We start from the raw sequence: 226,853 nt of genomic DNA, 5'->3' as shown, positions 1-226,853 counted from the left end.
CGACACACTCGACGACCGCATGAAGAGCCTGCTCCACGACCAAGACGCCCTCGCCGAGCACTGGAAAGGCGACGCCGCCAACGCCGCCGCACTCCGCGTCGTCCAGGAACGCTCACTCGGCAGCGCCATCGCCGCAGCCCTCCTACAGGTCTCCGACGCCTACCGCATCAGCGCACCAATCGCCGAAGGCGCCCGAATGCATGTGCGCGCGCTGGTGAACGCCGCAGAACAACAATCGTTCACGGTGCACGACAACGGAATCGTCGACGCCACAAGCCAACTCTCACTTCTCCGAGCACTGCTCCCGCCAGGCGCAACCTACGACACCGCATCTCTCCAACTCGAACGCCAGGCCGCCGAACTGAGTGTCGCGCTGATCGACGCACTCCAGCAGGCCGCCGCAGCTGCGGACGACGCAACGGGTCGCATCAACAACGCACTCGCACTGTTGGAGGACGCCGCCAAGGAAGCAACACCGGGCGCAGTCGTCCGATCCGAGGATGGCACGTTCTCCTGGGTTCCGGACTGGTCTGCCACGGCCGCGGCCTCGACCATCGGACTCATGACCGACGCAACCAAAGAAGGCCTGAAAAGCGCAGCTCTATCGACAGGTGACGACCTAGCACGGGGTATCGCGAGAGGACTCGGCCCGTACGCTGCCATCCTCGGAACCATACCCGCCATCAACAACGACATCGCGGGCGGAATGGACCCCACCAAAGCAACCGTCACGGAAGGCGCGGGATCCGCTGTCGGACTCGTCACAGCAATGGGTGGAGCAAAGGCAGGCGCGGCACTCGGCACCCTCATTGCACCGGGTGCCGGGACCGCAGTGGGAATCGTTGTCGGTGCGGCAGTCGGCGGGATATCAACATGGTTCACGTCGAAATATCTTCAGAAGAACTGGAATTGAGCTATTGACCGCATCTCGACCACAATTTGCACAAGGAGAGCAGCCATGCCTGTACTGAACCGGGGCACGAACTCGCCTGAACCCGAAGGCTCCTCCGCTGGGGATTGTCGCCCGGAATGGGCACAGCGGTTCCGCCCGACATTGCTGATGATGTCGATGGGACTGTTCGCATTGATGGTACTTGGCTTCACCAGCGCCGCAGAAAACTGGCGGAGTGGGGATCCTCTAGCCACTACCGGATACGGAGGCGGTGCATCGATGATGGCGATGTTCACCGTTGTGATGCTGCGCGAGGCAGGATTTCGGCACGTCGGACTGTCAGGCAGGATTCGCCCAGTTCAAGACCCCACCCATGGCAATGGATTGTCAATTCCGACGAGCCGCATGTTGGCTCCTTTCCTGATCGCCTTGCTCATTGTCACGGCCTCCTACGGTGTCGCCGCGTCTGTCGGCTGGTTCATAGGAATGGACGAGTCGCTACTTCCCGATGGACGCAACTCTCGCACGGGGGCGATATACCTGGCCTCCCTCGCGGCTGTTGCAGTCGGACTCGCATTGTTCGTTTCTTCGATAAGAGTCGACATCGCAGTAAGCATTTACAGCGGCGGTGTCGAACGTTATTCCCATCGACGAATTCTGCTGTCCAACAAAAAGTCCACGGTTTTCGTGAAATGGCAGGATATTACGCATGTCGACGGGCGAACCATAGATTCGTTTCAACACCCCGGCATCGACATCCACACATCGTCTCCCATCAGCAAGACGCTGCGCACACCACATGACGGAGAGCACAAGGTCGCGCTCATGCCCCACGCTCTCGTGACCGAACCCAATACCCTCCTCGCGCTACTGAGACGTCTTCACGAAAACCCGGACGATCGAAACCTCATCAGTGAGCCGAACGCAACCGAACTGCTGAGGCCTCCTCCACTACGCGAACGTTTTCGCGCCGCACACACCCGGAAGGCAAAGGTGTGAACCCTCAGAACCCGACTCCGGAAGCCCTCCGCACGTACCTCGAAAGTCACGAAGTCGAACTCATCCCCAGCCCACCCGATGCACCCGGGCACCCACATGTAACGATCCCGAGCCCGGACGGGTGGATCGATGTGCCCAACGAGGTATTCCCCCATGCATACGCGGTCCTGGTCGCACCCGAACACACAGAAGACGAATGGACACCCAATGCGGTACTGCTCCACGGCCGTCTCTCACGTTGGCGCCCCACCGACGAACTCCTCCATGCCGCCGCGTCGGAATGCCGGTCACTTCCGGAGTGGACCGAAGTTCACTCCGACACCAACGACTTCCATTACCACAGATCGGTTTTCACGCGAGGAATCTACCGCGTCGGCGATGCCTGGTTCGACGCAACCACTCGATTTCTCGTCGTCGACGCCGACTACGACCGGTACCTCACCCAATTGACGGTGACCACCCGCGCTGATCCCGATGTAGCACTCACCTCCGACGCATCCACGATTCACAACGGGTTGAGGTTTGTCGTGGATATACCTCCCCGAGCGGGCCGATAGATGCCGGGCCAGGAAAACGGTTCATTCCCAGCCCACGTCCATCGCCGCCTGGCCTCAGCGGCTCCGCCTGTTCAGTTTTGCGGTGAGCTCGGCATTCGGATGCGGCTTCGTCCTCGCCCGACGCTGTCATGATCTATACCTGTCACGATCTATACTTGGGCCACACACGCGGACGCAGTCTTGATCCCGCTCGACGAAGTGGCCGAGCACGTTCCGTTCATCGCCTTGACCGCCGTTTCGACACTGGTAATCGCACTGCTCCCGAAGTGGGATGACATCGAGTGTTGGTTGTCAGGATGATCATGAGACACTCTGACAACCAACGCGGGGAACGGAGTCTTGTATCTAGCCGAAGCTGTTGCAGCTATCCGCGACCCGGACCTGAACTCCCCTCCACGCGCTCTGCTATCCTCACGACCGAAAACATCGGGGGAATCTGTCGGGGGGACAGTGGTGACGTTGAAAGTAGATCCGCAGGCGCTTCGTGCGTTCGCCGCATCTGTCAGTGGCGCAGCCGACGCCATCGGGGAATGGGATATCGGCGTTCCATACGCGCACTCGCAATCAGCACTCCCCGGAACAGGTTTCAGCGACACGGGTGCGCGCGGGCACCTCGCTACCGCGCAGGCACTGGCCAACATCCGCCAGCGCCTACTCGAAGTCACCGACATCTCGAATGGCGCAGCAGACGACTACGAGATCGCCGAAGACGACTTCGTCGCAGCGCTGACCGCGATGGACCAACCCCGGTGACTCCCAGCGTCTCCGCCGTCACATCCTGGAACCCCGACGCCCTCCGACACACAGCCGACGCACTCGACACACTCGACGACACACTCGACGACCGCATGAAGAGCCTGCTCCACGACCAAGACGCCCTCGCCGAGCACTGGAAAGGCGACGCCGCCAACGCCGCCGCACTCCGCGTCGTCCAGGAACGCTCACTCGGCAGCGCCATCGCCGCAGCCCTCCTACAGGTCTCCGACGCCTACCGCATCAGCGCACCAATCGCCGAAGGCGCCCGAATGCATGTGCGCGCGCTGGTGAACGCCGCAGAACAACAATCGTTCACGGTGCACGACAACGGAATCGTCGACGCCACAAGCCAACTCTCACTTCTCCGAGCACTGCTCCCGCCAGGCGCAACCTACGACACCGCATCTCTCCAACTCGAACGCCAGGCCGCCGAACTGAGTGTCGCGCTGATCGACGCACTCCAGCAGGCCGCCGCAGCTGCGGACGACGCAACGGGTCGCATCAACAACGCACTCGCACTGTTGGAGGACGCCGCCAAGGAAGCAACACCGGGCGCAGTCGTCCGATCCGAGGATGGCACGTTCTCCTGGGTTCCGGACTGGTCTGCCACGGCCGCGGCCTCGACCATCGGACTCATGACCGACGCAACCAAGGAAGGCATGAGGGCTGCGGCCCTATCAGCTGGTGACGATCTTGCGCGTGGCATCGCCGGTCGCCTCGGTCCTGCTGGCGCCGTGCTGGGGGTGATTCCCGCGATCTCCAACGATATCGAAGGGGGTATGGACCCGACGAAAGCAATTGTAACTGAATCTACCGGCGCGGTCGCAGGCCTTGCTCTTGGATCCGTCCTGAGCTCAGCTGCAAGTGCAGCTGCGACCGGCAGCGCGGTGGGATCGGTCGTACCGGGCCTGGGAACGGCCGTTGGACTGGTAGTCGGTACTGCGATCGGTGCATCAGCCTCCGTCGGGGTTTCCAAGCTTCTTCAACGGGCTTGGGATTGAACCAGTACCCCCGCTTCGAGTTCAAACGAGTTCAGGAGTGAAGATGTCACGAAAGCCGTCACATTCGATCAGTGCCCGTATTCACTCCTCACACGAAGCGCCGTGGCCGCAACGCCTCGAAGCAACGAAACTCATCGCCGCTGTTGTTGTGATCCCGTTCGCAGCCGTATTCATATACTTCACGGTGGAAGGTGTTCGGCGGAACGAACCCGATACCGCGATCGGGTTTTCGGGCTTCACCCTCCTGATTTCGACGATCGCTGGAATCGCACTCGCACAGAGTGGGTTCCGCCACCTCATTTTTCCCGGCCGCATCTCCCGGAACCAGGACAAAGATCACGGAATGGGCATCCTTGTCCCCCAACGGAGAGATCTACTCATGATTATCCTACTGGGTAGCCTCGCAGTTGCCGCACTTCCAGCCCTATTACCGCCCCACCAGGATCAGGGTGACCGCAGCTTACTCGACGAAGTATTCCTACGTCTCGGCGGACCGATGGGTGCCGCTGTCCTCGGAATACTCTCACTCTCCATCTGCATCCTCTCTCTGATCATCCGAACGCCGACTTCCCTCGGGATCTACCCCGATGGACTTCATCTCGCGATGCGTCGCCACATACCCTTCTTCACGAGTGCAACCGAGCAGGTCATCGAGTGGGATGATATCGAATCAATCATCCCTGCCTTCTATTCCGGACCGAACGGCAATTCCCCCACGCGCCACCCTGTGATCAGGATCGGCGGTGTAGCCATCGACACCCGAACAGGCGGCAAAACGAGCGAACTCGACGTCCCCGCGTATCGCCTTATCGGGGAACCGAATACTGTCTACAGATTGCTTCGCTTCTTGCAGGAAAACCCCGACCAACGACACTGCTTGAGCGACGTTGACTCGGTTGAACTCCTGCGACCACCTCCGTTGCGCGAACGCTTCCGGTCAGCACGCACCCAGAAGGCAGGAGCGTGAACGCCCAGAACCCGACCCTCGCAACACTCGGCACGTACCTCGAAAGTCACGAGGTCGAGCTCATCACCTGCTCGTCACCTGCCCGCTCGATGAACCCGGGCACCGTATCTCACGAACCCAACTCCGGACGGGTGGATCCGTGTTCCGAACGAGGCATTCCCCTCGCCCTGAGGAATCGAACATGCACAACTCGAACAGCAAGACATCTTCCGAGTGCATCGCAAATGTCAACGTTCCGTCCAGTTTTCAACCCTGGCCGCAAGCCCTCCGCCCCTTGCAGCTTGCCGCCGCTACAGTGGTGGCGCTTTCCGCTGCGGTCAGCGCAACGACAGCGTGGAACGGGGCTCGTGGCGGCGAGCCCCTCGCTGCTATCGGTTTCTCTGGAGTAGGTTTGGCTGCACTGCTGATATGCGTTGGCCTCCTACAGGAATCCGGCTTTCGATATATTTCCCTTCCCCGCCGAATCCTGCCTCATACAGATGGTAGATACGGGGCAGGCGTGACCGTACCGATGACCAGATCATTGATTCCGACCCTGATCACGGTCCTCGTGGGAATTACCGCCTATGGCCTCACCATTTGGATCAGTTGGCTGGCAGATGTCGGCGGCAGTCTTGTGCCATTCGGACGAGACACACGGGAAGTCGCGATCTTCTCAGCGATCGGCTCAGCTGTCACAGGTACCGCGGTATTACTTTTGTCCTCTGTACGATTCACAACAATGCTGCAGATTTACCCGAATGGCATCAGGCGGTACGCACGTCGACGAATCATGTTCTCGATCCATGAGTCCGACCTGTTCCTCCGCTGGGACGAAATTGCGCAAATCACCCCGGGGGACTTGGGTGTGCGCCTCGGATCCACACCTCACCCGGTCATCCGTCTGACTACCAGTTCAATTGTCCCGGTATCTCTCAGGACTCGACACGATGCCGACAAGTCGGTCGCGATCATGGCCCACCTGCTGATCTCAGAACCGAACACACTCTTCGCCTTGCTGAGACGCCTACACGAAAACCCGGACGCCCGAGCACTCGTCAGCGACGCCGCCGCCGTGGAACTCCTGCGCCCCCCTCCATTACGCGAACGCTTCCGATCAGCACGCACCCAGAAGGCAAAGGCGGAGCTCAAAACCCGGACCCGGAAACCCTCCGCAGATACCTAGAATGTCACGACGTCGAACACATTGCCTACCCTTTTGCCGCGCCCGCGCGGGAGACACCGTGCGAGTCGGCGAAGGACTGCTCAGTTGTCGGCCCCTCCATGCACCCGGTCGTGCAGCGCCTCCATCTTCACGTCGAGGTCGCGGGCTGCCTCCGCGGCCACGCGAAGTTCTTCGCGGAGTTCGTCCGGCACCGCGCGGTCGTGCTTGTAATAGATCTTGTGCTCGAGGCTTGCCCAGAAGTCCATCGCAACCGTACGGATCTGAAGTTCGACGTAGACCGACTCCACACGGTCGGACATGAACACGGGGATCTCGACGATCACGTGGACGCTGCGGTAGCCGTTCGGTTTGGGCGCGGCGATGTAGTCTTCGATCTCGACCACGTTCACGTCGCCCTGCCGCGTGATCATGTCCATGATCCGGTAGACATCGGATGTGAAGCTGCATGTGATGCGGATGCCGGCGATGTCGCGGACGTACTCGCGGACACCCTGGAGCGTACGCGGCGCACCCTTCCGCTGAGCTTTCGTCAGGATCGACTCCGGCGACTTGAGACGCGATTTGACGTGCTCGATCGGGTTGTAGTCGTGAGTGTAGGTGAACTCGTCCCGCAAGATGTTGATCTTGGTCATCATCTCGTCGATGCCGAACTTGTAGACCATGAGAAAGCGAGTGAGTTCGCCCTTCAGGTCCGGCTGTAGGACCGGCAGCAGCTCGGAGACTCTCGCGGGCTCCTCGGGTATGGGCACACCCTGTTCAGGGTCGTTCACCGTCGTTGTCACTCGGATCCTCCTCGATGTATTCCATCACCGAGTCTGCCAGCTATCCGCGACGTGGGTCGCCGCGCTTCCGGAGAACCTCCCGCAATGTGCGCGGATGCACACCCGCGTCACGCCGAGCCTTCCTGCGCGTGATCAGCACCCCTACCAGGGCCAGCACCCAGATCGGATACTGCGCGAGCCACGCCACCCTGAACGAATCGAAGCCGTAACCACCGAACGTATCGAGCAGTACACCCATCGTCTGGACAACCAGCAAGGTCGCGAGGAAGCCGCCGATATTGACGATGCCCTGTGCGGTGCCGAGTGCCGTCGACGGGTTGAAGGTACGTGCGTAGTCGAAGCCGACCATCGACCCCGGACCGCCGACGGAGATGACGATGAGGAGCAGCACCAGCAGCCAGATCGGCGCGGGGCCGGGCAACGCGAGCACGACCGTCCACGCGGTCGCGCACGCGATGATGATCGACAGCACGAGCCAGGAGCGGTGATTCGGGAAGCGCCCTGTGAGAATGCCGAGAATCGGACCTGCCACGATCGCGGTAGCCACCGACACGGTGAGCATCGAACCGGCAGCGGCGGGCGACAGGCCCTGCGCGGATTCGAGATACGGCACACCCCACATCAAGGCGAACGTAGTGACGGAAAATTGGGCGCCCATGTGCGTGAAGAACCCCAGCCGCGTCCCCGGCCGACGCCACACGCCGCCGATCTGGCTGAGCACATTGCGCAGTCCCGCGGCCGGGACGTCCAGGTGCTCCCCGGCGGGAGCGTTCCGTACGGCTGCGACCACCAGGACGCAGGCAAGAATCCCCAGCGCCGCGGCACTGGCGTACGCAGCCGTCCACCCCTGACCGGACAGGATGAGCACGAACGGCACGGCCGACAGCACCTGACCGAACTGGCCGAGGATGCCCGTCAGCTGCGACACCACCGGAACCCGGCGCGGAGCGAACCACACCGGGACCAGCCTCAACACCGAGATGAACGTGAGAGCGTCACCGACGCCGACGAACACTCGACCGGCATACGCGATGGGCAGCGAGTCGGTCACGGCGAGCACGAACTGGGCCGCCGCCATGATGGCGGCACCCAACGCGATGACCTTGCGCGACCCGAATCGGTCCAGCAGAACACCGGCGGGAATCTGCATGCCCGCGTAGACGATGAGCTGCAACACCACGAACCCGGACAACACGGACGGGGAGATGTCGAAGCGCTCGGTCGCGGCCAGACCCGAGACGCCGAAGGTCGTGCGGTGCAGGACCGCGACCAGGTAGGCGAAGACACCGACACCCCAGACCAGCCATGACCTCATGGGATGTACACGATACGCCGGAGCTAATTAGGCCGGGTAACTACTCACGTCCGAGCGACACCCACGTCGGGTCCGAAGCCCGCTCACCGACCACCTCACCCGCAAGAGCGTCGAGACGCGCGACCTGCTCGTCCGACAGCGTCACGTCGAGAGCGCCCGCGTTTTCGGTGACGCGGGCAGCGAAACGGGTGCCGGGGATCGACACCGACGGCAGACCGAACTCGCGGGCCTTTGCATCGAGCCACGCCAGAGCAACCTGCGCGACGGTCGCGTCCGCCTCGTCGCCGACTGCGCGCACCTTCGCACGCAAGTCCAGGTTCGAGGGAAGCGCCTCGGCGTCGAAACGTGGGAACCGGTGACGCAGATCGCCGTCCCCGATCTGACCCGGCTCGAAGGCGTCCGTCAGCAAACCGCGACTGACCGGGGAGAACGGAACGAAACCGATGCCGAGCTCGGCGGCAGTCGGCACCACACTGCGTTCCACATCGCGCGAGATGATGCTCCACTCCGACTGGATCGCGGCGATCGGGTGCACCGCGTGCGCGCGCCTCAGTTCGTCGCCCGTCGCTTCGGACAAACCGAGGTGACGCACTTTCCCCGCGGTGACCAGCTCGGCCATCGCGCCGACAGTCTCCTCGATCGGAACCTCGGGATCGACGCGGTGCAGGTAATACAGATCCACCACGTCCACACCGAGCCGCTGCAGTGACTCGTCGATGGCCTCGTGCACGTAGTCGGGTCGACCGTTGATCGACCGGTTCCCGAGACCCCCACCTCCGAGACCCCCGACGAGACCGAACTTCGTGGCCAACTGCACCTCGTCGCGACGATCACTGAGCAGCTTCCCGACCACCTGTTCACTCGTGCCGCTGCCATAGATGTTCGCCGTGTCGATGAAGGTGACGCCTGTGTCGACCGCGTGGTGCAGCGTCGCGAGAGCCTCGTCGAGATCGACCGCCCCGTACACCGGGGCAACGGACATGGCACCGTAACCCTGGGCACTGACGATCAAACCGGGTGCGAGCTCCACGGTGGGGACTGACATCGAGCATTCTCCTCGTATTGACGGACACGGTATGGACCGACACGGTATGGACGGACACAACGATCTCTCCGATCCTTCCGCACATTGCCCCGCCGCGCAGGTTCGAGAATCACCGTGATCCGAACCCGCCGCGCCTACGCTGGATCCATGGCGATCGACTGGATCGAACTTCAACGCACCGCCCGAAGCGAATTCGAGACGCGGCTCCCGCGAATCACCGACTGGTCCGCTCCCACCCCCGACACCGAGTGGACCGTCGCCGACCTCGTGCGACACGTGGTCGGCGAACAGCGGTGGGTCGCGCCCATCCTGGAAGGCCGCACCCTCGCCGACGCGGATGCCACACTCGAGCCGATCGGCGACGATCTCGCCGCAGAATGGCACCGGTATGCAGAGAAGGCCACTACCGCGTGGGCCGCCACCTCGCTCGACACACCGGTGCACCTGTCGTACGGCACCGTGCCGTGCCTCGCTTACCTCAAACAACAGGTCGGCGACATCGCTGTACACAGCTGGGATCTGGCACGCGCCGTCGGCTGCAGCGACCGTCTCAACCCCAAACTGGTCGACGCGGTGTGGACCGATCTGCAATCTCAGGTCGACATGCTCGCCTCGAGCGGATTGTTCGCGCCACCCGTCCCACTGGCCGACAACGCCCCCGTACAGGACCGATTGATCGCCCTCACCGGCCGAGATCCCCGATAACCGTGAACCCCCGAAAGCAGGGAACACCATGAACGACCAGCGCGCCTCCAGCACGCCCGACATCAAGCCCCGCAGCCGCGACGTCACCGACGGCATGGAGAAGACCGCGTCGCGCGGGATGCTGCGCGCGGTCGGGATGGGCGACGACGACTGGGCCAAGCCCCAGGTCGGGGTCGCATCGTCGTGGAACGAGATCACGCCCTGCAACTTGTCGCTGGATCGTCTGGCCCAGTCGGTGAAAGACGGGGTGCACGCAGCCAGCGGCTACCCGCTCGAATTCGGCACCATCTCCGTCTCCGACGGCATCTCGATGGGCCACGAAGGCATGCATTTCTCCCTCGTCTCCCGCGAGGTGATCGCCGACAGCGTGGAGACTGTCATGCAGGCCGAACGACTCGACGGATCGGTGCTGCTCGCCGGGTGCGACAAATCGCTGCCCGGGATGCTCATGGCCGCCGCACGCCTCGACCTCGCGTCGGTGTTCCTGTACGCGGGGTCGATCCTCCCCGGCATCGCGAAACTGTCCGACGGCACAGAACGCGATGTGACCATCATCGACGCGTTCGAAGCCGTCGGTGCATGCGCGCGCGGGTTGATGTCCGAAGAAGACCTCGGCGCGATCGAACGAGCCATCTGTCCCGGCGAGGGCGCGTGCGGCGGCATGTACACGGCGAACACCATGGCCAGCGCGGCCGAGGCTCTCGGCATGTCGCTGCCGGGCAGTGCGTCACCGCCGGCGACCGATCGTCGCCGCGACGGGTTCGCACGACGCAGCGGGCAGGCCGTCGTGGAGATGCTGCGGCGCGGTATCACCGCATCCGACATCCTCACCAAGGAAGCGTTCGAGAACGCGATCGCAGTGGTGATGGCGTTCGGCGGATCCACCAATGCCGTGTTGCATCTGCTCGCGATCGCCCACGAGGCCGATGTCGATCTCACGCTCGACGACTTCGTGCGGGTCGGTGCGCGGGTCCCGCACCTCGCCGACGTCAAACCCTTCGGTCGCCACGTCATGAAGGACGTCGATCATATCGGCGGCGTTCCAGTGATCATGAAAGCCCTGCTCGATGCCGGGCTTCTGCACGGCGACTGCCTCACCGTCACCGGCGCGACGGTCACGGAGAACCTTGCGGGTATCGCCCCGCCCGATCCCGATGGAAAGGTGCTGCGCGCGCTCAGCGATCCGATCCATCCCACGGGCGGCATCACGATCCTGCGTGGATCCCTCGCGCCGGGGGGCGCGGTGGTGAAGTCGGCGGGCTTCGACGAGTCCGTCTTCGAAGGCACCGCGCGGGTCTTCGAACGCGAGCGTGCGGCGATGGATGCCCTCGAGGACGGCACCATCACTGCGGGCGACGTGGTCGTCATCCGGTACGAAGGCCCCAAAGGCGGCCCGGGGATGCGCGAGATGCTCGCGATCACCGGTGCCATCAAGGGCGCGGGTCTCGGCAAAGACGTGCTGCTGCTCACCGACGGGCGATTCTCCGGCGGCACCACCGGCCTGTGCGTCGGGCATGTCGCGCCCGAGGCCGTCGACGGCGGCCCCATCGCGTTCGTGCGCGACGGCGACCGGATCAGGCTCGACGTTGCGAACGGTGTACTCGATGTCCTCGTCGACGACGCTGAGACAGCGACGCGGCGGCAGGGCTGGAAGCCACTGCCGCCGCGCTACACCAAGGGGGTACTGGCGAAGTACACCAAACTTGTCGGGTCCGCATCACAGGGCGCCGTGTGCGGATGAAGCCAGTCAGATCGGCCGGAAACCCGCTCCGGCGCCGCCGCGCGCATCGATGTCGGCCATGATCACGTCGATGTTCGTACCGACCTCGGGACCGACACACGGTGCCAGAAGGTAGGCGTTGACCATCGCAACCAGCGTGGTGCCGACGACGAGCGGTGCACCCGAATCGCCCTCGATGACGCAGACCTGCGTCCACGTTTCCTGAGCCCCGAAGATGTCGCCCCACACGATGCCGCAGGTGTTGCCGGTCGTGCGACCTTCCTTGCAGGCGATGTCCGGGAATCCGGCGGGGGTACCGACCCCGGTGATGGTCACATTGCCGATGCTGTTGACCGGGGTGACCTTGTCGCCGTAGAACTCGATGACCGCGTAATCGAGGGTCTCGTTGGTGGACACGATGTGGCCCAGCGTTCCGGCGCCCATGGCGTACTCGGACTTGACGGTCATGCCTGGGTCGCCGCAGTGCGCGGCCGTGAGCCCGACCAGCCGGCCGGCCGCGTCGTGCCCGATCGTGGTGAGCGTGCAGTCGTACATGCTCTCGTCGCCATTGCCGAGTGTGATGCCCGATCCACCCCCCAGCACAACGGAAGGGGCTGCCGTGGCCACCGCCGCACCGCTGCCGACCAAGGCAATCGCGGTTGCGAATACCACAGCAAGTTTTCTGAACATCATGCCCCTCCCACGCGGCCGGTCCCGACCGTCTCCGCGGTCAGCGTACTAGAGCGCCGTCACAGTACTAGAGGATTACGCACTATGCCGGGTTGGGACCGAGACTTTCGAGCGCCTTCCGGGCTTCCTCGAGTTCGCGGCTCAATTGAGCGACACGTTCCTCCACGGTGCGGCGCGCCTCATCGATCACCGAGTGCACCGCGTCGATCGCGGTCTCGTCGCCGAGTTCCTTGACGGCGCGTTCGACGGCGTCGGGCGCGACCACCGCGGGTTTACCGACCTTGCGCGCGCCCTGTGCGACAGCGACCGTCCATTCGTTCTCGGGCTCGATAGTGACGGTGATGCTGATGGCGGCGGACTTCTTGGCGCCTCGCTTGGCGGGAGCCTTGGGCTTGGCCGGTTCTGCACCGGTGGCAGCCGGCGGATGCGCGGGAGTGGAGGTCACGGTGGTCTTCTCCTTGGCGGCCGGCCGGGGGACGGACTGTTCGGATTCGGGTTTCGCAGGTGGAGTTGTTGCTGCAGGCGAGTGCGCCGCCGGGGGTTTCGGGGCGGGCGTTCCAGCAGCTCGTGCCTTCGCCGCGCCCGGCGATCCCCTCGTCACGGCCTGCTTCGGCGACGCCCTCGTCGCCACTTCTCGGGTGAAGCGCAGTTCGTCCGTTTCGAACGGGAGCTCGTCGTTGACCCCCTTCGGGCGGACGGTGACCGTGGCCCCCTCGATCGAGATGACCCGCGCCGACGTACCCGGCTCGATTCCCAGGCTGGGAATCCCTTCGACGAGATATACCGTGGCGCGACGCCCCTCCGCGAGGGCGGAGCTCAATTCCGTGAGTTGTTCCTCGGTCAGATGGTCCGCACGTCTACGGGGCGGCATGCCACGTCCTTTCTCGGCTCTGCTGTGCGATCGACGGCGCCCACTCTCGCACATCCGTACGACAGACGGCCCCGGATCGTCCTGTCACAGAGGAACCCGGCGTGTGCTCCGGACCACGACAAGGAAGGATGTCGACTGTGAACTCGCCGGAGCAACGACCGCAGCCCGGCCCCCACTTGCTTGCCGCCATTCAGAAGGAGCTCGAACGCAGCCTGCTCGGGGGCGAACGCCGCTACACAGTGGACGAGGTCGCGATGATGGCAGGCATGGCCCCCGCGCGGGTCCGGCGACTGTGGCAGGCGTTGGGATTCACTGTGGACCCCGAACCCGACGCCGAGATGTTCACCGACGGCGACGTGGGTGCGCTACGCGACATCGCGGCGATCGTCGGTAGCGGCGTGATCGACGAGAACCTCGAACTCTCGGCCGCCCGGTCGCTCGGCCAGTCCATTTCACGACTCGCCGAATGGGAACTGACCCTGTTCAACACCCACCTCTTCGACAATCTCGTCGACGAACACTCCGATGCGTCGGCCGAGGACATGCCCGATCTCGTCGATGCTCTCGTGCAGCAACTGTCGATGCGGGCCGAGACCCTGCAGAGCCACATCTGGCGGCGTCACATCGTCAGCACCACTGAGCGTTCCGTCTGGCGCCCCGAAGGAGGCGCGCCGCTGCGCGAGGTCGTGGTCGGGTTCGCCGACATGGTCGGTTACACGCAGCTCACCCGCCGAATCGACGCGAACGAACTCAACGAACTGCTCGAGTACTTCGAATCCGAGGTGACGGCGGCGATCGCCGGCCACCACGGGTGGGTCATCAAGACCGTGGGCGACGAGGTGATGTTCGCCGCTGAGGATCCGGCCGACGGCGCGCGGATCGCGCTCGAACTGCAGGAGACCTTCGGCGCGAGCAAGAACACTCCGGAGCTCCGGGTGGGCCTGGCGTGGGGGCCGGTGCTCGCACGCTTCGGCGACCTGTTCGGCTCTGTCGTGAACAACGCCGCCCGTCTCACCGGCGCGGCCCGGCCCGGCTCGATCCTGTTGGACGAGAGGCTCGCGGCCGAGCTGGATCCGGACGAGTTCCGGATCCAGCCGCTGCGCAGGCTCAGGGTGAAGGATTTCCGGCGGTCGAGACCGTTCGTCCTGCGAGCGCCGGATCGGCGACGCTGGACACTTTGACCAGAACCCGGTATTGCTGACCCGGCAGCGCTAGCCGGGTGTTGCACGACGAGCCGCGAGGAAGTCGTCGACGATCTGTTCGCACGCCGGCCGGCCGATGGGTGGCAGCGTGATGAGCCGGTTGAACACGACCGGGCCCACCAGCTGGCTGAGGGCGAGATCGTAGTCGAACTCGCCGAGTTCTGCGCGCGCAGCATCCGAACCGAGCACTCGATCGAACGACGAACGGTAACGCTCGACGAGCTGCTCGCGCAGCGACTGTAGTTCGGGCCGTTCCTGCGCTTCCGGGTCGGCCGGGCGGCTCGCATGGGCGAGTCCCGGCCCCATCCCCAGCCAGCACATCGCAGCGAGGGGGATGGGCACTTCTTCGACGATCCGTGCCTGCCCGATGAGCAGTTCGACGAGCTGTTCGCGCAGGTCGGTGTTCTCCGGCACGGGCGGCGCCGGCGGGATCAGCCGGGCAAAGGCGGCGGCGACGAGTTCTGTGCCGTTCCCGAAATGCCGATACAGCGTCGCGCGCCCCACCCCGGCGCGGGTGGTCACGGCATCGATCGTGACGGCGTCTGCGCCGCCCGTGGCGAGCAGTTCGGTGGCGGCGTCGAGCAGCCGTGCCCGCGACCGTGCTTTTCGGGGGTCGGGTTCTCGGGATGTCTGACGATCTTCGCGCGCGCTCACGCCCTCAGTTTCTCTCGTCTCGCCGCAGACTGGTTATGGAACCATCGGTTCCGTTACGATACCAACAGTCTCGTTCACTGCCCGGCAACCCGATCATCCGTCCGGAAGGCAACCGTGCCCGAAGCATCCGCACCTTCGAAGTCCGAGGTTCCCACCACGCGCATGACACGGTCGCAACTGTGGCTGCTCACTGTGGCGTGCGCTTCGGTGGCCGCGGTGATCGCAGCCATGGCAGCACTCAACACCGCGCTGCCCGACATCGCTGTCGACACCGGTGCGACGCAGAACCAGCTGACCTGGATCGTCGACGGCTACACCCTCATGCTCGCCGCCCTGCTGCTCCCGGCGGGTGCGCTGGGTGATCGGTTCGGCCGACGCGGCATCCTCGTCGTCGGCCTGGTGATCTTCGGGCTCGGATCAGCACTGCCGCTGATCACCGACGGACCGACCTGGGTGATCGCGTCACGTGGGGTCGCCGGGGTCGGAGCTGCCTTGGTGATGCCGGCAACGCTGTCGCTGATCACCACCGGGTTCTCGCCGGAACTTCGGGCACGAGCCATCGGCGTCTGGGCAGGCATTGCCGCCTCCGGCGCAGTCATCGGCATGATCACCTCCGGGGTCATCCTCGAATACACGTCGTGGAAGTTGATCTTCGGCGGATTCGCGCTCGCGTCCGTCGGTCTCATTGCCATGTCACTGACCATCCCGTCATCACGGTCCGAAGATCCCGGACGTTTCGATTTCGGCGGCAGCATCCTGGCGATCGCGGCCGTCGGACTGTTCGTCCTGGGTGTGATGGAGGGCCCTCATCGGGGCTGGCTCGACCCGGTGACCTTGGGAGCCGTCGCGGTGGGCCTCGCATCCGCCGTGGGGTTCGTCTTCGCCGAGTTGCGCGCCGACGCCCCTCTGCTCGACATGCACCTGTTCAAGAACCGCGCCTTCAGCGTGGGCGCCGCAGGCCTGAACCTCCAGTTCCTCGCCGGGTTCGGGATGTTCTTTCTGATCGTGCAGTATTTCCAGCTCATCCTCGGTTACTCCCCTTTGATGGCATCCGTCGCACTGACACCGATCTTCATCGTCGTGATGGCCATGTCGCTCGCGGTTCCTACCTTGCTCCGCTGGATCAGCCTGCGAGCGCTCATCAGCGTCGGGTTGGCCCTCATCGGGGTCTCGATGTTCTTCATCGGATTCCTCGACGCGGAGTCCGCGTATCTCGATGCCGCGCTGACGATGCTGGTGACAGGGATCGGATTCGGGCTCTGCACCGCACCCGCGACGCACGCGATCGTCACGAACACCCCCGATGATCAGCAGGGGGTCGCTTCGGCCGTCAACGACGCCACACGCGAAATCGGCGCGGCGATCGGCGTTGCCGCCGCGGGCAGCGTTCTTGCGGCCGCCTACGGAAGCGAGATCGAGCCGGCCGCACAGGCGATCCCGGAGCCTGCGCGGGGGGCCGTGGAGGATTCACTCGCCGCCGCGTTGCAGGTCGCAGAGCACGCCGGCCCCCAAGGCGAACCTCTCATCGCACTCGCGCGGGACGCATTTCTCGTCGGTATGCAGCAGGCATCGTGGGCACTCGCGGCGATCTTGCTGGTCGGCGCCCTCGGCGCGGCCCTCTGGGCCCCGCCCCGCACCTGATTCACCCGTTCACAATGCCCATCGCCGATCCGGCGGTGGGCATTGTGCCGTGGGCTCGATCACTGTAGCCTCCATGTAACAGTTACTTATCGTCACACTTAAAGGTGGAGGCATGACCGCATCGCTCACCCGCGAGAACAGCAAGGGTTTCGTTCCCGGACTCCCGATCTCCGACCGCGAGGACACCGCGCGACGCCTGCTCGCATCGTCCGCCCGCAAGTCGTACGACCCGGTGATCGAGGTCGATTGGGACGCACCGATCCCCGACGACAAGTTCGGCATGACGCCGGAGTGGAGCACGCTCTACGGCACGGCCCTCTGGGACGAACTCACCGACGAGCAGCGCATCGAACTGACCAAGCACGAGGCCGCGAGCGTCTCGAGTGTCGGCCTGTGGTTCGAGATCCTCCTCATGCAGATGCTGCTGCGCGACGTGTACGACCGCAACAAGCACTCGAGCCACGTGCAGTTCGCGCTCACCGAGGTTGCCGACGAGTGCCGCCACTCGGTGATGTTCGCGCGCGCCGGCGAACGACTCGGAATGCCCGGCTACGGCCCCCCGCGGTACATCCACCAGCTCGGACGCCTGTGGGGGCACTACTTCCGTGGCGCCAACGCCTATGCGTCGGTGATGGCCGCGGAGGAAATCCTCGACATGATGCAACGCGACTTCATGCGCGACGAGCGCGTCCAACCGGTCACCCGTGCCGTGAGCAAGATTCACGTGCTCGAGGAGGCCAGGCACATCCGTTTCGCCCGCGAGGAGGTCACCCGCCGACTCACCGGCGCGAGCCGTGCACGAGTCGCGTTCGAGCGCATCCAGACGGCGGTGGTCGTGTACTTCGTCGTCAGGAGCATGATCCACCCCGCCGTGTACTCCAACGCCGGTCTCGACCGCGACCGCGCCCTCGCGGAAGCCGCAGGCAACAAGCACCACCACGACAAAGTCCGCAAGTCCGGCGCCAAACTCATGACGTTCCTCGACAGCGTCGGACTCGTCGGTGGACCGTCGAAGATCCTCTACAAGAAGGTTCATCTACTCTGATCGCGAGACCACCCGCTGAGCGGAACTGCGCGACCGACGATCGAGCCGCGCAGTTACCCTCCGAGCCATGAGCATCTCGAACCCGGCCGATTTCGCCGGACGCGCAGTCATCGTCACCGGCGGCACAAAAGGAATCGGCTTCGTCATCGCCGAGACGTTCCTCGCCGCGGGCGCCCAGGTCCTCGTATGTGGGCGGTCCGAGCCCGAGACCCTTCCGGCAGCAGACGATCGCATCGCGTCATTCTTCGCCGCCGACATCCGTGACGCCGACCAGGCCGCAGCCGTCGTCGATGCGGCAGCCGCCGAATTCGGTCGCCTCGACGTGCTCGTCAACAACGCGGGCGGCTCTCCCGACGCGGACGCCGCGACCGTCTCGACACGATTCTTCGACCGGATCGTCTCTCTCAATCTTTCTGCGCCCTTCTATGTGGCACAGGCCGCGAACCGGGTCATGAGCACGCAGTCCACCGGTGGCTCGATCATCAACATCGGCAGCGTGTCGGCGCATGATCCCCAGCCGGGCACCGCCGCATACACCGCAGCCAAAGCCGGCCTGCTCGCACTCACCAAGGCGCTCGCGCTCGAATGGGCGCCGAAAGTGCGCGTCAACCACATCACCACGGGCCTGATCCGCACCGAAGCCGCGGCCCATGTCTACGGCGACGACGGCGGCGCCGCGGTGACGAAGACCCTGCCCATGCAGCGGATGGCAGCCCCCTCCGACATCGCGGGTGCCTGCCTGTATCTGGCCGGTCCGCTTGCGTCCTACGTCAACGGCGCCGATCTCGCCGTCCACGGCGGGGGCGAGGTTCCCGCACGATTCATGGCGCTCAATCCCCAGTAAGAACGACGACGGAGCAAGGACTCCGACCGCCGACACTCCCCGCCCGGCGCTGCCAGCCGAGTGTCGCGACGCCTACGCCCACCTGCTTCGCTGACCCTCGTCTCCGCACGCGAGCGCGCTGGAGATCTTCCGGGCGAAGTCCGCCAGCAGGGGTGCCATCCATTCGAGCTGGATCGCACGTACTCCGCCGGCCAGCGACACGCTCGCGACGACTCCGCCGGTACCGCGCAGCGGTGCACCGACGCTGCCGATACCGACGATCGATTCTTCGCGGTCGAATGCGATTCCGTGACGCTTACGGACCCGATTCAGCTCGTGATGGAGCATCACCCGATCGGTGATCGTGTGTTTGGTTGCCGGGGCCAGTCGAGAGGGATACAGGCCGTCGACCTGTTCGGGGTCGAGCGTCGCGAGCATGGCCTTGCCACCGGCCGTGGCGTACGCCGCGATTCGGCCCCCGACCCTCGTCGGCAGCACGGCAGCACCTGCGCCACCGATCTTGTCGAGGCAGTACACCTGCGCTCCGTCGAGGACGTCGAGATGCACGACCCCCCCGGTCTGCATCGCCAGCTCGTGGAGGTGCGGTGCGGCACACTCACGGAGACGGTCCCGGTCGATGTCGCCGCCGAGGCCGAGTGCGCGGGTTCCGAGCCCGTAACCGAGCGCGGTGTGCTCGAGCCAGTCGAGGCGGACGAGCTGTTCGAGGATGCGGTGCACAGTGGATCGGGGAAGACCCGAGCGGAACGTCACCTCTTCGAGCGTGAGCCTGGCGATGCTTGCGTCGAAGGCCTCGAGAATGCGTGTCATTCGCTCGACCATCGAGGGTGGTGGCGGGCGCAGCATCGTTGTGCCGGCCTGCGTGAACTCCGAATCGATGACTGTCAACGTGCCCTCCATCGCTAGTGGTCGGGTGCGGAACTCGAGCAGCACTGAAATTGGTTACTGCACGACTGAAACAATGATCGGCCCCCGGAGAAGTGAAGCACACAGAATGTATGTGCGCTACGGATGCAAAAAGATCGGCGCGTCGTGCAGGCGTTTCCCGGCACACTGGTAGAGATCATCGATTGCGACTATCGTCACGACTGTGAGCAGGACGCACGAACAGACGCCGGGTCATCCGTCGGCGCGTGTCCATGCCCGAACACTGTGTATCTGCGGGTGCCAGGCCCGCTGACCGCCCGCACCCGTAGCCTCCGGTCCCCGACTCGACCGGCCCGAGATCGCTGCGCGGGTCGCGGACCGTCCAGGTCGGTACCTCTGCTTCGCCACCCCACCCCAGCACCTCATCACCCGAGAACAACCGGAGCCGAAACCCATGAGCAACACCACGCCCGACGCTGCCGATCCGACCGCCGACTGGAACTTCGAAACGAAGCAGATCCACGTCGGACAACCCGCCGGCGGCGACACCAAAGCCCGGGCGCTCCCGATCTACCAGACCACCAGCTACACCTTCGACAACACCGATCACGCTGCCGCGCTGTTCGGTCTCGCCGAGACCGGCAACATCTACACCCGCATCATGAACCCCACCCAGGATGCGGTCGAGCAGCGCATCGCCGCCCTCGAAGGTGGCGTCGCGGCGCTGTTGCTCTCCTCCGGTCAGGCGGCCGAGGCCTTGGCGATCCTCAACGTCGCCCAGGCGGGCGACCACATCGTCGCGAGCCCCTACCTGTACGGCGGCACCTACAACCTGCTGCATTACACGCTCACCAAGCTCGGTATCGAGACCAGCTTCGTCGAGGATCCCGACGATCTCGAGCAGTGGCGCGCGGCCGTCCGCCCCAATACCCGGGCATTCTTCGCCGAGACCATCGCGAACCCGAAGAACCACATCCTGGACATCCCCGGCGTCTCCGGTGTCGCGCACGAAAGCGGCCTACCGCTGATCGTCGACAACACGGTCGCCACCCCGTACCTGGTCCGCCCACTCGAACATGGGGCCGATATCGTGGTGCATTCGGCCACCAAGTACCTCGGCGGACACGGCACCGCAATCGCCGGCGTCATCGTCGACGGCGGCACTTTCGACTGGACGCAGGGCCGCCACGAGGGTTTCACCACCCCCGATCCCAGCTACCACGGAGTCGTCTACGCCGATCTCGGCGCACCCGCCTTCGCCCTCAAGGCACGCGTCCAGCTCCTGCGTGACCTCGGTTCTGCGGTGTCGCCGTTCAACGCGTTCCTCATCTCGCAGGGGCTCGAAACCTTGAGTCTGCGCATGGAGCGGCATGTCGCCAACACCCAGAAGGTCGCAGAGTTCCTCGACCAGCGTCCCGAGGTCGCCTCCGTCGCCTACCCCGGCCTGGAGTCGTCGCCGTGGTACGACCGCGCCCGGCAGCTCACCCCCAAGGGTGCTGGCGCGATCGTGGTGTTCGAGCTCGCGGGCGGCATCGACGCCGGTAAGAAATTCGTCAATGCACTGACCCTGCACAGCCACGTGGCCAACATCGGCGACGTACGGTCCCTGGTCATCCACCCGGCCTCCACCACGCACTCCCAACTCTCCGCCGAGGAACAACTCGCGGCAGGTGTCACTCCCGGACTCGTTCGGCTCGCCGTCGGTATCGAGCACATCGACGACATCCTCGCCGATATCACCCGCGGCCTCGAGGCCGCCGGAAGCTGATCACAGCCACCGAGTCGGGGAGGGGGAGACACGTCCCCCCTCCCCGACTCGTCACTCGCTGAAACGGCCGCCGTAGGTGTGCACGATCACGACCTCCGGGTGCCACGGCACGAGGTTGTCCACCGCCGACTGAAGTTCGCCCACCGGGGGAAGTTTCTCGGGCGACAGGACATGTACCAGCGCCGTCCGTTGCTGCACCGACACGTCGGTGACCTGCGCGGCGTACACATCGCCAAGCCATATCTCCGCTGCGTCCGCGATCTGGCGCGCCCACAACGTCGACAACGAGTTCACCACCATCGGCACGGCCACGGATGATCAGCCCTGTCGCGAGAACGGCGTAGGCCCAGCCGCGCCGGGCTTCACCCGCCCCTGCCTCGTGCGCATACCCTGCGACGACGAGCACTACCGTCGCCGTCACGATCATCGCCACCATGTTGGATGCGAACAGCACGAACGCGCCGAGGGCGAGCCCAGGCGCACCCGAGCCGACGCACACGCCGACCACTACGAGCGGTGGTACCAGCGAGATCGCTATGGCCACACCCGGAAGCACGTCTCCGACGTCGCGTCGAATGATCGCGATGACGCCCACCAACCCGGTTGCCAGCGCGGCGGTGAGATCCATCAGCTTCGGTGACGTACGGCCGACCACCTGAGAATTCGACAACACATCCGTCGGATTGGGCAGCAACTTCGAGATGACGAATCCGATTGCCACCACCAGCACGCTGCCCAGAAGAACCAGGAGCAGGCTGCGGGCGATCAGCTTCCATCGCGCGGTCGCAACCCCCAGTCCGACACCGAGAATGGGAACCGACAATGGAGCGACGATCATTGCGCCGATCACCGTCGCGGTCGAGTCACCCGCCACACCCGACGCAGCGATCACCGCCGACAACGTCAGCATGATCCAGAAGGCCGAGCGTTTCGACGCAGACTCTCCCGCACTGAGATCGAGGCGATCGACAAGTTCGTCCAGCGTCCGCCGCTGACTGTCCGGAACCAGAATGTTCATGACCGATCCCCGCTCTGTTGGGCGACGAATTCACAAGGCGTTCAGCGCTTTACCGAACTGCATCACCGCGAGCAGAGCGACGTTGAGTGCGACAGATACTGCGCCCGCGATCAGGCCGGGGATTCAACAACGATAGTTCGGGTATTTCGGGCATCGGAAGACACCGCAGACCGACTTGCTTCGCCGGCACTGTCCCTCCTCAGCTCGTGGCCTGCACCCACCGTCTGGCGGCACACACAACCGTAGTGAGTGCAGCGCTCCTGTCGGCTCACCCGACGAGGATGAAACGCCCACCTCGTGAATCCTTGCCGCACCGTGTGCTCATTGCGTTCACCCCCGAGATCGGCTCGACTGCGATAAATTCGAACGAGGGGGAGAAATCCGAGGAGAACATTCTGACAGTGTCTTGAATGGAGCCGCGGTGCTGCTCACAACCAGCGACGACAGTTCGACGGGAACCACCGACCGAGGCATTCGATCGATCCCCCGGCTCGCAACCGAACCGATTCACCGACACCACATGTGCGCCCACTTCGAGCGTGCCCGGAAGCTCGGTGGGGGTGTCGTACTCGTGTGCGGCATGGCCGGAACCGGCAAGACCGTGGCAGTGGCCGAATGGCTGCGGTGCTCTCACCTGCCCGCATCGCCGACCCAGGTGGCGTGGGCAACGCTCGCCGAGGATCACAACAACCCCCGAGCGTTCTGGGACGAACTACACCGGTCGTTCGACGAATCCCCACCCTGCCACGGCGAGCAGGCGCCGAGGACTCGGGCGGAGATGTTCGCGCAGTGGCTCGGCGCGATCGGTGGTCCCGCCGTCCTCGTGCTCGACAACGCTCATGTCGTTCACGACCCGCTCACGCTGTCCGGGTTGGCGCATCTTCTCGAGATACTTCCCGAGCACGTCACTGTGGTACTGACCTCCAGATTTCCACCGCCGATACCGTGGCACCAGCTGGATCTGACCGGAGCGCTGACACGACTCGACGACGCCGCTCTGGCGTTCGATCGCGACGAGACCCGCTGTGCGCTCACGGCGGGCAACGTCGCGGTCACCGACGACGAACTCGACGCAGTCATGGCACTCACCGGTGGGTGGGCCGCCATGATCCGCTTCATCACGCTCCTGCTGTCAGCACGCGGCGACAACAGAGAGATTCTGGAGTCGGCCATCACATCGGATCACCCGGCGATATCCGATTTCCTGGTCGGAGAACTACTCGACAGCATCAGCGCGGAGCAACGCGACTTCCTGATACGAACAGCGATTCTCGATTCGTTCGATGCAGATCTCGCCACCGAACTCGCAGGGCCGGAGGCAGCGCGAATCCTCGCGGAGATTCTCGCGGCGCATTTTCCCATATCCCACACCGACCCCCTCGGGTCGGAAACCTACAGGTACCACCCGCTGATGCGTTCACATCTCAAAGCCGAACTCGACCGGACGCTGGGCCGTGATGAGGTGCGCAGACTCGAACTCAAGGCCGGTGGCTGGTATTCGAAGGTCGGCGACCCAGTCCAGGCCATCCGATATCTCACTGCCGCGCAAGATCGCTATGCGTTGTCCAAGTGCATCCTCGACCTGGGCCCGAAAGCAGTATTCGGGCCACACGGTGCCGCGTTTCTGAAGGTCCTCGATTCCGCGCCATCCGACATCGCGGACGACCCCTTCGTCCATCTCCTGCGCAGCGTGCATGCGCTGGCTCTCGGCGTTCCTGTCGAAGCCGATGCCTTCTTCCGCGCCACGTCCGCCCGATCGTCTTCCGTCTGCCCCGCAGATGTGTTCGACCGATTCCATCACGCCGTCGAAATCGACATCCGCAGCGCGCCCGGAGACGAGGTCGTCGATGTCTCCGCACCGGCAGTACCCGGAGTCCATCGCGATCTCGATTCCTATGTCGCAGTCCAGCAGTCGAAGTGCGCAATGATGACCGGTGATCCAGGCACGAGTGATCGTCTCCGCGCCGCCGTCAGTATGGCCGAGCACGCAGGCAGCATTCGCCCGCATCTGGAAGCGCTGATGCTGCTCGCCCTGAACGAAGGTGCTCGCGGGCACATGTCGGCGATGGGTGCGCGCGCGCTCATCGGTGTCGAGTACGCACGGAGTGTCGGCCTGTCGGGGTCGGGCGATGCCGACCGGTGCGCGGTGATGTGCCGCTACCATCATTATCTTTGCGGAACACAACCTCCGGAAGGAATCGATCGGCCGCTCGCAATGTCCGTCGGCATCGATGGCCTGTCGTCACCGCTCGCAGGCTGGGACAGCTATGCGATGTCGCAACTCATTGCCTTCCACCAGAGCACCGACAAGATCGCAGCTGCCCGCAAGATCGCCGACGTGGTCCTGACCGCCCTGACCGACTCTCGGATGGGTGCCAGGTCCGCCCCGATGATTCCGTTCGCCACTCACGCGCTCGTGACCGTCCACGAACTCGACCAGGCTCAACGGATCATCGAGGAGGCAACACGGGTTCTGGGCAGGTGCCCCCACTTCGACGTCGCCGCAGCCACGGTCGAGCACGCTCGTGGACGCTCGGCGCGTGCCCGGGAACTACTGGACTCCGCCCTGGACCACCGGCTCGGCCACGGGGCCTCCCAGGTCGAAGCCCATGTACTGCGAGCGGTCCTCCGTGCAGCGTCAGGCCACGAGTTCGGGGCGTACGACGACCTCGAGACCGCGCTCGCCCTCGCCGAACCCGAGCAGCTGATCCGGCCGTTCCTCACCATCGGTGGTGCGGTGGAGTTGCTCGACACCCACAGTGGCCGGTTCGGCAGGCTGGATCCGTTCGTCGAGTGCATCCGGACGCACCCCGATGCACACCACGCCTCGACGCACGTCGTCCTCACACCCGCTGAAGCGCGTGTGCTCAAACAGTTGCCGTCTCCCCAGACGACTCAGGAGATTGCGCAGGCCCTGGCGCTGTCCGTCAACACCATCAAGACCCATCTCCGAGGTGTGTACGGCAAGCTGGGCGTGTCGTCCCGAGGAGACGCCATCACGGCCGCTCGGCTGAGTGGTCTGCTGTAGTACAGCCGTACCGCTCAGCCCGAGCGGCCGGACGAACGTTCAGCGATCGGGGTCCCACGTCGACACCGCCCAGATCACGACGATGTCCAGTGCGATGATCAGGATCGACCACATCGGGTAATGCGGCAGCCACAAGAAATTGGCGATGATCGACAGGCAGGCCAGGACGATCGCCGTGAAGCGCGCCCATGTCACCCCCGACATCAGTGCGAACGCGGTGATCACCACGAGAATGCCGATGATCAGATGGATCCATCCCCACGTCGTCGTGTTCAGCTCGAATGTGTACTCGGCGCCGACCACGAACAGTTCATCGGTGGCGATGGCAGAGATCCCCTGGAGGATCGATACCACGCCGACAACGAGCAGGAGGAGCGCAGCCGCGATCGATGTGCCGGCCGCAAAACCTTGTTTGACGCCTCCATCGGACGAAGACACAGTCGATTCCCTTCGTGTGTGATGCGGACCCGAGCACGGTCCGGCACACCCCATTGCACGCGGTCACCCAGGGATCTCACATCGCCCGCGACAGGTGATCTCTCTGAGTTCACCACCTACGGGTGAAGTGCAGGTGCAGTCGGCGCGACATGATGGCGTGCACCACGAGAGGAGCGGCGATGCAGCCAGATTCGTGGCCGAAGGGCGTGCGATATTCGTTCACCGTCGCCGGCACGCTGTCCGAGCGCACGCTCACGGCGTTTCCAGAACTGCAGGTGTCCGACATTCCCGGTGCATACACCATGCTCTACGGCTCCATCGCGAGTCCGATCGAGTTACGCGGGGTACTGGCACGATTCGATGCACTGGGCATCACCCTCATCGAAATGAGCCGACTTCCCGACTGATCGAGAGAGGATTCGCTGAATGTCACAGTGCAATCCGGACCCTGCGACGAACGCCGTGGACGCAAAGAAGCTACGGTCGGGTGGGCGCTACCGCCGTCGTCGTTGCAGCTATCGCAGCGCTGGTCGCGACAGGCCTAGGTGCGCGGCGCCATGCTCTACCTCGTAGTCGGTACCGCAATCGTGTCGCTCCTGTCGGGTGTCGCACGATCGGCAGCGAATTCCCGGCCTATCGGCCGATGGAGGCAAAGGCGAAATCACCTGTAATAGGTGATGGCGCCGCGCGGAGTGCGGTAGCACGATCGATCCATGACGCAACATCAGGACGCCACAACCACTGTGTCGAACAAGAATTCGGAATCGCAACGAACCCTTCCGTTCTCGGACACTCAGGACTTCTCCGACGCCGAGCGCGGGTTCATCGCCTCGCTGGAACCCGGGGTGGTCAAGGATGCGTCGGGGAACACCGTGTGGGACAGCGATGCCTTCGCGTTCCTCGAAGGAGAATGCCCAGCCACGGTCAACCCGAGTCTGTGGCGCCAGTCGAGGCTCTGCGCGATGCAGGGACTCTACGAGGTCACCGAGGGTATCTACCAGATCCGCGGACTCGATCTGTCGAACATGACCATCGTCGAAGGCGACACGGGCGTCGTCATCATCGATCCGCTCATCTCGCGCGAAACCGCCGCCGCGGGACTGGGTCTGTACCGCGCACACAGAGGAGAGCGCCCCGTCACTGGCGTGATCTACTCGCACTGCCACATCGACCATTTCGGTGGCGTCAAAGGCGTCACCACCGAAGAAGATGTCGCAGCGGGACGCTGCCCCGTGGTGGCCCCCGTCGGGTTCGTCGAACACGCAGTTGCCGAGAACGTATACGCGGGTACCGCAATGGCGCGGAGGTCCGCGTACATGTACGGGGCAGCACTCCCGCGGGGCGTTCAGGGATCCATAGGCGCTGGTCTCGGCCCCACGAACTCCACCGGCACGCCGACGCTCATCCCCCCGACCGTCCACATCGATCACACCGGACAATCCGAGGTGATCGACGGCGTGCGCATCGAGTTCCAGCTCACGCCGGGCACCGAGGCCCCCGCGGAGATGAACTTCTATTTCCCTGACATGCGTGCGCTGTGCATGGCGGAGAATGCGACCCATACGCTGCACAACCTCCTGACGCTGCGCGGCGCGCTGGTCCGCGACCCGCACGTGTGGTCGAAGTACCTGACCGAGTCGATCAACCGCTACGCATCCCGCACCGATGCGCTGTTCGCGTCGCACCATTGGCCGACGTGGGATACCGAACGCATCACGGATTTCCTGTCGGTTCAGCGCGACCTCTACGGCTATCTCCACGACCAGACGCTCCGGGCCATGAACAAGGGGTCTGTCGGCATCGAGATCGCCGAGGACATCGATCTGCCGCCCGCGATCGAGACAGCCTGGCACACGCATGGCTATTACGGCTCCGTCAGTCACAACGTCAAGGCCATCTATCAGCGCTACATGGGCTGGTTCAACGGAAACCCGGCGAATCTGTGGGAGCACCCGCCGGTCGCATCCGCGAAACGACACGTCGAATTCATGGGGGGTGCACAGGAAGTCATCGCAAAGGCCCGTCGCTCATTCGACGAGGGCGATTACCGTTGGGTTGCACAGGTACTGAACTACGTCATCTTCGCCGACCCGGACAACACCGAGGCGAAGGCACTGCAAGCGGACACCCTCGAGCAACTCGGCTACGGTTCCGAGAACGGCACGTGGAGGAATTTCTTCCTGATGGGCGCATACGAACTCCGCAATGGAGGAATCGGCACGCCGTTGTCGACGGCGTCCCCCGACATCGCCGGCGCGCTCACCGTCGATCAGGTCTTCGACGCACTAGCGTTGAGAGTCGACGGTCCCCGGGCGTGGGATGCACAGATCACGATCGACTGGCGAGTGAGCGATCAATCGATCACTCATCGAGCCCAGCTGCGAAACGGACTGCTCGTCCACTTCGACGTCGGCGACGCCGATCTCCCGTCGCCGGATGCCACATTCACCCTCACGAACCGTAAGCTGCACGAAGCCCTGCTCGGGGGCGCGGATCTGACTGCCATGATCAAGGACGGATCGGCCGAAGCAGACGGCAATGTCGCCGCATTGTCCGAACTGGTCGGGTATCTCGATTCACCCGATCCGGACTTCGCGATCATGACACCGTAAACACCACGGAGTAGCCCCTGATCAGCGGTGTGTGCCGAACCTCATCCGAATCAGGTGAAGCGGGCACCCCTACATCAACGGAAAGATCCAGTACATGACGCAGCCAGCCGCCATCGGACCCGTCGAAATGGTCGTCCTGTCGTTCCCCGGAACGCGGATAGATCCTGCAGTGACCGCAGCCTTCGCCGAAGTGGTCGACCGCGGGTACGCCACGGTGCTCGACCTCGTCTATCTCGCCAAGAACGACGACGGCTCGGTCACTCAGGTCGAGGTCGACGAACCGCTCTCCGAAACCGGGCTCGACGGACTCACCGTCGACCCGCTCGGTCTGGTCAGCGACGACGACCTCGAAGTTGTCCGCTCCTCGATGGAGCCCGGTACGTCGGTGGTGGTGCTCGTGTACGAGGAGACGTGGGCACGCACACTCGCCGGCGAGGTGCGGGGAGCAGGGGGCGAGGTCGAACTTCACGTTCAGGTACCGAGGGATGCGGTCGAGGCCGCGCTGTCGGCAACGTAGAGAAAGGCAGTCACATGGTCTTCCGCAGAGGACGCGTCGGTCGTCCGGGTCTGCTCGGCACCGTCGCGCGCACCGCCGTCGTGGCGGGAACGGCCACCGCCACCTCCAACGCAGTCAACCGGCGTGGTCAGCAGCGTGCTGCCGAGAAGCAGGCCTACACACAGCAGCAGGCCCCTCCCCCGCCCCAGGACTACCCGGCTCCAGCCCCAGCTCCGGCGGTACAACCTGCGCCGCCCGACGATCTGGTGTCCAAATTGAAGCAACTCGGCGAACTCCACTCCGCGGGTGTCTTGTCCGACGAGGAATTTGCTGCCGCGAAAAAGAAACTCCTCGGCTGAGATTCATCCAGAACAGGTGAGCCGTAGGCCGTCGACTCACTGATTGACTTACCGCCATGGGCGCCGCAATCGGAGAAATCCTTCCACTGGCCGTGGGTGTCGCGATTTCGCCGATACCCATCGTGGCCGTAATTCTGATGCTGTTGTCGCGCAATGCGAAAATAACCAGCTCAGGGTTCGCAGTCGGCTGGACCGTCGGGATCCTCGCTGTCACCGGAATCGTGATTGTCCTCGCCGGTTCGATCACCCCGGACGACGGTGGCGGATCGTCCACCGGATGGGTCAAGGTGGTTCTCGGAATCATCCTGATCATTCTTGCCTTCACGCAGTGGCAATCACGGGTAGACACCGCACCACCGAAGTGGATGCAGGCCATCGACGACTTCACGTTCGTCAAGGCCGCTGGTCTCGGGCTCGTACTGTCTGCGGTGAATCCCAAGAACCTGCTTCTGTGCGTGTCGGCGGGTGTCGCCATCGGTACCGCCGGATTACCCTCCGGTAACGCGGTACTGGTGTGGCTGGTCTTCACCATCCTTGCCGCCTGCTCGGTCCTGGTGCCCGTCATCGGTTATGCAATGGCAGCGCAGCGGCTGGGCGGCGCACTCGATTCCGCGAAGAACTGGCTGCAGGCGAACAACCACATGGTGATGGCCATCGTGCTGCTGATCATGGGTGTGACCGTCGTCGGCAAGGGCCTCGGTGGTCTGTGATGAGCCACCCGGCCGGCAGGATCTGGCCCCTCTTCGGATCATTGCAGGGCTATCGCAGATCATGGATCCGTCCCGACGTCATCGCCGGTCTGACAGTGTGGGGCGGTACTCGTCCCGGAGGCACTGACGTACGCGACGATCGCGGGTGTTCCTCCGATGGTAGGTCCCTACGCGGCGATCCCCTCCCTGATTCTGTATGCGGCAGCGGGAAGTTCGAGACATCTCATCGCCGGCTTCGGGCTGCCGCTGATTCCCCGGAGCGCTGGTCGCGGCGGCCGTCGGCATCCTTGCCCGACTACCGACACGGACTGACCTATCTCGCGGGATCTCACCCTCACCGTATGAAGACCTCTACCTGACTTGGCCATAGCGTCGAGTCCGACAGCATCACCACGTCACTGAATCGAGGAGATCCATGGCCGGAACCCTGACCGTATGGAAGTTCGATACCGAAACCGGCGCCGACACTGCCGTCGGAACGTTGAAAGACCTGCAACGTCAGGAACTCATCACCGTGCACGATGCTGTCGTGGTCAGTTGGGCCGAAGACGCGAAGAAACCGAAGACACGACAGTTGAACAATCTCGCCGGAATCGGTTCGTCCTGACCTCCGACGCAACCCTTGACCGTGTTCATGAGGAGTTCGCGGGCCAGATGGCCGAACTGGTTTCGACGAACCTGTCGCACGAGCAGGAGGCCACCTTGCGCAGCGTGTTCGCCGAGTAGCGCAGCGTCGACCAGGAGGAATCCGGATGGGATCTCGATACACGCCGGTCGATACAGAATCGGCGCCGGCGCCCTGGACGATTCCTCGTGGACTGATCGTCCTCCTTGCCCTGGCAGCCACCGTCGTCGCGGTTGCCGGGGCAAGGGGGATGTCGGGGTTGCTCGCTCCGCTGTTCCTGGCGTTGATGCTTACCATCGCGGTGCAGCCGATCCAGACCTGGGCGGTGCGGCGAGGTATTCCGGTGTGGGCGGGGATGCTGGCCGCCTTGGCAGCCGTATACGCAATCCTGCTCGGTTTGATCGGCGCACTCCTCCTGTCCGTTGCGCAACTCGCGACAGAGCTGCCGCAGTACGCCGACAACCTGAACAATCTGCTCGACGGGGTACATGCGCAGTTGAGCAATGCCGGAGTCGACGACGACCGCATCTCCAGCACGCTCAGCAGTCTCGACCTCGGCAAACTGGTCGGCTACCTCGACGACCTGCTGGCCGGGCTCCTCGGGGTGGTCTCGAACCTGGTCTTCATCATGGCTCTGCTGCTGTTCATGGCCATCGACGGCAGTACGATCGGGCGCCGCATGCACATCGTCGACCGGATGCGACCCGACATTTCCTACGCACTGTCGGCTTTCGTCAGCGGCACACGAAAGTATCTGATCGTTTCCACGGTCTTCGGTCTCATCGTCGCGGTCTTCGACGGTGCCGCTCTGTGGTTGCTGGGCGTGCCGCTTCCCATCCTCTGGGCGCTGCTGTCTTTCATCACGAACTACATCCCGAATATCGGCTTCATCATCGGACTCATTCCGCCCGCACTTCTGGCCCTGCTCGAAGGCGGGCCCGCCCTCATGGTGTGGGTGATCGTCGTCTACAGCGTCATCAACTTCGTGATCCAGTCGATCATCCAGCCGAAGTTCGTCGGTGACGCCGTCGGGTTGAGCGTCACGGTGACATTCTTGTCGTTGGTGTTCTGGTCGTGGGTGCTGGGTGCACTCGGTGCGCTGCTTGCCGTGCCGCTGACGCTGCTTGTGAAGGCCCTGCTCATCGATATCGACCAGTCCACCCGATGGGCCGACGCATTGATCGGTGATTCACCCGTCGACACCGAAGAGCCCGGGAACCTCGACGACGCAACAGAACAGCAGGAGCGTCTGGTCGAGGACCCGGGCTGACCGGCGCCGGCCACCTCGTCAGGCAGTCGTCGGTGTGAGCGCCTCCGCCGTCGCCTCCGCTCGAGCATTGCTCTCGAGCAGCTGCCGCACCAGCCACAGACTCAGCACCCGGGTGACCGCCGCCGCGAGATACACGAACCCACCGATGACGGTGATCGCGATGAATCCGATACTCAGCAGCTGGTACGACAGCAGATCCCGCGAGTCCGAAAGCGTCAGCGATGCAATGTAGATCACGAATGCCGCGATGGCGCCGATGGTCATCAGCGCCAGACCGATGATCCGCCCCTTACCTCCTCCGGAACCGGCACTGGCCGAATCGAGACCCAATGCGGCCACATCCTTCTTGAATTGTTCGCGTCGTTCGTCGACGAGACTCATGGTCAACCTCCTAAGTAGCTGGTGGACAGTGCTTCTTCGATCTCCGCTGGATCACCGGTGCGAACCACTCGGCCCTGCAACATGAGTCCGGCACTGGTGGCGATGGGAAGCACCGCCCGGGCGAACTGTTCCGCAACGAGAATCGAGACTCCCTCAGCGGCGAGCTCACCCACGATGTCGTAGATCTGCGAGACGATTCGAGGTGCCAGACCCATCGACAACTCGTCGAGCAACAAGACAGTCGGGTTGGTGCCCAACGCCCGCGACAGCGCGAGCATCTGTTGCTCGCCCCCGGACATGGACCCGGCCAGCTGGCCGCGTCGCTCACCGAGAATCGGGAATCGGGTGTAGGCGACCTCCTCGAGGTCTGCGAGTGGCACTCCGGTGCCGGTGGCGATCCACAGGTTCTCCCGCACCGACAGGTTCGGAAAAATCCCTCGCCCCTCGGGTATCGAGCAGACGCCCAATCGTGCCAGCTTCGCTGCCGAAGCCCCGTTCACGACGTGACCGGCCAGCCGGAGTTCCCCCGAGGTCACCGGATGGATTCCCGAACACACCTTCAGCGTCGTCGTCTTCCCGCCGCCGTTGGGGCCGAGCAACGCGACGACCGCTCCTGGCTCCACCACGAGATCGACACCGCGCAGGACTTCGATCGATCCGTACGCGGCCCGTACATCGACCAATTCGAGCAAGGGCTCGGTCGTCATACCGCTTCCTCCTCGGTTCCGATGTACGCGTTGATCACTGTCTGGTCATTCTTGATCTCGTCCGGCACTCCGCTCGCGAGGAGTGCACCGTAGTCGAGGACGTGAATCGTCGAGCACAACTTCATCACCAGCGGGATGTCGTGTTCGACAAGGCAGATCGCGAGCCCCTCGTCAGCCAGGCCGATGAGGAGTTCCGCGAACTCCTCGGTTTCCTGCTCGGTCTGGCCGGAGGCCGGCTCGTCGAGGAGCAGTACCCGTGGAGACGTCATCAGAGCCCGCGCAACCTCCACCACGCGGGCTCGACCGGTGGGGATGTCGGAGACGTCCTTGTCGGCGATGTCGGCCAGGCCGGTGAGTTCGAGCAGCCTGTCGGTCTCGGCTTCCACATCGATGCGTGCCCGGCTGTTGGCATTGTGGATGTCGCCGGCCACGCGCAGGTTGTCACGCACCGACAACGACACGAACAGTTCGAGACGCTGGAAAGTGCGGGCGAGACCGCGGCGAGCACGCTTGTACGGCGGAGCCGACGTGATGTCGCGACCGTCGAGGAACACCTTGCCTGCCGTCGGTTTCTGCAGACCGGTGATGGTGTTGAACAACGTGGTCTTACCGGCACCGTTCGGGCCCATCAGCCCGGTGATGGTGCCGCTCGCGATTCCGATGCTCACATCCTTGACGGCCTTGTTTCCACCGAATTGAACAGTGATACCTCGTGTTTCGAGTATCAGCGTGTCAGCCATTGGTGACCAGCTCCTTGTCGGTCCGTGCGGGAGGGTCCGCAAGGTACTCGGCGATACCGAGCTCGCGGTCGATCTCGTCGCGCACCCGCGCGCTGTATGGCTCATCGATACCCACACGTTCGGGGATCAGTGGTGCGCGTCGCTTTGCTTCCTCTGCTCCGAGAACCGCCTCGGGCATCAGCCATTGCCCGACGACCGGGAGCATGAACACGGTTGCGATGGTGATCGACGCGAACCACCAGTTGTCCAGGGCGCCCACCAGAGCGAGAAGATAGGACACCAGCACTACACCCGCTCCGCCGATGAGCACCGGCTTGGCGTTTGCGAGGTGACGGTACCCTTCGACCACCTGGTGGACGGTGCCACTGGGGTTGGCCGCGACACCGATACCTATCAGGGCCGGGCTCACCGCGGCGACATTGCCGAGGAAGTTCCACAGATCGGCGTGACCGGGTTGCGCCGCAGCAAGATTCGCGAACGAAGTCATGATGACTGCAAATCCGATGCCCGACATGATGCCGCCGAACAGCGCCCCGGAGACGTAGCCGATGCCCGCGACGACGGTGAGCATCAGCAGCGACAGGCTCACCATGATGGAGAAGCTCACACTGGACACCGATCCCATCGCGCTCGCCATGAACAGTCCACCGAGGCCGGCAATACCCGACGACAATGTGAACACGCCGAGTTTCAGGCGGACGAGGCTCTGCCCGAGCATCGCCGATGCTGCGGGGCTGTCCTTCATCGCTGCAAGCCGTCGACCGTATCCACTGTTGCGTAGGGCGATGACACCCACACCCAGCACCGCGAAGAGCACCGTCATGGTCATGAGGAACACGGTCTCGTTACGCAGATCGAGGGGCCCGACCCGCAACGGCGGAATCGCAATATTGCCGTCGGTGAAGATCGAGAACTCGATACCGAAGAGTTCGCGCTTCGTCGTATCGCGCAGCACCATGTTCGACAGGAACACACCGAACGCCATCGTTGCCAGCGCCAGATACAGACCTCGGAGACGCAGTGCCGGCAGGGCGATGAGACCGCCGATCACTGCTGCTGCAGCGACACCGAGCGCCACACCCCACAGGTTCAAGTGGGCGGCGAGCCCCGCTCCGGAGATCCCGAAGTGGAACGCGACAATCGTGGATATCGCCCCGAACGACACCGGTGCCAGGTTCATCTCCCCGGCGTACCCGGTCAGGAGTGTCAGCGACAGGGCGATGATGGCGAAGGTCATGCCGATCGTCAGGGTGGTGACCGAGGACGTCACCATGAGCAATTGTATGGCGTACACGATGACCACCAGGGCCACGGCCCATGCGACGGCCTTCCGCACCGATGGCACATGATAGCGCTCACGGGTGCGGGTGACCGCGCCGCGCAGGCGATCCTGCGGCAGCACGATCAGCACGACGAACAGCGCGATCATCGGCAACGACACGCGGAAGTTCGACGTCCAGTTCCACGAGGTCGGGAAGTAGGCAAGCACGTAGGTGGCGGCCAGGCCCAGGAAGATCGCTCCGGCGAATGTGCGCGGAATGCTGCGAAGCCGGCCGAACATTGCTGCAGCGAACGCATCGATGACGAGCAGCGTCAACATATTCGCTTCGAGGGTGCCTCCGGTGATGGGAGTGATCAAGATTCCGGCGAGCACCGCGAGGGTCGATCCCATCACCCACGAGAGCGCGGCAAGACGATCCGGGTCGTGTCCGTTGAGCCGCAACAGATCCGGGTCGTCGACGACGCCCCGCATCGCGACACCCGAGCGGGTGCGGGTGAACATGATGCGCAGGCCCACCGCGATGAGAATCGCGACAGCGATGCAGATCAGTTCGTGGTAGCGGATGCTGAGACCGGCGATCTCGATTCCGTTGCGGTCACCGAAGAACATCGCCATGGTGCGTGGCTCTTCCGGATGCCAGAACCAGTGCGAGACTGCGACCATGCCGAGCAGGATCGAGACGGTGACGACGATCTTCGTCACCTCGGCGGTGTCGCGCATGCCGCGCATGATCACGGCGTAGAGGAACAAGCCCATGAGCGGGCCGAGAATGCCGAGCACGATCAGCAAGGCCACCGGGGTGGGGAGGCCCCAGCCGACCTTGAACTGCCAGTAGGCGAACGCCCCGAGCATCGCCTGCGCTCCGTGCGCGAAGTTGAAGATGCCTGATGTGTTGTAGGTGAGGACGAGGCCCGATGCCGCGATCGCGTATACCGATCCGAGCACGAGCCCCAGAACGGTGAAGGTCAAGAAGGTGTCCATGCGAAAACCTCTGCTCGTCGGTGCCGGCGGCGCGTACGCCGCCGGCACCGGTCGTCATCGGATCAGGACGCCGGCCTGATGATGTTGGGATTCAGGTACTTCGTCGCGATACGGTCGGGCCCGAGATCCGTTCCCCAGGTGCTCGCGTCTGTGGCGACGAGGTACTTGTCGTCGCACTTGAAGGTGCCCGCCTCGGCCGGGAACGACTGCGAGAACTCCGAGCCGGTGAGCGCGGTGATGAGGCCGCACGTCGCCGGCATGTTGTTGCCCGGATCGGTCACGGCGTGCAGTCCGCCGGCATCCCACTCGTGGATCTGCGACAGTTCGTCGATCATGCACTGCCGAGTCAGATCCGAACCGCAGGCGTCGGCGGCCGTCGCCCACAGGAGGAACGACGATGCCGCCTGCATACCGAGCAGCGCGGTCTTGCCGCCCTGTGCTTCGAGGAGGTCGACGTATTCCTTGACGGCGGGAACGGTGTCGGCGCTCTCGATCATCTGGAACGTCATCCCGGCGTTCAGGTTGTCGAGCACACTTCCGTTCGCGCTGTTCCACTCGCGAACCGCGTCACCGTACCAAGTGGCCTCACCCATGAAGATGGGATCGATACCGACCTGGTCGAGCGCCTTGATGAAGTTGAACTCGGCGGGCACCGGCGACCGCGACGTCCACAGGCCCTTGACGCCACATTCCTTGTACTTCTCGGCGAACGGCACGTAACTGGACTCGCCCTCGTAGTTGAGGGTGACGCCACAGTTCTTCAGGTTGAAGCCCGCCGCCTCCGCAATCGAGCGGATCTTGGTGGTCGAGGTGATGATCGTCGGCATCGTGGAGTCGACGACGTCGAAGTCGTTCAGCATGTCGGGGTGCATTTCGGCCATCTGGAACCACTGCGACCCGTTGGCGTAGTCGACCGGGAACGGGACCCCTTGGAACGTCATGGGTCCGTTCGCCGCGTCGGGCGACACCGTGAATCCCGGGACGGCCGCGAGGTTGCACGCGACACGGGTCTGCTCGGAGGTCTGGTCCATCGCGAAGCCGTGCCCGACCATCATGAACTCTGCACCGCAGGCATTCTGCATGACGGCGTTCGCCTGGGTCATCGCGGCGTCGTATCGGGTACCGACGATTGTGCGGCCGTTGATACCGCCCTGCTCGTTGCACCAGTCGATCATGGCGGCGACGGCGTCACCCATCTCCTTGTTCAGACCCGGGCTCGCAACGTAGCCGGCGTCGTCGCCGTAGCCGATGCGGATCTCGGTGTCGGTGACGCCCTGATCCGTTCCCCCGGCGGCATCGCCTGCACCGCAGGGCGACTCGAGCGTTCCGAATTTCTCGGCGGTCGGAGCAGCGACTGCATCCGCAGCAGCAACCGGGGCGAGCCCGGAGGCGGACGGATCCGGGCCTCGATCCGACGCGCAGGCCGAGGTCACCACCATAGTGGCAGCCAGACCGGCCACCAGTTTGGCAGCAGAACTTCGTTTCACGATGTGGAGCTCCTTACTTCTCGAGCACGCCGAGAATGGCGAGGATCAGGACCTCGCGGCGGCATATCGGGGTGCCGAGAAAGTAGCCAGCGTCACGCATCGGAAATCCCGGACTCCCGGTCAGTGAGACTTCGAGGTGATTGCCGCCACACCTCACTCCCGGTCAGTGGTAACAATCACGCCATACGGGACGCAGAACGTGAGAGCGTCACCTCGCGAAGTTTGCACCCCACGGCGACACCGACGAAAGGCGATCGAAGTGACAGCACCAGCGGACGTCCAACAGATGCTGCAGAAGGTCGTATCCCAGCTGACAGGCCCCGGCGGACGGTTCGAGATCGCGGTGGAGGAGGTTCGTGGCAACCACATCCCGGTGATGGTCAATCGTGACCGGCGCATCGGCGATGTGATCGCAAAGTCGAAGGACTGGGGCGACCGCGACTACATCGTCACGGCCGACCGGCGTATCACTTTCGCGCAACACGCCGATGCGGTTGCGGCATTGGCTACAACTCTGCGCGACGAATACGGCGTCGGTAAGGGTGATCGGGTCGCGCTACTCGCTGCCAATACGCCGGAATGGATCATCACGTTCTGGGCGACGCAGGCGCTCGGGGCAATCTCCGTCGGACTCAACTCGTGGTGGGTGCCCGCCGAAATCGCCTACGGGGTCGACCTCGTGAAGCCGAAGGTGATCGTCGCTGACGCCAAGCGCGCCGCGCTGCTCGACAAGGCCGATGTGTCCGGGTTCGAGCTGCTCTCGATGGAAGAAGACGTGCCGCGCATCGTCGCCGCGGCAGCGGGCGCCGAACTCCCGGTCACCGACACCGCCGAAGACGACCCCGCAGTCATCCTGTTCACCAGCGGCACGAGCGGACGTCCCAAGGGTGCGGTGCACTCCCAGCGGAACCTGCTCGCCGTCATCGACTACCACCGGTTCAACGATGCGATGATGTCGGTCATGTACGGACGCTCGTACGACGACACCGTGCCGAGCGACCTCCGTTATCTCCTGGTATCACCGCTGTTCCACATCGCTAGCCTCCACAACCTCGCTGTTCCCCGGCTGGCCACGGGAAGCACCGTCGTCATGACCGAAGGTGCCTTCGACGTCGACAAGGTGTACACCTTGATCGAACGCGAGAAGGTCACCAACTGGGGCGCCGTCCCCACCATGGCTGCGCGCATGCTCGAGCACCAGGACTCCGACAAGTACGATCTGTCGTCGCTGACCGCGTTCGCGCTGGCGTCCGCACCGTCCTCCACAGCATTCAAGAAGCGACTGCAGGCGAGGTTCCCGTTCGCTCAGCAGGCCCTCGTCGACAGTTACGGCCTGACCGAATGCAGTACCGCCATCGCGGTGTCGACTGCACCCGAACTCGAAGCGTTCCCCGGCACGCTCGGCCGCCCGATCCTCACGGTGAGTATGGAGATCCGCGACCCGTTCGGCGAGAAGGTTGCCGACGGCGTCGAGGGCGAAATCTGCGTTCGTAGCCCGTTCGTGATGCTCGGCTACTGGGAGAACGCGGCCGCCACCGACGCCGCAATCACCTCCGACGGATGGCTACGAACCGGCGACTACGGCACCCTCGAGGATGGCCGGCTGCGTCTGACCGGACGCCGCTCGGATCTGATTCTTCGCGGCGGCGAAAACGTCTACCCGACCGAGATCGAGCAGACGCTCGACGAGCACCCCGCGGTCCAGGAATGTGCCGTGATCGGTGTCGACGACGAAGACCTCGGGCAAGAGGTGGCCGCGGTGGTGGTGCTGCGACCCGGCAGTGCGACCACCGAGGAAGACCTTCGAGACTTCCTGAAGGAACGACTGTCCTACTTCAAGATCCCGAAGACGTGGCGGATCACGCAGGATCTCCTGCCGCGCAACGCAACCGGCAAGGTAGTCCGGCGCGGTCTCAGCGTCTGACCATAGCCGCCACTGGAAAAGACAGATACGCGCCTTCGAAAGGCATGTATCTGTCTTTTCCGCGGTCACGAACGCGGGGAGTCGAGCCCAGCCGGCCCGTCGCTACCGAAGTACGCGAGCGGTTGCGCGACTTCCACCCGAACGATCGAGCCGACCTCGAAGCGCCTCGCCCCACGCACAGACGCGCGGACACTGATCGACGACTCGATATGGTTCACGGTCACGATCGACTCGGGACCGGAAAATACGACCGCGCTCACCTGAAACTGTCCGTCCGGTGCGGGCGTCAACGTCAGCTGCTCCGGCCGAACCAGGACTTCCCCGGTTTCGCGCCCCTCTCCGAGCACCGAGACCGTTCCGAAGACGGTCTCGGCGTGCGCGCCGGTGCGGGTCGCGGCAACGAATTGGGCTTCGCCGACGAAGGCCGCCACCTCACGCGTCACCGGCGTCCGGTACACCTGCTGGGGTTCGCCGATCTGCGCGCACCGCCCCTCGAGCAGTACCGCGACCCGGTCGGCTGACCCCATCGCCTCCGATTGATCGTGCGTGACCAGGATCGAGGCGACCTTCTGCTCACGCAGCAGTGCGCGAACGTCCGAGCGGATAGTGGCGCGCAGCCCGGCATCGAGAGCCGCGAAAGGCTCGTCCATCAGCAGGACCGCCGGCTTCGGTGCGAGCGCACGAGCGAGCGCGACGCGTTGCTGTTGCCCGCCGGAAAGCTCACGCGGCCGTGCGTCGATCGCGTGCGCCAGGCCCACCAACTCGAGCAACTCCTCCACCCGGGCGCGCCGGGCCTTGCGGTCTCCGAACATGGACCGCAGCGAGGGGCGCACCAAACCGAAACCCACGTTGCGTCCGACGCTCAGGTGCGGGAACAACCCGCCTTCCTGTGGCATCAACCCGATCTTCCGATGTTCGGGCAGCACGTGCACACGCGGTGGGTGATCGATCATCCTCTCCCCCAGCATGATCGATCCGGAATCTACTCTGTGCAGCCCCGCGATCGAGCGCAACAGGGTGGTTTTTCCACACCCGGACGGACCGAGCACCGCAAGCATCTCACCGCGCTCGACCTGAAACGAGATGCCCTCGAGGACTCGTGTGTGGCCGTACGACGCGCCGACTCCGGACACCGACAACACGTTCATTTCGGGACCCCGGTCATTTCAGGACGCAGTTCAAGACCCTCTGCCGCTGCGGGTCCACTCACCGAGCGTCCCCTGATCACTCGCCCGAGGACGAATGTCGGGAGTGCGGACACCAGAATCAGGGCAAGCGCATACGGCGCCGCCTCTCCGTACTTGAACACCTGGGCGGTCGACCACAGTTCGGTTGCCAAGGTATCGACCCCTCTCGGTCGGAGCATCAGCGTTGCCGGTAGTTCTTTTGCGACGGTGAGGAACACCAACGCCGCACCGGCGGTGATTGCCGGCGCGGCGATGGGTATCGTCACCCTGAGATCCGTCCGGATCCGCCCGGATCCCAGGACCCGCGATGCGTCTTCGAGCACCCGGGGCGACGCATCGATCGCAGATCGGGTGCTACCCACTGCAAGAGGAAGAAACAGCACGACGTATGCCAGGATCAGCAGCGTGGTGGTCTGATAGATCGACGGCAGGAATCTGATTCCCAGGAAGACGACGGCAAGACCTACGGTGATGCCAGGAAGTCCGTGCGCTACATAAGTCGAGATCTCGGCCATCCGCGCCGCAGGGGACGACGATCGCGCCGCGAACAAGGCAACGGGGAAGGCCAGCACGGTCACGACAACGGCCGCGGTCGCCGACAATTCCACCGTCTTGACCGTCGTGGCGAATACGTCGGACCAGTCGATCGTGAACCGAATCGAGCGCACCAGCCAACGAATGAGCCCAGCAAGCGGCACCAGCACCGATATCGTGAGGACACCCACCGCGCACAAGAAGGCGGGAATCTTCCACCGCCCCAGCCGCACCGGCTCGACATGGCGCGGCGTCCCCGACCCCACGCGAGCGGTCGCCCCGCGTCGCGCCCACCGTTCGAGCAAGGTGCATACGAGTGCCAGCACCACGAGAACCAACCCGAGGATTGCGGCGGCGGTGCGGTCGAACCCCCCGCGGTACGCGTTGTAGATCCCGAGGGTGAATGCCTCGTATCGCATGAGGGCCACTGCACCGAAGTCGCTGAGGGTGTAGAGCGAGGCGAGCAACGCCCCCGCCGCGGCAGCCGGGGCAACGCGACGCAACTCCACGGTGAGCACCGTCCACATCTGGCTGCGCCCCAGCGTGCGCGCCACCTCGGACATCCCCGGATCGGCAGTTGCCAGAGCCGCGGATACCGGCAGCATCACCAAAGGGAAGCACGACGCGGTGAGCACCAGCGCAGCACCGGGGAAACCCGCCAGCGAGGGAAACTGGGATATCCACGCGTATCCCGCGACGTATGAGGGAATCGCCAGCGGAGTGGTGAGTGCGACCGCGAAGAAGCGCCGCATCGGCAGGTCGGTTCGTGTGGTCAGCCACGCAAGTCCCACGCCGAGCGCCACACAGGCAAGCGCCACGACGACGGTCAGCATGACACTCCGCACCATCAAGTCGAAGGTTCGCTGCCTGAACAGCAGCCCCCATGCTTTCTCCGTGCCACCGTCGAACGCCCTGATCACCAGGTAACACAGTGGCGTCAGGGCGAGCAGCGCGACGGCTGACGCGGCCGCCCCCAGTACGGGACGGCCACGCAGGAATCCGACCAAGCTAGATCATCCCCACCTCGGTGAGCAGAGCCTGGGTCTGCTCCAACGACGACAACTGCCCCAGGTCCATGTCCGACGCGCCGAGATCGCCGATCGGCGGCAGGTCGTACTCCGAGACGACTCCGGCGATCACCGGGTATTCGGCCGTCTCGTTCGCGAAGTAGGTCTGTGCCTCCTCGGAGAGCAGCGCGCGCAAGAAGTCCTCGGCCGCCGCCGTGTTGTCGGACACCGCGACGATGCCCGCGCCCGCGACGTTCACCAATGCGCCGGGGTCCCCGGGCTCGAAGTAGTGCAGCTGCACCGACGCAGCGTCGCCGCGCTCCTCGACGAACGGATACCAGTAGTAGTGATTCGTCAGCCCGGCCGCGACCTGACCGTCGTCGACCCCCACCATCAGCGGGCCGTTGCCTTCGAACGCGACCGGTTCGTTGGCGAGGAATGCTTCGAGCCACTGCCGGGCGGCATCCTCACCGCGTTGCACTCGCAACGCGGTGACGAATGCCTGGAATGATGCGTTGGTCGGCGCGTACCCGATCTGCCCGCGCCAGCGCGGATCGAGCAGACCGTCGATCCCGTCCGGCAATTCGTCGGCCTGCACCAGGTCGGGGTTGTACGCCAATACGCGGGCACGCGCGGAGGTGGCCACCCACGTACCGTCCGCGCCGCGATACTGCTCGGGTACGAGGGCAAGGATGTCGTCGGGAAGCGGGGCGAGTGCGCCGGCCTCGTCGAGCGCACCCAACGCTCCCGCATCCTGGCCGATGAACACATCGGCCGGGGAGGCCGCACCCTCCTCGAGGATCTTCGCAGCCTGCGCATTGGTGTTACCGGAGTAGTCGACTTCGATGGCCGCGTCGACCTGCTCTCCGACCTGCTCGATCAATGGATCCACAAGATCTTCGTCGCGCCCGGAGTAGACGACGAGCGTCGACGCGGCGTCTGCCTCGGTGGCGGGTTCCTCTGCTGTGTCGGACGAACTACATGCAACCAACCCGAGAGCCAGCGCAGCGCTGCAGGTCAGCACACTCATCCTGCGAATCAAGGTCATCGGTACTCCACTTGTTGTGCGGGATCCGAAAACGGATATTTTGGGCACAAATGTAACCTATGAAACTCAGCCTTACCTTCACTCGGGCCCTGTGGGGCTTCGAGTCGGTCGACCGACTACCGAAGCCCGAACAGCGCGGCGGCGTTGTCGTGGCACACCTCGCGCAACCAGGCAGAATCCGGCGCGACCCTCTCGAGCGCGTCGAGCTGGTGGACGTACGCGTACGGAATGTTCGGGAAATCGCTTCCCAGAAGGATCCTCGACCGGAGCGCGTCGAGTCGGCCCAGTTCCCGTTCGGGGAACGGCATATCTGCCTCGACGAAGTCCGTGAACGCCATCGTCGTGTCGAGATACACGCGCGGATACTCGTCCACGAGCTCGAGGAAGCCGGCGTATTCCGGCATACCCATGTGGGCGACGATCACGGTCAGTCGCGGGTACCGGCGCATCAGCTCGCGCATCGGCCCCGGACCGGTGTGCGTTCCGGGCACCGGCCCCGAGCCGCAATGCACGACGATCGGGAGCCCTGCCTCCTCGAGCAGTCCCCACACGTTCTTCAACTGCGGGTCGAGTGGCGAGTAGTCACCGACCTGAATATGTGATTTGAACACGACCGCGCCGGACGAGAGTGCGTCGGCGACATAGGACGCCGCACCGGGCTCCGGATAGAACGTCGCAGTATGCAAACAGTCCGGTGTGCGGGCGGCAAAATCGGCCGACCACGCATTGAGCCACGCCGCCATCTCCGGCCGATGCGGGTAGAGCATCGACGTGAAGTACCGGACACCGAACGCGCGCAGTTGTGCGACGCGCTCGTCCTCGGAGTGCCGATAGGTGATGGGCCAGGTCCGGCCGACGAGGGGGCCCGCCGTGTCGAAATAGTGCCAGACCTTGTCCAAGACGGCCTTGGGCATGAAGTGGGTATGCACGTCGATGAGCTGCTCGATGCCGTGTCGTCGACGGAACTGCGCCACCTGTTCGATTTCGTTCACGTCGCGACCGTACCGACGGTGAGCAGGCACTGAGCCCCGTACCGCCCGGATCAGAGAAACCCCAGTTCAGAGCTGAAACCCGACCCGACACTCACACCCTCAATGAATTAGGTTACGCTAACCATCTTATAAGGTGTCCCAATTGCCTTATCCGTTCCCTGTTACCTCACAGCAAGGAAGACGATGACCGCCTCCCGTCTGTACCGGGGCGCCGTGCTCGGCACATTGGCAGCCCTGGCCCTGACCGCATGTTCGAGCACCCCCGCGACCGAGTCGTCCGACGACACCGCCACCACTGTCACGGTCGAAGACAACTTCGGTACGCAGACGGTCACCGTGCCGCCGCAATCTGTGGTCGCCACCGACAACAGCACGTTCGAGACACTCGACACGTGGGGCATTCCGCTCACCGCGGCGGCGGTCTCGCTGATGCCGAACACCATCTCCTACACCGAGGACGACAGCATCATCGATCTGGGCTCGCATCGTGAGCCCAACCTCGAAGCCGTCGTCGCCGCCGACCCCGACCTGATCATCAACGGTGGCCGATTCGGCCAGTTCCGCGAGCAGTTCCAGGATCTCGCGCCGGACGCCACTCTCGTCGAGGTCGCTCCGCGCGACGGTGAGGACTTCGAGAGCGAACTCAAGCGCGGCACCACGGTGCTCGGCGAGATCTTCGCCAAGGAAGTCGAGGCGCAGGCCCTCAACGAGGCGTTCGACGAGTCGATCGCCCGGGTTCAGGCCGCATACTCCACCGATCAGTCGGTGATGGGCCTCATCGTCTCCGGCGGCCAGATCGGCTACGTCGCCCCGAGCAACGGCCGCACCATCGGCCCCATGTTCGACATCTTCGGCCTCACCCCCGCCCTCGAGGTACCCGAAGGTAGCGACGACCACCAGGGTGACGACATCTCCGTCGAAGCCATCGCAGCATCCAATCCGGACCTGATCATCGTCATGGACCGCGACGCCGGCACCTCCACCGGTGGTGGACCCGACTACGTCCCGGCCACCACGGTGATCGACGAGTCGCAGGCACTGCAGAACGTGACGGCAATCCAGGAGGGCAACGTCATCTACCTGCCGGCCGACACCTACACCAACGAGAGCATCCAGACGTACACGGAGTTCTTCAACTCTCTCGCAGATCTGCTCGAGCAGAACAACGAGCAGAGCGAAGCGGACAACTGACTCGGCGTCGTGTGCCGTGGGCCCGCCTCGCGGCAGGCCCACGGCCGGCATGCCGGCACAAGCAGAGCGGCAAACCATGACCACGGAAACCCAGTCCTCCCGAACCCCGGACAAACTGTTCGACTGGAAGCTCCTACTCGGCTTCCTCGGAGTCGGGATCCTGTTGATCGCGTCGCTGTTCACCGGGGTGTTCGACCTCAGCGGCGAGGGTGGCTGGGAAATGTTCGGCATCACCCGGATTCCCCGCACGATTGCGCTGGTGCTGGCCGGTGCTGCGATGGCGATGTCCGGGCTCGTCATGCAGTTGCTCACCCAGAACCGATTCGTGGAACCGACCACCACCGGCACCACCGAGTGGGCGGGGCTGGGCCTGCTGATCATGCTGATCGTCGCCCCCACCGCGGGTCTTCTGCCCCGCATGATCGGCGCCATCGTTGCCGCCTTCATCGGGACGATGATCTTCTTCCTGTTCCTGCGGCGGGTACAGCTGTCGTCGTCACTGATCGTCCCGATCGTCGGAATCATGCTCGGCGCGGTCGTCGGCTCCATCACCACATACATCGCTCTGTCGACCGACAAACTGCAGAGCCTCGGCATCTGGTTCGCCGGGAGTTTCACCTCCATCATCCGGGGCCAATACGAAGTGCTCTGGATCGTCGCGATCGTCGCAGTGGTGGTGTTCGTCGTCGCTGACCGGCTCACCGTCGCCGGTCTCGGCGAGGACGTGGCCACCAACGTCGGCCTGAACTACAACCGCATCATCCTTCTGGGAACGGGGCTCATCGCCATCGCCACCGGAGTGGTCACCGTCGTGGTGGGCGCCCTCCCGTTCCTCGGGCTCATCGTCCCCAATATCGTCTCGATCTTCCGTGGCGACGATCTGCGCAGCAACCTTCCCTGGGTGTGTCTGCTCGGCATCGCCATTGTGACGGTCTGCGACCTCATCGGCCGGACGATCATCATGCCGTTCGAGGTTCCGGTGTCCCTCATCCTGGGCGTCGTCGGGTCCGTCGTCTTCATCGCCCTGCTTCTCCGGAGTCGCCGCAATGCCTGAGACCACCGTCGAGTCGATCTCCCCAACTGCGGTGGAAGCCGAACGCTCGGGGTCCGGGGCATTCGCAACCGCACGCCAGCGCCGCCGCTACTGGATTCTCGTCACCGTTCTCGCGCTTCTCTCGGTCGTGATCGCCGTCGGGATCGTGACCTGGAACAACCCCGTGCCTTTCGGAACGGCAGGCTTCTGGCGCATCACGCAGATGCGCGCGACCAATCTGATCGTGATCGCGATCGTCGTCGTGTGCCAGGCCGTCGCGACGGTCTCGTTCCAGTCGGCGACGAACAACCGCATCATCACCCCGTCGATCATGGGGTTCGAAGCACTCTACGTCGCGATCCAGACGGCCGCGGTGTTCTTCCTCGGCGCGGTCGGGGTGACGCTGTTCCAAGGCGTAGCGCAGTTCGCCCTCATGGTCGTCCTGATGGTCGGATTCTCACTGATGCTCTACGGCTGGTTGCTGTCTGGAAAGTACGGGAACATCCAAGTGATGCTGCTGATCGGCATCATTCTCGGTGGCGGTCTCGGCTCCGTAGCAACCTTCATGCAGCGCATGCTCACCCCCAGTGAGTTCGACATCCTCACCGCCAAACTGTTCGGGTCGGTGTCGAACGCAGATGCGTCCTACCTGCCGTTGGCGATCCCCCTGTGTGTCCTGTCGGCCGGCGCACTGTGGTGGCGTTCCCGCAGGCTGAACGTCATCGCGCTGGGCAAGGACACGACCACCAACCTCGGGCTGGACCATCGCCGCGAGATCATGCTCGTCCTGTTTCTCGTCTCGATCCTCATGGCCACCACCACCGCGCTCGTCGGCCCGCTGACGTTTCTCGGATTCCTCGTCGCCACGCTGGCCTACCAGTTCGCGACCACCCACGATCATCGCTTCGTGTTTCCGGTAGCCATCCTGACCGGGTTCGTCATCCTGGGCGGCGCCTACTTCATCCTGAAGAACATCTTCTACGCCGAAGGCGCCGTGTCCATCATCATCGAGGCCGTCGGCGGCACGGCCTTCCTCTATGTGATCCTCCGGAAGGGCAGACTGTGATCGAGATCAAGGGACTTCGCAAGGAGTACAGCAGCACGGTCACGATCGGCGAGATCGACCTGACCATTCCCGCGGGCGGTATCACGGCACTGGTCGGACCGAACGGTGCCGGCAAGTCGACAATGCTGACGATCGTGGGCCGACTGCTCGGCGCCGACGCCGGCACCATCGAAATCGCCGGCTACGACGTGTCCAGCACCAAATCGAAGGACCTCGCGAAGATCATCTCGATCCTCCGCCAGGAGAACCACTTCGTGACCCGCCTGACGGTGCGGCAACTCGTCGGCTTCGGGCGGTTCCCGCACTCGAAAGGCCGGCTCACCCGCACGGACGAAGAGGCGATCACCCAGGCCATCGAATTCTTCGGACTCACCGACCTCGAACACCGCTACCTGGACCAGCTCTCCGGCGGACAGCGGCAACGCGCCTACGTGGCGATGGTGCTGTGTCAGGACACCGACTACATCCTGCTCGACGAACCGCTGAACAACCTGGACATGAAGCACTCGGTCCAGATGATGAAGCACCTCCAGAAGGTCGCCGTCGAACTCGGGCGCACGGTGGTCATCGTGCTCCACGACATCAATTTCGCCGGCCACTACGCCGACCGCATCTGTGCAATGAAGAACGGCAAGGTCGTGGAGTTCGGGCCCCCCGAGGAGATACTGGTGGACGACGTCCTCACGGGTGTGTTCGATACCCCCGTCACCTGTGTCGAAGGGCCGAACGGGCGCCTCGCCGTCTACTACTGATTCCAGACCGGCATCGTCAGAACAGCGTCATTTCGACGTCTCCGGCGGGAGAGACCTTCCGCGGCTCGGCTGCTGCCGATGCGACCTTCGGGACCTCGATCGGACCCGGCCGGGCGGCGGCCTCACGTGCCGCTTCACCGGCGAGCTTGTCGGCGACCTCGTTGAAGTGATTGCCGACGTGTCCGCGCACCCAGCGGAACCGCACGGGCCCCGTGCGCTCGGCGATCTCGCGGTCGATGTCGCGGACCAGGTCGAGGTTCTTCACCGGGGCACCCGTCGCCGTCTTCCAGCCCTTGCGTTTCCAGCCGGGCAGCCATTCGGACGCACACTTGATGGCGTATTGGGAATCGGATTCGATGATCATCGGATCGGGACCAGGGTGTGCGCGAAGCGCTTCGAGCAGTGCCCGCAACTCTGCGATCTGATTGGTGCCGGACCGCTCTCCCCCCGATGCACTGGGGCCTTCGTGATTGACCCACGCCCACCCGATGGCGCCGCCGGGATTGCGTAAACAGGATCCGTCGGTGCTCACGATGATCATGCCGCGACCATAGCCTTTCCGTCCGACACCGTCTAAACCCGAGTTCCGTTCACGGGTACTGTCATTTGGTGCCCACGTCCACGTTCACCACGGACACTCGTATAAGAGTGCCATGGCCCGTCGACCTCGTGTCGACGCTGCGGCCACTCCAGCGTGGCGCGTGGGATCCGTGTCATCGCATCGACGGCGCCGCCGTGTGGCGGGTGTCCCGGATGGAGTCCGGTCCGGTGACGTACCGCCTGGCCCAGGACGGCCCGAACGGAGCACGCGCACAACTGTGGGGTCCGGGTGCGGCAGAACTGCACGAACAGCTTCCCGCACTACTCGGCGCACACGACGACCCGTCCGGCTTCGCACCCGAACATCCCGTGCTCGTCGAGGCCCACCGGCAACTGCCTGCGCTGAGGATCACGCGCACCGGACGTGTCTTCGAATCGCTCATCCCGGCCATCCTCGAACAACGGGTGCACGGCGTTGCGGCGTTCGCATCGTGGCGTCGCCTCGTCACCCGATTCGGCGAACCCGCCCCGGGCCCCGCACCGACAGGTATGTGCGTTCCGCCGAGCGCCCAGGTGTGGCGTCGTATCCCGTCGTGGGAATTCCACAAGGCGAACGTCGACCCCGCCCGGGCACGCACGATCGTGCGGTGCGCGCAGCTCGCCGACCGTCTCGAGCGCCTGTGCGACGACACCCCGGACGAAGCCCAACGGAAACTGAGGACCCTGCCGGGGATCGGAGCGTGGACCGCCGCCGAGGTCGCGCAACGCGCGTTCGGCGACGCCGACGCACTGTCCGTGGGCGACTATCACCTGGCGAACGTCGTCGGCTGGTCGCTGCTCGGCGGACCGCTCGACGACGAAGGCATGGTCGAGTACCTCGAACCCCTACGCCCACATCGTTATCGGGCGGTGCGCTTGATCGCGGCATCCGGTGGGTACTCCCGAGTGCCGAAACGCGGGCCGCGCACGCCCATCACGGACCACCGCGGACGGTGACAGGGACGCGCCTCACGGAACTTTCGTCCCCGGCGCCGCCGAACGTAGACTCCGTCGCATGCCCGCCATCGATGCCCCGACCGGCCCGGTCCGTGTTATTCCGACCGGGCCGGCCAGTGCTATTCCGACCGGTCCGACCCGACTCGAGCATCTCCCCAGCTTCCTGCTGAGCCAAGCCGCGCTGCACATCCACCGCGTCGTGTTCGACCGCCTCGACGCCTCCGATGCACGCGGACACCATTACCGAGTGCTCGCCGCGCTCGACGAGTACGGGCCGTCCAGCCAGGTCGATCTGGGACGCCGGTGCGGTCTGGATCGCAGCGACGTGGTGTCCGTTCTCGACGTACTCGTCGATCGACATTTCGTCGAGCGCGCACCCGACCCGAGCGACCGGCGCCGCAACATCGTGAGCCTGACCCGCCGGGGACGGAACCGGCTCTTCGACCTCGAGCTCACGCTCACCGCGGTGCAAGACGTGGCGTTCGCTCCACTCGATGGGGAAGAACGCGCTCAGTTGACTGCAATACTGACAAAGCTTGTGGGGCATCACACCCACAACGATCGAGACTGACCCGGCCGTCCGGATCGACACCGACATCACCGAAGTGGAGATCTTCTACTGACGAAGTTCACGCTTGAGCAGTTTGCCACTCTGATTCCGCGGTAGCGCGGATATGAATCGCACCGCCTTGGGCACCTTGAACGGAGCAAGCTTCTGCTTGACGTGGTCGATCAGCTCACGCTCGGTGGCGGAATGTCCGTCCTTGAGCACGACGACCGCGGTGACGGCCTCGATCCATTTCTCGTCCGGAGTGCCGATCACCGCTACCTCGGCGACCGCGCTGTGCGTGTAGATTGCGTCCTCGACCTCTCGGGAAGCAACCAGAATGCCGCCGGTGTTGATGACGTCCTTGATACGGTCGACGACCGTGATGAATCCCTCGGCGTCGCGCGTGACGAGGTCGCCCGAGTGGAACCAGCCGTCGCGGAACGCTTCCGCGGTGGCGTTGGGATTCTCCCAATAGCCGAGGCACAGCTGCGGCGACCGGTACAGCACCTCACCCGATTCACCGTCGGGTACGTCGTTGCCCTCGGCGTCGACCACACGGGTCTCCACGAACAGGATCGCCTTCCCACACGACGCCGGACGATCCTCGTGCTCCTCGGGGCGCAGCACGCACGCGAGCGGGCCGATCTCGGACTGGCCGAAGCAGTTGTAGAACGCCAGGTCCGGGTAGCGTTCGCGAAGCCGATTCAGCACCGTGACCGGCATGATCGACGCACCGTACTGGACCTTGCGCAGCGACGACAGGTCGCGGGTGTCGAGATCGGGATGGTTGGCGAGGGGCACCCACACCGTGGGTGCGAGGAACAACGATCCGATCTTCTCCTCCTCGACCATGCGCAGGATCCCCGGGATGTCGGGCGCAGGCAGCAACCGGATTGTGGCACCGATCGCGAGATACGGAAGCATGAACACGTGCATCGCCGCCGAGTGGTAGAGCGGCATGCAGATCAGCGGGTTGTCGTCGGCTGCGAGATCGAGCGCGACGATCGACGAGGTGTACTCGAACACAAGCGCGCGGTGGGTCATCATGGCGCCCTTGGGCTTCGACGTAGTGCCCGAGGTGTAGAGGAGCTGCACGAGATCGGTATCGGCCACTCCGGTCTCGACGGTCGGAACGTCGCCCGTCGTGGCGACTGCGTGCACCGAACCATCGGCGCCGCGCAGGGGTACGACAATATCGGCCGGCACATCCGAACGAACCTGGTCGATGTTCTCCTGCAGGTCAGGGTCGACGAGGATGGCCCGCGCACCCGATTGCTCGAGCAGGTAGCTCAGTTCGTCGCCGCGGAGCGCGTAGTTGATCGGCACGTGCACAAGTCCTGCGCGTGCGACGGCGAGGTAACCGATCACGTAGGCGTCGGAGTTGGTGCCGTATGCGGCAACCCGATCTCCCGATCCGAGCCCGAGCGTCAGCAGGTGCGCGGCCACGCGCGATACCGCGTCGTCGAGTTCTCGGTAGGTCACCGCGCGGTCCTCGAACCGCAATGCGACCCGATCGGGATAGCGGCCGGCGGAGCGTCGGACGATGGCATCGACGGTGCTGGAGCGCGGATCGAGACTCATAGCGACGAGACTATAGGACGCCCAATAGTCGGTCCAGGCCTAGTGATTCATCGTGACCGGGCGCCCATCAACGGTCCTGCCACACCGGCGTCCGCTTCTCCACGAAGGCCGTCATACCTTCCTGCGCATCGCAGATCATCGCGTTCTGGGCCATCGTCTCGCCCATCATTTCGTACGCCTGATCCTGTGGAAGATCGATCTGCCGATAGAACGCTTCCTTGCCGATCTTCAACGTCGCAGAAGAGGCTCGGACGATTTTCGAGGCCAGCGTCGTCGTCTCGGTTTCCAGCTCGTCAGGATCGACGACGAAGTTCACCAGCCCCCAGTCGGCGGCGGTGTCTGCATCGATCGTCTCGCCCGTGAGCAGCAGTTGCAACGCACGTTTGCGTCCGATCGCCCGGCTCACCGCAACCATCGGTGTCGAACAGAACAGACCGATCTTCACTCCGGGCGTACCGAACACCGCCGACGACGACGCCACCGCCAGATCACACGCCGCAACCAGCTGACACCCGGCAGCGACTGCTGGGCCCTGCACCGAGGCGATCACTGGCTGCGGGATAGACTGCACCGTCTGCATCATCTCGGTGCACGTGTCGAAAACGATCCGCTCCTCGTCGAGAGTGCGGTCGATCATCTCCCGCAGATTGTGCCCGGCCGAGAACACCGGCCCCTCGGCCCGGATCACGATCACCCGGACCGCGGGCTCCACCGACAGCGCCTTCAGGCCCAACGTCACTTCCCGCATGGCGGAGACCGACAGCGGGTTCCTCTCCCGTGGACGGTTGAGCGTGAGCACCCCGATACCGGTCGGCTCGTCGACCGCGATCAGCACGGATGCGGGCAAGGACTCGTCGGCGGAGCGGCCGTTCGCGTGATGATCCGTCACAGCCCTTTCTTACACGACATGCACAGGACGCGACGTCACATTGCCGTGGCCGTTTCAGCGGGCCGGCCGAGGACCCCCGCGTCGACCCTCGTGAGCAGCCTGCCGAGCGCTCCCGCAACTGCGTCGGGACTCTCGGAGAGTACCCGGTGTCCCGCGCCGGGGATCCGGACCAGCTCCGCACCGGGTAAGTGCGCCGCGAGGGCCTCGGAGTGTGCGATCGGTACGAACCGGTCGGCCGTTCCCGCCGCCACGACAACAGGAACCGTCGCGAGCACGCCTACGGCGTCGTATTCGTCGAGCACCGCAAACGCCGCGAGCAGCCGCGACCAGGTGACGACGGATGTCTCGTTCGCGAGCACCATGCCGAGCATGCGCAGCCACGAATCCGCTGCGCGTCGACGCCCGAGCATCGTGCATACAGCACCACCGGCGCGTTTCGAGCGCTCCATCGCCCTCGGCGCACGCAGTACTGCACGGTGCAGCAGCGACGCAGCGGGATGCCGCAGATAGCGACCGACGCCGGTGTCGGCGAGCCCGCCGGCCGCCGTAGACACCAGCGCAAACCCCACGATCCGGGCGCCGATCGCAGCCGGATGCAACCGCGCATACGCGAGCGACACCATGCCGCCCATCGAGTACCCGGCAAAGACCACGGGGCCGCGCGGCACAAGTGCGCGGAGCACAGCGTCGAGGTCGCGAGCCAGCTGATCGAACGTGAACGACTCGACATCACCGATGCCGGAACGGCCGTGTCCGCGCTGGTCGTAGCGCACGGTTCGGACCGCAGGTGCGCCCAGTTGCTTGCCGACGCCGGTCCAGCACGCCGAGTCCTGACAGTGGCCGTGTACGAAGACAACGGTGAGTTCGGCGTCGGGCGGGCCGTCCACATATGCGACGAGTGGCACACCGTCGTCGGCTGCGACGGTGAACCGGGAAGGTGAATCGGACATGAACAACTCCTCGAGCGACCTGCTCGATTATTCGTGTCCTCGTTTCCTTCCGTTAACCGTCGCGACCGAATCGTGACGCCCGGAACATCAGCGTGGTGCGAGCGCCCGGATCATGGGTGTCGGATCACCGTCTGCGACGAGCAGCATCGCGGGTGTGGTGACCCCCGCCTCTACGTACCGTTCGACGTGCTCGCGGCACGCGTCGGGGTGTCCGTGCACGATGAGGTCGTCGACGACACTGTCGGGGATCGCGTCGAGCGCGGCCTTGCGGTCTCCTCCGGCCCACAGGCGCCACATACCTTCGAATTCGTTCGACCGTCCGAGAAATTCGTGGAACGCACGGTAGACGGGGACATTCATGTATGCGGCGATCATCCTGCGACCCATCGCGCGGGCCGTATCGGTGTCGTACCCGGGGAGGACGAAGATCCGCGCGACGACCTCCTTGCCCGCACCGCCCTCGTGAACGTACGGAGCAACGGTGCGCACATCGTCGGCCGACAACCAGTTGACGATCGCCCCATCGGCCTCCCTACCTGCGAGACGCAGCATCCCCGGACGCAAGGCTGCGAGCAGCACCGGCGGGGCGGGGTCCGGGACAATGCCGGCGCGGAATCCGTCGACCGAGAAGGTGTCGTACTCCTGAGTGACCTTCTCCCCGGCCAGCGCCGACTTCAGGAACCGCACCGTGTCGCGGGCTCGCTTGTACGGCTCGTCGAAAGGAATGCTGTTCCATTTCTCGACGATGACATTCGACGACGTACCGACACCGAGCACGAAGCGGCCCGGCGCGGCGGAGGCAAGAGTCGCGGCAGACATCGCGAGTGTCGCCGGGCCGCGAGTGTAGACCGGGGCGATCGCAGTGCCGAGGCGCAACGACGGCGCCCACGCACTCGCAAGCGCGAGTGGGGTGAATGCGTCGGCCGCGTCGGCTTCCGACGACCACACATCGGTATAGCCGAGGTCGGGGAGTTCTTCGATCACGCTCCGCTGGTCAGCCAGGGGTATACCGTCGAGAGGCACTGTCAGCCCCCACCTCCGTGTGCTCTCCGTCATGGCCTTCACCTTAGAGCTCATTCCCACAGGTCACCCGACATCCGTATGCTGGCTTGTTGTGCATGTCGGTCAACTCTGGCGGTATCCGGTCAAGTCGTTCGGCGGTGAACGGCTGGCGTCGGCGACCGTCGAGTCCGACGGTCTGCGCGGCGACCACGTATGGGCGGTCGTCGACGCGCAATCGGGGGCGGTGGCGAGCGCGAAGAAGTTCCGTCGCTTCGGAGTGCTGCTGACGTGCAGGGCACGCCTGACGAACGAGACCGATCCGCGTGATCCGGCGGCGCTGGAACTGTTCCTCCCCGACGGCACAGTGGTGCGAGGCGACGACAGCGGCGTCGACGAGATGTTGTCGGATCTGACGGGGCACGCCGTCCGGCTCGAAGCCAAGGCCCGCTCGTACGACGCAGCTCCCTTACACGTGGTGTCCACGTCCTCCGTCGACGCACTCGACACCGGTGATCCCGTAGACATCGCAGTCCGCCGCTTTCGGCCGACGATCATCGTCGACACCGACGGCATGGGCGGTTTCGTCGAGAACGACTGGCTGGGTGTTCGGCTCCGGGTAGGCGACGCTGTGATCGAGCCGGACAGACGCACCGATCGGTGTGTGATGGTGACGCTCGACCACCAGGAGATTCCAGCTCGGCGCGAGATGCTGCGCACCGTCATGTCGCGCAATCGCGTACTGACCCGCGAGGATGGTAAGGAAGCACCGTGTGTCGGTGTGTACGCACAGGTCAGCGCAACGGGGACCATCCACCGCGGCGACCCGGTCGACACAATCTGAGGCCGCCGACTTTCCTCCAGTTCCCCGGGTTTCCACACGTCGACGACCTACGGAAACCCGCACTATCGAAGGAAAGCTTCCAGGCACAGGCAACGTCCACCCCTGGACATATCGCTTATCGATGTGTATAACGATTATCGATGCATCGATAATCGTTATGATCCGATCGATACGCAGGGAGATAACATGAACACCACCGACACCGGACCACTCCCCCCGACCGACACATCGAAAAAAGACCGCCGCGACCTGTGGGCCTCAATCGCGGTCTTCGCACTCACCGGCGGCGTGGTGGTCTACACCTACGCTGCCGAACTCCTCCGCCAGATCAGCAACGAAATTGTCACAGCACGAGTCGAATTCGATGAGGCTCACCCTCTCATGTCCGACGACGGGGTGACGATGCAGTTGGGTTCACCCTCGACCATCGAAGTGCCGATCGACCCACTGTCCCCCGTCACCGTAGGCTTTCTCCGCAGCGCAGACGCACTGCAGACCCTCGGCTACATCACGGTGCTGGCGTTGCTCATCTGGATGGTCGCCCGATTCGCCCGCGGACGCCTGTTCGATCCTCTCGCGATCCGCCTCGTCGGCATCTCCTCCCTCGTGGCTGTCGCAACCATCCTGATTCCCCAGATGCCGCGCACTCTGGGCACCAACATGCTGCTGCGTGATGTAGAGGCACGGGAGATGCTCGACTTCGCGCCCCTCGGCCCCGAATTCTGGTATGGCTACGTGTTCTGCATGGCCCTGTCCGCAGTCGCAGTCGCACTACGTATCGGCAGCCGGATGGCCCGGGATAATGAGGGCCTGGTCTGATGCCCCCCGAAACTGATCATGCCGTTCGCTGCCACCTCGATTCCCTGCTTGCAGATCGCGGCATGACGCTCGCCCACCTCGCCGAACAGGTCGGGGTGAGCGTAGTGAACTTGTCAGTACTCAAGAACGGCCGAGCCAAGGCAGTTCGGTTCTCGACCCTCACCGCCATCTGCCGAAGCCTCGATTGCACAGTGGGAGAACTTCTCTCGATCGACTAGCCCTGCGACGGCAGGATGCGAGTGCGAACCTCACCGAATCCGATGCGCGAGCCGTTCGCACCAGGCGCGGTGGCGGAGATCGAGATCTCGTCGCCGTCCTGAACGAAGGTGCGGGTCTCGTCACCGACCTGAACGGGTTCAGCTCCGCCCCAGGTGAGTTCGATGAATGCACCACGCTGCTCCTTCTCCGGACCGGAGATGGTGCCCGAGCCGAACAGGTCGCCGGTACGGGTCGCGGCGCCATTGACAGAGGTGTGCGCCAGCATCTGCGCGGGCGACCAGTACATCTGCGCGTACGGCGGCCTCGACACGACATGCCCGTTCCACTCGACCGCGAGATCGATGTCCAGTCCCCACTTCTCGGATCCCTTCAGGTACGGGAGCGGTTCCGGATCCTGCACAGGGGTGTCGATGCGTGCGCCCTCGAGTGCGGCGAGCGGAACAACCCACGGCGAGATGGACGTCGCGAACGACTTGCCGAGATTCGGACCGAGCGGCACGTACTCCCAGGCCTGGATGTCGCGGGCCGACCAGTCGTTGAGGATCACGGCGCCGAAGCAGTGGTCTGCGAAATCGTCGGGAGCGATCTGCTCACCCATCTTCGAGCCGACACCGACGATGAAGCCCATCTCCGCCTCGATATCGAGGCGGATCGACGGACCGTACACGGGCGCTTCGCCGTTCGGGCCCTTGCGCTGACCGCACGGACGGACGATATCGATACCCGAGGTGATGACGGTCGATGAGCGGCCGTGGTAACCGACGGGCAGATGCTTCCAGTTCGGCATGAGCGGATCAGGGTTCTGGGGACGGAACAGTCGGCCCAGATTCGACGCGTGGTTCTCCGACGCGTAGAAGTCGACGTAATCCGCAACCTCGATCGGCAGGTGCAGCGTGACGTCGGCGATCGGGAAGACCTCATCGTCGGCCACATCACCGGCGATGGTCTGTTGGATAGTTGCGCGCACCTCGTCCCAGCGGGCACGGCCCTGCGCCATGAAGGCGTTGATGCTCGGCTCGGCGAACACGATGTCGTCGTCGAACACACGACTCAGGTCGAGGACCGAATCACCCACGCGCACACCGACGCGCGGTTCCGAGTCTTTTGTGGAGAAGATGCCGTAGGGCAGGTTGTCCGGTCCGAAGAGCGAATCCTCGGGGATGGCAATGGTGGTCATTCGTGTGATCCTTCGCGGTGCGCCACCGCATCAGCGGCGGAGGTGATCGGGGATACGGACGACGGTGCGAGCCCGAGATCGAGCAGGTCGGTGAGCGGATCGGAGATACTGCAGGTGCCGTACGAGCGGAACATGCCGCGTACCTCGGCGGACCGCTCGACGGACAGGCCCTTCAGGCGCGAGGCAAGCGCCGCACCATCCCGGTCGGCGAGCGACGCGGCGATGGCAGCGTTGTCGGCGCCGTCGAGGGCAGCGGCGACGGCGTCGAGGATGTTCAGAAACCCGTGCTGCTCGAATCCGGTTTCCGGGTCGGTGTTGCGGACCGCGTGATGCAGGCCGGCCGTGGCCTTGAACGGCACGCCCGTCGTGACGGCGGTGCGGATTGCCTCGGCGAGTTCGGCTTCGTCCGGATAGGCCTCGGCGACGATCCCGCCGGTGCGGAACTTCGCCGAGTACGGTGTCTGCGCCAGCCGAGCCAGGATCTCCGGGCGGCGCTCGTCGCGGGGTACTTCGACGAAGACACCGAGTTCCGGGTTGGCCGAAGCGATCTCGTCGAGCGTGGCAAAGAGTTCGTCGACCGTCTGCTCTTTGGGTACAGCGATCTCGAGGGCTGTGACGGACACCGAATCGAGGGTCGCCACCTTCGCCAGCGCGGGTGCCACCGCATCGGTACCGGTGGGGGCCGTCAAGCTCAGTTCGAGGTCTCCGCCGTAGGGCTGCTGCGCGAGCAGTCCGGCGAGTTCATCGAGACGCCCCGCGGGGAACACGAACGAACCCACGAGCGGCGCATGCTCGGCGGCGGTGTGGACTGCGTGCGCCGGGACCGCATCCGCGATCGGCGCATTTCCGGGCGGGAAGAGTGCGGCGTCGTCACACAATTGTGTGAGCAGGGGGCCGAAGGTTGTCATCGGGATGCCTCCCTGTTGCGGTTCCAGCTTCCGGCATACGCGGCGTCTTCGCTCGCGAAGGCGCCTTCACCGAGTTCGAGGGGGCGGAAGGTGTCGACCATGACGGCGAGTTCGTCGAAGAACTCGGCGCCGATGCTGCGTTCGTACGCGCCGGGCTGCGGGCCGTGAGCGTGGCCGCCGGGATGGACCGAGACGGATCCCTGCCCGATACCCGAACCCTTACGGGCCTCGTAGTCGCCACCCACGTAGAACATGACCTCGTCGGAGTCGACGTTCGAGTGGTAGTACGGCACCGGGATCGACAGCGGGTGGTAATCCACCTTGCGGGGCACGAAGTTGCAGATCACGAAGTTGTTGCCCTCGAACGACTGGTGCGCCGGCGGCGGCTGGTGCACGCGACCGGTGATCGGCTCGTAGTCATGGATCGAGAACGTGTACGGGTACAGGCAGCCGTCCCATCCGACGACGTCGAACGGATGGTTCGGCATGAGGTAGCGGGTGCCGACGATGCCGTGGGAGGTGCGGTGCTTCACGAGCACCTCGACGTTCTCCTCCTCGACGATCAGCGGTTCGGTGGGTCCGTGCAGATCGCGTTCACAGAAGGGTGCGTTCTCGAGGAACTGCCCGAACTTCGACAGGTAGCGCTTCGGTGGCACGATGTGGCTGTTCGCCTCGATCGTGTAGGCGCGCAACGGCTCGTCCCCCGTCGGCACCCAGCGGTGGGTGGTGGCCATGGGCAGTAGCACATAGTCGCCGGGCTCGGCCTCGAGCGTGCCGAATACGGTCTCGACGTTCGCGGTGCCCGACTCGATGTAGACCATTTCGTCGCCCACGACATTGCTGTAGAGGGGCGACGGCTTCGTGGACACGGCGTACGAGATGCGCACGTCGGGGTTGCCGAGGATCATGCGGCGGCCGGTGACGACGTCGGTGTCGTTCCAGACGTTCTCCGGGAAGAGATCGTGCAGCTTCAGATGCCGCGGCACGAGTGGATGGTTCGGCGTCGTTGTCTGGTCCGGGACCTTCCACTCGGTTGCCTCGACGATCGCCGACGGAATGTACTTGTGGTACAGCAGCGCCGAGTCGGACGAGAAACCTTCCTCACCCATCAGTTCCTCGTAGTAGAGGTTGCCGTGGTCGTCGCGGTGCTGGGTGTGACGCTTGGGCGGGATGACGCCGAGCTGTCGGTAGAACGCCATGGTGCAGCTCCTCGGAAATGATGGATCGGTTGCGCGGGTCTCTGCCGTCGGGATTAGTAAATACATTAACTAACTCGAGGGCGTGAGCGCAACCACACGATCGAAGGTGCGGGATTCAGTTGCGTCCGCGGACGTCGAACTGGCTGCGGTCGGTGATGAGCTTGTTCAGCAGCATCACGAGAATGTGCTGCTCAGTGTCGCTGAGGACGTCCACCCACGCGAGCTCGCGCTCATTCTGCGCGCCGAAGGCCTCGACGATATCCTTCTCGCCGGCCTCGGTCAGCGACAGCTGCACTGAACGAGCATCGTGACTGACGGGAGTCTTCTCCAGAACACCGGCTTCGACCAGGGGCTTCGCCAGGTTCGACACAGCCGCACGACTCATCCCGGTCAGCTTCGCTGCCACATTCGGTTCGATGGGACCGGCCAGCCAGATCACGAACATGAGCCGATACGCCGACCATGATCGTCCGCGCGGGCGGTGCACGCTCGATTCGAGGTCGTAGGTGACGATGTCCGAGGCCCGATTCAACGTGAGCAACACTTCGGTCGCGCCGCGGTGATGGTCGCCGAACTTGCTGTTCAGGCGCTCTTGCGCGAGTTCGACGAAGGACCAGTAGTCGAGGTCGCGGGGTGCAGACATGCCGGTCACAGTACCGCAGGCGCCACTTTTGTTCATATATTTATCATCTCGTCGCGTGCATCCTGCGACCCATCCGATCCATCGCCCTCAAGGGTCCGGCGGTGGCCGATGCCCGAGTGCACCGTCGACTCGCCCCAGTTCTGCGGCCTGGGCGGTAAATGCGGGATCGAAGAGCAGGAAACTGAGCAGATCTGCGCGATCCGCAGACGCGCCACCGACCAGCCTGGCCAGATGACCGAGTTCTGCGTTCCGCAAGCGCCGCAATCCTTTGTTTCGCGTCCGCAAGACCTCCTCCGCGAGGACCGCAAGAGCATCGGCCCGATCGAGTGGTGGACCGGCGAACTCGAATTCGATCTGACGATACGGCCCGGTTCCGGTACCGGCCGCGATGTTACGAGACTCGAGACGATGCAGGTCCTCTACCATCCGGTCGGCGAGCATCGCCCGCAGTATCACTCCGGCGGCATCGAACAGATCCGGCTCACCGGCGCCGGCCTTCTGCTGTGACGGCGGGCCGGGCGGCCAATACCGCGGGCGGGTGGCGACCATCCCCAATCGAGTGGCACCCATCTGCACCGCCGGCTTGAGCGGCATGTTCAGTCGTACGCCTCCGTCGACATACCAGCCTGCCCATTCGGAGGGCGTGTCGATGTGGATCGGCCGGAACAGCGCTGGCACTGCCGCAGAAGCGAGGACATGTTCGGCGTGCAGCGCGGTTTCGACGTAGGTGATGTTGCGGTTCGCATCGTACGGCGGCAACTGAACCGAGTGGTGTTTCTCTACGAACACCACGGTGCCTCCGGTCGCTACCGAGGTGGCTGCGACAGCGACGACGTCGAGCAGTCCCCGATCGATGTTCTCGCGCACCTGCTCGAACGAGACCAACGAGGTGATGGTCTCGCGCATCCTGGTGGTGTCGAACAAGCTCGGGAGCCGCATCGGCAATCCCGCCAACTGCCCCAGATACCGCAATCCTCCGCGCGCAACACTGCCGGTCACGGAGAACACATCGTCGAGAGACACGGAGTTCCACAGCGAGACGACGTGTTCGGCTGCGTGGTCGAGGCCGAGGTGGGCGTTACCCGCCAACCCGACCACGTTGAGGGCACCGGCGCTGGTACCGACCAGGATCGTGGGGGCCTGACCGAGGCGAGGTAGCAACGTCGTGATGGCGCCCGCTTCGTACGCGCCACGGGCACCGCCGCCTGCCACTACGAGACCCACTCGAACAGTCACCCTTCCGACCATAACCGGCCGCGCTTCGGACCGGTGTTCATCGGACGAAACTAACGGGGGCGCAGCACTTTCCACCATCCTTCGCCGATCTCCCACACCGCCACAGCGAGCGTGACAACGATGACAATCCCGTTGGCCACCTGCATCGAGTCCACCGTCTCACCGAATGCCGCGGCGAAGTACTCGGGCTCGAACAGTCGGTCGGTCGCGGCGAGCCAGACCACCGGAACGGTGAACAGAAGGCTCAGTACGGTATTGATCGCAGCGAGAATGCGCGTCCAGTGCCCGACTGCGTACTTGACGATCTCGAGCACGGTACTGACCACCAGCAGGGCGATGAGCGCGGGAAGCCAGAACGACCAGAGGTCGGGATCGAGGATCGGGATGGGTGCTCCGTCGGCAGTCTCGTAGCCCGAGAAATCACGTTGCAGCACTACCGCGGCGATCCCGACAACGACGAACGCCACGGTCCACACCGTGTCGCCGAGCGAGATCCGACGGTTCACGTCCGTGTCCGGAAGCTTCTCGACCGTCCATTCCCCCGTGAGGTTGCTGTGCCGATGTCCGTTTCGTTCCAGAGCAGCGAACACAAGGGTCGTCCAGAACACGATCTGCAGGGCAACGATCGCCGTCGCCCAGATTCCCGAAGCGATCGCCCCGCCCACCGAATCGCCCTCGATCACGTCGAGGATCAAGACGACCACACCTGGAATCGGCGCGATCCACAGCAGAACGGCAAGCAGCCGCCGCCAGTCGAGGTAGAGCTCGGGCCCGATCAGATACAGCGGGCGCTCGATGTACTCGGCAGCCAGCCGGTCGGGGTCACCGAGCTCGGTGAGCACAGCAGTTTCCGCCTCGCCAGGGTCGGCGCCGGAGTCGACGCGGGCATCGATGGCATCGGCGATCGAGCCGCGCAGTTCGCGGTCGATGTCGTTACGTTTACCGGCGGGAATTCTGCGCAACGTCGTGGCGACGTAACGGTCGGTGAGCGTCATCGCGCATCTCCTTCGGTTTCGGAATCGATGGTGTGCAGACTGCGGCCGAGTGCCGTCCACTCGTCGAGCAGCAGCGCCGCAAGCTCTTCCCCCGCTGCCGAAGTTCGGTAGAACTTACGCGGACGCGCTTCGTCGGTGTTCCACTCACTGACGAGGAGCCCTTGCTTTTCGAGCCGCCGCAACAGCGGGTAGAGAGTGTTGGCGTCGACAGCGACACCTGCATCCGCCAGCGCTTCGAGCAGGCCGTAGCCGTACCCGGGGGTGCGCAGCATCAGAAGGCTCGCAACGACGACGGAACCTCGTCGCACTTCCTGGCTGTGGCCGGCGGAGACATCGGGGTCGATCACACGTCACACGATAGTGTGTGACACACACTATCGCAACGGATACAGGCTCGAAGTGAGGAAAGGTCCGGGTCAGAACTGGTATCCGCGGCGGACGTCGTCGACAATCTGCGGCCGATCCAACGTCGACGGCTCCATCTCGCGAGGCTGCCGGTCGAGCGGGAACGCCGACGCCGCCGCGAGAGTCGCGGAATCGAGGAACTTCCGCGGTGCAGCATTCGCCGACAGTGCAGGACTCGGAGGTGGGCCGGCCTGCGCGAGGGCGAATCCCCAGTCGCCGAAACTCGGCACGTGCACGTGATAGGGGGTCGTGCCCAGGCCCGCCGACGCAACCGTCGACACCGTCCGCCAGTATGCGTCCGGAGTCGAGAACGGGCTGCCCGCCTGCACCGCCATCAGACCGTCGGGATTCAACACCGACGCGACAAGTCCGTAGAACTCCGTCGAATACAGACGCCCGAGCGCGGGAGTGTCCGGATCGGGCATGTCGACGACGATCGCGTCGAAACCGGGGCCGGTGTACTCGCGCAGCCATCGGAACGCGTCGTCGACGACCACCTGCACCCGGTCGTCCCGTAGTGCCCCGCCGTTGAGCACAGCCAGCCGGGTGTTCGCGAGTTCGAGGACCATCGGGTCGAGTTCCACCTGCACGACCTCCTGCACGTGCGGATGGCGCAGGATCTCCCGCGCGGCGAGTCCATCGCCGCCACCGAGAACGAGAACACGGGCTGGGTCGCGGGCGAGCGCCGGATACACCAGGGCCTCGGTGTATCGGTACTCGTCGCGGCTCGAGAACTGCAAATCACCGTCGAGATACAGACGCACATCGTCGGCGCGCTCGGTCACCACGATCTCCTGATACTGCGAGCGGTGCGCATACACCACGGGATCCGGATAGAGACGCTGCCGCGACGTGGTCTCGATATCGGACGAGCGCAACAAGAGAATCGCCAGCACAGTTGCGGCAAGCAGTAGCACCACCAGGGACAACGCCCGGGTCACCGGCCGCAAGTGCCCCCGCAGTAGGAACAGCGCTGCAACGGCCGCCGCCGCCAGATTCACCATCCCGGTCAGCGCCGCACCGCGGATCATGCCCGCAGCGGGCAGCAACAACAGTGGCCACGCCAGGCCGCCGATCAGCGCGCCGGCATAGTCGGCCGCGTTGAGATTCGCGAGCACCTTCCCAGTGTCACGAGCGTCTGCAGTGCGGCCGGTCTGCATCAGGGTCATGAGCAGCGGCACTTCGGCACCTACGAGCATCCCGATCGCCGCGGTCGCGACGACCAGCACCCACGTCGACGACCCGACGAACGTGAACGCCACATACAGCACCGTCGCGCTCAGCCCGCCGATCAGGCCGAGCGCGACCTCGACGCCGATGAACGCCGGCGCGGCGTGCGGCAGCAACGGTTTCGCAGCAAGCGCACCCAATCCGAGCGCGGCAACGAAGCCCGCCACGATCAGGGAGGTCTCGGTGATGCCACCACCGGTCAAACTGACCGACAAAGTGAGCAGCGCAAGCTCGTACACCAGTCCGCACGCGGCACACGCGGCCACCGCCGCGAGCAGCATCACACGTGTCCGGCGCCCCAGGGCCGGTCCGCTCGAGTCGACGTCGGGAGTGGTCGCGTCGGTCACAGGATCACGACAGGGCAACCGCGTTGACCAGTCCCACCGACAGCAGCGTGATCGCCACGGCCCACGCGGCACCGCTCATGTGGGGCTCGGCGACCAGCGCCGTGATCCGCCCCGGCAATACACGGTTCATGATGAGCAATGCGGCTGCCTGTAACAACACACCGACCAGACCGTAGACGAGCGAGTCGGTGATCCCCTGCGCGAACCCATCGGAACTGGTGGCGATCGCGGTCACCACAATGATGGCCAGCGCCAGGTGATTCGCGCCGAGCAACAACGCGGCATTGGGATTGCGGTCCACATACACCTGATGACGCAGGTTTCCGGGGGTCAGGCCGTCGAGCACCGTGAACCCGAGGGCCAGAACGCCGACGCCGATGACGAAGTAGATCAGCGTCCCGATCACCCCCTGCAGGAGCAGAGACGGGTCGACGGTGCCGATCTCGAGCTCGGCGGCCAGCAAGGTGACTGTCATGTCTCAGGTTCCGATCTGCTGAGTTGGTTCGTCATTTCGCGCTCCCCGAGCCACCGGAGGTGTTCCCGGCGGCTGGTGAACCGGGCGTGAAACCCGGCCCGAGGAACACGAACCCGCCGCTGCTGTAGCGGCCGTCGAGGTCCTCGACAGTGATGGTGCTTCCGCCGCCGGACGCAGCGCCGACGGTGACGATGTCGTCGTTGTACCGGAGATATTCGTTGCCGCCGTCCGCTTTCCGTGCCGCGGGTTCGTCGTTCTCCACAATGCTGGACACTGTGGTCCCCACCGGGTCGGGCGAGTGGTAGGTGTCGACGTCCCCCGACGTGCCACGGTGCTCGTAGGTGTCGGCGATGTAATCACGCACCTGGCTGCCGCACCCCGCGGTCGCGAGCACGGCGACAGCAAGCACGAATCCGGCTGCCATTCGTCTCACGGGCACCACCGGCTCTCGGTCTCCACGATCACACCCGAGTCGGTGCACGGGTAGAGATGCCAGGTACGCCAATGCCATTCACCGGAGTCGGCCGCGCCGGTCAGCGCGGTGAGCGCGTCGTCGTTCCCCGGGAATCCCGCGCACAACCATCCGCGCCCGGACGACGCCGTGTCGCGGAGTTCCTTTGCTCGGCGCGCCAGTTCGTCGCGCGGCACCGTGGTGGCACGGCTCCGGAACCGGTAACCGCCGCGGTCTTCACGATCGGGCAGCAGGCGACCACCCACACCTACGGCGTCGCACGAAACCTGTTCAGTGAGAGTATGTTCTCCCGATTCGGCGGTGACCACGTGCGATGCCCCCAGCACACCGAGGGTAAGTATGCCTACGACGGAATCGGTCAACTGCTCGTACACCAACGGCGTGGGTGCGGGCGCATCGAGGACAAGCCCCAGCGCCTGAGCGGAGACATCACGCGGAGCGATGTCGAGCACGTGCAGACTCATTCCGCGGGCCCCGCGTGGATGACGGTCAGCTCACTGCGCGTGACCGCACGTCCCGTCGACACTTCCCACGACCCGCCGCGCGACCACCGCTCGAACGCGATCAGACCGGTGCGATCCGCGGTCGCATAGTCGGCGTAGTCCATGGTGCCGCTCGGAGCCGTCCCGGTCGTTCCTTCCGCGGTGAATCCGGCAGTGCCCGCTTCGAGCTGACGGTGCACGCGGTCGTCCAGGACGACATCACCCCCCGGCTCCAGGCCGGTGCCCTCCCGCCGCATCCAGAGGGTCATCTCGAGTTCACCCTCGTCGTTCTCGACGGTGAGCCAGCGACGGCCGGTCGACCCGTCGAGCAGGTGCTCCTGCCAGCGATAGCCCTCCTCGTCGAGGTGCAGCGTGCCGCGCACTACATGGTCGATGCCCGCGTACGTGATGATGTCGCCGACACCGATCGTGTACGGATCCCACACCTCCGGATAGTCGGCGAGCGGATCGACTCTGGCTGGCGGCGCAGATGGCTTGCGGGTGCGGATCACCACGACGACGACGGCCACGACGACAACAACGATCAGCAGGACAAGCAGGACTTCGATCATCGAGGCACCCCAGGTCGACAGCAGTTCCGTGGATCGACATTACCGGCCGGCGTGAGCCCCGCCCCAGCCGTCCGGCCGCCGTGCGCTCGAGCACTCCGTCGCGCCCATCCGGCACAAATTCGCACACAGGTGTGCACAATCAATGGGTGAGTTCAACAGGTACCCCCACCGATCCCCATCGCACGACGCTGCGGGGGCCCCGATTCTGGCTCGCGCCGCTGGTCGTCGTCACTGCAGTGATGTCTGCGCTCGGCTACTTCTACCTCGCGAGTATGGTCAGTCCGGCGGACAATCTGCGCGAATTCCCCATGGCGATCGTCAACCAGGATGTCGGCGACGTCATGCCCGGCGACGACGAACCGCGGAACCTCGGAACCGAGATCACCACCGCGATCCTGGACGGCATCGATCCGGCAGAGATCGACATGCAGGAGATGGGCATCTCGGCGGCCAACTCCGGTCTCGACAACGGATCCTTGTACGGCGCGATCGTGATCCCCAGCGACTTCACCAAACGCACCTCGATTCTCGCGCAGGGCAGCGTGGTACCCGGCGACATCGAAAAGCCGATCATCACTGTCTACTCGAATCCCCGGACGGGAACGTTCGCGAGCGGCATCGTCGACATGATCAGCGACACCGCTATGGCCCAGGTCAACGACACGGTTGGGGAACAGCTCACCACCCAGGTCGCGGACACCCTCGCCGAGACCGCACCCGACCTGCAGTTGTCGGGAGGAAGTCTGCTCACGCTCCAGGAGCCGATCAACGTCCTGAACGTCGAGCACAAGCCGCTGCCCGACGGCACCGGCGCCGGCCTGTCCGCGTTCTACTTCACGCTGCTGCTGATCCTCGCGGGATTCACCGGCGCCACAATCGTCAACACCCTCGTCGACACCGCTCTCGGGTTCATCCCCACCGAGTACGGCCCGCTCTACATCAGCAAAGAGACCACCCGTATGTCCCGTTTGACGGTGTTGTTCATCAAGTGGGGAATCATCGTCGTGCTGTCACTGATCGTGTCGGCGCTGTATCTGTGGATCGGCACGGCCCTCGGTATGCCTGTTCCGCACGCCCTGCTGATGTGGGAGTACGGGGCACTCGCGATCAGTGCGGTGGGCATCACCTCGGTGTCGGTGATGTCCGTGTTCGGATCCGCAGGTCTACTCGTGAACCTGTTCCTCTTCATCGTGCTCGGGCTACCGTCGTCCGGTGGCACGGTCCCGATCGAGGCGATGCCCAAGGTGTTCGAGTGGCTGTCGACGTTCGAGCCGATGCACCAGATCTACATCGCGACCCGCGCGATCCTCTACTTCGACGGCCACGGCGCCGCAGGACTGACGCACGGAGTCGCGATGACGTTCGTCGGGCTCGGTGTCGGCGTGGCGCTCGGTGCGATCGTGACGTGGCTGTACGACCGTCGGGGATTCCATCGCTCCACCGAATTGCTGGCGCTCGACACAGTGTCCGTTTCCGAGAGGGGAGAGCCGCCTACCAGCCCCTGAACATGGGGAACGAGCTCCGCTCTTGTGCACGCACTCGTTCCGTCGCATCTACCGATCGGTCCGCATCGATCTCGACGGCGGTGATGTCCGCGCCGGCCGAAACCGGACTCTCCCGTGCGCTGGGACGGTCTGTATCCGGCCCGCAGCGGGTGCTTCTTCCGTTCCCGGACCCGCCGACGTAGATGGTGGCCGCCGACATCGATCCCTGATACCGCCCAAACACAGGCCCTTCTCGAGTGGGTCTACGCGGGGTATTGACGAGGTAAGGCTACAGCCTTAATCTCGTCGACGTGACAGAGACCACACCCCGGCTGGCAATGATCGAGGCGGCCGAACGGCTCGTTGGGGAACGGGGAATGCCCGCGCTGACGCTCAAGGACGTCCAGATCGCCGCCGATCAGTCCAACAAGTCGGCGGCGAAGTATCACTTCGGTTCCCGTGAGGGCCTCCTCGAGGCCGTCGTCGAGCTCCGCATGTCGCGCGTCGACGCCCGTCGGCAGGAACTGCTCGTCGAGATGGAGCGGCTCGGCACCCCTTCGACGGTCCGTCAGGCGGTAGAGGCTCTCATCCGGCCACTCGCAGCCGAGACAGTCGGCAGGCCCGGAAGTCGGTACGCACGCTTCCTGGTTCAGACGATGTTCGACCCCGCTCTCGCGCACCTTGTACAAAAGCACCTGAGGGCCGAAACATACAGGCGTACACACCAATTACTGATCGACCTCTGCCCGGTTCCCGGCGAGGTCGCGGCGTGGCGTACCGACAATGTCGTCATGTTCAGCATGACCACCCTGGCCGCACGAGAAGGCGTCGAACGCACTCCCGCACGGACCGCTGCCATCGTCTCGGATCTCGTCGACACCTGCGCCGCAATGCTCGCTGCCCCCATTTCTGCGGCCACCACCGAATTTCTAGGAGCCACCCCGTGACCTATGCACTTCCCGCAAAAGCCGTGCCCATGCCGACCGACCCGCTTGCATGCTTCGGCCCCCTCGTTGCCCCACGGACCGCAGTCGGCGTCGAAGATCGCCCGTACGAACTGTTTTCGCTCGAACCGCAGACCCCGACGATCGGGGCCGAAATCGCCGGAATCCGACTCGGCGGCGATCTCACCGACGACATGATGGCCGAAATCCGCCGAGCCCTCCTCGAATGGAAAGTGCTGTTCTTCCGGGACCAGCACATCGAGCGCGCCGATCATCGCGCCTTCGCCGCACGATGGGGCGAACTCGAACAGCACCCGTTCTTCAAGTACACCCAGCCGGGACAATCCGACGTCGACGTCACAACACTCGCGAAGGATGCAACCGCAGTCGGTGCCGAGAACATCTGGCACAACGACGTCACATGGCACGAATTGCCCTCATTCGCGGCAGTTCTGCGTGCCGTCGAGATCCCACCGGTAGGTGGGGACACTCTGTGGGCAGACATGGGCGCGGCCTATGACCTGCTACCCGACGACATCAAGACGAGAATCGACCACCTGGAAGCGGAGCACGACTGGATCGTTTCCTTCGGGTCCGGAATGCCGGACGACGCAGTGAATGCGCTACGCCCCCACTTCCCCCCGGTGACGCACCCTGTCGTGCGGGTGATCCCCGAGACCGGCCGGCGGGTGCTGTTCGTCAACGTCGCTTTCACGCAACGCATCCTCGGCGTCACGGAGGACGAGTCGAACGAACTGCTGCGCCTGCTCTACCGCCACGCGATGCGCCCCGAACTTCAGGTGCGGTTGCGCTGGCAGAAGAACACCATTGCCTTCTGGGACAACCGTGCGTGCCAACACTACGCATCCAGCGACTACTACCCCGCCCGTCGGGTGATGGACCGCATCTCGATCGTCGGCGACAGACCAGTCGGCGTCAGTGCGGAATAGGACAGATGGGAGAAGAATGAACTACCAGTCTGTTTCGATGTCCCGTGGACGGATAGCCGCAGTCCTCGCACTCATCGTCCTGTTGTCGGAGATGGCCACATTCGAAATCCTCATGGTGCTACCCGCACTGCCGCACATGGCCCCCGAGTTTCAGACCCTCGACATCGCATGGGTCGTCTCGATCGTGACACTCGCCGGCGCCACGGTCAGCCCGCTCGTGGGCAAAGCATCCGACAAATGGGGAAAGAAGCGGGTCATCATCTCGCTGGCGGCGGTGTTCGCCGTGGGCAGCGTCGTGTGTGCCCTGTCCACGACCCTTCCGGTGCTGCTGGTCGGACGCCTGCTCCAAGGTTCACTGGTGGGCGTCGTGGCGATCTCCTACGGACTCGTTCGCGACATCATCCCGCGTGACTTCGTGCCCGTTGCCCTCGGCATCGTTGTCACCGGAATCGGCATGTCTGCCATCGCAAGTCCGTTCATCGCGGGCTGGCTGATCGACGGTCCGGGATTCCGGGGAATCTTCTGGTTCATGGCGATCTACGTGGTGGCCCTGCTGCCGCTCTATGCCCTGACCGTTCCGGAGAGCCCGGTGCGCGTCGATCGGCCGGTGGACTACGTGGGCACCGCCCTGCTGGGCCCGGGAATCGCGATCGTGCTCGTCGGTGTGTCGAAGGGAAGCCAGTGGGGATGGACGTCCGCGTCCACCCTGGCAGTGCTGGGCGGCGGCGTGGCTATGCTGGTCGCGTTCGTGTGGCGGCAGCGCATCACCCCGAATCCATTGATCGATCTGAAGGTGCTGCTGGGCAGCAAGTTCGGGACCACCATTCTGGCTGTCTCGTGTGTCTCGTACATGATGAACGCTCATGCGCTCATGGTTCCGACGATGCTGCAGACACCCGCCGGACTTCCGGGGGTCAGCTACGGCTCAGGCTTGTCGGCCATCGAGTTGGCCATCTGGATCTGCCCACTGGGTATCGTCGCAATGTTCATGGGACCACTCGGCGGCTTCCTCTCCAGGCGGATCGGTGCGCGGTATGTATTGCTCGCCGCGGCGATCCTGTTCCTGGGCGTCATGTTTCTCGGCTCACGTCTGTTCACGCTGCAGTGGCAGGTCGCGATCATGAGTGTCACCGCCGGCTTTGCGGTCGGCTTCCTGCAGTCGTCGAACGCGAACCTCATTCAGGACGCGCTGCCGGCGTCGCAGGGCGGTGTGGGCAACACGATCGGCGGGATGGGCGCCTTGCTGGCTGGCGGCATTGCCACCACCCTGACCGGTGTGGTGATGTCGAATCACGTCCTCGCGGTGAATCCGCAGACCCACGCGGTGCTCTACGCCGACGAAGCGATCACCCGTGGCTATCTTTTCGCCGCGCTGGTCGGCGCCGTCGGACTGGTCGTCGTGCTGATCATGAGGCACGGACGAACCCCCGCGCAAGGCGGACTTCAGCAGGCTGTTGAAGTGAATTCGAACAGCACCGCCGAGCCGACGGGAACCGTTTCGGTACACCCCTAGCAAATCCTGTGGTGGACAGAATATTCCCAGGGTCATACCCTCGGAAACCGGCTCTTCCGAGTTAGCACTGTTCCGGTCGGACATGACCGGTCGGTCGGGTTCCTTCCGGATCTGAAGCGCCGGGATTCCTCGCGATCCGTACCCTGGACGGATGCGTGCCGTCGTCGTTCCTCACCCCTCCGAAAGCGGAGCCGTGCGCGGCGGCAGCATCGCCCTGATCGACGACGCCGGCGTCCCAGTGAGCGACACCCGCGAGTATCGCGATCTCGCCGCGACTGTGTCGGAACTCGAATCCTCTCGCGGCCCACGATGGGTGTGGACCTCCACCGCAACCGTCTACCCGGACTTGTTACGCGCTGGTGTGCGGGTGCAGCGGTGCCATGATCTGGCGACTACCGCCGTAATCCTGAATACGCGCGATGGGATCCCGGCGGATCCCGTCGAGGATCCGGTGGATGAACGCCCGGGGCTGTTCGACGCGGCGCCCGGCGTCGACATCGCCACCGTGATCGAGCGATTCGCCGAGCAACGTCGGCGCACGGCCACCGATCGCCGTCTCGATCTGCTTTTGGCCGCAGAATCTGCGGGGACCCTCGCCGCCGCCGAAATGGGGTTCGTCGGGCTGCCTTTCTCGGCCGACGCACACCGCAACTTGCTGGAGCGCACCCTCGGTCGTCGTCCGCTCGGCTACGAACCTCCCTCTCGGATCGCCGAGGTGATCGCAGAGATTCAGGCCGTGTTCGGCCGGCCCGTGAACCCGGCATCACACGTCGAAGTGCTCGACGCCTTCCGCCGCGAGGGCATCGAGCTGTCGTCGACACGCAAGCACGTGCTGCGCGAACTCGACCACCCCGCAGTGCCGTTGTTGTTGAGGCACCGCGACCTGTCGAAGCTGTACAGCACCAACGGTTGGAGCTGGCTCGACACATGGGTCCACGACAACCGTTTCCGCCCCGTCTATGTGCCGGGTGCGGTCGTCTCAGGGAGGTGGGCGAGCCGCGGTGGTGGTGCTCTGCAGATCCCCAAAGCGTTGCGGTCGAGCGTGCTCGCCGACCCCGGGCACACCTTCGTCATCGCCGACGCCGGGCAACTCGAACCTCGGATCCTCGCCGCCATGTCGGGAGATCCGCGCATGGTCGCGGCCGCAGGCAAGGACGACCTGTACGCACCGGTCGCGGCGGCAGCATTTGGTGGCGACCGAGCGAAAGCGAAGGTCGCGGTGCTCGGCGTGCTGTACGGCGCAACGTCCGGTGATTCCCGGGGGCTGCTGACGGTGTTGCGGAGGAGTTTTCCCGACGCAGTCGAATTCGTCGAGCGTGCAGCCCGCACCGGAGAGCGTGGCGAGGTGGTGCATTCATGGCTCGGGCGTGCCTGTCCCCCACCCGAACCTGAATTTCTCTCGCACGGGGATGTGCGTGTCCGCGGACGATTCACCCGCAATTTCGTCGTCCAGGCCACGGCCGCGGAATGGGCATTGTGCGTGCTGGCCGAGCTTCGCCGCCGGCTCTCGGCGGCACCGGATGGTCGTGATGGCGAACTGGTGTTCTTCCAGCACGACGAGGTGGTGGTGCACACCCGCAATGCCGATGCCGCGGTCGCCCACATCGAAGCGGCGGCCGAGGCGGCAACCCGGTTGATGTTCGGCTCGACCGATGTCAGGTTTCCCATGTCGACATCGATCCGCACCTGCTACGCCGAGGAGTCGGGTGACGACGTTGCTGCCGGGGACGGGGCGTAGGCCGTGTGGGCCCACAGGTGCGACACGGCGTAGGCGCGCCACGGCCGCCATGCTTCAGCACGTGCGGTCGCCTCAGCGGCAGTGGTACCGCCCAACGCTCGGCGTAGCACCAGGTCGCCGGAGGGGTACGCGTCACGGTCGCCGAGTGCACGCAGCGCCAAATAGTCAACCGTCCACGACCCGATTCCCGGTAGGGCCAGAAGTTCTGCTCGGAAATCGATGGTCGCCTCCGCGGCGAGCCCGTCGGCCGCGGCAGTCGCGAGTGCGTGCACCGTGCGGGAGCGCGCACCCGTGACCCGCACAGTCGCCTTCAGTTCGGCCGGATCCACCACCGCGAGACGCTGCGGCGTCGGGAAACACCGCAACCCCTCAGGCCCTGGCTCACCGTATGCTGCAATGAGTCTCGACGTGAACGTCGAGGCCGCCGCGAGGTTCACCTGTTGCCCGAGTACGGTCTGCACGGCGGTGGTGAACCAGTCGGTGGCCCCGAGCACACGCAGACCAGGCCGCGCCGACACCAACGCTGCGAGCAATGGGTCGGCGCCCAGCGCCTCGTCGATCGCAATCGGGTCGGCATCGAGATCGAGCCAGGCACGGATGCTCCGTTCGAGTTCGGGCACATCTCGGTCATCGGTAGCATCGATCCGCGCAGTGATGTGCGCGGCATTCGGATCGCTCTCGAACGTGACCGTCACGACCGCGGGACCTCCGCGTCCCCGGACCGCCCGGCTGTGGGTGCGTGTCTCCGCGTCGTGCCGCTCGTGCCCTGCAACGGTGTGACTCCGCAGCGCGTCGAGCATCGCCGACGCAGCAAACGGCGGCGTCAACGGCAATCGCAGGGTGGTCATGCCGCGGTCTCGAGACTCAGCAGGATCCGTTTCGCGTCGACTCCCCCCACGTACTGCCCGATCCCGCCGTCGCTGCGCACCACCCGATGGCACGGAATAACCACCGGAATAGGGTTTTTCGCGCACGCCGTACCCACAGCGCGGACCGCCCGGGGGCTGCCTGCCGCCGCCGCGACCTCCGCGTAGCTGGCCGTATGCCCGTAGGCAATATCGGGCAGCCGCGTGATCACGTCGCGACGGAATCCGGTCGCGAGCCTGAGATCGAGAGGAAGATCGAACGACGATCGCGCACCCTCGAAGTATTCATCGAGCTGAGCTGCCGCAGTGTCGAGCCGTGCGGGGGCTTCGAGGATCCGAGGACTGATCCGCGCGGTGAGTTCGTGGAACACGTCGTCAAGGCTGTCGGCGACATACGCCACCCTCACGAGTCCCGCTTCGGTCGCCGCGAGCAGCAGCGGCCCGACGGGGGTGTCGAGGATTCGGTACGCGACGTCGAGGAGGCCGGCAGCTTCGGCATCGATCGTGAGTCGCTGATGGAGCCATGCGAGGTCGGGCGTCGAGACCGGTGGCATCGGAAAAGTCATTGCACGCTCCCTCTCTCTGCGCTGTAGCGACCTGCCTCTGTGCTGTAGCGACGACGCAACGCTGCACGTCCGTCGGAGGCGGCGCGGCGCGCGGCTTCTGTGGTGTTGCCGAGGAGTTCACCGATCTCCGAGTACGGCAATCCGCCGAGGTAGTGGTAGACGAGCGCGGCCCGCTGGGTAAACGGCAGTGCCGCGACCTCGCCCCACAGTTCGTCGTCGCCGGTGCCGGGAAGGTCGGTGGCCGATACGCGCTCGGGCAGCACCTCGGTGGGTACCGGTGTTCGCCCGTGCACACGGTGGACGTCGATCGCTTTGCGATGCGCGATGGTCACGAGCCACGCCTCGATGTTGGCACCCGGCTTCAGATCCGGATAGGCACGCAGAGCAGCGAGGAACGTCTCCGACCACGCGTCGTCGGCGTCGGCGGCGCTGAGCATGGCGCGGCACACCCGCAGGACCGTCGGGCCGTGGTCGGCGACGACCCGCTCGAACGGTGGCAGATGCGCATCAGGCCGGCGTGGGGGCATGGGCGATCCGCGCCTCCTGCTCGAGGAGAAACTGTTTACGCTCGACTCCCCCGGCATACCCGGTGAGCCGGCCGCCGCTACCGATGACGCGATGACACGGCACCACGATGCTCAGCGGATTCCGCGCGTTGGCAGCGGCGACAGCCCGGACCGCGGTGGGCCGGCCGATCGCGACCGCGACCTCCCCATACGTCGACGTGGTTCCGAACTCGATGCCTCGGAGAGCGGCCCACACGGCGTGCTGGAAAGCAGTGCCAACCGGCGCGAGCGGGATCGTGAACGTCGTCCGTGTGCCATCGAAGTACTCGCGAATCTGCTCACCGGCGACCTCGAAGCCCTCGGTGGTCTGCGGCCCGAAGCTGTCGTGATCAGGTGCCGGGTGGTGATCGGCCATGTACAGGCCCGACAGCGTGCCATCGGTGTTCACGAGGGTCAGCTCGCCGATCGGCGAGTCGACCACGGTGTGGGTATGTGATGCGGTCACGGCTTCGATCCTTCCATCCGGTACAAGGTCTACATGAGGTAGACGCACGGGACGGCGAAAATGTGAGGTTGCCCCTTCCTTCCCACACCTCACCCCTGCACCCCCACCTCAGATGAGCGAATGGCACACTCGGCTCGACCCCGAGACGAGTGAGCCATTCGCTCACAAAGGAGACCGGTCACAAGGGCGCACTCACCGTCACGAAGACGCTCCCTTCACTGCCTCCAGTCCGGCTGCGACGAGCGCCGGAACCGATTCTCCTGCTTTGTCGAACCCGCCGCCTATGGTCGCGCCGACGCGCCACCGGTGGTTGATCCCTTCGGCAATCACGGCGAGCTTGAAATACGCGAGACCCATGTAGAAGTCCCAGTGTGCGATCTCGCGACCGGAGGCCACGGCGTAGCGCTGAACGAGGTCGCGATCGGCCGGCAGCCGGGAGCTTGTCCACGCGGCCGGGAAGCCGAGCACATCGTCGAGCGCCGGGTGCCGGTAGACGCACATCAACGCGAGATCGGTGAGCGGATCACCGAGCGTGGACAGCTCCCAATCCACCACTGCGGCAATTTTGCTCGCATCATTCGTATCGAGGATGGTGTTGTCGATCCGGTAGTCGCCGTGCACGATCGACGGCGCGGGTGATTCGGGAATCGCGTCGGCGAGGGTCGCATGGAGGCGCTCGAGGTCGGGAAGTTCCCGGGTCTTGACTCGACCCCACTGGCCGGCCCACAGCTTGACCTGCCGCGTGACGTACCCGTCGGGTCGACCGAGTTCACCGAGCCCGACCGCAGCAAAGTCGACGTTGTGCAGTGCTGCGATGATGCGGACGAGTTCCTCGATGCAGTCGTTGATCTCGTTGTCGCAGAGGGTGTCGAGGTCGTCCTTGCTCCGGATGACACGACCGTCGACATGCTCGACGACGGTGAACGGCGCACCCATCACTGCGTCGTCTTCGCACAGCGCGACCGTCCGCGCAACCGGGACTCCGCTGTCCTGCAGCGCCGAGGTGATGCGGAATTCTCGGGCCACATCGTGTGCGGAGGGTGTCAGACCCGCAGTGGGCGGACGGCGGAGCACCCATTTCGACGTGTCGTCGAAGATCCGGTAGGTGAGGTTCGATTTGCCGCCGGAGATGAGTTCCGCGCGGAGCTCACCGTCGAGATCGACTCCGGATTCCGACAGGAAACGCTGGAGAGCAGGAAGATCCAGGCCCTCGTGCTCGACCACGGTCACGACCGGGCCGCCTTCGCTGCAGCAGCCTTACGAGCGGCGCCGACGGTGCGCTTGGCGATGGCCCAGCGGTGCACCTCGGACGGTCCGTCGTAGACGCGGAACGGACGCACCTCACGCGAGAGGCGCGCGAGCGGAAGGTCCTCGGACACGCCGAGACCACCGCACATCTGCACCGACCGGTCGACGATCCGGAAGATCGCCTCAGCGGCGAACGTCTTGGCGATGGACGTGGCGTTGGCGGCGTGCGAGCCCTGATCGAGCTCCCAACATGCCTGCGTGAGTAGAGCGCGGGTGGCGGCGATGTCGATCTCGTTGTCGGCGACCATCTTCTGGATCATACCGAGGTCACCGAGCTTGGAACCGAAGCCCTCACGCTCAGCGACGTAGCCGACGGCGGTGTCGTGACCGCGGCGGGCAGCCCCGAGCCAACGCATCACGTGGGTCATGCGGGCGGGGCCCAGGCGGACCTGCGCGTAGGCAAAGCCCTGGTCGACCTCCCCGAGCACAGCGGAGTCCGGCACGATCAGATCCTCGAATGCCACCTCGCAGTGACCGCCGAGCATCGACTTGTCGAGGGTGGAGATATGTCTGCCCACAGTCAGGCCCGGGGTATCCGCCGGGGCCAGGAACATGGTGGCGCCGCCACGCTGACCGGGTTCACCGGAGGTGCGGGCCATGATGATGAAGAATCCCGCGCCATCGGCTCCGGTGATGAAATGCTTGCAGCCGTTTATCTTCCAACCACCCGACACCTTCTCGGCGCGCGTGTTGAGGGCGTTGGGGTCGGCCCCGGCGCCGGGGGCGGGTTCGGTCATCGCGAACGCGGAACGCACGTCACCCGCTGCGAGCGGTGCGAGGAATTGTTGTTTCTGCTCGTCGCTCGCGATGTGCGCGAGCATATGCACGTTACCCTCGTCGGGTGCGGCGATGTTCAGCGCGGTCGGGCCGAAGAGCGAGTAGCCGGCCGCTTCGAAGACTGGTGCGCGGTCGGACATGTCGAGACCGTGTCCGCCGTACTCGATTGGGGCGTGGGGTGCGAAGACACCGGCGTCCTTCGCGGCTTTCTGCAGGTCGGTGCGGACGGCGTCGCCCCCGGCCGCAGTGATGTCACCGCTGTGCTCGTCCTCGATGGGCAACACGTGGTCGCGGATGAATGCTTCGGTCTTCGCGACCAGGCCGGTTACCTGATCCGAATACGACAGATCGACTGCCATGATCACTCCCTCTCCACACCGACCGATCGATCGCTCGGTTCTGGATACGGTGACACACCAGTGGCGGTTCGGTCAAGGAACCAGGATTCAGCGCGCTCCGACCGCACTACGTGCAATCGCGAGATTCCGCTCGACGAGTTCATCGGGCGTGAGCGTGCCGTCCGGGCGATACCAATCGGCCACTCCGATACACATAGTGGCCACAGCACGACCCGCGTCCTTGGGAAACGGCGTGGTGAACTCGCCCGACTCGACTCCGGCCTCGACGATCTCGTCGAGCATCCGTTGCTGTGCGTCGCGCAACGCAACGTAGGCCTCGCGGTTGCCCGGTTCCATACTGCGCATCTCCGTGGATGCGACAAATGCCTGGTCGCGGCGGAACATGTGGAATCGCAGCAGCGACTCCACCACCGCATCGAACCGCTCGGACGGGGCCGGGCCGGCTTCTTCGAGGGCACGCCGACTGCGGTCCAGCAGCTCGTTCATGACGGCCGTCGTCAACGACACCAGAAGCGCCTGCTTCGACGGGTAATGATGATAGAGACCGGGGACAGAGAGCCCCGCGCGTGCGGCGACCTCCCGGATCGACGTGCCGTCGTAGCCTCGCTCGGCGAACGCGTCGAGTGCCGCAGCCAGGGGTTTCGGCAACGACACCGGGCCGTAGTGCCGCCACGACCCGGCGTCTCCGGAGACCTGATCCTCACGCGCGTCCATGGACATCACGGTAAAGGATGGTCATCCCCACAGATTCAGTAGTCGTCGTCGCCGTAGACGATGACACCGCGCAAGTTCTTGCCGGCAAGCATGTCGGCATAGCCCTCGTTGATGTCCTCGAGTTTGTAGGTCTTGGTGACGAGGCCGTCGAGGTCGAGCTGGTTGTTGCGGTACAGCTCGAGCAGCTTCGGGATCTGCGAACGCGGCCCGACACCGCCGAAGATCGCGCCCTGTACTCGCTTCTGCAACAGCGTGAGCTCGAACAGGCTCATAGTGACGTCGGTGTCCCGCGCGTTGCCCATACCGACGACCACCACCTGGCCGCCCTTCGCCGTCACCGCGAGCGCCGGCGCGATCATGTCGCCGTGGATCTCACCGACGGTGATGATCGTGACGTCGGCCATTGCACCCCAGGTGATCTCACGGATCACGGGCGCAGCTTCCTCGAGCGACGCGAACGTGTGTGTCGCGCCGAACTCCTTCGCCTTGTCCCGTTTGAATTCGACGGGGTCGATCGCGATCACGAAGCGCGCACCTGCGTGGGCAGCGCCCTGCACGGAATTGATGCCGACGCCACCGACACCGATGACCACCACCGCGTCACCGACCTTGGTTCCGCCGATTGCCGTCGCCGATCCCCAACCGGTCGCGACACCACAACCGAGGAGCGCGGCCTTGTCGAGCGGGATATCTTTCTCGATCTTGATGACGGAGGCTTCGTTGACCGTGACATACGGAGCAAACGTTCCGAGCAGGCACATCTGGATAACCGGTTCACCGTTCAGCGTCACGCGATTGGTCTTGTCAGAGATAGCTTTTCCGGTGAGGAGGCCCGCGCCCTCGTCGCAGATGTTCTGCAGCCCCTTCGCGCACGAGCGGCATCGCCCGCATGCCGGGATGAACGCGAGAACGACGTGGTCACCCTCCTCCACGCTGATCACACCCGGTCCGACCTTGGTCACCACGCCAGCGCCCTCGTGGCCGCCGAGCGCGGGGAACGACGGCAGCGGCGAGGCCCCGGTCCGTAGGTGCTCGTCGGAGTGGCACAGACCCGACGCCGCGAGCTTGACCTGCACCTCACCCGCCACCGGATCGCCGAGATCGATCTCCTCGATCTCCCACGGCCGGTCTACACCCTTGATGACTGCCGCTTTTATCTTCACCGAGCCTCCTGAGTGATGGGAACCACGTGATCCTTCGGAGAGTGAAACAGGTTTTCCGATAGTTCGGGGAGAAATTCGTCCGCGTCCCTTCCAGCGCCAGAAAGTAACGGATACTGTTCGTAACAGACACAAGTCTTGAAGGGAACCCGCCCGCCATGATCGAAATCCACCACACCGCCGTCGCGGAGGTTCCCGTCGATGTCGCGTTCGACTACATCGACGACCACCGCACCGTCCCCGACTGGATGTTCGGCGTCGTCAGATTCGAGCCGGTCGGAGCACAGATCCAAGGCCTCGGCGCGACGTTCGATGCCACCATGCGGGTAGGCCCGAAGAACCTCGATTCCCGAGTCGAGATCGTCGAGTGGGAACACAGCAAGGCGATCGTGTTGTCGTCGATCTCGGGATTCCGGACGTCATCTTCGTGGAGGTTCACCGAACTCGACGACGGGCAGGCACGCCTGGACGTCGTCTTCGGTTACGAACTTCCCGGAGGTCTCGCCGGCCGTGCCCTCGGCAAGCTCATCGAGCCCATCGTAGGCACGGCCGTACGACACACCGAGGAGGCGCTGCGCGCACAACTCACGCAGTTCGCCTGACCCCAGCGGACGGCTCATACCCCTGCGGTGAACCGTCCACTCTGCTCCCCCGACAACAAACCCGCCGGCAGGATCCGGCCGGTCAAGACCAAGAGGAGATGCTGCGCCGATCCGGTGACGGTGGAACCGGTGCCGTACGACCAGTCGTGATCATCGGCCTGCAACCGAACACCCGTCAGGTCGGCACCGAAGAAGTCGATGGCCTTGGGCTTCAACGATCCGATCATCATCTCGATTCGCTCGCGTGGCACGGTGCGGTCGATCCCGAGCGCGACGGTCATGTCGAGGCCATGGATCACTTCGTGGAACAGCGTCCCCTCCGGTCCATCGCCCGGCGGATGCCACGGATGCTCGACATTCATCCGCAGACTGTCCAGCAGCTCCGCGTCGGACAATGCGCGTGTGTCGGCGCGGGCGCACGCGTCGGACGCGCGGTTGATGTCGCCCCGCGCCTTCACCATGGCGAGCGCGAGCCTTGGAATGCTGTAACGAAACGCTGTGGTGGTGTGAGCGAGCACCTCTCGGATCCTCCACCCCTCGCACAGCGACGCGGTGTCCCACTGCCTCTCGTCGAGCCGGTCGAGCACGTCGAGGAGATCTCGCCGTTCCCCAGCAACGTAAGGGTGTGCAGATTTCGGCTGTGCAGACTTCGGCATCGGTCGGTCCCTTCACTCGGAGTTCCTGCCAGGGCTGACCCGTCCGACGCGACGAACTCATCGCACAATCAGAAGTTGCCGCGCGCCTCCTGCTCCCGCTCGATAGCTTCGAACAGCGCCTTGAAGTTCCCCTTCCCGAAGCCCAGCGATCCGTGGCGTTCGATGAGTTCGAAGAACACTGTCGGCCGGTCGCCGATCGGCTTGGTGAAGATCTGCAGCAGGTAACCGTCCTCGTCCCGATCGACGAGGATGCCCCGCTTCTCGAGTTCCTCGATCGGCACGCGCACCTCGCCGATCCGCGCACGCAGCTCGGGATCCTGGTAGTACGCATCCGGCGTCGCAAGGAACTCGACACCTTCGTCGCGCAACTGATCGACGGTAGAGAGAATGTCGTTGGTCGCCAACGCAAGATGCTGTGCGCCCGGCCCCTGGTAGAAATCGAGATACTCGTCGATCTGCGACCGCTTCTTGGCGATCGCCGGCTCGTTGAGCGGGAACTTCACGCGGTGGTTGCCGTTGCACACCACCTTGCTCATGAGTGCCGAGTAGTCGGTGGCGATGTCGTCGCCGACGAACTCCGCCATGTTGGTGAACCCCATGACGCGGTTGTAGAAGCCGACCCATTCGTCCATCCGGCCGAGTTCGACGTTGCCGACCACGTGATCAAGCGCCTGGAACAACCGTTTCGGGGCACCGTCACGCTTACGGAACGTGGACGTGCGTGAGACGTATCCGGGCAGGTAGGGCCCGGTGTAGCGCGACCGGTCGACGAGCGTGTGCCGAGTGTCGCCGTATGTCGCGATCGCCGCGGTACGCACGGTGCCGTGCTCGTCGGCGACATCGCGAGGCTCTTCGAGAATCGTCGCGCCCTGCAGGCGGGCATGTTCGATGCACTTGTCGACGTCGGGCACCTGCAGCGCGATGTCGACGACGCCGTCACCGTGCAGTCGATGATGCTCGATCAACGCACTGTTCGGGTCGACTGCGCCCTTGATCACGAATCGCACAGCACCACTGCGCAATACGTACGCGTGATGGTCGCGGTTCCCGGTGTTCGGGCCGCAGTACGCGACGAGTTCCATTCCGTAGACGGACTGGAAGTAGTGGGCGGTCTGGGTCGCGTTGCCCACCACCCACACGACGGCGTCCCAGCCGCTCACCGGGAACGGATCGCTGTCACTGTCGTATTCGACGAGGCCGATGAGTCGATGCAGTTCGTCGGCGTCGAGCTGGGCGAGCTTCTCGCTGTCGGTGAGGGTGTATTCGAGTGTCATGTCGTGAACCTCCTGCCGCCGTCAGCGGCACCGGTCGATGTGTCGTGTATCACCAGGAGAACCCCCTGAACGAGGTCACGCAACATCGACTTCCCCAGCTGGTCGAGTTGGCTCGAATTCAGAGAAGGAGCCGGGTTCAGCTATACAATCGGTCTAGAATTTCCGCCTCGATGGGAGGTACCCACCATGCGTGAGCCCGCACAACTGGACGAGTTGGATTTCGCGCTTCTCGAGGCCCTGCACGCCGAACCGAAGATCGGCGCCCTCGAACTGTCACGTCGATTGACGGTCGCGCGCGCCACGGTCTCAGCCCGCATCAAACGACTCGAGGACACCGGCGTCATCGCCGGGTACGAACCCAGAATCAATTTGTCTGCAGCAGGTTTCGAGGTTCAGGCATTCGTGACGATGGAGATCGTTCAAGGCGCACTCGAAGCAGTGACCGAAGTACTCGAAGCGATCCCCGGGGTGCTCGAAGCGTTCGCCACAACCGGCGCCGGCGACATCCTGTGCCGCATCGGTGCAGATTCGCATATCGGGTTGCAGCAGACCCTCATCGAATTGAACCGCTCGTCGATCGTCGCCCGGTCGACGAGCGTCATGGTGCTGTCGGAGGTGGTGCACTACCGCGCACTGCCACTGCTCCGCACCCTCGAACCCGAACGATCAGCGAAGGCCCCTGCATATCGACGTTGACCTGATTCATCAGCGGGAACCAACGCAACTGGACGAATTGCACAGAAAACTCCACTGACACTCAACCGAACCTCCTCACCGTGCATAGTTACCTGAACCGCAGTTGCGGGCAGATTGTTACTGCCGTCACAGTTCTCTCCCATGAAGAACCTGCTGACGAAGTTCGAAGACAAGGCCCCCGAGATCGTCTTCGAGTGGCATGACACCGACACCACCGCCCGCGGCTGGGTCGTCATCAACTCGTTGCGCGGTGGTGCCGCTGGCGGCGGCACCCGCATGCGACGCGGCCTCGACCGCCGTGAGGTCGAATCCCTCGCGAAGACCATGGAGATCAAGTTCACCGTATCCGGACCAGCCATCGGTGGCGCCAAATCCGGCATCGATTTCGACCCCTCCGACCCTCGCAAGGACGACGTCCTCCAGCGCTGGTTCGCCGCTGTCGCACCGCTGCTGCGCGCCTACTACGGCACCGGTGGCGACCTCAATGTCGACGAGATCGCCGAGGTGGTCCCGATCACCGAGGCGAACGGCCTGTGGCATCCGCAGGAGGGCGTTGTCACAGGACATTTCGGCAATGATGAACGCGAGCGCATCCAGCGTGTCGGTCAATTGCGGCTCGGCGTTGCGAAAGTCGTCGAGGATTCCCGGTTCACCCCGGCCGTCGACTCGAAATACACCGTCGCCGACCTGATTACCGGATGGGGCGTCGCCGAATCGGTACGTCACCACCAAAGCCTCTACTCCGGAAACGATCTCACGGGTAAGCGCGTCGTCGTCCAGGGTTGGGGCAACGTGGGTGCCGCGGCTGCCTACTATCTTGCGCAGGCCGGTGCACAGATCGTGGGTATCATCGACCGCGACGGTGGAATCCTCGAGCCCGAGGGTTTGTCCTTCGAGGAGATTCGCACCCTGCTGCTCACGCGCAACGGCAACGCGCTGCGCAGCGACCGCATGCTTCCCTTCGCCGAGGTGAACGAGAAGATCTGGGATCTCGGCGCCGAGATTTTCCTCCCCTGCGCGGCGAGCCGGCTTGTGACCCGAGAGCAGGTCGACCGGATGGTTACCGTGGGGCTCGAGGTGATCGCGAGCGGCGCCAATGTGCCATTCGCCGACGACGAGATCTTCTACGGCCCGACCTACGAACACGCCGACAAGTCTGTCGCCGTCATCCCCGATTTCATCGCCAATTGCGGCATGGCGCGCGCGTTCGCCCAGCTCATGGAGGGCGAGGTCGAGGTGTCCGACGCGGCGATCTTCGGCGACGTCTCCGACACCATCGCGACCGCGCTGCGACGCTGCCACGGCCACTCATCCGAGAGCACGGGCCTCGCCGCAACAGCGTTCGAGATCGCCCTCGACCAACTCGTCCCTGCAGGGGAGCGCACAGATGACTGACACCCTGGTAGCCGCGCCTCCCACCACCGCCGAACCTGCGGGACTTCACCGCGCGATGAAGCCGCGCCAGCTCGTCATGATGAGCCTCGGCGGCGCGATCGGTGCGGGCCTGTTCGTCGGGTCCGGTGCGGGGATCGCGGTCGCAGGCCCGGCCATCCTGGTCTCCTTCCTGGTCGCGGCTGTGCTCGTGGTGTTCATCATGCGGATGATGGGCGAGATGGCGGCGGCGAACCCGGCCAGCGGTGCGTTCTCCACGCACACCGAAGCGGCGCTGGGACCGGTCGCGGGCCGGACGATCGGCTGGCTGTATTGGATACAGGTCATCATCGTGATCGCTGCCGAAGCAACCGGCGCTGCAGCGATCACCGCGGTGGCGATGCCGCACATCCCGCAGTGGGCGTCGGCGTTGTTCTACATGGTCGTGCTCACCGGCGTGAACCTCGTGGGAGTGAAGCGCTTCGGTGAGGTCGAATTCTGGTTCGCCGCAATCAAGATCACGGCGATCGTGGCCTTCCTCGCGATCGGTATCGCCATGATCGCGGGCTGGATGCCCACCTTCGACACCACCGGTTTTGCCAACCTCACGGCGCACGGCGGTTTCGCACCCACCGGTATCGCCGGCATCGCCGCAGGGCTCCTGATCGTGGTCTTCGCGTTCGGCGGCACCGAGATCATCGCGATCGCCGCTGCCGAAACCTCCGATCCGCGCCGCAACGTCGGCCGCGCGGTACGCACCCTCGTTTGGCGGATCCTGGTGTTCTACATCGGTTCCGTGCTCGTGATGGTGACGATCCTGCCGTGGACATCGGAAGACCTCGCCACGGGACCGTTCGTCGCAGTGCTGCAGGCCGGCGCGGTGCCGGGTGCGGCCGCGGTGATGACGGTGATCGTGGTGGTGGCTCTGCTGTCGTCGCTCAACGCGATGCTGTTCAGTGCGTCGCGGATGATCTTTTCGCTGTCGCACCGGGGCTCGGCGCATCCCGCGTTCGGGCACACCTCGAAGAACGGCGTCCCCCGCAATGCGGTGCTCGCGTCGGTGGCGTTCGGATTCGTCACTGTCGGGCTGAACTACGCCTACCCCGACAAGGTGCTGCCGCTCCTGCTCAACGCCGTCGGCTCCACGATCCTCGTGCTGTGGACGTTCGTGGCCCTGTCGCACATGGTGTTGCGTCGTCGGGCTCGGCGTGACGGCACCGAGGACGCGCTTCCGCTGAAGATGTGGGGCTTTCCGTACCTGTCGTACGCAACGCTCGGATTGCTCGCTGGGATCGTGGTGCTGGCCCTGTTCGACAGCGCCGCCCGCACCCAACTGCTCGCGACCGGCGCTCTCACCGCCGCCATCGCCGGTACGTGCACCGTGCTCCACCGCCGCCGGAATCGCGACGTTGGCATGCGGTAGTGATCGCCGCAGTTCGACGCCACCACTGGTCGTCGACATCGTCGCGGGGTACCGGGAGTCGACTGCATCATCGCTGGGCCCGACCGAATGCGAGTGCGACGTTGTGCCCACCGAAGCCGATCGAGTTGCTCACCGCGTACTCGATCGGCTGACGTCGCGGTGACGCCCGCACCACGTCCAGATCGATTGCGACGTCCAGATTGTCGAGATTGAGCGTGGGCGGCACGATCTGTTCCCGAAGGGCCATGATAGTGAGAATCGCCTCGAGCGCACCCACGGCACCGATCGAGTGGCCGAGCGCCGACTTCGGTGCATACACCGATGAATGCGGGGCAACGGCGGAGATGGCTGCCGCTTCCGCGGCATCTCCGACGGGGGTTGACGTGGCGTGAGCGTTTACGTGACCGACCTGGTCGCTCGTCAACGACGCCGAAGCCAGGGCGATGCGCATCGCCCTGGCGATCCCGGCACCCTGCGGATCGGGGGCGACGATATGGTGCGCGTCGGAGGTGATCCCGGCACCGAGCACCCGACCGTGGATCGTGGCGCCGCGGCACCGGGCATGTTCCTCGGATTCGAGCAACAACAACGCTCCGGCCTCACCGAACACGAACCCATCGCGGTCCTGGTCGAACGGCCGCGACGCGCGCTCCGGCTCGTCGTTGCGGGTGCTCATCGCGCGCATCATGGAGAAGCTCGCAATCGACACCGCGTCGATTTGCCCCTCGACGCCGCCGGCGACCACGGCATCAGCCTCGCCGGTCCGGATCAGACGCCATGCTTGCGCGACTGCCTCCGATCCAGACGAGCACGCCGAGACAGGCGTGTACACACCACCTTTGGCTCCCACCTCCAGACCGACAGTCGCGGCCGGGCCATTGGGCATCACCATGGGCACCGACATCGGCGGCACTTTCCGGTACCCGCCCTCCCGCAGCGCATCGACCGCGCCGATCAATGCCTCACCCCCACCGAGTCCGGTCCCAATCACGACGGCGAGCCGCTCGTCGTCCACGTCCGGGTTCCCCGCCTCGCGCCACAGTCGGCGTGCGAGAGTCAATCCGCACTGCTCGACGAAGGACAGCCGGCGTTGTTCGATACGCGTGAGCTCCGCCGACGGGTGGGAGACCAGCGTGCCCCCGATCGCCACGGGCAGGCCGTAGTCGGCCACAAACGGCGCGTCGAGTGGCCGGATTCCACTGCGCCCCTCCAGCAGGGCCGACCACGTCGATTCCACGTCGTCTGCGAGCGAGGTCGTGGCAACCATGGCCGTGACGACGACCGATCGACCACCACCTATTCCTGTACCACTCGTTACATCCATGCTCGACATCAATACCTGTACCGTTCGCTACAGTCAAGGCATGCCGCGCCCGCTCGATCACGACAAACGCATCCAACTTCTCGACGACGTCGTCCGATACATCAGTGAGCACGGCCTGGTCGACCTGTCGCTGCGCCCCTTGGCGGCTGCCCTGGGGACCAGTTCCCGCATGCTGATCTACTACTTCGGAACCAAGGAAGAGCTGCTCGTCCAGGCGTTGGCAACCCAGCACCCCGATCTCGGTTCCCTCTTCGTTGAGGTGTCCACTCTTGACGCCCTGAGCCGGGGTATGGAAGACCTGTGGGCGTCAACGACAGTGGGCGAGTCATCGGTCAGTGCGGGGATACTCCTGCAGGTCATCGGAGTAGCGCCCCAGCATCATGGCCTCTACGAGGACTTCGCTCGATCGGCCATCGACCGACTCGTCGGAGCCTTGGCTGACGCCATCGTGCGGTGTGGATGCACATCGTGGGATGCCGTGTCGACTGCGACGGTCGCGGTCGCGGGGCTCCGTGGAATCCTGCAGGACAGGCTTGTCACCGGCGATATCGAACGAACAGATCACTCTGCCATGCAGTTGATCGATCTGGTGACACACGCCGTCGAGGCCGCATCGCGACGATCGCCCCTTTACAGGGGCCGATGATCGTCGCGATCACCACCGGCCTATGGACAGGTGCATCCTGACCGCACCGCTCATCACTGTCGGCAGGCTGTCTTCCTGCAGTTCGGGGTGCCCGGCTTCGTCGTGCCGTTCTGACCGGGCACCCCGGCAATGCCAGGCGCGATGAGTCTCCGGTCGCCGGAAGGTCTACCTCTCCGGACGCCTCCGAAAGGGAAGAAACATGAAGCTGACAGTGACGACATTCGTATCGCTCGACGGAGTGGCGCAAGGCCCCGGCGGCCCCGAGGAAGACCTCAGCGGTGGGTTCACTCGTGGCGGGTGGGTCGTTCCACTGTTCGACGACGACACCGGCGCATTCATCAGCGAGGTCTTCGCGCAGGTCGACGCCTTCCTGCTGGGACGAAAGACATACGACATCTTCGCCGCGTCGTGGCCCAACTCGACCGATCCCCACGACCCCGTTGCGAAGGCGCTCAACACACTCCCCAAATACGTCGTGTCGAGCACTCTCGCCGAACCTCCGTGGGGCCCGACAACTGTGCTCGATGCTGACATACCGGCGGCGGTGGCCGAACTGAAGAAGCAACCCGGGCACGAACTTCAGGTCCACGGCAGCCTCGAACTCGTCCGCACTCTGCACGAAAACGACCTGGTCGACGAGTACCGTCTACTCACCTTTCCCGTGGTCGTCGGGCAGGGTCGCCGACTGTTCGCCGATCACGGACTCGACACCGCCATGGCACTGGTCGACTCCCACACCACGAAGTCGGGTGTGAGCATCTGTTCGTACCGGCCCGCCGGCCGTCCCGAGTACGGACTCGCCGAGGTGGAGTGACCGTACATCTCCGCCCGCACGGCCACATACCGTCGTCTCTACGACAACACCATCAGCGTGAATGAAGTGCGTGCCCCTACACTTTCGGACTCGTTGGCAGACGAATCGCACCGGTCGCTACGTCCTATCCTGTTGAATCACACTTCATGGCCTTCAGATCCGGGAACTCACGTGGCAGGGTGCGGCGCACCGCATACGGCAGTGCGTATGCCGAAGCATTCCTCGTCATCGCCATCATCACAATCCTGGTGACTCGACTCTATCTGGTCATGGCCGGATATCCGCAGGTAGGTGGGGCGACACTGCACATCGCGCACGCCCTCTACGGCGGCGCCGCGATGATGACAGCGCTTCTGATCGGATGGTTGTTTCTCGGTTTCGGGCCACGAGTCCTGGCAGTCACCCTCGGTGGCATAGGGTTCGGGCTGTTCCTCGACGAGATCGGTAAGTTCGTCACCAAGGACAACGACTACTTCTACGGTCCGTCCGCAGAAATCATGTACATACTCATCGTCGTCGTCCTGGTGGCGAACCGGCTGATTCGCATCGCGCGCGTCCCGACGGCCGCTGAGTACCTGGCGAATGCCGCCGCCATCGCCGCAGACGGCGTCGCCGGCGGGATCCCACCCCACCGGCGCGAGGCCGCCGCACGCATGCTCGACCGGGCGCAAGATCTCGGTAGCGACGTGCACGTGATCGACGGACTTCGGGTGGTGCTCGCTTCTGCGGAACACCGCGCCGACCACCTCGAGGCGGGTCAACGGTTCGCGGCGGGCCTCATTCCCCGATTCTTCCGGAGTCCTCGATGGGTTCCGGTCGTCGGGTGGCTCATCGTTCTGTGGGCTGCAGTCGGAGTGGCATTCGGCATCGTGCAGATCGTGACCGGCGGAGTGAACCTCAGCACCGGCAACACTGATATCGACATCGACAGGATGGGGGTCACCAGCGGCATCTTGTTCCTGAGTGCGACGATCACGCTGGTGATGGCACTCCCTTCCATGATCGCTGTCCACCGTCGCGACTCGCTGCGTGCACTGCGCACCCTACGTACTGCCGCTCTGATCTTCACCGCATTCACTGCACTCGCAGACTTCGCGACCTCGGGGTTCGGCGCACTTCCGACTCTCGCGGTCGGCCTGTTCGCCATGGCCGTGTTGTCGCACCATGTCTCGGTCCGAGCCGAACAGCTCAGCGGTACGACGGATAATTCGTCACTGCCTCGACACTCGCCATCGCCACAGCGAAGATGACCACGTAGAGGACGACGAGCAGAACCATGAACACGGCCCAGATGATCAGCGATATCTTCCCGAGCTTCTTTGTCTGGGCCGACGCGCGATGAGCACCCTCGTAGTCCCCCATCATCCACAGCGGGAACACCTTGGACGAGTTGTCGAACGCCGAGAACGCGAGCGGCCAGAAAAAGATGAGTGCGGCGACGGCCCAACCGGTGTTCTGCGCGGGCAACATCGGCCTCAGGTGATTGGCCGCCGGGCCGTTCTGGAAACCTGCCTGCTGGAACTGCTGGGTCATCGTGCCTCCGAATTCATCACGTCTGCGGAGACAAAGGCCCCCGTCACATAGTTGGATGCGCCGAAGAGCAGTTCGGTTCCCACACCGACCAAAATTGTTGCAGGCACCTGGGTGCGTGGCCATCTCTGTTGCCCCACCCCGCTCCGCCTGAGCGAATGGCGCACCCGTCTCGTTCACCGTAGCGAAAGATTCATTCGCTCAGGCACGGGAGGGCGCCAGCACAAGACCAGGTCAATCGGTCAAACTCACATCAGCATTGATCGCCGCGCGTCGTTCCCGTGGACCTATGTTTAGAGGTATGTCCCCGGTGCAGGTTCTCACCACGAGTTTTCCGGATGATCCCGCCATGGACGCTGCGCTGTCCTCTGCATTGGTTCGACGTGCGGCACGTGATCCCGATGCAGCAGTGATCAACCGTGTGTACACCCCGACTCGTACGCTATCGTTCGGTCGCCTGGATGTCTTCCGTCCACGCTTTACGGCGGCGACAGACGCAGCACTGGCGCATGGCTTCACCCCGATCGTCCGAAGCGCCGGGGGCCGCGCGGCGGCTTTCCATGAGCACACCCTGGTCGTTGAGATCATCTCTCCCGACACCGAAGGTGTCGGTGGCACACAGCCGAGATTCGAGCGGATGGCCTCGAGTCTTGTCGAGGTATTACACAGTCTCGGTGCCGATGCCCGCGTCGGGCCGGTTGCCGGCGAATACTGTCCGGGACAGTGGACGGTGAACGGCGAGGGACGGTTGAAGCTGGCGGGTCTGGCGCAACGCCGAGTGTCCGGCGCATCGCTCATCGGCGCTGAACTGGTCGTTTCCGATCCTGTACCGGTGCGAGAAGCACTGGCCGATGTCTATGCCGCACTCGAGTTGGATTTCGATCCGGCAACGGCTGGGGCGGTGGCAGATCTGATCCCTGAGATCACCGTCGCTCGATTGCGAGCGGCGATTCTCGCCGGCATCGACGACGAATCGGATATGACGCTGGACAGCGCACTGCTGGCAGAGGCCGAAGCCCTACGCAGTCATCATTCACTTTGACATATGAACCGGATCCGTAGGTCGCGGCCTGACGACCCGATAGTCTCGAGCTGACCGAAGCAGACCGTGAAGTTGGCGGTTGGTCCACGTCCGGGCCGGTAGGGTCGACGGTGTGGGTACGACCAGTTCAGCGGGTCAGCGGCTACTTGCCGTCGGTTCCGGGGTGGACCTCTCGCGGCACGCCCGGTTGATGAGCGACGTGCACGACGCGGTGCTGTCCGGTCAAGAGCCGCCGGTGCTCCCGCGTGAGATCGTTGCTCGGTCGTGGTCGCGCCTGCAGGCCGACGGTGTAAGCCCCGCCCGGTGTGAAGACGTCGTACCGGCCGAGTTCTCCGAGCTCGAGGCCCGTCGTGCACGGAGTTCCCTTCAGTCGGTTCTTCCGGAACTGCGCAGCACCCTGACCGAGGTGGCCTGCGACGCGAATTTCATCGTGGTGGTCGCCGATGCCGATGGAGTCGTGTTGTGGCGCGAGGGAGCACGTGGGGTGCAGAAGGCTGCCGATGCCCTCGGCTTCGTGGAGGGAGCCTGCTGGTCCGAACGATCGGCGGGTACCAATTCCGTCGGTACCGCATTGGTCGAGGACACCCCGGTGCAGCTGTTCTCGGCCGAGCATTACGCACGGTCGCATTATGGCTGGTCGTGCACTGGGTCACCGGTTCATGATCCACGCACCGGCGAGGTGTTGGGGGTGGTCGACATCAGCGGATCGGCGATGTCGATTCATCCGACCACTGTGGCACTCGTACAGACAGCCGTGCGATTGGCGGAGTCGACATTGCGGGTCGAACACGCCGTCCGACTCGACAAGCTCCGTGCTCACGCAGCGCCGGTGCTCGCGGCTTCGATCGGCCCCGCCATCGTCGTGGACGATCACGGCTGGGTTGTGGCAGCCAGCGGTGTCGGCGTGCCCGAACGACTGACGCCCCCGGCTGCCGAGAGGCCCCTACTGGTACCGGGTCTGGGACTGTGCGTGCCCGAACGGCTCGGAGCGGGATGGCTGGTGCGCCATCGAGGGGACCAGGCACGCATCGAACTCGAACTCGACCTCGGATCGGCGCCTCGGGCGACGGTGCGAGGAGACGTCGAATGGACGCGTGCGCTGTCTCCGCGGCACGCACAAATTCTGAAGATACTCGCGGCCGCCGGGTCCGCCGGCCTCGATGCGGTCTCGTTGAGCGATGCTCTGTTCGGCGATCGCGACCATATCGTTGCCGTCAGGGCGGAGGTCTCCCGCCTCCGCAAGAGTCTCGGGCCGGTACTGACCACCCGGCCGTATCGGTTCGCGGACGATATCGAGGTCCGGGTGATCCGCTGAGGTTTCGCGAGGCGGTCATTATTCTTCGGCGAGTTCCCGCCGAGCCACAGACACCCGAGTCCACGACTCGGCGGAACTCACCTACATGTTGATCGGGCGCCCCAGCGCGGCCAGGACCGACTCATGCATCGCCTCCGACAGGGTCGGGTGTGCAAAGACGACCTCGGCGAGGTCATCGGCGGTAGCCTCCAGAGAGCGGGCGATACCGAAGCCCTGGATCTGCTCGGTGACGTCGGGGCCCACCATGTGGGCGCCGAGGAGTTCACCGCTGTCGGCGTCGAAGATCGTCTTCACGAAACCCTCGGCATCGCCTATGGCGAGTGCCTTACCAGACGCCTGCAGGTCGAACTGCCCGATCTGCAGGCGCCGCCCGGTGGCACGGGCCCGGCTCTCGGTGAGGCCGAGGCTGGCAACCTGCGGCCTGGCATACGTACACCCGGGCACGTAGTCGCGGTCCAATGGCCGCACGTGATCCACGCCGGCCAGCTTGTCCACGCACAACACTCCCTCGTGGCTGGCTTTGTGCGCCAGGCACGGCGCACCGGCCACGTCGCCGATCGCATACACCCCGAACGCTGTCGTGCGACACCATTCGTCGGTGGTGACGAATCCACGCTCGACTTCGACGCCGATGTCCTCGAGCCCGAGATCCTCGACGTTCCCCTGAATTCCTGCTGCCACCAGAACACGGTCCACAGTGAGTTCGTCGATTGTGTCGCCGGCCGACTGCACGGTCACGGCAACGGAATCCGCACCCACCGCCAGTTCGGACACCGACGCACCGGTGTGGATAGTGATACCTCTCATCTCGAACTTCTTGCGCACATGGCCTGCGACGTCAGCATCCTCCACCGGCATGATCTGCGGTGCCACTTCGACCAGGATCACCTCGGAGCCGAGATCGTGGTACAAGCTTGCGAATTCGACACCAATGGCACCGGACCCGATGACCAGCAACGATTTCGGCAACTCGACCGGGACCAAGGCATCGAAGTATGTCCAGACTCGGCTTCCATCGGGGGTGACACCGGGAACCGACCGCGGCCGTGCTCCGGTGGCCAGGATGACGTGGTCGGCCCGGTATTCCGTGACGGCACCGTCGTCGTCGCTCACTCCGACAAGCCCTTTGCCGAGCAGACGCGCGGATCCGGTGACAACATCGATACCGTTCTTCTTCATCAGGTAACCGATTCCGTCGGACAGCCGCCCCGATACCGACCGGCTGAATTCGACGAGCTGGCCTATGTCGAACTCGACGTCGCTGGCACTGAAGCCGAACGGGCGAAGGTTCGCCAGCATGTGTGCCACGTCAGCACCGTGCAGCATCGCCTTGGTGGGAATGCACCCCCAGTTCAGGCAGATTCCGCCGAGTCGGTCTCGTTCCACGATCGCGGTGCGCAACCCGTGCTGTGCAGCCCGGATAGCGGCAACGTAGCCACCCGGGCCGCTACCGACAACGAGAACATCATATTTCTCTGTCATGGTGTGCCTCTCAGACCAGCATCAGCGCGGGTGCCTCGATGAAGCGCCGCAGTTCCGTCAGGAAACGCGCGCCGAGGGCCCCGTCGATCACCCGGTGATCGCACGAGAGCGTGACGGTGAGCATCGTGCGCGGCACTACCTGGCCATCGACGACGACGGGGCGTTCCTGTCCGGCGCCCACCGCGAGGATTGCCCCCTGCGGTGGATTGATGATGGCGTCGAACTCCCGCACGTCGAACATGCCGAGATTGGAGACGGTGAACGTGCCTCCTTGGAACTCGTCGGGTGTCAGCTTCCCTGTCTTGGCCTTGGTCACGAGCGACTGCACCTCCCCTGAGATCTCGGCGAGTGTCCTGCCGTCGGCGCCGCGCACGATCGGGGTGATCAAGCCTGACGGCAGCGCAACGGCCACCGAGATGTCTGCACTCGCATAGCGCAGCACCGACTGGGTCGCCTCGTCGAACTGCACATTGACATCGGGCACCTTCCGGAGCGCCGCGGCGCACGCCTTGACGACGAAATCGTTGACCGACAGTTTCACGGCCGGCACGGTCGCGTTGATCTCTTTTCGCAGGGCCAGGAGATTGTCGATCTCGAAATCCGCAGTGAGCCGGAAGTGCGGAGCATTGCGCTTCGACTCCTGGAGTCGCTGCCCGATCGCTTTGCGCATCGCGGTGAACGGAATCGTCTCGAATTCCGGCTCTGCGACGGATTCGGCCGCGGTGCCGGATTCCGGCCGCAATCGGAACCGACGTTCGGCCTCGCGGATGTCGGCCTCGCACACTCGTCCACGTGAGCCGGTGGCCCGGCAGTCGTGCAGGTTGATCCGGAGCGATGCTGCCAGACGACGGGCGACAGGTGTGGCCGCGACGGTGCTGTCGTCCTCGGAGGAACGTCCCGGAATGCCCGATCGAACCGGGGACGGCGGTATTGCCACGGTGCCGCCCGCCGCGCGGATCGCGTCGTGGATATCGGTGACGGAGATCCGGCTCTGCGGGCCGGTACCCTGCACCCGACCGAGATCGATCGCAAGCTCATCTGCCACCCGGTGCGCGTGGCGCGTGGCGAACACATCACCGGTGGCCCGTCCGCGCAGCGACTCCGGAACTGTGGTTGTGGTGCCCGCGCTCGCCGCTGTGACCGGGCGGGGTGACGGCACGGTCTCCCGCGCCGCCGGCTCCGACGGGGAGCGCGTGACATCCGGTTCTGCTGGGGTCGGCTGCGTGCCCGGCGACCGCGTCTCCTCGATCGGCACCGGCGCCTGATCCGCCTCGATACCGGTCAGGAATTCTTCGATCTCGGCGTCGGAAACGGTAGCCGCAGCAGACACCGCCAGCACGGCCCCGACCGGCAACGTCTCCCCCGGCTTGGCGACCACCCGTCGGAGTATCCCGTCGAACGGCGCCTCCAACTCGTTGGTGATCTTGCTGGTCTCGATCTCACAGAGCGCATCGCCTTTGGTGAAGGCGGCACCCTCGTCGATCAACCACTCCGTCAGGGTGCCCTCGTCCATGGACAGGCCCCACTTGGGAACTTCGATCAGTTTGATGTCACTCATGTCAGGCGCTCACGATCTTGCGGACGGCGGCCTCGATCCGAGCGGCGTTCGGCAACCATGCCTGCTCGAGGACCGGGGAGAACGGCACCGGAGTATGCGGCGGAGTGACCAGTTCGATCGGGGCCTTCAGCGACCCGAATGCCTTCGTCGCAATCAGCGCGGCAACGTCGTGGCCGAATCCACAGCGTGCGGCGGACTCGTCGGCGATCACCACCCGACCGGTGGAGGCGACAGATTCGAGAATGCCCTCCTCGTCGAGAGGCGAGACGGTGCGGGGGTCGACAACTTCGACGGAAATGCCTTCAGCTGCCAGCTTGTCTGCGACGGTGTTGGCGGCATTCACCATCGCGGACAGCGCGATGATCGTGACATCCGTTCCTTCGCGGGTGTAGTTGGCGACACCGAACGGGATGGTGTAAGGCTCGTCGGGGACTTCACCCTTGATGTCGTACAGGGTCTTGTGTTCGCAGAACACGACCGGGTCGTCGTCCCGGATCGACTGGATCAGCAACCCTTTCGCATCGTAGGCACTGGACGGCACCACCACCTTGAGGCCGGGTACGGCAGCGAACACATTGTACGGCGACTGTGAATGCTGGGCTGCGGCAGAGTATCCGGCACCGATCATGCCGCGCACCACCAGCGGAGTGCGGGCCTTGCCTCCGAACATGTACCGGAACTTCGCGGCCTGGTTGTACAAGGCGTCGTAGGACACTCCGAAAAAGTCCATGAACATCAGTTCGGCCACCGGACGCAACCCGGTGAGTGCCGCGCCAGCGGCCATACCGATGATCGCGGACTCGGTGATCGGGGTGTCGATGACGCGGTCGGAGCCGAACTCGGTCCACAGACCCTTCGTCACCCCCAGCACCCCACCGAATGCTTCCACTTTCCCTGATTCGAGCTCCGGGTTGGTGCCGGCGTGACCGCCGCGCAGATCCTCACCGATCTGCACGACGGTGGGGTCACGCTGCATCTCCTGGGCGAGTGCGGCCTTGATCGCTTCGCGATACGTCGTCTTCGACGTGGTCATTTCGGTCTCTCCTCAGTACGACACGTAGACGTCGGTCAGTAGGTTCTCCACGGGCGGGTACTCGGCGGCCCGTGCCTGCGCGACGGCGGCGTCGACCCGGTCTCGGGCATCGGCGTCGATCGCATCGAGTTCCTTGGCGGTGACCTTCTTGCTATCCGCTGCCTCTCGGAACTTCACCAGCGGATCCTGGGTCTTGCGCAGCTCAGCTACCTGGTCCGCTGTGCGATACAGTTGCGCGTCGCCCTCGAAGTGGCCGTGCCAGCGATACGCGATCGCCTCGATCGTGGACGGACCACCGCCCTTGCGTGCACGCTCGACGGCCTCACGCGTCGCCTCGTACACCGCGAAGAAGTCGGTACCGTCCACGGTGGTGGCCGGCATCCCGAACGACGATGCTCTGGAGGCGATATCCGGGGCCCCGACCGCGTAATCACGGCCGGTGGCCTCACCGAATCCGTTGTTCTCGATCACGAACACGATCGGCAACTGCAAGACGACCGCCATGTTCATCGCCTCGAACACGGTGCCCTGGTTGGATCCGCCATCACCCGTGAATGACGCTGCAACACCACCGTTTCCGAGAGTTTTCGCGCTCAGTGCCGCACCGATCGCCAGCGACGGCGCACCACCGACGATCGCGTTCGCACCGAGCATGCCCACCGACAGGTCGGCGATGTGCATCGACCCACCCTTGCCGTGACACAGGCCGTCTTCCTTGCCGAAGATCTCGGCCATCATCCCGCCGAGGTCACATCCCTTGGCAATGCAATGACCGTGCCCGCGGTGGGTCGAGCCGATGTAGTCGGTGTCGTTCAGGTTCTCGCACACCCCGACCGCGATGGCTTCCTGACCGGAGTACAAGTGAATGAATCCTGGGATGTCACCTGTCGCGTTCTCCTCGTGCAGACGATCCTCGAACGCACGAATCTCGGCCATCTTCCGATACGCGCTCAGTAGTGCACTCTTGTTCAGCGCCATTGCTCTCCTCCGCCTTCTGCCTGGGTCCAGCCGATCGGGTCTAGCGTCGAGTTCGACGAGCTGTTCAGGACCGTTCCCGCCTCACGCGACGTGTAACCCACATCACGAACGTAGGACGGTGGGTGGATTGCCACAACGTTGCAGCCGATTGCACTCGGCACTTGGCGCACAAGGGGCCGAGACGTGGATGAGCGCGAGTATTCCGTGTGGTGAACCGACCCGGTCGGCAACACCGACTTGGGGGCGTGCGGCGGGAATCGCGCTCACGGCGAGGGTCGGATGCCGGTGTGTGGGGACTGTGCCGATGAAACATGGTTCCTCGGGCTCGGCCCGACCTGCATGATGCTCGCGCTCGTCAGGGCGCACTCGGTACGTGATCCCCACCCCCGCTCCGCCTGAGCGAATGGCGCACCCGTCTCGTGCACCGTAGCGAAGGATTCATTCGTTCAGGCACGGAGCGGGACAGAAGGCCGACGTGAGCCTGGGTCAGTCGGCCCGCTGAAGCACATCCACCACGCGTCGTGCCATATGCCGCATCCCAGCCTCGGTGGGATGCAACTGCCGTGCGAACGACAAGGAGTACCTCCCCTCGAAGAAGCTGGTGCCCGGCAACGCACACGCATCGTGCCCCTCGGCGCCGACGGTGACATCGACGAATCCTGCCCCGGCGTTCGCCGCCGCACCTGCCAGTACCTGATTCATCCTGGTGAAGAATCCGTTGACGAAGGCAGCGTCGGCGTCGCTGGTGGGGATGTTGGGCCAACATCCTCGGATACCGAAAATCCCGCCGTGACCGACGAGGAGCACCCGCGCATTCGGCGCTCTGCTGGAGATCACTCCAAGGGTCGCGGTCACCTTCGCGCCGAGGGCACCGAGCGCGGTGTCCATGCGCGATGCCACTGCGGGATCGGTGCGGCAGTTCGCGTCGACCGCGGGGGCACTGGTGTAGCACGGGGAAACCAAGCCGGACCACCCGATGTCGTTTCCGCCAATGCTGATCGTGACCAAAGTGGTGTCCGGCCGCAGTGCTTCGACTTGCGGTGGTACGGGCCCACTCTCGGTCGGTTGCGACATCGACGTGACGTGATCGGTGCGGGCGCCCGAGCACGAGACGTTCGTGAACGATGCCGGGCGGAGCACCTGCGCCACGACCGCCGGATAACCGAGATTCGACCGGGCGCAGCCGTTCAGTAGGGCCCCGCCGTCGAGATACGGTCCGGCCGCACGCGAATCTCCGAGTGCGACGTATCGGATATTCGGCTCGGCCGAGCCCAAAGCCGGACTCGACAACACCATGATGGCAACAGTGATTGCCGCCACTATCAACGCACGCACCGCAGGAACCGGGTCTCGCTCCGCGGTTGCTTCGATTTCTCCGCCCCTCATGAGTGAGCATTATCCGGGAAGGGCGCTGGGACGGCAGGACAATCGAGACAGCCCGCTTACAATCCACTTCGGTGGCACCGCCTGTGCTGATTGCCCCACCAGAGTGCAGGAATCAGGACCATAATCTGTGAATGTCCTGGACGATCAGTGCCCGGCGGCAGTGCGGGCCCCTCGGTGGAATGGAAGGCCGTACGACATGACAACGCGTGCACAGGTAGGCCTCGTGAGCCGACTGTGGCGCGGTGCTCCGTGGAGCCGCAACCCACTGATGAGTGGGTTCCATCGATTTGAAACCGTCGTCGTCACAATGACTCTGGTGTTCATACTACTGATGGTGCCGATCGCCGCCGCGATCGGCACCACGTACTACGCCAACTCGAGTGAACGAGCCGAGAATGAGCGCGACACCAGGCAGCAGGTCGTTGCGATCCTCCTCGAGGATTCTCGGCCCGCCACCCATGACGACCTATCGGTCGCACCCGAGCGCAGCTACGCCTCCGCGCGCTGGTCCGTCGACGGCGGCGAACACACCGGCCGACTCGATGTTCCCTCCAACGCCACGGCAGGGCAGGAAATCACCGTGTGGGTCGATGCGGATGCTCTGCCCACGAGCGCCCCGGAGTCCGGAACCCACGCCGGGCTCGATGGCATCGCGGTCGCGGTCACCGTGTGGCTCCTGGCTGCAGGTGTCGCCACCACCGCGTTGTACGGCTTGCATTGGATCGGCGTCCGGCGAACGATGGCGCGATGGGACCGCGAGTGGGAAGCCGTCGATCACAAACCGTCGAGGTAGCAGTCGCGCCGTAGTCGTCAACTGATGCCCGGATCCCGATACTCGACGTGGACAGCAGCCGCCGGCTGATATCCGACGCGCACCAGCCCACCGAGCGAATGGCACACCGGTCTCGTTCAACCGAATGAAGGATTCATTCGCTCAGTGGGGGTGGGGCAACGATCGACGTAAGGCCAGCGGCGACGGTGGTCGTCGGCGCTGCTGTACGCGCCGTGGTCGCCGCCTCGGTCGAGGCCGTCGGGACCAGCGAAGCTGGCACGGCAGTACGGGCTGATGTCTGCGGCGTGGTGACCGACCCTTCCTCCGATGGGGCATCGAGCCCATCGGAGATGTCGCTGAAGATTCCGATCAGCACGAAGGCCGCTGCAGCAATCGCAGCGATGATGACACCGCGGCGCACCTTCGACGGCGGCGGTACCTGCGGCGGAGGAGCGAACGCTGCGGGGTGCCCCGCAAGGAATGCGCGATGCCCTGCTTCAGCTCGGGCGGCGAGTGCGTCACGCTCAGCTTTGACGCGGGCCCGGCGTTCCCGGATCAGTGCCCCGACGGCAAGGTACGCGAGACCGATGGTGAACATGAATTGAGTCAGCGCAGGTGCAACGTTGCCGTTGATCGATTCCACGATCGCCAACCACAGTGTGATACCCGCGATCATTCCTGCCAGAACCCGAAGATAGGGCTTCAAGTGTGCTCCTTCGACTACGCTGCGCCACGCGCGTGTGCCTCAGTCGGAAATCGAGCGCCCCACCTCTGGCGTTACGGCCGCCCCCTTACAGGGCACCTCCCCCTGATGCTATCGGCAGGTGTCGTACCGCTGGCGCAGCCGATCACGTAGATCCAGCACCTCTGCCGTATAGAAGCGTTCCGGCTCGGACTCGCCAAGGGTCTGCGGGTATGCGCACCCGGCGACATGCACGCGTCCGAAAAACTCCGGATCGTCGCGATTCGCCGTGCGAGGGCCACGCCAGTCCAGCATCATCGGGTGTTCTCTGTCGGGCGCGAACAGATCGATGACCTCGACAATCTCGCTCTCTGCGGCCACTTCGTCGGCCACCCTGACCGTCATCGCGGACACCCGCCCACGCTCGATCCGCAGGGTCGCCACTACCATCGGCGACCGCGCCAGCGCATCGCGAACACCACGCTCGGCCTCGACATCGAAGGGCATGGCTACCGTCCACCGCGGTTCGCTTTCCCACCCGCCGACGGTGACCGTGAGATTTTCGGCGTCGATATGGGAACGCACGGCATCGAAGACGACACCGCTCGACGCGTCACCGACGTCGATCGTGGACCTGTCGCCGACCTGCGTCCAAGACACCTGAGCTCCGACAATATCTGCCGTCGCGTTCCGCAGGGCATCCGTTCGGGCTCCCACCTCGTCAGGTACCAGATGCCCGGGCAGCACCAGCTCGGTATCCTCGGCGATGAGAAATGTCGCTGTCTGGGAGTACCCGTCGAAGTCGTCGCCCTTGATCGCCTCGATTCGCGCCGCGACGGCGACGATCTCGTCGACATCGGCACCGGCGACCGCGACATCGACACCAAGATTCGAGCCGAGCGAGATGTTGTTCGTGTACTTGATATCCACACGTTCGACGCCCGGCATCTGCGCCACGGCGCGTTCGAGAACACCGGCCTCGTCGCGACGATCGGGTTGCCCGCACGCCGCCAGCAATGTTGTCACCATCCCGATACAGAGCCAGACGCCCCGCATACCGCGACACCGCATTCCCTCGGGAGTCGACCCCATCAGCCCTACCGGACGATCCCTGCGCCCCGCGCCGCACGCAACCAGTCCGGAAATTCGCTGAGAAGGCGTCGATACAGCTCGGCGTCGCTGATCTTGCCGATGTCGTCGACGCTGAAGAACCCGGCGTTGTCGACGACGCGTCCTTTCATGGTGTCGAGACTTTCGAGGATTCCGTAGTCGGCCTTGCCGAGCCCGACGAACTGCCAGAACGCCGGCAGCTTGGAAGCCTCTTTCATCATCGCGCTGATCTGCTTCTTCTCGTAGAAGCCGCCGTCGGTGAAGAACAGCACCAGCGTCGGCATCGCTGCACCGGGTGTGAGTGAGGAGATGATCTCGCCCATGATAGGTAGCTCGTCGTTGACTCCACCAATCTTCCTGTAGTCGATACCACCGTGGACACCTCTGAGATGAAGATACGTCGACGACCACTTTTCGACATCGTGGACGGTGATGTCAGGGAGTCGGGCAAATGATTTCGCGTACAGATAGGGCTCGAGGGTGCCGTCGTCATCGACCTGCACCGCAATCGGCACCATCCGCTCGACGACCTCGTGAATGAGCTTCCGGGAATACTGCCGGCTCATGCTGCCCGTCTTGTCGATGACGAGCACGACACGGGCACGCACCCCGGGCGCACCCTTGTCGAGGAGTACCTTCGCGACTTCCCGTTTGCGCAGGTCGAGTTTCTGACGCTTCTCGAATGAGAGCTTCTCTTCGCCCGCGACGGTGCGGACGCCATTCGGGTCTGCAGCGGGCGGCGCGTCGTCGATCTGCACTCCGTGTTCGGTGACGAGACCGGACAATCCGGCGTCCCAACCAGCAGAGACGTTGCGGACCTTCCACTCGCCGTTGCGGCGATAGACCTCCAGGAGCACTGCGGCTCGTTCAGTGGTGAGATCCAGTGCCTTCGCGTACGCCGCGCCCGCGGAGTGAGCGACGTCGACGCCGAGCCCGGATACAGCGGCGAGACTGCCGGGGACGCTGTCGTCGAGGGCCACGGCAATGGACAGTCGTTCGATCGCCGGTGGGATCGCAGTGAGGTCGATCGCAACACGGTCTGCGGAGACGAGTCGCACTGCCCCTTCCGGCGAGGCAGGCTGGTTGAAGAACACGAAGTCGCTGTCGCCTCGGACTTTGCCGTCGGCACCGAGTTGGAACACCATCAGGTCGACGGTGCCCTGCTTCGCTCCGGCAACCGATACTGTCGCCGTCCCAGCGCCGATGGTGGTGTTCTGTCCGCGTGCAAGCTCTGTCATGGTGATCGTAGCCGTTCGCCGGCCTATCCCTTTCGTCCGATTTACCCTCCTGCACTCTCCCACGCCGCCGCGGAACACGCACAGAACGGACGTTGTCGACCTTCCCGCACGCATCCCGGCCTCCCGCTTCAACAGTTGCACGCGCGTGAAGCAAAACGGGTCGCGGGAATTGCACGCTTCCTTGCATAGGTTTTCTCATTATCCAGCCGATAATGGGGATTATCGGCATAAAGTCGCTCACGAGTAGCGGGCGGACGCATGATTCGAGCGTTCCGTTACTCGATCAGGAGATCGCCGTGACCATTCAGTTCTCCCCTGCGACCGCCGTTTCCGACCATCCCGCCGATGACCGCAGGGCCGGCACTCGGTTCTGGCCGGGTTTCTCAGTGGGTGTATGCGCGGCGACGATGATCTGGGCGCTCATGGCCACTGGTTCCCTCGGCACCGATCGCGTGTCGAGCACATCCCTGTTCGAGATCGGCGGCACCGTCACGCTCATCGATGGCTCCGCCGACAGCACCACGCCTGGGTTCGAGTGCGTGGGGGACCGCGGTTACGACGACATCTCTCCCTCCGTCGCCGTCCGGGTGTCCGACGAGACCGGGACGCTGCTGTCGACGAGCACACTCGCGTACAGCGTGAGTGAAAGCGACTTCTGCACCTTCTTCTTCAACGTCTCCGACGTGCCGCGCGGCGCCGCGTTCTACAACGTGGAGATCTCTCATCGCGGATCCGTCTCATACGACGAGTCCGAGGCCGAATCGGGAGTGCATCTCACTCTCGGTAGCTGATCCACACTTCCCTCCGACGAAAACGAGGCCTGTCATGACCATGCCCAACCAGCCTGACCCCCGCATCCAGCCGCCCACTCAGCAGTACTCCACGCAGCCGACGGGATGGCAGCAGTCGGGCGGATTCGCCCCTGTCCCCCAGCAGCCGAAGAAGCGTAAGAAGTGGCCGTGGGTCGTGGGCGCTTTCGTCGCACTCATCGTCATCGTTTCCGTGTCGAGTGGTGGCGACGACGGGCCCTCCGGCACGGCGGCCTCCGGCGATGTCGGCACCGATAATGCCGTGCCGTTGATCGACGCCCCGGCTGAGGTGCCGGTAGCCGACGAGTCGGCCGCATCGATGAACATGCCCGTCCGCGACGGCAAGTTCGAGTTCGTCGTCACCGGCGTCGAGACCGGGCTGAGTTCCTTGGGCGACAACCCGTTCCTCGCTGAAGAAGCGCAGGGGCAGTTCGTGATCGTCACCATGACGGTCAGCAACATCTCCGATGCGCCGAAGGGCCTGAGTCCGAGCGACCAGAAACTGGTCGACGGCCAGGGCCGCACCTTCGGCCCGGATACGGCTGCCGCCCTGAATCTCGATTCGGACGTGACGTTCTGGGGCGAGATCAATCCCGGAAACACCGTCACGATGCCCCTCGTGTTCGACATGCCCGTCGATGCCGTTCCCACGGCTGTCGAACTGCACGACTCCATGTTTTCCGGTGGAGTGACCGTCTCGCTGCAGTAAGTCCACCTTGCTCGGCCGGTGCGCCCGATGAGGGGTCGGGCGCACCGCGCTTCCCGCCAGCCACTTCCGAAAGGAACGTTTCGATGTCGAACGACAATCTGCCGGCACCCTCCGGTTGGTACCCGAACCCCGACGGCGGGCAACGCTACTGGGACGGCACTGCCTGGCTCGATCTGCCCGACCCCGATTCGAGCAGCACACCGAAGCGGAAGATTCGCAAGAAGTCGATCGCGGTGGCGTTGGCCATCGTCACTCTCACCGCGGTGGGTGGCACGGTGTTGTGGAAGGTCAACCACGACGCCCAGGTCGCTGCCCAGGTTGCCGCGGCAGAGGAGGCCGCGAACCGGGAGGCCGAACGTGTCGCTGCGGAGAAGGCCGGGCAGGAGCGACGCGATGCTGCAGAGCGCGCATCACGCGCGTTGAGTGTGTCGGGCATCGAATCGAGTGTCGAGGAGATGGCGACCGAACACGTCAGCGAGGGGATGTACGACGGTCCCGTACTCTCGGTGACCTGCTCACCGGTCAACGGCGGCTCGACGGACAATCTGAACGAAACCACCACCGTGTTCGAGTGTTTCGTGGGCACCGAAGATGTCGGTGATGGACGTATGCGCGGCTACAAGTACCACGCCACGATGAACTGGACGAGTGGTGAGTACACGTACGGCTTCGGGGCACCGTGATGTGCCACCGACCCGGTCGATCGGCGAGGCCATGCGGCCCGTTCGGTCGCATATCCCGACCCGGTTCACCCACGTAGCGAGACGATCGTCGACATCCGATGCCTTCTCGAGCTGTGAACGTGGACAACCCCGGCGGCACCGGCAGTTCGAGGTCGTCGTCCGACACATCTTCTGTCGCATCATCGAATGTTTCGTCCGAATCCTCGTCGCCACCGTCGCCCGCTGCAGGGGCCGTCCGGGCCGACAATCTCGATTCCCGCCCTGACTCCTGGACGTTATCAATATCAATACTGATAACGTCGACGCATGGCTACTTCGTCGGCACTACTGCATCCGGTTCGGCTTCGCATCGTCCAGGCCCTGCTGGGCGACGACGAACTGACCACGCACCAACTCCACAAACGACTCTCCGGTGTACCCATCGCCACCCTCTACCGGCACGTCAGTCACCTGGTGCAGCACGAGCTGATCGAGGTGGTCGACGAACAGCAGATCCGGGGCGCGAACGAGAAGACCTACCGCCTCGCTCCCTGCTTCGCGAACCCCACAGCGGAAGAGTTGAGCTCCCTGAGCAACGAAGAACTGCTGACCGCGTTCACGGTGTTTGCCTCGGGGTTGATCCGCGACTTCGAAGACTACCTGCGGGTGGAAGACCCCAACTTGCACCGGGACCGAGTGAGCTTCGCCCAAGCCATCTTCTGGGCCAGCGACGCCGAGGTCGATACCTTCGGTCGCTCCCTCATGACGGCGCTTGAAGGCGTGCTGGGCAACGGTCCGGCCCCCGGCCGTCGGCGCCGTACGCTCACTACAGTGCTGGTGCCGCGGGAACCACCCCAGCCGACAGATGCCGCTCGAGCAGAAGCCGAACGCGCACAGCCGGAGGCGAAAGCATGACCGCCGCGGATACCGCGACCGCTTGCGGGCTGGTGGCAGGTTACGGCGACTCCGAGGTCCTCGGTCCGGTCGACCTGTCCCTGAGACCCGGAGTGATCGCGCTGCTCGGCCGTAACGGCTCGGGAAAGACCACGCTGATGCGCACGCTGTGCGGGACCATTCCCGCCCTGCACGGCACCTGCACCGTGCTCGGGTCGACTGTCGCCGACAGCGCTGCCGTCCGATCGAAGGTCGGCTATCTCGGGCATGCATCCGCGCTGGCGACCGCCCTCACCGTGGAACAGAACCTGCGGTTCTGGTCGGATATCACCAGCACCTACCCGGATGTCACGGTGGTTGCGCACGAGGAGCTGGTCGAGCGCTTCGACCTCTCCGCGCTGATGGGCAAGCAAGTGTCGTCACTCAGCCGGGGCCAGCGGCAGCGGGCCGACCTGGCGCGACTGGCAATGACGGATCCGAAGTTCATTGTGCTGGACGAGCCGCTGACCGGTCTCGACCCCGTCTATGCCGCCCAGACCCGCGCCCTGCTCAACACCTGGGGTGAGACCCGGACCGTGCTCTATTCGACCCACAGTGTTCCTGAAGCGCTCGGGCTCGCACAGCACTACCTCATCATCAGCGGCCACGATCTCGTCGAAATCGACGCGAACGATCCGAGGACCGGCCGTGGAGTCGTGACCGAAGCCGCGATCCTCGACATTCTGGAGGCCACCGCATGACCGCCACGCGATCTCCATCCCTCCACCGAACCGCCGCGTTCGCCAGACGCGCTTGGATACAGCAGGGCAGCACTGTTCTCTGGATCGCCGCGCTCGTCGGTGGACTGCTCGGCGTCCTCGTCTTCCTCGGCTCCGGCGGCATCAACACGCTGGCGACCATGCCCGACCTGATCCCCAGCGACCCTGACGGATTGACCGCCGCCACGGACATGGACGGCGAATTCCTGCCACTGACCTCGTACCTGCTGACGATGGCACCCGCGATTCTGGGCATGCTCGTCGCCATCGTCGCCACCCTGACCCTTCCCGGGGTGGTCGCCGATGACATCAGGGGCGGTGGAATCGAGGTATTGCTGGCCGGACCGATTCCGCGCCGGAACCTGTTCTCCGCCTACCTGGGAGCCGCACTCGTCCTGACCGCCGCGGCGTGGACCGTCGCGACGGTCGCCTTCCTGGTCACCGGTGCGGGAACTTCCCTCGCTATCGGAACGTCCGTGTCGCTGTCGCTAACCTATGGTGTCGCGCTGATCATCGTGCCGCTGTCGATGGGTATCTGGTCGGCTACCGCCACCCTCTTCGGCGCATTGCTGTACCCCGGCAGCCTCGACACGAAAGCCGGGCTCAACGGCGGCCCGATCCGGCTCGTGGCGATGCTGCCCTCCCTCATCGCCGTACCCTCCGTGTTGCTCCTGCCCGAGTGGGTGCTACCGGCACTCGGCCTGACATTGGCCATCACCCTGCTCGCGAGCGTCGCCCTTGTCCGGCTGACCGCGCGCGGTTTCCGCAGCACGCGCGTGCTCGGCACCTGAATGCCGCCGCAGGAAATGTACCTAGATCTTCGGGACATCCGGGTCAATCCGACGCTTTCTCCGCTGCCGGTTTCGAATCCCCGCTGCCTCTGGTTACCCTCGGCACCGTGAAACCGAATCGCGCGGCGCTCGAGGCCATGGCGGCGGAGGCCACCGTGTCAGGTATCGACCTGACCGAAGACGACGAGATCGTGGCGATCTGCGAGCGCGGCCCTCACCGCCAGCGCATCCTCGATCTACCGATACCGACACCCGCGCCCGCCGGAGTGGAGTGGATCGCCGCCTACCGCCACTGGCCGGTGTAGGCATATGGATGCGAACCTGAACACCTCACCGCTCGATGCGGTCGGGCAGCACCGGATACGGATGACCGAGCCGGAGGCCCTGCAGAATCTACGCACGGTGCTCCAACTCTGCGCGGCGGGTGAATTGCGCTGCAGCGAGAAGACCCGCCGCCCCTCCGCAGCCACGACCCGCACGGTGAGTTCTCAGCTCACGCACGGCGACTTCTACGCCGACGATGCAATCGCGGCATTCGCGTGGCCTCTGATCGTCCAGGCCGGTGGGCTCGCAAAGATCGACGGCGGGCGCCTGCAACCCACGCCGAAGGGTCGCACCGCCACGCGCACACCCCCGGCAGACGTCATCCGTCAACTGTGGCGGCGCTGGCTCACTCATGCTCCGCTCGACGAGTTCAGCCGCATCGAGCAGATCAAGGGTCAGCGAGCCCGCAATGTGCTGAGCGCAGCCGGTACACGTCGGAAGACGGTTGCGGCGGCCCTCGCCGACTGCCCACCCGGAGAGTGGATCGGTATCGATTTCCTGTTCTCCACCATGCAGAGGGCAGGCTTGCATCCCACCATCGCCCGCAGCGAGATGGCGATGTGGAAGCTGTATCTCCTCGACGCTCAATACGGCAGTCTGGGCTACGACGGATTCCATCGCTGGGAGATCCTCGAGGGTCGCTACACCCTGGCGGTGCTGTTCGAATATGCCGGCACACTGGGCCTGATCGACCTCGACTACATCCACCCCAACGGTGCCCGATCGGATTATCACGAAAACTGGGGCGGCGACGATTTGGATGCGCTGAGCAGATACGATGGGCTGCAGGCGATTCGGCTCACGCCTCTGGGGTGCTACGCCCTCGGCCTCAGCGACGCCTACCACCCGACCGCCGACGACGCCGCACCCACCGCACTGAGGGTCTTGTCGAATCTCGACGTCGTCGCTACCGCATCCCCGTCCCCCGGTGATCAGCTCGTGCTGTCCGGCTACGCCGAGCGCACCGCCGACCATATCTGGACCATCTCCACCGCGAGTCTGCTGTCCGCGATCGACAACGGTCGCAGCCTCGAGGATCTCGCCGCGTTCCTGACCGAACGAACCCGCCGCGAACTGCCGGGCTCGCTCGAGACCCTCCTCAGCGATGTCGCCCGCAACGCGAGCAAGCTGACGGACCTCGGTCATGTCCGGTTGATCGAATGCGCCGACGATGCATTGGCCGCGCTGATCACCCGCGAACGCGCACTGCGCACGCTGTGCCGCCCCATCGGCGGCCGCCACTTCGCGATCCCACCCGGCAACGAACCGAAGTTCCGCAAGGCACTGTTGAAACTCGGCTATGTACTGCCGGAGCAGTACACGAGCTGATCGGAAGTCCGCAGAGCAGTCGGAGTTCGACGAACTCGGCTCCACTGACGAATGGTGTGGATTCAAGCCCGGAATCCGGGCCCCAATCCACATAGTTTGTCGTACGGGGCAGGGCGTCCTTTCCGTATGGTGGGTACCCGTGCCTTCCACCCTCGATCGCCTGACCACCCAGCAGCGACAAGTGCTGCAGTGCTGGTTCCCGACCTTCGATGTCGTCGCCGACATGAGCTGGAATCTCGTCGAGACCACCGTGCTGCACATCGACTACCCCGACGGCCAATTCGTCGTCAAAGCCGGGGGTAACGCCGATCACCACATCGCCCGCGAGATTCGCGCACACGAGCGATGGACGCACCCGTGGGTGTCGACGGGCCGCGCGACCCGAATGATCCATTCGGACCGCGACGCCAAGCTCGTCGTCACCGAGTATCTACCCGGCCGCCTCGTGCAGGATGACACCGCGATGTCGAACCTCGACACGTACGACCAGGCCGGCCGCCTCCTCGCCGCGTTGCATGCGCAATACCACGTCGTCGACGATGACTACGAGCGACGCGCCAACGACAAGTCCCTGCGCTGGCTCGAACAACCACATCGCATCGACGACGGTGTCGCCGCCCGGCTACGCGCAATGATCGAAGGGTGGCCCACCCCGACCGCGACGCTGGTACCCACTCACGGCGACTGGCAGAGCCGCAACTGGATCATCGACAGCGACGGGATCGTCCGGGTGATCGACTTCGGGCGAGCAGATCTCCGTCCCGCCCCCGAAGACTTCGAGCGACTCGCAGCGCGCGAGTTCGCCCGTATCCCGGGATCCGAAGGCGCGTTTCTGGGCGGTTACGGCACCGACCCGCGCGAACCGGACGCCTGGGTACGGCAACGTATTCGCGCCGCGATCGGCACGGCAACGTGGGCGTTTCAGGTGGGCGACGACGTCTTCGAGGCCGAAGGGCACCGGATGCTCGCCGATCTGACGAGGGTCCCGTCGAAAACGGGTGGACCGATCTGTGGGTCGATGGAATGGTGAGGTTCATGCGCTCATTCGATGTCGCCGCCGCACTCTCCCTGGCCGCCGCGCACGGCCTGCGGTTGTCTGCCGAGAACATCACGGTGAGCGAGGCAGGTCTGGACTACCGCGTGGTGATGGCCTCCGACAGCACCGGGCAGCGTTGGGTACTGCGCTTACCACGCCGCGAGGACGTCTCGGCGGGCATGGCTGCCGAGGTGCGTATCCTCGACCTGGTCGGGCCGGTGTTGACCGAGGACGGCATCGCGGTCCCGCAGTGGCAGATCCGTGCCCGGGAATTGATCGCCTACCCCGCTCTGCCCGGCGCCCCGGGCCTGACCCTCACCGACGCCGGGGAACCCGATTGGCACATGAACCCCGACAGCCTCGACTACGCCGAACGCCTGGGACGTCTGCTCGCGCGCCTGCACTCGATCGGCGCGGAGCAGGCCGGCGCTGCCGGTGTCGAAGTCCGCACCCCCGCCCAAGTACGTCGATCATGGCGAGACGATGTCGTCAAGGTGTGCGAGAGCTTCACCGTCGCACCGGCTCTGCGCGACGCGTGGAGCGCATGGCTCGACGACGACACCTGCTGGCCCGACGCCACGGTCATGACGCACGGCGAGATCTACCCCGCGCACGTCCTGTTCGACCACGACGGCACGATCACCGGGGTCCTGGACTGGACGACCGCCCGTGTCGACGACCCGGCCCGCGACCTGTCCGCACAGTACGGCGCCGCTGGCGAGGAGATGCTGCAGGTCACCAGCGCCGCCTACGCTGCCGCCGGAGGGCACGTCCATCCCGGTCTGGCGGCACAGGCGAAGCACCTGTGGGACGCCTCCCCGATCGGGTACGCCAGGCATGCAGGCTGATTTGGTGGCTTCGACCGCGGTATACGCTGTTGAGACCACCAAACTGAGCGCTACTTACCCCGCCGCGTTCTCGACCTCCTTCGCCGCCTCACGCACGCGGAGTTCGCCGGATAGTTGCCCCGGAGGTCATCAAGATCGAACCTGCCGTATACAGTTTCGCCGAACTGTTGATCAGACCTCCTTCGCTAATCGATCTTGCTATCGATCCGATTGGTGGTACGTCGAGAGTAGTGACGTCAGTAGGTGTCGCCCAAGGAAGATCGCCGTCCCAATCTTCCTTCGTCAACCGCGCGATCTTCTCTTCGATCGGCTCGCCGTCGTCCTCCAAAGGTGCTGCGCCGCACATACCGCCCCGGCGTCAGCGCGCAGTCGGCTTCCTTGATCTCGGCCAACGACGCCGAATAGCAGAAGCCCGGCTCGTCGACATACTCGACGCCCTTCGCGGATTCTGTTCCCCGCCACGCATGGAGGAAGGTGCCGGCGATCTTCGCGATGTCGTCGTCGGAGAGCGCCCGCTCCGCGCGATCAACCGTGTAGCCGAGGTTGCGGGCGTCGATAAGGAGCACCTGCCCGCGCCGGTCGATCGAACCCTTGTCCCCCGCCGCCTTGTCTTTCGCGAAGAACCCACGAATCGATCGGCACGCTCGGACACGAGCACCGTCCAGCACGATATCCCCCGTTATCACGCGATTCCACACACCCAAACGCAGGTCTGGCGCACGCTCATCGCAGTCGATCACGAGGAGGAACACCAGATGCTCGCCGCCATCCATATCCGTCAGATCCACGTCGGCTCCAATTCCCTGACCTGTGCGGTTCTCGCCACCGACACCGCCGTCACCGTGTTCACCAGAGAAGGCAAGGATGATGCCGCCCGCTACCTCGCCGGCCTGGATGCGTTCGCTGCCCTGTACGGGCAACTCGACGACTCAACGGCCCGGCTCCACCTCTCGGATTCCGGCCTCCGCAAGAACTTGACGGCCGTCTCGGAGTCGTTTCCCGCCGTCGAGTTCGTCGACATTCCGATCGGCCGGTTCGGGGCCCTGCTGCAGCAGGCGTCCGACACCATCGACACGCACGTCCGCGCACTCCTCGCCGACGAGAACGCCAGGCGCGAAGCCGCCCGTGCTGCGCTGCCGCCGCTTGTGGTCGCCACCGATGCGTCGAAGGCCAGAAGCCTGCGTGGGGCCGGCCTCGGGTGCATCGCCGAAACCGGTGCGCACCGCATGCTGATGGCCCCCGACGCGCGCTCGATCCTCGAAGGCGAATTGCTCGCCATCGAGCTGGCCACCACCAAGTTCACCGACCGCGATCTGTACATCCTCACCGACAGCCGTCTCGCGATCGCATGCCTCCACGGCGCCTACCAGGGTCGCCCCGGAATCTCAGCTGTCGTCGACCGCATCCACCGCTCCACGCTCGGCCGGACGGTGCAATTCGAGTGGGTGCGCGGCCACGACGGCCACCCGCTCAACGAAGCCGCACATCGTCTTGCTGTGGCGGCGCGGCGGTGCGACGACGCGAAGGTCTCGCCGGCGGTTGCCGCAGAGATCGCGGACAACATCGTTGCATCGATCGACGAATCACCCTCGGCGACAGCGTAAACGACAAATAATCCATCCCCGGACAGATCCCGGAGGACGCACCGATGAACATCGACACCGGACTCCGATGACGCGTGGAACCCACGGAACCCTCATGGATAGCGACGCAATCAGCCCCGACCGCCATCCGTTGACAAAAATAGTTGTCTAGTGGATGGTGGGGGATATGCACGAGGTGAGCATCATCGAGGACCCGGCCGCCGCGGAGGCATCGTTGGATCCCCTGCGGCGTCGAATCCTGGCGGACCTGGTCGAGCCGGGGTCAGCTTCCACCCTCGCCGCCCGGCTCGGAATCCCCCGCCAAAAGGTGAACTACCATCTGAAGGTCCTCGAACAGCACGGCCTGGTCGAGCTCGTGGCAGAGCGGCGTCGCGGGAACTTCACAGAGCGGATGCTGCAGGCCACGTCCGCCTCCTACGTGATCTCGCCCGGCACGCTAGGGCGAATCCAACCCGACCCGGGCCGGTCTCCAGACCGATTGTCGGCGCGCTGGTTGCTCGCCGTGGCCTCCCGGCTGGTGCGTGACGTGGGAATTCTGCTCACGGGGGCACAACGGGCGCGTCGGCCGGTGGCGACCTTCGCGATCGACGGCCAGATCCGCTTCGCTTCCGCGGCTGATCGGGCCGCCTTCACCGAGGAGCTCTCCGCCGCTGTGACCGAGCTGATAGCCAAACACCACACGGACAAGCAAGCGGGGACGGCAGGGACGGGCAAACTCAACCGCCTGGTCATCGCTCTGCATCCCGCGGTTCCGGACGACCCCGGCGGCGCGCAGCCCACGGCGCAGGCGCACCCGACCGAACCGGACACTGCCGAATCGTCCGGAATCACCACGTCCGAACCGCCGACCAAGAAACCACCCCGAGCCGCCGGGTCCGCCCCACACGATCGTTGAGGAGCACCGTCATGTCCAAACACTTCGAGATCCGCAAGACCATCGTCCTGGAGGCCACCGCCGAACAGGTGTGGCGGGCGATCGCCACCCCGGAGGGGCAGGCCGCCTGGTCCCCGGACCCCTACCAGCCGATGGAGGGGATGGACGTCGAGGCCACCGAGAACGAACGTCTGTCCGTGCGCACCCCGGAGGCCGAGAACGGTGGCTTCCACGCGTTCGAGTACCTCATATCGGCCGGTGGCGACAGCACCACCACCCTCACCTTCGTTCACAGCGGCTACCTCGGCGACGACTGGGACGCTGAGTTCGATTTCGGCGAGATGACCGGCTACGGCTGGGACATGTACCTACACACCCTGGCCCAATACTTCGAGTACTTCGCTGGCCGGCCCGCCCACTTCGTCACCGCCCAGGGACCTGTGTCCTCGGCAACCCCGGACTCGTGGGCGACCCTCGAGAAGGCCCTGGGCGTCGAGGGGCCGTTCGAGCAGGGACAGCACGTGCGCCTGACTCCGCAGGGCCTGCCCGCGCTCGAGGGCGTTGTCGACTTCTCCTACCCTGAGTTCGTCAACTTCCTCGCGTTGCGCACCGACGACGGTCTCTACCGCTTCCACGACAACTCGGTGATGGGCATGCCCCAGGCGGTGGGCCACTACATCTACGCCGACATCGATCGAGAGGCCACCGAGCAGGCCTGGTCGACGTGGCTTGCACGCGTGTTCGCCTGACGTCGCAGGGTCTCGACCGCACGAAGCCGGGCGCACCGTGTCCACGTGATTCCGACAAGCTGCGGCTCGCTGTCCCAACGGTTTTCGACCTGAACTGCCTCGACTCGCTCAGCGGAAGCTGGGCAGGACGAACTCGCGCTCGGTCGTATCCGCCCGAATCTCCCGAGCACTACGGCCGAGGTCCCCCCCCCTGAACGGTGGACACATCCGCGCGGCGCGAGGATTCAGTAGGGCTGCTCGGCCGGCTTGTTGCGCGACACCGACTTGTAGAACTCGGTGAGTTGGAGGCGCGATGCGGCGGCCTCGTCGATCACCACGGTCGCGTGCGGATGCAGTTGGAGCACAGACGCTGGGCACATTGCCGCCAGCGGTCCTTCCACCGCGGCGGCGATCGCGGGTGCCTTGTGTTCACCCGTCGCGATGAGAACCAGGTGCCGCGCCTCGCAGATCGTTCCCAATCCTTGTGTGATCACGTGCCGCGGTACCGCATCCGGGCTCTCGAAGAATCGTGCGTTGTCGTTCCGCGTCTGTTCGGTCAGGGTCTTGACTCGCGTTCGCGACCTGAGCGACGAGGTGGGTTCGTTGAACCCGATGTGACCGTTGACGCCGATCCCGAGCAACTGCACGTCGACGGGCCCCTTCGCTGCGATCGCGCGGTCGTATGCCACGGCCGCCGCGAAGGGATCCTGCGCGGTCCCGTCCGGGCCGAACACCCCGTCAGATTCCAAGTCCACGTGGTCGACCAGTTCCTTACGGATCACCTGGGCGTACGACTCGGGGTGTTCCGCGGGAAGCCCCACATACTCGTCGAGGAGGAACGCCTGCAAACCGGCGAAGCTCAACCCTTCGTCGCGATGACGCCGGGCCAGCTCGCGGTACACCGTCAGCGGAGACGAACCCGTAGCAAGCCCCAGAGTGTGTGCGCCCGAACGCACCGCGTGCTCGACGATGTCCGCGACTACCGCCCCGGCCGCGTCGGCGCTGTCGGCAATGACGATTTCCATTGGTTCTGCCTTTCACCTTTCCGTGGTGTTCGTGAGCCAACGACCCGCGGCCATGACAGCGCGGGTATCGAGTTCGGGGCCGGTGACGATCAGGTCGGCGCGGCAACCCGGTAGGAGATCACCGACGACTCCGGTCAGACCCATGAGCGCCGCGGGAGTGGCCGTGGCTGCGGTCACTGCCGACAATAGATCCACCCCGGCATGGCGCACTACGCGACGGACGATGTCCATCAATCGACTCGTCCCGCCCGCGATGGCGGCGTCGCCCTGTTCGGCGAGCCGTGCGATTCCGTCGACCACCTCGACATCGAGCGGGCCGAGTGGGTAGCGGCCGTCGGGCATACCCGCGGCAGCCATCGCGTCGGACACCAGGGCGATCTGGTGCGGGCCGACGAGATCGAAGACCATCGCGACCGTGGCGTCGGCGAGATGCACTCCGTCACCGATCAACTCGACCACCATCTGCCCACGGGCAGCGGCCGCCAAGCACGCCGATACCGCTCCGGGGTCGCGGTGATGCATCGGGGCCATGCCGTTGAAGAGATGCGTCGCACTCAGCGGTGCAGACGAGGAGTGCGCGATCGAACGGGTCGCGAGGGGGCTGGATGCATCGGTGTGTCCGATACTCACCACCGCTCCATGCTGCTCGAGCATACCGGCGAGTTCGTCGAAGTGCGGTGTTTCGGGAGCGATGGTCATCGAACGAATGTGACCGCGACCGGCCTCCAGCAGCGATTCGAGCAGCGCGGGATCGCCGTCACGAATGCTGGCCGGGTCTTGCGCACCGCAGCGCAAAACCGACAGGAACGGGCCTTCGAGATGAATTCCCGCGAGTGTGCCCGAGTCCACCAGCGTCGCCATCAGCTCGATCCGGGCGTGCAGAATCTCGGGAGGTGCCGACACCAACGATCCGAACACCGAGGTGGTTCCGCCCAGTCGATGATGATCGGCAGCTGCCGTAGACCCGGCTCCGTCGGCTTCCGGGAACCCGAATCCGCCGCCGCCGTGACAATGGACGTCCACCAGGCCGGGGAGGATCGTCGTCGACGACGGGTCGGGTATCGGGTCGGTCCGTTCGGAAGCGGGCCCGGCCCACACGACACGATCACCGGCCGTCTCCACGATGCCGTCGGGCAGCACACGCCCGCCCGCGATGAGTCGGCCGCGCAGAATCACGACGGCATCCGAGGTGCGTCCGACACCGCCGTTGCGAACGAGGATGTGATGAACGAGGGGTCGGTGATGGCGGTGCCGACCACCACCGAGTCTGCACCGAGGGCAATCGCACGCGCCGCGTCAGCGGGGGTGTGGTACCGGCCCTCGGCGATGAGCACCGCGGAAGGAAGAGCGCGTCGCAGTTCGGAAATCAGCTCCAGATCGGGTCCGGCGAGACGCCGGCTGTTCTCGGTGTATCCGGCCAGCGTGCTCGAAATGATGTCTGCACCTGCCTCGGCCGCAGCGATACCGTCTTCGGCGGTTCCACAGTCTGCCATCACGAGAACGCCGCGGGCATGGACGGCCTCGACCGTATCGGCAAATGTCAGTCCGTCCGGGCGCGGACGCACTGTGGCGTCTGCGGCGACGATCTGCGCACCGGCGTCCACCACTGCCAGCGCCGACTCCCGGGTCGGCGTGATGAACACCCCGGCAGCGCCGATCTTGGTCAGTCCGATCACCGGCACGTCCACCGCCGCGACCACCGCGGCAACGTCAGCGGTTCCGCCGACTCCGCCGCACCGGATCGCCGCGGCACCTCCAGCGACCGCCGCCCGGGCCATGCGCACGATGGTCGGGGTGTCGCGCAGCGGATGATCCGCCCCGGCCTGGCAGGAGACGATCAGCTTCCCGGCGATGGTCGTCATCAACTCGTCGATAATCATCCCACTACCTCGATTCGTGATTCGGCGGCCAGGAGTGCGGCGCCGATGAGCGGTGCGTCGGTCCGCAACCGTGCCGGAAGGATATCTGTGTCGGCAACGGGCCCCAGGGCTTCGCCGCGAAAAGCGGTGGTCAGTGGGGAGAGCAGATCGGGTCCGATCTGTGCCGCACCCCCGCCGATGACGATCACCTGCGGATCGAACGCGGTGGCGACACCTGCGAGGACACGACCCAGCAGTGCCCCGGCACCGGTGATCACCGCACGGGCGATCGGATCACCGGCGCGCATCGTCGCGACCACCTGCTGCAACGGCGGAACAGCTACCTGCGCACGCGCGGCATACTCGGCTGCCATTGCCGGTCCGGAGACCGCTGCCTCGAGATGATCGAAGCGTCCGCAGCCGCACGTGATCGCACCACGGCCCGGGATCACCAGGTGGGCGAGTTCGCCGGCTGCTCCGTGGGCACCGCGATGCAGATGGCCGCCCAGGGAGAACGCACCGCCGATTCCGGTGCCGATCGAGACGAACAATGCGGAGCCGGCAGTTCGACCGGCGCCGAGCCGGTTCTCACCGTGCGCCATCACCCGTACGTCGTTGTCCACCGTCACCGGAAGCCGCGTGTGCACTTCGAGTGCGGCACGCACCTCGGCACCGGCCCATCCGGACAGGATGTCGGAGGCGAAGGTCACTCGTCCGCGCTCCCGGTCGACGATCCCGGGGGCACCGACTCCGATTCCGTTCACCTCGTGATCGGCTCTGAGTCGGTCGATCAGCCCGGCAGCTGTGGCAAGTACTGCCGCGCTTCCCGCTGTGGGCGTCGCCTCGCGAACCGTGTCGATCACATCCCCGGTGGAGGTGACGACCGCGGCGGCCACTTTGGTGCCTCCGATGTCGACGCCGATCCATCGCTCCTGCCCGGATACCATGTCAGAGCAGTCCCGTCCGTTCGAGAACGGCCTTGACCGTCGCTGTTTCGGACTCGTCGAGGGAAAGCATCGGGGCGCACATGGTGTTGCCCGTGATCACACCGCGCAGCGCCAGCGCCGTCTTGAATGCACCGAGGCCCGCGGCGCCGGCGCTGACACGGCCCGGGGCGGGCGCGTCGACGATGGTGAAGAGATCGGCGAGGCGGTCTTGCTCGGCCTTGGCGGTGGCCCAGTCACCTGCCCGAGCAGCTCGCCACAGCCGTACGTAGCCGTGAGGGTCGACGTTGGCCAGGCCCGGGACCGCGCCCGCGGCACCCATGAGCAGGCATCCGTCGACCACTACCTCGTGGCCGGTGAAGACTGCGAAGTTCTCGAGATCGGCCGACCGGCGCAGCAGCATCCGGAAGCTGACATCGTCACCGCTCGAATCCTTGACGCCTGCTATGACGCCTTCACGACCGAGAGCCACCAGCATTGCGGTGTCGAGCTTGCTGTGTACGCGGACGGGTACGTCGTAGGCGAACAACGGAAGGTCCACTGCCGCATGGATGGTACGGAAGTGCGTTGCCGTTTCGGCCTCATCGGTGAGTGCGTAGAACGGTGCGGTAGCGACGATCGCGTCTGCTCCGGCCTCGCGTGCCTGTTCGGCGACGGCAACGACCCGGTTGGTGGTCATGTCGTTCACACCGACGAGGACCGGCACCTGCCCGCCGACGTGCCCGATAGCGGTCTGGACGATCTGTGCGCGCTGGGCATCGGTGAGATAGCCGACCTCACCGGAGGAGCCGAGGATGAACAGTCCGTCGACGCCGGCGTCGATCTGCAGCGACAGCAGACGTTCGAGCGATGCGGTGTCCACGTCGCCGTCGAGGGTCAGTGGTGTGACGATCGGTGGCACGATTCCGCTGAAGGTGGTCATGGGCTCTCCTGGTGCTGTTGTCGGGTTCGGGGTGTGGGGCGCGCTACGACAGGGACTCCGGTTGCCCGGACGCGGCAGAGCGGTACGCGGCGTCGATGACGCGCATCGATGCTCGCGCGTCGGACATCGTGTAGTCCGGCCGAGTGCGGGTAGGGAGACGATCGAGCAGGTGCGAGAGGAAGCTGGACACGGCGTTGTCGGAGCCGTAGCCACCGATGGGGAGGGCGTGCACGTTCCCGGAGGTACCGAAATGGGTCACCGCGGGTTTGTCGTCGTCGCTGCTTGCGTACCCGTGCGAGCCGAGCACTCTAACTGTTGCGGCATTGGCACCGAAACCCGGTGCTGCAGGGATCCTTCCGACAGTGACGGTAGCTGTGACTCCGTGTTCGAGCGCAAGCGAGATCAGCGCGGTGTCTTCGACGCCGTACTGTGCGTGTGCGCCACCGTAGAGAGTGCTCGTCTCGGCGTGGACTTCGGTGACGTCGAGACCGGTGAGGTAGCGCAGATAGTCGGCTGCGTAGCCGGCGAAGTTCATTACTTCGCCCCCACCGGAGAGCGCGGGATCGACCACCAGTTCGGGACGCTCGACCGACGTGGCAAAATGTGTTCCGCTTGCCAGGAATTCGATGTCCACATGGCGCGGCAGACCCAGATTCCCCGCGTCGATCCAGCGACGCAGACGCCGCAGGGCCGGGGAATGCGTGCGGTTCACCACCGTGCAGATTCGCCCGTTCGCCTCGGCGGCGTGCTCAACGGCTGCCGCTTCGGCCTCGTCGACCCCCACCGGCTTGTCCACGAGGACATCGAGTCCCGCGTTCAATGCCGCAACTGCAAGGCGGGCGTGCCGGGTCGGTTCGCTGCAGATGATCGCCAGGTCGATCCGCTCGGGATCGAGCAGATCGGCGAGGTCGTCGATCCAGGGAATGCCGGCGGCGGCCGCCATCGCTGCGCCGTCGTCGCGTACCCAGCCGGGAGCCGAGGGTTCATCGGCAACCGCGACGAGTTCCACGTGCGGGTCCGAGCGCAGCAGTTCCGCATAGGAACCGGCGTGCCGCACTCCGCTGGCGAATCCGATCCGGATGACCGTCATGGCTGCCTTTCGATCGTGATAGCGCGGCCGGTCTCGAGTGATTCCTGGGCGGCGACCGCTGCAGCGAGAGCTGCCCGCACTTGCCAGTTCTCCACAATCGGGGTCGCGGAACCGTCGAGAGTGCCGATCCAGTGGCGCATCTGGTGCGTCATCGCATCTTCGATCGAGGACGGCGGGGCCGTGACAGTGTCGGTCATCAGACCGGGGTCGTCGCCGGTGTCGTGTGCGAGCGTTCCGTTCGTCCCCGAGACGACGATCCGTCGCACCATTTTTCCCGACTGCGGTAGTGCGTAGGCCAATTCGATCATTGCCAGGGAATCGTCCTCGAACCGGACGGTGAGATGAAAGCTGTCGTGGACAGGCATGCCCGCCGCGAAAGTCGGGAAGCTACGGGCGAAGACCCGGACCGGGCGGCGGCCGATCAACCAGGTCACGAGATCGAGAGCGTGGGTTCCGTTGTGTACCGGGTGCCCTCCCGAGCGGGCCTTGTCGTGTTGCCAGCCGCGCCAGCCGCCCGGCCACACGTGCCCGGTGTACCAGCTGAGATGGATCAGACGGGGATCACCGACGACGCCCCGGCCGACCGATTCGCCGATCGAGGTGATCGACGGCTGGAAACGCACCGTTTGCCCGACCATCAGCGAGGTGCCTGCGGTGGCGTCGACCATGGTGTCGAAGTCGGCAACCGTCAAAGCGGCCGGCTTCTCCACATGCACATGCTTTCCGGCGCGTCCGGCCGCGATGGTGACGGGTGCGTGGTCGGGAGTGGCGCCCACGACGTCGACGGCATGGATCGACGGGTCGGCGAGGATGCTGCCGAGATCGACGCTTGCCTTCGCCCCCGGGGCCAGCGCGGCAACCGATGCCGCGCGGGCGAGGTCACTTCCGTAGACGTAGGCGACCTCGGCGGAGGGGATCGCGGCGAGGGCGCTCACGTGGTCGCGGGCGATGCCACCGCTTCCGATCACGGCAACCCGCACGGTCATCGGACGCCCGCTGACAGTGCACCGACCGACAGAGCGGCCGGTTCTCCACCTCCGCGTCGTACCTGATCGGCGACGACGAGGGCGCGTTCACGGGCCTGCATCAACGGCGAGTCGGCCGCGACTGCTCCATCGAGGACTTCCGCTATTTCCTCGAGTTCGTGGCGGATGGCTGCCTGCATCCAGAGCGAGCTTCCCCCACTGCCCGAGTTGTACTTCTGTGTTCGGGTGGCGGACTCGATCAAGGACTCGTTCTCGGCGGCCACGTCGAAGATCGGCCACGTGTCTTCGACCTGACCACCCCGCAGTCGGGTGACCTGCCCGGTGTGGAAATCGGCGTGCAGCGCCCCTGCTGCGGCGTTGATCGTCAGCTCCCAGGTGGACACGTGCGACCGTGTCGAGATCGTATGCCGGCCGAGTGCGCCCCCGGCGAAGGAGACGAGGGTATCCCGGAAGCCGTCGTCAGCGGTGGCGATGCTCGCCACCGCGCTCACCTCGCCGCCGAGCCAGCACACGAGGTCGAGTTCGTGGATTTCATGGGTCAGCTCCCCGCCGGTGCGACTCTTGTCGAGCTTCCACCAGTGCGGGTCGGCTCCGTCGGTGTCGATCCAGCGGGAGCGGGAGGCGTCGATGGCAGCAACGGCGCCCAGGTCCCCTGAGCGAACGAGGTCTGCCATGCGTCGGACGCCCGGCATCATGCGCATGATGTGCCCGACCATCAACGGCACCCTGTTGACGTCGGCGGCCGCGAGCATTGCGCGGGCATCGGCGAGGTCCACCGCGAGGGGTTTCTCCACGAACACGGCCTTCCCGCGCGCCAAGGCAGCGAGGGCCGGTTCGGTGTGGGCGTGATTGGGTGTCGCGACGACGACCAGGTCCAGGTCCGGGTGGGTCGCCACCTCGTTGTGGTCCTCGGTCGGGGTTGCGGAGAACTCGGCTGCGACTTCCCGCGCCCTACCGGCGTCCTGGTCGCACAGCATCGTCAGTTCGAACCGTGGATGTGCAGCAAACTCGCGGGCAAGGGAGCTACCGAAGAATCCGCAACCGATCACACCGACGTCGTATCGGCTCATGAAGTCTCCATAGATTGGATAAGGGATGTCCTATGTTATACGTTCAGCGAGGCCGGTCGTCAATCCAGCTCCGGTAGCATGGTCGTCATTTTCGCAGGTCAATAGCCCGATCTCCGGCTGGAACACCGGGAGGGCCCGGTCCGGCGAACCTCGAGTTCGCACGATTCTCTAGACGAGCACCGTTCCGAGATGTAAGTTACGCAACATCGGACGTCGAACGTAGGACATCCCCCGTCTACCGTGGATTCACCCGGTCCTGCTCCCCCGCCTTGGAGGCCGCCTTGAAGAACGAACGCCCACTGAGCTCCGCGTTCACCCGTCGCGACCTGTTCAGATACACCGGCCTGCTGGGAGCTGCGGCAGGCATCACTGCAACGCTCGCAGCCTGCGGGGGCGGCCCGTCGTCGACCTCCACGGTCGGTGGCGCGTCGAGCACCGGCGATCTCACCACCGCGATCGGCTACGGAAACGACCAAAGCTTCGATCCGACACAGACCGCGTCGGGATTCCTCATGGCCGCGATCAACCATGTCTACGAGGGCCTGCTCGAGAACGACCCGGTGACCGGTGAGACGTACGCAGCGCTCGCCCAGACCGTACCCACCGACACCACTGCCTCCAACTGGACGATGACGCTCCGAGATGGCGCCACCTGGCACGACGGCACGCCGGTGACAGCCGACGACGTCGTCTTCACCTTCGAGCGCATTCTCGACCCCCAGGAGAACGTGCTGATCCGCTCGTTCTTCTCCCCGTGGTTGCAGTCGGTCACCAAGGTCGACGATCAGACCGTGACACTGAACTTCCACTACCCGTTCAGTGCTGCCGCCCAGCGACTTTCGATTGCCAAGATCATGCCCAAGCATGTCTTCGACGGACACTGGGAAGACGCCAAGTCCGGCACCCTCGTCGTCGGCTCCGGTCCGTACAAGCTCACGAGTCACACTCCCAAGAGCAACACGGCGTTCGAAGCCTACGACGCGTACAACGGCCCGCGGCCCGCCAACTTCTCGACGATGAACTGGCTGTCGATCGTCGATACCTCGTCGCGGATCGCACGGATTTCGGGCGCCAGCGCCGGCGCACAACTCGCCGACAACATTCCCGTCGCGAACGTCTCCACCCTCACCTCCGGTGGACGCACCGTCGAGGGCAATCAGGGCATGAACTTGATGTACCTGCTGTTCGACACCACCCAAGCCCCGTTCGACGACGTCCGCGTCCGGCAGGCGATGTTCTACGCGATCAACACCCCGAGAATGATCGAGATCGCCCTCGGAGGCAGGGCCGCTCCCGCTACCAGCTACCTCTACGAAAGCAACCCCGACTACGCCCGAGCCTCGACGGTGTACTCCTACGATCCGGACAAGGCTCGCGCGCTTCTCGCAGAGGCCGGCGTCGACGGTATGGACGTGACCCTGCTGTCCACGAACGTCAGCTGGCTCGCCGACTGCCTGCCGACCATCAAAGAGTCCTGGGATGCGGTCGGGCTCAACACAACCCTGGAACCGCAGGACACCAGCGCGATGATCAGCAAGCTCAACAGCGGCCAGAAGTTCCAGGTAGCGACGGGCACGTCCAACCCGCAGGCATTCGGTAGCGACGTCGACCTGCTGGTCCGCTATACGTACAGCAGTGGTGGCCTGTGGACCAAGACCTACGCCAAGTGGGACGACAGCCCCGAGGCGCAGCGGATCTACGCGACCATGGACGAGGCGACCCGCGAAACCGACCCCGCCAAGCGCAGTACCCTCGTGCAGTCCTACCTCGATCAGATCGCCGAAAATGCGGTCTACTACCCCGTCCTGCACCAAGAACTGCTGACAGCGTGGGATCCGCAGAAGGTCTCGAACGTCACGCCTCTGCCGTACCCCGGCGTCAACCTGCTCCAGACGACGCCCGCCTAGCGCCGGCGCGCGCGGCACATCTTCCGACAACTGAGAGATCCTCCGATGGCCAGAGTCCTCCCGATGTTGATCAAACGGGTGCTGATACTGATTCCCCTGATACTCGGGATCATCGCGTTCGTGTTCATCGTGATGCAGTTCGCCCCCACCGATCCCGCAACCGCGGCGTTCAACGGCGGCAATCCGACCGCAGAGCAGTTGCAGCAGTTCAAGGAGCAGAACGGACTTCTCGATCCGCTGCCGCTGCAGTACGTGCACTTCGTGACCGATCTACTCGGTGGCGACATGGGCGACAGCCTGATTTCCGGTGCACCGGTGTGGGATTCGATCTCCACTGCGTTGCCGTTGACCGTTCAGCTGACGGTTCTCGGGCTGATCATCGCCATCGTGATCTCGCTGATCCTCGGTGTCACCAGTGCGTTGTACCGCGACCGCTGGCCCGACCAGGTGATCCGCGTGATCTCGCTCGGCGGGGTGGCTGCACCCTCGTTCTGGCTGGCGCTGCTGATGATCCAGTATCTCGCGGTGCAACTCGGCTGGTTTCCCACCGGCGGTTATGTCAATCCGAACGACTCGGTGAGCCAGTGGCTGCTCTACATGGCACTGCCCGCGCTGTCACTGTCGCTGCCGGTGTCTGCGCAGCTCACTCGTATCATCCGCACCTCCATGGTCGAAGAACTGGACAAGGACTACGTGCGCACGGCGATCGGCAGCGGATTGCCGTACCCCGTGGTGATCGGCCGAAACGTCCTGCGCAACGCCCTGATCAACCCGCTCACCGTGCTGGGTCTGCGAATCGGCTACCTCCTCGGCGGCGCCGTGGTCATCGAGCAGATCTTCGGGCTACCCGGCATGGGCCAGCTCATGATCAACGGAGTCACCAACGGTGACCCGGCTGTGGTGCAGGGAGTCGTCATCGTCATCGCGGTCGGCTTCGTCGTCGTCAACCTCGCGGTCGACATCCTGTACCTGCTCGTCAATCCACGACTCCGGAGCGCAGCATGATCAGAAGAAGACTCACCGAGAAGCTGTCGCGTCCCGGAACCAGCTTCACCCGCTTCTCGCTGTCGGCCTGGCTGTCGATAGCAGTGCTGGGCATCATCGTGCTCGCGTGCCTGTTCGCGCCGGTGATCGTCCAGTACAGCCCGCTCGAGCAGGCGGTGGGCACCGCAGGCCCCAGCAGCGAACACTGGTTCGGTCAGGACAGCCTCGGACGAGACCTGTTCAGCCGATTGCTGTATGGCGGACGGTGGTCGCTGACCATCGGTCTCGGCTCCACCTTCCTCGCGTTGTGCGCCGGCGCACTCATCGGCTCGATTGCGGCGACCAGCCGGAAAGCCATCGACGAAGCCATCATGCGGATGCTCGACGTGGTCATGGCATTCCCCGGTATCGCACTCGCTGCCGTTCTCGTCGCGGCGTTCGGCGGTTCGATCCCCGTTCTGATCGTCACCATCGCGTTCCTCTACACCCCGATGGTTGCCCGCGTCGTCCGCGCGAATGTGCTCGCCCAGTACGGCGAGGACTACGTTGCGGCCGAGAAGGTCATCGGTGCGCGAACATCGCACATCGTCATCAAGCACGTCGTGGCGAACTGCGCGGCCCCGGTGCTCGTGTTCTGCACCGTCATGGTCGCCGACGCCATCGTGCTCGAAGCCAGCCTGTCGTTCATCGGCGCCGGTGTCAGCCCGCCGGATCCGTCCTGGGGATCGGTGATTGCCGACGGGAAGAACATGGTCTTCCTCGGAGGCTGGTGGGCAACGGTGTTCCCCGGTCTGCTGATCCTGGCGACGGTGCTCGCTCTCAACGTCCTCGCCGAAGGTCTCACCGACGCGATGGCCGATCCGCGTCTGAAGAAGAGCAAGCGGTCGGCGTCGGCGCTCGAAGCAGCACAGACCGCTGCCGCGGAGGAGACCTCCAACGAACTGCTCCTCGAAGACGAAGCTGCGGCTATTCCGGCGGATGCGTCGACGTTGATCGACGAGGACGTCACCAGTGTCGTGCCGGACGTGCTGAACGACACCGCAGACCCGACGCCCCTCGAAGCCCACTTGAAGATTCTCGCCGACACCGAACGGAGCCGTTCCGATCGGCTGGTCTACAGCGGCGATGCCGAGCCCCTTCTCGAGGTTCGTAACCTCACGATCCGGTTCCCGGAACGTTACGGCGACACGGCGATCGTCGACAACGTGAGCTTCACCGTCCGCCCGCACGAGACGATGGCCCTCGTCGGCGAATCCGGCTGCGGCAAATCGCTCACCTCGCTGGCGATCATGGGGTTGCTGCCCAAGACCGCGGTGGTTACCGGTGAAATCCTGTTCGACGGCGTCAATGTCCTCGATCTCGGCAGCCGCGAGCGCAACCGGCTGCGCGGGCACGACATGGCGATGATCTACCAGGACGCGCTCAGCTCCCTCAATCCGGCCATGCTGATCCGCACGCAGTTCAAGCAGCTCACCAAACGCGGCGGCACGCGCACAGCGACGGACCTGCTCGAACTCGTCGGGCTCGATCCCGTCCGCACGCTCGCCAGCTACCCGCACGAGTTGTCCGGTGGGCAACGTCAGCGCGTGCTCATTGCCATGGCCCTTACCCGCAGCCCGCGGTTGATCGTCGCCGACGAACCGACGACAGCGCTCGATGTCACCGTTCAGGCCCAGGTTGTGGACTTGCTCAACGACCTGCGCCACAAGCTCGGGTTCGCGATGGTGTTCGTGAGCCACGACCTGGCCTTGGTTGCGTCGCTGGCACACAAGATCACTGTGATGTATGCCGGTCAGGTCGTGGAGTCGGCACCCACCAGCGATCTACTCGCCGATCCTCGCCACGAGTACACCCAGGGCCTTCTCGGAGCCGTGCTGTCGATCGAAGACGAGGCGCCGCGACTTCATCAGATTCAGGGAACCGTGCCCTCACCCGGTAATTTCGCTCCGGGCGACCGATTCGCGGAGCGTTCGACGCGCCCGGATGCGGATCCGAATCGGAAGCCCCAGATGGTTCGTGTCGACGGTACCGAACACTGGTTCGCGAACCAGTCCGCCTCGTCCGAACTCGCCCGACCGGAATTGGAGACAGTGCCGTGATATCAGTCGGTCAGCAGGTCGAGGAACCACCGATCCTGGAACTGAAGAACATTCATGTGATCCACAAGACGCGCTCGGGATCGCTGTTCCGGCCCGGAACCGTGCATGCCGTCAACGATGTCAGCATCGCTGTCGAGCGGGGCACGACGATCGGTATCGTCGGCGAATCCGGGTGCGGAAAATCCACACTGGCGAAAGTCATGGTGGGACTCCAGAAGCCAACGTCCGGGGATGTGCTCTTCCGTGGCCGCAGTGCACTGGTTCGGACGGCAGCCGTACGGAAGGAGTTCGGGCGCGCAATCTCGATCGTCTTCCAAGACCCGGCCACCGCGCTCAACTCGCGGATGACGGTTGCCGACATCCTCACCGATCCCCTCGACGTCCACGGCATCGGTACGCGTGCGGCCCGAGCCGCCCGAGTGCGCGAGTTGGTGGGTCTCGTCGGGCTACCGCTGTCGGCTCTGGAAGTCATCCCCAGCCAGATTTCCGGTGGTCAGCGTCAGCGTGTGGCCATTGCCCGCGCATTGGCGCTCGAACCCGATGTGATCGTTGCGGACGAGCCGACCTCGGCGCTCGATGTGTCGGTGCGTGCGCAGATCCTGAACCTGCTCAGCGACATCAAGGCCAGGCTCGGCCTCGGGATGGTCTTCATCTCGCACGATATCCAGACGGTGCGGTACGTATCCGACACGATCGTCGTGATGAACGCCGGGCGCATCGTGGAGCAGGGAACCGCCGAGGAAGTCTTCGACAATCCCTCGGACGCGTACACCGCGAAGCTGCTGGGCGCGGCACCGAGTCTGCTGCAACGTACCGCCGAAGTGGGGTGATCCGGTGGAGAGCACGACCGGACATAGGATGGTTGACACTCGTCTCGGAAAAGGGGAATCGATGTCTGTACGCACTGGCTCACATGGCGCTCGTTACGGCGCACAGAACCGCATGCGAGCACTTCAGACGGACATCATGAACCTCATCCTCGAACGACGGCTCGTTCCCGGCGATCCGATGCCCACGGAGGCGGAGCTCTCCGACGAACTGGGCGTCGGCCGAAACACGCTGCGGGAGGCCCTGAAGGTGTTGCAGGCCCTGGGCGTGGTGGAGATTCGTCACGGATTCGGAATGTTCGTGGCTCCCAGCAATTTCGATGCTCTCGCCGACGGGTTGACGTTCCGTGGTCGATTGTCGCTCCAAGGCACCGGCCGCGAGGCAATGGAACTCGCCGATATCCGTCAGGCTCTCGAGACCGGCCTGATCGGTGCGGCCATGACGGAGATGACCGCCGCCGATCACGCGGATCTCGACGAACTGGTGACCGGAATGGAGATTCGTGCTGCGGCGGGAGAGCTCTTCTCCGACATCGACGCGGCCTTCCACAGCCGCCTGTACGCGCCATTGGACAACAAGGTGCTCGCCCAGCTCATGGGTGTCTTCTGGCAGGTGTACAGCGAAATTCAACAAGCCATCGGACATTCGGAAACCCCGCTCGTCGACATTGCGTCCAAGCACCGCGCCATTCTCGATGCGATCAAGACCGGCGATGCCGTCGAGGCAGCGCATATGCTGGAAGTCCACTTCCGTGGGCTTCGCGACCGGATTCGGGTGATGCACCCGTAGGCAGTCACCCAGGAGGCTGCCGGAGCCGAGCCGACGTGAGAACTCCGGCAGCCGGGCGGTCACACGCGTGCGATGGGTTCCTGGAGTTCGGTCACCCATCTGCCGGCATCCGTATCCCATACCAAGGTGACATCCCGGCTGGGTCCCGCTGTGCGATAGCCGTTGTCCTCGATCCATTGCGCGAGGTCCTGGTGCGGTTCGAGCTCGCCTTCCATCTCACCGCTGTAGACCTGTGTTGCCGCCAACGGCATCTCGGGAAGGTCGACGACGGTGAACTCATCCGAGGCGCAGAGATCGACGCGCACCGTCATTCCCGCGTGCGCCACCACCGAGCCGTCGGGCCGCTGGTCGTAGTAGCAGACCGCCGGCATGGTGCACTCGATCCGTTCCCGATCCAGTGCGACGCCCAGTTCCTCGAACAGTTGCCCCACTGCCGGGCCGATCGTCTCCGGTGCGAAGTCGGCGACGACGGTGCTACGCTCGGCGATCCGCATCGCCGGAACAGCTTTCACCACGATCTCATCGGTAGGCATTGCGCCCTCCCTTTCGATTACCCGGAGTCTCGCCTCGACCCGCGCGAGCCGATCCCGATCTGCGGTTATCCGCTGCTCGAGTTCAGCGCGGCGCAACGTCAGCATGCCGCGCATGTCGGTGCTGGTGACCGCGTCGTCCAGTACCCGGCCCACCTGGTCCAGCGTGAACCCAAGCTCTTTCAACGCGACGATCCGATTCAGCCGCGCCAATTGACCGACCTCGTAGAAGCGGTACCCGCTGACGGGGTCGACCCGATCGGGCACCAGCAGCCCGAGCAGATCGTAGTGGCGCAGCATCCGAACCGACACTCGTCCGTGCCTGGCGAAATCTCCGATACTCAACATGACGCCACCCGTTCTACGGCCTCACACCGTGGCAGGGTCAAACAAACCGGACAGGGGCAACGACCGTTCGTCCTCTCACAACTTTTCACATTCTCCACACCCGGAACGAAGCGTCACCTTCAGCCCGCTTTGACCTGTCAAAATTTTTTTGACGACTGTTGTACGCTTCGCAGCGTGACAGACCCGGTAAGCCTCGAGGAAGCACTCCTTCGTACGTGGATCGGCCGACAGCATCCACCACAGCCAGACAACGTCGATCGCGCAGCATTGATCCGGTCGGCACTCGACATCGCGAACCGTGGTGACTCCGAACTGTCCCTCGAGGTGCTCAGCGCCGCCGCGATAATGCTGCAGGGAGCCCGCAGCGAATTGGACCGGCTGGAACTCGATCTGATGCGGGCAGCCAGCGACAGCGGACACAACTGGAGCCTGATCGCGCAGGTATTCGGCTACCGCTCCAAACAGGCCGCCCACGCCCGCGCGAGCTCGCTGTTCCATCGACTCGAAGTCCGTACCCGATCCGCAGGAGACGAGCGATGAAACTACGACTCACGCGGAACACGCTGGCCAGCTCGTTGGCGGGCATCGAGCACAGTGTCCCGAACCGCCCTCCGGTACCGGCACTCGCCGGTGTCGTCATTCATGCCGATCCCGACTCCCTGACACTCTCGGCGTTCGACTACGAAGTCTCCGCACGCTCTGCGATCACCGCGACCACCGTCTCCGAACCCGGCTCGGTTCTCGTGTCCGGCAAGCTCCTCAGCGAGATCACCCGCTCCCTTCCCGCTGCACGACCGATCGACCTGTGCGCCGACGACACCGATCTGCATATCGTCTGCGACGACATCCGATTCACGCTCCCTCTCATGCCGATCGACGACTACCCCGCCCTTCCCGACACACCCCCGATTGCCGGCACCACCACACTCGATGACTTCGCAGAAGCGGTCGCGCAAGTCGTCGTCGCCGCCGGGCGCGACGACACCTTGCCGATGCTCACCGGCATCAAGATCGAACGCCACCCCGCATTCCTCAGGCTTGTCGCGACCGACCGGTTCCGCATCGCCATCCGCGACATCGGTTGGGTTCCGGCCTCTGACATCGACGACCACTCACATCGATCCGGCCTGGTCGTGGCCGCCAGAACGCTGGCCGACGCAGCAAAGGCATTCACCGGCACCGACATCCACATCGCTGCCGGATCGGGACACAGCGCACTCGGACTGCGCACCGCCGGTCAGCACTGCACGTTGGCCCTTCTGGACCTCGACTTCGTCCCGTACCAGCGCTACCTCGACAACACCGGCACCACCACAGCCACCATCGACACCGCCGCGTTCGTCAACGCAGTCAAGCGAGTGTCGTTGCTGTCACCGCGCGGAACCCAGATTCTGCTCAGCTTCACCACGTCCAGAGCGCAGCTCAGCGCTGGCGCCGACTCGAACGGACGCGCCGAGGAATCGCTCGCATGCCAGATCACCGGAGACCCGGGCCCGATCGCGTTCAACCCGCGCTACCTGCTCGACGGACTCGGGGCGGTCCACGCCGACACCGTCACGATCACAATGAACGGCCCCACCAAGGCCGCGACCATCCGATCAGCGGACGACGACACCGTCGGGTTGCGCTATGTCGTGATGCCGGTCCGGCCACCGAGCTGATGAGGACGCCACCCGCGCCAGGCGTCGCGAAGGCCGCGGCGCTCACTGGAGGATGCCCCGGATCAGGATGTCGAAGCGCACGTCACTGCGGGCATGCTCGGGATCGTGGCCATCGGCCCAGGCCAACGCGTTGGCCATCACGAACACGTCCTCGCCGGCGACCTCCGCGCGTACCCGCCCCAGTACCCGCGCTCGCGCCACCAGATCGTCGGTGAGCGTCTCCAGACTGCGGCAGATGTGCGCGAGCGGCCCTTCGCTGTCCGGTCCCGCGGCGAGCACGGAATCGGGCAGGCCCGCATATGTGCTCGCGTAATCGGCCAGCAGTCGGATCCAGCGCAGCAACGCGTCGACCGGGTCCTCCGCCGCATGCAGGTGATGTGCGTCGGCGCGCAGTTCCGCGACGTGATCGGCGACGGCAGCGGCCACCAGGTCCGATCGGGTGGGAAAGTGCCGGTACAGCGTGCCGGGGCCGACCCCCGCCGCTCGAGCGATCTCCTCGAGGGGTGCCTCGACCCCTCGGTCCGCGAAGGCCGCACGAGCCGCGGCGACCACAGCCGCGCGGTTGCGCGCGGCGTCGACGCGCAGCGCTCTCCCGGTCGATGTGGCCATATGTTTGCTCCTCCCTTGACTTATCCGGACGCACCCTCCGTATACTGAACGGATAGATCCTCCGATTACTGACCGGAGGACGCATCCAGACATGAGGAGTGTCCCATGAACGGCTCCGCACCCACCACCAGCGCCGGACACCCAGCTCGGTGGCGCGCCGGCTGTGCGGGTGCCTGGTGAGAGAGGAAGACACGCATGAACAAGAAGCCGCCACTCGGCTACCTGATCAAATCCGTCGACAACGCCCTGCACCGCTACGTCGACGGGATTCTGCGTAAGACACACGGCGTCGGCCGGGGTCACTGGCAGGCGCTGCGCACCGCGCAGGACGACCCAAATCTGACCCTGGAGCAGTTCTCCGCGGAAGCGACCGCCTTCTACACCTCCGGCCAAATCGACGAACTGCTCACCTCGCTGACCGACAAGGGTTGGTTGCTCCTGGAGCCGACCGAGTCGGGCACCACCACCATGCTGATCACCGATGCCGGCCGCGAACTGCTCGCGCAGATGAGTCGCACGCAGGCACGCACCGCGCAAATCTTGTCCAAGGACGTTTCCGCCGAGGACTACGAGACCGTGCTACGGACGCTGGCCACGATGCGCGAGAACCTCGAAGCGGTGACGCCGCGAGCCGAAGGGAAAACGACCGCGCTCTGAGCGGGCGGGCCGACGCGTGATGCGACGCAGTCGCGACCACCGTCGACACTGCGCAACGCGGGGAGCGCCGACACGTCGTACCGGAATTCGCCATCGTAGTCGTCTTCTATCACCAGGGTGCCCGCCGCGTGCGCCCGCGCGACAAGTTCGGCCCGTCGCGCGACAGGCATCCGCGCGCCCATCGGATATTGGTGCGTAGGAGTGCAATACACTGCCGAATCGGTGTCTGCCAGCAGGTGCGGCGGCAACCCGTCTCCGTCGATCGCGACGGGCCGGATGCGAGCGCCCTCGGTAACCAGCGCGCTCCCGGCTCGACGATATTCGGGGTCTTCGAAGGCGACATCTCGGCCATCGAGTCCAGCCGCCACAGCACGAACACGCACGGCAGCAGCAACGCCTGGAAATATCACCAAATCATCTGATGTAGCATCGATTCCGCGATTTGTTCGAAGATGCGCTGCGAGGGCAGAACGCAATTCGGGGTGAGCCCGCAGATCAGCCCCTCCTGCCGTCGGTGCAGTATGTGCGGCACGACGCCACGCAGATTCGGCGATGAGAGTGGCATCGGGGCGTCCGGGGCGAAGGTCGAACGCGACCGCGTCCGGGCGGGGTCGCTGACGCTCCGGTGTGTCCGCGGCCGGCGGTGCGGGAGGTTGTCCACACGCCGGAAGCGGCTGCTCCACGTAACGTCGTTGTTCGCCGTCGACACAACCGCACTTCCACTCCCGACAACCCGCCGGCCCGCGGCCGACCGCCGCGAATGCCTTCGACCCCACCACCTAACGTTTGCAGTTATAAGTGAAAGTAGCTACGGTTACAGCGTCGGACCCGCAGCAATCGTCAAGGAGGTCGAGTCCATGAGCGCCCAGCACATCGCGCGAGAAGACCGGACCGTTCTGTCTTTGACCGCGGAGGAGATCGCACAAGCTCGCGCTTTCAACGACCGGATCCACGGGACCGGCGACACGTCGTCGAGCCGCGGTGAATACACGATCACATTCTCCACACCGAACACCGATGCCCTCCCGCTCCCCATGGAGCTGACCGGCGTACTCGGTCAGGTACTCGACATAGTCAGCCGCGGCGGGACAGTGACGGTAGGAAGCATTCCCACTGAAATCACCACCACGACCGCAGCGAAGATTCTGGGAATATCCCGACCCACACTGATGAAGCTCGTGCGAGACGAAGCACTGCCCGCGCACAGGCGCGGATCGCATACTCGCCTACTCAGCGAGGATGTGCTCGCCTACAGAAGCGCTCAGCAGAATCTGCAGGACGAGGCATTCGACCGATTGCGCGCGCTCGAAGACGAGCTCGACATCGACGACTGACTCGACTCGCCCGCACACCCGCCCCCGGGAACTTGCATCATCGTCCGAATGAGTTGCGGGCAGGGGGTCAAGCGTCATGATTGGCGCGAATGCGCTCTATTCACGAGTCCCATCCACGCCCTTGCCACCACCAGAAAGGAAGCTTAGACTCCCCTAAGTTATGGGGTTCAACTCAAGGGATCGGGGTAGTGAGCAGGTGGCTCGGCTGGGCACACGCACGCGCAGGATCGATATCGACGACATCGTTCGCGTCGGTCGCAGCATCGGCATGCGCCACCTGAGCCTGAGCGCGGTCGCAACCGAACTCGGGGTGTCCACCACCGCCCTGTACCGGTACGTCGACGGCCGCTGGGGGCTCGAACGAGTCGTCGGCGAAAGCCTGCTGGGCGATCTCGTCCTGCACGACGACCCGACCCACGACCCGACACAGCACCTGTTGTCGTTCGGGATGCAACTGCGGGCATACGTCCTCGCCCACCCCGGACTCGGCACCTACATGCAGACCCTCTTCCCGCGCGGAGAAGCAGGGCGTCGCCTGATGACACACGAGGTTGTCGCGTTGAGTCGGCGAGGGTACACACCCGACGTGGCCATCGCACTGTCCAGCGCGGTCGCCGGAAATGCCATCAACTACTCGGTAGCCGACGAGAATCAACAGACGAGATCGGACGGGCTCGAGGATCAGCGCCGCGACGTCACGAACCAACTGGCCGTCGACACCGAATTGGGCGCAACCCATCGTGAACTGCCGATATTCACCCACGACGAGTACGTGAAACTTGTTCTCACAGCGACAATTCGAGGTCTTGTGGCGGTCGCCCCACCGGGTCGGCCGTTGGAGCAGGTGGTGGCCGATCTGACCACCACCGGAATGGGGATCTGATGGCCAAACGGGGATTTCAGGGAGCAGTGATGCGCGGGTTCGGAGCCCGTGACCACACCGCTGTCGTCACCGACACCGAATACCTTGCACCACACTTCCTGCGCATACGGTTCACGTCCCCGACCCTGTTCGGCGATGCGGATCCCGGGCCGACCGCGTATCTACGATTCTGGATGCCCGACCCGGATGATCCCGATACGGAACATCAACGGGGGTATACGTTCGCCGAAGCCGATCCCGACGCCGGCACCTTCGCTGTGGACTTCGTGCTGCACGAGCCGGCGGGCCCGGCATCTGCGTGGGCGAAACGCGCAGAAGCCGGCGACGTCGTCAGCATCACCTCGTTCGGCTCCAAACCGTTCAGCGTGCCCGACGAACTTCCCGCCGGTTATCTGCTGATCGGGGATTCCGCCGCGATCCCCGCGATCAGCAGCATCATCGCGGTGCTCCCCCAGGATGTCGCAGTCGAGGTGTACCTCGAACAGCACGACGACGCCGATCTTCTCATCCCGATGCCCGACCATCCGTTGATGACCACACATTGGGTTCCGCGGCTCAGCCCCACCTCGCTGGCAGCGGCGATCGAAGACCGTGACTGGTCCAATTGGAAAGTCTGGGCAGGAACCGAATCCAAAGCGCTCAAACACCTGCGGACGCGGCTCCGCGACGATTTCGGATTCCCGAAATCCGAGGTATACGCGCAGGCCTACTGGTATCACGGGCGCGCGATGGGCACATTCCGCTCGAACGAACCTGCCGAGCAGGAAGCGCCCGTCGAGGACACACCGTCGACTCCCGAACCCGTGCGCAGCAGCCGCGGTTCGTGGCAGGCACAGTCCGCGGGCAGGCTGATCGACCCCCTTCGTCGCACCCTCGCCGGCGCAGGCGTGCTGCAAGCCCTGATCACGCTTGTTCAACTCGCCCCATTCGTCCTGCTCACCGAATTGGCTCGTCGCATACTCGACGGCGCTCCTGAATCCCAGCTGTGGACGGTCGGTGTCTGGGCAGTCGCCCTGATGGGTGCCGGAACACTCCTCGCCGCGACGCTGTCGTTCTGGTTGCACACTGTCGACGCTCGGTTCGAACGTAGCCTGCGGCAACAACTTCTGAGCAAGCTGGCGAAGCTGCCGCTCGGCTGGTTCAGCGCCCGAGATTCCGGGCAGGTGAAGCGCCTCGTACAGGACGACACCCTGTCATTGCACTACCTGGTGACACATGCTGTGACCGACGCTGTTGCTGCGGTGGTAGCCCCCATTGCAGTGCTGATCTACCTGTTCACGGTGGATTGGCGGCTGGCACTTCTGATGTTCGTGCCGATCCTCGTCTATATCGTGACGATGAGCATCATGTTGGTTCAGTCCGGTAACAAGACCGGGCAGGCGATGCGCTGGGCCGATCGCATGAGTTCCGAGGCCGGTGCCTACCTCGAGGGGCAACCGGTGATCCGCGTGTTCGGCGGAGCAGCCGCCTCCACGTTCCGTGCAAGACTGCGGGAGTACATCGAATTCCTCGACGGCTGGCAACGCCCGTTCAGCGGCAAGAAGTCGCTCATGGACCTGTCGACCAGACCCGCAACCTTCCTGCTGCTCATCACCGCCGCCGGCACTGTCCTCATCACCTCCGGCAGTATGCCACCCACCGCGTTGCTACCGTTCCTGTTCTTGGGTACCACGTTCGGGGCCCGGCTTCTCGGCCTCGGCTACGGTGTCGGCGGACTCCGTGACGGAATGCTCGCCGCCCGCAGGGTCGGCACCGCCCTCGACGAGCCCGAACTGTGCACCCACGAGAACTCCTCCGCGGTGTCGGGCCACCCCACCGCCGCAGTCGACTTCGACAGTGTCCGCTTCTCCTATCGGCCTGGGGTACCCGTGATCGACGGCGTCTCACTCACGCTCGAAGCCGGAACGATCACCGCGCTCGTCGGCCAGTCCGGCTCCGGCAAGTCCACCATGGCGTCGCTGCTGGCCCGATTCCACGACATCGACGACGGCACCATCCGCGTCTTCGGTCGCGACATCCGCGAGTTCGACGCCGATGCGCTCTATCAACATGTCGGGTTCGTCTTCCAGGACACCCAGCTCGTGCAAGGTACGGTGCGCGAGAACATTGCACTAGCAGTACCGGACGCTACCGATGAGCAGATCGAGTCTGCGGCGCGGGCCGCGCACATCCACGACCGCGTCCTGCAACTACCCAACGGGTACGGAACTGTGCTCGACGCAAATCCACAGTTGTCCGGCGGCGAACGGCAACGCATCACAATCGCACGTGCCATCCTCGCCGACACCCCAATCCTCGTCCTCGACGAAGCCACCGCCTTCGCCGACCCCGAATCGGAGTACTTCGTCCAGCAGGCGTTGAGCCGGCTCACTGCCGGGCGCACCGTGCTGGTGATCGCACACCGGTTGCACACCATCGTCGACGTCGACCGGATCGTGGTGCTCGACCACGGCCGCATCGCCGAAACCGGTACCCACAGCGAGCTGCTCTCAGCCGGAGGCCGCTACAAGAAGATGTGGGATGCAGGATCCTTCACGTCGAACGAACTCGTCCACGCCGACGCAGACCAGGAGCCGGCCCGATGATCCGCACACTGCTCACACTGCTGCCACCCGGCAGCCGCCGCGCTGTCACCACCCATGTGTTTCTCACCGTCGTCAGCGTCGTGCTTCGCGCTGCCGGTGTGGTGCTGCTGGTGCCGCTCGTCGGCGCCCTGTTCGGTTCCGCGCCATCCGAGGCGTGGCCGTGGCTGGGTGCGCTCACCGGCGTCACAGTCGCCGGCTGGATCGTCGACACGATCGTGTCCCGGCTCGGATTCGATCTGGGCTTCGGGCTGCTCAACCATGCCCAGAACGAAATAGCCGAGCGCACTGCACGAATCCGGCTGACGTGGTTCACCGGCGAGAACACCGCCACCAACCGCCAAGCCATCGCGGCCACCGGGCCGGATCTCGTCGGACTCATCGTGTATCTGGTCACCCCGATTCTGAGCGCGATACTGCTACCCCTCGCGATCGCGATCGCGTTGCTACCGATCAACTGGATACTCGGGGTCGCTGCGCTCGCCGGTGTGCCCATCCTGCTGGGTGCCTTCCTGCTCTCGGCCCGGTTCGGTCGTAGTGCCGACCGTGCCGCAGCCGACGCCAATGCTGTACTCACCGAACGGATCGTCGAGTTCGCCCGCACCCAGCCGGCCCTGCGCGCGGCACGCCGCACCGAACCCAACCGCAGCCACGCGGGCGAGGCACTGGACCGTCAGCATTCCGCGACCGTACGACTGCTGCTCATGCAGATCCCGGGACAAATCCTCTTCAGCGTCGCCACCCAACTCGCGCTCGTGATCCTGGCCGGCACGGCGGCAGTGCTCACGGTGCGCGGCGACCTCGACGTCGCCGAGGCGATCGCATTGATCGTCGTCATCGTCCGCTATCTCGACCCGTTCACCACCCTGAGCGATCTCACGAGCGGTGTCGAATCGTCGTTGACCACTCTGCGCCGCATACGTGCCGTCCTCGACGCCCCCGTCACCGACGACGACGGCACCTGCACCATCACCGGAAGGGCACCCCGAATCAAGCTGCAGGACATTCGATTCTGGTACAACAGCGAGGAGCGGCCCGTACTCGACGGCATCGACCTCACCTTCGAGGCCGGCACCACCACCGCGATCGTCGGGCCGTCCGGCTCCGGTAAGAGCACCATCCTCTCGCTTCTCGCCGGTCTACACGAGCCCCGCACGGGACGGATACTCGTCGACGGTGTCGACGCCGACACTCTGGATCCGATCTCACGGAGCACTCTGGCCGGCGTGGTATTCCAGCATCCCTATCTGTTCGACGGCACGATCCGCGAGAACATCCGTGTCGGCGACCCGAACGCCGACGACGCCGCGCTCAGCGCAGCTGTCGCGCTTGCGCAGGTCGACGACGTGATTGCGCGCTCCCCCGACGGATGGAGCACCCGCGTCGGTGAGGGCGGCGGTGCGCTGTCGGGCGGCGAGAAGCAACGCGTGTCCATCGCGCGTGCCCTGCTCAAGCCGTCGCCGCTCCTACTCGTCGACGAGGCCACCAGCGCACTGGACACCGAGAACGAAACCGCGATCGTGCGGGCGTTGACGGACGACCCGACCCCGCGCACCCGCGTGATCGTCGCGCACCGTCTGGCGAGTATTCGCACCGCCGATCGCGTCGTGTTCCTCGAGCAGGGCCGCGTGGTCGAGGAGGGCACGGTCGACGATCTACTCGCTTCTGGCGGCCGGTTCGCCGAGTTCTGGCGCCAGCGTGACGAGGCGTCGGGGTGGCAACTCGAGGCGTCGGGCAGCCGAAGGTGACTGCGGATCAGACGAGATCTGCGGAGGAGTTGTCGTCCGGAGCGGCGTAGTCGAAACCGGAGACGTCGATGTGATCATCGGCGACGCCGTCACCGTCGTAGTCGACCGCACCGCTGTGCAGATCCACGACCGCGTCCACTTCACCGTCGCCGTCCACATCGAAAGCAGCGGCGTCGAACCGACCGTCTCCGTCTAGATCACCGGCAACCGCATCGATGTAACCGTCACCATCTGTGTCGGTGGCAATCAGATCGATCTGGCCGTCACCGTCGGTGTCCTCGACCTGGGTTTCGAAAGTACCGTCGCCGTCGGTGTCGAGTGCCGACAGGTCGACTCCGCCGTCGCCGTCGGTATCGACGTCCACAACCCGGGTGCCGTCCTCGAGCGTGTACTCGTCGAGGATCACGGGATCGCTGCCGGATGTGGAAGACCCACTTGTCATCGCACTGCTCTCTTTCGCCGTTGGTGTGTCGCGAAGATGAGAGGGTCCGAGTCCATGGAAAGTTGCACGGATCGCCCCGGAATTGTTCACAGCTCGCGCAAGCCTGAGATAACGGCAGTTCACAGGCTCGGTAGGCGAGCGCATGTGACTGTTGTCACACCGACTGGAGGGTTCGTGAGGTCCGGCTGACACTGCTGCCGTCGCGGACCGACGGATCCAGCTTGTTCGCGCGCTCCACCTCCTCGTCCAATTCCGCGCGGTAGCGTTCAGCTGCGACGCGTTGATTCTCCGCACGGTTGCCCAGACGTTCCGCTTCTGCGGCCGATGCATGGGGCTTCGACCAGAACTCCGACAGTTGGAACCCTCACGAATCTGAAACCATGCCTCGGGCATGGCCCAGTTCAGAGGATTTCGGTGAGTCCACAGAACACTTTGTCGTTGTGGGTACCGTGGAATTCACTGCGACCCAGAATCTTCTGAACAACCGCACGGATCACCTCAGGTGTCGGTGAGTGGGCGTTGATGAAAGCCGAAACCATCGGCACATCCACGAGATGGTTCGGTAGCCCAAGCGAGACGAAGACGGTCGGGACCTCGACCGCATACCAGGGCATCTCGGGACCGAACGGCATGGACCACGCGAGACGGACGGACGCCTGTCTGCCGATGCCATGGAACCCGGCCACGACGATCGCAGCGTCGCAGGACTGCGCGAACTCGCTGTTGACGGCACCGACGTGGTCGAGCAGCTCCTCGAACGACGTCGGCAAGGGTTGCGGGTAGTCCTCCACTTCGAAGCCTGCTGCCTCGAGTTCCGATCGCATGGTCTCCCGATAGGCGGGCGGCGCACCGTAGCGCAGGAGATCCGGGGGGAAGATCAGCCTGACGCGGCGGTGGGTCGTCGTATCGAGCGGCAGCACGCCGGTATCTCGGACCAGCGTCACTGTTCGGTCTGCGACGTCGGCCGCAATCTTGCGGTGCGCGGCGCAACCGATAACGGCGTGCGCGTCGTCATCGGGGACCAGGGTGCCCGCGGCTCGAGCACGGTGGAGCCCGAGTGACGCCTTGAGTCCCAGGATCCGCTGCAACGCGACGTCGAGCCGCCGGGCACTGATCACCCCCGTCTGCACCGCCGTTCGCACTATCTCGAGGTCTTCCAGCGGATCCCGAAAGAAGAGCAGCATGTCGCAACCCGCGTTGATCGCAGCGGGAAGCAGCTCGTGCCGGGGCAGCGCGGACGTGAACCCGATCATGTGCGTGGCGTCGGTGAGAACGAGGCCATTGAATCCCAGCTCGCCGCGAAGTAGGTCGTCGGTCAGCTCCGGAGCAATGGTCGCCGGCCGGATCCGATCGATACCGGGCCGCAGTTTGCGCGAGTACTCAGGCAGCGCGATGTGTCCGATCATGATCGAAGCGATGCCGTTGTCGATCATGGTGCGATAGATGTTGCCGAAACCGGCTTCCCACTCGGGCACCGTCATGGTGTTGACGGAGGTTACCATGTGCTGATCCCGCTCATCCACCCCGTCTCCCGGGAAGTGCTTGGCGCACAGTGCCATCGGACGCCCTCCCACGCCTTCGCGTATGCCGGCTGCGTAGGCCTGCGCGTGTTCGACAACCACGGCGGGATCGTCCCCGAAAGCGCGGGAGGCGACTACCGTGCTCCGCCAGTTGTAGTGCACATCGACGACCGGGGCGAAAGACCAATTACACCCCACTGCAACCGATTCTGATCCTCCAACCGAAGCCATACGGCGCGTTGCGCTCAGGTCCGGGGACGACGCGCACTGCAGGGCAGTGCCGACGCGGGTGCCCTCGGTCACTGTCGCATCGCCACCGGCTTCGATGTTCGCCGCGACCAACAGCGGAACCTTCGTCCGCTGCTGCACTCGCCGCACCGCCGTAGCCACCTCGACCGCGGATGCGGTGTGGTGCCGAATTCCACCTACGTGGAACTCGTCGACCAGACGGTCGAGGGCCGCCTGGTCGAGGTGTGCACTGTGGCTGACGAAGAGCTGCCCGATCTTCTCGGGCAGGCTCATCGAATCGATCGTAGCGTGCACCCATTCCACGTCGTCGGCACCGAGGTGGAACGGCGCTGCGGTCAGGTCCACCGACAGCGACGACGGCCTCACACTCGCGGTCATCGGTTGTCCCCCACGATGTGCTGGTACCACCGGTACGAGGTCTTCGGGGTCCGCACCAGGGTCTCTGTGTCCACGTGCACCAGCCCGAACCGCTGGGTGTAGCCGGCGTTCCACTGGAGGTTATCCATCAAGGACCAGATATAGAAGCCGCGCACGTCGATACCCGACGCGATGACGTCCGCCAGATCGTCGAGCACCGCATCGACATGTTCTACGCGCACAATGTCGTCGAACGGACCGTCCGGGCCGCCCCCATCCACCAATCCGAGCCCATTCTCCCCGATGATCAGCGGCGGATGCTGCGGATAGTGGCCGTCGATCCAGCGCAGCAGGCGCCCAAGTCCGCCCGGAGTGATCTGGCGGTGGCTGCCGCCCCACGCGCGCCCCGGAATCGGTACGACAGCGAACCCGAAACGTTCGAGGTCCGGGTTCGACGACATGAAGACCCGGGCAGCCTCCGGCACGTTCTCGGTGTACCGGTGCGCATTACGTGGTGCGACGGCACCCATCGTCGCATACCAGTTGACACCGAGGAAGTCCAGGTGTGACGAGATGGTCTCCATGTCGCCGTCTTTCACCACATTCTGCGCGCGCAGCTCCCTGTCGAGTTCCGAGATGTGGCGACCGTGCAGCAGCGGGTCGAGAAAGAGGGACTCTCCGAAGTGCGCCGCCCTGCGTGCGGCCTCCACATCATCGGCGCCGTCACTGGCCGCCTCGACTCCCGACAGCGACAGCGTAGTGCCGACCTGACCTACCACCGATCCGGCTCGGAGAGTCTCGACTGCCTGTCCGTGCGCGAGCAACATGTGGTGGATACTGGCCAGCCCTTCACGGCCCAGCTTCTGGTGCGGCGGCAACGCCCCGATCACGTAACCGGCCAGCGTCGGCACCATAGGCTCGTTGAGAGTGATCCACTGCGCTACACGGTCTCCGAGACGGTCGGCGAGGACACCGGCGTAGTCGGCGAACCACTCTGCGACGTCGCGATTCATCCATCCGCCGCAGGCTTGTAGTGCGCTGGGCAGGTCCCAGTGATACAGGGTCGGTGCCGCACGCACACCACGTTCGGCCAGTCCGTCGACCAGACGGTCGTAGAAGTCCAGTCCGGCCGCGTTCACCTTCCCTGTGCCCTCCGGCAGCACCCGCGACCACGAGATCGAGAACCGGTAGATCTTGGCGCCGAGATCGCCGATCAGGTCGAGATCCTCGGCGAGGTAGTGGTAGTGACCCGACGCGGTATCCCCGTCGGTACCGTCCGGAGTCCGCATGCCGTTGTGTGCGTGGTCGTCCCAGATCGACGGCCCCTTGCCGTCCGCGTTCCAGGCTCCCTCGATCTGGTATGCAGAGGTCGCTGTACCCCAGAGGAAATCAGGTCCGAAGTTGCGTTCGTTCATCGTATGCCTTCTTTGAGAATCAAGGTTCGATCAGCGGACTGTGACATGCCACTCGACGACCGGGAACGATCTCGCGCAACTGCGGAACTTCAGAAGCGCAACGTGAGTGGGCACGGAGGCAACGAGTGCGGAATGCGCAACCGGATGGTGGATCGAGTGGGGACGGGGGTTCCGCCTCCGACAAACCGAGTTCGCCGAGGGCCGCGCCCGGCTCCGGGACCGCGGCCCGCAGCGCGGCTGTATACGGGTGCGCGGGCGCCGACAGAACGCTCTCGGTCGATCCGGTCTCACACACGCGACCGAGGTAGAGGACGGCGAGATCGTCGCACAGTGCCCGGACCACACCGAGATCATGAGAAATGAACAAGATCGACAGCTCCAGTCGATCGGTGAGGCCGCGCAGCAGATTGAGCACACTCGCCTGCACCGACACGTCGAGTCCCGAAACTGGTTCGTCCGCAACAAGAACCGTCGGTTCTGCGGCCACAGCCCTGGCGATGGCCACCCGTTGTGCCTGCCCACCCGAGATCTCGCGGGGCAGCCGGTCGCCGTACACCGCCGGGTCGAGGCACATCTCGGTGAGCAGTTCCGCAGCACGCGCCCGCCGACCGGTACGGTTGACCTTACGCACCACAAGTGGCTCGGCCACGGCATCGATGATCCGTCGACGTGGATTCAGCGATGCCGCAGGGTCCTGGAACACCATCTGCATCTGCCGCCGGTCGGCTCGCGCCCGTCGCTCACGCAACGGGGCCTGCGAGCGTCCTTCGTAGAATACATCGCCTCCGGTGCGTGGAATCAGACCCAGGACAGCCCGCGCAACGGTCGATTTGCCCGAGCCGGATTCACCGACCAGGGCCAGGATCCGACCGCGGTGCAGGGTCAGATCGACGTCCGATACCGCGCGCAACGTGCCCCGCGGCGTCTCGAAGCTGACGGACAGCCCGTCCGTCCGCAGCACAGGTGTGTACGCACGTCCGGGGGCCGAGGCCGCCCCCTCGGCATGATCTTCCAACAGACTCGGTTGCATCGTCATGCTGCTTTCCTTTCTGCCAGAGTCCAGCACGCGGCCTCATGGCCGGGTTCGATGGTGACCATCGGCGGACGCTCAGTTGTGCAGACAGGCATCGCGACCGAGCATCGCGGCGCGAACGGACATCCACTCCGGGGCGCGGCCATCGATGGCAACGATCCCTCGATGGCCGGCAGTTCACGACGCAGCGGCCCACTCACGCGCGGAATGGCGGCGAGCAGCCCCCGCGTGTACGGGTGGGCGGGCGCGGTGGTCACCGCCAGCGTCGGGCCGGTCTCCATCACACGTCCGGCATAGAGCACCGCGGTCCGCTCCGCCCGACCGGTCAACAGGCCCAGGTCGTGTGTGACGAGCAGCATGGCCATCCCCTGGTCCCGCCGCAGGCCGTCCAGCAGGTCCAGTACCTTCCGCTGGATCGTGACGTCCAAGGCCGTGGTCGGCTCGTCTGCAACAAGCAGCCGGGGCTTCCCGGCGACAGCCGCAGCGATTCCCACGCGCTGACGCATTCCTCCGGAGAACTCGGACGGATACCCGTCAACCCGTCGCTCCGGATCTGGAACACCCACTGCGCGAAGCAGGTCGACGGCACCGTCACGCTCGGCCTGCCTACTGATCCGCTTCCGGTTCGTGATCGACTCCATCAGCTGCCTTCGGACCCGGACAACCGGGTTGAGCGACATCATCGGGTCCTGAAAGATCATCGCGATGTCGGTACCGGCGAGTGCCGCTCGGGCCTTCGCCCCGAGCCGAGTCAGATCTCTATCGGCGAAATGGATCGAACCCTGAACCCGGGCCTGACTCCGGCCCGACTCTACGCCGAGAATCATCCGCCCGAGGACCGACTTCCCGGAACCGGACTCCCCGACGATTCCGAGGGCCTCACCGGCCCCCAGGTTCAACGAAACATTCTCCAGCACATATGTTGTTCCCGTCGGGGTCACATACTGCACGGACAGATCCTCGACCCGCAACAGCGGGCGCCCGGCTACGTCCGGTCCGGTCATCGAAGCTTCTCCTTGACTTTCTCACCGACGACGTTGATCGCCAATACGGTCACGCACAACGCGATCGCCGGTGCAAGCGTCACCCACGGCGCGGTCGCGAGCAGACTCCGGCCGTCGGCAATGATGCCTCCCCACGACGGGGTGGGCGGTACCAGTCCGAATCCCAGGAAGCTCAACGAACCCTCCGCGACAATGGCTGCTGTCATCGCCGTGAAGGAGAAAGTGATGGCAGCAGGAGCCACGTTGGGGACGATGTCGCCCCACAGAATGCGCCACCGGGGGGTGTCCATCAGTCGCGCGGCCTGGACGTACTCTCGCTCGCGCACGCTCAAGGTGGCCGCCCGGGTGATGCGGGCGAACGTCGGGATCGTCAGGATCCCGATGACCGTCCCTATCGTCGCAAGGCTCGGACCGCGGAACGACACAACGATCATCACGAGAATCAGCGACGGGAAGGCCATCAGCGTATCGAGAATCAGCCCGGTTACCCGATCTGTCCACCCTCGTAGGTACCCGGCGAGAACTCCGACTACACTGCCTCCGATCATGCCTACTGCCAGCGTGATCAGTGCGACGATGAACGAAGATTTGGCGCCGGAGACCGTGCGTGCGAAGACATCCCGTCCGGTCGAATCGGTTCCGAACCAGTGCTCGGCACTCGGTGCCTGCCGAGTCGCCTTGAAGTCGGCGACGAACGGGTCCATCTGATCGGTGAAGCCGGCGACGAGAATGACGACGGCGAGCAGCAGCAACCAGATCGACGCGAGCATCAACCCCGGCGCGCGCCACACCCGATTCCAGGTGTTGCCCAGATAGCTCCAACCAGCATCGACCCTGGCAATAGATTCAGTGCTCACTGGCAATCCTCGGGTCGATCAGTCGATAGGCGAGATCGACGAGAATGGTGGCGACGACCACCGCCAGTCCGGCGATGATCACGACACTCTCGATGATCGGGAAGTCGCGTCCTGCGATGGCTGATTGCACAAGCCGCCCGATTCCGGGTACGGCGTACAGTGTTTCCACGACTACCGCGCCACCGAAGGCTCCGCCCACGGCGATTCCCACCATCGTCATCAACGGCAGCGCCGACGGCCGCAGCGCACGCGAGCACAGCAGTCGCCAGGTTCCCATCCCACGGCTACGCGCAGCGTGGATGTATGTCTGGTCCAGCGTGCCCATGACGTCCGAACGCAGCGTCCGCGTGTAAATCGCGGCCTCGGTCAACCCCAAGGTGAGGGCGGGAAGGATCAGGAATCGCAGGTTGCCGACGGGGTCGTCCGTGAAACTGACCCAGCCGGTCGCGGGCAGCCAATCCCCCCAGACAGCGAAGAGGTAGATCAGCAATATACCCAGTACGAAGCCGGGCATCGACAACGTCACATAGCTCAGTACCGTCGCGATTCGGTCGAACACCGACCCGGGCCGCCAGGCCGCCCGCAGTGCAACCGGAACAGCGATTCCCAGAGCAATGATCTGACTCGCCAGAACCAGTTCCAATGTGACGGGCAGCCGGTCGAGCAGTTCCCCACCCACGGAGTTCTGCGTGATGATCGACGTTCCCAGATCCCCTGACATGGCGGAGGTCAGCCAGTTCCAGTAACGCGTGAACACTCCGTCGTCCAGGCGATACATGCTGTTGAACGCCGTAATCTGTTCCTCACTCGCGTCCGGCCCCAGCACCGTGATGGCCGGAGAACCGGGAAGGAGTGAGGGCAGAGTCATCGTGACCATCCCGAGGAGGGCAAGCACGAGGAGCGCCCGCCCCCCTCGAATCGCGGTAGTCCGAATCACTGCTGGACTGCCCAGAACTCGCTCGGACGAACCGAGATGATCGAGCGGGTGGAGACGTCGGGTACCCCACCTACACGATCGGACAGGATGTAGCCGTCGACGTTCTGGGTGTAGAAGACGGCAGGGGCATCCACGAAAACCTTCGCCGCGATGTCGTTGAGCAGATCTCCCCGACGGCTGTGGTCCTGCTCTACGAGAACCGCTTCGATGAGTGCGTCGACCTCGGTGTCGGAGTACATGGAATAGTTCGAGGATCCGGTGGAGGCGAAGAACTTGGTCGTGCCGGAGTCTGCATCGCCGAAGAGGCTGGTGGTGACATCGGTCATCTGGAAGTCGCCCTTGCTCAGAACGGCACCCCAGGTGGTGGTGTCGACCGGGTTGAGCGTCATCTCGATTCCGACCTCCGCAAGCATCTGCTTGATGACCGTCGCACGTTGCTGTGACTGTGGGCGATTGTCCGAGGTGTAGGTGAACGAAATCGGTTCTCCGTACTCGGCGACGAGCGTGCGCGCACGATCCTGGTCGAATGCCGGATACTCGGCCGTCCGCTCATACGATGATGTCGACGGAATCGGGCCGTGGCTGACGTCACCGGTCCCCTCGTTGACGACGTCACGCAGGACATCCCGATCAATCGCTGCCTGCACCGCCTGCCGGACGACGGGGTCGTCGAATGGCGCTGCCTCGGTGTTGAACACACCCGTGGACATGCCGGTGTCCGCAGACGACACCGCGAATCCATCGGTGGGGGCCTGCAGGAACTGGGTGGAACTCTCCGACCAGATCAGGTCGACATCCCCGGACACCAGAGACTGGTAGCGAGAATCGCTGTCCGGGAGGATCCTGAAGTCGAGCGTGTCGGCATGCGCGCCTTCACCCCAGTACGTGGGATTTCGATCCATCGTGATCGAGGTCCCGGCCTGGTTGCCGGTGAGGACATAGGGCCCGGAACCGAGTGGCACCCCGAACTCGTCCTCGGTCGGCGACGTCACGTAACCGAGCTGGCGGGTGAACAGATTCTGGAACGAAGAGTTGGGGCTGTCGAGGGTGAAATCGACCGTCGTCGGATCGACGGCCGTCATCGCGACGATGGACTTCGCGTCCCCCGCACAGGAACATGCGGTATCAGGATCCGCCAGCCTGCTGATGTGATCGACGACAGCCTGGGCGTCCAACGGACTGCCGTCGCTGAACGTGACGCCGGGAGCAATCTTCATCACCCATTCCTTCTGGGTGACATCGCCTTCGAGGCTTCGTGCCAGATGAGGCACTACCGCACCGTCGTCACCGTAGGTGAACAGCGGGTCGAACAGCGCGTTTGCGACAATGAATGTCGGCTGCTGTGTGATGGCACCCTTCGCCGGATCCAACGACACGATCTCGCGGTCCATTCCGATGGTGACGGTGCCTCCGTCGACCGGCTCACCCGAGGCGTTCGAGGCGCCGGTCGACGAACAGGCGGCCAGCGTCGAGGCGATAACGAACGTCGCAACGACGGTTGTGACGCGTCGTGAGGTCTTCATGAGAATTCTCCCGGGAACTGTATTCAATGTGAATTTCGCTTGTTTACTGAATGAATCGGGTCTGTAGGCGTTCGAGATCTTTCGGAGACAGTCCGGCGGCAATGAGGTAGGACTGCGCGCCTCCGCGCTCGTCCAGGTGATCGAGTAGCTGCTCGATGTCCCGGGCCTGGCACGTCAGATCGAACTCTTTCGGAATCATCGGTAGTCGCTCCACCAGGACGTCGAGGGCGTCGTTGGTTCGGAGATAGTCGGCGACGACCTGCCTTCGTGACGCGCCGGCCAACAGCAGCAACAAGGCGCTGACAACGCCCGTCCGATCGCGGCCGACCTGACATGTGACGAGTACCGGGCCGGTCGCGCGTGCAACGACGCTGACGGCCTCCACGAGTGCGGCAGACGAGTGTTCGATCAACTGTAAGTACAACTGACCGAAGGTGACAGTTCCGTCGACCAGTTGATGGATCAGCGAGTTCCCGGTACCGAGTGCCAGCCCCCCAGCAGGATGCGCGTTCACTCGTTCGATGATCCACCCGCGGGGCAGACGCGGTCCGGCATCCGCGGACTGTTCCTCCGGGGTACGCAGGTCGAGCCACGTCAGGTCCCTCGGCAACGAGGCAACCTCGCTGGGAGTCGCCAAACTCGCCGCGGCCGAACGGTACACGCAGTGCGACGATTCGGCCCTGCCTATCAGCACGCGGCCGTTGGGCAGTCCGAACGATGACGCAGTGGTGGCGGTGACGGTCATGCCCCAATGGTCAGGAAGTGGCACGACTGCCAGTTGGCGTTGATGCCACAATTGCCGGTCGAACAGGTGAACATTGAGGTTCGGGGCCCCTAGACACCGGACGATGAGCCAAGATGCCTCTATGACAGCCGCCGAAGAGACAGCACCCAAGGGTCGTCGCGAGCGAAAGAAGGACTCCACACGACGCACGATTCGCAAGAACGCCGTCGAACTCTTTATTCGCCATGGCTTTACAGAGACCACCGTCGAGCAGATAGCCGACGCGGCACAGGTCGCTCCGCGCACGTTCTTCCGATACTTCCGCACCAAGGAAGCGACGCTCTTCTCCCTGGAGTCGTTCGACATGATTCTCGCCGACTATCGGTTGGCGCCCCCCGAGATGGATCCGCTGACCGCCCTCGTCACTGCGCTCGAACATTCCACCGGTCGCGAATTACTTCCCGAGACGGCGATGCGACGAGACCTGCGTCGATCGCTGCTCAGCGTCCCGGCCGTCTCCCGGTACGTCTCCGAGATGGCCGACTGTGCCTCCATCCGGATCCGATCGGACACCAAACTCCGACTGGGGATTCCCGAGGAGTGCTTCGACTACCGAGCCGAGGTGATGGTGGGATTGATCCGATCGATCATTCACAGCCACATTTTCCAGACCGGCGCGGGAATCGAACATGCCAGCGAGTGGCGCGCAGCGATAGTAGACCTCGCAGACCTCGCCCGCGGTCACACCACATCAGTGAACGGGTAGGCCGACCTATCCCACGGTCGCCGGCCAGACCGGGGCGGCGCTCCACGGGTGTGTTGCCTCGAGCTGGGAGGCGACCCGAAACAGCATGTCCTCCCGGCCGTGCGTGGCTACGAGTTGCGCGCCGAGCGGTAGCCCGGTCGAATCCTCGCCCAGCGGAAGGGATATCGCGGGCTGGCCGCCGGTGTTGAACGGGCCGGTCAGGGCACCGTAGATGCCGCCGTGCTTCCACATCGCGTCGACGTCCATGGCGTCGAGCAGTCCCAGCGGGGGCGTGGGGCTGCCGAGGGTCGGGGTGAGCAGCACGTCGTACTCGACGAAGAACTGCCCAATTTCCCGCGCGGCCCGATCGAGTTCCGAGTAGGCGAAGGACAGGTCGGTGACGGACTGCGACTTGCAGCGCTCGTACTGCACGCGCGGCAGCGTCTCGAGGTCGTTGTCACTCAGGTCACGGCCGAGTTCGGCGAGGCGGTGGTCGATCTCCACGGACATGGGAGCGGCCATCATATACTGCATTGCAGCCAGTAGGGCGTCCTGCGGGAACAGGAGATTCGCGGCCTCGACGCGGTGACCCAGCTTCTCGAGCATCACGCTGGCGTCGGACGTCACCGCAGCGCAATCAGGATGTACCGCTTCACCGTTCGGCATCGTCGTGACAATGCCGATCCGGAGGGTGCCGGGATCGGCGCCGATCTCGTCGACGTAGGGGCGCACCGGCGGTGCGATGCCGAAGGAGGCTCCCACCGCGGGGCCGGAGGTCAGGTCGAGCAGTAGCGCGGAGTCCCGTACGGTCCGGGTGATCGCGTGTTCGACCCCCAACGGCGCGGCCAGTGGCGCGCGGGCGGGCATCCGCCCGCGGGACGGCTTGAGACCGACGAGCCCGTTGGCGGATGCCGGGATTCGGATCGAGCCGCCGCCATCGCTGGCATGCGCGGCCGGGGTGATACCGACCGCGACCGCGGCCGCCGAGCCTCCCGACGAACCACCCACCCCGTGGGTGAGGCGGCGTGGGTTGCGGGTCGGCCCGAACAGTACCGGTTCGGTGCTGGCGTTCTGACCGAATTCGGGGGTGTTGGTCTTTCCGATGATGACGAGCCCGGCTCGTCTGTATCGAGACACCAGTTCGCTGTCGTGCTGCGCGACTCGGCCGGAGAACAGTCGCGAACCGTTGGTGGTCGGCATGCCCGCGACGTCCGCGTGCAGATCCTTGATCAGAAACGGGATTCCGCGCAGCGGGCCGTCGGGCAGCCCTGCATCGACTTCCGCGAGCGCCTCCTCGGCGCGCGTGGCGACGACGGCATTGACGGCCGGATTGCGTTCGTCCAGGCGTGCCAGAGAGAACTCGACGACCTCTCGGGCCGACACGTCACCGCGACCGATCGCGGCGGCCAGACCGGTCATGTCGTTGTTGTCGAACAGGGAATCCATGCGGGTCTCCTCGGAGATGGGTTCGGGACCGGAATCAAACGTGGTGACAGGCGACGAAGTGGTTCGCACCGACCTCCCGCAGCTGCGGCTCCTCGACCGCGCAGCGGTCGGTAACGAGGGGGCACCGCGTCCGGAACCGGCAGCCCGACGGCGGATTCAGCGGCGACGGTAAGTCGCCCTCGATCTGCTCGATGTCCGTCGCGTCACCACGATGCCGTTCGGGGTCGGGGATCGACGCCAGCAGCAGTCGCGAGTACGGGTGCCGCGCCGCAGTCTCCATGTTCGACGAGGGCGACACTTCACAGACCTTGCCCAGGTACATCACCATCACCCGGTCGCTGATGTTCTTCACGACCGCCATGTTGTGCGCGATGAAGATCATCGTCAGTTCGAACTCGGTCTTCGTCTGTTCGAGCAGGTTGAGAATCTGCGCCTGAACCGACACGTCGAGGCTGGACACCGGTTCGTCGCAGATGAGCACCTTGGGCTCGAGCATCATCGCGCGGGCGATGCACACGCGCTGACACTGACCGCCCGACAGCTCACCGGGCATCCGATCCCACACGACGTCGGGGTCCAACCCGACCGCCCGCAGCAGGTTCCGGCCGAGTTCGTCGAGCCGTTCCTTGTTGTGCTTCCCCCACATCCGGGCACCCTCGGTCACCAGATGCTTGACCTTGCGGCGCGGATTCAACGACGAGATCGGGTCCTGCATGATCATCTGCATCTTCGCCCGAATCGACCGCAGCGCGGACGGGCTCAGTGTCGTCAGCTCGATGCCGTCGATCTCCACACTGCCCGACTTCGGGGCAGGCAACTGCAGCACGGCGCGCCCGGTGGTGGACTTGCCGCAGCCGGACTCGCCGACGATGCCGAGGGTCTCACCAGCGAGCAGGTCGAAGCTGATGTCGGACACCGCGTGCACCGTCTGCCCCCGCCCGGCCGGGAACTCCACGACCAGGTTCTCTACGGACAGCACAGGCTTGTTGTCCCTGCGCAGGTGCGCAACCCCACTACCGGCCATCAGATGCCCTCCACTTCCAGCTCACGTGCGTGGGCGCCCCCGGTGCGGGGCATTCCGAGTTCGGCGGCGCCGCCATCGTCCAACGGGAAATGGCAGGCCACCTCGTGGGGGTGGCGCGCATCACCGGCGTCCGCGGCGGGGGTCAGAGACGGCGTCACCTGCCGGCATCCGGGTTGCACATATTCGCAGCGCGACGCGAACGAGCACCCCTTCTGAGGCTTCGTCATGTCCGGCAAGCCACCTTCGATGGATTCGAGGGGCGAATGCGGTTCCTGTTCGAGCCGCGGGACCGCCGACAGCAGGGCCTGTGTGTACGGGTGCTTGGGGCCGGCGAACAGCTGACGGGTCGGCGCAGATTCGACGATCCGTCCCGCGTACATCACGGACACCCGATCAGTCTGCCCCGCAACGACACCCAGGTCGTGGCTGACGAGGATGCCAGCCATGCCCGTCTCGGTTCGCAGAGAGTCGAGGAGTCCGAGGATCTGCTTCTGCACAGTGACGTCCAGTGCGGTCGTCGGCTCGTCGGCGATGATCAGCTTGGGATCGCACGCCAGTGCCATCGCGATCACCACACGCTGACGCATGCCACCGGACAGTTCGTGCGGATACTGATCGATCCGCCGCGTCGGTTCTGGGATCCGGACTTTGCGCAGCAGTTCGATCGCGCGTTCACGCGCCGGGACCTTGGCCAGGTCGAGGTGGGCGCGCAAGGATTCCGTGATGTGCGTCCCGATCCGCTTGAACGGATTGAGCGCCGACATGGGGTCCTGGAACACCATCGCGATGTCGTTGCCCCACAGCTGCTGCTGCTGTTTCCGGGTCAACGCCTGCATATCGTGACCCATGAACCGCACCTTGCCGGTGACGGTGGTGCCGTCGTCATGCGACGCCAGACCCATGATGGTCTGCCCCAGAACGGATTTTCCGGATCCTGATTCGCCTACCAGGCCGAGGGTCTCGCCGGCGTCGAGCTGGAGGGAAACCTCGTCGACGGCGCGGAGTTGCCCCCGCTTCGTGCGGAACCTCGTGGACACCGCGTCCACCGTCAGGAGGGGTTCGTTGCTGGTCACAGTTTCACCTCGCGGGTTCCGCCGGTGCGCTTCTGCGCCTTCTCACCGACCATGTTGAACGAGAAGACAGTCAAGAACAGGAACACACCGGGCACCAACACGATGTACGGGTGCTTCTCGAAGACGTTGCCTTGACCCTCCGAGATCATGTTCCCCCACGTCGGGGTCGGCGGCGCGATGCCGAGCCCGAGGAAGCTCAGTGACGCCTCCGCGACGATCATCACCGAGATCATCACCATGCCGAGCGACGCGAGCGGCAGTGCGACGTTGGGCGCGATCTCCCGCGCCATCACCCGCCACTTGGTGGCCCCCATTGCTCGTGCCGCCAAGACGAACTCGCGTTGCGAAAACACCAGCGTGTTGGCTCTGGCGATACGGAGCATGCTCGGAATCGCGAGGATCGACAGCGCGAAGGAGATGTTCCGCAGGTTCGGCTCGAGAACCGAGGCGAGCGCGATCAACAGGATCAGCGCCGGAATCGCGAGCAGCGAGTTCGTCAGGACCCCGACGACCCGGTCGATCTTGCCACCGAAGTAGCCGGCGATGATGCCGAGCGCACCGCCCACGATCATGCCGATCAGCACGGCCGCCACCGCGACGATGAGCGAAGATCGGGCACCGTAGATCGACCGCGCAAGTATGTCGAGGCCGAAGTTGTTGGTACCCAATGGATGATCGGAGAACAAGCGTGGTGCGGCATAGCTCTCCGCTCCGAGGGTCTTGGTGGTGTCCTCGTGCTCGGCCAACGGCAACAGCGGGGCCAGCAGGGCCGCGGCGATCAACACCGCCAGCCACCCGCAGGACAGGATGAATGTCAGGTCGAAGTCGGAGCCGAACCGGGCCAGCCCCACCCGCCGCACGCCCATGTAGAGCGCGATCAGGCCGATGAGGAAAATGACGATCCGTGCCCCCATGACCAACATGGGCGCCACGCCCACGCCGATGGCGATCAGGCCGACGGCGGTGAGGATCGCGCCGATCCTGTACAGGTTGCGACGTTCGGCAAGATCCGATGCGTTCGCCTGCTTCTCTGCGTTCGCGTCGTCGAGCACGCGGCCGGTAATGGCAGGCATCTCGACGTCGGCGGTCGTCCCGGAGGTGGTCAACTCAGACATGGGCTCGTCGGCTCCTTGGGTCGAGGTATCCGTAGGAGAGATCGATGACGCTGTTCGCCACGACGTAGATGACGGCGATGACCAGGACCGCGCCCTGCACCATCGGCATGTCGCCCTGCTGCGCCGAACGGACGATCAGTGAACCCATGCCGGGCAACGAGAAGAGGGTCTCGACGATGACGGTGCTGCCGATCATCGACCCGATCGCGATGCCGAGCATCGTGATCAGGGAGAACGACGACGGGCGCAGCGCATCGCTGAACAGCAGCCTGGCGTTCGACATACCCTTTGCCTTCGCGACGAGGATGAAGTTCTCCTTCATCGTTGTCACCAGGTCACTGCGCAGGATCCGGGTGAACATCGCCATCTCGAGCAAGCTGATGACGATCGCAGGCAGGATCGCATGATAGAGGTTCTGCCCCAACCCCTCGGAGATCCGCACCCACTGCGAGCGCGGGAACCACCCGAGGTAGTTGACCATGACCATGATCAGCAGCAGGCCCGACAGGAAGCTGGGGATGGACAGCACACCGAAAGTGCCGGCGCTGATCACGCGATCGATCCAGCCGCCCTGGTGTCGCGCCGAGTACATGGCCAGCGGCACCGCAACGACCAGCGCGATCACCAGGCCCATGACCGCCAACTGCACACTCACCGGCAGGGCTGCGCCGATGCTGTCGATCACCGGCCCCTGCGGCGGGACCATCGACTGGCCCAGATCACCGCGTAGGGCACCCGACAGCCAGTCCCAGTAGCGCGTCAGGAAGGGGTCGTCGAGCCCCATCTCCACGCGAGCCTGCGCGTATTCCTCCGGTGTGCGCCCTTCGCCCAACATCGCGACAGACGGATCGCCAGGAATCAACGATACGAGGGTGAACGTGCCGAGACTGACGACGAAGAGCACGACAATCAGTTCGACAACCTTGTCGATCACTGTTCTGGTCATCGTCGCACCGCCTCCTTCCTGAGATCCGGTCGGACATCGCTGCCCGAGCCCGACTGAACGGGGTGCTACGACGAGTTGTTCGGGTCGATCCACGCATCGCCGAACAGCATGATGCCGTCGGCACTCGGAGTGACGCCACTCACACTTTCACTCCATGGGACGAAGTACTTCCCGGAGCCGACCACCACCATCGGCGCGCTGGCGTTCACCAGCGACTGGATCTCGTCGACGACGTCGAGACGGGTCTCATCCGTCGGTGCGGTCTGCAACCGAATCAGCAGATCGTCCATTTCCGGGTTTGCGTAGCCGAGAACATTCGAGCTGGAGGCGCTACTGAGGTTGCCGTACATGCGGATGAACGGCGACTCGTCCAGAACGTTGAACCCGGAGTATCCGATGTCGTAGTCGTGCTGGACGTACATTCGTTTCACGAGGTCGTTGATGCTGTTGGCGTAGACGATGTCGACGGTGAACCCGACGGCCTCGAGCATCGACTGGAATGCCAGAGCGGATTGCTGCGCCCCGGGCTCGTTCAGCCCGGTGTAGGTGAGTTTGCCGTCGTACCCGTCCGCTTTGGCTTCTGCGAGATAGCGTTTGGCGGCTTCGGGGTCGTAGCCAGAACCGGCCACGTCGCCGTGCCACCGCGACCAGTTCGCAAACATGTCGCTGCCGGGTCTACCGTAGCCACCCTCGACACGCTCATTGAAGATGTTCGGATCGAACGCCGTGACGATTGCCTTCCGCACCCGCTCGTCGGACGCGGCCCGCCCCTCCCGCTGGTTGATGTTGCCGACACCGCCCATGCTGACGGTGTAGACGAATCCGCTGTTCCCGGCCGCGAGCGCATTGTCGACGACCTCGGCGTTGCGAAGGTACGCGGCCTGAACGTCGCCGCTGCGCAAGGCATCCAACTTCGGCTGCTCCCCGACGATAGCGGGGAACCGCAACGTGTCCAGATGCGGCGCACCGCCCCAGTAATTCGGGTTCGCAGCCAGCACGAGCTCGTCCTGTGACGCGAAGCTCTCCACAGTGAAAGGTCCGGCGCCGATCGGCGTGAACGTGCCGGACGCCATCGACGACGGCGCCACGATCATGCCCGGTCCGGTGGTCAACAGGATCGGAAACTCGTTCCACGGCCGCTGCAACGTGAACACCACCGTCGACGGATCCGGCGAGACGACGTCGGCGACCGACATGTTCCACACCTGACTGTGGGCACCGTTCTTCGCCAGGTAGTGGTCGATGCTCCACTGCACTGCCGCCGCGGTGACGGGGGTGCCGTCGCTGAATTCGGCTCCGTCACGCAGCTTCAGGGTCCAGACGGTGTTGTCCCCGTTCGGTGTCAACGACTGCGCCAGCTGCGGCTGGTACTCCATCGTCACCGGATCGTAGCGCATCAACAAGTCGTAGATGGCGGCCATCTCGCTGCCACCGGTCGCGCCGCCGTCCTGGCGGTCCGCCGGATCGAGACTGCTCACCGCGTTGTACGTCGCGAAGGACAGAGTGCCGCCGGATGTTGGCTCCCCGCCGTCGGACTGCTCACCGACCAGTCCGGTGGTGACCTCCGACGCGTCGGTCGCGGTGGTGGATCCGCCCGCACACCCGGCCATCAGAACCGCCGCGGCGGTGAACGCGGTGAACAGTCGGGTGGTACGGGCAAGTGAAGTAGCTGTCATCGCATTCCCTCGTTGTTGTCGGACGGGGTGGACAAGGGGTCGTCGTCTGCGGAGAACACCACGCGGCCGCCGACGACGGTCGTCAGGACGGTGATGTCTTTGATCCTGGTCGGCTGCACCGTCAGCGGATCCGCGTCGAGGACGACGAAATCGGCCAGCAGACCGGGCGCGATCACACCCACCTCGTCGGTCTCGTCGCCGAGTCGTGCGGCCGACGAGGTGTACCCGGAGAGCGCCGCTTCCGCGCCGATACGTTCGTCGGGCCCGAGGACGTCACCACTGCGGGTGATGCGGTTGACCGCGGTGTGGATGGTGAACAGCGGATCGACCGGGGTCACCGGGCTGTCGCAATGCAGTGCGTACGGCACCCCGGCTTCGACGATCGAGGCGAGCGGGCTGATCCGACTGCCTCGCTCGGGACCGAGGAACCGGTCCCGGTGACGGTCGCCCCAGTAGTAGACGTGGTTGACGAACACCGACGCGCTGACGCGGAGATCACGCATCCTGGCGAGCTGGTCGTCTCGCAGTGTCTGCACATGTTCCAGGCGGTGCTGCAGATTTCCCGGCAGGACAACGCCACTCGACGCGGTGACCGCCTTCTCGATCGCGTCCAGCGCGAGGTCGATCGCACGGTCACCGTTGGTGTGGATCGCCACCTGTCGGCCCGCCGCGTGGCAGCGGGCCACCATCTCGTCCAGATCTGCTGACGGAATGGCCATCTCGCCGCAGTGACAGTCACCGAGATCGTGATAAGGCTCGGTCAGTGCGCCGGTGTGGAGCTGTATCGACCCGTCCGAGATCAGCTTGACCCCGCCGATCGTCAGGTGGGTGCCCTCGCGCCGACCCGCCTCGGGTGCGACCGTGAATCCGTCGACGGTGTCGAACCCCTCGTACAGGCGACCACGGAGGATCAAATCGCCCGAAGCGAGCAACCGCCGGTACGAGTCGACCATGGCGGGGGCGACGAACATGTCGTGGAAGCTCGTTACACCGACCGCAGCCATCCGCCGCAGCGCCGACCGCAACGCGTCGTCGAGCGCGGGGCCCGAGGGAATCGACTCCTCCGGCGACACCACCAGACGCATCGCGGGAATCTCACGGAACTCGCCGGTCGGGTCACCCGAGAGATACCGGACGATGACACCGCCCTCGGGGCCCTCGGTCTCGCGCCCGATTCCCCTGCTCCGAAGGACGAACGAGTTGACGTAGACGCCGTGGCCGGAGAGGTGCCGGACGACCACCGCCCGGTCGTCCGAGACACGGTCGAGGTCCGCCACCGTCAGTCCCCGATCGTCCGACACCAAAGTGTCGTCGAATCCCGTGGCAACCAGAGGTTGTGCTGGATCGGTCGCGGCGGCGCGGTCGGACAGCGCCGCAACCAGTGAATCGATGTCCGGACAGGCATCGACGCCTGCATCGACCGACGTGGTGTTCATTCCCGACATGTGCGGGTGCACGTGGGTTTCGATGAAGCCGGGAACCACGGTGCGGCCACGGAGGTCCACCTCCACCGATCCCGGTGCCGCCCCCTCCCGCACCGCGGCGTCCGAGCCGACCGCGACGAAGCGTCCGGCCGAGACCGCGAAGGCGGTGGCGTCGCGCACACCCGACATCGTGCGTACGCGACCTCCCACGTAGATGCGGTCACCGCGGGTATCGAACGAGGCCGCAGCGGGCACCGATTCATCCTCGGACACTTGCCCCCCTGTCTGAGTTGCGAATCAACCATCAGAACAGGTTGACCGACAATATAATTGACGCTGATTGATTGCGTGTCCCTAACCCGCAGCGGTATGGCCACCGAGCGTGGTCACGATGCGATAGCGATCCGACGGAAGGGTGTGCACACCGACAGCTTCGAGGCTTCCGTCGGAGTCGAAGTGCCGATGGGTGACAACCAGTGCGGCGGAACCCTTTACCGCGTGCAGTTCGTGCGCCATCTCCGCGGCGAGTACAGTCGCACCGACTTCTTGCTCGATGCGCTGCCGAATGAGATTGGCTATGCCGAAGTCGCCGGCCAACATCATGCGCCGATGGGGGAGGTCCGCTCGCAAATACAGTTCACTCCAGCAGATCGGCACCGACTCGGTGCCGCGAACCACCCGAGGACCTTCGATGCGGAACCACCGGGACCCAACAGAGACGCCGATCCGATCGGACAATTCCGCATCTGCCACAACCTCGCTCGCACTGGGTTCGGAAATCCTGGTACGTCGAACGAAGGCGAGCAGGCCGACTCGGCTCGTGACGAACACCTCGTGCCCGTCCATCTGCGGTGGTGACGCCACGGTGGTCCCCGCTCCGCGGCGCCTGGTGATCAGTCCCGCGTCCTCGAGGTGCCGCAGCGCCTGCCGCACCGTGCCCCGCGCGAGTGAGTGCGACTCACACAACTCGAGTTCGGTGGGCAGCCTGTCTCCGACCCCGAACTCACCGGATTGGATTCGCTCGATCAGGTCTTGTGCGAGCAGCACGTGCTGCGGGTCGGTCACCCGCCGGATTCTGACCGTGCCTGCACGAACATCGCGAATTCAGTGGCTGCATGGTGCATCGAGAACTCTCCCGCCTCACCTCGAGTGCGTCCGTCGTATGGAATCCCGAGCCGGGATCATCAAACTACCGGGGCACTTTGTCTATACAAAACACTTCCACCAAGTTAGGGCCCAGTCTCGGTTTCCACAAGGTTTTTCGCGAATTCATACCGATCTGCTTCGCTGCCGCCATTCCTCCACGCGCAGTCATCTACCACACGAATAGGCTGGGAGAGTGTGGATTCCATCCACCGGGCAATTCCTTGTGCACCCCGCGTCCAGACGCTACAGTGCATCCGCACCGGACCCGTCACAGCCGTCGGGTCTTGGTGGTACCTCATGGCCAGATGCATTGCCCCGCCGCACACCAGATTCATCGTCGATGGAGCAGACATATCGCCCCGGCCGAACCGGCCGGATGCGCGTCACCCCACAGTCTGGAGGCATACAGTTGAGAAAGCATTCGAGACGACTCGGCCGCACTCTGGCTCTCACAGTCGCTGGAGCAGTTGCGCTGGTCGGTTGTGCGAGTTCCGAGAGTTCCAGCGATGACGTTGGTACCGCAGCGCCCGCGGCCTCCGGCGTTCTGGGCAACCAGGACGACGGCGGCACTCCGATTCAGGGTGGCACGCTGAGCTACGCGACCTACGCACCGGTCGCCAGCCTGGACCCAGCCCGGACCCAGCCGGCGGCGGCGACCGGTGGTACCGAGATGTCCGCGGTATACGACGTGCTCATGCGCTACGACTTCGAGTCGGAAAGCTTCGAACCCCAGCTCGCGCAATCACTGCAGGAGAGCGCCGACCAACTGACCTGGACGCTGCAGCTGCGTGACGACGTCACGTTCAGTGACGGCACAACGCTCGACGCCAACGCGGTCGTCGCCAGCATCGAGCGCTACAACCAGCACAGCGGCGCCAACTCACAGCTGTACGAGTACATGGTGCAGAGCACGGTGGCGCAGGGCCCGGACACGGTGGTATTCACCTTGATGCAGCCGTGGCGCACCTTCCCCGTGATGCTCTCCTATGGGCACGGCATGATCGTCGCACCCAGCTCACAGCAAGGCGACCAGTTCACCCCGATCGGCGCCGGCCCGTTCACCGTCGTGGAGCTCGCGCCGCAGCAGGAGCTCGAGCTGAAGGCCCGCCCCGACTACTGGAACGGCGCCCCGAACCTGGACGGCCTGAAGTTCGTCGCGATCGCCGGTGAGCAGCCCAAGATCGACGCGCTCGCCAGTGGCGGCATCGACATGGCGTACCTGCGCAACGCCGAGACGGTGACTGCTGCGAAGGAGACCTTCCCCGGCTTCATCGACACCACAAGCCTGTCGATGGTCGGCCAGCTCAACAGTGCGCCCGGCCGCCCGGGGGCAGACCCGCGGGTGCGGCAGGCGATCGCACTTGCGATCGACACCGACGTCATCAACCAGCGGGTGCGCGGCGGCGAGGGCATGACCGGTACCGACATGTTCCAGTCCTGGTCCTTGTGGCACGGTGACGTCGCCGGCACCAGCCCCGACACCGCCGAGGCCGAGGAGCTGCTCGACCAGGCGAAGGCCGACGGGTACAACGGCAAGCTCACGTACGTCGGCGTGAACGATCCCGACGCACAGAACTTGGCGCTCGCGGTCCAGGCGCAGCTGAACGCCATCGGTTTCGACGTGGTACTCGAGTACACCAGCAGCATCACCGACATGGTCCAGCGGCTGTACGTCGATCGCGACTTCGACATGAGCTACGCCGCCTACAGCATCTCTGACGTCGCACCGGAACTGCGCCTGTTCAGTTCCCTGTACAGCACCTCGACGAACAACATCCTCGGATACAACTCCCCGGAGATGGACGGGTTGCTCGCCAAGGTGCTTACGGCACCCGACGACACCGCGAAGCGGGACGCCATCACGGACATACAGTCCCTGGTAAACACCGACCAGCCTTTCCTCGCGTGGGGTGCCGGTGAGGCGTACACAGCGTGGGCGCCGAACACCTACGGCATCATCCCGACTATCGACGGAATACTCCTGTTCGACAAGGCATTCAAGAAGAGGTGACCGATCGCCGGTCTTCGTAGGCACACCCGTAGGTCATGAATACCGCCCTGCCTGAATCATATTCACAATCAGAATAATCTGAGAACTCGGCCCGACGCGACCGACTGTTCGATGTGTCGGCCGCGTCCCAAGCCGCGAGATCCATGATCCGGCGGTCCGGGCCGCGCGGGCGGCCTCGGTGACGGCAGCGCACGAATGCCTCGTCGCCAGCGACCTCGGCCTCTCAGTAGGCGGCGGCGACTGGCGGTACGACCTCAACCTCGGCCGGTACAACGGCGACCATCTGCTGCGTGCAGTCGTGGCCTTGAACGCGCTCGGCGCACTCACCGCAGACGAGGCGACCTACGCGAACGTCGGCAGTGGTGCCGTCGGTCCGGCGGGTCTGACTCGATCGTGATCGGGGTGGTCGGGGCTACCGCAGACGACCACACCGGCGCCGCAGGGTCGATCTACTCGGTCGACGCGCAGTCGGCTGTCACCATCGGCGAGAATGAGGTACCGGATCCCGGTGTCACCGGCCACAGGTGAGGGAGTGCCATGACGTCGTTGTCGGCCCGCACGTCCGAGGCCCTGCGTAACCTCCGCAGGGCATAGCCGTTGCTGATCTCGACGGCTGCTGCGAGGTCCTCGGGGCCGTCCACCAGGGTGCGCCCGAGCAGCCACACATGGTCGGTCGGGGCACGGAGAACCTGAGGAGTGTCGGCGTCGGCGTCGGTGTCGGCGGGGGCCTCGGCGTCCGGGCCGATCAGCACGTAGATCCCGCCGTCGGAGGCGGTTGTCCGGCTGCCGACGTAGGACCAGGTGTTCGTGTGCGCGTCCATGAACTGGAAGCTGTGGTACCGGGACACCGGCGGAACAGTGAGCGTCACCGGGCCGTTCGCAAGGTTCAGCCACGCCCAGGAGTACAGGGTGTCGTTGTTCGGTTTGACGATGATGTGCTCGCGGTGGTCATAGAGCTCGGTGCTGTGCGAGAAGGTGTTCGGCGGGAACGAGTCGCTGAGTGTGGGGTCGGTGGCGTAGTTCCTGGTCCGGGCGGTGATCACCGGCGGATACCCCACAGGTAGGCCCCAGTCGTCGCGGTGTGAAGCCCTGCGTGACACCGGTGTGGAGTACGCCCGCGGGGGTCTGATGTGCGTCCGCCGTCGACCGGCGGCGCCGGGCGTGCTCCCGGCGGCACCAGTAGTCAGCAGGCCCCTCGCCACCTATCATTGATTTACACGCGTTAGTTGACGAAAGGATGGTGGTGTCGGTGAGTGATGCAGCGACCACGGAAGCCCGCTACCTACGTGGTGACCTCGACTTCGAGGACGCGCTGCGGGAGGTGACCGGCACCGACATCGGCCGCGGCGAACTCGTGCAGATTCTGCGCGGCCTGCACTCCCACGGCACAGCCACACCCGATCTGTCCGAGCACGACGCGCAGATACTGGCCGACGCCGGGTTCACGGCCGACCCTGCCGCGGCGGCCTCCGCACGCGTGGACCGCGACATCCGGATGGCGAACCTCGTTGCGACCTCCTTCTCGGTCGCCGAGGCTGCGGACCGTCTCGGCGTCACCCCAGCCCGGGTGCGGCAGCGCATCGGCGACGGCACCCTGTGGGCGTTCGACTCCGGGCGGAGCCGGTTGCTGCCTCCTGCGCAGTTCACGGCGACAGGTGGAGTCCCGCATCTGGAGAAGGTGCTGCCCCGAGTACCGAAGCTGCAGCACCCGCTGACTTTCCAGGCCCTACTCATTCGCCCGCAGCAGGCGCTGCTCGTCGACGGCGTACCGGTGTCGATCGTGGCGTGGCTGACCGGAAGCGACGGCAGCACCCACGACATCGACCAGATCCTGGACGTGATCGCGGCGGCCGAGTGGGAATCGGCGTAGATGGCGGCGATGCTGTCCGCTCCGCCGTCGATCATGGAGCTCCGCGCGGCGGGCCTGCGCCCCGAGGAGATCGTCGACTGGCCTGCAACAGAGATCGTATGGCGAGTGCACCGCACCACCAGCGGCCACACCCTGCCGTGGAACGGGCTGCGTGAGTTCGGCCCGATCCTGCGATTCGATCACCACCCGCCGCCGCGCGATGAACACCCTGGCTACGGCGTCTGGTACGGCGCATCGAGCCCACGAGGCGGTCTCGCCGAAGCTTTCCAAACGACCCGGGTGATCGACCGCCATTACGGCGACCCGTACCTCACCGGCGTCCGCTTCACGAGACCCCCACGCCTGCTCGACGTCGCCGGATACGGCGGCGGCGCGTGGGCGACCCGCGTCGGCGGCAACCACGCCCTCGACACCGCGGTCCACCGGCTGTCGCAGCACTGGGCACGTTCGATCCACCGCGCCCACACCGACATCGAGGGCATCACCTATCGAGGCCGGTTCGCCGGCGCCGCCTCCATCGCCGTATTCGAGCGTGCCACCGACGCCTTCCCCGCCCGACCGGTCCTGTCGCTACCCCTCGCACACCCCGCGCTGGCAGACGCGATCGGCACTGCGGCCCACCAGCTCGGCTACACGATCGTCTGAGCGAAAGACAGAACCCGCACCTGCCGAGGGCAGGCGCAGGTTCTGTGGTGGGTGATGCGGTCGGCTCGTCGGCGGCGTGACGATCCGCACCGATCGGGCGGGGATCCCATGTTTGCCTTCGATCAACCCGCATTCGAAGGTCTCCTGCGTGATCGAGTGGCCGGATTCGAATCGGTGACGCCGCACACATGACTCCACCGTTCATGGCGCAAGGCCGGTCGCTCCAAGTCGGCCGCCGCCTTGAAAGACGAACGACTCGCTCGCGGCCGGTGCACGCCGTCAGACGGAGAAAGACAAACGTTGAGGCCCTGACGAGACCCTCGACCCGGACGAGCGCGATCGTACGCTGCACCGTCGGCTTCCTGAATTCAAGTGGCGTGACGACCGAGAAAGCGTTCACAGAGATCGCGTCCTCGTTACCCGTATCGCGGGAAATACGCTGGCTCCCAGTGCGATCACTAACGACACCGCGCCCACCGACGCGACTGCGCTCCACCGCACCACCGGCGACACCGGCTGACCGAGATCGGATGCCAGACCCGCAGCGACCCCTGCCAGAGCGGGCCAGGCGAGAACCGCACCGACCACCACACCGATCACCGCGACCACCGTCGCCTCCGCCGCGACCACACCGAGAATCTGCCTGCGTGTCGCGCCGATCCGCTGCAACAGGGTGAACGCTGCGCGCCGGTCAGTGGTGGCCATCGACATCGTGTTCGCCACAGCGAGGGCCGCAAACGTGAGCGACAGACCGACGAGCGCGCGCTCGAACAGGCGCAACAGACGTTCGTCCTCCTCGTTGCCCGCGCTCGTGTACTGCCGTGGTGTCTCGATACGCGCACCCGTACCGGCCAGTGCCGCCGTCAGGGCATCCTGGTCGGCAGAGTCGGCGTACAGCAGCGGGGTCGTCGCTGTCCGATCGTGAGCGAGCGCGGTGCCGCGGTCCACGAAGGCGAACACCGGTGCACCGGAAACGATACCGGTCACCTCGAGTGGACGACGCTTCCCGTCGGCGAAGACCGTGTCGACCGTCGCACCGACCCGCACACCCACCCGCTCAGCAGTATCCCGGTCCAGTATCACCGCGCCGGCCTCCAGTCCGTCCGCCGAGCCGTCGTCCACAGAGAGCCCCAGCGCGCGCATCGCTGCGGGATCGATTCCCCAGACGCCGACTGCGCGTTCGCCGAAGATCATGCTGGTCGCGACGGGCGCACTCACCCGGCTGCCACCATACGCATGCACGGTCTCGACAACGTCGTTCGGCAGTGTCGGTGCCCCCTCGGCTGGCGACACGACGAGGTCCGTCGGGACAGCCGCGGAGGCATTGCTGTCGAATGCGTCGTCCATCGTGTCGATCATCCCGGTGAGCATCACTGCGAACCCCATCAACACGAGAATCGGCGACAACACCGACGACACCCGTCGTACACCGTGTGCAGATTCAGCTCTGAGCAGTTCCGCCGTGGGCCCCGAGCCTCGAACCAGACATTTCATCAGTTTCGGCAGATAGACTGGGCCCAGTGCCGTGACCCCGATGATCGCCGACATGACCGCGGTGACGGCGAACGTCGCGCTCGATCCACCACTGCTTGCCGCACCCGCCGCCGCGAATGCGCACGCACCTGTCACGCCGCACACGCCTGCGAGCCATCGCGACCGTGTCATCGGCGAACGCTCCACCTCGGACACCCTCAGCGACTCCATCGGCCGCACACGCGCGGCCCTACGGGACGCAAACCATACACCCGTCACGGCAACTCCGACCCCGGTGACGACTGCGGCGAGCACCGGAGTCACCGTGATCGACGGTTCCCATCCGGCCGGCAAGATCGCCGCGTCGCGCATCCACCCACCGAGCACGGGCGCGACGGAGCAACCCATCATCGATCCTGCGATGCCCGCCACCACGCCGATCGCGCAGGCCTCGACCAGCAACAGACGACGTATCTGCCCCGGGGTCGCGCCGACGGCGCGGAGCAGCCCGAGTTCCTGCCGTCGTTGTGTCACAGCGAAAGCGAATGTGGTGGCGACGATGAACACCGTGATCATCGCGGCGAGCACACCCATCGCACCGAGCAACTGCGACCCGATGTTGCGGGCACCGCGATCGGCCGACGTCTCGATGTCCGCGAGGTCGGCTCCCGCGAGCACCGATCCGTCGACAATGTCCTCGAAGGCAATGTCCTCGAATTCATTTCGCACAGCGGTGATGTCTGCGCCCTCGTCGAGTATCACCCCCACGGTGGTGGCACCCCTGGACAACGACCGCGCCGTCACATCATCGACATACACCGAGCGCCCGTCCGCGATACCCGACACCGTGACGCTCGTGCGCCCGGTAGGTGTGACCAGCGTGGTCGTGTCACCGGGGTTCAATCCGCTCGACGCGGGTGCGACCACCTGACCGGGGCCGGACGGCGCCGCGCCGGAGATCACCCGGTTGCTCCCCAGGTCCGACGACGAAATGTTGTGCCCTAGCGGATCATCGCGGTCGGTTGGTGTGAGTATCCGTTCCCCGTCCGCGAGCTGTGCCGGGAAAACCAGATCCGGTACGACGCGTGCGACACCGTCGACGTTCGTCAGTTGCGTGACGAGGATGCGCTCCCGCTCCGCGTCCAGTGGGCGACGGAGCGGGGTGCTGTTGTACGTCTCGCCGAGTGTCTCGGTGGCGATGACGAGGTCCGCGTCGGCGTAATGTGCGGGTGGGCGGGGTTGTGCCGAGGCGATGACGAGCAGCGTTGCCGAGAGCAGACCGATTCCGCAGGCCAGCGCGACGGCACTACCCAGCAGACTCCGCCACTGATGCCGCGCGGAAGACAATGCAAGCGAGAACATCAGGCCTCCCATTCAGCCATGCGAGCGGCGATCTGCTGCGCCGTCGATTTCGATTCGAACTCGTCGACGACCCGTCCGTCTGCCAAGAACAGCACACGATCGGCGGCGGCCGCGACCACCGGGTCGTGGGTGACCGCCACGACCGTCTGCCCGTGTTCGTCGACGAGCCTGCGCAATTGGGCCAGCACAGTTCGCGACGACGCGATGTCGAGTGCACCGGTCGGCTCATCGGCGAACAGCACCGAGGGCCGGCAGATCAGTGCCCGGGCAATCGCGACACGCTGCTGCTGACCGCCGGACAACTCGGACGGCAGATGTGCCGCACGGTCGCTCAGCCCGACGAGGGAGAGCACCGCCCCCACTTCCGCGGCCGTCGGGCGTTGTCCGTCGAGTCGAAGTGGCAACGCCACATTCTGTGCGGCGCTGAGCGACGGGACGAGATTGAACGATTGGAACACGAACCCGATGTGACGGCGCCGAAACCTCGTCAGCGCATTCTCGCCGAGTTCCGTCATGTCGATGTCACCGATCCGGACGGCCCCGTCGTCGGGCCGGTCGAGACCGGCAGCGCAGTGCATGAGTGTGGATTTGCCGGAACCCGACGGCCCCATGATCGCGGTGAATGTTCCCGGCGCGAACTCGACCGACACTGCGTCGAGGGCTGTCACCCGCTGGTCAGCGAGCCGATAGCTGCGCGAGACACCACTCAACGTGACATATCCGCGCGCCGTGGCCTGAATCGTTGTGGTCATGGTTCGACCAAACCGGATTTCTCCTGTCGCGTCGGTCTCCCAGAGGTGACTGTTGCAGGTAGCGTCTGCACTACTGTGCAGCCCCGCCGAACGCGATAACGTGCTTCGGTGTGGGACCATCTGCACTTCGTACCGGCGACGTGGAACCTTCCACGCTTCGGACCGCGGTGACACGGTCGCCGCGACGGTTCCTGTTGTCGTGGTGGCCGTGGCGCGCTGTCGTGTTTCTGGTGACGGGCGCGGCGTTGGGCGCACTGACGGCCGCCACAGTCGCGATGGCGGCGCTGTTGTCGGTCTACGTCGTGGGGTTGCTGCTACTCGCGGCATGCCTGCTCATGGGGATTCCCATCGCCCGCTGGGAACGCACACGGCTCCGATTGGTCGACGAAGAACCGACCGTCGACCCGCACACTCGCGTCTCCGAACCGGGATGGCGAGCCTGGCTCCGGGTTCGGTTGCGCGAACGCGTGACGTGGCGGGAATTGGGCTACGCGGTGATCAACGCGTCGGTACTGTGCTGGATCGACGCGGTGGTGGTCGCCCTGTGTCTGGGGGTGGTGGGTTTCGGACTGCAGGTCTCGCTGACAGAAGTCGGTGTGCCGCCGGCCTATCGGGCTCTCGGCGTCGTTGTGTCACTGGCCCTGCTGCCGATCGCTGCCTACATCATCGCAGCGTGGGCCGCCGGCCGCGCCGAGATCGCGCGGGCCGTGCTGTCGCCCCGCGACGCCGAACTCGACCGGATGCTCAACGAGGTCACCCTCTCGCGCAGTGCTCTCGCCGCCGCGTTCGACGCAGAACGTCGTCGCATCGAACGGGATCTGCACGACGGCGCACAACAGCGCCTCGTCGCACTGTCGATGTCGCTCGGCCTGGCCAAGCTAGACCTGCCCGCCGATTCCGCGGCGGCCGAACAGGTCGGCGAAGCCCAGCAGCAGGCCCGGCTGGCACTGCAGGACCTTCGCGATCTCATCCGAGGCATCCAACCGCAGGTGCTGTCGGAGCGCGGACTCGGCGCTGCGATCGACGATGTCGCCGCGCGCTCACCGACACCTGTGGACGTGCGACTCGACATTCCGCGCCTGGCCGCAGACGTCGAATCCACCGCGTATTTCGCGGTGTGCGAGGCGCTCGCGAATGTCGCGCGGCACGCCCGCGCGTCCTACGTGCGGGTCGACGGCCGCCTGACTGATTCGACGTTGTTCCTCGAGGTCACCGACGACGGTTCCGGAGGTGCCGACCCGACCGCCGGAACCGGACTCACCGGACTCGATCACCGGATTGCCGTACTCGGTGGCACGATGTCGCTGGACAGCCCCGCGGACGGGGGCACCCGACTGCGAATGGAGATTCCGTGCCGGCACTCCGCATAGTCTTCGCCGAGGATTCCCTCCTCGTCCGGGAGGGTGTCGTCGGGATCCTCGGGCGGTTCGGCCACGACGTGGTCGCAGCCGTCACCGACGCCGATGCGCTCCACGACGTCGTGGCGTCTCACAGTCCGGATATCGCGATCACCGATGTCCGGATGCCCCCGACACACACCGATGAGGGACTCGTCGCGGCAATGACGTTGCGTCGCGACCATCCCGGTCTTCCGGTTCTTGTTCTCAGCCAGTACATTCAGCCCACCTATGCGGCCGAACTCATCGACTTCGACGCCGGAGGTGTCGGGTACCTGCTCAAAGACCGTGTCGGCGAGGTCGAGCAGTTCGTCGCCGATGTCGAACGGGTCGCGGCGGGCAGTACGGTGATCGATCCGGAAGTGGTCCGTACCCTCCTCGCCACGAATCGAAATCCTCTGTCGCGGTTGAGTAGCCGTGAGCTCGAAGTGCTCGCACTGATGGCAGAAGGGGATTCGAACGCCACGATCGCGTCGAAACTGGTGGTCACCGATGCCGCGGTCGCGAAGCACGTGCGGTCCATCCTCTTGAAACTCGATCTCCCGCCGGAAGCGGATGGACATCGCCGCGTCCTCGCAGTGCTGAAGTACCTGCAAAGATGAGGGTTCGTCCAGCGTTCTCGACCGTGCACAGAGCGCAGGCGAGAATGTTCCCGACACATGCGTGCGGATGCACGGGCTCTGGTGATGGCTGATGCGTTTGCGACCAACCCGACCCGTTTCAGTGCTCCGCAGCGGCCCTCGAGGACCGCCCGGTCCAGGCTGACAGCTTCATACGTATACAATCGTGGATGTCATGTCTCGTGGAGGTAATGAATCTCTTCTGTCGGCCCTGCCTGATGGCGTCCCGGAACGAAACCCAGCAGTGTTGACATGGGATGATCGGCGGTACGACGGCGTGGCAGCTGCGACGCCCGAAGCGGTGCGCCACGCAGAAGCGGAGTAGATACGTATGGCAACGAGTAGGGACGTTGCGAGGCTCGCAGGGGTGTCCCAGGCCACGGTCTCGCGCGCACTCAGCAATGGAAAGGTCAGCCCCGCCACCCGCAAGAAGATCCTCGATGCGGCAGCATCGGTGGGCTATGTCCCGAATCTCGGGGCGCGGGCAATGAAGACCGGCCGGGTCGAGACGATCGGGGTCGTAGTTGCGGACCTGACCAATCCGTTCTACCCGGAAATTCTCGACGCGCTGACCGAGTACCTGGACAAGGCGGGACAGAAGGTGACGCTGTGGAATTCTGACGGCCCCGGCAACGACGCCGCGTTGGAAGCGATCAACGCCGGATCGATCGACGGCGTCATCTTCACCACGGTGATCGAAGCCTCAGCGCCGCTGCGCGCTGCACTGGCCAAGCACAGTCCCGTCGTGCTGATCAATCGTGTCGTCGAAACGTTGCAGTGTGATCAGGTGGTCAGCGACAACGCGGTCGGGGGCAGCACGATTGCCGATTACTTTCTCGCCAACGGGCACACCAAGATCGCAATGCTCGGAGGACCGTCGAGCGCCAGTACAGCCCGCGACCGGACCCGTGGATTCGCCCAGCGGTTGCTCGAGGCGGGGGTGCCCTTGCGCTCCGAGTGGACGGTGGAAGGTACCTCGTTCAGCCACGACTACGGGTACGCCGCGGCGAGCAAGCTCCTGGCCTCCGCCGACCGACCGACGGCGATCTTCTGCAGCAACGACCTGATCGCATTCGGTGCACTCGACGCCGCGCGTGATGCGAATATAGCTGTGCCGGAGGAACTATGGGTGGTCGGATACGACGACATCTCGATGGGTGCATGGCCCGCCTTCGATCTGACCACGATGCACCAGCCGACGCGGACGATGGCGGAGGCCGGCGCCGAGGCCCTGCTCGAGCGAATCGAGAATCCTGACGCTCCGTACAAGACGCTGACGTTCCGTTCCCATCTGGTACCGCGAAGGTCGACGGCCGTCACACCGATGACCGAATCGGCGCCGTTGCGGACTGCTGAAACCACTCGCCTCGAGGACGACGCTCCGGTGTTCAGCGGGTAACCCGTCGTGCGTATGCCCGACAGATCAGAGATGTCCGGGCCGCGAGATCGCGGCCCGGACATCTCACGCCTGTCTGTGGCGTCACAGGCTACCGGCCTGTAGTCGGATCGTGTTCTTCGCTCCATCCACGGCGAAGCCGCACCCGCGGTGCCGTTTCCGGGGACCAGAGCGCGCCCGCAAAGGTGATGAGCGAGGTCAGCACCATGTAACCGGCGACGAGCCAGTAACGATCGAAGTCGGGTCCAATCAGTGCGGTGGCAAGCAGCGGCGCGAATCCACCGGCCAGCACTGCGGCTACCTGAGGCCCGACCGACGCCCCGGAGTAGCGAAGCTTCGGCTCGAACAACTCCGTGAAATAGGCCGGTTCCACCGAATAGCAAAGGTCACGACCAATATTGCAGGTCAGGATCAGCACCAGCAATACCATCAGGAAGTCACCGGTCTGCACGCCCCAGAAGAACGGGTACGCCATCAGCGCCATGACAACTGCGCCGGCTATCACCGTATAGCGGCGACCCCACCGGTCCGACACCCAACCCCAGAACGGGATGCTGAACAAACCGAGGCCTGCCATGATCATCGTCGCGAGCAGGATGTCGTTCTCGGCAACCAGGATTTCGGGACCGTAGGCGAGCAGGAAGGTGGTGTAGATGTAGTAGTTCGCGTTCTCGGCGAAGCGCATCATGATGACCCGCACGATGGTCAGCGGCCGGGTCTTGATGACCGTCACGACGGGCATCTTTTCGATCTCACCCTTGGCCTTGACCTCCTCGAAGACCGGGGATTCGGCAACCTTGCTGCGGATGTAGAAGGACAACGCTACCAACGCGAGCGAGGACAGGAACGGAATTCGCCAACCCCAGGATTCGAACGCCTCTGTCGGCAACAACCCGACGACCAAGAAGAAGGCTCCGTTCGCGAGCAGGGTGCCGGCCGGCACGCCGATCTGCGGCCACGAGCCAAAGAATCCGCGACGCTTCGGTGGTGCATACTCGGTCGCCATCAGCGCTGCGCCGCCCCATTCGCCGCCGACCCCGAGACCTTGCACGATGCGCAGCAACACCAAGGCGATCGGGGCTGCGATGCCGATCGAAGCATAGCCCGGAAGGCAGCCGATCATGAACGTCCCGAAGCCCATGAGGCCCAGGGTCATCATGAGCATCTGCTTGCGGCCGACCCGGTCTCCGAAGTGCGCAAATATCACTCCACCGATCGGACGCGCTGCAAAGCCGATCGCATAGGTGCTGAACGACAACAGAATCCCCACGAACGGATCGACATTCGGGAAGAACTGGCTGTTGAGGATGATCGCAGCGGCGACCCCGTACACGTAGAAGTCGTACCACTCGATACACGAGCCCAATACCGACGACACCAGCGCCCGCCTACGCATGGCCGGGTCGACGGTCGAGGTTTGGTCCGCAGAACTCGATGGTGGGTTCGTCGACGCATCGACTGACATATGCGCTCCAATACTGGGGGAACGGAGAGTGGCGCAGGTGGCATCGGCTCAAACCTGACGCGAAGAGTACGCAAAGTGTATACGTAATCACTCCAAATGCACAGACCTATTCGAGATTCTCAACTCCCCCTTGTGCGGGATCGCGACGAACCCGTGAGAGATCAGGTGCATGCGCGCTCGCATCCAGAGGAAATGCCGTCGACAGCCGAGCCGCTTCCGCCCAAACGCTTGCGGGTCATAGTGCATACGTATACACTTAGCTTAGTGACCGACACCACGTTCAAGCGGTCACGTGACTTCCGAAGGCGGACGACCGTCCGTCGACCATTCGATGGAGGAGTTCTCAGATGACGATCGCCGCAGTTCACCGTCCCGATATCCACACCCTGGACCTCAAGGCACCTCAGAAGGAGAACGTCGAGCGCGGAAGCACCTCGTCGGTGCGGACAACCGTGGAAAACGTCATCGAGGACATCCGGCAGCGCGGTGATGCCGCAGTGCGGGAGTACTCGGAGAAGTTCGACAACTATTCGGCCGACAGCTACCTGCTCAGCGACGAGAAACTCGACGAGATCGTCGCCCGAGTACCCCGCCAGGTGATCGAGGACATCACCTTCGTGCAGGAACAGGTCCGGGTGATGGCCCAGAAGCAGCTCGAGTCGCTGACCGATTTCGAGATCGAAACCCTACCCGGCGTGCTCCTCGGACAGAAGAACGTGCCGATCCAAGCGGCCGGCGCCTACATTCCCGGTGGAAAGTATCCGCTGCTGGCGAGCGCGCACATGACGATCATCACGGCCAAGGTGGCCGGCGTCGAACGCGTGGCCGCCTGCACGCCGCTGATCCGCGGTGAGGTACCGGATGCAACCATCGCCGCGATGCGCCTGGCCGGGGCAGACGAGATCTACCTACTCGGTGGCATCCAGGCGGTCGCCGCGATGGCAGTCGGAACAGAGACCATCCGTCCGGTCAACATGCTCGCCGGCCCCGGCAATGCCTTTGTCGCCGAGGCCAAGCGGCAGCTGTTCGGCGAGGTCGGCATCGACCTGTTCGCAGGCCCCACCGAGGTGCTCATCGTTGCCGACGAACACGCCGATCCGTTCATCGTCGCAGTGGACCTGCTCTCGCAGGCCGAACACGGTCCCGACTCGCCGGCGGTGCTGATCACCACCAGCGAGGAACTCGGACGCGCGGTGATCGAGCACATCGACACCCTCCTGGTCGACATGCCTACCCGTGACTACGCAGAAACGGCCTGGCGCGACTGGGGTGAGGTCCGGGTCGTGAAGACCTTGGACGAGGCGTACGCGCTGGCTGACGAGTACGCGTCCGAGCACGTGCAGATCCTCACCCAGAAGCCGCGCGAAGCGCTCGACAAGATGCACGACTACGGCGCCCTCTTCCTGGGCGAAGGAACCTGTGTCTCCTACGGGGACAAGGTTATCGGCACCAACCATGTGCTGCCCACCCGCGGCGCGGCCCGCTACACCGGCGGCCTGTGGGTTGGCAAGTACCTGCGCACGGTGACCTACCAGGAAGTGACCAACACCGAGTCCAGCGCGTTCTTCGGCGAACTGTGCGGCCGTGCGGCCCGGGTGGAGTACTTCGAGGGCCACGCCCGCTCCGGCGACGTGCGCGCCGCCAAGTACCGGGGCGAGTCGCTGTCCTGGTCCGATCACCGCTTCACCAAGTAGACAAAGCCGGCCGGCGGAGACCGCCTCCACCGGCCGGGCGCCGCAGTCTGCAACGGGGTCGAGCCCAACACCATCCGATGTGGCTCGACCCCGCCGAACTCTGCTCCCTCCGGAGTCCGAACCCGAAAGTAGAAGCAATGGCCGATCTGGGCAAGATCTCACGGACCAGCGTCGTAGGAACTGGGTACATGGGTGGAGGAATCGCACAGGTCCTCGCCTTGTCCGGGTATCCGGTGACCCTGGCCGACGTCGATGCGGTAACCGCGCAGAAATCACGCGACCGCCTGATCACACAGGCTGCGCACTACGAATCCCTCGGCCTGTTCACCACCGATGCCGCCGCCAAGGTCGCTGACAACCTCAGCGCAGCCCCCTCGATCGAAGACGCAGTCTCGGACGCGGACTACATCACTGAGGCAGTACCCGAGGTAATCGATATCAAACTGGATACGCTGCGGCGGGTGTCGGCCTCTGCGCGGGCGGATGCGATCGTCGGTACCAACACCTCAGCGATCCCGATCGAGGACCTCGCGGAGGTAGTACACCTGCCCTCTCGTTTTCTCGGCGTGCACTGGATGAATCCCGCGCCGTTCATTCCCGGCGTCGAGCTGATTGCCGGCACTGCCACTACTTCGGCAGTCGTCGACGTAGCCGAATCATTCATCCGATCGCTCGGCAAGATCACCGCCAGAGTGGCTGACACACCTGGTTTCGTGGCCAATCGGTTGCAGTTCGCCCTGTACAAGGAGGCCCTGTCGATCGTGGAGGAGGGATCCGCGACACCGGAACAAGTAGACGCCGTCGTGAGCAACACATTCGGCTTCCGGCTCGCCCTCTTCGGGCCGTTCGCCATCGGCGACATGGCGGGGTTGGACGTCTACAAGGGTGCCTACGACACCCTCGAGCAAGCCTACGGACCGCGGTTCGCCGCACCCGGCCTTCTCGTCGAGCTGATCGAACAGGGCCGGCTGGGGATCAAGTCCGGTCGCGGTCTGCTCGACATCGCCGACGCGGACAAGGACGCGCTCGTTGCCTACCGGGAGAACGCCTACGCCCGGTTGTCCGCGCTCCGAGCCGATCTCGGGCCTGCTCCCGGACTCTGACCTCGTCCCCGGCCTGACGACCTGCGATTCCGACCCGCACCACATGGCACTCTCTGCGGGACCCTGACACGCACCGCGGGTCCGCGAAGTGGTCTTCACAACGGTGGTCTTCACAACGATTCGCGGCGAACACGCGCCCAGCTGCAACCAGTCCCGCCTACGTCGGCCGAGCGTAGGCGGGACTCAACGTTCAATTCCACGAACACCGCTGTGCAGCGCGTGGCCTGATCGGGTAGTGGCCGATGGACGGTGCCCGCAGGGAGCCACGCTACCCGGCGGTGCACCGTCCACCTCCCTACTGAGCGGTCCAGCCTCCGTCGACCCGAATGGATGTTCCCGTGATCATGCGGGAACCGTCGCTTGCGAGGAACTCCACGGCCGCGGCGATATCAGCGGGTTGCGCCATCACGCCGAGAGGGATGCTCCCGAGGACGAACTGGCGGAAAGACTCGTCCTCGAAGAACTCCCGAGTCATTTCGGTCTCGACGAATGTCGGGGCAACGGTGTTGACCCTGATGCCCTCGGGTGCGAGCTCGAGCGCGAGCGCACGGGTCATGCCTTCAACTGCCCACTTGGATCCGCAGTACACACTTCTTTTCGGTCCGCCGACATGTCCCATCTGTGACGAGATCATGATGATCGAACCGCGGCGCGCGTCCCTGCGCATGGCGCCCACAGCCTGCTGCGTGACGAAGAACGCCGCCCGCACATTCACATCGAAGACCGTGTCGAAGTCTTCGGCGCGCACCTCATCGAGGTTCTGCGGGATGTTCGTCCCGGCGGAGTTCACCAACACGTCCACGGTCGCATCCTGAAACAGCTCGGTGACGGCGGCGATGTCGTTGACATCCAGCGGATGAATGTCGGGGCGGCGACCCACGGCAGAAGCAACGTCGGTGGCGGCCAGATCGAGCCGGTCAGCATTGCGTCCGATCAAGTGCAGGTGTGCTCCGGCCCGGGCCATCGCGAGAGCGCTGGCCCGGCCGATGTCCCCTCCTCCACCAGTGACCCACGCATGCTTGCCCGCCAGCGAGGTGTCGGCAGGTTGGCCGGACTCCTGGGCGATCACTTGATCGCCTGCGGGTTCAGCGGTGATCCGACGGCGCCCGGAATACGCAAAGGCGGTCCGACCAAGAGGAACTCGTACGTGCCGTCCTCGGCGCAGTCCGCAGCAAGCTCATCGAGCTGCCAAATTTCACCGACGAGCAACCCCATCGAGACCAGCATGATCAGGTGCAGTGGCTGGAACGTATCGGGAAGCTCGTTCGGCCGGACCTCTGCGCCCCAGGTGTCGGTGGCAATCGCAGCAACTTCCTTCTCGTGCAGCCACTTCGCGCAGGTCAAAGACAGTCCTGGGGCATCACCCGCCGAGTAGCCACCCCACGCCGGCAGATTCTTGCGTGCCTGCATGTCGCCGGTGCGGATGAGCACCACGTCGCCGCGCTGCACCTGGACGCCGAGCTTCTCGCACGCTTCGTCGAGGTCTTCGGGGTAGATCGCCTCGCCCGGATCCAGGTGCGTGCGGCCCTTCACCTTCGGAATGTCGAGGAGGACACCGCGCGACACCACGGTCGGGAAGTTCTCGACATCGCCCTTCTTCGCCCCCGTGGATGTGACTTCGCCGGCGCTGAACCCGTTGTACATGACACCGTCACGGAAGATGTGCCCGAGTGCATCCCACTGCGTGCCGCCCTGCAGGAACAAGAAGAGGCTGTCGTCGGCAAAGCCCCACCCGAGGGGGTCGTCGCTGTACGTCTGAGTACGCGCCAGATGGTCGGTTCCGGTCGCGGCCATCTGATGCACCGGGTTCACCCTGCCGAATGCGCCGGTCTGCGGGCCATTGCCGTCGAGCGGGAGTTGCAGCGAAATCGCCTTGCCGGTGCGTACGAGCGAGGCGGCGTTACGGACCACATCGGGGGTGATGTGATTGAGCGTGCCCCGCTCGTCGTCTTCGCCCCATCGGCCCCAGTTGGAGCAGGATTTGTACAGCTGGTGGAACAGATCGAACGTGATCTCGGGATGTGCAGTTGACATCGTCGTCGACTCCTTCGTCTATGGCGGGTGACTAGAACGTGCCCGCGGTTTCGGTGAGTGCGCCTTCAACCGTTGTCCGGACACCCGCCGTATGCTGCAGGTTCTCATCCGCCGTCGCCGACTTGATGTACCGAGTCACGGCCCCTCCTTGGTATGTGATGCACCTATCATCAATGCATACGTATGCTAAGTCAAGATGTTCGGGCATCCGATGGGGACACGGTCCTCGATACGAAGTCGAAGCATCACCGGCAACAAGGAGGCGTCGCACACAAGGCGATGGCATTCAACCCTTGCATCGCCGTGGACCGTATACGTATTCTACTGCGCAGAGCGAAGTCCACGCCCGCGCCATCAGTTGCAACTCCCCACCGCGATTCGACATCGACCCGCCACCGGAAGAGGCCGGAATCCGGACGAAATGCGGCCGATCGAGGCGATCGGCGCACACGAGATGAGATGAGACCGAATCATGTTCGAACTGTTGGATCAGCAACAGCGACTGTCGCGACGGCAGATAACCTTGGCGGTCATCGCCGCGTGGGCCGTGTGCTTGGAGTTCCTCGACTACTTCCTCATCGGGTTCATCCTGACGTTCGTAGCGGGACCGTGGAACTTGAGCTTCGGGCAGAGTTCGATCATTCTGCTGTCCTCTGGCGTCGGCGCGATCCTCGGAGCGATATTCTTCGGTCGCCTGGCTGATCGGATCGGCCGGCGACGAGTCTTCCTGATGACCATCCTGATCTTCACCGCGGCCACGGCAGCCTTGGCGTTCACCCCCGATTCAGCGTCGTTCGGGTGGTTGTATCTGACGTTCTTCCGCGTCATCATCGGGTTCGGGGGCGGCGGGTTGTATGTTGTCGATCTCCCGCTCGTGCAGGAATACATGCCAGCAGCAAAGCGGGGTCGCGTGGCGGGCATAGTCACTGCCTCGGTGCCTCTCGGGTTCCTCGCTGGGTCGCTCATGGTGTGGTTACTCTCCGACGTCATCGGCTGGCGCGGCATCATGATGGTGGCGGCAGCAATGGGGCTCTCGGTGCTCCTACTCCGGCTCTCCATTCCCGAATCTCCACGCTACTTGGCCCGCAACGGCGATCACGAAGGCGCACGCAAGTCGGTTGCGTGGGCGCTTCATCTGCCCGTCGCCGAGGTCCCCACGAGCACTGACACCGCGACCGAAACGGAAAGCGCCCATGCCTCGTTCCGCGATTTGATCCGGTACCCACGCAGTTTCTGGACATCCATACTGGCGAACCTCGGCATGCAGACGGGGTACTACGGGCTCACCCTGTGGACACCCACACTCCTGGTGATCGTCGTTGGCATCTCACCCTCGGAAACCGGGTTCTTCATGGTCTTCGTCACCCTGGGTGCGTTGGGAGGCCGGTTCGCACTCTCCTACCTCTCGGAGCTGATCGGTCGACGCGGCGCAGGTACCCTCGCCGGAGTCGGTGCTGCAATAACCACAGTCCTGGCAGCGTTGGTCGGCGACACCACCTGGCTGGGCGTGTCCGCGTTCTTCGTGATCATGATCGTGGTCTATTTCTTCGGTGAGGGCGGGTTCGCGATCGTCGGCCCGTATTCGGCGGAGGTGTGGCCGAGCAAGCTTCGTACGACAGGGATGGGGTTCTCATACGGGATCGGCGGCCTGGGCAAGATCATCGGCCCACTCGGTCTCGGCCTGATCCTGGGCTCATCCAACGTCATCAAACCCGAGGTTACCGAGCAGGGCCTGCTTCCAGGATTCAGCTACTTCGCGGCCTGGTATCTGCTGTGCGCCGCGATGTTCCTGTTCGTCGGATTCGAGACTCGGGGCAAGTCGATCGAAGCGCTGGACAACGAAATCGAGCAGCAGCGCACCCGCAGACGAAAGGTCACCGCACCCTGACTCGCTGTGCAGGCGCCACCTCAGGACAGGCGATCGCAGACCGGGGCCACCCGACATCGGGGACGCTACTCTGGGGGCATGTCTACCGGCGAGAGAGAGCGTGGTGCGTCTGCTCGCGACCTGCCCGACCATCGAACTCCGGATCACCGAACCTCGGACGCCGCGGTGACGAATCAGACCTTCGCATCCATGCTCGGGAGCGGGTTCGTGCATCCGGTGACGACAGTCGATCATGAATCGAAAGTTCGTGACGTCACCGGGATAGCGATCTACGATCCGAGGTCGGATCTGGTTGCCTCCCATGATGTTCAGCTGTGGTTGAGTCAGCCCGAACATGCCGACGTGACGCTCCTCGTCGCCTCGCTTGCACACTCCACCGTTCCCGGCATCGTTCTCGACCATGTTCCGGATCCGCTCGACGCCACCGCACTTCAGCGTGTGACCGAAGAAACGGGAATCGCCGTCTGGTGCAAGCCGGATGGGGTGCCGTGGGTCCAGGTATTGGACGAGGCGAGGTCTGTCGTCGAGAACGCCGGCGTGCCGACCGACGCGGTCGGCAGCACCGTCGCTCTCGGTGATGTACACCGGCTTGCGGACTCGTTGGCAGACTATCTCGGCGGCGCCGTCATCATCGAGGACGCACGACTGTCGGTGCTCGGCTATTCGATCGACTGGGTCGGCAATGATCCCGGTCGCGACGCAGCCATTCTGATGCGCAGCATGCCCGCCGAGTGGGTGAGCTATCTGGGGACGATAGGGGCGCTGGATCGGCTCCGCACCACAGAAGACGTCATCGAACTCGACGGCGGGCCGTTCCTGGAACGGCAGCGCTATATCGCTCCCGTCCGAGTCGATCGACAGTTCGGAGGAGTCATCTGGCTGGCACGAGGGGACAGCCCGTTGCCGACCGATACCGTGGAGCGGCTGCGTGTTGCAGCGGCTGCAACCGCACCGCATCTGCGCCGCCATATGGAACTCGACGCATCCGAACGAGCCGTGAAGACCAGTCACATACGGGCACTTCTTGCCGGTGAACCGGTGTCACGTTCGGACATCGAGGAGCTCGGCCTTTCTGGAGTATCCACGGTCACGCTCATCGTGATCCGCAACAGCGAGGCGGCCGATCTGGACGATCGCCAGAAGGAGCGGCTGCAGAACGCTGTCGCCCTATCGTGTCGCGCTGCCCAGGTGCGATACGCGGTCTCGGCAATCGGGAATGCCGTCTACTGCATCGCCGCGCCGCAGTCCACAGACGGCAGAAACAGCACTGACCTCGCTGATACCTTGTTTGCGTCCTGTTCTCGCACACTGCATATCCCGCTACACGTGGCAGTGACAGGTGCGGTGGACGGCCTCGACGACCTGTCGTTACTGCGGACCCAAGCCGACTTGATACTCGAATCGCTCCGGCGCCATGAGCCGAAGAGATCCTGTGTGAGGACAGTGGACAAAGCTGCAGCCGCCCTGTTGCTCGATCACTTCGCCGAGGCCGCCCGAGACATGAAGCGGGCGATTCCATACCGCAAAGTGGACGAGCTTCGAGCATACGATCTCGACCACGGTTCCGAGTATGCGCAGACATTGCGGGTGTTCCTCACGAAGAACGGGCGGGTGCCGGAGGCGGCACAGGCGCTCAATTTGCATCCGACCTCTTTGCGGTATCGACTTCGGCGACTCACCGAACTCTTCGACATCGACTTGAGCAGCCCCGATGAGCGGTTGCTGTGCCTCGTCCTCTTACGTTGATCGACGACATACCCGAGACCGCCCCCGAAAAGCTTCCTGCGGAATCTGCGACTACCGACAGGCCTTTCCTCCAAAATGAGGAAGATCCCACTTGATCCTCCTCTACTTCGAGGAATACATTCCAGCCCGCCTGTGATGAACTATTGAGCAACCGATTCTTTGTGATGCAGACCACGCACTCCACCGAATGAAGGTAGTCGACGGTGATCGAAGCAACCTCCCCACTGCGAACTGCAACCACCATCCGCGCTCATGCCCTCGGACCGACACGGCTGGCAATCGTGCTCGCGATCATGGCAACGACGAACATGCTGAACGCGATGGATCGTCAGATCTTCCCCATCCTCCTGCCGCAAATCCAGGGGCACTACGACTTCTCGATGGAGGCAGCCGGACTCCTCAGTACTGTATTCACTCTCGGAATCGGCCTGGCGGGTATACCCGCCGGAATCATCGCGGACAAGTTCGATCGCAAGCATGTGATAGTCGTATCCATCGGCATCTTCTCCGTCGCGACAGGGCTTCAGGCGATTGCGGTCTCGTTCTTCGACATGTTCGCCTATCGCGTACTCACCGGGATCGGCGAGGGAATCCAGAACGCGGCTCTGTTTGCGGTGGCCGGCGCATTCTTCCAACACCGCCGCACCATGTCGCTCGGTGTACTGACGGCCGCATACGGCCTCGGCGCCGCATTGTCGCCGGTGTTCGGCGCCAGCATCATGCAGATCACGGGCCATTGGCAAACACCGCTGATTGCACTTGCACTGTTCGGTGTGGTTGTCATGCTGTTGTGGAAGTTTGTTCCCCACTCGGTCACGCACATGGGGAAGCTCGACGACAGTTCCTCTCCTGCAGAGCAAGAGCAATCCCCAGTCGGAGGAAGCCGGCCGGCGAGCGGGAACATCGTTCGCCTCTGCATCGTCGCGGCAGTGACGGGCTTCATGATCTACGGCTACCTGGGCCTCTATCCCACATACCTCATCACTGTTCGTGATTTCACGACGCAAGACGCGGCGATCGTCATGAGCAGCTTCGGATTCGGCGGACTTACCGCAATCCCACTCGGGGTGCTGGCAGATCGCTGGAAGCAGAAGTGGCTCAACATGATTGCATTGTTCGGATTCATGATCGTGGGCAGCTCGATATTCGTCGTGGCATCCAATGCACTCACCATTCAGATAGTTCTGTCTTTCCTGATGGGTATGTTGTTTACCGGAATCGTCTACCCGAACAGCATGTCCCTACTACAGAAGAACATGGCTGCAAGTCGGGGGGGATTCGCCACCGGCCTCTTCGTCGCCATGCTGTACATCCCGTCGAGCATCTCGGGCTACGGACTGGCATTCCTTGCTACGAAGCTCGGCTGGCAGGCCGCCGGTGCATCGGCAATGGTTTCACTGGCCGTCGTGTCGCTGATCGTCATGCTCACCTACCGCCCCAGTGAGCAACTCTTCCGCTAGGGAACCTCTCCCTCCTCGGGGTACCGCAACGCCACACGCAACAATTACTGGATTGGAATCGACCATGTATCTCATCTCCACTGACACCGGCGGTACCTTCGTCGACACGTCCATCGTCGACGGAGACGGCGAACTCTTCGTCGGCAAGGCACCCAGCACTCCGCACGAGCCGGCCAAGGGACTGTTGGAATCGATCGACGCCGCCGCCAGCCGGTTCGGGGAAAGCGCGAGCGGAGTGCTACGGAAGTGCCGGCTGTTCGTCAACGGTACGACGGTGACAACGAACGCACTCATTCAACGTAAGGGCACGAAGACCGGGTTCATCACCACGGCCGGCTTCGAGGACACCTTGCTCATCGGACGCGTACGTTCCCGCACTGCCGGCCTCGACGCGATGGAGATCACCGACTATCGGCACGCCGAGCGGCCCGAACCCATTGTCCCCCGCGATCTGATCCGAGGCGTCATCGAGCGCGTGGACTATCAGGGCGAGATCATCGCTCCACTGGACGTCGAGCACGCAACCCGGGTCGTGGACGAACTCGCCGCCGAGGGGATCGAGGGTCTGGCCATCTGCCTACTCTGGTCCTTCCGCAACTCGACACACGAGCAGGAACTGAAGAAGATTGTCGCGGAGCGACATCCGCACATCTACGTGACGACGTCCAGCGATCTCGTTCCGGTCATCGGTGAGTACGAGCGAGCCAACACGACGGCGATCAACTCTTTCCTCGGGCCCACGCTGCAGAACTATGTGCGCGGAGTCGAACATGTCGTGTCGAGCACCGGTTACGACCGCGAGATCCTCATCATGCAGTCGATCGGCGGGTTGTCCCCGGCCAGCGAGCTCGCCGAGCGGTCGGTCACGTCTCTCCACAGCGGACCTGTCGGTGGCATCGTCGCGGCGCAGAAGCTCGGGGAACAACTGGGGGAGCCGAACATCATCACCGCCGACATGGGCGGGACCAGTTTCGATGTCGGGCTGATCGTCGAGGGTTCTCCCCAGACAGCGAGCCAGACCGTGGTCGAGAGGAACATTCTGCGCGTGCCCGCGGTGGAAGCCGTGAGCATCGGCGCGGGAGGTGGCAGCGTGGCCTGGCTCGACGAGGTCGGTGCACTCCGCCTCGGTCCCCAGAGTCAGGGGTCGTTCCCCGGTCCGGCATGCTATGGGCGCGGCGGGACGCTCGCCACCGTCACCGACGCCGATGTCGTCCTCGGCTACATCAGCGCAGACTACTTCCTCGGCGGGGCGATGAAGCTCGACCGCGAGAAGGCCATCGAGGTCGTCAACGAGAACATCGCGAAACCGCTGGGCATCTCGGTTGAGGAAGCGGCGTTCGGAATCTACCGAATCGCCAACTCGCACATGGCCGATCTGGTCCGCCAGATGACAATCGAACGCGGCTACGACCCGCGTACCTTCACGCTCGTGAACTTCGGCGGGTGCGGACCGACGCACTGCACCGGGTACGGTCCCGAGGTCGACGTGAAGTCCAGCATCATCCCCGCCGCGGCCACGGTCTTCTCCGCCTTCGGAATCGGGCAATCTGATATCCGGCACTTCTCGAGCCGCTCACTCCGTCCCATGACAATCATCCGTCAGGGCGAACCCGTCGAAGCCTCCGTTGCGGACGAGGTCAACGAGATCGTCCGCGGTCTCTCGAACGACATGCGCGAGCAGCTCCAACGTGACGGTGTCCAGGGAGACGACGGAACATTCGGGATCAACATGGAGCTGCGGTACAAAGGCCAGACAAACGAGCTCACGATCCCCGTCCGCGCCGATCTTCCTATCGGACAGGCACACTTCGATGAGATCGTCGAGAACTTCGAGCGTCAGTACGAGATGCTGTACGGCAAGGGTGCACGCTCGACGCTATCGGCGTTGGAACTCATCACCATCCGTGTCGATGCGACCGTGACCCCTCCCGGTAGTGCGCCGACGATCAGCCGTCCCCGCTACCAGGAGTCAGGCGACCCCCTCGTAGGCGAGCGTCAGGTCTACTGGCCGGATCTCGGGTACACGCCCACACCCGTCTATCGAGGCGAACTGCTCGTACCCGACGAGCCCGTCATCGGACCGGCCGTCATCGACACCTACGGGACCACAATCCCCCTCCATCCCGGTCAAATCCTCGAAGTGGACAAGACCGGCAACTACTTCGTCCGCCACTGAGGATTGGAACAGATCATGAGTTTGGTACGCACTGAAGCGGAACGCTTTACTCCCCGCACCGACCCCATCACCTTCGAGGTGCTGCGCCACCGGCTGTGGCAGATCAACGACGAGCAAGGCAGGACGGTGATCAACGTCTCCGGATCGCCGGTCGCATCGGAGGCGAACGACTTCGGCGTCGCGCTCACTGACGCCGAAGGCAATCTGGTCACGCTCGGCCAGTACCTCATCCATCACACCGCAGCGATCTCCGAGGTGGTGCGGAATGCGATCGAATCGCTGGGGGACGAAGTCGGTGTCGGTGACGTCTATCTCACGAACGATCCGTGGATGGGTGCCCTGCATCAGAACGACGTGTGCTGTGTCGCTCCTGTTCATCACAACGGCACCCTCATCGCGTGGACTGCGTGCATCGTGCATCAGATCGACGTCGGCGGACCGGTTCCCGGCAGCTGGAACCTGGATGCCCACACCGCGTACGAGGAGGCGCCACGATATCGATTCCTGCGGATGATGCGGGACGGGCGGATCCAGAACGACGCTGTGTCGACCTATCTGACCAATTCGCGAACACCCAGTTCTCTCGAACTCGACCTGCGCGCCATGATCGCCTCATCGAACGTGGTCAAGGAGCGACTCGCGGAGACGATCGACCGATACGGCGTCGACGCAGTCTCGGCCACCATGCAGGACTGCATGGATTACACCGAACTCCTGCTGCGCCAGCGACTCGCGTCGATCGCCGACGGGGAGTGGTTCGCAGAGGACTTCATGGATCACAACGGCCATGAGGACGGTGCCTACGGTATCCGGCTGAAGCTGAACAAGGATGACACGACCCTTCACTTCGACTACACAGAGACCGACGATCAGACCGACGGCTCGATCAACAGCACCTATGCAGGGGCGCTTGCCGGCTCGTTGTCTCCTGTCATGACGCAACTATGCGCCAACATCCCGTGGAACCAGGGAGTGATGCGCTGCGTCGAGATCTCGACACGCGAAGGCACCCTCAACCACGCCAGCTTCCCGGCCCCCGTCGGGGGTGCGTCGATCAGCGCGACACACCACACGTCGAACGCAGCGATGTCCGCCGTGGCGCGAATGATCACGGACAGCCCTTCAGCGAGCGTCGAACCGGCAATGGCGAACTGGAGTGGTTCACCGTATGTGTACAACGTGTTCGGCGAGAACCAATACCGCGAGCCGTTCGGCACCATGCTCATCGACTCCCACCTGGGCGGGGGTGGCGCACGGTCGTTCGACGACGGCTACACGGCTGCCGGGATGCTTTCCGTCCCCCAAGCCAACGTTCCCAATGTGGAATCGGTCGAGGGACTCAGCCCATTCGTGTACCTCTACCGTCGGCGCGCGCAGGACTCCGGTGGAGCGGGTGTTCATCGAGGTGGCCTGGCCGTCACGAGCGCGATGGCGCTCCGCGGTACGAGTCAGCTCAACGTCACCGTCAGTACACAAGGCGCACAGCACTCGTGCGCTGCCGGGCTCGACGGCGGCTACCCGGGCGGCGGCGTCAACACCAGCGTCATCCGGCAGCCGGAGGTGCTCGATCGGCTGATCAGTGAACACCGCGGCGACGACCTCAGTGTGTGGGGAGGGGAGATCGAGCTGCTGTCGTCCAAAGCCCGCCTGCGCCTCGAAGCCGGCGACATCCTCGTCACCTCACCACACGGAGGTGGAGGGATCCAAGATCCTCTCCTCCGTGACCCCGCATCCGTCGTTGCAGACGTGACGACGGGCGATGTTTCGGAGCAGGAAGCTCACGACTCCTACGGTGTCGTGATCACGGCGGGCGAGTTCGACGCACCCGCGACACAGGAGCTACGACTCCAGATCAGAACCCAGCGACTCGGCGGTAGCGCCCCGAAGCAGGACTCGATCGCAACGCATCGGTCGGACCCTGCGCTGGTACAGCGCATCGGCCCAGTAGGCGGTGCCGGACCACTCGTCGGACGCAAGTGGGGTGGCGACAGCCCCTTCTTCGAGCTTCATGAGTACATCTGCCCGGAGAGCGGCTACATGGTAGACGTCCAGATCCGCAAGCGCGGCGACACCCGTCGCGAGCTCGGCCCGATTCTCTCCAACGACTAGAGGACACAACAATGCACTACACACGATCGAACGCCAAAGACTATGCACGCAAGAACATGACGGGTGTCTGGGGCGCGATTCCCTACCCGTTCACGTCCGACTTCGAATTGGACGAGGCGGGGCTTCGTAGCAACGTTCGCTACTACGTCGAGAACAACCTGCTCGACGGAATCTTCTGCGGCCACTTCATGAGCGAATTCTGGTCACTGGACCTCGACGAGAGGCGCCGTGCCGCGGAAGCCGTTGTGGAGGAGGTCGCGGGGCGTATCCCCGTCGTGGTCCAGACCGGTCATCACTCGGCGCGGGAGAGCGTGTCGCTGACGCATCATGCTGAACAGATCGGTGCCACGTACGCTGCCTTGGGCAACCCGTACTTCATGGTGTCCCCCACCGAGGGAATCTACGACTACTTCAAGTGGATTTCGGACCGCACCGACATCGGAATCCTGATTTCGAACACGGGGTACACCGGCATCAATTTGTCCCCGGAGATGCTCGACCGGCTCGCCGACCTCGAAAACATTGTGGCGGTGAAGAACCCGCAACCATTGGAACACACTCTCGAAACCGTCCGAGTAGCAGGCGATCGCCTGATCGTCGCAGACCCGGACGAACGAAAGTGGCTGAAGCTGATCACGGAGCACGGATTCCGTCTCTACACGTCATCTCCGGCCCCGTACATCATCCAGTATCCCGGCCACACCCCCATCAAGGACTACACCGCGCTCGCCTTCCAGGGCGACATCGAGGGAGCCAAGGCCATCGCCGACACGCTGGGCACGCAGCGTGACCTCATGGACAAGTGGTTGCACCACCCGTGGGGAGAGTCCAAACTGATGCCGATCACCAACCTCAAGGCGTGGACCGAAGCGCTGGGAATGGCATCGGGCCCCGTTCGCGCGCCACTCACGCAGATAGAGGACTCGGCGCGCGCCGAACTGCACGATGATCTCCGCAGCATCGGCCTACCCCTCGCGCTCCAGCAGGCATAGCAGCTGGAAAGGTTCGGGACGCGGGCACCTCGCTTCCAGCGCGTGCTGGTGGCGAGGCTCCCGCGTTCACCGCCTCGACAATCGTCGTCCGGCGCGCATGGTCTCCGGCGTCATCTACCACGAACCTCCGGGTACGCCGCGGCGACAGCGTCGATCATCGTGGCGACGGCGCGTGCGCAGTCACTCCGGTCGTAGCCGAGCCGCGCGACATCGGCGGGGTCCGGCTCGTACGCCAGGGTGTTGCCGCGCCCCTGGACGATCGCCGCATCCGAGAGCAACGGATGTGATTCGTCTTTCACCGCAATCTCGCGGTCGCCACCGGCGGCGTCGACCATCATCTGGAAGAAACGCTGATAGGTGAGGTTTTCGTCGCCGATGAGATACGCCTTGCCGGACTCGCCGTGGTGCACGGCACCGCGGATCGCCTGCGCAAGCGACTGCGCCGACATGTAATTGGTGCCACCGGGCGGGGCGAAATCAGGGATCTGCGGTTCGTTGCCCGCAGCCCACGACACCAACTTCCGGTAGCGGCGGGTGGAGGATCCGGGCACGACACCGAGGATCGAGGGCGGATTCAGAGTGCACACATCGAACGACTCGTCGGCGAGCGCGCGGGCACCCTCGTCGGCGGCCTTGCGGGCCGCCACGTACGGGTTCGTCTCGGCGATGTCGGGACGCACCTGATGATAATAGCTGCCGACCTGCACGAACCTGCTCACACCGGCGTCCTTGACGAGGTGTGCGAATCGCGGCACACCGACGCTCTGTGTTTTCTCCCAGAACTGCAGTGCGTCGTCGTCGGCGCTCATGTGGCGCGGATCCTGACCGGCGGCGAAGACCACGGCATCGAACCCGGACATCTCTTCTCGGGTGAACGACGGCACCGTGTAGTCGCCGACGAGGAGCGGGAAGTCCGCGACCGGCGACTCGTCGGGAATCGGGCCGCGACCGGCGAGGGTGACGTCGTCGCCGTGTTCACGCAGGACCAGCGCGGTGTGCGTACCGATCATGCCGGTACCACCGATGAGCAGGATCTTCACAAGGAACCTTTCTGTGCATTCTTCACGGATTGCGGGGCCGGTTGGTCCAGCCGCCGTCGTGGCGCGGCACCCAGCCACCCGACGAGTGCGTGCCGCCGTCGACGTGGATGGTGCCGCCGGTGACGAAACGCGCGAGGTCGGAAGCGAGAAACAGAACTACCCCGGCGACGTCCTCGGGTTGTCCAGGACCGCCGAGCGGTGACCACGACGGCCACAGTGCACGGTCCTGCTCGGGCACGAGTTTCTCGTAGGGCACCTGGACGGTTTCGACGAGGTCGGGGGCGACCGCATTGACACGGATCCCAGCGGGTCCGACCTCCGCGGCCAGCGACCGCGTGAACTGCGTCAGGGCCGCCTTGTACGCGGAGTACACAGTGTGCCCCGGGATCGCGCGGTGCGCTTCGACGGTGGTGAGATTGACGACGGAACCGCGTCCGCGTTCGGTCATGCCGGGCAGCAGGGCGTGGGTCAGGCGCATGGCATGCGCGAAGTTGACGTCGTGCAGATCCTCCCACACGGCAGGGTCGTCGTCGGCGAAGGTCTGCGGCGACCGGACGAAATGACCGACGTTGTTGACGAGCACGTCGGGCCGGTGTTCGACCAGTGCATCGGGACACGGTGCCTCGCGCACGTCGCACATGATCGAGTCGATCGAGCCGCCCGCGGCCGGATCGAACTCGAGCACACCGACGGGGTCGACATCGGCGATGAGCACGGCTGCCCCGTGAGCAGCGAGCGCACCGGCAACAGCGGCCCCGATCCCGGCAGCGCCTCCGGTCACCACGGCGCGACGACCGGTGAGCAACGCCCCCGGCCTCATGCACAAGGAATCAGCCATACACGTATTACACCCGCAGATCCACACATCCGGGAACGGTTGTTTCCGGTAAGCGGAAGAACCCGAACTCGGCGCTGTTCGGGCGTGCTACCCATGTGCGAGTGAGGGAAGGAGTGCGATGGACGGGCCGACCGGAACTCTGCAGCGTGCAGCCGTGATCCTCGATGCGTTCGAGGGGGCAGGAAGCATGAACCTGTCGCAGGTCGTGGCAGCCACGGGGCTGCCACGCACGTCGGTGCACCGCGCGCTCGAGCAGCTCGTAGCCCTGCGCTGGGTGCACCGCGGCGGGATGGAATACCGACTGGGCGCGCGCATGATCGAGCTGGGTGCTGCCGCCGCGCAACAGAACGAACTGCGCCGCGCCGCCCTGCCCACCCTGCAGTGGCTGCACCGCGTCAGCGGTTGCGTCGTCCACCTCGGTATTCGGGACGGATCCGAGGCCGTCTATCTCGAGAAGATCGGCGGGGAGAGCGCACCGCATGTGCAGTCGCGAATCGGCGACCGCCTGCCATTGTCGACGTCGACGATCGGCAAGGCGTTACTGTCCGTCGAAGGGGTGTCACCGACGGATCCACCGCAGGTGGTGCGGGCACGTGAGACGCGGATGGTCGCCGACATGGAACGGTGCATGACAGGATTCGGCTGCATGGCGGTGCCAATCGGACGGATCGGGCGTTCCGACGCGGCCGCGCTCTCGGTGTTCGGCCCGACCCCGCGGGTGGGTGACCGACGACTGCTGGCGTCGGCGCAGACGGCGGCCGCGGCGATCCTGCGGCGCATCGAACCGGTCCGGCGTACGCCGGTCAGTCCTTCGGACCACCGGCCACGTAGATGACCTGGCCCGACACGAACCCGGCGCCCTCGGAGACGAGGAACGACGCGGTGTGCGCGATGTCGTCGACCTCACCGATCCGGGCTACCGGGATCTGGCTCGCGAGGTTGTCCCGGAACTCGTCGAAGGTCACGCCGAGGCGCTCGGCGGTTGCCCTCGTCATCTCGGTGGCGATGAAACCGGGGGCGATTGCGTTGGCGGTGACACCGAACTTGCCGAGCTCGATCGACAGGGTCTTGGTGAAGCCCTGCATTCCGGCCTTGGCAGCCGAGTAGTTGACCTGTCCGCGGTTGCCCTGCGCCGACGTGCTCGACAGGTTGACGATGCGGCCGAACCCGTTGTCCACCATGTACTTCTGGGTGGCGCGTGCCATGAGGAACGCGCCGCGCAGGTGGACGTTCATGACGGAATCCCAGTCGTCGGCCGTCATCTTGAACAGCAGGTTGTCGCGCGTGATGCCCGCATTGTTGATCAGCACCGTGGGATCGCCCAATTCCTCGGCGACCTTCTCGACCGCGGAGGCGACGGAGGCTTCGTCGGCGACGTTCGCGCCCACGGCGAGCGCCTTGCCGCCCGCGGCCTCGATGGCGGACACGGTGTCGGTGCAGGCAGCAGCGTCGAGGTCGAGGACGGCGACCTGCATGCCGTCTTCGGCCAGACGCTTGGCGACGGCGGCACCGATACCACGTGCGGCTCCGGTGACAATGGCGGTGCGGACAGTTGAGCTCACTGAAAACCTCCGTGAAGTGGTGCAGTCAGTTGATGGTGAGGCCACCATCAACCGCGATGGTCTGACCGGTGACATACCCGGCCGCCTCTGATACCAGCCACACTACTGTGGCGGCAATTTCCGCCGGGTCGCCGGTGCGGCCCAGGACGATGCGCGGTTTCATGCTGTCGAGATATCCGGGCAGGTATTCGTCGGTCATCTCGGTTTCGAAGAAGCCGGGTGCGATGGCGTTGACGCGAATGCCCTTGCGCGTACCCCACTGCTGTGCGAGGTCTCGGGTGAGCCCGATGATCGCGGCCTTGCTGGCCGCGTATGCAGCCTGTGGCAGGCGCGCGGTGGTCAGGCCGAGGACCGACGAGATGTTGACTATCGAACTGCCGGGCTGCATGACCCGACCGGCCGCCTGCGCCGCCCAGTACGATCCGTTCAGATTGATGTCGATGACCCGCCGGAACTCGTCGGGAGTTTCCTTCACGGCCGGCACCGCCGTCCCGATCCCGGCATTGTTGATGAGGACGTCGACCTTGCCGAGTTGTTCGACTGCCACGTCGACCATGTGCTGCGCCTGATCGGGATCCGCGATGTCGGTTTCGACGGTGACGGCGCGACGCCCCGCGGCGCGGACGAGTTCTGCGGTCCGCTCGAGCCGGTCGGCGCGGCGGGCCGCGAGCACGACGTCGGCGCCTGCTTCGGCGAGGGCCTGCGCGAAGGCGACACCGAGCCCGGACGAAGCACCCGTGACGATCGCGACGCGGTCGTCGAGGCGGAACCTGTCGAGTACAGCCATGCAGCGATCTCCTCATGTGATGGGGGCTACACAGTGTATAGCCCATCTACGTTCTGATTTCAAAAGAAAAGGCTTCCGAAACGCGTTAGGCCGCATGTCTTTTCAGACATGCGGCCTAACGGTGACTTAGCTCGAACCTATGGCCCGGATCAGTTCAGGCGCTCGAGCACCATCGCCATACCCTGGCCGCCGCCGACACACATGGTCTCGACGCCGAACTGCTTGTCCTGGGTTCGGAGGTTGTTCAGAAGGGTATTCGTGATGCGCGCTCCCGTCATGCCGAACGGGTGGCCGAGCGCGATCGCGCCGCCGGAGACGTTGAGCTTGTCCTCGTCGATGCCGAGCTCACGAGCCGAACCGAGCACCTGCACGGCGAACGCCTCGTTGATCTCGAACAGGTCGATGTCGGAGATGCCCATGTTTGCGTGACCCAGGGCCTTCTTGACCGCTTCGATCGGGCCCAGACCCATGATCTCGGGCGACAGACCCGACACTCCGGTCGACACGATGCGTGCGAGCGGTGTCAGGCCGAGAGCCTTGGCCTTGGTGTCGGACATGATCACCAGTGCGGCAGCACCGTCGTTGAGCGGGCACGCGTTACCGGCGGTGATGGTGCCGTCGGGACGAAACACCGGCTTGAGCTGGCTGACCGCCTCGTAGGTGGTACCTGCGCGCGGGCCGTCGTCGGTGGAGACGACCGTGCCGTCGGCGAGCGTGACCGGGGTGATCTCCCGCTCGAAGAAGCCCGACTTGATGGCTTCCTCAGCGCGGTTCTGCGAACGCACGCCCCAGCGATCCTGATCCTCACGCGAGATGCCGGTGAACGAGGCGACGTTCTCCGCGGTCTGCCCCATCGCGAGGTAGACATCGGGGATCAGGCCCTCTGCGCGCGGATCAGTCCACGCGGTGCCGCCCTCGGCGAGCTTGGCGCTGCGCGCCTGCGCGTCGGCGAATAGCGGGTTCTTGGTGTCGGGCAGGCCGTCGGCGTTGCCGGTGACGAAGCTCGATACGGACTCGACACCCGCGGAGATGAACACATCGCCCTCGCCCGCCCGGATCGCGTGCAACGCCATACGGGTGGTCTGCAACGATGAGGAACAGTACCGGTTGACCGTCACGCCGGGCAGGTAGTCGTAGCCCAGCTGCACGGCGACGACGCGAGCGATGTTGAAGCCCGACTGACCGGCCGGCTGACCGCACCCGAGCATGAGGTCGTCGATCTCGGTGGGATCGAGTTCGGGGACCTTCGCGAGTGCGGCGGCCACCATCTGCGTCGCCAGATCATCCGGGCGGACGGTCTTGAGCGAGCCCTTCATGGCGCGCCCGATGGGCGAGCGGACGGCGGACACGATCACAGCTTCGGGCATTACCTGCTCCTCGTTGGTTGTCGTAACCGGTTGATTGTCGCAACCGGGGCTACAAGCCCAGGTCGCGGCCGATCAGTTCTTTCATGATCTCATTGGTCCCCGCCCAGATCTTCGTCACACGGGCATCCTTCCAGGCGCGGGCCACACGATATTCGTTCATGAAACCGTAGCCGCCGTGGATCTGCACGCACGCGTCGAGTACCTCTGACTGGGATTGTGCGCTCCACCACTTCGCCTTCGCGGCATCGACCGCGGTCAGCTCACCATCGGCATGCGCTTCGACCGCCTGGTCGACGTATGCCTCCGCAACCTCGATTTTCGTCACGAGTTCGGCGAGCAGGAACTTGTTGTACTGCATCGTGCCGATGGCCTTGCCGAACGCCTTGCGTTCCTTGGCGTACTCGATGGTCTCGAGCAGGATCTGCTTGGCGTGGTGCACGTTGTTCACTGCGGAGCCGAGGCGTTCCTGAGGCAGCAATCTCATCATCGAGATGAAGCCCATGCCCTCCTCACCGAGCATGTTGGCGTGTGGCACCCGCACGTCCTCGAAGAACAACTCGGCGGTGTCGGCTTCGGGCTGACCCACCTTGTCGAGTTTGCGGCCGTTCTCGAAGCCCGCCATCCCGCGCTCGACCACGAACAGCGAGATACCCTTCGCACCCTTGCTCGGATCGGTGCGGGCCGCCACGACGACGAGATCGCAGTTGTAGCCGTTGGTGATGAACGTCTTCGCGCCGTTGAGGACCCAGTCGTCGCCGTCGCGCACCGCAGTGGTCTTCAGGTTTGCGAGGTCCGATCCGCCGGACGGCTCGGTCATCGCGATCGCGCAGATGAGCTCACCTGTCGCGCACCGAGGGAGCCAGCGTTCGCGCTGCTCGTCGTTGCCCAGATGAACGATGTACGGAACGGTGATGTCGGAGTGGATACCGATCGACGACGACAGCGCCATGTTCGCGCGGGCCATCTCCTCGGCGACGACTGCGTTGAAGCGGTAATCCCCTGCCTCGCTGCCGCCGAATCGCTCGGGTATCTCGAGCCCGAGGATTCCCGCTTTTCCGGCCTCGATCCAGATGTCGCGCGGGATCTCGTGACGCTCGATGAGCTCCTCGGCACGGGTAAGTACGAACCGATTCACGAACTCGCGGGCGGACTCGCGGAACGCTTCGTGGTCGGGGCCGTACAGGGTGCGTCGCATTCAACTGCTCCTCTTAGATAAGCGCACGCTTAGATTCTAAGCGCTCGCTTATTAAACGACGCTGTGGTTTGCTTGTCAACCGGAAAAAGAAAGGAGGCCGGGCACACCGTGAGCGCACCCGAGAACACCGTGATCAGCAGCTCCAAGGCCGCCGCGCGCATGCGGGAGGCCGCGATCGAAGCATTCGCGGAGAACGGCTACGGCAGCACCACTACGCGGCAGATCGCCGCGCGCCTCGACATGAGCCCGGCTGCGATGTACCCGCACTACAAGTCGAAGGAGGAGCTCCTCTACGCCATTGCGTACGAAGGCCATGCCCTTGCGTTGCAGGTCGTGCACGACGCCGACCTCCCGGATGCCGACGCCACCGAGCGCCTGACCGGCATCATTCGCCGCTTCGTGCAGTGGCAAGCCGAGAACCATCGACGCGCCCGGGTCATCCAGTACGAACTGACGGCGCTCGAACCCGACCACTACCGCGTCATCATCGGTCTGCGGCGCGACACCACCAAGGTGGTGCGCGATGTCGTCGATGTCGGCATCGCGTCGGGTGAGTTCACGGTGCCCGACGCCGAAGGAGTCAGCCTCGCCCTCATGTCGCTGTGCGTCGACATCTGTCGCTGGTATCCGTCCGGACGGTACAGCGAGCCCGATACCCTCAGCTCCCTCTACGCCGATCTCGCGTTACGTCTCGTCGGGGCGGTTCACTGACCTTCGGTCGCGGCGACGTAGGCGTCGACTGCACCCTGCAGCCGGTCGAGTGCAGTGCCCAACGTGCGGAAGTCGCCGTCGCGTTGTGCGGATCGCAACTCTTCGAGAGCCACCTGCAGATCCCGCGCGGCTTCTGCCGCTTCCGGGCTTCCTCCCGGTGCGGGTGCCTCTTCCGGCAAGGGCGCTTCTTCGGGCGCGGTCGCAGCGTCCCCGCCCGGCGGCGTCGCTGCGCTACCCGCGCCGCGCCCGAGTACCTGATCGAGGGCTTCCGCCAGCGTCGGGGCATAGCCGACGAGGACCCCACCCGTCTGCGGGTCGCGATAGCTCACCAACACGCGCGCCAATTGTGGAAACGTCGATCCATCGGTGGCTGCGGACATCCGCTCGGTGTACATCGGTTCGACGTAGAGCAACCCGCCGTCGGCGATCGGTAACGTCAGTAGATTGCCGTAGTGGATACGGTTCGACCGCTCCAACAGCGTCCGCTCCGACGCGACACGCGTATCGGAGATCATCGAGTTCTGCGTCTGCTGCGGCCCCTGGGTGAGGCTGTCGGTCGGCAGTTCGAGCACCGTGATCTGCCCGTACTCCTCGGGGTCGGATCTCGCGGAAATATAGGCGGACAAGAATTCTCGATGGAACCCGACCATCGCACCGGCCAGGCGGAACGACGGCTGTGCAGTCTGTTCGTCACCGACGAGCACGTAGTACGGCGGCTGATTCGGATTCTCGTCGACGGTGGGGTCGCTCGGCACCGACCAGAATGCGTTGGTGGTGAAGAACTCCAGCGGATCATCGACGTGATACCGAGCCAGAATATCTCGCTGCACCCGGAAGAGGTCTTCCGGGTAACGGAAGTGTTCACGCAGGTCGTCGGACACATCGCTCTCAGGTCGGACAGTACCGGGGAACACCCGCATCCACGTCTGCAGAACAGGGTCGGCAGAGTCGATTTCGTACAGCGTGACAGTGCCGTCGTAGGCATCGACCGTGGCCTTCACCGAGTTCCGGATGTAGTTGCTCGTAGCGGGACGCAACGCATCCGGCTCGGGAAGTGCGCTGCGCTGAGAGTACGGGTAGCCGTCGATCGTCGTGTAGCCATCGACGATCCACACGATTCGCCCGTCCACCACCGCCGGATACGGATTCGTGTCCGTCTCGAGCCAAGGTGCCACCTTGTGTACCCGTTCGGCGGGGTCTCGGTGGAACAGAATCTTCGATGCCGAGCCGATCTCGTTGGAGAAGATGATGTTGCGTTCGCCGTAGCGAGCCGAGAAAGCGAGCCGATTGAACCAGTTCCCAATCGAGACGCCGCCCTCACCGTCGTAGGTGTACGAGGACGTGTCGGTGTCGTATTCGCGAGGCGCCTCGCCCGGCTCCGCTCCCACGATCACGTACTCCTGCCCGGACTGCCCGAGCACCTCGCCGTAGTACACGCGCGGTTGCTCGACCGGGATCAGCTGCTCCGAGCCCTGCGTCGCGATATCACTCACCGTGTACAGCGGATATCCGCTGTCGCTGCTCGACGCGCCATCGGTCGCATCCCGCACCGCCGCGTTGACCCGGTTGGCCGGCGCCGCGACGAACCCGTTGCCGTGGGTATAGACGGTATGCCGGTTGACCCAGTGAGTCTGGTTCCCGGTCAGTCGCTCGGGCGAGAGTTCGCGTACTCCGACGACGAAGTCCCGCAGTTCCCCGTCGATCCGGTAGCGGTCGAGGTCGAGATTGCGCGGAAACTCGTAGAAGTTCTTCAGCTGCTGCTGCTGCGTGAACGTGCGGGACAGCACGTCGGGGTCGAGCAGCCGAATATTCTCGATGGTCGTGACGTCGGCGGGGATCTCCTGTGGTGGCGTGGTGCCGACACCCCGGTACGGAACGTACTCGACCGTGTCGTCGCCGACCTTGTACGCCGCTCGCGTGGCCTCGATACCCCGTTCGATGTAGGGAGCCTCGCGCGCTGCGGCGTTCGGTCGCACCGAGAGCTGTTCGACTACCAACGGCCACACGCCCCCGACCAGGATCGACGAGAGGAGCAGCAACGCCAGGGCAAGCAGTGGGATCCGCAGGTCACGGAGTTTGATCACCGCGAAACACGCCAGCGCACACAGCAACGCGATGGCACAGAGGATGAACTTCGCGGGAAGGACAGCGTTGATGTCGGTGTACCCGGCTCCGGTGAATGCAGGTTCACGGTGCCCTGACGACACCAACGCATAACGGTCGAGCCAGTATGCGAAGGCCTTGAGCAACACGAAGAGTCCTGCCAGGACGGCCACCTGAATCAGCGCCGGAGACGAGAAGAGATTTCGTATCTTGCCGCCGAGTGTGATCCCGCCGAACAAGTAGCTGGTGGCAACATTGGCAATGCCCGCGAGGAACACCGCAACGAACAACCAGCCCAGCACCCATCGGTAGAACGGCAGGTCGAACACGAAGAAGCCGATGTCGAGCCCGAATTCCGGATCGGCAGAGCCGAACGAACCACCGTGGAAGAACAGCTGGACGGTTGCCCAATTGTTCTGCGCGATCAGGCCCGCCAGCAATCCGATGACCACCGGGATGCCGATAGCGAATATTCGGGCTCGTTTCAGCACTACCCGGCGATACGGTTCGAGCGGGTCGCCGCGCGGCGGCATCAACAGGGGCCTGGTCCGGAAGGCCATCATCATCCCGGCGAAGATCGCACCGCCGACCAGCGCTCCGATAACGAAGAACACTGCCCACCTGGTGAGGAACACCCGGGTCCACACCCCGCGGAACCCGACCCCGCCGAACCACAACCAATCCGTGTACGCCCGCACGATCGGCGGTACGAACGCAAGCAGCACCAGCAATGCCACCGCGACAACGATCGCCGTCCGTGTCCGTGTCCGCATGACCCCTCCCGGCCGGGAGTCGGGCGCCGGGCTCTCGTGCGGCACCCGCGTGCCGTCAGTCTACGGACAACGAGTTCGGTACATCCTCAAAAGAAGTTGACGAGCGCGACGAACGTCAACGTGCCGAGGCCCACGCTGACGAGGGTGCGGCGACCGAATACGAGATGCATGATGATCGTGACGGCCGCCGCTACGGCGGCTTCCCACACGTGGGTGTCGGTACCACCCAGCGCGGCGCCGTACAGCGTCGACATCGCAAAGAACCCCAGGATGCCGACCGGCATCCAGAGTGCCAACGACGTCACGAGTACCGATTCCCGCAGTGGTCCGATCACCGCAAAGGGAAGTGCACGCAATGCGAAGGTGATCGTGAATATGATCCCGAGAACCGCGACGATATACCACGTTTCAGGCATGCTCTCCCCTCCGTTGCGTAGCGGCGTAGCGCACGATGAGAGCAGCCACGAAGAGGACGAGACCGGTGAACATGACGCTGCCGGGCGTCAGCAAAGTCGCGAACGCGAAACTCGCCCCCGCCATGATCAAGGACGGCACCTGTTTTCCGGTGCGGCATGCGTCGAGCGTCAAGGTGAGGAACAGCGCGCAGAGCGCGAACTCCAACCCCACGAGAGGGCCCGGCAGCAGACCGGCGACAGCCAATCCGACAAGCCCTCCGACAACCCAGTAACTGTGGAACGCGAGTTGCATCGACAGAAGTCTCCACGAGGTCCACCCCACGGGCTGAGCGGAAGTGACGGCATACGCCTCGTCGACCAGCGCGAACGCGGAATAGAAGCGGGCGATGGGATTGCGGACCACCCGCAACGGGAACGAGAACGCGTAGAACACGTGCCGGAAGTTCACGAGGAAAGTGGTGAGGGCAATCGGCGCCAGCGGCGTGGCCACCGCCATCATCCCGATCAGGAGCAGTTCGAGCGAGCCGGAGAATCCCACGAGCGACATGGCCGGAGCCACCCACCACGGCAATCCCGACTGAACGACGAGGAGACCGAATGCCACACCGATCGGGAAAATTCCCAAGCCCGCCGCAAGCGAGAGCCGGATACCCGTGCTGATTTCTTGCCGCCGCGAGAGTTCGACCTTTTCACACACCTGCGTCATAGGTACAAGAATCTCATTTAGAGCGCGATATATGATTGCCTATTCTGTCGATAGACGCGCGGGTCATGCAATTATTGCTCATGGATGATTTGGATCGAGCAATAATCGAAGTCCTCCGCCGAGACGCCCGCATACCGAACGTCGCCCTGGCCGAACAAGTGGGGTTGACGCCCGGTCCGTGCCTGCGGCGAGTCCAGAGACTCGAAGCCGAGGGGATCATCGTCGGCTACCGCGCCGTGCTCGCACCGGAAGCTGTCGGTCGTAGCTTCGAGGTGCTCGTCGACATCGAGATGACGAATTTCGATCGACAGAGCATCGACACGTTCGAGTCGACGATGAGCGCGTTCGACGAAGTGCAGGAGCTGTATCGGCTGTTCGGCTCACCCGACTACTTCGTCCGCATCGCGGTGGCCGACCTCACCGCCTACGAACATTTCCTGAGCGAGAAGGTGCAGACCATTCCCGGAATCCAGAAGGTCTCCTCGAGCTTCCCGATGAAGGTCATCAAACCCACGGTGCGGGGAGTGTGAGGGTTCGACGAGAAGCACTCCCCGGCCTCGGCCCGCAGATCGTACGGGTCGGGGCCGGGGATGCGTCTGCGGTCAGCGCCCGGCGGAGCAGGTCGAGTGCCCACCTTCGACGCGGTTCACCAACGTCGGGGCCGGTGCCCAGACACGACCGTGGACCTTCTCGAAATTGCGAATCTTGCCGAGCACGACGTCGAGTCCGACCGTCTCGGCATAATGCATCGGGCCACCCCGCCCCTTGGGAAACCCGTAACCGTTGGTGTAGACGACATCGATGTCCGATGCCCGCTGAGCAATCCCTTCACCGAGCAACGCAGCGCCTTCGTTCACCAGCGCGAGGATGCAACGGTCGACGATCTCCTCGTCGGTGACGGTGCGGCGTTCGATACCATCTTCTTCCGCACATCTACGGATGATCTCGTCGACCTCCGGGTCGGGAATCGGCGTGCGACTCCCCTGCTCGTACAGGTAATAGCCGGATCCCGTCTTCTGCCCGAAGCGTCCCGCCTCGCAGAGCGTATCGGCCACCCGCGAGTAACGGAGATCCTTCGGCCGGCTCGGCGCGAGCCGCTTGCGCGCAGCCCACGAAATATCGTTCCCGGCCAGATCCGCCATGGCGAACGGCCCCATCGCGAGCCCGAACGCCTTCAAAGCTGCATCGACCTGCTGCGGAGTCGCGCCTTCCTCGAGCAGGAAATCGGCTTCACGACGATACGGGGTGAGCATGCGGTTGCCGATGAAACCTTCACAGACCTTCGCGAGCACCGGGACCTTGCCGATCGTCTGCGCAAGCCTCATGGAGGTGACGATGACATCGTCGGCGGTAGCGTCGCCGCGCACGACCTCGACGAGTTTCATCACGTGCGCCGGGCTGAAGAAATGCAACCCGATGACATCGTGCGGGCGGGACGTGCTGCGCGCGATCTCGTCGAGGTCGAGACGGGACGTGTTCGACGCAAGGATCGCCCCGGGTCTGCACAGTGCGTCGATCTTGCCGAACACCTCCTTCTTGACGGCCATGTCCTCGAACACGGCTTCGACGACGAGATCCGCGTCGGAGACTGCCGTGAACTCGAGATGCGGCTCGATCAGCGCCACGCGCTGCTGGGCCTGCTCAGCGGTGATCTTGCCCTTTGCCGCGGACGACTCGTAAGTCTTCCGGACCGTGTTGATCCCCCTGTCGAGTGCCTCGGCGCTCTGCTCGATCAGCGCGACCGACAGCCCTCCGTTGGCGAAGGCCATCGCGATCCCGGAACCCATGGTGCCTGCGCCGATCACAGCGACGCGCTCGACCGGGCGGGGCGTCACCGAATCGGGGATGTCGGCAACCTTCGCGGCGGCCGTCACCGCGTCGGCAAGATACTTCTCGGCGGATTCTGGGCTGTCGGTCGAGGTGGGAGTACTCACGAGCCGCACTTCCTCTGAGAGTCGGGGCACAAGGTGCCGCAATCGGTGGTCACCCAATTGTCCGCCGGATGGATGGTCACCCGAGTGTGATACAGATCCCACTGCACCACACGACCTATAGACGACCGAAATGATGGTTGGCGCCCAATATTTCGATGCACAAACCATCATTTCCGACACCAACATGACACCCGTGTCCGGAACTGCGCTATCATCTGCCCGACCGGACGGATCGGGGGGATCCTTGGCAATGACGTATCCACGTCGTCACAGCGCCGCACGGGTGGGAGCGGCACTCATCACCGCAGGCATCACGCTGAGCGGCTGCACCACCGCGAGCGATGCCCCAATGGCCGCCGCCGAAGACACCACGACAACACCGACGACGCGCGCACCACGACTCACCGACGAGTCGGGCCGACCCGCCATCACGTTCGACCCCTGTCTCGACCTCCCCGACGGCATCCTTGCCGAAGCGGGGTACGACCCCCGCACAAGGGACATAGCCGACTATCTGATGGAGCACTACACCTTCATGGTGTGCACCTACAGAGCACCAGTCGATATGCCGGGAGTGATCCGCGCGTACGGACTCAACATCCTCTCCGGAAATGTCACGATCGACGAAGAACTCGCCAAGGTCGGCGATATCGCCAGCGAAACAACCGTCAACGGACGCCGCGCACTGCTGAAGTACAAGCCAGATCCGAACAACGCATGCGCGATCACCGTGCAGACCGATTTCGGCATCGTCATCTTCAGCAGGCTCTACCACGCCGACCACACCCGCACGCTCACGTATGACGAACGCTGCGGCGGGCTGCACGACACCGTTGCGCTGTTCGAACCGTTCATCGAGAACAATCCCGGAAAGAAGCCGCAGTGAGCGAATTCGTCCGCCTCGAACCACACGTGATCGACGAGATCCTCGCCATCTGCGACACCGTCCTCGCCGAACTCGAGAAGGCAGGCTATATCGCCGAACGACTCAGCGAAGCGCATGGCTTCGGCGAATTCGAGTCCGCCAGACAACTCGCCGCCGGCTTCGCCCGCAAGGGCGTAGGCACACCCGAATCGGCCAAGGAGCGTGTCGACCAGTTCATCGCCGCGTTCACCACGCTGCGCGACGCCTTCGCCTCCGGCGGTGAAGCCTTCCTCGACGCAGAGTTCGACTGGGCCCGCCAGCTCGCCACCATCGAACAGGAGTTGTGACGATGTCCGACACCGACAACCCGATCCACGAACTCCTCACCCCTTTGCTGGGAACCGTTCCACCGGAGTCTGTCGCGCGTCGCCAAGCGCGCCACGACGTACTCGCAGGGCGAGTGGACAGCGGCGTCGACCCCGACTACATCGCGCAGTTCGAGAACTTCCATGGCATGGAACACACAGCCATCTACCAACTCAGCCAGACGATCAGCCCTCTCGCGATGACCACCCTCGCGAATGAATGGAAGAGTCTCGGAACGGTATTCAGCTTCACGGTCTCCATGGCAACCGTCATGATCCGCGACAAGATTGCTCAGCATTGGGAAGGGGGCGCTGCGGAAGCGGCATCATCGGCGACGGAATTGTTCGGTACCTCCGCCCAACGGCTGTGCGACGCGTCGCTCGCGGTGTCGGAGAAACTGCAGATCGCGGCGGACGTGGGTGCGAAAGTGAAGTCGTCGGTCACTCCCCCATCCACCTCGGTCCCGCTGCCGATGGACGCGCTCAGCCCCGTCGCGGCCGCCGACACCGAACGCCGGGAGGAGGCCGCACGGCAGCAGGCGATTCGCGTCATGGAATCGCTCTACAAGCCGTACTACCGCGATTCCGGATCCGCGGTTCCCGTGCTGCCCGCACCTCAGGACACTGCCGGCTCCGCGAGCACGGGCACGCAGGGGTACGGGAGCTCGTCGGTAGGCGGCGGCAACAGTTCAGCATCGTCGTACGGGAGCGCCGGCGCGGGCAGTCACACCTCCGGATCTGCAGCCACCGGGGCTGACGACAATACAACCGGGGGCCATACCACCGGGGGCAATACCACCGACAGTTCCGCGACCGAAGGTTCCCACGACGGGCAACCGAACCCGGCGCGATCCGAGAGCTCCGGCCCAGCAGAAACGGAGTCGGAATCGGAATCGGCCCGCACGTCACCGGCCTCGACAACCCCGACGTCGACTCCCACCGGCAGCGCGACAGGTCAACCGTATGGTTCGTCGCCTACCGGCTTCGGCACCCCCGGAAGTGGAAGCCACGGTGTCGGTGGCGGTGGCGGCTCGACCGGCTCAGGTGGTGGCGGCTCCGCGCTCGGCCCCGGTGCTGTCGGTGGCGTGGGCGCGCCGGTCACGTCGGCACCTGCCGCGTCCCAACCGGGGGCAACGGCGTCCCGCACCGGTTCGATGCGCCCGATGGGCATGTATCCGGGCATGATGGGCGGTCAGCAGCGTGGCAACGACGATGAACAACGGGTCGCGAGCTACCTCGTCACGAACGATCACGGCACCGAACTGATCGGGTCGCTCCCCGACACCGCCCCACCTGTCCTAGGAGTTGATCCGCTGTGAGCTGGAATGTCACGCCCGACCGTTTCCTGTCGCTGTGGACCGCAGCGGGAAGCGACGAATTTCCCTTCCCGCTGCGCTATCGATCGACGTCGATGTGGGAGGACGAACACGACGCCAATCTCCACGCTGCCGACGAGTGGCGGCGGCAACTGGCCGATCCGCGGCTCGACCACGCGATCCGAATCCTGCACGCAGGCGACGTCGCCGTCGAGGTGTACGGTCATGCGGGAACCGCCGACATCCGAGTGCGCGGAGGAGCGGAAGGCGCATTCGCCGTCATCGCACGCCAGCACGCCACCGGCGACATCCAGATCACGCCTGTCCGGTCAGAGGTGTTCGCCCACGCCGTCGTCGCGCACCTCCCGGATACTCCACGTGGACGTGAGCAGGCTCGAACCGCGTCGATACGAGAGCTCATCGAACCCAGCGGCACAACCTCGGTAAGGGAGCAGATCGGCGAGAGTGAACCGCGGGCACTACGCCGTCTCCTCTTCCGGCACCGTTCCGGTGCGGGCAGTATCCGGTTGCTCGCACCGAATGCTCACGGTCGCCTCACGACGGTATCGGATATCGGATGGTTCGATGTCGTCGACGACGGTCGCTACATGTTCGCGCCCGGCTCGGACACACGAGTGATCCCCGCTACCAACGATATTCTGCGCGATGAACTCAGACGCAGAATCGACCGGGTGAGCGCCCGTCAGCGGCGGGACGCACCGACACCCTGGTGACGGGCGCTACCCGCGTGCTGCGCATTCTTCGACGAACGCCACCACACCACGGTGATATTCGGCTGCCGCGAACCCCACGCTCAGGTTGTGTCCGCTGTCGGTCTGCCGATGTTCGACGAACCGGGGAGCTTCGAGGAACGCGGCTTTGATCTCGGCCCGCAGATCATCGTCGGTCTCCCACACCTTTTCGTGCTCGGCATAGGTGAAGCGAACGGGAATGCGGATTTCGGGAGCGAGACGCATGAAGTCGGTCGGCCATTCGGCTGCGACCACCGCCTCGTACCGAGGGGTGATGCACGTGAGACTGCGACCGCCACGCACCTCCGGCGGGTACAGCTCCTCCGGGTGCCACAGCAGATCCCGGATGGCTCCCCGGTTGCGCGTCGTCCGCATCCGCGTGATGATCTCGAGTGCCTCGCGTTGCTTGCGTGTGCCGGTGCCCGCGAGTTCGACACCGAGCAACGACGCACCTCTCGGATGCGCGGCCATCCGGAGACCGAGGTCGCAGCCCGCTGAGTGAGCGAGAAGGAAGACACCGGCTCCGCGTGAACAGCCCTCGAGCAGCGCGTCCACAGCGTTGTACGCGGAGTCGACGCGGGTGGCGGGATCGTCGAACCGCTCCTGGCATTCGAACGAGTCTGCGTAGCCCGGGCGGTCGATCGCGAGTGCGGTGTAGCCGAGCGCCGCCGCCGTGCGGAGCAGCGACAGCTCGGGTCGTCCCTCCAGATCGAAGTATCGCGAGGTCGTGGCGCCGCCGTGCAACGCGACGATGACTCCACGTGGCCGCGCGACGTATGAGCACAGCGCCGAGATCTGCACTCCGTCCACCTCGACGGTGCGAGCGGTCACGGTGAGCTCTCCGACGTCAGCCGCATTCATCGGTCGGCCCTCAGAAGCATGACGCCGCTCGGTGTGAGCCCGCCGCTGCTGACCACAGCGACACGAGCGTCGCGAACCTGACGTTCCCCGCCGTGTCCGCGCATCTGGGTGACCGCCTCGTGCACGAGTCCCATCCCATGGGTGCGTCCGTGCGAGAGCTGTCCTCCGTGGGTGTTCAACGGCAGCCTTCCGTCGAGCGCGATGTTCGTTCCCTTGTCGAGAAAGTCCTTTCCTTCGCCGATGTCGCAGAAGCCCAACGCCTCGATCCATGACAAACAGTTGAAGGTGAACCCGTCGTAGAGTTCGGCGACGTCGACGTCGTCGGGGCGCAGCGTGGTACGGCTCCACATGTGCGCGGCCTGTCCGAGGACCTGAGGTTCGTGGGTGAGGGTGCTCTGATCCCAGTCGAGCCGCTCGAGCATCTGGGTACCGACCGCTTCGACGAACACCGGCGGTTGCGCGAGGTCGCGTGCCGTGTCGCGGGCCGACACGATGACCGCAACCGCACCGTCGCACGGCACGTCGCAGTCGTAGAGACCGAACGGCGTCGTGATCGAGCGGGCACCCAGGTAGTCGTCCATCGTGAGGGGATCGCGGTAGATCGCCTCTGATGTCCGAGCGGCATTCGCCCGTTGATTGAGCGCTATCCAGCCGAGCGTTTCGCGGTCTGTCCCGTATCGATGGGAATGGCGCTGCGCGGTCTGAGCCAGTAGATGCGCCGCCGATACCGCACCGAACGGCGCGAACCACTCGTCCGACAGCGCTCCGCCCGGCGTGACCCGACCCGCGCGCACGAGTTCGCTGTAGGTCGATTCCCACACAGTTCGGAAACACAACACATGCCGCGCGAGGCCCGCTGCCACCGCGAGCATCGCTGCGATCACCGAGCCACCGGGACCGAACGTCTCGGCGGCGCCATTGTGCCACGTCGGTTTCAGTCCGAGTGTCGACTCGACCGCCGTGATCCCGCCTTCGGTGAACGGACCGAGCGACCCCGCACCCGGATAGGTGGACAGTCCGTCGATGTCGTCGACGGTGAGACCGGCGTCGTCGATCGCGGCGCGGCAGGCATCGATGGTCAGCGACAACGGATCGGCCATGAGGCGACGTCCGATGCGCGACATCCCGATTCCGGTGAGCGCGACCGTGTCCTCGAACTTGTCGGGACACGCCATCGGTCGAACCTTGCGACGGATCGAATCGGCGTCCGGGTCGTCGACGGGCAATTCTGTTGCAGCTCCGCCCTCAGCGGGACGGAACAGCGGAAGCCACACCTCTTCTGTCTTCTCGAAGATCACTTCCATCCGCTGACCGAGCGCGAGATCTTCGGGCATACATTCGACCGCGTTGGTCGTGAGACGCACACGTGGATCGTCTTCGAGAGCCACCTGGGCAACGATGTATGGCGGTGGCAGCCCCGGCGGCGCGAAACGATGGTTGACGGTGAAGCCGATGAGCGTCGCGAAACCGGAGACGACGCGAACGCCCATCTCGCTGCCGTGGCAGTGGCGACAGACGGGGCGCGGTGGATGGATCAGTGCCGAGCAGGAGCTGCATTCCTGAATTCGCAGGCTGCCGTCAGCACCGGATGTCCAGAAGAATTCCGTCTCCGGTGAGATCGATGGTGCCAGGCGTGTGGTGGGTGCGCTCACGACACCGTTCCCTCAGTTTCTACCTGTGGCCCCTCAGTTTCTACCTGTGGCCCCTCAGTTTCTACCTGTGGCCCCTCAGTTTCTACCTGTGGCCCCTCAGTTTCTACCTGTGGCACTGCCTGCACCTGTCGCGCTGCCCATCGGTAGTCGGGCTTTCCGTTGCCGAGGCGGTGTATCACGGGGACAAACATGACTTGCTTCGGGATCTTGTACCTCGCCAACGATTCTCCGCATGCACTCTTCAAGTCCTCGGTGGAGCACTGCGCCTCGTCTACCGTATGCACCAGGGCGACAACTTCCTGTCCCCAGCGTTCGCTCGCACGACCGACCACCAGGGCGTCGATCACTGTCGGATGTGCGCGCAGCACTTCCTCGACCTCTTCGACGAAGACCTTCTCACCGCCCGTATTGATCACGAGAGAGTCCCTACCGAGCAGCCTGAGTGACCCGTCGTCCGCGATCCTCACGCGATCGCCCGGTATCGCCATCCGCTGACCGTCGACCACGGGGAATGTGCTTTCGGTGGCCTGCCGGTCGCGGAAGTACCCGAGGGGAACGCGGCCCGCGCGGGCAGCCCATCCGATCTCGTCATCACCCGGCTTCAAGAGCCGGGTGCGGTCGTGTGACACGGCAGCACCCCCGGGCATCGGGGCGAACGTATCGACCTCGGCTCCACGACTGCTACGACCGAACCCCATGCCACCGGTCTCGGTCGATCCGTATCCTTCCACGATCGTCGCGTTCGGGAGCAACTCGAGAAACGCCTTCCGATGGACAGCATTCGTTGCGGCTCCACCGCTCGCGATGACCATCAACGAATCGACGTCGCTCCGGCCCTTGCGCATCTCGTCGACGAGGGGCCCGGCATACGCGTCGCCGACGATAGTCATCAGCAGCACCTTCTCCTTCTCGACGATCTCCAAGGCAGTCCGCGCATCGAAAGCACGTCGATCGTCGTAGAGCACTACGGTCTGGCCTGCCAGCAATCCTGAGAACGCCGTCCACGTACCTGCCGCGTGCGACAGTGGCGACACCGCGAACCAGCTCTGGCCCGTCAACGCGGTGAGGGCCCGTATCGGCTCATCGGACTCGTGGTCGGAACCGTTCATCGACGAGACGTACGCATCCCCTTGTCGCCACAGCACGGCCTTCGGGCGGCCTGTAGTGCCGCCGGTGCACATCATCATCAAGTCGTCGGGCGACCCTTTGATCAACTTCTCCGGGTCACCTTGCGCAACGGCCTCGTCGAACGACACGGCCCCGTCCAACTCCGAGATACCGGTGCCGTCGTCGACAGACACCAGCAGCTCCACACTGCCCGTCAATTCCGCACTGCCGCTGACGACTTCGGATACCACCGGACCGAACGATCGGTGATAGACGATTCCTCGTGGCGCAATGTACTCGAGGAGGCTGCGGATCTCCTGAGGCGTGTACCGCGGGTTGATGTTGACGGGCACGACCCGCGCTTTGAGGCATCCGATGAGCACATCGGGGTACAGGTCGTTGTACATGAGCATGGCGACGCGATCCTGACCGCACTCCCACCGCTCGAGGCCTTCTCGGTGAGTATGGGATCCGAATCCGCGGTCGGCCAGGAAGTTCGCGAACCGCCGGGTGCGCAATGCAGATTCACCGAAGGCGGTTCTGCGATCTCCGCAGACGGTCATGATCCGTTCGGGTACTGCATCTGCGACGGCGTCGAACACTTCGCCGAGAGTCCATTCGTTCAACGCGTTTCTCCTTGTGGCACGGTAGATCAGCGAATGTCGATCAGGCAGTGAAAGTCACGGCACGATCGCGCAGCGGCTGACAGGCTCCGCTACTGCTTGTCGTGCATAGATTCCCCGCTGCAACGATGTGAGTAGCGCGTTGCGGGTTTCCTCGGGGCTGATGAGTTCGTCGAAACCCATGTGTTCGGCAGAGCGATACGACGCCTCGAGTTCCATTTCTCGAAGTGACGCCGCGAGTCCGTCGTCCGCATTCGACGCACCGCTGAGGGCATCAGCGCTCATCGCACCCATGGTTGCACCGGGATAGGCATACGCTGCGACCTGTCCGTCGAAGCCGATCAGCGACATCACCATGGAACCGAATCCGTACGCTTTCCGCAGGGTCACATGCATCTTCATCGTCGTAGCGGTGGTCTGCGCAACGAACATGCGGGCACCGCTGCGGAGAACACCCTCGCGTTCGGATTCACTGCCCGGCAGCATTCCGGGATTGTCAGCGAGGAATACGAGCGGCAGATGGAAGGCATCTGCAACCGAGATGAAATGAGCCGCTTTGTCGGCCGCGTCGGAGTCGATCGACCCGGCGATCACCTGCGGCTGATTCGCGACGACCGCTACCGGGTGCCCTCCCAGGTGCGCCAACCCGCAGATGACGGCCCGCCCGAAATCGGGTTGCACCTCGAACCAATCCTTCGTGTCGACGACCGCGTCGATCACGGATCGCATGTCGTAGGTGCTGCGGTTGTCGCGGGAGATGATGTCGAGAAGCTCGGGGGTGTCGCGGGGCTCGGAGAACTCGTCGGGCTCGGTCGCGATGGGGTACGACCACGCGCTCGGCGGGAAGTACGACAGGTAGCGGCGGATCTCGTCGAGAACTTCTTCATCGGTGTCGGCGACGTTGTGGATCAGTCCACTGGCGATGGCGATACCGGGTCCGCCGAGATCTTCTTTCGAGACATCCTCTCCGGTAGAAACTTTCACGACCGGCGGGCCGGCGGTGAAGATCGCGCCCTGCCGGCTCATGATGGCGAAGTCCGAGACCGGTGCAATGAGCGCGCCGTGCCCGGCAGAGGCACCGAGCACCGCGGTGACCACCGGCACCTTGCCCGAGCACTGTGCCTGCGCGAGCAGATCGGTCGGAGTTCTGCCGTAGTGATCTCCGGTGGGGCGGAACCCCGCCCCTTCGAGGAGCATGATGAGCGGAACCTTGTTGCGGACGGCAAGTTCTGCCAGGCGGTAGCGTTTGGAATTGCTGCCCGGCGAGATCGTGCCCGCGAGTGTGGTGAAGTCCTCGGCCCCGACCATCACCGGCATTCCGTGGATGAGTCCCGAACCGGCGACGATGGCGTCGGCGGCAATCTCTCCACCGACGAGCGTGCCGAACTCGTGGAAGCTGCCTTTGTCGAGCAGGTGATCGATTCGCGCTCGCGCATCGAGTTTGCCTTTGCCGCGATGCTTCGCCACCCGTTCCGGGCCACCCATCCCGTGCGCGTGGGTTCGGCGCCGGGAGAGGTCGTCGAGGGCGTCGCCCCAGATCCGCGCCTGTGTCATGTGAGGTCCTTCGGAGGTCGTCATGTGGCTGTCGAGTAACGGATCGGAAGGCGCTTGAGCCCTCCGACGAAAGTGGTTGCGGTCAGTTCGGGTTCGCCAGCGAGTTCGATCGAACCGAGGCGCGGCAACAGTTCGGCGAAGAACTTCTTCATTTCCATCCGCGCCAGGCCCGCGCCCAGGCAAAAGTGCACGCCGAACCCGAATGCGACGTGGCTGTTGGGGTCGCGCCGGATGTCGAAGGCGAAGGGGTCGTCGAAGACCTCTTCGTCGCGGTTGGCCGACGCGTAGGACAACAGAAGGGAATCACCGGCAGCGATGCGTACACCACGGATTTCGGTGTCTTCGGCGGCGGTTCGCATGAACGCCTTGACGGGAGTGACCCACCGGATCATCTCCTCCACCGCGTGCGGCAGCAGGTCGAGGTCGGTGCTCAGCGCTCGACGTTGATCAGGATGGTCGATCAGGGCGCGAAGCCCTCCGGCGATGGAACTGCTGGTCGTGTCGTGGCCTGCGGTCGCGATGATCGTGTAGTACGACATGGTCTCGATATCGGAGAGGGGCGCCCCGTCGATGCGCGCGTTGGCGATCGCGGACGCCATGTCGTCGGTAGGGTTCTCGCGACGCGATGCCGTGAGCGCGTTGAAGTACTCGAACATCTCGAGGAGCGCGTTCATGGTGTCGTCCGCAGACTCCTTTCGTTTCAGTTCGTCGTCGTCCCTACCCACGAGCTCCTGTGTGAGACGCAGCATTCGAGGGAAGTCGGATTCGGGGACGCCGAGCAGCGACATGATGACGTAGAGAGGGAAGTTCACCGCGACCTCGGACACGAAGTCGCACTCACCTCCGGCCTCGAGCATCCGATCGACGTGCGACTTCGCAAGTTGCTCGATTCGAACCTCCATGGTTTTCATGGCCTTCGGGCGGAACCAATCGGTTGCGATCGAGCGAAGCACGCGATGCTGCGCGCCGTCGAGATGGATGAGGGTGCGCACACCGGCCGCGGCCTGCATCTCGTCCGACTCTGCTGTCATGAGCACCGGTCGGGGCGAATTGGTGAAGAGCGTGTTCTCGCGTTCGACGGCCATGACGTCGGCGTGCTTGAGGAGCGCCCAGAACGGCCGGTACGACGGCGCCTCCACCCGGGCCACCGGCTCTGTCGCGCGCGCCTGTGCCAGCACCGCATGAAGGTGGGTTTCGTCCTGGTATGCGGCCGGGGTCGCCAAGACTCTAGCGCCCTCTCCTACGATTCGCTGGTTCACGAACGACACTCCGTTCCGCGCATCCTGGCAGCGTTTCCGTCCGACGCCGGAGGCGTTCGAACCCTGGCCTTCCCGCCCTAGAGTGATTTATAGTGTGCCTTACTGTCAAGCATTCTATATAGCTTTCGTCGGGTTGATCCCCGGAAAGGCACGGGACCACATGGCAACTGATCAGCGCAGAATTGTCGTCGTCGGAGCGGGGTCGGGAATCGGTGCCGCCACGGCCGCCCATTTCCACGAACAAGGCGACCACGTACTTGCCGTCGACCTCCATCCGGACGGTGCGGCAGCGTCGGAACATGCACCGTGCGACCTGCGCGACGCGGCGCAGATCGAGAAGCTGCTCGGCTCGATCGGAGGAGACTGGGACCTGCTGGCCTTCGTCGCCGGGGTGCCCGGAACCGCGCCCCCCGCCGACGTCCTGAAGGTCAACTACCTCGGCATGCGACTGTTCGCCGAAGGAATGCTGCCCTTGCTACGCCAAGGGGGATCCGTCGTCACCGTCGCCTCGGTGGCGGCCGTCGGCTGGCAGGAACGCCAGAACGACCTCGCCGGACTCCTCGAAGCAACCGACGGCGACACCGTCGAACGCTGGCAGGCCGACCAGGATCCGAACTATCCCGTGTACAGCACGTCGAAACAGGCAGCGATCATCTATGCAAAGCGCCTCGCCCCAGCCGCATGGCAGAAGTACGGCGTCCGAGTGAACACGGTGAGCCCCGGACCGACCGAGACCCCGATCCTCAGTGACTTCGAGGAGTCGATGGGCAAGGACGTCCTCGATGGGGTGAAAGCCCTCGTCGGCCGGCATGCCACCGTTGCCGACGTCGTGCCGGTCATCGCGTTCCTGGGATCGCCGGCCGCCGGGTGGGTGAACGGCCAGGACATCCACGTCGACGGCGGCTTCGTCGCCCCGCTCACAGTCGGTGCGCCGATCCAGCTGTAGCCCCCCTTCGACACCCTGAGGTGACCATGCCCGACAACGCCTCGAGCCCCCACGGGCCGGTGCTCGCCGATCTGCACGCCGGCATCCTGACGCTCACACTCAATCGCCCCGAACGGAAGAATGCGATCACCCCCGAGATGTGGGCACGTCTGCGGGATCGCCTTCTCGACGCGACCGCAGGCAACGGGGTCCGTGCGGTAGTGCTCACCGGCGCGGGCGGCACGTTCTGCAGCGGTGCCGACATCGCCGACACCGCGGGGATGGACGAGTTCCCGGACCCGTCCGAGCTGATCAGCACCATCAACGACACCATCCGCCTACTCCAGGAACTTCCGGTGCCGACCGTCGCCAAGGTCAGCGGGGTCGCGGTCGGCGCTGGCTGGAATCTCACGCTGGCCTGCGACCTCGTGGTGGCCGCTGCGGATGCACGGTTCTGCCAGATCTTCGCGCGTCGCGCGTTGTCGCTGGACACAGGTGGGTCGTGGCTACTTCCACGGATTGTCGGGCTACAACGCGCAAAACGGCTGGCCCTGCTAGCCGAGATGATCGGAGCGGAGGAGGCACAGTCGCTCGGTCTCGTCACGTGGGTGACGGCACCGGCGTCGCTCGACGACTTCACTCACGGTATCGCGAAGCAGCTCGCTTCCGGACCTCCGCTCGCACTCGCGCACACCAAAGACCTGCTCAACTGCGGGCTCGACCGGACGTTGACCGAAGCACTCGAGTACGAATCGCAGGCGCAGGCTTCGAACCTTCAGGGCGCCGACGTACTGGAGGCCTTCGCTGCCTTTTCAGAGAAGCGCGACCCCGACTACACCCGCGCCGCGGCCGCCCGGTGAATCACCGGACCCCGACCTCGTTGCAGAAGGAAGAAGAAATGACGTTCGAGACCATCGAGTACGCCGTCGCCGGCCACACCGCGACCCTCACCCTCAACCGGCCCGAAGCCCTCAATGCGCTGAGCCCGCACATGATCACCGAGTTGCGGGCGGCGTACGCCGAGGCCGAGAACGATGACAAGATCTGGACTCTCGTCGTCACCGCCAATGGTCGGGCGTTCTGCACGGGCGCCGACGTCAAGGAGATTCCGGGCGACGGCAAGGTGATCAACGAGCGTCCGTACCTGTCCACCTACGAGCAGTGGGAGGCACCGCAGGAGGGCACGCCCCCATTTCGGTCGATGACCAAGCCGATCATCGTCGCCGTCAACGGACTCTGCTGCGGCGCCGGCATGGATTGGGTCACCACCGGCGATATCGTCATCGCCTCCGAGAAGGCCACCTTCTTCGACCCGCACGTCAGCATCGGTCTTGTCGCGGGACGTGAGATGGTGCGCGCCGCGCGGGTGCTCCCGCGAACCGTCGCGCTGCGGATGGCCCTGATGGGCAAGCACGAACGGATGACCGCCCAGCGCGCATACGAACTCGGCATGATCACCGAGATCGTCGACCCCGACCTGCTGCTCGAGCGGGCTCACGAGATCGCAGACGTCGTGAATGCCAATGCACCACTGGCGGTTCGGGGAACTCGGCTGGCCATCATCAAGGGCTTGGACATGCCGATGCACGAGGCCGAGATGCTGGCCGAGTCGTTCCGTGAGCGGGTGACGCGCACGGAGGATGCGCTCGAGGGCCCCCGAGCATTCGTCGAGAAGCGTGCACCCATGTGGCAGTGCAAGTAGATAAAGCCGGGCAAGTAGATAAAGCCGGGCAAGTAGACGATCAGGTGAAGTCGGAGCCACCATCGATGTTGATGTCGGCTCCGGTGATGTACGAGTTTCGCTTCGAAACCAAGAACGTCACCAGCGGGCCCACTTCCTCCGGCAGGCCCGCACGCGGCATCTGTGCGGGATGCCCGAAATGTGTTCCGATGGCGTCCATCAGAGCGTACGGATCGCGCGATTCCACCCCCACCGACCTCGCCCACTCGATCAAGGCCGGCGTGACGATGGTTCCAGGAGAGACGACGTTCACCAGAATCTCGTCGGGCGCCAGGAATTGCGACAGATTCTTCGACGCACTCGTCAACATCGACTTTGCTGCCGTGTACGCCACGAGCGGAACACTTTGGCGCTGAGTGGATTGCGCAGAGAAGTTGACGATGCGCGCCCACTCCGAGGCACGGAGATAAGGAAGGGCGGCCCTCACGCACCGCACCATCGACATCACACCGTCTTCTACGGCGTCGCGCCACTGGTCGTCGGTCAGGATGTCGAACGTCCCCTGCGTATTCGGCCCCACGGTGTTGACGAGCACATTGAGCTCACCATCCCAACGACCTCCGAGTTCGTCGAAAAGCTCGGACACTGCGTCACCGTCACGCGCGTCGACAGTGAGCCCTACGGCGTCGGGACTTCCATATCCGGACAATGCCTCGGCAGCGGCCTCGACATCGGCCGAAGAACGACCAAGGACCGCAACACGCGCGCCCTCCTCCGCCAAGCACCGGGCAGTAGCAAATCCCATCCCACGGCTGCCGCCCACCACGACGGCCGCTGCGCCTCCGAGTCCAAGATCCATTGAGTCCTCACCTTCGGATACGGTGCAACCTACACCACTATCGAAGCATATACGGTAAGCATATCTACAGCGAAGACAGCGGGGTGAAGGGCATGTCTTCGCCCGATCACACCGACACGACGCACAAGGTGGTACCAATGATGGCGAAGCGAACTCGGCTCGAACGAGGAACCCTCAATCCCGACGACATCCTCCGGGGCGCATTCGAACTCGCCGCAGAGGTCACCGTGGACCAGCTGAGCATGCCGATGCTGGCGCGCCACCTCGACATCGGTGTGACCAGCATCTACTGGTACTTCCGCAAGAAGGACGATCTTCTCACCGCGATGGCCGACCACGCCCTGCGCGAATCCATGCGGTCCATGCCCCTCGTCGAAGCCCCCAACTGGCGCGACACTCTGCGTACTCACGCTCGCACGGTTCGCCGGACCATCCTCGGCCACCCGATCCTGTGCGATCTCGTTCTGATCCGCCCGTCCTTGAGCGCCAATGCAGCTCGTCTGGGCGCACTGCACAACGAGAACGTGATCACGAGCCTCGTCGAATCCGGTTTCACGCTGGCCGACGCGGTAAACATCTACTCGGCCGTGCAGTTGCATGTGCACGGGATGGTCGTCCTCCAACGACTCCAGGAGAAGAACCGGCAATCCGAGGAACCATCGGGTGCGTACTACGAGATCCTGTCGATCTCACCCGATACCACTCCACTCCTTGCGGAGGCAAGCGAGAGCGGCCTGCAGAGCGGCGAACCCAACGACCGGAACTTCGAGTACGGATTGGAATGCATCCTCGACCACGCGGCCCGCGTCCTCGCCTCGCAGGAAGAGTGGGGCGCAGTCCCGGCAAGGTCGACATGACAATCGCGAACCGATAGGACATACGCGCGAGGTCGGCAGCGCGCGGATGTCTCCGGAGACCGCAAGTGTGCCGATCCGGAACCAGAACGGGCCCCGCGGATCATTTCGCTGTGAACCGGGTGACGTCGAGGATCATGACCACCCGGTCGTCCACGTCGTCGGGTAGCTCCGGGCCGGGTTGCCCGTAGCGTTTCCCCAGCGACAGATAGAACGATCCGTCGTGGTCACCCGCCACCGTCACCAGCCAGCCACGCACCTCGAGGCACCGCACCGGGTCTTCAGGGTCGGTGATCAGGAACGAATAGTTGGGATTCGCCTGCAGGCTCACGAACTTCTTGCGGGGAATGACCTGACTCATCCGCAGATGTGCACCGTCCCAGTCGAACCGCATCGGGTTCAGGCTCGGTGATCCGTCGGGACTGACCGTAGCGAGGACGCCGACAATCGGCCGTTCGAGAAGATCCTCGTAACCGAGAGGCACTTTCGATATCATGGTACCAAGTTACAGTAATATCGACTGTTGACATAACGGTTGCGCGCTGCAAGGCTCGAATGGACGAGCGGGCACAAACAAGGAGAACTGCGCAATGACAGGGACCGATGACGCACCGATCTTCGACGCCGACACACACATGTACGAGACATCCGAGGCGCTGACCAGATACCTCCCTGCCGAGTATGCCGATGCCGTCCAGTACGTGCAGATCGGCCGTCGTACGCGCCTCGCCATCAATGGCAAGATTACCGATTTCATCCCGAACCCCACCTTCGACCGAGTCGCAGCACCGGGCGCCCACGAGACGTTCTTCGCCGGCGAGAACGTCGACGGTCTCACACTCCGCGAAATGCAGGGCGCGGCGATCGATTGCCCACCCGCAACCCGCGGTCCCGAGGAACGCTTGACCGAGATGGACCGGCAGGGAGTGCGAGAATCGTTGGTCTTTCCCACCTTGGCGAGTCTCGTCGAGCACTCGTCCGCCGACGATCCGGAACTGACACTCGCGATCGTCCACGCCCTGAACCGGTGGATGCTCGAGCACTGGGGCTTCGACCACGAGAGCCGAGTGTTCACCACTCCCGTGATCAACTGCGCCGAGGTCGACGGTGCCCGCCGCGAGCTCGAGTACCTCGTCGAGAACGGGGCGAAGGTCGCGCTGATCAAACCTGCTCCGGTCAAAGGCCTGCACGGATGGCGTTCTCCAGCCCTCCCCGAGTTCGACCCCTTCTGGCGCGAGGTGGAAACAGCTGGCCTTCCGATCGCGCTCCACGCCAGTCAGCCGCCACTCGACGAGTACGTCAACAAGTGGGAGCCCCCGAACACCCAGAACTTCATGGCCATGAGCGCATTCCGTTGGCTCGCGCTCGGACACCGAGAGATCGCCGACATGCTCGGCAGCCTGATCTGCCACGGAACTCTCACCCGCTTCCCGAAGCTGCGAATCGCAAGCGTGGAGAACGGAAGTTCGTGGATTCGGCCGCTGTTCCACGACCTCGAGGACCTGACGAAGAAGATGCCGCAGAATTTTCCCGAGGATCCGCTCGAGGTATTCCGTCGCAACGTCTGGGTCAGCCCCTTCTGGGAGGGCTCGGTGGCCGATGTCGTCGACATGGTCGGCTGGGACAAGGTCATGTTCGGATCCGACTATCCGCACCCCGAAGGCCTTCCCGAGCCCAAGGGCTACTGGAAGTACGCGGAGGGAATGGATCGTCGACGCACCTGGGATTTCATGGGTGACAACGCTCGCCGCTTCATGGGCTTACCGATCGCAAATCCGGATCCGGAGGCCTCGAACCCGCCGAAGCTCGCCACAGCAAGGTAATTGCCTCCGAATCCGATCCTCGAGGACTCTCGTACAGCCCTCGGAAAGGAACGAGCATGGACAAGAACGATATGATCCTGGTCAGCGTCGACGACCACATCATCGAACCACCGGATATGTTCGCCAATCATCTCCCCAAGAAGTACGTCGACGATGCACCGCGTCTCGTGCACATGGAGAACGGCGCGGACATGTGGAAGTTCCGCGACCGAATCATTCCCAACGTTGCCCTCAATGCAGTCGCCGGTCGTCCGAAGGAGGAGTACGGCCTCGAACCCGAAGGCCTCGACGAGATCCGACCGGGCTGTTACGACGTACACGAACGGGTCAAGGATATGAACGCCGGTGGCGTTCTGGCGCAGATGAACTTCCCGTCGTTCCCCGGTTTCGCCGCTCGCCTGTTCGCGACCGAGGATTCCGAATTCTCGCTCGCGCTGGTGCAGGCCTACAACGACTGGCACATCGACGAGTGGTGCGGTGCGTACCCCGGGCGGTTCATTCCGATGGGCTTACCAGTGATCTGGGACGCCGAACTGTGCGCTCAGGAGGTCCGACGCCTGGCGAAGAAGGGAGTGCACTCCCTCACCTTCACCGAGAATCCGGCCGCACTCGGATACCCGAGTTTCCACGACGAGTACTGGAATCCGTTGTGGAAGGCCCTCGTCGATACCGATACCGTGATGTCGGTCCACATTGGCTCGTCGGGCAAACTCTCGATCCCCGCGACAGATTCACCACCTGACGTGATGATTACCCTCCAGCCGATGAACATCGTGAACGCAGCCGCCGATCTCCTGTGGTCGCGCCCGGTCAAGGAATACAAGGACCTCAAGATTGCCCTCTCGGAGGGCGGCACGGGCTGGATCCCGTACTTCCTCGAGCGCGTAGACCGGACTTTCGAGATGCATTCGACGTGGACGTTGCAGGACTTCGGCGGAAAGCTTCCCAGCGACGTGTTCCGCGAACACTTCCTCACGTGCTTCATCAGCGACCCGCTCGGCGTCAAGCTCCGCCACGATATCGGAATCGACAACATCGCTTGGGAAATGGACTATCCCCACAGTGATTCGATGTGGCCGGGCGCCCCCGAGGAACTGAACGGCGTCTTCGCTGCCGACCAGGTTCCCGACATCGAGGTCGACAAGATGACTCACCTGAACGCGATGCGGTGGTATTCGTTCGACCCGTTCGCACACATACCCCGCGAGCAAGCCACCGTCGGTGCGCTGCGCGCCGCATCGGCGGACCACGACGTGAGCATCCGTGCGCTGAGCCATCACCAGACGAGACCCGAAGAGAAACTCGCGGCCTGGGAGCAGCAGATCAGCGCGGCCTCTCAGATGCAGCGTTCGAGCTGAACCGTCGCCGATCACCGACCGAAAAGAGCGAGGCATCCATTGGACGTGCCATTCACCTGGAAGGTCACGGGCTGGTTCGTGATCGGCTGGTCGGAGGAGTTCAAGACCGGGCAGAGCAGGGCTCTCAGGTATTTCGGGGATGACCTCGTCGCCTACCGCGATGAGTCGGACGAACTGCACGTCATGACCGGGCACTGCCGTCATCTCGGAGCGCACCTCGGGCACGGCGGAAAAGTGGTGGGCGACTGCATCGAATGCCCGTTCCACGGTTGGCGGTGGGGGCCGGACGGGTCGAACCGGTACATACCCTACGACCCGGATCGCCCCAACAAAGCACTGAAACTGCGGGTCTACCCGGTCCTGGAGCAGCACGGAATCGTCTACATGTGGCATCAGCCGGCCGGGCTGCCGCCGCAGTGGGAGCTACCCGACCCGTTCACGAAATTCCCCGAAATCACCGCCGGTCCCGACAGCTACTACCGCATCTATCCGGAGTTCTCACGCCGGGCGGAGTACGAGCCGGTGCATCCGCAGATCGTGGCCGAGAACGGTCCGGACAGTGCACATTTTCGATACGTACACGGCGCCAGCGTCACACCGGTATCGCTCGGATGGGAAGCCGTCGACAACGAATGGCGGTTCCTCACCGGTTGGCCTGACGCCACCAGCGACGACCCCGACAAGATGGCGCTGCGCATCCACAGCCACTTCTCCGGACTGGGGTACGCGATGAGCGCGTTCGAAGGCGCACAGAACTACCGGCTGATCTTCGCCTGCACCCCCGTCGACGACGGACATTCCGACCTCTTCTATTCGATCTGGTGGCCTCGCAACGACGGTGATGACTCCGAGGCCCCACCTCAGGACGTTCAGGAGAAAGTCGAGCGTCGATTCCTCCACACCGTCTTCGAAGACCTCGGCATCTGGCGCTACCAGATCTACGTCGAGAATCCGCCGCTCGGCCGTGTCGACGCCAAGCCGTACATGGCGATGCGTCGGTGGGCAACGCAATTCTACGAAGTCCAGACGGCAGACTCGATCCAGGACCGCGCGTGAGTGCGCCCTCGCTGACAGACCTTCTGAATCCGGACCGTACGGCTATCGTCACACAGGAACTGCAGGGCGCCGTCGTCGGTCCGGATTCGCGCATGGCGGAGCTTGGGCACGAGGCGAGACGTATGGCCATACCCAATATCAGCCGGCTTCTGCCCGTCGCCCGCGAGGCGGGTGTTCGTGTGGTGCACTGTCTGGTTCACCGTCGCGACGACAACCAGGGGTCGAACCACAATGCGCGGCTCTTCGCGATCGGACGCCACACCACGACCATGCCGCCGGGAAGCCCTGGAGCCTCCTTGCTTCCGGAGCTCGGACCTGCGCCATCGGACCTGGTGTTGACCCGCATGCACGGTCTCGGTCCGATGGGCGGCACCGACCTCGACGCTGTTCTACGCAACCTCGGTATCGACACGATCGTGGCGGTCGGCGTCTCGTTGAACGTCGCAATACCCAACCTGGTGATGGACGCGGTCAACAATTCGTATCGCGTGGTCATCCCTCGCGATGCCGTCGCGGGAATCCCCACCGATTACGCAGCGGCAATGATCGACCACACACTGAGCGTGCTCGCGACCGTCACCACTACCGAGGACGTTCTCTCGGTGTGGAGACGGTAGCGACACCGACTCGTCAATCGCTGGCAGGAAGTGCTTTCGATTCTTTCTGGCGAAGCGGCGTATCTCCCGCAGACAAACTCCCTGTGCCCGACTTGGTCACCAGCACTTCGGCGCCGTCGTCGGCGACGTAGCGCTTGCCGATGAGCGTCCCGTTGGCATGCTCCTCCGCAAGAGTGATCCCGTTCTGCTTTGCCGCTCCCACGGGCACCATCGCTGCTCCCCCGCACCGGAGACCGTCGAGCGAAGCAGCTGCGGACACAACGATCACCTGCGTGTCGCAGGCCTGACTTTCCAAACGCGTACCGGTCTTGATCATCTGTAATGCTCCGTCCCTAATTCGTCAATGCAATCGGGCCATCTGCCACAACGGCGGAGAGCCAGCCGAGGTCGACCCCTGCATCTTCGGCGGCTGCCACACATGCGGCGACATCCTTCCGCAGAAACGGAGACGCGAACTCGGTGAAGGCCTCGACTCCGCCGACCTTGCCGATGGAGGCGAGCGCATGACTTCGACCGCTGCACAACGCGATCGCGTCGAGTAGCTCACGACTTCCGATACCGAGACGTTCGCCGAGTTCGACAGCCGCTGCAGCAAGTTGAGCATTCGCCGCGAACAGCAGATTGTTCACCAACTTCAGGTTGAGGGCGCTACCGAATCGCCCGGTCCTGATGATCGGATCGGCGTAGGCCCCCACTGCAGGTTCCACGCGGTCGAGCAACGACTCCTCTCCGCCCAGAAGCACGGTCAGCGTACCGGAATCGATGTCGTCGGCCGACCCGCTCACCGGCGCATCGACGAGCACTGGCCCGTCCGGGTGGTCAGCACGAATCTTCTCGAGGGTGCCGACAGTCCCCGTCGTGTGCGACACGACGATCGTGCTGTCCTTCGCGTGCGCCATGAACCCATCCGGCCCGGCGGCCAATTCCATGAGTTGCGCATCCGAGAACAAGCAGACGACGAGAATGTCGGCCTGCCGAGCCACATCCGCGACCGAGTCTGCGAGGTACGCGCCGGCCGCGCCCAAACGCATGCGTACCTCCTCCTTGCGTGCGTAGAGACGGACATCGCGACCTGCATCGAGGAGTCGGCGGACCATGGGCTCACCCATCTGGCCGGCTCCGAGAAATCCGATGATGTCGGTCATGGTGGTATTCATCCCTTCCAAGGCACGGACTTCACATAGCCGCCCGCGTCGATCCGAAGCTGGGTGCCGGTGATGAAGCGCGACGCATCACTCGCGAGGAAGAGAACTGCCTCGGAAACGTCGGACGGTTCGATGTAGGGCACACGCATCGCCTGCATCGCCGGGAATGCCATCTCGGCCTCTTCTCTCGTCGGGTGTTCGAGGTCGGGTCGGAACACCCGGTACATGCCCTCGTTGTGGAGCATGTCGGTGTTCACGTTCGTCGGGTGCACAGCGTTGATGCGAATGTCCTGCTTCGCCAACTGCACTGCGAGATCGTTGACGTAGCGTGCCACCACCTGCTTCGCGAGGCTGTAGGCCGAGCCGCCCGGTCCTTGATTGGTCGCGCTGCCCAATTGAGCGGCCAACGAGCCGGTCGCGATGATCGACGCACCCTTCCCGAGGTGCGGAATACTGCCCTGAACGACGTTGAACACACCTGCCAAGTCGGTATCGATCGTGTCGGACCACGACTGCAACGTCTGGCCGTCGCCCATCGGGCATATTCCCGCGTTGGCGACGACGATGTCGAGCGCGCCGAGTTCACTCACTCCTCCGGCGATCGCGTTCCACACGTCGCGGCGTTCGCGGACGTCCGCGATCACCGGGTGAACACGGACGCCTTCCTTCTCCACGAGGCGGGCGGTCTCCTCCAGATCCTCCCGACTCGCCAGTGGATATGTGTTGCCCTCGAGGTCGGCGCAGATATCGAGGGCGATGATACTTGCGCCCTCGGCCGCGAGGTGAACCGCATGCGACCTCCCCTGTCCGCGTGCCGCTCCCGAGACCAGTGCGATCTTGTTGTCGAGCTTACCCATCAGTGTTCCTTTCCTAGCCGATGCGCGAAACAGTCCTCATACTTGGCGGGGTACCCGGGCGGCAAGGGTTTTGGTTTCGAGGTACTGTTCGAAACCTTCTATCCCGCACTGCCTCCCGACACCGCTGTTCTTGTATCCACCGAATGGTGCGTCGGCGCCGTAGAACATCCCGCCATTGATGCCGACGGCTCCGGTGCGCATGCGACGCGCGATGACTTCGCCACGTTCGAACGAATCGGTCATGATTGCACCGGCGAGGCCGAACTGGCTGTCGTTGGCGATCCGGATCGCCTCATCGTCGGTGGCGAAGGGGATCAGGATTGCAACCGGCCCGAAGACCTCCTCCTGCGCGAGGGCAGCACTGTTGTCGATGCCCGTCACGAGTGTCGGCGCTACGAAGTGGCCGTTTCCCAGATGTTCGGCCAATCCGTCGACCTCACCTCCGCCCACGAGGAAGCGAGCACCGTCGATGCGGGCCTGATCGAGCATGCCGAGCACCTTCGTTTTCTGGGCAGCGCTGATCAGTGGCCCGACGAATGTCCCCGGCGCCGCCGGGTCTCCGACCGGAAGTTGCTTGTACGCCTCAGCCGCTCCGGCGACTAGATCGTCGAAAATCGACTCGTGCACAAGGATTCGGGTATTGACCGCGCAGGCCTGCCCTGCGTGTGAGCACGCGCCGATCGTCGCCATGATCGCCTTCGAGAGGTCGGCGCCGTCGGTCACGATGAGGGCGGATTTGCCACCGAGTTCCAGGAATGTCCGCTTCATCGTTGCGGCGGCTCGACGCATCAGCGTGCGACCGACGGCGGTCGATCCGGTGAAGGAGATGAGGTCGACGCGAGGGTCGTCGGCGAGCAGTCCCGCGACGTCGTTGTCGGGTGTGGTCACAACGTTGAAGACCCCGGGTGGGATGTCGGTCTTCTCCGCGACCAGGCGGCCGAGACGAGCGGCGTTCCATGGCGTGTTCGGATCCGGCTTGAGGACCACGGTATTGCCCGCGGCCAGGGCCGGACCGATCTTGTTGAGGACCACCTCGATCGGGTAGTTCGACGGCGTGATCGCTGCAACCACCCCCACCGCTTCCTGAACCACGGTGCGGATGTTTCGCTGTCCGAACAGTCCTCCGCCGTCGAGGATCCGTTCCCATTCGAAGCTGTCGATCAGCGATGCCGGATACCGGAGGGCATCGGCCAGCGGCCAGTCCAGCTGGGCATCGGCCGTGGCCATCACTGGGCATCCGACCTCTGCTACGAGTTCGTCTCTCAGGTCTTCCTTCTCGGACTCGATCGCAGCCTGGAGTTGTTCGAGGCAATGCCGTCGCAGGGCGCGGTCGTTCGACCACGACGTCTCGTCGAAGGCGCGACGTGCCGCACCGATTGCTCGAGTCATGTCGTCGGCGTTCGCGGCGGCAGCATCGCCGAGCACAAGTCCGGTGGCGGGACTGAGATTTCGATACGTCGCGCCGCCCGTCGCTTCGGTCAACACTCCATCGATGAGCAGACGTGCCTCTGCCCGCTCCGCAACACGCCGACCCAGCTCCACACTCGTGATCTCAGGACTGTCGACGACCTTACCCATACACCCTCCTCGACTACAGAACCGGATGACTAACTGTAACCAATACAGTAATGTTCTGGGAAGCTGTACAGACGACTTTCTGCGAGAAGGGAACGCCGATGTCCGATCTCCTCAACGGTGTGACGGTAGTGGAACTTGCATCCTGGACCTATGTTCCGAGCGCCGGTGTCGTCCTCCGAGATTGGGGCGCCGATGTGATAAAAGTCGAGGACACCCGAGGCGGCGACCCGTGCCGCTACCTGACAGTCGGCGGCCTCGACCCCGCAGACTCCCGAGTGGCGGCCAACTTCATGATGGAGATCGGAAACCACGGAAAGCGCAGTATCGCAATCGATATCAAGACACCCGAGGGGCGCGAGATCTTTGCGAAGCTCATCGCGAAGGCCGACGTCCTCCTGACGAATTGGCTTCCGGGGGCCCTCGCACGCGCCGACCTCTCGGTCGACACTCTGCGCTCGTTCAACCCGAAGTTGATCATCGCGCGCGGTAGCGGACAGGGCCCGCTGGGACCCGACCGCGACAAGGGCGGGTTCGACGCCTCCGGGTACACAGCACGCGCGGGGGTTGCCTACGCCCTCACTCCGGACGGCCAGGAGTTCCCGTTCGCGCAAGGCCCCGCATTCGGCGATCTGCAGGGTGGTAGCACCCTCGCCGGCGGCATCGTCGCAGCCCTATTCCACCGGGAGCGGACCGGAGCGGCACGAACAGTCGACGGATCACTTCTTGCCCAGGGAATGTGGGCTGTGGCACCGGACATCTGCGCGGCCGACTACTACGGAATCGACCGCATCCCGGCCTACTCCCAGGGTGAGGCTCCTAATCCAGTGGTGAATCGCTACAAGACTCGCGACGGCCGGTGGCTTCAGCTCGTGTTCCTGCAGGCCGATCGCTTCTGGCATGGGTTCTGCGAACGGATCGGGCACCCCGAACTCGCGGTCGACGAACGGTTCACCCCGCTCGCCAATCTCGTCGCCAACAAAGACGAAGCGACGACCCTGCTGCGAAGGATCTTCGCCGATCGCGATCTTGCCGAGTGGCAGAAGATCCTCGCCGACGAGCCGGGTGTGTGGGCGCCGCTCGCTACCCCGGCCGAGGTGCTCGACGACCCGCAGGCCGACGCCAATGGCTACCTGATGAGTGTCACGGACGAGAACGGCGAGGTGTTCAAGACGGTCGCCGCCCCGATCCAGTTCGACGAGACTCCTGCGGAACCGGGGCGCTCACCCGAACACGGCGAACACACCGACCAGATCCTCGAAGAACTGGGGATGTGCTGGGACGACATCATCGCCGCGAAGGTCGCCGGAGCCGTCCTGTAAACCCCGCGACACACAACGCCGGCCGGACCAAGTGTGGTCCGGCCGGCGTTCTCGTGGCGGGGACTCAGCTCTTGACCGGTGCGTACACCGGCCGGCCCAGCCCGAGCATGTACTGCCCGATCATGTTGCGGAACACTTCCAGGGTTCCCCCATAGATTCCGCACAGTGGTGCCCACCGGTACAGGTATTCGCTCGCCCCGTCGTCGATCGCGCCGTCGACGTCCGTCGGCAGCACCGACGCGGAACCCAGGATATCCATCAGCTCGGGAGCGACGTCGCGCATCGTCTGAGCGATCGCGACACGGCCGTACATGTTGGGCGTACTCAGCGCCATCTCGATCCGGGCAACGGACCTGCCCAGACGGTCGGCGACGGCTCCGTCGTCGATGCGGCGCTGCCCGTCGCTCCCAGGTCGGGCCACGATTGCTGCGACCTTGTCGACCGCCGCGCCCATGAACATGCCCTGATGCTGGAGAATCGCGATGTCGTCGAGACCATCGGTGGCCGCGTCGACAACCCCGTGCTCCGCGTCGAGCGGCCCCCGCAACACCGCCCAGCCCCCGTTGACTTCCCCGAGCCGGTACTTGTCGGAGATCCGCACGTCGTTGTAGTAGACGATGTTGGTGCGATCGCCATCTACCGTCCACAGGCCCTGGACCTCGATGCCGGGAGCATCGAGTGGAACCAGGAACATGGTCAGGCTCTTGTGTTTCCGCTCCGCGTT

The 226,853-nt window shown here is 64.5% G+C and carries 215 protein-coding genes and 3 pseudogenes (1 of these 218 cut by a window edge); 107 read left to right on the top strand and 111 right to left on the bottom strand.

The features are described from left to right. The 7 genes from ACZI8W_RS11385 to ACZI8W_RS11355 all read left to right on the top strand — a co-directional run. Positions 1-913 (top strand): hypothetical protein (locus ACZI8W_RS11385; protein ID WP_463368595.1); only part of this gene is annotated, 913 nt, incomplete at its 5' end. A 45-nt stretch (positions 914-958) separates the two neighbouring features. Further along, on the top strand, positions 959-1,891 hold the full coding sequence (locus tag ACZI8W_RS11380; protein WP_463368594.1) for a hypothetical protein: 933 nt from the start codon (positions 959-961) through the stop codon (positions 1,889-1,891). Beyond that, positions 1,888-2,448, top strand: a complete 561-nt coding sequence (locus tag ACZI8W_RS11375) for an LpqN/LpqT family lipoprotein (RefSeq protein WP_463368593.1) — start codon at positions 1,888-1,890, stop codon at positions 2,446-2,448. The genes ACZI8W_RS11380 and ACZI8W_RS11375 overlap by 4 nt, the downstream gene beginning before the upstream one ends. A 453-nt stretch (positions 2,449-2,901) precedes the next feature. Next, positions 2,902-3,201 carry a hypothetical protein gene (locus ACZI8W_RS11370; RefSeq protein ID WP_463368592.1) on the top strand — a complete coding sequence of 100 codons (300 nt, stop codon included), beginning with the start codon at positions 2,902-2,904 and terminating at the stop codon, positions 3,199-3,201. Further along, positions 3,198-4,205 carry a hypothetical protein gene (locus ACZI8W_RS11365; protein WP_463368591.1) on the top strand — a complete coding sequence of 336 codons (1,008 nt, stop codon included), beginning with the start codon at positions 3,198-3,200 and terminating at the stop codon, positions 4,203-4,205. The genes ACZI8W_RS11370 and ACZI8W_RS11365 overlap by 4 nt, the downstream gene beginning before the upstream one ends. Before the next feature lie 43 nt (positions 4,206-4,248). Further along, the gene (locus ACZI8W_RS11360) at positions 4,249-5,172 is read left to right on the top strand and encodes a hypothetical protein (protein ID WP_463368590.1); all 924 of its coding nucleotides are present in this window, start codon (positions 4,249-4,251) and stop codon (positions 5,170-5,172) included. Between the two features lie 181 nt (positions 5,173-5,353). Then, on the top strand, positions 5,354-6,337 hold the full coding sequence (locus ACZI8W_RS11355; RefSeq protein WP_463368589.1) for a hypothetical protein: 984 nt from the start codon (positions 5,354-5,356) through the stop codon (positions 6,335-6,337). Positions 6,338-6,417: 80 nt separating this feature from the next. Here the strand turns inward: ACZI8W_RS11355 and ACZI8W_RS11350 are convergent, their stop codons facing one another. From ACZI8W_RS11350 to ACZI8W_RS11340, 3 genes are all read right to left on the bottom strand, one after another. Beyond that, positions 6,418-7,050, bottom strand: coding sequence for a GTP pyrophosphokinase (locus tag ACZI8W_RS11350; protein WP_463368610.1), 633 nt, complete (start codon positions 7,048-7,050; stop codon positions 6,418-6,420). A 109-nt stretch (positions 7,051-7,159) separates the two neighbouring features. Next, complete coding sequence (locus tag ACZI8W_RS11345) at positions 7,160-8,434, bottom strand: MFS transporter (protein WP_463368588.1); 1,275 nt, start codon at positions 8,432-8,434, stop codon at positions 7,160-7,162. Between the two features lie 40 nt (positions 8,435-8,474). Beyond that, positions 8,475-9,479 carry an aldo/keto reductase gene (locus tag ACZI8W_RS11340; protein WP_463368587.1) on the bottom strand — a complete coding sequence of 335 codons (1,005 nt, stop codon included), beginning with the start codon at positions 9,477-9,479 and terminating at the stop codon, positions 8,475-8,477. A 147-nt stretch (positions 9,480-9,626) separates the two neighbouring features. Between ACZI8W_RS11340 and ACZI8W_RS11335 the strand changes: the two genes are divergently transcribed. Both ACZI8W_RS11335 and ilvD read left to right on the top strand, forming a co-directional pair. Continuing rightward, positions 9,627-10,184: a TIGR03086 family metal-binding protein gene (locus ACZI8W_RS11335; RefSeq protein ID WP_463368586.1), complete on the top strand. Its 558-nt coding sequence runs from the start codon at positions 9,627-9,629 to the stop codon at positions 10,182-10,184. Positions 10,185-10,212: 28 nt separating this feature from the next. After that, positions 10,213-11,925 (top strand): dihydroxy-acid dehydratase, encoded by a 1,713-nt coding sequence (ilvD, locus tag ACZI8W_RS11330; protein WP_463368585.1) that lies wholly within the window; start codon positions 10,213-10,215, stop codon positions 11,923-11,925. Positions 11,926-11,931: 6 nt separating this feature from the next. On the opposite strand, the gene ACZI8W_RS11325 is transcribed toward ilvD, so the two are convergent. Next, positions 11,932-12,597: a chymotrypsin family serine protease gene (locus ACZI8W_RS11325; protein ID WP_463368584.1), complete on the bottom strand. Its 666-nt coding sequence runs from the start codon at positions 12,595-12,597 to the stop codon at positions 11,932-11,934. 79 nt (positions 12,598-12,676) lie between these two features. Beyond that, the gene (locus ACZI8W_RS11320) at positions 12,677-13,465 is read right to left on the bottom strand and encodes a DUF6319 family protein (RefSeq protein WP_463368583.1); all 789 of its coding nucleotides are present in this window, start codon (positions 13,463-13,465) and stop codon (positions 12,677-12,679) included. Positions 13,466-13,593: 128 nt separating this feature from the next. Here ACZI8W_RS11320 and ACZI8W_RS11315 point away from each other — a divergent pair, with 128 nt between their 5' ends. After that, a complete protein-coding gene (locus ACZI8W_RS11315) occupies positions 13,594-14,646 on the top strand; it encodes an adenylate/guanylate cyclase domain-containing protein (RefSeq protein ID WP_463368582.1) in 1,053 nt (350 codons plus the stop codon). 30 nt (positions 14,647-14,676) lie between these two features. On the opposite strand, the gene ACZI8W_RS11310 is transcribed toward ACZI8W_RS11315, so the two are convergent. Continuing rightward, positions 14,677-15,321: a TetR/AcrR family transcriptional regulator gene (locus tag ACZI8W_RS11310; protein ID WP_463368581.1), complete on the bottom strand. Its 645-nt coding sequence runs from the start codon at positions 15,319-15,321 to the stop codon at positions 14,677-14,679. A 162-nt stretch (positions 15,322-15,483) separates the two neighbouring features. On the opposite strand from ACZI8W_RS11310, the gene ACZI8W_RS11305 reads away from it, so the two are divergent. The 3 genes from ACZI8W_RS11305 (at position 15,484) to ACZI8W_RS11295 (ending at position 18,851) form a co-directional block, all read left to right on the top strand. Beyond that, the gene (locus tag ACZI8W_RS11305; protein ID WP_463368580.1) at positions 15,484-16,962 is read left to right on the top strand and encodes an MFS transporter; all 1,479 of its coding nucleotides are present in this window, start codon (positions 15,484-15,486) and stop codon (positions 16,960-16,962) included. 112 nt (positions 16,963-17,074) lie between these two features. Further along, complete coding sequence (locus tag ACZI8W_RS11300) at positions 17,075-18,007, top strand: AurF N-oxygenase family protein (RefSeq protein ID WP_463368579.1); 933 nt, start codon at positions 17,075-17,077, stop codon at positions 18,005-18,007. A gap of 67 nt (positions 18,008-18,074) precedes the next feature. Then, positions 18,075-18,851 (top strand): SDR family oxidoreductase, encoded by a 777-nt coding sequence (locus tag ACZI8W_RS11295; protein WP_463368578.1) that lies wholly within the window; start codon positions 18,075-18,077, stop codon positions 18,849-18,851. A 72-nt stretch (positions 18,852-18,923) separates the two neighbouring features. On the opposite strand, the gene ACZI8W_RS11290 is transcribed toward ACZI8W_RS11295, so the two are convergent. Then, positions 18,924-19,736 (bottom strand): IclR family transcriptional regulator, encoded by an 813-nt coding sequence (locus tag ACZI8W_RS11290; protein ID WP_463368577.1) that lies wholly within the window; start codon positions 19,734-19,736, stop codon positions 18,924-18,926. Positions 19,737-20,169: 433 nt separating this feature from the next. Here ACZI8W_RS11290 and ACZI8W_RS11285 point away from each other — a divergent pair, with 433 nt between their 5' ends. Then, positions 20,170-21,483, top strand: a complete 1,314-nt coding sequence (locus tag ACZI8W_RS11285; protein ID WP_463368576.1) for a bifunctional o-acetylhomoserine/o-acetylserine sulfhydrylase — start codon at positions 20,170-20,172, stop codon at positions 21,481-21,483. Between the two features lie 51 nt (positions 21,484-21,534). Here the strand turns inward: ACZI8W_RS11285 and ACZI8W_RS11280 are convergent. Continuing rightward, positions 21,535-22,501, bottom strand: a pseudogene (locus tag ACZI8W_RS11280) (TIGR00341 family protein). A gap of 421 nt (positions 22,502-22,922) precedes the next feature. On the opposite strand from ACZI8W_RS11280, the gene ACZI8W_RS11275 reads away from it, so the two are divergent. Continuing rightward, the gene (locus ACZI8W_RS11275; RefSeq protein WP_463368575.1) at positions 22,923-25,529 is read left to right on the top strand and encodes a winged helix-turn-helix domain-containing protein; all 2,607 of its coding nucleotides are present in this window, start codon (positions 22,923-22,925) and stop codon (positions 25,527-25,529) included. Positions 25,530-25,568: 39 nt separating this feature from the next. Here the strand turns inward: ACZI8W_RS11275 and ACZI8W_RS11270 are convergent, their stop codons facing one another. Beyond that, the gene (locus ACZI8W_RS11270) at positions 25,569-26,021 is read right to left on the bottom strand and encodes a DUF7144 family membrane protein (RefSeq protein ID WP_463368574.1); all 453 of its coding nucleotides are present in this window, start codon (positions 26,019-26,021) and stop codon (positions 25,569-25,571) included. Positions 26,022-26,146: 125 nt separating this feature from the next. Between ACZI8W_RS11270 and ACZI8W_RS11265 the strand changes: the two genes are divergently transcribed. The 9 genes and pseudogenes from ACZI8W_RS11265 to ACZI8W_RS11225 all read left to right on the top strand — a co-directional run bounded on the left by ACZI8W_RS11265 (position 26,147) and on the right by ACZI8W_RS11225 (position 32,039). Next, positions 26,147-26,374 carry a hypothetical protein gene (locus ACZI8W_RS11265; RefSeq protein ID WP_463368573.1) on the top strand — a complete coding sequence of 76 codons (228 nt, stop codon included), beginning with the start codon at positions 26,147-26,149 and terminating at the stop codon, positions 26,372-26,374. Between the two features lie 306 nt (positions 26,375-26,680). After that, positions 26,681-28,579 (top strand): alkyl/aryl-sulfatase, encoded by a 1,899-nt coding sequence (locus tag ACZI8W_RS11260; protein ID WP_463368572.1) that lies wholly within the window; start codon positions 26,681-26,683, stop codon positions 28,577-28,579. Positions 28,580-28,673: 94 nt separating this feature from the next. Next, a complete protein-coding gene (locus ACZI8W_RS11255) occupies positions 28,674-29,096 on the top strand; it encodes a DUF6325 family protein (protein WP_463368571.1) in 423 nt (140 codons plus the stop codon). 14 nt (positions 29,097-29,110) lie between these two features. Continuing rightward, positions 29,111-29,434 carry an SHOCT domain-containing protein gene (locus ACZI8W_RS11250; RefSeq protein ID WP_463368570.1) on the top strand — a complete coding sequence of 108 codons (324 nt, stop codon included), beginning with the start codon at positions 29,111-29,113 and terminating at the stop codon, positions 29,432-29,434. Between the two features lie 56 nt (positions 29,435-29,490). Further along, entirely contained in the window at positions 29,491-30,144 is a 654-nt protein-coding gene (locus ACZI8W_RS11245; RefSeq protein ID WP_463368569.1) for a GAP family protein, read from the top strand. Next, positions 30,144-30,378, top strand: a pseudogene (locus ACZI8W_RS11240) (SulP family inorganic anion transporter); the annotation flags it as partial. The gene ACZI8W_RS11245 and the pseudogene ACZI8W_RS11240, both read left to right, overlap by 1 nt. A gap of 181 nt (positions 30,379-30,559) precedes the next feature. After that, positions 30,560-30,751: a DUF1269 domain-containing protein gene (locus ACZI8W_RS11235; RefSeq protein WP_463368612.1), complete on the top strand. Its 192-nt coding sequence runs from the start codon at positions 30,560-30,562 to the stop codon at positions 30,749-30,751. Beyond that, positions 30,682-30,870, top strand: coding sequence for a DUF1269 domain-containing protein (locus ACZI8W_RS11230; RefSeq protein ID WP_463368568.1), 189 nt, complete (start codon positions 30,682-30,684; stop codon positions 30,868-30,870). Before ACZI8W_RS11235 ends, ACZI8W_RS11230 begins: the two co-directional genes overlap by 70 nt. Positions 30,871-30,896: 26 nt before the next feature. Continuing rightward, complete coding sequence (locus ACZI8W_RS11225) at positions 30,897-32,039, top strand: AI-2E family transporter (protein ID WP_463368567.1); 1,143 nt, start codon at positions 30,897-30,899, stop codon at positions 32,037-32,039. Positions 32,040-32,057: 18 nt separating this feature from the next. On the opposite strand, the gene ACZI8W_RS11220 is transcribed toward ACZI8W_RS11225, so the two are convergent. From ACZI8W_RS11220 to ACZI8W_RS11200, 5 genes are all read right to left on the bottom strand, one after another. Continuing rightward, the gene (locus ACZI8W_RS11220; protein WP_463368566.1) at positions 32,058-32,420 is read right to left on the bottom strand and encodes a hypothetical protein; all 363 of its coding nucleotides are present in this window, start codon (positions 32,418-32,420) and stop codon (positions 32,058-32,060) included. Between the two features lie 2 nt (positions 32,421-32,422). Beyond that, positions 32,423-33,127 carry an ABC transporter ATP-binding protein gene (locus ACZI8W_RS11215; RefSeq protein ID WP_463368565.1) on the bottom strand — a complete coding sequence of 235 codons (705 nt, stop codon included), beginning with the start codon at positions 33,125-33,127 and terminating at the stop codon, positions 32,423-32,425. Further along, complete coding sequence (locus ACZI8W_RS11210) at positions 33,124-33,867, bottom strand: ABC transporter ATP-binding protein (RefSeq protein WP_463368564.1); 744 nt, start codon at positions 33,865-33,867, stop codon at positions 33,124-33,126. Before ACZI8W_RS11210 ends, ACZI8W_RS11215 begins: the two co-directional genes overlap by 4 nt. Then, positions 33,860-36,130 (bottom strand): ABC transporter permease, encoded by a 2,271-nt coding sequence (locus ACZI8W_RS11205; RefSeq protein ID WP_463368563.1) that lies wholly within the window; start codon positions 36,128-36,130, stop codon positions 33,860-33,862. Before ACZI8W_RS11205 ends, ACZI8W_RS11210 begins: the two co-directional genes overlap by 8 nt. 62 nt (positions 36,131-36,192) lie before the next feature. Further along, positions 36,193-37,569: an ABC transporter substrate-binding protein gene (locus ACZI8W_RS11200; protein WP_463368609.1), complete on the bottom strand. Its 1,377-nt coding sequence runs from the start codon at positions 37,567-37,569 to the stop codon at positions 36,193-36,195. A gap of 307 nt (positions 37,570-37,876) precedes the next feature. On the opposite strand from ACZI8W_RS11200, the gene casG reads away from it, so the two are divergent. Further along, positions 37,877-39,541, top strand: coding sequence for a steroid-24-oyl-CoA synthetase (casG, locus tag ACZI8W_RS11195; RefSeq protein ID WP_463368562.1), 1,665 nt, complete (start codon positions 37,877-37,879; stop codon positions 39,539-39,541). A gap of 65 nt (positions 39,542-39,606) precedes the next feature. Here casG and ACZI8W_RS11190 read toward each other — a convergent pair whose 3' ends face one another. The 4 genes from ACZI8W_RS11190 to ACZI8W_RS11175 all read right to left on the bottom strand — a co-directional run bounded on the left by ACZI8W_RS11190 (position 39,607) and on the right by ACZI8W_RS11175 (position 44,309). Then, a complete protein-coding gene (locus ACZI8W_RS11190) occupies positions 39,607-40,689 on the bottom strand; it encodes an ABC transporter ATP-binding protein (RefSeq protein ID WP_463368561.1) in 1,083 nt (360 codons plus the stop codon). Beyond that, positions 40,686-42,212, bottom strand: coding sequence for an ABC transporter permease (locus tag ACZI8W_RS11185; RefSeq protein ID WP_463368608.1), 1,527 nt, complete (start codon positions 42,210-42,212; stop codon positions 40,686-40,688). The genes ACZI8W_RS11190 and ACZI8W_RS11185 overlap by 4 nt, the downstream gene beginning before the upstream one ends. Positions 42,213-42,270: 58 nt before the next feature. Beyond that, positions 42,271-43,317: an iron ABC transporter substrate-binding protein gene (locus tag ACZI8W_RS11180; protein ID WP_463368560.1), complete on the bottom strand. Its 1,047-nt coding sequence runs from the start codon at positions 43,315-43,317 to the stop codon at positions 42,271-42,273. A gap of 116 nt (positions 43,318-43,433) precedes the next feature. After that, complete coding sequence (locus tag ACZI8W_RS11175) at positions 43,434-44,309, bottom strand: amidohydrolase family protein (RefSeq protein ID WP_463368559.1); 876 nt, start codon at positions 44,307-44,309, stop codon at positions 43,434-43,436. Between the two features lie 183 nt (positions 44,310-44,492). Here ACZI8W_RS11175 and ACZI8W_RS11170 point away from each other — a divergent pair, with 183 nt between their 5' ends. From ACZI8W_RS11170 to ACZI8W_RS11155, 4 genes are all read left to right on the top strand, one after another. Then, positions 44,493-45,500 (top strand): siderophore ABC transporter substrate-binding protein, encoded by a 1,008-nt coding sequence (locus ACZI8W_RS11170; protein ID WP_463368558.1) that lies wholly within the window; start codon positions 44,493-44,495, stop codon positions 45,498-45,500. A 76-nt stretch (positions 45,501-45,576) separates the two neighbouring features. Continuing rightward, on the top strand, positions 45,577-46,554 hold the full coding sequence (locus ACZI8W_RS11165) for an ABC transporter permease (RefSeq protein WP_463368557.1): 978 nt from the start codon (positions 45,577-45,579) through the stop codon (positions 46,552-46,554). After that, positions 46,547-47,599 (top strand): iron chelate uptake ABC transporter family permease subunit, encoded by a 1,053-nt coding sequence (locus tag ACZI8W_RS11160; protein ID WP_463368556.1) that lies wholly within the window; start codon positions 46,547-46,549, stop codon positions 47,597-47,599. Before ACZI8W_RS11165 ends, ACZI8W_RS11160 begins: the two co-directional genes overlap by 8 nt. Continuing rightward, positions 47,596-48,351 carry an iron ABC transporter ATP-binding protein gene (locus tag ACZI8W_RS11155; RefSeq protein ID WP_463368555.1) on the top strand — a complete coding sequence of 252 codons (756 nt, stop codon included), beginning with the start codon at positions 47,596-47,598 and terminating at the stop codon, positions 48,349-48,351. The genes ACZI8W_RS11160 and ACZI8W_RS11155 overlap by 4 nt, the downstream gene beginning before the upstream one ends. A 16-nt stretch (positions 48,352-48,367) precedes the next feature. Here ACZI8W_RS11155 and ACZI8W_RS11150 read toward each other — a convergent pair whose 3' ends face one another. Continuing rightward, positions 48,368-48,892 (bottom strand): ribonuclease H family protein, encoded by a 525-nt coding sequence (locus ACZI8W_RS11150; protein ID WP_463368554.1) that lies wholly within the window; start codon positions 48,890-48,892, stop codon positions 48,368-48,370. A 68-nt stretch (positions 48,893-48,960) separates the two neighbouring features. Between ACZI8W_RS11150 and ACZI8W_RS11145 the strand changes: the two genes are divergently transcribed. Together ACZI8W_RS11145 and ACZI8W_RS11140 are read left to right on the top strand one after the other, a co-directional pair. After that, a complete protein-coding gene (locus ACZI8W_RS11145; protein ID WP_463368553.1) occupies positions 48,961-49,887 on the top strand; it encodes a DNA-3-methyladenine glycosylase family protein in 927 nt (308 codons plus the stop codon). Between the two features lie 58 nt (positions 49,888-49,945). Further along, the gene (locus ACZI8W_RS11140) at positions 49,946-50,458 is read left to right on the top strand and encodes a MarR family winged helix-turn-helix transcriptional regulator (RefSeq protein ID WP_463368552.1); all 513 of its coding nucleotides are present in this window, start codon (positions 49,946-49,948) and stop codon (positions 50,456-50,458) included. Between the two features lie 45 nt (positions 50,459-50,503). Here ACZI8W_RS11140 and ACZI8W_RS11135 read toward each other — a convergent pair whose 3' ends face one another. The 4 genes from ACZI8W_RS11135 to ACZI8W_RS11120 form a co-directional block, all read right to left on the bottom strand. After that, entirely contained in the window at positions 50,504-52,018 is a 1,515-nt protein-coding gene (locus ACZI8W_RS11135; protein ID WP_463368551.1) for an acyl-CoA synthetase, read from the bottom strand. 67 nt (positions 52,019-52,085) lie between these two features. Continuing rightward, complete coding sequence (locus ACZI8W_RS11130) at positions 52,086-52,865, bottom strand: enoyl-CoA hydratase (RefSeq protein ID WP_463368607.1); 780 nt, start codon at positions 52,863-52,865, stop codon at positions 52,086-52,088. 77 nt (positions 52,866-52,942) lie between these two features. Then, positions 52,943-53,857: an alpha/beta fold hydrolase gene (locus tag ACZI8W_RS11125; RefSeq protein ID WP_463368550.1), complete on the bottom strand. Its 915-nt coding sequence runs from the start codon at positions 53,855-53,857 to the stop codon at positions 52,943-52,945. Between the two features lie 87 nt (positions 53,858-53,944). Continuing rightward, complete coding sequence (locus tag ACZI8W_RS11120; RefSeq protein WP_463368549.1) at positions 53,945-54,913, bottom strand: LLM class F420-dependent oxidoreductase; 969 nt, start codon at positions 54,911-54,913, stop codon at positions 53,945-53,947. On the opposite strand from ACZI8W_RS11120, the gene ACZI8W_RS11115 reads away from it, so the two are divergent. The 3 genes from ACZI8W_RS11115 to ACZI8W_RS11105 all read left to right on the top strand — a co-directional run bounded on the left by ACZI8W_RS11115 (position 54,912) and on the right by ACZI8W_RS11105 (position 56,737). Further along, positions 54,912-55,700 (top strand): MOSC domain-containing protein, encoded by a 789-nt coding sequence (locus ACZI8W_RS11115; protein ID WP_463368548.1) that lies wholly within the window; start codon positions 54,912-54,914, stop codon positions 55,698-55,700. The genes ACZI8W_RS11120 and ACZI8W_RS11115 overlap by 2 nt on opposite strands. Before the next feature lie 186 nt (positions 55,701-55,886). Then, the gene (locus ACZI8W_RS11110; protein ID WP_463368547.1) at positions 55,887-56,519 is read left to right on the top strand and encodes a hypothetical protein; all 633 of its coding nucleotides are present in this window, start codon (positions 55,887-55,889) and stop codon (positions 56,517-56,519) included. Further along, positions 56,519-56,737 (top strand): helix-turn-helix domain-containing protein, encoded by a 219-nt coding sequence (locus tag ACZI8W_RS11105; RefSeq protein ID WP_463368546.1) that lies wholly within the window; start codon positions 56,519-56,521, stop codon positions 56,735-56,737. Before ACZI8W_RS11110 ends, ACZI8W_RS11105 begins: the two co-directional genes overlap by 1 nt. On the opposite strand, the gene fahA is transcribed toward ACZI8W_RS11105, so the two are convergent. From fahA to ACZI8W_RS11045, 12 genes are all read right to left on the bottom strand, one after another. Beyond that, complete coding sequence (gene fahA, locus ACZI8W_RS11100; protein ID WP_463368545.1) at positions 56,734-57,915, bottom strand: fumarylacetoacetase; 1,182 nt, start codon at positions 57,913-57,915, stop codon at positions 56,734-56,736. The genes ACZI8W_RS11105 and fahA overlap by 4 nt on opposite strands. Beyond that, a complete protein-coding gene (locus tag ACZI8W_RS11095) occupies positions 57,912-58,823 on the bottom strand; it encodes a hypothetical protein (RefSeq protein WP_463368544.1) in 912 nt (303 codons plus the stop codon). Before ACZI8W_RS11095 ends, fahA begins: the two co-directional genes overlap by 4 nt. Beyond that, positions 58,820-60,022: a homogentisate 1,2-dioxygenase gene (locus ACZI8W_RS11090; RefSeq protein ID WP_463368543.1), complete on the bottom strand. Its 1,203-nt coding sequence runs from the start codon at positions 60,020-60,022 to the stop codon at positions 58,820-58,822. Before ACZI8W_RS11090 ends, ACZI8W_RS11095 begins: the two co-directional genes overlap by 4 nt. A gap of 115 nt (positions 60,023-60,137) precedes the next feature. Then, positions 60,138-60,665 carry a MarR family winged helix-turn-helix transcriptional regulator gene (locus ACZI8W_RS11085; protein ID WP_463368542.1) on the bottom strand — a complete coding sequence of 176 codons (528 nt, stop codon included), beginning with the start codon at positions 60,663-60,665 and terminating at the stop codon, positions 60,138-60,140. 87 nt (positions 60,666-60,752) lie between these two features. Then, on the bottom strand, positions 60,753-61,901 hold the full coding sequence (locus ACZI8W_RS11080; protein WP_463368541.1) for a patatin-like phospholipase family protein: 1,149 nt from the start codon (positions 61,899-61,901) through the stop codon (positions 60,753-60,755). Positions 61,902-61,951: 50 nt separating this feature from the next. After that, a complete protein-coding gene (locus ACZI8W_RS11075) occupies positions 61,952-62,896 on the bottom strand; it encodes a permease prefix domain 1-containing protein (RefSeq protein WP_463368540.1) in 945 nt (314 codons plus the stop codon). Next, on the bottom strand, positions 62,893-63,243 hold the full coding sequence (locus ACZI8W_RS11070; protein WP_463368539.1) for a PadR family transcriptional regulator: 351 nt from the start codon (positions 63,241-63,243) through the stop codon (positions 62,893-62,895). Before ACZI8W_RS11070 ends, ACZI8W_RS11075 begins: the two co-directional genes overlap by 4 nt. Positions 63,244-63,312: 69 nt before the next feature. Further along, positions 63,313-64,812 carry a polyamine aminopropyltransferase gene (locus tag ACZI8W_RS11065; protein WP_463368606.1) on the bottom strand — a complete coding sequence of 500 codons (1,500 nt, stop codon included), beginning with the start codon at positions 64,810-64,812 and terminating at the stop codon, positions 63,313-63,315. Positions 64,813-64,882: 70 nt separating this feature from the next. After that, positions 64,883-65,353: a DUF350 domain-containing protein gene (locus ACZI8W_RS11060; protein WP_463368538.1), complete on the bottom strand. Its 471-nt coding sequence runs from the start codon at positions 65,351-65,353 to the stop codon at positions 64,883-64,885. A gap of 31 nt (positions 65,354-65,384) precedes the next feature. Then, entirely contained in the window at positions 65,385-65,777 is a 393-nt protein-coding gene (locus tag ACZI8W_RS11055) for a DUF4247 domain-containing protein (protein WP_463368537.1), read from the bottom strand. A 5-nt stretch (positions 65,778-65,782) separates the two neighbouring features. Further along, positions 65,783-66,289, bottom strand: coding sequence for a DUF2617 family protein (locus ACZI8W_RS11050; RefSeq protein WP_463368536.1), 507 nt, complete (start codon positions 66,287-66,289; stop codon positions 65,783-65,785). Then, a complete protein-coding gene (locus ACZI8W_RS11045) occupies positions 66,286-66,879 on the bottom strand; it encodes a DUF4178 domain-containing protein (RefSeq protein ID WP_463368535.1) in 594 nt (197 codons plus the stop codon). Before ACZI8W_RS11045 ends, ACZI8W_RS11050 begins: the two co-directional genes overlap by 4 nt. A gap of 146 nt (positions 66,880-67,025) precedes the next feature. On the opposite strand from ACZI8W_RS11045, the gene ACZI8W_RS11040 reads away from it, so the two are divergent. The 5 genes from ACZI8W_RS11040 to ACZI8W_RS11020 all read left to right on the top strand — a co-directional run bounded on the left by ACZI8W_RS11040 (position 67,026) and on the right by ACZI8W_RS11020 (position 73,508). Beyond that, positions 67,026-68,384 (top strand): YhgE/Pip domain-containing protein, encoded by a 1,359-nt coding sequence (locus tag ACZI8W_RS11040; RefSeq protein ID WP_463368534.1) that lies wholly within the window; start codon positions 67,026-67,028, stop codon positions 68,382-68,384. A gap of 290 nt (positions 68,385-68,674) precedes the next feature. Then, positions 68,675-69,310 (top strand): TetR family transcriptional regulator, encoded by a 636-nt coding sequence (locus ACZI8W_RS11035; protein WP_463368533.1) that lies wholly within the window; start codon positions 68,675-68,677, stop codon positions 69,308-69,310. Positions 69,311-69,339: 29 nt separating this feature from the next. Continuing rightward, a complete protein-coding gene (locus ACZI8W_RS11030; RefSeq protein WP_463368605.1) occupies positions 69,340-70,257 on the top strand; it encodes a TauD/TfdA dioxygenase family protein in 918 nt (305 codons plus the stop codon). Between the two features lie 37 nt (positions 70,258-70,294). Continuing rightward, positions 70,295-71,770: an MFS transporter gene (locus ACZI8W_RS11025; protein ID WP_463368532.1), complete on the top strand. Its 1,476-nt coding sequence runs from the start codon at positions 70,295-70,297 to the stop codon at positions 71,768-71,770. A gap of 151 nt (positions 71,771-71,921) precedes the next feature. Then, the gene (locus ACZI8W_RS11020) at positions 71,922-73,508 is read left to right on the top strand and encodes a bifunctional 3'-5' exonuclease/DNA polymerase (RefSeq protein ID WP_463368531.1); all 1,587 of its coding nucleotides are present in this window, start codon (positions 71,922-71,924) and stop codon (positions 73,506-73,508) included. Here ACZI8W_RS11020 and ACZI8W_RS11015 read toward each other — a convergent pair. From ACZI8W_RS11015 to ACZI8W_RS10980, 8 genes are all read right to left on the bottom strand, one after another. Further along, positions 73,460-74,356: a DNA-3-methyladenine glycosylase family protein gene (locus ACZI8W_RS11015; RefSeq protein ID WP_463368530.1), complete on the bottom strand. Its 897-nt coding sequence runs from the start codon at positions 74,354-74,356 to the stop codon at positions 73,460-73,462. The genes ACZI8W_RS11020 and ACZI8W_RS11015 overlap by 49 nt on opposite strands. After that, positions 74,353-74,940 carry a methylated-DNA--[protein]-cysteine S-methyltransferase gene (locus ACZI8W_RS11010; RefSeq protein ID WP_463368529.1) on the bottom strand — a complete coding sequence of 196 codons (588 nt, stop codon included), beginning with the start codon at positions 74,938-74,940 and terminating at the stop codon, positions 74,353-74,355. Before ACZI8W_RS11010 ends, ACZI8W_RS11015 begins: the two co-directional genes overlap by 4 nt. Beyond that, positions 74,937-75,467 carry an RNA polymerase sigma factor gene (locus ACZI8W_RS11005; protein WP_463368528.1) on the bottom strand — a complete coding sequence of 177 codons (531 nt, stop codon included), beginning with the start codon at positions 75,465-75,467 and terminating at the stop codon, positions 74,937-74,939. Before ACZI8W_RS11005 ends, ACZI8W_RS11010 begins: the two co-directional genes overlap by 4 nt. After that, entirely contained in the window at positions 75,448-75,951 is a 504-nt protein-coding gene (locus ACZI8W_RS11000) for a methylated-DNA--[protein]-cysteine S-methyltransferase (protein WP_463368527.1), read from the bottom strand. The genes ACZI8W_RS11005 and ACZI8W_RS11000 overlap by 20 nt, the downstream gene beginning before the upstream one ends. Before the next feature lie 198 nt (positions 75,952-76,149). Then, complete coding sequence (locus tag ACZI8W_RS10995) at positions 76,150-77,175, bottom strand: phosphotransferase family protein (protein ID WP_463368604.1); 1,026 nt, start codon at positions 77,173-77,175, stop codon at positions 76,150-76,152. Positions 77,176-77,177: 2 nt separating this feature from the next. Further along, complete coding sequence (locus ACZI8W_RS10990) at positions 77,178-78,395, bottom strand: acyl-CoA dehydrogenase family protein (RefSeq protein ID WP_463368526.1); 1,218 nt, start codon at positions 78,393-78,395, stop codon at positions 77,178-77,180. Positions 78,396-78,482: 87 nt separating this feature from the next. Beyond that, positions 78,483-79,109, bottom strand: a complete 627-nt coding sequence (locus ACZI8W_RS10985; RefSeq protein WP_463368525.1) for a TetR-type transcription factor C-terminal domain-containing protein — start codon at positions 79,107-79,109, stop codon at positions 78,483-78,485. A 35-nt stretch (positions 79,110-79,144) separates the two neighbouring features. Further along, positions 79,145-80,272 carry an NDMA-dependent alcohol dehydrogenase gene (locus tag ACZI8W_RS10980; RefSeq protein WP_463368524.1) on the bottom strand — a complete coding sequence of 376 codons (1,128 nt, stop codon included), beginning with the start codon at positions 80,270-80,272 and terminating at the stop codon, positions 79,145-79,147. Between the two features lie 155 nt (positions 80,273-80,427). Between ACZI8W_RS10980 and ACZI8W_RS10975 the strand changes: the two genes are divergently transcribed. Beyond that, the gene (locus ACZI8W_RS10975) at positions 80,428-80,871 is read left to right on the top strand and encodes an SRPBCC family protein (protein WP_463368523.1); all 444 of its coding nucleotides are present in this window, start codon (positions 80,428-80,430) and stop codon (positions 80,869-80,871) included. A 14-nt stretch (positions 80,872-80,885) separates the two neighbouring features. On the opposite strand, the gene ACZI8W_RS10970 is transcribed toward ACZI8W_RS10975, so the two are convergent. Together ACZI8W_RS10970 and hppD are read right to left on the bottom strand one after the other, a co-directional pair. Next, positions 80,886-81,527, bottom strand: coding sequence for a maleylpyruvate isomerase family mycothiol-dependent enzyme (locus ACZI8W_RS10970; RefSeq protein WP_463368522.1), 642 nt, complete (start codon positions 81,525-81,527; stop codon positions 80,886-80,888). A 68-nt stretch (positions 81,528-81,595) separates the two neighbouring features. Continuing rightward, positions 81,596-82,801: a 4-hydroxyphenylpyruvate dioxygenase gene (gene hppD, locus ACZI8W_RS10965; protein ID WP_463368521.1), complete on the bottom strand. Its 1,206-nt coding sequence runs from the start codon at positions 82,799-82,801 to the stop codon at positions 81,596-81,598. Between the two features lie 186 nt (positions 82,802-82,987). Here hppD and ACZI8W_RS10960 point away from each other — a divergent pair, with 186 nt between their 5' ends. From ACZI8W_RS10960 to ACZI8W_RS10950, 3 genes are all read left to right on the top strand, one after another. Then, complete coding sequence (locus ACZI8W_RS10960; RefSeq protein WP_463368520.1) at positions 82,988-83,497, top strand: Lrp/AsnC family transcriptional regulator; 510 nt, start codon at positions 82,988-82,990, stop codon at positions 83,495-83,497. A 141-nt stretch (positions 83,498-83,638) separates the two neighbouring features. Next, entirely contained in the window at positions 83,639-84,892 is a 1,254-nt protein-coding gene (locus ACZI8W_RS10955; RefSeq protein WP_463368519.1) for a Glu/Leu/Phe/Val dehydrogenase dimerization domain-containing protein, read from the top strand. Next, the gene (locus ACZI8W_RS10950; protein ID WP_463368518.1) at positions 84,885-86,291 is read left to right on the top strand and encodes an amino acid permease; all 1,407 of its coding nucleotides are present in this window, start codon (positions 84,885-84,887) and stop codon (positions 86,289-86,291) included. Before ACZI8W_RS10955 ends, ACZI8W_RS10950 begins: the two co-directional genes overlap by 8 nt. A 67-nt stretch (positions 86,292-86,358) precedes the next feature. On the opposite strand, the gene ACZI8W_RS10945 is transcribed toward ACZI8W_RS10950, so the two are convergent. Beyond that, positions 86,359-87,624, bottom strand: coding sequence for a KasA/KasB family beta-ketoacyl-ACP synthase (locus tag ACZI8W_RS10945; protein WP_463368517.1), 1,266 nt, complete (start codon positions 87,622-87,624; stop codon positions 86,359-86,361). 31 nt (positions 87,625-87,655) lie between these two features. On the opposite strand from ACZI8W_RS10945, the gene ACZI8W_RS10940 reads away from it, so the two are divergent. From ACZI8W_RS10940 to ACZI8W_RS10930, 3 genes are all read left to right on the top strand, one after another. Further along, positions 87,656-88,261: a TetR family transcriptional regulator gene (locus ACZI8W_RS10940; RefSeq protein ID WP_463368516.1), complete on the top strand. Its 606-nt coding sequence runs from the start codon at positions 87,656-87,658 to the stop codon at positions 88,259-88,261. A gap of 199 nt (positions 88,262-88,460) precedes the next feature. Then, a complete protein-coding gene (locus ACZI8W_RS10935; protein ID WP_463368515.1) occupies positions 88,461-89,075 on the top strand; it encodes a dihydrofolate reductase family protein in 615 nt (204 codons plus the stop codon). Between the two features lie 146 nt (positions 89,076-89,221). Beyond that, on the top strand, positions 89,222-90,325 hold the full coding sequence (locus ACZI8W_RS10930) for a hypothetical protein (RefSeq protein WP_463368514.1): 1,104 nt from the start codon (positions 89,222-89,224) through the stop codon (positions 90,323-90,325). On the opposite strand, the gene ACZI8W_RS10925 is transcribed toward ACZI8W_RS10930, so the two are convergent. After that, positions 90,264-90,608 carry a CD225/dispanin family protein gene (locus ACZI8W_RS10925; protein ID WP_463368513.1) on the bottom strand — a complete coding sequence of 115 codons (345 nt, stop codon included), beginning with the start codon at positions 90,606-90,608 and terminating at the stop codon, positions 90,264-90,266. The genes ACZI8W_RS10930 and ACZI8W_RS10925 overlap by 62 nt on opposite strands. A gap of 298 nt (positions 90,609-90,906) precedes the next feature. On the opposite strand from ACZI8W_RS10925, the gene ACZI8W_RS10920 reads away from it, so the two are divergent. After that, on the top strand, positions 90,907-91,647 hold the full coding sequence (locus ACZI8W_RS10920) for a lipoate--protein ligase family protein (RefSeq protein ID WP_463368512.1): 741 nt from the start codon (positions 90,907-90,909) through the stop codon (positions 91,645-91,647). 190 nt (positions 91,648-91,837) lie between these two features. Beyond that, positions 91,838-92,962, top strand: coding sequence for a GAF domain-containing protein (locus ACZI8W_RS10915; protein WP_463368603.1), 1,125 nt, complete (start codon positions 91,838-91,840; stop codon positions 92,960-92,962). Between the two features lie 81 nt (positions 92,963-93,043). Here the strand turns inward: ACZI8W_RS10915 and lpdA are convergent, their stop codons facing one another. The 5 genes from lpdA to ACZI8W_RS10890 all read right to left on the bottom strand — a co-directional run bounded on the left by lpdA (position 93,044) and on the right by ACZI8W_RS10890 (position 99,399). Then, on the bottom strand, positions 93,044-94,444 hold the full coding sequence (gene lpdA / locus ACZI8W_RS10910) for a dihydrolipoyl dehydrogenase (RefSeq protein ID WP_463368511.1): 1,401 nt from the start codon (positions 94,442-94,444) through the stop codon (positions 93,044-93,046). A 10-nt stretch (positions 94,445-94,454) separates the two neighbouring features. Further along, positions 94,455-96,002: a dihydrolipoamide acetyltransferase family protein gene (locus ACZI8W_RS10905; RefSeq protein WP_463368510.1), complete on the bottom strand. Its 1,548-nt coding sequence runs from the start codon at positions 96,000-96,002 to the stop codon at positions 94,455-94,457. A gap of 1 nt (position 96,003) precedes the next feature. Next, positions 96,004-97,035, bottom strand: coding sequence for an alpha-ketoacid dehydrogenase subunit beta (locus ACZI8W_RS10900; protein WP_463368509.1), 1,032 nt, complete (start codon positions 97,033-97,035; stop codon positions 96,004-96,006). A gap of 12 nt (positions 97,036-97,047) precedes the next feature. Beyond that, entirely contained in the window at positions 97,048-98,013 is a 966-nt protein-coding gene (locus tag ACZI8W_RS10895; protein WP_463368508.1) for a thiamine pyrophosphate-dependent dehydrogenase E1 component subunit alpha, read from the bottom strand. A gap of 486 nt (positions 98,014-98,499) precedes the next feature. Further along, positions 98,500-99,399: an SGNH/GDSL hydrolase family protein gene (locus ACZI8W_RS10890; protein ID WP_463368507.1), complete on the bottom strand. Its 900-nt coding sequence runs from the start codon at positions 99,397-99,399 to the stop codon at positions 98,500-98,502. Positions 99,400-99,595: 196 nt separating this feature from the next. Between ACZI8W_RS10890 and ACZI8W_RS10885 the strand changes: the two genes are divergently transcribed. After that, positions 99,596-100,192: an Rv1733c family protein gene (locus ACZI8W_RS10885; protein ID WP_463368506.1), complete on the top strand. Its 597-nt coding sequence runs from the start codon at positions 99,596-99,598 to the stop codon at positions 100,190-100,192. A 133-nt stretch (positions 100,193-100,325) separates the two neighbouring features. Here ACZI8W_RS10885 and ACZI8W_RS10880 read toward each other — a convergent pair whose 3' ends face one another. From ACZI8W_RS10880 to ACZI8W_RS10870, 3 genes are all read right to left on the bottom strand, one after another. Further along, positions 100,326-100,877: a hypothetical protein gene (locus ACZI8W_RS10880; protein ID WP_463368505.1), complete on the bottom strand. Its 552-nt coding sequence runs from the start codon at positions 100,875-100,877 to the stop codon at positions 100,326-100,328. A 108-nt stretch (positions 100,878-100,985) separates the two neighbouring features. After that, entirely contained in the window at positions 100,986-101,879 is an 894-nt protein-coding gene (locus ACZI8W_RS10875) for a hypothetical protein (protein ID WP_463368504.1), read from the bottom strand. A gap of 71 nt (positions 101,880-101,950) precedes the next feature. Continuing rightward, on the bottom strand, positions 101,951-103,201 hold the full coding sequence (locus ACZI8W_RS10870; RefSeq protein ID WP_463368503.1) for a vWA domain-containing protein: 1,251 nt from the start codon (positions 103,199-103,201) through the stop codon (positions 101,951-101,953). Positions 103,202-103,497: 296 nt separating this feature from the next. Here ACZI8W_RS10870 and ACZI8W_RS10865 point away from each other — a divergent pair, with 296 nt between their 5' ends. From ACZI8W_RS10865 to ACZI8W_RS10820, 10 genes are all read left to right on the top strand, one after another. Then, positions 103,498-103,992: a hypothetical protein gene (locus ACZI8W_RS10865; protein ID WP_463368502.1), complete on the top strand. Its 495-nt coding sequence runs from the start codon at positions 103,498-103,500 to the stop codon at positions 103,990-103,992. Between the two features lie 34 nt (positions 103,993-104,026). Next, positions 104,027-104,719, top strand: a complete 693-nt coding sequence (locus ACZI8W_RS10860) for a DUF4352 domain-containing protein (protein ID WP_463368501.1) — start codon at positions 104,027-104,029, stop codon at positions 104,717-104,719. Between the two features lie 83 nt (positions 104,720-104,802). Next, positions 104,803-105,402 (top strand): DUF2510 domain-containing protein, encoded by a 600-nt coding sequence (locus tag ACZI8W_RS10855; protein ID WP_463368500.1) that lies wholly within the window; start codon positions 104,803-104,805, stop codon positions 105,400-105,402. Positions 105,403-105,708: 306 nt separating this feature from the next. Further along, positions 105,709-106,296, top strand: a complete 588-nt coding sequence (locus tag ACZI8W_RS10850; RefSeq protein ID WP_463368499.1) for a helix-turn-helix domain-containing protein — start codon at positions 105,709-105,711, stop codon at positions 106,294-106,296. Beyond that, the gene (locus tag ACZI8W_RS10845; protein WP_463368498.1) at positions 106,293-107,015 is read left to right on the top strand and encodes an ATP-binding cassette domain-containing protein; all 723 of its coding nucleotides are present in this window, start codon (positions 106,293-106,295) and stop codon (positions 107,013-107,015) included. Before ACZI8W_RS10850 ends, ACZI8W_RS10845 begins: the two co-directional genes overlap by 4 nt. Continuing rightward, positions 107,012-107,824, top strand: a complete 813-nt coding sequence (locus tag ACZI8W_RS10840; protein ID WP_463368497.1) for a hypothetical protein — start codon at positions 107,012-107,014, stop codon at positions 107,822-107,824. The genes ACZI8W_RS10845 and ACZI8W_RS10840 overlap by 4 nt, the downstream gene beginning before the upstream one ends. 107 nt (positions 107,825-107,931) lie before the next feature. After that, on the top strand, positions 107,932-108,129 hold the full coding sequence (locus ACZI8W_RS10835; protein ID WP_463368496.1) for a hypothetical protein: 198 nt from the start codon (positions 107,932-107,934) through the stop codon (positions 108,127-108,129). Between the two features lie 4 nt (positions 108,130-108,133). Continuing rightward, positions 108,134-109,477, top strand: coding sequence for a helicase-associated domain-containing protein (locus ACZI8W_RS10830; RefSeq protein WP_463368495.1), 1,344 nt, complete (start codon positions 108,134-108,136; stop codon positions 109,475-109,477). A gap of 139 nt (positions 109,478-109,616) precedes the next feature. Continuing rightward, complete coding sequence (locus ACZI8W_RS10825) at positions 109,617-110,507, top strand: phosphotransferase family protein (RefSeq protein ID WP_463368494.1); 891 nt, start codon at positions 109,617-109,619, stop codon at positions 110,505-110,507. 5 nt (positions 110,508-110,512) lie between these two features. Next, positions 110,513-111,361: a macrolide 2'-phosphotransferase gene (locus tag ACZI8W_RS10820; protein ID WP_463368493.1), complete on the top strand. Its 849-nt coding sequence runs from the start codon at positions 110,513-110,515 to the stop codon at positions 111,359-111,361. Positions 111,362-111,638: 277 nt separating this feature from the next. Here the strand turns inward: ACZI8W_RS10820 and ACZI8W_RS10815 are convergent. Beyond that, positions 111,639-111,984 (bottom strand): annotated as a pseudogene (locus ACZI8W_RS10815) (N-6 DNA methylase); the annotation flags it as partial. A gap of 132 nt (positions 111,985-112,116) precedes the next feature. On the opposite strand from ACZI8W_RS10815, the gene ACZI8W_RS10810 reads away from it, so the two are divergent. The 3 genes from ACZI8W_RS10810 (at position 112,117) to ACZI8W_RS10800 (ending at position 114,588) form a co-directional block, all read left to right on the top strand. Beyond that, complete coding sequence (locus tag ACZI8W_RS10810) at positions 112,117-112,965, top strand: RNase H family protein (RefSeq protein ID WP_463368492.1); 849 nt, start codon at positions 112,117-112,119, stop codon at positions 112,963-112,965. Between the two features lie 166 nt (positions 112,966-113,131). Beyond that, positions 113,132-113,860: an ArsR/SmtB family transcription factor gene (locus ACZI8W_RS10805; protein ID WP_463368491.1), complete on the top strand. Its 729-nt coding sequence runs from the start codon at positions 113,132-113,134 to the stop codon at positions 113,858-113,860. Positions 113,861-113,871: 11 nt separating this feature from the next. Continuing rightward, complete coding sequence (locus tag ACZI8W_RS10800) at positions 113,872-114,588, top strand: SRPBCC family protein (protein ID WP_463368490.1); 717 nt, start codon at positions 113,872-113,874, stop codon at positions 114,586-114,588. A gap of 224 nt (positions 114,589-114,812) precedes the next feature. Here ACZI8W_RS10800 and nagB read toward each other — a convergent pair whose 3' ends face one another. The 8 genes from nagB to ACZI8W_RS10760 are packed head-to-tail and all read right to left on the bottom strand — an operon-like array spanning position 114,813 to position 122,463. Continuing rightward, complete coding sequence (gene nagB / locus ACZI8W_RS10795; protein WP_463368489.1) at positions 114,813-115,592, bottom strand: glucosamine-6-phosphate deaminase; 780 nt, start codon at positions 115,590-115,592, stop codon at positions 114,813-114,815. Between the two features lie 12 nt (positions 115,593-115,604). After that, positions 115,605-116,768: an N-acetylglucosamine-6-phosphate deacetylase gene (locus tag ACZI8W_RS10790; RefSeq protein WP_463368488.1), complete on the bottom strand. Its 1,164-nt coding sequence runs from the start codon at positions 116,766-116,768 to the stop codon at positions 115,605-115,607. Further along, positions 116,765-117,472 (bottom strand): N-acetylmannosamine-6-phosphate 2-epimerase, encoded by a 708-nt coding sequence (locus ACZI8W_RS10785; protein WP_463368487.1) that lies wholly within the window; start codon positions 117,470-117,472, stop codon positions 116,765-116,767. Before ACZI8W_RS10785 ends, ACZI8W_RS10790 begins: the two co-directional genes overlap by 4 nt. Then, a complete protein-coding gene (locus tag ACZI8W_RS10780; RefSeq protein ID WP_463368486.1) occupies positions 117,469-118,398 on the bottom strand; it encodes an ROK family protein in 930 nt (309 codons plus the stop codon). The genes ACZI8W_RS10785 and ACZI8W_RS10780 overlap by 4 nt, the downstream gene beginning before the upstream one ends. 1 nt (position 118,399) lies before the next feature. Then, on the bottom strand, positions 118,400-119,317 hold the full coding sequence (locus ACZI8W_RS10775; RefSeq protein WP_463368485.1) for a dihydrodipicolinate synthase family protein: 918 nt from the start codon (positions 119,315-119,317) through the stop codon (positions 118,400-118,402). Between the two features lie 43 nt (positions 119,318-119,360). Continuing rightward, complete coding sequence (locus tag ACZI8W_RS10770) at positions 119,361-120,407, bottom strand: Gfo/Idh/MocA family protein (protein ID WP_463368484.1); 1,047 nt, start codon at positions 120,405-120,407, stop codon at positions 119,361-119,363. Continuing rightward, the gene (locus ACZI8W_RS10765; RefSeq protein WP_463368483.1) at positions 120,404-121,393 is read right to left on the bottom strand and encodes a Gfo/Idh/MocA family protein; all 990 of its coding nucleotides are present in this window, start codon (positions 121,391-121,393) and stop codon (positions 120,404-120,406) included. Before ACZI8W_RS10765 ends, ACZI8W_RS10770 begins: the two co-directional genes overlap by 4 nt. Further along, on the bottom strand, positions 121,390-122,463 hold the full coding sequence (locus ACZI8W_RS10760; RefSeq protein WP_463368482.1) for a Gfo/Idh/MocA family protein: 1,074 nt from the start codon (positions 122,461-122,463) through the stop codon (positions 121,390-121,392). The genes ACZI8W_RS10765 and ACZI8W_RS10760 overlap by 4 nt, the downstream gene beginning before the upstream one ends. A 281-nt stretch (positions 122,464-122,744) precedes the next feature. Between ACZI8W_RS10760 and ACZI8W_RS10755 the strand changes: the two genes are divergently transcribed. The 5 genes from ACZI8W_RS10755 (at position 122,745) to ACZI8W_RS10735 (ending at position 129,070) form a co-directional block, all read left to right on the top strand. Continuing rightward, positions 122,745-124,370 (top strand): ABC transporter substrate-binding protein, encoded by a 1,626-nt coding sequence (locus ACZI8W_RS10755; protein WP_463368481.1) that lies wholly within the window; start codon positions 122,745-122,747, stop codon positions 124,368-124,370. A 45-nt stretch (positions 124,371-124,415) separates the two neighbouring features. Beyond that, positions 124,416-125,375 (top strand): ABC transporter permease, encoded by a 960-nt coding sequence (locus tag ACZI8W_RS10750; RefSeq protein WP_463368480.1) that lies wholly within the window; start codon positions 124,416-124,418, stop codon positions 125,373-125,375. Then, positions 125,375-127,453 carry a dipeptide/oligopeptide/nickel ABC transporter permease/ATP-binding protein gene (locus tag ACZI8W_RS10745; protein ID WP_463368602.1) on the top strand — a complete coding sequence of 693 codons (2,079 nt, stop codon included), beginning with the start codon at positions 125,375-125,377 and terminating at the stop codon, positions 127,451-127,453. The genes ACZI8W_RS10750 and ACZI8W_RS10745 overlap by 1 nt, the downstream gene beginning before the upstream one ends. After that, positions 127,450-128,283 carry an ABC transporter ATP-binding protein gene (locus tag ACZI8W_RS10740; RefSeq protein WP_463368479.1) on the top strand — a complete coding sequence of 278 codons (834 nt, stop codon included), beginning with the start codon at positions 127,450-127,452 and terminating at the stop codon, positions 128,281-128,283. Before ACZI8W_RS10745 ends, ACZI8W_RS10740 begins: the two co-directional genes overlap by 4 nt. A 61-nt stretch (positions 128,284-128,344) precedes the next feature. Further along, positions 128,345-129,070, top strand: a complete 726-nt coding sequence (locus ACZI8W_RS10735) for a FadR/GntR family transcriptional regulator (RefSeq protein WP_463368478.1) — start codon at positions 128,345-128,347, stop codon at positions 129,068-129,070. Between the two features lie 59 nt (positions 129,071-129,129). Here the strand turns inward: ACZI8W_RS10735 and ACZI8W_RS10730 are convergent, their stop codons facing one another. Next, positions 129,130-129,948 (bottom strand): MerR family transcriptional regulator, encoded by an 819-nt coding sequence (locus tag ACZI8W_RS10730; protein ID WP_463368477.1) that lies wholly within the window; start codon positions 129,946-129,948, stop codon positions 129,130-129,132. A gap of 174 nt (positions 129,949-130,122) precedes the next feature. On the opposite strand from ACZI8W_RS10730, the gene ACZI8W_RS10725 reads away from it, so the two are divergent. Both ACZI8W_RS10725 and dnaN read left to right on the top strand, forming a co-directional pair. Further along, positions 130,123-130,488 (top strand): hypothetical protein, encoded by a 366-nt coding sequence (locus ACZI8W_RS10725; RefSeq protein WP_463368476.1) that lies wholly within the window; start codon positions 130,123-130,125, stop codon positions 130,486-130,488. Continuing rightward, a complete protein-coding gene (gene dnaN, locus ACZI8W_RS10720; protein WP_463368475.1) occupies positions 130,485-131,609 on the top strand; it encodes a DNA polymerase III subunit beta in 1,125 nt (374 codons plus the stop codon). Before ACZI8W_RS10725 ends, dnaN begins: the two co-directional genes overlap by 4 nt. A 42-nt stretch (positions 131,610-131,651) precedes the next feature. Here the strand turns inward: dnaN and ACZI8W_RS10715 are convergent, their stop codons facing one another. Further along, positions 131,652-132,218 carry a TetR/AcrR family transcriptional regulator gene (locus tag ACZI8W_RS10715; protein WP_463368474.1) on the bottom strand — a complete coding sequence of 189 codons (567 nt, stop codon included), beginning with the start codon at positions 132,216-132,218 and terminating at the stop codon, positions 131,652-131,654. A 195-nt stretch (positions 132,219-132,413) separates the two neighbouring features. Between ACZI8W_RS10715 and ACZI8W_RS10710 the strand changes: the two genes are divergently transcribed. The 6 genes from ACZI8W_RS10710 to ACZI8W_RS10685 all read left to right on the top strand — a co-directional run bounded on the left by ACZI8W_RS10710 (position 132,414) and on the right by ACZI8W_RS10685 (position 139,422). Then, on the top strand, positions 132,414-132,875 hold the full coding sequence (locus ACZI8W_RS10710; RefSeq protein WP_463368473.1) for a MarR family winged helix-turn-helix transcriptional regulator: 462 nt from the start codon (positions 132,414-132,416) through the stop codon (positions 132,873-132,875). A 128-nt stretch (positions 132,876-133,003) separates the two neighbouring features. After that, entirely contained in the window at positions 133,004-133,297 is a 294-nt protein-coding gene (locus ACZI8W_RS10705; RefSeq protein WP_463368472.1) for a hypothetical protein, read from the top strand. A 435-nt stretch (positions 133,298-133,732) separates the two neighbouring features. Further along, a complete protein-coding gene (locus tag ACZI8W_RS10700; RefSeq protein ID WP_463368471.1) occupies positions 133,733-134,209 on the top strand; it encodes a helix-turn-helix domain-containing protein in 477 nt (158 codons plus the stop codon). 196 nt (positions 134,210-134,405) lie between these two features. Then, a complete protein-coding gene (locus ACZI8W_RS10695; RefSeq protein WP_463368470.1) occupies positions 134,406-135,092 on the top strand; it encodes a TetR/AcrR family transcriptional regulator in 687 nt (228 codons plus the stop codon). A 29-nt stretch (positions 135,093-135,121) separates the two neighbouring features. Beyond that, a complete protein-coding gene (locus tag ACZI8W_RS10690) occupies positions 135,122-137,677 on the top strand; it encodes an ABC transporter ATP-binding protein/permease (RefSeq protein ID WP_463368469.1) in 2,556 nt (851 codons plus the stop codon). Then, entirely contained in the window at positions 137,674-139,422 is a 1,749-nt protein-coding gene (locus ACZI8W_RS10685; RefSeq protein WP_463368468.1) for an ABC transporter ATP-binding protein, read from the top strand. The genes ACZI8W_RS10690 and ACZI8W_RS10685 overlap by 4 nt, the downstream gene beginning before the upstream one ends. A gap of 7 nt (positions 139,423-139,429) precedes the next feature. On the opposite strand, the gene ACZI8W_RS10680 is transcribed toward ACZI8W_RS10685, so the two are convergent. From ACZI8W_RS10680 to ACZI8W_RS10640, 9 genes are all read right to left on the bottom strand, one after another. Further along, the gene (locus tag ACZI8W_RS10680; protein WP_463368467.1) at positions 139,430-139,864 is read right to left on the bottom strand and encodes a hypothetical protein; all 435 of its coding nucleotides are present in this window, start codon (positions 139,862-139,864) and stop codon (positions 139,430-139,432) included. Between the two features lie 401 nt (positions 139,865-140,265). Next, positions 140,266-142,011 (bottom strand): glycoside hydrolase family 3 protein, encoded by a 1,746-nt coding sequence (locus ACZI8W_RS10675; protein WP_463368466.1) that lies wholly within the window; start codon positions 142,009-142,011, stop codon positions 140,266-140,268. Further along, the gene (locus ACZI8W_RS10670) at positions 142,008-143,405 is read right to left on the bottom strand and encodes a glycoside hydrolase family 1 protein (RefSeq protein WP_463368465.1); all 1,398 of its coding nucleotides are present in this window, start codon (positions 143,403-143,405) and stop codon (positions 142,008-142,010) included. Before ACZI8W_RS10670 ends, ACZI8W_RS10675 begins: the two co-directional genes overlap by 4 nt. 19 nt (positions 143,406-143,424) lie before the next feature. Next, entirely contained in the window at positions 143,425-144,441 is a 1,017-nt protein-coding gene (locus ACZI8W_RS10665) for an ABC transporter ATP-binding protein (RefSeq protein ID WP_463368464.1), read from the bottom strand. Next, positions 144,438-145,442: an ABC transporter ATP-binding protein gene (locus ACZI8W_RS10660; RefSeq protein ID WP_463368463.1), complete on the bottom strand. Its 1,005-nt coding sequence runs from the start codon at positions 145,440-145,442 to the stop codon at positions 144,438-144,440. Before ACZI8W_RS10660 ends, ACZI8W_RS10665 begins: the two co-directional genes overlap by 4 nt. Beyond that, positions 145,439-146,299, bottom strand: coding sequence for an ABC transporter permease (locus ACZI8W_RS10655; RefSeq protein WP_463368462.1), 861 nt, complete (start codon positions 146,297-146,299; stop codon positions 145,439-145,441). The genes ACZI8W_RS10660 and ACZI8W_RS10655 overlap by 4 nt, the downstream gene beginning before the upstream one ends. Further along, positions 146,289-147,236 carry an ABC transporter permease gene (locus ACZI8W_RS10650; RefSeq protein ID WP_463368461.1) on the bottom strand — a complete coding sequence of 316 codons (948 nt, stop codon included), beginning with the start codon at positions 147,234-147,236 and terminating at the stop codon, positions 146,289-146,291. The genes ACZI8W_RS10655 and ACZI8W_RS10650 overlap by 11 nt, the downstream gene beginning before the upstream one ends. Next, on the bottom strand, positions 147,233-148,759 hold the full coding sequence (locus ACZI8W_RS10645; RefSeq protein WP_463368460.1) for an ABC transporter substrate-binding protein: 1,527 nt from the start codon (positions 148,757-148,759) through the stop codon (positions 147,233-147,235). The genes ACZI8W_RS10650 and ACZI8W_RS10645 overlap by 4 nt, the downstream gene beginning before the upstream one ends. Before the next feature lie 43 nt (positions 148,760-148,802). Further along, positions 148,803-149,504 (bottom strand): tyrosine-protein phosphatase, encoded by a 702-nt coding sequence (locus ACZI8W_RS10640; RefSeq protein ID WP_463368459.1) that lies wholly within the window; start codon positions 149,502-149,504, stop codon positions 148,803-148,805. Positions 149,505-149,625: 121 nt separating this feature from the next. Here ACZI8W_RS10640 and ACZI8W_RS10635 point away from each other — a divergent pair, with 121 nt between their 5' ends. Next, a complete protein-coding gene (locus ACZI8W_RS10635) occupies positions 149,626-150,249 on the top strand; it encodes a TetR family transcriptional regulator (RefSeq protein ID WP_463368458.1) in 624 nt (207 codons plus the stop codon). A 6-nt stretch (positions 150,250-150,255) separates the two neighbouring features. On the opposite strand, the gene ACZI8W_RS10630 is transcribed toward ACZI8W_RS10635, so the two are convergent. The 8 genes from ACZI8W_RS10630 to ACZI8W_RS10595 all read right to left on the bottom strand — a co-directional run bounded on the left by ACZI8W_RS10630 (position 150,256) and on the right by ACZI8W_RS10595 (position 159,997). After that, complete coding sequence (locus ACZI8W_RS10630) at positions 150,256-151,674, bottom strand: amidase (protein WP_463368457.1); 1,419 nt, start codon at positions 151,672-151,674, stop codon at positions 150,256-150,258. A 34-nt stretch (positions 151,675-151,708) separates the two neighbouring features. After that, positions 151,709-152,698 carry an ABC transporter ATP-binding protein gene (locus ACZI8W_RS10625; RefSeq protein ID WP_463368456.1) on the bottom strand — a complete coding sequence of 330 codons (990 nt, stop codon included), beginning with the start codon at positions 152,696-152,698 and terminating at the stop codon, positions 151,709-151,711. Continuing rightward, on the bottom strand, positions 152,698-153,771 hold the full coding sequence (locus ACZI8W_RS10620) for an ABC transporter ATP-binding protein (protein WP_463368455.1): 1,074 nt from the start codon (positions 153,769-153,771) through the stop codon (positions 152,698-152,700). The genes ACZI8W_RS10625 and ACZI8W_RS10620 overlap by 1 nt, the downstream gene beginning before the upstream one ends. Then, entirely contained in the window at positions 153,768-154,886 is a 1,119-nt protein-coding gene (locus ACZI8W_RS10615) for an ABC transporter permease (protein ID WP_463368454.1), read from the bottom strand. Before ACZI8W_RS10615 ends, ACZI8W_RS10620 begins: the two co-directional genes overlap by 4 nt. Next, entirely contained in the window at positions 154,879-155,832 is a 954-nt protein-coding gene (locus ACZI8W_RS10610; RefSeq protein WP_463368453.1) for an ABC transporter permease, read from the bottom strand. The genes ACZI8W_RS10615 and ACZI8W_RS10610 overlap by 8 nt, the downstream gene beginning before the upstream one ends. Before the next feature lie 65 nt (positions 155,833-155,897). Beyond that, the gene (locus tag ACZI8W_RS10605; RefSeq protein WP_463368452.1) at positions 155,898-157,508 is read right to left on the bottom strand and encodes an ABC transporter substrate-binding protein; all 1,611 of its coding nucleotides are present in this window, start codon (positions 157,506-157,508) and stop codon (positions 155,898-155,900) included. Then, complete coding sequence (locus tag ACZI8W_RS10600) at positions 157,505-159,187, bottom strand: amidohydrolase (RefSeq protein WP_463368451.1); 1,683 nt, start codon at positions 159,185-159,187, stop codon at positions 157,505-157,507. The genes ACZI8W_RS10605 and ACZI8W_RS10600 overlap by 4 nt, the downstream gene beginning before the upstream one ends. Positions 159,188-159,286: 99 nt before the next feature. After that, complete coding sequence (locus ACZI8W_RS10595) at positions 159,287-159,997, bottom strand: GntR family transcriptional regulator (protein WP_463368450.1); 711 nt, start codon at positions 159,995-159,997, stop codon at positions 159,287-159,289. A gap of 490 nt (positions 159,998-160,487) precedes the next feature. On the opposite strand from ACZI8W_RS10595, the gene ACZI8W_RS10590 reads away from it, so the two are divergent. Continuing rightward, positions 160,488-162,089, top strand: a complete 1,602-nt coding sequence (locus tag ACZI8W_RS10590) for an ABC transporter substrate-binding protein (protein ID WP_463368449.1) — start codon at positions 160,488-160,490, stop codon at positions 162,087-162,089. Between the two features lie 178 nt (positions 162,090-162,267). Beyond that, positions 162,268-162,486, top strand: a complete 219-nt coding sequence (locus ACZI8W_RS10585; protein WP_463368448.1) for a hypothetical protein — start codon at positions 162,268-162,270, stop codon at positions 162,484-162,486. Positions 162,487-162,538: 52 nt separating this feature from the next. Here the strand turns inward: ACZI8W_RS10585 and ACZI8W_RS10580 are convergent, their stop codons facing one another. After that, the gene (locus ACZI8W_RS10580; RefSeq protein WP_463368447.1) at positions 162,539-163,189 is read right to left on the bottom strand and encodes a DUF1254 domain-containing protein; all 651 of its coding nucleotides are present in this window, start codon (positions 163,187-163,189) and stop codon (positions 162,539-162,541) included. Positions 163,190-163,338: 149 nt separating this feature from the next. On the opposite strand from ACZI8W_RS10580, the gene ACZI8W_RS10575 reads away from it, so the two are divergent. Together ACZI8W_RS10575 and ACZI8W_RS10570 are read left to right on the top strand one after the other, a co-directional pair. Next, the gene (locus tag ACZI8W_RS10575) at positions 163,339-163,959 is read left to right on the top strand and encodes a hypothetical protein (RefSeq protein WP_463368446.1); all 621 of its coding nucleotides are present in this window, start codon (positions 163,339-163,341) and stop codon (positions 163,957-163,959) included. Continuing rightward, positions 163,960-164,604 (top strand): RES family NAD+ phosphorylase, encoded by a 645-nt coding sequence (locus ACZI8W_RS10570; RefSeq protein WP_463368445.1) that lies wholly within the window; start codon positions 163,960-163,962, stop codon positions 164,602-164,604. A 396-nt stretch (positions 164,605-165,000) separates the two neighbouring features. Here the strand turns inward: ACZI8W_RS10570 and ACZI8W_RS10565 are convergent, their stop codons facing one another. Continuing rightward, complete coding sequence (locus ACZI8W_RS10565) at positions 165,001-167,439, bottom strand: ABC transporter permease (RefSeq protein WP_463368444.1); 2,439 nt, start codon at positions 167,437-167,439, stop codon at positions 165,001-165,003. After that, positions 167,439-168,191: an ABC transporter ATP-binding protein gene (locus ACZI8W_RS10560; RefSeq protein ID WP_463368443.1), complete on the bottom strand. Its 753-nt coding sequence runs from the start codon at positions 168,189-168,191 to the stop codon at positions 167,439-167,441. The genes ACZI8W_RS10565 and ACZI8W_RS10560 overlap by 1 nt, the downstream gene beginning before the upstream one ends. A 110-nt stretch (positions 168,192-168,301) precedes the next feature. Between ACZI8W_RS10560 and ACZI8W_RS10555 the strand changes: the two genes are divergently transcribed. The 3 genes from ACZI8W_RS10555 (at position 168,302) to ACZI8W_RS10545 (ending at position 171,607) form a co-directional block, all read left to right on the top strand. After that, on the top strand, positions 168,302-169,561 hold the full coding sequence (locus ACZI8W_RS10555; RefSeq protein ID WP_463368442.1) for a sensor histidine kinase: 1,260 nt from the start codon (positions 168,302-168,304) through the stop codon (positions 169,559-169,561). Then, positions 169,543-170,190: a response regulator transcription factor gene (locus ACZI8W_RS10550; protein ID WP_463368441.1), complete on the top strand. Its 648-nt coding sequence runs from the start codon at positions 169,543-169,545 to the stop codon at positions 170,188-170,190. Before ACZI8W_RS10555 ends, ACZI8W_RS10550 begins: the two co-directional genes overlap by 19 nt. Before the next feature lie 349 nt (positions 170,191-170,539). After that, positions 170,540-171,607: a LacI family DNA-binding transcriptional regulator gene (locus ACZI8W_RS10545; RefSeq protein WP_463368440.1), complete on the top strand. Its 1,068-nt coding sequence runs from the start codon at positions 170,540-170,542 to the stop codon at positions 171,605-171,607. Positions 171,608-171,695: 88 nt separating this feature from the next. Here the strand turns inward: ACZI8W_RS10545 and ACZI8W_RS10540 are convergent, their stop codons facing one another. Then, complete coding sequence (locus ACZI8W_RS10540; RefSeq protein ID WP_463368439.1) at positions 171,696-173,069, bottom strand: MFS transporter; 1,374 nt, start codon at positions 173,067-173,069, stop codon at positions 171,696-171,698. A 347-nt stretch (positions 173,070-173,416) separates the two neighbouring features. Between ACZI8W_RS10540 and hisD the strand changes: the two genes are divergently transcribed. Continuing rightward, a complete protein-coding gene (gene hisD / locus ACZI8W_RS10535; RefSeq protein ID WP_463368438.1) occupies positions 173,417-174,763 on the top strand; it encodes a histidinol dehydrogenase in 1,347 nt (448 codons plus the stop codon). Between the two features lie 137 nt (positions 174,764-174,900). Further along, entirely contained in the window at positions 174,901-175,866 is a 966-nt protein-coding gene (locus tag ACZI8W_RS10530; protein ID WP_463368437.1) for a 3-hydroxyacyl-CoA dehydrogenase family protein, read from the top strand. A 295-nt stretch (positions 175,867-176,161) separates the two neighbouring features. Here the strand turns inward: ACZI8W_RS10530 and ACZI8W_RS10525 are convergent, their stop codons facing one another. Continuing rightward, on the bottom strand, positions 176,162-176,935 hold the full coding sequence (locus ACZI8W_RS10525) for an SDR family NAD(P)-dependent oxidoreductase (RefSeq protein ID WP_463368436.1): 774 nt from the start codon (positions 176,933-176,935) through the stop codon (positions 176,162-176,164). Beyond that, complete coding sequence (locus tag ACZI8W_RS10520; protein WP_463368435.1) at positions 176,932-177,900, bottom strand: cyclase family protein; 969 nt, start codon at positions 177,898-177,900, stop codon at positions 176,932-176,934. Before ACZI8W_RS10520 ends, ACZI8W_RS10525 begins: the two co-directional genes overlap by 4 nt. Positions 177,901-178,372: 472 nt before the next feature. Between ACZI8W_RS10520 and ACZI8W_RS10515 the strand changes: the two genes are divergently transcribed. The 6 genes from ACZI8W_RS10515 to ACZI8W_RS10490 all read left to right on the top strand — a co-directional run bounded on the left by ACZI8W_RS10515 (position 178,373) and on the right by ACZI8W_RS10490 (position 188,271). Continuing rightward, positions 178,373-179,788, top strand: coding sequence for an MFS transporter (locus ACZI8W_RS10515; protein ID WP_463368434.1), 1,416 nt, complete (start codon positions 178,373-178,375; stop codon positions 179,786-179,788). 78 nt (positions 179,789-179,866) lie between these two features. After that, positions 179,867-181,534, top strand: a complete 1,668-nt coding sequence (locus tag ACZI8W_RS10510; RefSeq protein WP_463368433.1) for a PucR family transcriptional regulator — start codon at positions 179,867-179,869, stop codon at positions 181,532-181,534. A 203-nt stretch (positions 181,535-181,737) separates the two neighbouring features. Then, positions 181,738-182,994 (top strand): MFS transporter, encoded by a 1,257-nt coding sequence (locus ACZI8W_RS10505; protein WP_463368432.1) that lies wholly within the window; start codon positions 181,738-181,740, stop codon positions 182,992-182,994. Between the two features lie 52 nt (positions 182,995-183,046). Continuing rightward, positions 183,047-185,170, top strand: a complete 2,124-nt coding sequence (locus tag ACZI8W_RS10500; RefSeq protein WP_463368431.1) for a hydantoinase/oxoprolinase family protein — start codon at positions 183,047-183,049, stop codon at positions 185,168-185,170. A 15-nt stretch (positions 185,171-185,185) separates the two neighbouring features. Further along, entirely contained in the window at positions 185,186-187,279 is a 2,094-nt protein-coding gene (locus ACZI8W_RS10495) for a hydantoinase B/oxoprolinase family protein (protein ID WP_463368430.1), read from the top strand. A gap of 11 nt (positions 187,280-187,290) precedes the next feature. Beyond that, complete coding sequence (locus ACZI8W_RS10490) at positions 187,291-188,271, top strand: dihydrodipicolinate synthase family protein (protein ID WP_463368429.1); 981 nt, start codon at positions 187,291-187,293, stop codon at positions 188,269-188,271. Positions 188,272-188,381: 110 nt separating this feature from the next. Here ACZI8W_RS10490 and ACZI8W_RS10485 read toward each other — a convergent pair whose 3' ends face one another. Both ACZI8W_RS10485 and ACZI8W_RS10480 read right to left on the bottom strand, forming a co-directional pair. After that, positions 188,382-189,311 carry an NAD-dependent epimerase/dehydratase family protein gene (locus tag ACZI8W_RS10485; RefSeq protein ID WP_463368428.1) on the bottom strand — a complete coding sequence of 310 codons (930 nt, stop codon included), beginning with the start codon at positions 189,309-189,311 and terminating at the stop codon, positions 188,382-188,384. Between the two features lie 22 nt (positions 189,312-189,333). After that, entirely contained in the window at positions 189,334-190,149 is an 816-nt protein-coding gene (locus tag ACZI8W_RS10480; RefSeq protein ID WP_463368427.1) for an SDR family NAD(P)-dependent oxidoreductase, read from the bottom strand. A gap of 118 nt (positions 190,150-190,267) precedes the next feature. On the opposite strand from ACZI8W_RS10480, the gene ACZI8W_RS10475 reads away from it, so the two are divergent. After that, positions 190,268-190,984 (top strand): IclR family transcriptional regulator, encoded by a 717-nt coding sequence (locus ACZI8W_RS10475; RefSeq protein WP_463368426.1) that lies wholly within the window; start codon positions 190,268-190,270, stop codon positions 190,982-190,984. Here the strand turns inward: ACZI8W_RS10475 and fabG are convergent. The 4 genes from fabG to ACZI8W_RS10455 form a co-directional block, all read right to left on the bottom strand. After that, positions 190,953-191,711, bottom strand: a complete 759-nt coding sequence (gene fabG / locus ACZI8W_RS10470; RefSeq protein ID WP_463368425.1) for a 3-oxoacyl-ACP reductase FabG — start codon at positions 191,709-191,711, stop codon at positions 190,953-190,955. The genes ACZI8W_RS10475 and fabG overlap by 32 nt on opposite strands. A gap of 25 nt (positions 191,712-191,736) precedes the next feature. Next, on the bottom strand, positions 191,737-192,498 hold the full coding sequence (locus tag ACZI8W_RS10465) for an SDR family NAD(P)-dependent oxidoreductase (protein WP_463368424.1): 762 nt from the start codon (positions 192,496-192,498) through the stop codon (positions 191,737-191,739). A gap of 149 nt (positions 192,499-192,647) precedes the next feature. Next, on the bottom strand, positions 192,648-193,865 hold the full coding sequence (locus ACZI8W_RS10460) for an acetyl-CoA C-acetyltransferase (protein WP_463368423.1): 1,218 nt from the start codon (positions 193,863-193,865) through the stop codon (positions 192,648-192,650). Positions 193,866-193,914: 49 nt separating this feature from the next. Beyond that, positions 193,915-195,060, bottom strand: coding sequence for an acyl-CoA dehydrogenase family protein (locus ACZI8W_RS10455; RefSeq protein ID WP_463368422.1), 1,146 nt, complete (start codon positions 195,058-195,060; stop codon positions 193,915-193,917). Positions 195,061-195,219: 159 nt separating this feature from the next. Between ACZI8W_RS10455 and ACZI8W_RS10450 the strand changes: the two genes are divergently transcribed. After that, complete coding sequence (locus ACZI8W_RS10450) at positions 195,220-195,771, top strand: TetR/AcrR family transcriptional regulator (RefSeq protein ID WP_463368601.1); 552 nt, start codon at positions 195,220-195,222, stop codon at positions 195,769-195,771. On the opposite strand, the gene ACZI8W_RS10445 is transcribed toward ACZI8W_RS10450, so the two are convergent. The 3 genes from ACZI8W_RS10445 to ACZI8W_RS10435 form a co-directional block, all read right to left on the bottom strand. Further along, positions 195,765-198,647, bottom strand: coding sequence for a UPF0182 family protein (locus tag ACZI8W_RS10445; protein ID WP_463368421.1), 2,883 nt, complete (start codon positions 198,645-198,647; stop codon positions 195,765-195,767). The two genes, ACZI8W_RS10450 and ACZI8W_RS10445, sit on opposite strands and share 7 nt — an antisense overlap. 86 nt (positions 198,648-198,733) lie before the next feature. Then, positions 198,734-199,063 (bottom strand): AzlD domain-containing protein, encoded by a 330-nt coding sequence (locus ACZI8W_RS10440; RefSeq protein ID WP_463368420.1) that lies wholly within the window; start codon positions 199,061-199,063, stop codon positions 198,734-198,736. Continuing rightward, complete coding sequence (locus tag ACZI8W_RS10435) at positions 199,056-199,769, bottom strand: AzlC family ABC transporter permease (protein ID WP_463368419.1); 714 nt, start codon at positions 199,767-199,769, stop codon at positions 199,056-199,058. Before ACZI8W_RS10435 ends, ACZI8W_RS10440 begins: the two co-directional genes overlap by 8 nt. Positions 199,770-199,849: 80 nt before the next feature. Between ACZI8W_RS10435 and ACZI8W_RS10430 the strand changes: the two genes are divergently transcribed. Next, on the top strand, positions 199,850-200,299 hold the full coding sequence (locus ACZI8W_RS10430; RefSeq protein ID WP_463368418.1) for an Lrp/AsnC family transcriptional regulator: 450 nt from the start codon (positions 199,850-199,852) through the stop codon (positions 200,297-200,299). A gap of 72 nt (positions 200,300-200,371) precedes the next feature. Here the strand turns inward: ACZI8W_RS10430 and ACZI8W_RS10425 are convergent, their stop codons facing one another. Next, a complete protein-coding gene (locus ACZI8W_RS10425; protein ID WP_463368417.1) occupies positions 200,372-201,703 on the bottom strand; it encodes a 3-hydroxyacyl-CoA dehydrogenase in 1,332 nt (443 codons plus the stop codon). A 250-nt stretch (positions 201,704-201,953) separates the two neighbouring features. Between ACZI8W_RS10425 and ACZI8W_RS10420 the strand changes: the two genes are divergently transcribed. The 4 genes from ACZI8W_RS10420 to ACZI8W_RS10405 are packed head-to-tail and all read left to right on the top strand — an operon-like array spanning position 201,954 to position 204,983. Continuing rightward, positions 201,954-202,589, top strand: a complete 636-nt coding sequence (locus ACZI8W_RS10420; RefSeq protein WP_463368416.1) for a DUF3558 domain-containing protein — start codon at positions 201,954-201,956, stop codon at positions 202,587-202,589. After that, positions 202,586-202,915 (top strand): hypothetical protein, encoded by a 330-nt coding sequence (locus ACZI8W_RS10415; protein ID WP_463368415.1) that lies wholly within the window; start codon positions 202,586-202,588, stop codon positions 202,913-202,915. The genes ACZI8W_RS10420 and ACZI8W_RS10415 overlap by 4 nt, the downstream gene beginning before the upstream one ends. A gap of 2 nt (positions 202,916-202,917) precedes the next feature. Then, the gene (locus ACZI8W_RS10410) at positions 202,918-204,252 is read left to right on the top strand and encodes a PPE domain-containing protein (protein ID WP_463368414.1); all 1,335 of its coding nucleotides are present in this window, start codon (positions 202,918-202,920) and stop codon (positions 204,250-204,252) included. Beyond that, entirely contained in the window at positions 204,249-204,983 is a 735-nt protein-coding gene (locus ACZI8W_RS10405) for an ESX secretion-associated protein EspG (RefSeq protein ID WP_463368413.1), read from the top strand. The genes ACZI8W_RS10410 and ACZI8W_RS10405 overlap by 4 nt, the downstream gene beginning before the upstream one ends. A gap of 6 nt (positions 204,984-204,989) precedes the next feature. Here the strand turns inward: ACZI8W_RS10405 and ACZI8W_RS10400 are convergent, their stop codons facing one another. Genes ACZI8W_RS10400 through ACZI8W_RS10380 form a run of 5 tightly spaced genes read right to left on the bottom strand, consistent with a single transcriptional unit; the run spans position 204,990 to position 212,057 of the window. Beyond that, complete coding sequence (locus ACZI8W_RS10400) at positions 204,990-205,862, bottom strand: alpha/beta hydrolase (RefSeq protein ID WP_463368412.1); 873 nt, start codon at positions 205,860-205,862, stop codon at positions 204,990-204,992. Continuing rightward, positions 205,859-207,514: a thiolase C-terminal domain-containing protein gene (locus ACZI8W_RS10395; RefSeq protein ID WP_463368411.1), complete on the bottom strand. Its 1,656-nt coding sequence runs from the start codon at positions 207,512-207,514 to the stop codon at positions 205,859-205,861. Before ACZI8W_RS10395 ends, ACZI8W_RS10400 begins: the two co-directional genes overlap by 4 nt. Then, complete coding sequence (locus tag ACZI8W_RS10390; RefSeq protein WP_463368410.1) at positions 207,511-209,247, bottom strand: AMP-binding protein; 1,737 nt, start codon at positions 209,245-209,247, stop codon at positions 207,511-207,513. Before ACZI8W_RS10390 ends, ACZI8W_RS10395 begins: the two co-directional genes overlap by 4 nt. Positions 209,248-209,301: 54 nt before the next feature. Further along, complete coding sequence (locus tag ACZI8W_RS10385; protein ID WP_463368409.1) at positions 209,302-210,798, bottom strand: acyl-CoA carboxylase subunit beta; 1,497 nt, start codon at positions 210,796-210,798, stop codon at positions 209,302-209,304. Between the two features lie 20 nt (positions 210,799-210,818). Beyond that, entirely contained in the window at positions 210,819-212,057 is a 1,239-nt protein-coding gene (locus ACZI8W_RS10380; protein ID WP_463368408.1) for a cytochrome P450, read from the bottom strand. Positions 212,058-212,217: 160 nt separating this feature from the next. On the opposite strand from ACZI8W_RS10380, the gene ACZI8W_RS10375 reads away from it, so the two are divergent. The 3 genes from ACZI8W_RS10375 to ACZI8W_RS10365 are packed head-to-tail and all read left to right on the top strand — an operon-like array spanning position 212,218 to position 214,684. Continuing rightward, on the top strand, positions 212,218-213,003 hold the full coding sequence (locus tag ACZI8W_RS10375) for an SDR family oxidoreductase (RefSeq protein ID WP_463368407.1): 786 nt from the start codon (positions 212,218-212,220) through the stop codon (positions 213,001-213,003). A gap of 26 nt (positions 213,004-213,029) precedes the next feature. After that, entirely contained in the window at positions 213,030-213,842 is an 813-nt protein-coding gene (locus ACZI8W_RS10370; RefSeq protein ID WP_463368406.1) for an enoyl-CoA hydratase/isomerase family protein, read from the top strand. A 38-nt stretch (positions 213,843-213,880) separates the two neighbouring features. Then, on the top strand, positions 213,881-214,684 hold the full coding sequence (locus tag ACZI8W_RS10365) for an enoyl-CoA hydratase/isomerase family protein (protein ID WP_463368405.1): 804 nt from the start codon (positions 213,881-213,883) through the stop codon (positions 214,682-214,684). Positions 214,685-214,724: 40 nt separating this feature from the next. Here ACZI8W_RS10365 and ACZI8W_RS10360 read toward each other — a convergent pair whose 3' ends face one another. Further along, positions 214,725-215,522, bottom strand: a complete 798-nt coding sequence (locus ACZI8W_RS10360; RefSeq protein WP_463368404.1) for an SDR family NAD(P)-dependent oxidoreductase — start codon at positions 215,520-215,522, stop codon at positions 214,725-214,727. Positions 215,523-215,662: 140 nt separating this feature from the next. Between ACZI8W_RS10360 and ACZI8W_RS10355 the strand changes: the two genes are divergently transcribed. Continuing rightward, entirely contained in the window at positions 215,663-216,379 is a 717-nt protein-coding gene (locus ACZI8W_RS10355) for a TetR/AcrR family transcriptional regulator (RefSeq protein ID WP_463368403.1), read from the top strand. Between the two features lie 100 nt (positions 216,380-216,479). Here ACZI8W_RS10355 and ACZI8W_RS10350 read toward each other — a convergent pair whose 3' ends face one another. After that, a complete protein-coding gene (locus ACZI8W_RS10350) occupies positions 216,480-216,872 on the bottom strand; it encodes a pyridoxamine 5'-phosphate oxidase family protein (RefSeq protein ID WP_463368402.1) in 393 nt (130 codons plus the stop codon). Between the two features lie 94 nt (positions 216,873-216,966). Here ACZI8W_RS10350 and ACZI8W_RS10345 point away from each other — a divergent pair, with 94 nt between their 5' ends. From ACZI8W_RS10345 to ACZI8W_RS10330, 4 genes are read left to right on the top strand one after another with little or no spacing between them, the layout of a single operon-like run. Then, positions 216,967-218,199 carry an amidohydrolase family protein gene (locus ACZI8W_RS10345; protein WP_463368401.1) on the top strand — a complete coding sequence of 411 codons (1,233 nt, stop codon included), beginning with the start codon at positions 216,967-216,969 and terminating at the stop codon, positions 218,197-218,199. A gap of 56 nt (positions 218,200-218,255) precedes the next feature. Further along, the gene (locus ACZI8W_RS10340; RefSeq protein WP_463368400.1) at positions 218,256-219,557 is read left to right on the top strand and encodes an amidohydrolase family protein; all 1,302 of its coding nucleotides are present in this window, start codon (positions 218,256-218,258) and stop codon (positions 219,555-219,557) included. Between the two features lie 39 nt (positions 219,558-219,596). Then, positions 219,597-220,613, top strand: a complete 1,017-nt coding sequence (locus tag ACZI8W_RS10335; protein ID WP_463368399.1) for a Rieske 2Fe-2S domain-containing protein — start codon at positions 219,597-219,599, stop codon at positions 220,611-220,613. 11 nt (positions 220,614-220,624) lie between these two features. Continuing rightward, positions 220,625-221,230, top strand: a complete 606-nt coding sequence (locus ACZI8W_RS10330) for a cysteine hydrolase family protein (protein WP_463368600.1) — start codon at positions 220,625-220,627, stop codon at positions 221,228-221,230. 13 nt (positions 221,231-221,243) lie between these two features. Here ACZI8W_RS10330 and ACZI8W_RS10325 read toward each other — a convergent pair whose 3' ends face one another. Genes ACZI8W_RS10325 through ACZI8W_RS10310 form a run of 4 tightly spaced genes read right to left on the bottom strand, consistent with a single transcriptional unit; the run spans position 221,244 to position 224,810 of the window. Further along, positions 221,244-221,546 (bottom strand): hypothetical protein, encoded by a 303-nt coding sequence (locus tag ACZI8W_RS10325; RefSeq protein ID WP_463368398.1) that lies wholly within the window; start codon positions 221,544-221,546, stop codon positions 221,244-221,246. A gap of 16 nt (positions 221,547-221,562) precedes the next feature. Continuing rightward, positions 221,563-222,375: an NAD(P)-dependent oxidoreductase gene (locus tag ACZI8W_RS10320; protein ID WP_463368397.1), complete on the bottom strand. Its 813-nt coding sequence runs from the start codon at positions 222,373-222,375 to the stop codon at positions 221,563-221,565. 8 nt (positions 222,376-222,383) lie between these two features. Beyond that, on the bottom strand, positions 222,384-223,232 hold the full coding sequence (locus tag ACZI8W_RS10315) for a mycofactocin-coupled SDR family oxidoreductase (protein ID WP_463368396.1): 849 nt from the start codon (positions 223,230-223,232) through the stop codon (positions 222,384-222,386). Positions 223,233-223,268: 36 nt separating this feature from the next. Then, complete coding sequence (locus tag ACZI8W_RS10310) at positions 223,269-224,810, bottom strand: aldehyde dehydrogenase family protein (protein WP_463368395.1); 1,542 nt, start codon at positions 224,808-224,810, stop codon at positions 223,269-223,271. Positions 224,811-224,908: 98 nt separating this feature from the next. On the opposite strand from ACZI8W_RS10310, the gene ACZI8W_RS10305 reads away from it, so the two are divergent. Next, positions 224,909-226,129: a CaiB/BaiF CoA transferase family protein gene (locus ACZI8W_RS10305; protein ID WP_463368394.1), complete on the top strand. Its 1,221-nt coding sequence runs from the start codon at positions 224,909-224,911 to the stop codon at positions 226,127-226,129. Between the two features lie 64 nt (positions 226,130-226,193). Here the strand turns inward: ACZI8W_RS10305 and ACZI8W_RS10300 are convergent, their stop codons facing one another. Next, positions 226,194-226,853: the 3' portion of an acyl-CoA dehydrogenase family protein gene (locus ACZI8W_RS10300; RefSeq protein ID WP_463368393.1), read on the bottom strand. It continues 528 nt past the right edge of the window; 660 of the gene's 1,188 nt are visible here — the last part of the coding sequence; its start codon lies beyond the right edge, outside the window; its stop codon occupies positions 226,194-226,196.

The organism is Rhodococcus ruitaii (genome assembly GCF_055230935.1).
This window is presented reverse-complemented; position numbering and strand designations above follow the sequence as displayed.

Coding starts and splice junctions, on each gene's coding strand:
- ACZI8W_RS10310 (WP_463368395.1), bottom strand. CDS start 224,810: ATGGGTAAGGTCGTCGACAGTCCTGAGATCACGAGTGTGGAGCTGGGT.
- ACZI8W_RS10950 (WP_463368518.1), top strand. CDS start 84,885: ATGACTGACACCCTGGTAGCCGCGCCTCCCACCACCGCCGAACCTGCG.
- ACZI8W_RS10305 (WP_463368394.1), top strand. CDS start 224,909: ATGTCCGATCTCCTCAACGGTGTGACGGTAGTGGAACTTGCATCCTGG.
- ACZI8W_RS11200 (WP_463368609.1), bottom strand. CDS start 37,569: ATGGTGGTGACCTCGGCCTGCGCGTCGGATCGAGGCCCGGATCCGTCC.
- ACZI8W_RS11075 (WP_463368540.1), bottom strand. CDS start 62,896: ATGACGCTCACCGACCGTTACGTCGCCACGACGTTGCGCAGAATTCCC.
- ACZI8W_RS10840 (WP_463368497.1), top strand. CDS start 107,012: ATGACCGCCACGCGATCTCCATCCCTCCACCGAACCGCCGCGTTCGCC.
- ACZI8W_RS11360 (WP_463368590.1), top strand. CDS start 4,249: ATGTCACGAAAGCCGTCACATTCGATCAGTGCCCGTATTCACTCCTCA.
- ACZI8W_RS11090 (WP_463368543.1), bottom strand. CDS start 60,022: ATGGCGTTCTACCGACAGCTCGGCGTCATCCCGCCCAAGCGTCACACC.
- ACZI8W_RS10490 (WP_463368429.1), top strand. CDS start 187,291: ATGCACTACACACGATCGAACGCCAAAGACTATGCACGCAAGAACATG.
- ACZI8W_RS10530 (WP_463368437.1), top strand. CDS start 174,901: ATGGCCGATCTGGGCAAGATCTCACGGACCAGCGTCGTAGGAACTGGG.
- ACZI8W_RS10990 (WP_463368526.1), bottom strand. CDS start 78,395: ATGGCAGTCGATCTGTCGTATTCGGATCAGGTAACCGGCCTGGTCGCG.
- fahA (WP_463368545.1), bottom strand. CDS start 57,915: ATGACCACCATTGCCATCCCCGAGGATTCGCTCTTCGGACCGGACAAC.
- ACZI8W_RS11045 (WP_463368535.1), bottom strand. CDS start 66,879: ATGATCGAAGTCCTGCTTGTCCTGCTGATCGTTGTTGTCGTCGTGGCC.
- nagB (WP_463368489.1), bottom strand. CDS start 115,592: ATGGAAATCGTCATTGCCGACAGCGCCGACGCGGCCGGGGCGGTAGTC.
- ACZI8W_RS11060 (WP_463368538.1), bottom strand. CDS start 65,353: ATGACAGTCACCTTGCTGGCCGCCGAGCTCGAGATCGGCACCGTCGAC.
- dnaN (WP_463368475.1), top strand. CDS start 130,485: ATGAAACTACGACTCACGCGGAACACGCTGGCCAGCTCGTTGGCGGGC.
- ACZI8W_RS10820 (WP_463368493.1), top strand. CDS start 110,513: ATGCGCTCATTCGATGTCGCCGCCGCACTCTCCCTGGCCGCCGCGCAC.
- ACZI8W_RS10430 (WP_463368418.1), top strand. CDS start 199,850: ATGGATGATTTGGATCGAGCAATAATCGAAGTCCTCCGCCGAGACGCC.
- ACZI8W_RS10315 (WP_463368396.1), bottom strand. CDS start 223,232: ATGGGTAAGCTCGACAACAAGATCGCACTGGTCTCGGGAGCGGCACGC.
- hppD (WP_463368521.1), bottom strand. CDS start 82,801: ATGACACTCGAATACACCCTCACCGACAGCGAGAAGCTCGCCCAGCTC.
- ACZI8W_RS10760 (WP_463368482.1), bottom strand. CDS start 122,463: ATGAGCCGATACGACGTCGGTGTGATCGGTTGCGGATTCTTCGGTAGC.
- ACZI8W_RS10545 (WP_463368440.1), top strand. CDS start 170,540: ATGGCAACGAGTAGGGACGTTGCGAGGCTCGCAGGGGTGTCCCAGGCC.
- ACZI8W_RS11180 (WP_463368560.1), bottom strand. CDS start 43,317: ATGACCTTGATTCGCAGGATGAGTGTGCTGACCTGCAGCGCTGCGCTG.
- ACZI8W_RS10770 (WP_463368484.1), bottom strand. CDS start 120,407: ATGACGGTCATCCGGATCGGATTCGCCAGCGGAGTGCGGCACGCCGGT.
- ACZI8W_RS10885 (WP_463368506.1), top strand. CDS start 99,596: ATGACAACGCGTGCACAGGTAGGCCTCGTGAGCCGACTGTGGCGCGGT.
- ACZI8W_RS10710 (WP_463368473.1), top strand. CDS start 132,414: ATGAACAAGAAGCCGCCACTCGGCTACCTGATCAAATCCGTCGACAAC.
- ACZI8W_RS10340 (WP_463368400.1), top strand. CDS start 218,256: ATGGACAAGAACGATATGATCCTGGTCAGCGTCGACGACCACATCATC.
- ACZI8W_RS10640 (WP_463368459.1), bottom strand. CDS start 149,504: ATGACCGTCACCGCCACCACTGCGTCATCGTTCGGACTGCCCAACGGC.
- ACZI8W_RS11380 (WP_463368594.1), top strand. CDS start 959: ATGCCTGTACTGAACCGGGGCACGAACTCGCCTGAACCCGAAGGCTCC.
- ACZI8W_RS10945 (WP_463368517.1), bottom strand. CDS start 87,624: ATGTCGAGCATGGATGTAACGAGTGGTACAGGAATAGGTGGTGGTCGA.
- ACZI8W_RS10665 (WP_463368464.1), bottom strand. CDS start 144,441: ATGACGATGCAACCGAGTCTGTTGGAAGATCATGCCGAGGGGGCGGCC.
- ACZI8W_RS10560 (WP_463368443.1), bottom strand. CDS start 168,191: ATGACCACAACGATTCAGGCCACGGCGCGCGGATATGTCACGTTGAGT.
- ACZI8W_RS10605 (WP_463368452.1), bottom strand. CDS start 157,508: ATGACAGCTACTTCACTTGCCCGTACCACCCGACTGTTCACCGCGTTC.
- hisD (WP_463368438.1), top strand. CDS start 173,417: ATGACGATCGCCGCAGTTCACCGTCCCGATATCCACACCCTGGACCTC.
- ACZI8W_RS10930 (WP_463368514.1), top strand. CDS start 89,222: ATGGCCTTCAGATCCGGGAACTCACGTGGCAGGGTGCGGCGCACCGCA.
- ACZI8W_RS11150 (WP_463368554.1), bottom strand. CDS start 48,892: ATGATCATCGTGAGCACCGACGGATCCTGTTTACGCAATCCCGGCGGC.
- ACZI8W_RS10445 (WP_463368421.1), bottom strand. CDS start 198,647: ATGCGGACACGGACACGGACGGCGATCGTTGTCGCGGTGGCATTGCTG.
- ACZI8W_RS10465 (WP_463368424.1), bottom strand. CDS start 192,498: ATGGCTGTACTCGACAGGTTCCGCCTCGACGACCGCGTCGCGATCGTC.
- ACZI8W_RS10410 (WP_463368414.1), top strand. CDS start 202,918: ATGTCCGACACCGACAACCCGATCCACGAACTCCTCACCCCTTTGCTG.
- ACZI8W_RS10475 (WP_463368426.1), top strand. CDS start 190,268: ATGGACGGGCCGACCGGAACTCTGCAGCGTGCAGCCGTGATCCTCGAT.
- ACZI8W_RS11095 (WP_463368544.1), bottom strand. CDS start 58,823: ATGACAACCTTCGGCCCCCTGCTCACACAATTGTGTGACGACGCCGCA.
- ACZI8W_RS11255 (WP_463368571.1), top strand. CDS start 28,674: ATGACGCAGCCAGCCGCCATCGGACCCGTCGAAATGGTCGTCCTGTCG.
- ACZI8W_RS10495 (WP_463368430.1), top strand. CDS start 185,186: ATGAGTTTGGTACGCACTGAAGCGGAACGCTTTACTCCCCGCACCGAC.
- ACZI8W_RS10915 (WP_463368603.1), top strand. CDS start 91,838: ATGAGCGACGTGCACGACGCGGTGCTGTCCGGTCAAGAGCCGCCGGTG.
- ACZI8W_RS11160 (WP_463368556.1), top strand. CDS start 46,547: ATGCCTGAGACCACCGTCGAGTCGATCTCCCCAACTGCGGTGGAAGCC.
- ACZI8W_RS11165 (WP_463368557.1), top strand. CDS start 45,577: ATGACCACGGAAACCCAGTCCTCCCGAACCCCGGACAAACTGTTCGAC.
- ACZI8W_RS10510 (WP_463368433.1), top strand. CDS start 179,867: ATGTCTACCGGCGAGAGAGAGCGTGGTGCGTCTGCTCGCGACCTGCCC.
- ACZI8W_RS11265 (WP_463368573.1), top strand. CDS start 26,147: ATGCAGCCAGATTCGTGGCCGAAGGGCGTGCGATATTCGTTCACCGTC.
- ACZI8W_RS10645 (WP_463368460.1), bottom strand. CDS start 148,759: ATGAAGACCTCACGACGCGTCACAACCGTCGTTGCGACGTTCGTTATC.
- ACZI8W_RS10630 (WP_463368457.1), bottom strand. CDS start 151,674: ATGGATTCCCTGTTCGACAACAACGACATGACCGGTCTGGCCGCCGCG.
- ACZI8W_RS11305 (WP_463368580.1), top strand. CDS start 15,484: ATGACACGGTCGCAACTGTGGCTGCTCACTGTGGCGTGCGCTTCGGTG.
- ACZI8W_RS10800 (WP_463368490.1), top strand. CDS start 113,872: ATGTCCAAACACTTCGAGATCCGCAAGACCATCGTCCTGGAGGCCACC.
- ACZI8W_RS11205 (WP_463368563.1), bottom strand. CDS start 36,130: ATGGACACCTTCTTGACCTTCACCGTTCTGGGGCTCGTGCTCGGATCG.
- ACZI8W_RS11270 (WP_463368574.1), bottom strand. CDS start 26,021: ATGGGGTGTGCCGGACCGTGCTCGGGTCCGCATCACACACGAAGGGAA.
- ACZI8W_RS10735 (WP_463368478.1), top strand. CDS start 128,345: ATGTCTGTACGCACTGGCTCACATGGCGCTCGTTACGGCGCACAGAAC.
- ACZI8W_RS11125 (WP_463368550.1), bottom strand. CDS start 53,857: ATGTCCGATTCACCTTCCCGGTTCACCGTCGCAGCCGACGACGGTGTG.
- ACZI8W_RS10955 (WP_463368519.1), top strand. CDS start 83,639: ATGAAGAACCTGCTGACGAAGTTCGAAGACAAGGCCCCCGAGATCGTC.
- ACZI8W_RS11170 (WP_463368558.1), top strand. CDS start 44,493: ATGACCGCCTCCCGTCTGTACCGGGGCGCCGTGCTCGGCACATTGGCA.
- ACZI8W_RS10520 (WP_463368435.1), bottom strand. CDS start 177,900: ATGTCAACTGCACATCCCGAGATCACGTTCGATCTGTTCCACCAGCTG.
- ACZI8W_RS11215 (WP_463368565.1), bottom strand. CDS start 33,127: ATGACGACCGAGCCCTTGCTCGAATTGGTCGATGTACGGGCCGCGTAC.
- ACZI8W_RS10700 (WP_463368471.1), top strand. CDS start 133,733: ATGAGCGCCCAGCACATCGCGCGAGAAGACCGGACCGTTCTGTCTTTG.
- ACZI8W_RS10635 (WP_463368458.1), top strand. CDS start 149,626: ATGACAGCCGCCGAAGAGACAGCACCCAAGGGTCGTCGCGAGCGAAAG.
- ACZI8W_RS11025 (WP_463368532.1), top strand. CDS start 70,295: ATGTCCCGTGGACGGATAGCCGCAGTCCTCGCACTCATCGTCCTGTTG.
- ACZI8W_RS10320 (WP_463368397.1), bottom strand. CDS start 222,375: ATGACCGACATCATCGGATTTCTCGGAGCCGGCCAGATGGGTGAGCCC.
- ACZI8W_RS10860 (WP_463368501.1), top strand. CDS start 104,027: ATGACCATGCCCAACCAGCCTGACCCCCGCATCCAGCCGCCCACTCAG.
- ACZI8W_RS10805 (WP_463368491.1), top strand. CDS start 113,132: ATGCACGAGGTGAGCATCATCGAGGACCCGGCCGCCGCGGAGGCATCG.
- ACZI8W_RS10570 (WP_463368445.1), top strand. CDS start 163,960: ATGGCGGCGATGCTGTCCGCTCCGCCGTCGATCATGGAGCTCCGCGCG.
- ACZI8W_RS10455 (WP_463368422.1), bottom strand. CDS start 195,060: ATGCGACGCACCCTGTACGGCCCCGACCACGAAGCGTTCCGCGAGTCC.
- ACZI8W_RS10670 (WP_463368465.1), bottom strand. CDS start 143,405: ATGAACGAACGCAACTTCGGACCTGATTTCCTCTGGGGTACAGCGACC.
- ACZI8W_RS10730 (WP_463368477.1), bottom strand. CDS start 129,948: ATGTTGAGTATCGGAGATTTCGCCAGGCACGGACGAGTGTCGGTTCGG.
- ACZI8W_RS10850 (WP_463368499.1), top strand. CDS start 105,709: ATGGCTACTTCGTCGGCACTACTGCATCCGGTTCGGCTTCGCATCGTC.
- ACZI8W_RS10855 (WP_463368500.1), top strand. CDS start 104,803: ATGTCGAACGACAATCTGCCGGCACCCTCCGGTTGGTACCCGAACCCC.
- ACZI8W_RS10870 (WP_463368503.1), bottom strand. CDS start 103,201: ATGACAGAGCTTGCACGCGGACAGAACACCACCATCGGCGCTGGGACG.
- ACZI8W_RS10515 (WP_463368434.1), top strand. CDS start 178,373: ATGTTCGAACTGTTGGATCAGCAACAGCGACTGTCGCGACGGCAGATA.
- ACZI8W_RS10610 (WP_463368453.1), bottom strand. CDS start 155,832: ATGACCAGAACAGTGATCGACAAGGTTGTCGAACTGATTGTCGTGCTC.
- lpdA (WP_463368511.1), bottom strand. CDS start 94,444: ATGACAGAGAAATATGATGTTCTCGTTGTCGGTAGCGGCCCGGGTGGC.
- ACZI8W_RS11225 (WP_463368567.1), top strand. CDS start 30,897: ATGGGATCTCGATACACGCCGGTCGATACAGAATCGGCGCCGGCGCCC.
- ACZI8W_RS11340 (WP_463368587.1), bottom strand. CDS start 9,479: ATGTCAGTCCCCACCGTGGAGCTCGCACCCGGTTTGATCGTCAGTGCC.
- ACZI8W_RS10565 (WP_463368444.1), bottom strand. CDS start 167,439: ATGTTCTCGCTTGCATTGTCTTCCGCGCGGCATCAGTGGCGGAGTCTG.
- ACZI8W_RS11250 (WP_463368570.1), top strand. CDS start 29,111: ATGGTCTTCCGCAGAGGACGCGTCGGTCGTCCGGGTCTGCTCGGCACC.
- ACZI8W_RS11210 (WP_463368564.1), bottom strand. CDS start 33,867: ATGGCTGACACGCTGATACTCGAAACACGAGGTATCACTGTTCAATTC.
- ACZI8W_RS10680 (WP_463368467.1), bottom strand. CDS start 139,864: ATGACAAGTGGGTCTTCCACATCCGGCAGCGATCCCGTGATCCTCGAC.
- ACZI8W_RS10685 (WP_463368468.1), top strand. CDS start 137,674: ATGATCCGCACACTGCTCACACTGCTGCCACCCGGCAGCCGCCGCGCT.
- ACZI8W_RS11315 (WP_463368582.1), top strand. CDS start 13,594: ATGTCGACTGTGAACTCGCCGGAGCAACGACCGCAGCCCGGCCCCCAC.
- ACZI8W_RS11120 (WP_463368549.1), bottom strand. CDS start 54,913: ATGACGGAGAGCACACGGAGGTGGGGGCTGACAGTGCCTCTCGACGGT.
- ACZI8W_RS11355 (WP_463368589.1), top strand. CDS start 5,354: ATGCACAACTCGAACAGCAAGACATCTTCCGAGTGCATCGCAAATGTC.
- ACZI8W_RS10830 (WP_463368495.1), top strand. CDS start 108,134: ATGGATGCGAACCTGAACACCTCACCGCTCGATGCGGTCGGGCAGCAC.
- ACZI8W_RS10420 (WP_463368416.1), top strand. CDS start 201,954: ATGACGTATCCACGTCGTCACAGCGCCGCACGGGTGGGAGCGGCACTC.
- ACZI8W_RS10540 (WP_463368439.1), bottom strand. CDS start 173,069: ATGTCAGTCGATGCGTCGACGAACCCACCATCGAGTTCTGCGGACCAA.
- ACZI8W_RS11015 (WP_463368530.1), bottom strand. CDS start 74,356: ATGACCACCCTGCGATTGCCGTTGACGCCGCCGTTTGCTGCGTCGGCG.
- ACZI8W_RS10690 (WP_463368469.1), top strand. CDS start 135,122: ATGCGCGGGTTCGGAGCCCGTGACCACACCGCTGTCGTCACCGACACC.
- ilvD (WP_463368585.1), top strand. CDS start 10,213: ATGAACGACCAGCGCGCCTCCAGCACGCCCGACATCAAGCCCCGCAGC.
- ACZI8W_RS10370 (WP_463368406.1), top strand. CDS start 213,030: ATGCCCGACAACGCCTCGAGCCCCCACGGGCCGGTGCTCGCCGATCTG.
- ACZI8W_RS11110 (WP_463368547.1), top strand. CDS start 55,887: ATGAACACCACCGACACCGGACCACTCCCCCCGACCGACACATCGAAA.
- ACZI8W_RS10350 (WP_463368402.1), bottom strand. CDS start 216,872: ATGATATCGAAAGTGCCTCTCGGTTACGAGGATCTTCTCGAACGGCCG.
- ACZI8W_RS11135 (WP_463368551.1), bottom strand. CDS start 52,018: ATGAGTCTCGATCCGCGCTCCAGCACCGTCGATGCCATCGTCCGACGC.
- ACZI8W_RS10810 (WP_463368492.1), top strand. CDS start 112,117: ATGCTCGCCGCCATCCATATCCGTCAGATCCACGTCGGCTCCAATTCC.
- ACZI8W_RS10400 (WP_463368412.1), bottom strand. CDS start 205,862: ATGAATGCGGCTGACGTCGGAGAGCTCACCGTGACCGCTCGCACCGTC.
- ACZI8W_RS10970 (WP_463368522.1), bottom strand. CDS start 81,527: ATGCCGAAGTCTGCACAGCCGAAATCTGCACACCCTTACGTTGCTGGG.
- ACZI8W_RS11020 (WP_463368531.1), top strand. CDS start 71,922: ATGCGTGCCGTCGTCGTTCCTCACCCCTCCGAAAGCGGAGCCGTGCGC.
- ACZI8W_RS11115 (WP_463368548.1), top strand. CDS start 54,912: ATGGCCTTCACCTTAGAGCTCATTCCCACAGGTCACCCGACATCCGTA.
- ACZI8W_RS10360 (WP_463368404.1), bottom strand. CDS start 215,522: ATGGATCTTGGACTCGGAGGCGCAGCGGCCGTCGTGGTGGGCGGCAGC.
- ACZI8W_RS10615 (WP_463368454.1), bottom strand. CDS start 154,886: ATGTCTGAGTTGACCACCTCCGGGACGACCGCCGACGTCGAGATGCCT.
- ACZI8W_RS10355 (WP_463368403.1), top strand. CDS start 215,663: ATGGCGAAGCGAACTCGGCTCGAACGAGGAACCCTCAATCCCGACGAC.
- ACZI8W_RS10895 (WP_463368508.1), bottom strand. CDS start 98,013: ATGGCGCTGAACAAGAGTGCACTACTGAGCGCGTATCGGAAGATGGCC.
- ACZI8W_RS11050 (WP_463368536.1), bottom strand. CDS start 66,289: ATGAGTCTGCACGTGCTCGACATCGCTCCGCGTGATGTCTCCGCTCAG.
- ACZI8W_RS10905 (WP_463368510.1), bottom strand. CDS start 96,002: ATGAGTGACATCAAACTGATCGAAGTTCCCAAGTGGGGCCTGTCCATG.
- ACZI8W_RS11295 (WP_463368578.1), top strand. CDS start 18,075: ATGAGCATCTCGAACCCGGCCGATTTCGCCGGACGCGCAGTCATCGTC.
- ACZI8W_RS10780 (WP_463368486.1), bottom strand. CDS start 118,398: ATGGTATCCGGGCAGGAGCGATGGATCGGCGTCGACATCGGAGGCACC.
- ACZI8W_RS11260 (WP_463368572.1), top strand. CDS start 26,681: ATGACGCAACATCAGGACGCCACAACCACTGTGTCGAACAAGAATTCG.
- ACZI8W_RS10985 (WP_463368525.1), bottom strand. CDS start 79,109: ATGGACGCGCGTGAGGATCAGGTCTCCGGAGACGCCGGGTCGTGGCGG.
- ACZI8W_RS10975 (WP_463368523.1), top strand. CDS start 80,428: ATGATCGAAATCCACCACACCGCCGTCGCGGAGGTTCCCGTCGATGTC.
- ACZI8W_RS10375 (WP_463368407.1), top strand. CDS start 212,218: ATGGCAACTGATCAGCGCAGAATTGTCGTCGTCGGAGCGGGGTCGGGA.
- ACZI8W_RS10675 (WP_463368466.1), bottom strand. CDS start 142,011: ATGACCGCGAGTGTGAGGCCGTCGTCGCTGTCGGTGGACCTGACCGCA.
- ACZI8W_RS11300 (WP_463368579.1), top strand. CDS start 17,075: ATGACCGCATCGCTCACCCGCGAGAACAGCAAGGGTTTCGTTCCCGGA.
- ACZI8W_RS10940 (WP_463368516.1), top strand. CDS start 87,656: ATGCCGCGCCCGCTCGATCACGACAAACGCATCCAACTTCTCGACGAC.
- ACZI8W_RS11085 (WP_463368542.1), bottom strand. CDS start 60,665: ATGTCTGCACCCCGCGACCTCGACTACTGGTCCTTCGTCGAACTCGCG.
- ACZI8W_RS10960 (WP_463368520.1), top strand. CDS start 82,988: ATGCGTGAGCCCGCACAACTGGACGAGTTGGATTTCGCGCTTCTCGAG.
- ACZI8W_RS11220 (WP_463368566.1), bottom strand. CDS start 32,420: ATGAGTCTCGTCGACGAACGACGCGAACAATTCAAGAAGGATGTGGCC.
- ACZI8W_RS11335 (WP_463368586.1), top strand. CDS start 9,627: ATGGCGATCGACTGGATCGAACTTCAACGCACCGCCCGAAGCGAATTC.
- ACZI8W_RS10325 (WP_463368398.1), bottom strand. CDS start 221,546: ATGATCAAGACCGGTACGCGTTTGGAAAGTCAGGCCTGCGACACGCAG.
- ACZI8W_RS10890 (WP_463368507.1), bottom strand. CDS start 99,399: ATGAGGGGCGGAGAAATCGAAGCAACCGCGGAGCGAGACCCGGTTCCT.
- ACZI8W_RS10935 (WP_463368515.1), top strand. CDS start 88,461: ATGAAGCTGACAGTGACGACATTCGTATCGCTCGACGGAGTGGCGCAA.
- ACZI8W_RS11235 (WP_463368612.1), top strand. CDS start 30,560: ATGGCCGGAACCCTGACCGTATGGAAGTTCGATACCGAAACCGGCGCC.
- ACZI8W_RS10925 (WP_463368513.1), bottom strand. CDS start 90,608: ATGACCCAGCAGTTCCAGCAGGCAGGTTTCCAGAACGGCCCGGCGGCC.
- ACZI8W_RS11010 (WP_463368529.1), bottom strand. CDS start 74,940: ATGACTTTTCCGATGCCACCGGTCTCGACGCCCGACCTCGCATGGCTC.
- ACZI8W_RS11190 (WP_463368561.1), bottom strand. CDS start 40,689: ATGAACGTGTTGTCGGTGTCCGGAGTCGGCGCGTCGTACGGCCACACA.
- ACZI8W_RS10660 (WP_463368463.1), bottom strand. CDS start 145,442: ATGACCGGACCGGACGTAGCCGGGCGCCCGCTGTTGCGGGTCGAGGAT.
- ACZI8W_RS11105 (WP_463368546.1), top strand. CDS start 56,519: ATGCCCCCCGAAACTGATCATGCCGTTCGCTGCCACCTCGATTCCCTG.
- ACZI8W_RS11285 (WP_463368576.1), top strand. CDS start 20,170: ATGAGCAACACCACGCCCGACGCTGCCGATCCGACCGCCGACTGGAAC.
- ACZI8W_RS11245 (WP_463368569.1), top strand. CDS start 29,491: ATGGGCGCCGCAATCGGAGAAATCCTTCCACTGGCCGTGGGTGTCGCG.
- ACZI8W_RS10625 (WP_463368456.1), bottom strand. CDS start 152,698: ATGGCCGGTAGTGGGGTTGCGCACCTGCGCAGGGACAACAAGCCTGTG.
- ACZI8W_RS10785 (WP_463368487.1), bottom strand. CDS start 117,472: ATGATTATCGACGAGTTGATGACGACCATCGCCGGGAAGCTGATCGTC.
- ACZI8W_RS10345 (WP_463368401.1), top strand. CDS start 216,967: ATGACAGGGACCGATGACGCACCGATCTTCGACGCCGACACACACATG.
- ACZI8W_RS10845 (WP_463368498.1), top strand. CDS start 106,293: ATGACCGCCGCGGATACCGCGACCGCTTGCGGGCTGGTGGCAGGTTAC.
- ACZI8W_RS10385 (WP_463368409.1), bottom strand. CDS start 210,798: ATGACACAGGCGCGGATCTGGGGCGACGCCCTCGACGACCTCTCCCGG.
- ACZI8W_RS10440 (WP_463368420.1), bottom strand. CDS start 199,063: ATGCCTGAAACGTGGTATATCGTCGCGGTTCTCGGGATCATATTCACG.
- ACZI8W_RS10460 (WP_463368423.1), bottom strand. CDS start 193,865: ATGCCCGAAGCTGTGATCGTGTCCGCCGTCCGCTCGCCCATCGGGCGC.
- ACZI8W_RS11345 (WP_463368588.1), bottom strand. CDS start 8,434: ATGAGGTCATGGCTGGTCTGGGGTGTCGGTGTCTTCGCCTACCTGGTC.
- ACZI8W_RS11065 (WP_463368606.1), bottom strand. CDS start 64,812: ATGCTGCTCGCGGCGGTGGCCGCGTGTGCCGCGTGCGGACTGGTGTAC.
- ACZI8W_RS10365 (WP_463368405.1), top strand. CDS start 213,881: ATGACGTTCGAGACCATCGAGTACGCCGTCGCCGGCCACACCGCGACC.
- ACZI8W_RS11030 (WP_463368605.1), top strand. CDS start 69,340: ATGCCGACCGACCCGCTTGCATGCTTCGGCCCCCTCGTTGCCCCACGG.
- ACZI8W_RS10920 (WP_463368512.1), top strand. CDS start 90,907: ATGTCCCCGGTGCAGGTTCTCACCACGAGTTTTCCGGATGATCCCGCC.
- ACZI8W_RS10480 (WP_463368427.1), bottom strand. CDS start 190,149: ATGGCTGATTCCTTGTGCATGAGGCCGGGGGCGTTGCTCACCGGTCGT.
- ACZI8W_RS10450 (WP_463368601.1), top strand. CDS start 195,220: ATGCGGGAGGCCGCGATCGAAGCATTCGCGGAGAACGGCTACGGCAGC.
- ACZI8W_RS11055 (WP_463368537.1), bottom strand. CDS start 65,777: ATGGCAGCCGGATTCGTGCTTGCTGTCGCCGTGCTCGCGACCGCGGGG.
- ACZI8W_RS11325 (WP_463368584.1), bottom strand. CDS start 12,597: ATGATGTTCAGAAAACTTGCTGTGGTATTCGCAACCGCGATTGCCTTG.
- ACZI8W_RS10435 (WP_463368419.1), bottom strand. CDS start 199,769: ATGACGCAGGTGTGTGAAAAGGTCGAACTCTCGCGGCGGCAAGAAATC.
- ACZI8W_RS11140 (WP_463368552.1), top strand. CDS start 49,946: ATGCCCGCCATCGATGCCCCGACCGGCCCGGTCCGTGTTATTCCGACC.
- ACZI8W_RS11320 (WP_463368583.1), bottom strand. CDS start 13,465: ATGCCGCCCCGTAGACGTGCGGACCATCTGACCGAGGAACAACTCACG.
- ACZI8W_RS10715 (WP_463368474.1), bottom strand. CDS start 132,218: ATGGCCACATCGACCGGGAGAGCGCTGCGCGTCGACGCCGCGCGCAAC.
- ACZI8W_RS10750 (WP_463368480.1), top strand. CDS start 124,416: ATGGCCAGAGTCCTCCCGATGTTGATCAAACGGGTGCTGATACTGATT.
- ACZI8W_RS10765 (WP_463368483.1), bottom strand. CDS start 121,393: ATGACCGTGCGGGTTGCCGTGATCGGAAGCGGTGGCATCGCCCGCGAC.
- ACZI8W_RS11005 (WP_463368528.1), bottom strand. CDS start 75,467: ATGCCCCCACGCCGGCCTGATGCGCATCTGCCACCGTTCGAGCGGGTC.
- ACZI8W_RS10775 (WP_463368485.1), bottom strand. CDS start 119,317: ATGACCACCTTCAGCGGAATCGTGCCACCGATCGTCACACCACTGACC.
- ACZI8W_RS10900 (WP_463368509.1), bottom strand. CDS start 97,035: ATGACCACGTCGAAGACGACGTATCGCGAAGCGATCAAGGCCGCACTC.